Annotated in this window: 206 protein-coding genes, 6 tRNA genes, 2 other RNA genes, 1 pseudogene and 1 riboswitch (2 of these 216 running past the window's edge); of the genes and pseudogenes, 113 read left to right on the top strand and 102 right to left on the bottom strand. The window is 52.6% G+C overall.

Annotated features, from left to right (window positions below; all coding sequences use genetic code 11):
• The 4 genes in view from OGW44_RS17090 to glmS are tightly spaced (at most 18 nt apart) and all read right to left on the bottom strand, a layout consistent with a single transcriptional unit that may run on beyond the window.
• Positions 1 to 473: the 5' end (the start) of a methylaspartate ammonia-lyase gene (locus OGW44_RS17090; RefSeq protein ID WP_016152305.1), read on the bottom strand. Its footprint begins 769 nt before the window's first position; the window shows 473 of its 1242 coding nt (coding positions 1-473); it begins with the start codon at positions 471 to 473; the stop codon falls past the left edge of the window.
• Positions 473 to 1918, bottom strand: coding sequence for a methylaspartate mutase subunit E (locus OGW44_RS17085; protein WP_016152306.1), 1446 nt, complete (start codon positions 1916 to 1918; stop codon positions 473 to 475). Before OGW44_RS17085 ends, OGW44_RS17090 begins: the two co-directional genes overlap by 1 nt.
• 18 nt (positions 1919 to 1936) lie before the next feature.
• Positions 1937 to 3325, bottom strand: a complete 1389-nt coding sequence (glmL, locus tag OGW44_RS17080; RefSeq protein ID WP_016156015.1) for a methylaspartate mutase accessory protein GlmL — start codon at positions 3323 to 3325, stop codon at positions 1937 to 1939.
• Positions 3325 to 3774: a methylaspartate mutase subunit S gene (glmS, locus tag OGW44_RS17075; RefSeq protein ID WP_185654298.1), complete on the bottom strand. Its 450-nt coding sequence runs from the start codon at positions 3772 to 3774 to the stop codon at positions 3325 to 3327. Before glmS ends, glmL begins: the two co-directional genes overlap by 1 nt.
• A gap of 1218 nt (positions 3775 to 4992) precedes the next feature.
• Between glmS and cydA the strand changes: the two genes are divergently transcribed.
• From cydA to pnuC, 19 genes are all read left to right on the top strand, one after another.
• On the top strand, positions 4993 to 6561 hold the full coding sequence (gene cydA, locus OGW44_RS17070) for a cytochrome ubiquinol oxidase subunit I (protein ID WP_016152309.1): 1569 nt from the start codon (positions 4993 to 4995) through the stop codon (positions 6559 to 6561).
• A 15-nt stretch (positions 6562 to 6576) separates the two neighbouring features.
• Positions 6577 to 7716, top strand: a complete 1140-nt coding sequence (gene cydB / locus OGW44_RS17065; RefSeq protein ID WP_016152310.1) for a cytochrome d ubiquinol oxidase subunit II — start codon at positions 6577 to 6579, stop codon at positions 7714 to 7716.
• Between the two features lie 14 nt (positions 7717 to 7730).
• Complete coding sequence (cydX, locus tag OGW44_RS17060) at positions 7731 to 7844, top strand: cytochrome bd-I oxidase subunit CydX (RefSeq protein WP_003022970.1); 114 nt, start codon at positions 7731 to 7733, stop codon at positions 7842 to 7844.
• Positions 7844 to 8137 (top strand): cyd operon protein YbgE, encoded by a 294-nt coding sequence (gene ybgE, locus OGW44_RS17055; RefSeq protein ID WP_016152311.1) that lies wholly within the window; start codon positions 7844 to 7846, stop codon positions 8135 to 8137. Before cydX ends, ybgE begins: the two co-directional genes overlap by 1 nt.
• A gap of 330 nt (positions 8138 to 8467) precedes the next feature.
• Complete coding sequence (gene ybgC, locus OGW44_RS17050; RefSeq protein WP_003831439.1) at positions 8468 to 8872, top strand: tol-pal system-associated acyl-CoA thioesterase; 405 nt, start codon at positions 8468 to 8470, stop codon at positions 8870 to 8872.
• Positions 8869 to 9561: a Tol-Pal system protein TolQ gene (tolQ, locus tag OGW44_RS17045; RefSeq protein ID WP_016152312.1), complete on the top strand. Its 693-nt coding sequence runs from the start codon at positions 8869 to 8871 to the stop codon at positions 9559 to 9561. The genes ybgC and tolQ overlap by 4 nt, the downstream gene beginning before the upstream one ends.
• Before the next feature lie 3 nt (positions 9562 to 9564).
• Positions 9565 to 9993, top strand: coding sequence for a colicin uptake protein TolR (tolR, locus tag OGW44_RS17040; protein WP_003022978.1), 429 nt, complete (start codon positions 9565 to 9567; stop codon positions 9991 to 9993).
• Positions 9994 to 10057: 64 nt separating this feature from the next.
• Positions 10058 to 11314, top strand: a complete 1257-nt coding sequence (gene tolA, locus OGW44_RS17035) for a cell envelope integrity protein TolA (protein ID WP_016152313.1) — start codon at positions 10058 to 10060, stop codon at positions 11312 to 11314.
• A gap of 127 nt (positions 11315 to 11441) precedes the next feature.
• Positions 11442 to 12734, top strand: a complete 1293-nt coding sequence (gene tolB / locus OGW44_RS17030; RefSeq protein ID WP_003022981.1) for a Tol-Pal system beta propeller repeat protein TolB — start codon at positions 11442 to 11444, stop codon at positions 12732 to 12734.
• Positions 12735 to 12768: 34 nt separating this feature from the next.
• A complete protein-coding gene (gene pal, locus OGW44_RS17025; RefSeq protein WP_003022983.1) occupies positions 12769 to 13287 on the top strand; it encodes a peptidoglycan-associated lipoprotein Pal in 519 nt (172 codons plus the stop codon).
• A 9-nt stretch (positions 13288 to 13296) separates the two neighbouring features.
• Positions 13297 to 14085 carry a cell division protein CpoB gene (cpoB, locus tag OGW44_RS17020; protein WP_047415200.1) on the top strand — a complete coding sequence of 263 codons (789 nt, stop codon included), beginning with the start codon at positions 13297 to 13299 and terminating at the stop codon, positions 14083 to 14085.
• A gap of 165 nt (positions 14086 to 14250) precedes the next feature.
• Positions 14251 to 14326 (top strand) — tRNA-Lys (locus OGW44_RS17015).
• 26 nt (positions 14327 to 14352) lie between these two features.
• Positions 14353 to 14428 (top strand) — tRNA-Val (locus tag OGW44_RS17010).
• 3 nt (positions 14429 to 14431) lie between these two features.
• A tRNA-Lys gene (locus OGW44_RS17005) sits at positions 14432 to 14507 on the top strand.
• A gap of 148 nt (positions 14508 to 14655) precedes the next feature.
• A tRNA-Lys gene (locus OGW44_RS17000) sits at positions 14656 to 14731 on the top strand.
• Between the two features lie 32 nt (positions 14732 to 14763).
• Positions 14764 to 14839 (top strand) — tRNA-Lys (locus tag OGW44_RS16995).
• Positions 14840 to 14868: 29 nt separating this feature from the next.
• Positions 14869 to 14994: non-coding RNA, RtT sRNA (locus OGW44_RS16990), on the top strand.
• Positions 14995 to 15252: 258 nt separating this feature from the next.
• Entirely contained in the window at positions 15253 to 16296 is a 1044-nt protein-coding gene (gene nadA, locus OGW44_RS16985) for a quinolinate synthase NadA (protein WP_016152315.1), read from the top strand.
• A gap of 27 nt (positions 16297 to 16323) precedes the next feature.
• Positions 16324 to 17043, top strand: coding sequence for a nicotinamide riboside transporter PnuC (gene pnuC / locus OGW44_RS16980; protein ID WP_016152316.1), 720 nt, complete (start codon positions 16324 to 16326; stop codon positions 17041 to 17043).
• A gap of 5 nt (positions 17044 to 17048) precedes the next feature.
• Here the strand turns inward: pnuC and zitB are convergent, their stop codons facing one another.
• Positions 17049 to 17990, bottom strand: a complete 942-nt coding sequence (gene zitB / locus OGW44_RS16975) for a CDF family zinc transporter ZitB (RefSeq protein WP_019076308.1) — start codon at positions 17988 to 17990, stop codon at positions 17049 to 17051.
• 113 nt (positions 17991 to 18103) lie between these two features.
• Positions 18104 to 18478, bottom strand: a complete 375-nt coding sequence (locus OGW44_RS16970) for a YbgS-like family protein (protein WP_046275981.1) — start codon at positions 18476 to 18478, stop codon at positions 18104 to 18106.
• A 317-nt stretch (positions 18479 to 18795) separates the two neighbouring features.
• Between OGW44_RS16970 and aroG the strand changes: the two genes are divergently transcribed.
• Positions 18796 to 19848, top strand: coding sequence for a 3-deoxy-7-phosphoheptulonate synthase AroG (gene aroG / locus OGW44_RS16965; RefSeq protein ID WP_016152319.1), 1053 nt, complete (start codon positions 18796 to 18798; stop codon positions 19846 to 19848).
• 155 nt (positions 19849 to 20003) lie between these two features.
• Here the strand turns inward: aroG and gpmA are convergent, their stop codons facing one another.
• From gpmA to modE, 7 genes are all read right to left on the bottom strand, one after another.
• A complete protein-coding gene (gene gpmA, locus OGW44_RS16960) occupies positions 20004 to 20756 on the bottom strand; it encodes a 2,3-diphosphoglycerate-dependent phosphoglycerate mutase (RefSeq protein ID WP_003022999.1) in 753 nt (250 codons plus the stop codon).
• A 232-nt stretch (positions 20757 to 20988) separates the two neighbouring features.
• Positions 20989 to 22029 carry a galactose-1-epimerase gene (gene galM, locus OGW44_RS16955; protein ID WP_019076309.1) on the bottom strand — a complete coding sequence of 347 codons (1041 nt, stop codon included), beginning with the start codon at positions 22027 to 22029 and terminating at the stop codon, positions 20989 to 20991.
• The gene (gene galK, locus OGW44_RS16950) at positions 22023 to 23171 is read right to left on the bottom strand and encodes a galactokinase (protein WP_047359465.1); all 1149 of its coding nucleotides are present in this window, start codon (positions 23169 to 23171) and stop codon (positions 22023 to 22025) included. Before galK ends, galM begins: the two co-directional genes overlap by 7 nt.
• Positions 23172 to 23174: 3 nt before the next feature.
• Complete coding sequence (galT, locus tag OGW44_RS16945) at positions 23175 to 24221, bottom strand: galactose-1-phosphate uridylyltransferase (RefSeq protein ID WP_016156021.1); 1047 nt, start codon at positions 24219 to 24221, stop codon at positions 23175 to 23177.
• Positions 24222 to 24230: 9 nt separating this feature from the next.
• On the bottom strand, positions 24231 to 25247 hold the full coding sequence (gene galE / locus OGW44_RS16940; RefSeq protein ID WP_131405738.1) for a UDP-glucose 4-epimerase GalE: 1017 nt from the start codon (positions 25245 to 25247) through the stop codon (positions 24231 to 24233).
• Positions 25248 to 25464: 217 nt separating this feature from the next.
• On the bottom strand, positions 25465 to 26937 hold the full coding sequence (modF, locus tag OGW44_RS16935; RefSeq protein ID WP_109017321.1) for a molybdate ABC transporter ATP-binding protein ModF: 1473 nt from the start codon (positions 26935 to 26937) through the stop codon (positions 25465 to 25467).
• A gap of 67 nt (positions 26938 to 27004) precedes the next feature.
• The gene (gene modE, locus OGW44_RS16930; protein ID WP_016152325.1) at positions 27005 to 27793 is read right to left on the bottom strand and encodes a molybdenum-dependent transcriptional regulator; all 789 of its coding nucleotides are present in this window, start codon (positions 27791 to 27793) and stop codon (positions 27005 to 27007) included.
• 130 nt (positions 27794 to 27923) lie between these two features.
• Here modE and OGW44_RS16925 point away from each other — a divergent pair, with 130 nt between their 5' ends.
• From OGW44_RS16925 to modC, 4 genes are all read left to right on the top strand, one after another.
• Positions 27924 to 28073, top strand: coding sequence for an AcrZ family multidrug efflux pump-associated protein (locus OGW44_RS16925; protein ID WP_003023026.1), 150 nt, complete (start codon positions 27924 to 27926; stop codon positions 28071 to 28073).
• Positions 28074 to 28274: 201 nt separating this feature from the next.
• Complete coding sequence (gene modA, locus OGW44_RS16920) at positions 28275 to 29048, top strand: molybdate ABC transporter substrate-binding protein (protein ID WP_016152326.1); 774 nt, start codon at positions 28275 to 28277, stop codon at positions 29046 to 29048.
• On the top strand, positions 29048 to 29737 hold the full coding sequence (gene modB / locus OGW44_RS16915) for a molybdate ABC transporter permease subunit (protein ID WP_016152327.1): 690 nt from the start codon (positions 29048 to 29050) through the stop codon (positions 29735 to 29737). The genes modA and modB overlap by 1 nt, the downstream gene beginning before the upstream one ends.
• Positions 29738 to 29739: 2 nt before the next feature.
• Positions 29740 to 30798, top strand: coding sequence for a molybdenum ABC transporter ATP-binding protein ModC (modC, locus tag OGW44_RS16910; protein WP_016152328.1), 1059 nt, complete (start codon positions 29740 to 29742; stop codon positions 30796 to 30798).
• Here modC and OGW44_RS16905 read toward each other — a convergent pair whose 3' ends face one another.
• A complete protein-coding gene (locus OGW44_RS16905; protein ID WP_019076314.1) occupies positions 30799 to 31617 on the bottom strand; it encodes a pyridoxal phosphatase in 819 nt (272 codons plus the stop codon). It lies immediately after the preceding gene.
• 165 nt (positions 31618 to 31782) lie between these two features.
• Between OGW44_RS16905 and pgl the strand changes: the two genes are divergently transcribed.
• Positions 31783 to 32778 (top strand): 6-phosphogluconolactonase, encoded by a 996-nt coding sequence (gene pgl, locus OGW44_RS16900; protein ID WP_049042052.1) that lies wholly within the window; start codon positions 31783 to 31785, stop codon positions 32776 to 32778.
• A gap of 81 nt (positions 32779 to 32859) precedes the next feature.
• Here pgl and OGW44_RS16895 read toward each other — a convergent pair whose 3' ends face one another.
• The 13 genes from OGW44_RS16895 to OGW44_RS16835 form a co-directional block, all read right to left on the bottom strand.
• Complete coding sequence (locus OGW44_RS16895; protein WP_185654299.1) at positions 32860 to 33969, bottom strand: hypothetical protein; 1110 nt, start codon at positions 33967 to 33969, stop codon at positions 32860 to 32862.
• A gap of 14 nt (positions 33970 to 33983) precedes the next feature.
• Entirely contained in the window at positions 33984 to 34760 is a 777-nt protein-coding gene (locus OGW44_RS16890; RefSeq protein WP_278085704.1) for a M23 family metallopeptidase, read from the bottom strand.
• A gap of 12 nt (positions 34761 to 34772) precedes the next feature.
• Positions 34773 to 35570, bottom strand: coding sequence for a prepilin peptidase (locus tag OGW44_RS16885; protein WP_185654300.1), 798 nt, complete (start codon positions 35568 to 35570; stop codon positions 34773 to 34775).
• A 12-nt stretch (positions 35571 to 35582) separates the two neighbouring features.
• Complete coding sequence (locus OGW44_RS16880; RefSeq protein WP_185654301.1) at positions 35583 to 36620, bottom strand: type II secretion system F family protein; 1038 nt, start codon at positions 36618 to 36620, stop codon at positions 35583 to 35585.
• Positions 36604 to 38133 carry an ATPase, T2SS/T4P/T4SS family gene (locus tag OGW44_RS16875; RefSeq protein ID WP_109017317.1) on the bottom strand — a complete coding sequence of 510 codons (1530 nt, stop codon included), beginning with the start codon at positions 38131 to 38133 and terminating at the stop codon, positions 36604 to 36606. The genes OGW44_RS16880 and OGW44_RS16875 overlap by 17 nt, the downstream gene beginning before the upstream one ends.
• Positions 38130 to 38666, bottom strand: coding sequence for a hypothetical protein (locus OGW44_RS16870; RefSeq protein ID WP_103283644.1), 537 nt, complete (start codon positions 38664 to 38666; stop codon positions 38130 to 38132). Before OGW44_RS16870 ends, OGW44_RS16875 begins: the two co-directional genes overlap by 4 nt.
• Positions 38648 to 39502, bottom strand: a complete 855-nt coding sequence (locus OGW44_RS16865) for a hypothetical protein (protein WP_049040753.1) — start codon at positions 39500 to 39502, stop codon at positions 38648 to 38650. Before OGW44_RS16865 ends, OGW44_RS16870 begins: the two co-directional genes overlap by 19 nt.
• 4 nt (positions 39503 to 39506) lie before the next feature.
• Positions 39507 to 40052, bottom strand: a complete 546-nt coding sequence (locus OGW44_RS16860) for a hypothetical protein (protein WP_185654302.1) — start codon at positions 40050 to 40052, stop codon at positions 39507 to 39509.
• Between the two features lie 7 nt (positions 40053 to 40059).
• Complete coding sequence (locus tag OGW44_RS16855) at positions 40060 to 41502, bottom strand: type II and III secretion system protein (RefSeq protein WP_049040755.1); 1443 nt, start codon at positions 41500 to 41502, stop codon at positions 40060 to 40062.
• 20 nt (positions 41503 to 41522) lie between these two features.
• The gene (locus OGW44_RS16850) at positions 41523 to 42014 is read right to left on the bottom strand and encodes a TcpQ domain-containing protein (protein ID WP_249417764.1); all 492 of its coding nucleotides are present in this window, start codon (positions 42012 to 42014) and stop codon (positions 41523 to 41525) included.
• Complete coding sequence (locus tag OGW44_RS16845) at positions 41995 to 44160, bottom strand: pilus assembly FimT family protein (RefSeq protein ID WP_185654303.1); 2166 nt, start codon at positions 44158 to 44160, stop codon at positions 41995 to 41997. Before OGW44_RS16845 ends, OGW44_RS16850 begins: the two co-directional genes overlap by 20 nt.
• Positions 44161 to 44230: 70 nt before the next feature.
• Positions 44231 to 44929: a prepilin-type N-terminal cleavage/methylation domain-containing protein gene (locus OGW44_RS16840; protein ID WP_185654304.1), complete on the bottom strand. Its 699-nt coding sequence runs from the start codon at positions 44927 to 44929 to the stop codon at positions 44231 to 44233.
• A gap of 547 nt (positions 44930 to 45476) precedes the next feature.
• On the bottom strand, positions 45477 to 46760 hold the full coding sequence (locus OGW44_RS16835; RefSeq protein ID WP_046274669.1) for a putative acyl-CoA thioester hydrolase: 1284 nt from the start codon (positions 46758 to 46760) through the stop codon (positions 45477 to 45479).
• A 223-nt stretch (positions 46761 to 46983) separates the two neighbouring features.
• Between OGW44_RS16835 and hutI the strand changes: the two genes are divergently transcribed.
• From hutI to hutH, 5 genes are all read left to right on the top strand, one after another.
• On the top strand, positions 46984 to 48207 hold the full coding sequence (gene hutI / locus OGW44_RS16830; RefSeq protein WP_047415221.1) for an imidazolonepropionase: 1224 nt from the start codon (positions 46984 to 46986) through the stop codon (positions 48205 to 48207).
• Positions 48204 to 49145 (top strand): formimidoylglutamase, encoded by a 942-nt coding sequence (gene hutG / locus OGW44_RS16825; protein WP_131348119.1) that lies wholly within the window; start codon positions 48204 to 48206, stop codon positions 49143 to 49145. The genes hutI and hutG overlap by 4 nt, the downstream gene beginning before the upstream one ends.
• An 87-nt stretch (positions 49146 to 49232) precedes the next feature.
• On the top strand, positions 49233 to 49952 hold the full coding sequence (locus OGW44_RS16820; RefSeq protein WP_049043082.1) for a histidine utilization repressor: 720 nt from the start codon (positions 49233 to 49235) through the stop codon (positions 49950 to 49952).
• A gap of 125 nt (positions 49953 to 50077) precedes the next feature.
• Positions 50078 to 51763: a urocanate hydratase gene (gene hutU, locus OGW44_RS16815; protein WP_049043080.1), complete on the top strand. Its 1686-nt coding sequence runs from the start codon at positions 50078 to 50080 to the stop codon at positions 51761 to 51763.
• Between the two features lies 1 nt (position 51764).
• On the top strand, positions 51765 to 53285 hold the full coding sequence (gene hutH / locus OGW44_RS16810) for a histidine ammonia-lyase (RefSeq protein WP_049043079.1): 1521 nt from the start codon (positions 51765 to 51767) through the stop codon (positions 53283 to 53285).
• Positions 53286 to 53341: 56 nt separating this feature from the next.
• On the opposite strand, the gene OGW44_RS16805 is transcribed toward hutH, so the two are convergent.
• From OGW44_RS16805 to bioA, 5 genes and pseudogenes are all read right to left on the bottom strand, one after another.
• Positions 53342 to 53818, bottom strand: coding sequence for a kinase inhibitor (locus OGW44_RS16805; RefSeq protein WP_016156043.1), 477 nt, complete (start codon positions 53816 to 53818; stop codon positions 53342 to 53344).
• A gap of 99 nt (positions 53819 to 53917) precedes the next feature.
• Positions 53918 to 54066: pseudogene (locus OGW44_RS16800) on the bottom strand (gp53-like domain-containing protein); the annotation flags it as partial.
• The gene (locus tag OGW44_RS16795; protein WP_049269854.1) at positions 54038 to 54298 is read right to left on the bottom strand and encodes a hypothetical protein; all 261 of its coding nucleotides are present in this window, start codon (positions 54296 to 54298) and stop codon (positions 54038 to 54040) included. The pseudogene OGW44_RS16800 and the gene OGW44_RS16795, both read right to left, overlap by 29 nt.
• Before the next feature lie 171 nt (positions 54299 to 54469).
• Positions 54470 to 54904 (bottom strand): hypothetical protein, encoded by a 435-nt coding sequence (locus tag OGW44_RS16790; RefSeq protein ID WP_047501295.1) that lies wholly within the window; start codon positions 54902 to 54904, stop codon positions 54470 to 54472.
• 358 nt (positions 54905 to 55262) lie between these two features.
• Positions 55263 to 56552, bottom strand: coding sequence for an adenosylmethionine--8-amino-7-oxononanoate transaminase (gene bioA / locus OGW44_RS16785; RefSeq protein ID WP_185654305.1), 1290 nt, complete (start codon positions 56550 to 56552; stop codon positions 55263 to 55265).
• A gap of 76 nt (positions 56553 to 56628) precedes the next feature.
• Here bioA and bioB point away from each other — a divergent pair, with 76 nt between their 5' ends.
• The 4 genes from bioB to bioD are packed head-to-tail and all read left to right on the top strand — an operon-like array spanning position 56629 to position 60253.
• Positions 56629 to 57669: a biotin synthase BioB gene (bioB, locus tag OGW44_RS16780; RefSeq protein WP_029139462.1), complete on the top strand. Its 1041-nt coding sequence runs from the start codon at positions 56629 to 56631 to the stop codon at positions 57667 to 57669.
• Positions 57666 to 58823: an 8-amino-7-oxononanoate synthase gene (bioF, locus tag OGW44_RS16775; protein ID WP_104652263.1), complete on the top strand. Its 1158-nt coding sequence runs from the start codon at positions 57666 to 57668 to the stop codon at positions 58821 to 58823. The genes bioB and bioF overlap by 4 nt, the downstream gene beginning before the upstream one ends.
• A complete protein-coding gene (gene bioC, locus OGW44_RS16770; protein ID WP_016156049.1) occupies positions 58807 to 59562 on the top strand; it encodes a malonyl-ACP O-methyltransferase BioC in 756 nt (251 codons plus the stop codon). Before bioF ends, bioC begins: the two co-directional genes overlap by 17 nt.
• Complete coding sequence (bioD, locus tag OGW44_RS16765) at positions 59555 to 60253, top strand: dethiobiotin synthase (protein ID WP_115190797.1); 699 nt, start codon at positions 59555 to 59557, stop codon at positions 60251 to 60253. The genes bioC and bioD overlap by 8 nt, the downstream gene beginning before the upstream one ends.
• Here the strand turns inward: bioD and OGW44_RS16760 are convergent.
• The gene (locus tag OGW44_RS16760; RefSeq protein WP_046274632.1) at positions 60219 to 60941 is read right to left on the bottom strand and encodes an ATP-binding cassette domain-containing protein; all 723 of its coding nucleotides are present in this window, start codon (positions 60939 to 60941) and stop codon (positions 60219 to 60221) included. The two genes, bioD and OGW44_RS16760, sit on opposite strands and share 35 nt — an antisense overlap.
• Before the next feature lie 770 nt (positions 60942 to 61711).
• On the opposite strand from OGW44_RS16760, the gene uvrB reads away from it, so the two are divergent.
• From uvrB to nhaC, 3 genes are all read left to right on the top strand, one after another.
• On the top strand, positions 61712 to 63733 hold the full coding sequence (uvrB, locus tag OGW44_RS16755; RefSeq protein ID WP_016152344.1) for an excinuclease ABC subunit UvrB: 2022 nt from the start codon (positions 61712 to 61714) through the stop codon (positions 63731 to 63733).
• A 315-nt stretch (positions 63734 to 64048) separates the two neighbouring features.
• Entirely contained in the window at positions 64049 to 65260 is a 1212-nt protein-coding gene (locus tag OGW44_RS16750; protein ID WP_185654306.1) for a trans-sulfuration enzyme family protein, read from the top strand.
• Between the two features lie 15 nt (positions 65261 to 65275).
• Positions 65276 to 66742, top strand: coding sequence for a Na+/H+ antiporter NhaC (gene nhaC, locus OGW44_RS16745; protein WP_019076340.1), 1467 nt, complete (start codon positions 65276 to 65278; stop codon positions 66740 to 66742).
• Between the two features lie 58 nt (positions 66743 to 66800).
• On the opposite strand, the gene yvcK is transcribed toward nhaC, so the two are convergent.
• Complete coding sequence (yvcK, locus tag OGW44_RS16740) at positions 66801 to 67709, bottom strand: uridine diphosphate-N-acetylglucosamine-binding protein YvcK (RefSeq protein ID WP_016156054.1); 909 nt, start codon at positions 67707 to 67709, stop codon at positions 66801 to 66803.
• Positions 67710 to 68101: 392 nt separating this feature from the next.
• Positions 68102 to 68247: riboswitch (molybdenum cofactor riboswitch) on the top strand.
• Here yvcK and moaA point away from each other — a divergent pair.
• From moaA to OGW44_RS16710, 6 genes are all read left to right on the top strand, one after another.
• Entirely contained in the window at positions 68235 to 69224 is a 990-nt protein-coding gene (moaA, locus tag OGW44_RS16735; RefSeq protein WP_016152346.1) for a GTP 3',8-cyclase MoaA, read from the top strand. Its footprint overlaps the riboswitch before it by 13 nt.
• A 19-nt stretch (positions 69225 to 69243) precedes the next feature.
• Positions 69244 to 69756: a molybdenum cofactor biosynthesis protein B gene (gene moaB / locus OGW44_RS16730; RefSeq protein ID WP_016152347.1), complete on the top strand. Its 513-nt coding sequence runs from the start codon at positions 69244 to 69246 to the stop codon at positions 69754 to 69756.
• Between the two features lie 2 nt (positions 69757 to 69758).
• Positions 69759 to 70244: a cyclic pyranopterin monophosphate synthase MoaC gene (gene moaC, locus OGW44_RS16725; protein WP_003035188.1), complete on the top strand. Its 486-nt coding sequence runs from the start codon at positions 69759 to 69761 to the stop codon at positions 70242 to 70244.
• A complete protein-coding gene (gene moaD / locus OGW44_RS16720; protein WP_016152348.1) occupies positions 70237 to 70482 on the top strand; it encodes a molybdopterin synthase sulfur carrier subunit in 246 nt (81 codons plus the stop codon). The genes moaC and moaD overlap by 8 nt, the downstream gene beginning before the upstream one ends.
• Position 70483: 1 nt before the next feature.
• Entirely contained in the window at positions 70484 to 70936 is a 453-nt protein-coding gene (gene moaE, locus OGW44_RS16715) for a molybdopterin synthase catalytic subunit MoaE (RefSeq protein WP_046274634.1), read from the top strand.
• A 41-nt stretch (positions 70937 to 70977) separates the two neighbouring features.
• Positions 70978 to 71682, top strand: a complete 705-nt coding sequence (locus OGW44_RS16710) for a Bax inhibitor-1/YccA family protein (protein WP_003831536.1) — start codon at positions 70978 to 70980, stop codon at positions 71680 to 71682.
• Positions 71683 to 71721: 39 nt separating this feature from the next.
• On the opposite strand, the gene OGW44_RS16705 is transcribed toward OGW44_RS16710, so the two are convergent.
• From OGW44_RS16705 to OGW44_RS16695, 3 genes are read right to left on the bottom strand one after another with little or no spacing between them, the layout of a single operon-like run.
• Complete coding sequence (locus tag OGW44_RS16705) at positions 71722 to 72684, bottom strand: lysylphosphatidylglycerol synthase domain-containing protein (RefSeq protein WP_016152350.1); 963 nt, start codon at positions 72682 to 72684, stop codon at positions 71722 to 71724.
• Positions 72684 to 73925, bottom strand: coding sequence for a cardiolipin synthase ClsB (gene clsB, locus OGW44_RS16700; RefSeq protein WP_049269841.1), 1242 nt, complete (start codon positions 73923 to 73925; stop codon positions 72684 to 72686). The genes OGW44_RS16705 and clsB overlap by 1 nt, the downstream gene beginning before the upstream one ends.
• A complete protein-coding gene (locus tag OGW44_RS16695; RefSeq protein WP_181635791.1) occupies positions 73922 to 74683 on the bottom strand; it encodes an endonuclease/exonuclease/phosphatase family protein in 762 nt (253 codons plus the stop codon). Before OGW44_RS16695 ends, clsB begins: the two co-directional genes overlap by 4 nt.
• Positions 74684 to 74814: 131 nt before the next feature.
• Here OGW44_RS16695 and OGW44_RS16690 point away from each other — a divergent pair, with 131 nt between their 5' ends.
• A complete protein-coding gene (locus OGW44_RS16690; protein WP_185654307.1) occupies positions 74815 to 75225 on the top strand; it encodes a YbhQ family protein in 411 nt (136 codons plus the stop codon).
• On the opposite strand, the gene OGW44_RS16685 is transcribed toward OGW44_RS16690, so the two are convergent.
• Genes OGW44_RS16685 through cecR form a run of 5 tightly spaced genes read right to left on the bottom strand, consistent with a single transcriptional unit; the run spans position 75187 to position 80828 of the window.
• Complete coding sequence (locus tag OGW44_RS16685) at positions 75187 to 76293, bottom strand: ABC transporter permease (protein WP_185654308.1); 1107 nt, start codon at positions 76291 to 76293, stop codon at positions 75187 to 75189. The genes OGW44_RS16690 and OGW44_RS16685 overlap by 39 nt on opposite strands.
• A gap of 10 nt (positions 76294 to 76303) precedes the next feature.
• A complete protein-coding gene (locus OGW44_RS16680) occupies positions 76304 to 77437 on the bottom strand; it encodes an ABC transporter permease (RefSeq protein ID WP_185654309.1) in 1134 nt (377 codons plus the stop codon).
• Positions 77430 to 79166, bottom strand: a complete 1737-nt coding sequence (locus tag OGW44_RS16675; RefSeq protein ID WP_185654310.1) for an ATP-binding cassette domain-containing protein — start codon at positions 79164 to 79166, stop codon at positions 77430 to 77432. The genes OGW44_RS16680 and OGW44_RS16675 overlap by 8 nt, the downstream gene beginning before the upstream one ends.
• Complete coding sequence (gene hlyD, locus OGW44_RS16670; RefSeq protein ID WP_049043047.1) at positions 79159 to 80154, bottom strand: secretion protein HlyD; 996 nt, start codon at positions 80152 to 80154, stop codon at positions 79159 to 79161. The genes OGW44_RS16675 and hlyD overlap by 8 nt, the downstream gene beginning before the upstream one ends.
• The gene (gene cecR / locus OGW44_RS16665; RefSeq protein ID WP_016152358.1) at positions 80151 to 80828 is read right to left on the bottom strand and encodes a transcriptional regulator CecR; all 678 of its coding nucleotides are present in this window, start codon (positions 80826 to 80828) and stop codon (positions 80151 to 80153) included. The genes hlyD and cecR overlap by 4 nt, the downstream gene beginning before the upstream one ends.
• Positions 80829 to 81049: 221 nt before the next feature.
• On the opposite strand from cecR, the gene rhlE reads away from it, so the two are divergent.
• The 4 genes from rhlE (at position 81050) to OGW44_RS16645 (ending at position 86885) form a co-directional block, all read left to right on the top strand.
• The gene (rhlE, locus tag OGW44_RS16660) at positions 81050 to 82393 is read left to right on the top strand and encodes an ATP-dependent RNA helicase RhlE (RefSeq protein ID WP_047415258.1); all 1344 of its coding nucleotides are present in this window, start codon (positions 81050 to 81052) and stop codon (positions 82391 to 82393) included.
• A 96-nt stretch (positions 82394 to 82489) separates the two neighbouring features.
• Positions 82490 to 84640, top strand: coding sequence for an ATP-dependent DNA helicase DinG (gene dinG, locus OGW44_RS16655; protein WP_046274637.1), 2151 nt, complete (start codon positions 82490 to 82492; stop codon positions 84638 to 84640).
• 29 nt (positions 84641 to 84669) lie between these two features.
• Positions 84670 to 85638 (top strand): DNA-binding protein YbiB, encoded by a 969-nt coding sequence (ybiB, locus tag OGW44_RS16650; RefSeq protein WP_046274638.1) that lies wholly within the window; start codon positions 84670 to 84672, stop codon positions 85636 to 85638.
• Positions 85639 to 85799: 161 nt separating this feature from the next.
• Positions 85800 to 86885 carry a malate/lactate/ureidoglycolate dehydrogenase gene (locus OGW44_RS16645; protein ID WP_185654311.1) on the top strand — a complete coding sequence of 362 codons (1086 nt, stop codon included), beginning with the start codon at positions 85800 to 85802 and terminating at the stop codon, positions 86883 to 86885.
• A gap of 98 nt (positions 86886 to 86983) precedes the next feature.
• Here OGW44_RS16645 and ybiJ read toward each other — a convergent pair whose 3' ends face one another.
• From ybiJ to mcbA, 5 genes are all read right to left on the bottom strand, one after another.
• Complete coding sequence (gene ybiJ, locus OGW44_RS16640) at positions 86984 to 87244, bottom strand: DUF1471 family protein YbiJ (RefSeq protein ID WP_016152363.1); 261 nt, start codon at positions 87242 to 87244, stop codon at positions 86984 to 86986.
• A 300-nt stretch (positions 87245 to 87544) separates the two neighbouring features.
• Positions 87545 to 87811 (bottom strand): DksA/TraR family C4-type zinc finger protein, encoded by a 267-nt coding sequence (locus OGW44_RS16635; protein WP_115190789.1) that lies wholly within the window; start codon positions 87809 to 87811, stop codon positions 87545 to 87547.
• Between the two features lie 75 nt (positions 87812 to 87886).
• On the bottom strand, positions 87887 to 88564 hold the full coding sequence (ybiX, locus tag OGW44_RS16630) for a PKHD-type hydroxylase YbiX (protein ID WP_149381114.1): 678 nt from the start codon (positions 88562 to 88564) through the stop codon (positions 87887 to 87889).
• Between the two features lie 43 nt (positions 88565 to 88607).
• Positions 88608 to 90893: a catecholate siderophore receptor Fiu gene (locus tag OGW44_RS16625; RefSeq protein WP_049043091.1), complete on the bottom strand. Its 2286-nt coding sequence runs from the start codon at positions 90891 to 90893 to the stop codon at positions 88608 to 88610.
• A gap of 293 nt (positions 90894 to 91186) precedes the next feature.
• The gene (mcbA, locus tag OGW44_RS16620; RefSeq protein WP_016152367.1) at positions 91187 to 91447 is read right to left on the bottom strand and encodes a DUF1471 family periplasmic protein McbA; all 261 of its coding nucleotides are present in this window, start codon (positions 91445 to 91447) and stop codon (positions 91187 to 91189) included.
• Positions 91448 to 91657: 210 nt separating this feature from the next.
• Between mcbA and rlmF the strand changes: the two genes are divergently transcribed.
• Entirely contained in the window at positions 91658 to 92584 is a 927-nt protein-coding gene (gene rlmF, locus OGW44_RS16615; RefSeq protein WP_016152368.1) for a 23S rRNA (adenine(1618)-N(6))-methyltransferase RlmF, read from the top strand.
• On the opposite strand, the gene ybiO is transcribed toward rlmF, so the two are convergent.
• The 6 genes from ybiO to rhtA all read right to left on the bottom strand — a co-directional run bounded on the left by ybiO (position 92581) and on the right by rhtA (position 99229).
• Complete coding sequence (gene ybiO, locus OGW44_RS16610; protein WP_049043042.1) at positions 92581 to 94818, bottom strand: mechanosensitive channel protein; 2238 nt, start codon at positions 94816 to 94818, stop codon at positions 92581 to 92583. The two genes, rlmF and ybiO, sit on opposite strands and share 4 nt — an antisense overlap.
• 118 nt (positions 94819 to 94936) lie before the next feature.
• Positions 94937 to 95659 carry a glutamine ABC transporter ATP-binding protein GlnQ gene (gene glnQ, locus OGW44_RS16605; protein ID WP_003035246.1) on the bottom strand — a complete coding sequence of 241 codons (723 nt, stop codon included), beginning with the start codon at positions 95657 to 95659 and terminating at the stop codon, positions 94937 to 94939.
• Positions 95656 to 96315 carry a glutamine ABC transporter permease GlnP gene (gene glnP, locus OGW44_RS16600; protein WP_003035248.1) on the bottom strand — a complete coding sequence of 220 codons (660 nt, stop codon included), beginning with the start codon at positions 96313 to 96315 and terminating at the stop codon, positions 95656 to 95658. The genes glnQ and glnP overlap by 4 nt, the downstream gene beginning before the upstream one ends.
• Before the next feature lie 107 nt (positions 96316 to 96422).
• Entirely contained in the window at positions 96423 to 97169 is a 747-nt protein-coding gene (gene glnH / locus OGW44_RS16595) for a glutamine ABC transporter substrate-binding protein GlnH (protein ID WP_016152370.1), read from the bottom strand.
• A gap of 365 nt (positions 97170 to 97534) precedes the next feature.
• Complete coding sequence (gene dps, locus OGW44_RS16590) at positions 97535 to 98038, bottom strand: DNA starvation/stationary phase protection protein Dps (RefSeq protein ID WP_006685362.1); 504 nt, start codon at positions 98036 to 98038, stop codon at positions 97535 to 97537.
• A gap of 303 nt (positions 98039 to 98341) precedes the next feature.
• Positions 98342 to 99229 carry a threonine/homoserine exporter RhtA gene (rhtA, locus tag OGW44_RS16585; protein ID WP_016156069.1) on the bottom strand — a complete coding sequence of 296 codons (888 nt, stop codon included), beginning with the start codon at positions 99227 to 99229 and terminating at the stop codon, positions 98342 to 98344.
• Positions 99230 to 99640: 411 nt separating this feature from the next.
• On the opposite strand from rhtA, the gene ompX reads away from it, so the two are divergent.
• Positions 99641 to 100156 carry an outer membrane protein OmpX gene (ompX, locus tag OGW44_RS16580; protein ID WP_185654313.1) on the top strand — a complete coding sequence of 172 codons (516 nt, stop codon included), beginning with the start codon at positions 99641 to 99643 and terminating at the stop codon, positions 100154 to 100156.
• A gap of 64 nt (positions 100157 to 100220) precedes the next feature.
• Here ompX and OGW44_RS16575 read toward each other — a convergent pair whose 3' ends face one another.
• Together OGW44_RS16575 and mntS are read right to left on the bottom strand one after the other, a co-directional pair.
• Positions 100221 to 101807, bottom strand: a complete 1587-nt coding sequence (locus OGW44_RS16575; protein WP_047359432.1) for a phosphoethanolamine transferase — start codon at positions 101805 to 101807, stop codon at positions 100221 to 100223.
• Between the two features lie 276 nt (positions 101808 to 102083).
• Complete coding sequence (gene mntS / locus OGW44_RS16570; RefSeq protein WP_016152374.1) at positions 102084 to 102212, bottom strand: manganase accumulation protein MntS; 129 nt, start codon at positions 102210 to 102212, stop codon at positions 102084 to 102086.
• 186 nt (positions 102213 to 102398) lie between these two features.
• Between mntS and mntR the strand changes: the two genes are divergently transcribed.
• A complete protein-coding gene (gene mntR, locus OGW44_RS16565) occupies positions 102399 to 102872 on the top strand; it encodes a manganese-binding transcriptional regulator MntR (protein WP_016156071.1) in 474 nt (157 codons plus the stop codon).
• Positions 102869 to 103978 (top strand): anion transporter, encoded by a 1110-nt coding sequence (locus OGW44_RS16560; protein ID WP_185654314.1) that lies wholly within the window; start codon positions 102869 to 102871, stop codon positions 103976 to 103978. The genes mntR and OGW44_RS16560 overlap by 4 nt, the downstream gene beginning before the upstream one ends.
• A gap of 80 nt (positions 103979 to 104058) precedes the next feature.
• Here the strand turns inward: OGW44_RS16560 and ldtB are convergent, their stop codons facing one another.
• Positions 104059 to 104979: a L,D-transpeptidase gene (gene ldtB, locus OGW44_RS16555; RefSeq protein WP_003035268.1), complete on the bottom strand. Its 921-nt coding sequence runs from the start codon at positions 104977 to 104979 to the stop codon at positions 104059 to 104061.
• 232 nt (positions 104980 to 105211) lie between these two features.
• On the opposite strand from ldtB, the gene OGW44_RS16550 reads away from it, so the two are divergent.
• Positions 105212 to 106804, top strand: a complete 1593-nt coding sequence (locus OGW44_RS16550; protein ID WP_016156073.1) for an ABC-F family ATPase — start codon at positions 105212 to 105214, stop codon at positions 106802 to 106804.
• Positions 106805 to 106947: 143 nt separating this feature from the next.
• Here OGW44_RS16550 and OGW44_RS16545 read toward each other — a convergent pair whose 3' ends face one another.
• The 4 genes from OGW44_RS16545 to OGW44_RS16530 all read right to left on the bottom strand — a co-directional run bounded on the left by OGW44_RS16545 (position 106948) and on the right by OGW44_RS16530 (position 112638).
• Positions 106948 to 108210, bottom strand: a complete 1263-nt coding sequence (locus OGW44_RS16545) for a DUF1479 domain-containing protein (protein WP_047359429.1) — start codon at positions 108208 to 108210, stop codon at positions 106948 to 106950.
• Positions 108211 to 108363: 153 nt separating this feature from the next.
• Complete coding sequence (locus tag OGW44_RS16540) at positions 108364 to 109179, bottom strand: Cof-type HAD-IIB family hydrolase (RefSeq protein ID WP_075846990.1); 816 nt, start codon at positions 109177 to 109179, stop codon at positions 108364 to 108366.
• 121 nt (positions 109180 to 109300) lie between these two features.
• Positions 109301 to 111733, bottom strand: a complete 2433-nt coding sequence (locus OGW44_RS16535; protein WP_141895001.1) for a glycyl radical protein — start codon at positions 111731 to 111733, stop codon at positions 109301 to 109303.
• A gap of 5 nt (positions 111734 to 111738) precedes the next feature.
• Complete coding sequence (locus tag OGW44_RS16530) at positions 111739 to 112638, bottom strand: glycyl-radical enzyme activating protein (protein WP_185654315.1); 900 nt, start codon at positions 112636 to 112638, stop codon at positions 111739 to 111741.
• Between the two features lie 132 nt (positions 112639 to 112770).
• Between OGW44_RS16530 and fsa the strand changes: the two genes are divergently transcribed.
• On the top strand, positions 112771 to 113433 hold the full coding sequence (fsa, locus tag OGW44_RS16525) for a fructose-6-phosphate aldolase (RefSeq protein WP_019076360.1): 663 nt from the start codon (positions 112771 to 112773) through the stop codon (positions 113431 to 113433).
• A gap of 119 nt (positions 113434 to 113552) precedes the next feature.
• Here fsa and moeB read toward each other — a convergent pair whose 3' ends face one another.
• Both moeB and moeA read right to left on the bottom strand, forming a co-directional pair.
• The gene (moeB, locus tag OGW44_RS16520) at positions 113553 to 114302 is read right to left on the bottom strand and encodes a molybdopterin-synthase adenylyltransferase MoeB (RefSeq protein WP_185654316.1); all 750 of its coding nucleotides are present in this window, start codon (positions 114300 to 114302) and stop codon (positions 113553 to 113555) included.
• A complete protein-coding gene (gene moeA, locus OGW44_RS16515) occupies positions 114302 to 115537 on the bottom strand; it encodes a molybdopterin molybdotransferase MoeA (RefSeq protein ID WP_185654317.1) in 1236 nt (411 codons plus the stop codon). Before moeA ends, moeB begins: the two co-directional genes overlap by 1 nt.
• Positions 115538 to 115713: 176 nt before the next feature.
• On the opposite strand from moeA, the gene OGW44_RS16510 reads away from it, so the two are divergent.
• From OGW44_RS16510 to gsiD, 6 genes are all read left to right on the top strand, one after another.
• Entirely contained in the window at positions 115714 to 116502 is a 789-nt protein-coding gene (locus OGW44_RS16510) for an aminoglycoside adenylyltransferase family protein (protein WP_109017298.1), read from the top strand.
• Positions 116503 to 116694: 192 nt separating this feature from the next.
• Positions 116695 to 117660 (top strand): beta-aspartyl-peptidase, encoded by a 966-nt coding sequence (gene iaaA / locus OGW44_RS16505; RefSeq protein WP_016156081.1) that lies wholly within the window; start codon positions 116695 to 116697, stop codon positions 117658 to 117660.
• Positions 117647 to 119518: a glutathione ABC transporter ATP-binding protein GsiA gene (gsiA, locus tag OGW44_RS16500; RefSeq protein WP_016152389.1), complete on the top strand. Its 1872-nt coding sequence runs from the start codon at positions 117647 to 117649 to the stop codon at positions 119516 to 119518. Before iaaA ends, gsiA begins: the two co-directional genes overlap by 14 nt.
• A 28-nt stretch (positions 119519 to 119546) precedes the next feature.
• Positions 119547 to 121085 carry a glutathione ABC transporter substrate-binding protein GsiB gene (gene gsiB / locus OGW44_RS16495; RefSeq protein WP_046274653.1) on the top strand — a complete coding sequence of 513 codons (1539 nt, stop codon included), beginning with the start codon at positions 119547 to 119549 and terminating at the stop codon, positions 121083 to 121085.
• 46 nt (positions 121086 to 121131) lie between these two features.
• On the top strand, positions 121132 to 122052 hold the full coding sequence (gsiC, locus tag OGW44_RS16490; RefSeq protein WP_016152391.1) for a glutathione ABC transporter permease GsiC: 921 nt from the start codon (positions 121132 to 121134) through the stop codon (positions 122050 to 122052).
• A gap of 2 nt (positions 122053 to 122054) precedes the next feature.
• Positions 122055 to 122966: a glutathione ABC transporter permease GsiD gene (gsiD, locus tag OGW44_RS16485; RefSeq protein WP_016156084.1), complete on the top strand. Its 912-nt coding sequence runs from the start codon at positions 122055 to 122057 to the stop codon at positions 122964 to 122966.
• A 57-nt stretch (positions 122967 to 123023) separates the two neighbouring features.
• Here gsiD and rimO read toward each other — a convergent pair whose 3' ends face one another.
• Complete coding sequence (rimO, locus tag OGW44_RS16480) at positions 123024 to 124349, bottom strand: 30S ribosomal protein S12 methylthiotransferase RimO (RefSeq protein WP_016152393.1); 1326 nt, start codon at positions 124347 to 124349, stop codon at positions 123024 to 123026.
• Positions 124350 to 124579: 230 nt separating this feature from the next.
• Between rimO and bssR the strand changes: the two genes are divergently transcribed.
• Both bssR and OGW44_RS16470 read left to right on the top strand, forming a co-directional pair.
• Positions 124580 to 124963, top strand: coding sequence for a biofilm formation regulator BssR (gene bssR, locus OGW44_RS16475; RefSeq protein ID WP_046274655.1), 384 nt, complete (start codon positions 124580 to 124582; stop codon positions 124961 to 124963).
• Positions 124964 to 125065: 102 nt separating this feature from the next.
• Positions 125066 to 126163 carry a PQQ-dependent sugar dehydrogenase gene (locus OGW44_RS16470; RefSeq protein ID WP_185654318.1) on the top strand — a complete coding sequence of 366 codons (1098 nt, stop codon included), beginning with the start codon at positions 125066 to 125068 and terminating at the stop codon, positions 126161 to 126163.
• Positions 126164 to 126168: 5 nt separating this feature from the next.
• Here OGW44_RS16470 and OGW44_RS16465 read toward each other — a convergent pair whose 3' ends face one another.
• The gene (locus OGW44_RS16465; protein WP_016156088.1) at positions 126169 to 126795 is read right to left on the bottom strand and encodes a glutathione S-transferase family protein; all 627 of its coding nucleotides are present in this window, start codon (positions 126793 to 126795) and stop codon (positions 126169 to 126171) included.
• Positions 126796 to 127123: 328 nt separating this feature from the next.
• On the opposite strand from OGW44_RS16465, the gene dacC reads away from it, so the two are divergent.
• On the top strand, positions 127124 to 128326 hold the full coding sequence (dacC, locus tag OGW44_RS16460) for a serine-type D-Ala-D-Ala carboxypeptidase (protein ID WP_016156089.1): 1203 nt from the start codon (positions 127124 to 127126) through the stop codon (positions 128324 to 128326).
• Between the two features lie 45 nt (positions 128327 to 128371).
• On the opposite strand, the gene deoR is transcribed toward dacC, so the two are convergent.
• Positions 128372 to 129130, bottom strand: coding sequence for a DNA-binding transcriptional repressor DeoR (deoR, locus tag OGW44_RS16455; RefSeq protein ID WP_016156090.1), 759 nt, complete (start codon positions 129128 to 129130; stop codon positions 128372 to 128374).
• A gap of 64 nt (positions 129131 to 129194) precedes the next feature.
• Positions 129195 to 129803, bottom strand: coding sequence for an undecaprenyl-diphosphate phosphatase (ybjG, locus tag OGW44_RS16450; protein ID WP_016156091.1), 609 nt, complete (start codon positions 129801 to 129803; stop codon positions 129195 to 129197).
• Between the two features lie 297 nt (positions 129804 to 130100).
• On the opposite strand from ybjG, the gene OGW44_RS16445 reads away from it, so the two are divergent.
• Positions 130101 to 131333 (top strand): MFS transporter, encoded by a 1233-nt coding sequence (locus OGW44_RS16445; protein ID WP_185654319.1) that lies wholly within the window; start codon positions 130101 to 130103, stop codon positions 131331 to 131333.
• A gap of 28 nt (positions 131334 to 131361) precedes the next feature.
• Here the strand turns inward: OGW44_RS16445 and OGW44_RS16440 are convergent, their stop codons facing one another.
• From OGW44_RS16440 to OGW44_RS16430, 3 genes are all read right to left on the bottom strand, one after another.
• Complete coding sequence (locus OGW44_RS16440) at positions 131362 to 131631, bottom strand: hypothetical protein (RefSeq protein WP_016156093.1); 270 nt, start codon at positions 131629 to 131631, stop codon at positions 131362 to 131364.
• Between the two features lie 106 nt (positions 131632 to 131737).
• Positions 131738 to 132553: a Cof-type HAD-IIB family hydrolase gene (locus tag OGW44_RS16435; protein ID WP_016156094.1), complete on the bottom strand. Its 816-nt coding sequence runs from the start codon at positions 132551 to 132553 to the stop codon at positions 131738 to 131740.
• The gene (locus OGW44_RS16430; protein WP_032931121.1) at positions 132553 to 133761 is read right to left on the bottom strand and encodes an MFS transporter; all 1209 of its coding nucleotides are present in this window, start codon (positions 133759 to 133761) and stop codon (positions 132553 to 132555) included. Before OGW44_RS16430 ends, OGW44_RS16435 begins: the two co-directional genes overlap by 1 nt.
• A gap of 85 nt (positions 133762 to 133846) precedes the next feature.
• Here OGW44_RS16430 and OGW44_RS16425 point away from each other — a divergent pair, with 85 nt between their 5' ends.
• Positions 133847 to 134407, top strand: coding sequence for a TetR/AcrR family transcriptional regulator (locus tag OGW44_RS16425; RefSeq protein WP_016156096.1), 561 nt, complete (start codon positions 133847 to 133849; stop codon positions 134405 to 134407).
• Here the strand turns inward: OGW44_RS16425 and OGW44_RS16420 are convergent.
• Both OGW44_RS16420 and OGW44_RS16415 read right to left on the bottom strand, forming a co-directional pair.
• Positions 134394 to 135191: an SDR family NAD(P)-dependent oxidoreductase gene (locus OGW44_RS16420; protein WP_016156097.1), complete on the bottom strand. Its 798-nt coding sequence runs from the start codon at positions 135189 to 135191 to the stop codon at positions 134394 to 134396. The two genes, OGW44_RS16425 and OGW44_RS16420, sit on opposite strands and share 14 nt — an antisense overlap.
• Before the next feature lie 270 nt (positions 135192 to 135461).
• Positions 135462 to 137147, bottom strand: a complete 1686-nt coding sequence (locus tag OGW44_RS16415) for an aspartate:alanine antiporter (RefSeq protein ID WP_016152406.1) — start codon at positions 137145 to 137147, stop codon at positions 135462 to 135464.
• Between the two features lie 269 nt (positions 137148 to 137416).
• On the opposite strand from OGW44_RS16415, the gene OGW44_RS16410 reads away from it, so the two are divergent.
• Positions 137417 to 137797, top strand: coding sequence for an inner membrane protein YbjM (locus tag OGW44_RS16410; RefSeq protein ID WP_016152407.1), 381 nt, complete (start codon positions 137417 to 137419; stop codon positions 137795 to 137797).
• A 34-nt stretch (positions 137798 to 137831) separates the two neighbouring features.
• On the opposite strand, the gene OGW44_RS16405 is transcribed toward OGW44_RS16410, so the two are convergent.
• Positions 137832 to 138095 carry a GrxA family glutaredoxin gene (locus OGW44_RS16405; RefSeq protein WP_016152408.1) on the bottom strand — a complete coding sequence of 88 codons (264 nt, stop codon included), beginning with the start codon at positions 138093 to 138095 and terminating at the stop codon, positions 137832 to 137834.
• Between the two features lie 172 nt (positions 138096 to 138267).
• Here OGW44_RS16405 and OGW44_RS16400 point away from each other — a divergent pair, with 172 nt between their 5' ends.
• The 10 genes from OGW44_RS16400 (at position 138268) to rlmC (ending at position 147133) form a co-directional block, all read left to right on the top strand.
• Positions 138268 to 138558 (top strand): YbjC family protein, encoded by a 291-nt coding sequence (locus OGW44_RS16400; RefSeq protein WP_016152409.1) that lies wholly within the window; start codon positions 138268 to 138270, stop codon positions 138556 to 138558.
• Positions 138542 to 139264: a nitroreductase NfsA gene (nfsA, locus tag OGW44_RS16395; protein ID WP_016156098.1), complete on the top strand. Its 723-nt coding sequence runs from the start codon at positions 138542 to 138544 to the stop codon at positions 139262 to 139264. Before OGW44_RS16400 ends, nfsA begins: the two co-directional genes overlap by 17 nt.
• A 59-nt stretch (positions 139265 to 139323) precedes the next feature.
• Positions 139324 to 140226, top strand: coding sequence for a 30S ribosomal protein S6--L-glutamate ligase (gene rimK, locus OGW44_RS16390; protein ID WP_016152412.1), 903 nt, complete (start codon positions 139324 to 139326; stop codon positions 140224 to 140226).
• Between the two features lie 90 nt (positions 140227 to 140316).
• Positions 140317 to 140793 (top strand): type III secretion system chaperone family protein, encoded by a 477-nt coding sequence (locus OGW44_RS16385; protein ID WP_016152413.1) that lies wholly within the window; start codon positions 140317 to 140319, stop codon positions 140791 to 140793.
• Between the two features lie 433 nt (positions 140794 to 141226).
• Complete coding sequence (gene potF, locus OGW44_RS16380; RefSeq protein WP_016152414.1) at positions 141227 to 142339, top strand: spermidine/putrescine ABC transporter substrate-binding protein PotF; 1113 nt, start codon at positions 141227 to 141229, stop codon at positions 142337 to 142339.
• 138 nt (positions 142340 to 142477) lie between these two features.
• Complete coding sequence (potG, locus tag OGW44_RS16375) at positions 142478 to 143611, top strand: putrescine ABC transporter ATP-binding subunit PotG (RefSeq protein WP_016152415.1); 1134 nt, start codon at positions 142478 to 142480, stop codon at positions 143609 to 143611.
• 9 nt (positions 143612 to 143620) lie between these two features.
• Positions 143621 to 144574: a putrescine ABC transporter permease PotH gene (gene potH, locus OGW44_RS16370; RefSeq protein ID WP_016152416.1), complete on the top strand. Its 954-nt coding sequence runs from the start codon at positions 143621 to 143623 to the stop codon at positions 144572 to 144574.
• Entirely contained in the window at positions 144571 to 145416 is an 846-nt protein-coding gene (potI, locus tag OGW44_RS16365) for a putrescine ABC transporter permease PotI (RefSeq protein WP_016152417.1), read from the top strand. Before potH ends, potI begins: the two co-directional genes overlap by 4 nt.
• Positions 145417 to 145475: 59 nt before the next feature.
• Positions 145476 to 145964 carry a YbjO family protein gene (locus tag OGW44_RS16360; RefSeq protein WP_016152418.1) on the top strand — a complete coding sequence of 163 codons (489 nt, stop codon included), beginning with the start codon at positions 145476 to 145478 and terminating at the stop codon, positions 145962 to 145964.
• A 41-nt stretch (positions 145965 to 146005) separates the two neighbouring features.
• Positions 146006 to 147133 carry a 23S rRNA (uracil(747)-C(5))-methyltransferase RlmC gene (rlmC, locus tag OGW44_RS16355; protein ID WP_016156100.1) on the top strand — a complete coding sequence of 376 codons (1128 nt, stop codon included), beginning with the start codon at positions 146006 to 146008 and terminating at the stop codon, positions 147131 to 147133.
• Positions 147134 to 147221: 88 nt separating this feature from the next.
• Here rlmC and OGW44_RS16350 read toward each other — a convergent pair.
• The 4 genes from OGW44_RS16350 to OGW44_RS16335 all read right to left on the bottom strand — a co-directional run bounded on the left by OGW44_RS16350 (position 147222) and on the right by OGW44_RS16335 (position 149374).
• Positions 147222 to 147358, bottom strand: a non-coding RNA gene (locus OGW44_RS16350) — RtT sRNA.
• Positions 147359 to 147582: 224 nt separating this feature from the next.
• Positions 147583 to 147670, bottom strand: a tRNA-Ser gene (locus OGW44_RS16345).
• 149 nt (positions 147671 to 147819) lie between these two features.
• Entirely contained in the window at positions 147820 to 148497 is a 678-nt protein-coding gene (locus OGW44_RS16340; RefSeq protein WP_016156101.1) for an isochorismatase family protein, read from the bottom strand.
• Between the two features lie 16 nt (positions 148498 to 148513).
• The gene (locus tag OGW44_RS16335; protein WP_016156102.1) at positions 148514 to 149374 is read right to left on the bottom strand and encodes a pirin family protein; all 861 of its coding nucleotides are present in this window, start codon (positions 149372 to 149374) and stop codon (positions 148514 to 148516) included.
• Positions 149375 to 149482: 108 nt separating this feature from the next.
• On the opposite strand from OGW44_RS16335, the gene OGW44_RS16330 reads away from it, so the two are divergent.
• Positions 149483 to 150394 carry a LysR family transcriptional regulator gene (locus OGW44_RS16330; protein WP_016156103.1) on the top strand — a complete coding sequence of 304 codons (912 nt, stop codon included), beginning with the start codon at positions 149483 to 149485 and terminating at the stop codon, positions 150392 to 150394.
• 79 nt (positions 150395 to 150473) lie between these two features.
• Here OGW44_RS16330 and infA read toward each other — a convergent pair whose 3' ends face one another.
• The 5 genes from infA to trxB form a co-directional block, all read right to left on the bottom strand.
• On the bottom strand, positions 150474 to 150692 hold the full coding sequence (gene infA, locus OGW44_RS16325) for a translation initiation factor IF-1 (RefSeq protein WP_002211347.1): 219 nt from the start codon (positions 150690 to 150692) through the stop codon (positions 150474 to 150476).
• A 285-nt stretch (positions 150693 to 150977) separates the two neighbouring features.
• Positions 150978 to 151682 carry a leucyl/phenylalanyl-tRNA--protein transferase gene (gene aat / locus OGW44_RS16315; RefSeq protein ID WP_016152424.1) on the bottom strand — a complete coding sequence of 235 codons (705 nt, stop codon included), beginning with the start codon at positions 151680 to 151682 and terminating at the stop codon, positions 150978 to 150980.
• Between the two features lie 44 nt (positions 151683 to 151726).
• Complete coding sequence (gene cydC / locus OGW44_RS16310) at positions 151727 to 153448, bottom strand: heme ABC transporter ATP-binding protein/permease CydC (protein WP_049283208.1); 1722 nt, start codon at positions 153446 to 153448, stop codon at positions 151727 to 151729.
• Positions 153449 to 155215, bottom strand: a complete 1767-nt coding sequence (cydD, locus tag OGW44_RS16305) for a heme ABC transporter permease/ATP-binding protein CydD (protein WP_104651575.1) — start codon at positions 155213 to 155215, stop codon at positions 153449 to 153451. It lies immediately after the preceding gene.
• A 114-nt stretch (positions 155216 to 155329) separates the two neighbouring features.
• The gene (gene trxB / locus OGW44_RS16300) at positions 155330 to 156298 is read right to left on the bottom strand and encodes a thioredoxin-disulfide reductase (RefSeq protein WP_016152427.1); all 969 of its coding nucleotides are present in this window, start codon (positions 156296 to 156298) and stop codon (positions 155330 to 155332) included.
• 547 nt (positions 156299 to 156845) lie between these two features.
• On the opposite strand from trxB, the gene lrp reads away from it, so the two are divergent.
• From lrp to OGW44_RS16260, 8 genes are all read left to right on the top strand, one after another.
• The gene (lrp, locus tag OGW44_RS16295) at positions 156846 to 157340 is read left to right on the top strand and encodes a leucine-responsive transcriptional regulator Lrp (protein ID WP_002439523.1); all 495 of its coding nucleotides are present in this window, start codon (positions 156846 to 156848) and stop codon (positions 157338 to 157340) included.
• 134 nt (positions 157341 to 157474) lie between these two features.
• The gene (gene ftsK, locus OGW44_RS16290) at positions 157475 to 161380 is read left to right on the top strand and encodes a DNA translocase FtsK (protein ID WP_185654320.1); all 3906 of its coding nucleotides are present in this window, start codon (positions 157475 to 157477) and stop codon (positions 161378 to 161380) included.
• Positions 161381 to 161491: 111 nt separating this feature from the next.
• A complete protein-coding gene (gene lolA / locus OGW44_RS16285) occupies positions 161492 to 162103 on the top strand; it encodes an outer membrane lipoprotein periplasmic chaperone LolA (protein ID WP_003831898.1) in 612 nt (203 codons plus the stop codon).
• A 10-nt stretch (positions 162104 to 162113) separates the two neighbouring features.
• Positions 162114 to 163457, top strand: a complete 1344-nt coding sequence (gene rarA / locus OGW44_RS16280; RefSeq protein ID WP_016152429.1) for a replication-associated recombination protein RarA — start codon at positions 162114 to 162116, stop codon at positions 163455 to 163457.
• A 92-nt stretch (positions 163458 to 163549) separates the two neighbouring features.
• Positions 163550 to 164842 (top strand): serine--tRNA ligase, encoded by a 1293-nt coding sequence (gene serS, locus OGW44_RS16275; RefSeq protein WP_049043013.1) that lies wholly within the window; start codon positions 163550 to 163552, stop codon positions 164840 to 164842.
• 236 nt (positions 164843 to 165078) lie between these two features.
• Positions 165079 to 167523 (top strand): dimethylsulfoxide reductase subunit A, encoded by a 2445-nt coding sequence (dmsA, locus tag OGW44_RS16270; protein WP_019076391.1) that lies wholly within the window; start codon positions 165079 to 165081, stop codon positions 167521 to 167523.
• A gap of 10 nt (positions 167524 to 167533) precedes the next feature.
• On the top strand, positions 167534 to 168151 hold the full coding sequence (locus OGW44_RS16265) for a DMSO/selenate family reductase complex B subunit (protein ID WP_003035741.1): 618 nt from the start codon (positions 167534 to 167536) through the stop codon (positions 168149 to 168151).
• A gap of 1 nt (position 168152) precedes the next feature.
• Positions 168153 to 169016 (top strand): dimethyl sulfoxide reductase anchor subunit family protein, encoded by an 864-nt coding sequence (locus OGW44_RS16260; RefSeq protein ID WP_016152432.1) that lies wholly within the window; start codon positions 168153 to 168155, stop codon positions 169014 to 169016.
• A 30-nt stretch (positions 169017 to 169046) separates the two neighbouring features.
• Here the strand turns inward: OGW44_RS16260 and ycaC are convergent, their stop codons facing one another.
• Complete coding sequence (gene ycaC, locus OGW44_RS16255) at positions 169047 to 169673, bottom strand: isochorismate family cysteine hydrolase YcaC (protein ID WP_016152433.1); 627 nt, start codon at positions 169671 to 169673, stop codon at positions 169047 to 169049.
• 385 nt (positions 169674 to 170058) lie between these two features.
• Between ycaC and OGW44_RS16250 the strand changes: the two genes are divergently transcribed.
• Complete coding sequence (locus OGW44_RS16250) at positions 170059 to 171207, top strand: MFS transporter (protein ID WP_019076392.1); 1149 nt, start codon at positions 170059 to 170061, stop codon at positions 171205 to 171207.
• Positions 171208 to 171252: 45 nt separating this feature from the next.
• On the opposite strand, the gene OGW44_RS16245 is transcribed toward OGW44_RS16250, so the two are convergent.
• Genes OGW44_RS16245 through OGW44_RS16225 form a run of 5 tightly spaced genes read right to left on the bottom strand, consistent with a single transcriptional unit; the run spans position 171253 to position 175061 of the window.
• Positions 171253 to 171729 (bottom strand): PTS sugar transporter subunit IIA, encoded by a 477-nt coding sequence (locus OGW44_RS16245; RefSeq protein WP_046274696.1) that lies wholly within the window; start codon positions 171727 to 171729, stop codon positions 171253 to 171255.
• Positions 171730 to 171782: 53 nt separating this feature from the next.
• Positions 171783 to 172694, bottom strand: coding sequence for a transketolase family protein (locus OGW44_RS16240; RefSeq protein ID WP_103283675.1), 912 nt, complete (start codon positions 172692 to 172694; stop codon positions 171783 to 171785).
• The gene (locus OGW44_RS16235; protein ID WP_016156111.1) at positions 172694 to 173491 is read right to left on the bottom strand and encodes a transketolase; all 798 of its coding nucleotides are present in this window, start codon (positions 173489 to 173491) and stop codon (positions 172694 to 172696) included. Before OGW44_RS16235 ends, OGW44_RS16240 begins: the two co-directional genes overlap by 1 nt.
• 12 nt (positions 173492 to 173503) lie before the next feature.
• Entirely contained in the window at positions 173504 to 174769 is a 1266-nt protein-coding gene (gene ulaA / locus OGW44_RS16230; protein ID WP_185654321.1) for a PTS ascorbate transporter subunit IIC, read from the bottom strand.
• 16 nt (positions 174770 to 174785) lie between these two features.
• On the bottom strand, positions 174786 to 175061 hold the full coding sequence (locus tag OGW44_RS16225; RefSeq protein WP_016152439.1) for a PTS sugar transporter subunit IIB: 276 nt from the start codon (positions 175059 to 175061) through the stop codon (positions 174786 to 174788).
• A gap of 121 nt (positions 175062 to 175182) precedes the next feature.
• Here OGW44_RS16225 and OGW44_RS16220 point away from each other — a divergent pair, with 121 nt between their 5' ends.
• On the top strand, positions 175183 to 176031 hold the full coding sequence (locus OGW44_RS16220) for a MurR/RpiR family transcriptional regulator (protein WP_047359385.1): 849 nt from the start codon (positions 175183 to 175185) through the stop codon (positions 176029 to 176031).
• 61 nt (positions 176032 to 176092) lie between these two features.
• Here OGW44_RS16220 and pflA read toward each other — a convergent pair whose 3' ends face one another.
• The 4 genes from pflA to ycaO form a co-directional block, all read right to left on the bottom strand.
• Entirely contained in the window at positions 176093 to 176833 is a 741-nt protein-coding gene (gene pflA / locus OGW44_RS16215; RefSeq protein WP_003035751.1) for a pyruvate formate lyase 1-activating protein, read from the bottom strand.
• 185 nt (positions 176834 to 177018) lie between these two features.
• Complete coding sequence (pflB, locus tag OGW44_RS16210; RefSeq protein WP_016152441.1) at positions 177019 to 179301, bottom strand: formate C-acetyltransferase; 2283 nt, start codon at positions 179299 to 179301, stop codon at positions 177019 to 177021.
• 59 nt (positions 179302 to 179360) lie between these two features.
• On the bottom strand, positions 179361 to 180218 hold the full coding sequence (gene focA, locus OGW44_RS16205) for a formate transporter FocA (RefSeq protein ID WP_003831909.1): 858 nt from the start codon (positions 180216 to 180218) through the stop codon (positions 179361 to 179363).
• Between the two features lie 404 nt (positions 180219 to 180622).
• Positions 180623 to 182383 carry a 30S ribosomal protein S12 methylthiotransferase accessory factor YcaO gene (ycaO, locus tag OGW44_RS16200; protein WP_047414124.1) on the bottom strand — a complete coding sequence of 587 codons (1761 nt, stop codon included), beginning with the start codon at positions 182381 to 182383 and terminating at the stop codon, positions 180623 to 180625.
• Positions 182384 to 182519: 136 nt separating this feature from the next.
• Between ycaO and OGW44_RS16195 the strand changes: the two genes are divergently transcribed.
• The 13 genes from OGW44_RS16195 to OGW44_RS16135 all read left to right on the top strand — a co-directional run bounded on the left by OGW44_RS16195 (position 182520) and on the right by OGW44_RS16135 (position 197552).
• Complete coding sequence (locus OGW44_RS16195) at positions 182520 to 183212, top strand: DUF421 domain-containing protein (protein ID WP_185654322.1); 693 nt, start codon at positions 182520 to 182522, stop codon at positions 183210 to 183212.
• Between the two features lie 212 nt (positions 183213 to 183424).
• Entirely contained in the window at positions 183425 to 184513 is a 1089-nt protein-coding gene (gene serC, locus OGW44_RS16190; RefSeq protein ID WP_016152445.1) for a 3-phosphoserine/phosphohydroxythreonine transaminase, read from the top strand.
• Positions 184514 to 184581: 68 nt separating this feature from the next.
• Positions 184582 to 185865, top strand: a complete 1284-nt coding sequence (gene aroA, locus OGW44_RS16185; protein ID WP_046275667.1) for a 3-phosphoshikimate 1-carboxyvinyltransferase — start codon at positions 184582 to 184584, stop codon at positions 185863 to 185865.
• Positions 185866 to 186098: 233 nt separating this feature from the next.
• Complete coding sequence (gene cmk / locus OGW44_RS16180; protein ID WP_016152447.1) at positions 186099 to 186782, top strand: (d)CMP kinase; 684 nt, start codon at positions 186099 to 186101, stop codon at positions 186780 to 186782.
• A 113-nt stretch (positions 186783 to 186895) separates the two neighbouring features.
• Complete coding sequence (rpsA, locus tag OGW44_RS16175) at positions 186896 to 188569, top strand: 30S ribosomal protein S1 (protein WP_003035776.1); 1674 nt, start codon at positions 186896 to 186898, stop codon at positions 188567 to 188569.
• A gap of 160 nt (positions 188570 to 188729) precedes the next feature.
• Entirely contained in the window at positions 188730 to 189014 is a 285-nt protein-coding gene (ihfB, locus tag OGW44_RS16170) for an integration host factor subunit beta (protein ID WP_003035780.1), read from the top strand.
• Positions 189015 to 189220: 206 nt separating this feature from the next.
• Positions 189221 to 191485, top strand: a complete 2265-nt coding sequence (locus OGW44_RS16165; RefSeq protein ID WP_185654323.1) for a ComEC family protein — start codon at positions 189221 to 189223, stop codon at positions 191483 to 191485.
• 36 nt (positions 191486 to 191521) lie between these two features.
• A complete protein-coding gene (msbA, locus tag OGW44_RS16160; RefSeq protein ID WP_049042995.1) occupies positions 191522 to 193270 on the top strand; it encodes a lipid A ABC transporter ATP-binding protein/permease MsbA in 1749 nt (582 codons plus the stop codon).
• Positions 193267 to 194244, top strand: coding sequence for a tetraacyldisaccharide 4'-kinase (gene lpxK / locus OGW44_RS16155; RefSeq protein WP_185654324.1), 978 nt, complete (start codon positions 193267 to 193269; stop codon positions 194242 to 194244). The genes msbA and lpxK overlap by 4 nt, the downstream gene beginning before the upstream one ends.
• A 41-nt stretch (positions 194245 to 194285) precedes the next feature.
• Positions 194286 to 195518: a winged helix-turn-helix domain-containing protein gene (locus tag OGW44_RS16150; protein WP_185654325.1), complete on the top strand. Its 1233-nt coding sequence runs from the start codon at positions 194286 to 194288 to the stop codon at positions 195516 to 195518.
• Positions 195519 to 195569: 51 nt separating this feature from the next.
• Complete coding sequence (gene ycaR / locus OGW44_RS16145) at positions 195570 to 195752, top strand: protein YcaR (RefSeq protein ID WP_003035793.1); 183 nt, start codon at positions 195570 to 195572, stop codon at positions 195750 to 195752.
• Positions 195749 to 196495 carry a 3-deoxy-manno-octulosonate cytidylyltransferase gene (gene kdsB / locus OGW44_RS16140; protein ID WP_016152452.1) on the top strand — a complete coding sequence of 249 codons (747 nt, stop codon included), beginning with the start codon at positions 195749 to 195751 and terminating at the stop codon, positions 196493 to 196495. Before ycaR ends, kdsB begins: the two co-directional genes overlap by 4 nt.
• 163 nt (positions 196496 to 196658) lie before the next feature.
• On the top strand, positions 196659 to 197552 hold the full coding sequence (locus tag OGW44_RS16135) for a YcbJ family phosphotransferase (RefSeq protein WP_049042123.1): 894 nt from the start codon (positions 196659 to 196661) through the stop codon (positions 197550 to 197552).
• A gap of 35 nt (positions 197553 to 197587) precedes the next feature.
• On the opposite strand, the gene elyC is transcribed toward OGW44_RS16135, so the two are convergent.
• On the bottom strand, positions 197588 to 198352 hold the full coding sequence (elyC, locus tag OGW44_RS16130; protein WP_019076401.1) for an envelope biogenesis factor ElyC: 765 nt from the start codon (positions 198350 to 198352) through the stop codon (positions 197588 to 197590).
• Between the two features lie 135 nt (positions 198353 to 198487).
• Between elyC and cmoM the strand changes: the two genes are divergently transcribed.
• The 7 genes from cmoM (at position 198488) to OGW44_RS16095 (ending at position 209161) form a co-directional block, all read left to right on the top strand.
• On the top strand, positions 198488 to 199291 hold the full coding sequence (cmoM, locus tag OGW44_RS16125) for a tRNA uridine 5-oxyacetic acid(34) methyltransferase CmoM (RefSeq protein WP_049042122.1): 804 nt from the start codon (positions 198488 to 198490) through the stop codon (positions 199289 to 199291).
• Positions 199284 to 200606, top strand: coding sequence for a chromosome partition protein MukF (mukF, locus tag OGW44_RS16120; RefSeq protein ID WP_185654326.1), 1323 nt, complete (start codon positions 199284 to 199286; stop codon positions 200604 to 200606). Before cmoM ends, mukF begins: the two co-directional genes overlap by 8 nt.
• Positions 200587 to 201291, top strand: a complete 705-nt coding sequence (gene mukE, locus OGW44_RS16115; RefSeq protein WP_016152457.1) for a chromosome partition protein MukE — start codon at positions 200587 to 200589, stop codon at positions 201289 to 201291. The genes mukF and mukE overlap by 20 nt, the downstream gene beginning before the upstream one ends.
• Entirely contained in the window at positions 201291 to 205751 is a 4461-nt protein-coding gene (mukB, locus tag OGW44_RS16110) for a chromosome partition protein MukB (protein WP_016152458.1), read from the top strand. The genes mukE and mukB overlap by 1 nt, the downstream gene beginning before the upstream one ends.
• 256 nt (positions 205752 to 206007) lie before the next feature.
• Positions 206008 to 207759 carry a L,D-transpeptidase gene (gene ldtD, locus OGW44_RS16105; protein ID WP_016156125.1) on the top strand — a complete coding sequence of 584 codons (1752 nt, stop codon included), beginning with the start codon at positions 206008 to 206010 and terminating at the stop codon, positions 207757 to 207759.
• Between the two features lie 177 nt (positions 207760 to 207936).
• Entirely contained in the window at positions 207937 to 208485 is a 549-nt protein-coding gene (gene mepK, locus OGW44_RS16100; RefSeq protein WP_016152461.1) for a peptidoglycan L,D-endopeptidase MepK, read from the top strand.
• A gap of 28 nt (positions 208486 to 208513) precedes the next feature.
• Positions 208514 to 209161, top strand: a complete 648-nt coding sequence (locus tag OGW44_RS16095; protein WP_003035823.1) for an MBL fold metallo-hydrolase — start codon at positions 208514 to 208516, stop codon at positions 209159 to 209161.
• A gap of 54 nt (positions 209162 to 209215) precedes the next feature.
• On the opposite strand, the gene aspC is transcribed toward OGW44_RS16095, so the two are convergent.
• From aspC to pncB, 4 genes are all read right to left on the bottom strand, one after another.
• Positions 209216 to 210406 carry an aspartate transaminase gene (gene aspC, locus OGW44_RS16090; RefSeq protein WP_185654327.1) on the bottom strand — a complete coding sequence of 397 codons (1191 nt, stop codon included), beginning with the start codon at positions 210404 to 210406 and terminating at the stop codon, positions 209216 to 209218.
• Positions 210407 to 210589: 183 nt separating this feature from the next.
• Complete coding sequence (gene ompF / locus OGW44_RS16085) at positions 210590 to 211666, bottom strand: porin OmpF (RefSeq protein WP_016156126.1); 1077 nt, start codon at positions 211664 to 211666, stop codon at positions 210590 to 210592.
• A 600-nt stretch (positions 211667 to 212266) separates the two neighbouring features.
• The gene (gene asnS, locus OGW44_RS16080) at positions 212267 to 213667 is read right to left on the bottom strand and encodes an asparagine--tRNA ligase (RefSeq protein ID WP_016152464.1); all 1401 of its coding nucleotides are present in this window, start codon (positions 213665 to 213667) and stop codon (positions 212267 to 212269) included.
• A gap of 165 nt (positions 213668 to 213832) precedes the next feature.
• Positions 213833 to 215035 carry a nicotinate phosphoribosyltransferase gene (gene pncB / locus OGW44_RS16075; protein ID WP_185654328.1) on the bottom strand — a complete coding sequence of 401 codons (1203 nt, stop codon included), beginning with the start codon at positions 215033 to 215035 and terminating at the stop codon, positions 213833 to 213835.
• Between the two features lie 265 nt (positions 215036 to 215300).
• On the opposite strand from pncB, the gene pepN reads away from it, so the two are divergent.
• Positions 215301 to 217913, top strand: coding sequence for an aminopeptidase N (gene pepN, locus OGW44_RS16070; RefSeq protein ID WP_016152466.1), 2613 nt, complete (start codon positions 215301 to 215303; stop codon positions 217911 to 217913).
• 103 nt (positions 217914 to 218016) lie between these two features.
• Here pepN and ssuB read toward each other — a convergent pair whose 3' ends face one another.
• From ssuB to ssuE, 5 genes are read right to left on the bottom strand one after another with little or no spacing between them, the layout of a single operon-like run.
• Positions 218017 to 218784: an aliphatic sulfonates ABC transporter ATP-binding protein gene (gene ssuB, locus OGW44_RS16065; RefSeq protein WP_185654329.1), complete on the bottom strand. Its 768-nt coding sequence runs from the start codon at positions 218782 to 218784 to the stop codon at positions 218017 to 218019.
• Positions 218781 to 219572: an aliphatic sulfonate ABC transporter permease SsuC gene (gene ssuC / locus OGW44_RS16060; protein ID WP_016152468.1), complete on the bottom strand. Its 792-nt coding sequence runs from the start codon at positions 219570 to 219572 to the stop codon at positions 218781 to 218783. Before ssuC ends, ssuB begins: the two co-directional genes overlap by 4 nt.
• An 11-nt stretch (positions 219573 to 219583) precedes the next feature.
• Complete coding sequence (gene ssuD / locus OGW44_RS16055; protein ID WP_016156131.1) at positions 219584 to 220729, bottom strand: FMNH2-dependent alkanesulfonate monooxygenase; 1146 nt, start codon at positions 220727 to 220729, stop codon at positions 219584 to 219586.
• Entirely contained in the window at positions 220726 to 221700 is a 975-nt protein-coding gene (locus tag OGW44_RS16050; RefSeq protein ID WP_181635762.1) for a sulfonate ABC transporter substrate-binding protein, read from the bottom strand. Before OGW44_RS16050 ends, ssuD begins: the two co-directional genes overlap by 4 nt.
• Positions 221693 to 222268, bottom strand: a complete 576-nt coding sequence (ssuE, locus tag OGW44_RS16045; RefSeq protein ID WP_016152471.1) for an NADPH-dependent FMN reductase — start codon at positions 222266 to 222268, stop codon at positions 221693 to 221695. The genes OGW44_RS16050 and ssuE overlap by 8 nt, the downstream gene beginning before the upstream one ends.
• 242 nt (positions 222269 to 222510) lie before the next feature.
• On the opposite strand from ssuE, the gene pyrD reads away from it, so the two are divergent.
• On the top strand, positions 222511 to 223521 hold the full coding sequence (gene pyrD, locus OGW44_RS16040; protein WP_149381061.1) for a quinone-dependent dihydroorotate dehydrogenase: 1011 nt from the start codon (positions 222511 to 222513) through the stop codon (positions 223519 to 223521).
• Between the two features lie 165 nt (positions 223522 to 223686).
• Positions 223687 to 224229: a cell division protein ZapC gene (zapC, locus tag OGW44_RS16035; RefSeq protein WP_016152473.1), complete on the top strand. Its 543-nt coding sequence runs from the start codon at positions 223687 to 223689 to the stop codon at positions 224227 to 224229.
• Here zapC and OGW44_RS16030 read toward each other — a convergent pair.
• Entirely contained in the window at positions 224226 to 225332 is a 1107-nt protein-coding gene (locus OGW44_RS16030) for a YcbX family protein (RefSeq protein ID WP_149381059.1), read from the bottom strand. The genes zapC and OGW44_RS16030 overlap by 4 nt on opposite strands.
• 98 nt (positions 225333 to 225430) lie before the next feature.
• On the opposite strand from OGW44_RS16030, the gene rlmKL reads away from it, so the two are divergent.
• The 3 genes in view from rlmKL to pqiA are tightly spaced (at most 15 nt apart) and all read left to right on the top strand, a layout consistent with a single transcriptional unit that may run on beyond the window.
• Positions 225431 to 227539: a bifunctional 23S rRNA (guanine(2069)-N(7))-methyltransferase RlmK/23S rRNA (guanine(2445)-N(2))-methyltransferase RlmL gene (rlmKL, locus tag OGW44_RS16025; protein ID WP_149381057.1), complete on the top strand. Its 2109-nt coding sequence runs from the start codon at positions 225431 to 225433 to the stop codon at positions 227537 to 227539.
• Between the two features lie 12 nt (positions 227540 to 227551).
• Positions 227552 to 229459, top strand: coding sequence for an ABC transporter ATP-binding protein (locus tag OGW44_RS16020; protein WP_016152476.1), 1908 nt, complete (start codon positions 227552 to 227554; stop codon positions 229457 to 229459).
• Positions 229460 to 229474: 15 nt separating this feature from the next.
• Positions 229475 to 230686, top strand: partial view of a membrane integrity-associated transporter subunit PqiA gene (pqiA, locus tag OGW44_RS16015; protein ID WP_019076412.1) — the 5' portion only. The gene runs 36 nt beyond the window's last position; 1212 of the gene's 1248 nt are visible here — the first part of the coding sequence; the start codon lies at positions 229475 to 229477; the stop codon falls past the right edge of the window.

Below are 230686 nucleotides of genomic sequence, written 5' to 3'. Positions count from 1 at the left end.
CATTCATCACAAACCACTTCTGCTTTCAGACGACCGGTAGCCAGTGCCGCCGCGTCGAGCAGCGCCTGAGACAGACCATAACGTACGGCGGTATGCAGCAGATGGCCGTCAATACGCAGTTCGTCAAAGAAACGGGCGTTGGTCAGGAACGAATCAACGTCGCGGCCTTCCAGCAGCGGTTTGATGTGATCGTTAAGGAACGGAATGAAGTTTTCAGCCAGGAACAGCGGATCGCGTCCACCTGCACCTGAATATTGCACCGCTGCACAATCGCCCACTGCTACTGCGCCGTTTTCCAGAATCAGCTGTACGGATACGCATTCACCCGCCTGACGAACAGACGTAAATCCAGGCGTTACCGGAGCGCCGGTATAGATAAACCCGTCATGACCGGCGCCGTTTTTGATGGCCTGCTGATCGTCAAAATAAAATGAGGAGTAGCCAGCTGTGAAAAGGGCCTGTTTAATTTTCATTATGGTCTTCCTATTAATTTACTGTGGGATACGGCGTTGATGTCATCAATGACCATCTGGAAAGAAGGCTTGCGGCCTTCGAAATGCGCGCGCTCTGCGACGTAGTCGTGGTGCAGGGCGAGAATGTCTTTCGGCAGCGGAACGGAGCCAGCTTCGAGAATACGGATGGCGCCTGTGTTATCGCGAACAGGCAGGATCTTACCGGCGTTACAGGCGGCAGGCGCGAAAGGTACATCCAGTACGCCTGCTTCAAAGGCCAGCACCGTACCGCGCGCAATGTCGCCATTGCCCAGTTCGAAGACTTTCTTCAGCACCGCGCGGACTTCGCTCTTAATCAGATCAACTTCCTGCTCCACGGCAGCGCACTGCGGGAATTTCTGGTCGCTGACCATGTTGAGCATCTGGCGCGAAGCTTTCAGACCCTGGGCGTTCGCTGCCGCCGTTGGGATACCGAACGCTTCGTGCGGGCTTTTGGTGATCACTTTGGTGGCACCTGACATACCGGCAACCGCTGCGCCCCAGGCGATAACGGAGAAGGCTTTTGCTTCATCTTCCGGGAATCCGCCCATCCACTGGTGGAAAACGGTACTCAGTTCGTAATCGTCGAAGCCGTGGTTATGGAAATATTCGTGGGAAAGTTCGCGCAGCGCCTGAATCGCTGCAATATCCTGCGTTAGGCTACCGACCTGGCCGTAGCCAACGGTAATTGACTTCACGCCTTGTTCCAGAGCCAAAAGACCTTCGATAATCGCCACCGAGTGGGACATAAACGGCGGGATCAGGGTGCCGGTCAGTGGGCCAAATGGTTCACGGTTGATACGAATACCGTTCTCTTCGTACAGGCCCATCAGGCGGTCACAGTACTGCCAGTCGCGGATGGATTTTTCCAGAGTGACACGTTTAGCGTAAGGAATGTTGTAGGAGATGCCGCCGCCTTCGTAGCTGGTAAAGCCACTGGCCATGGCGATTTCTGCCAGCAGGCGCGCATCCGGCGTGCCGTGACGAACCTGGATCGGTTTTTCCAGCGCTTCAGTCATACGACGGCAGGCAGCAACCCCGTGATTGACGACCGGTAAACCATTCAGCTTGGAAGTACCTGCTTCGATAGATTTCTGGATCCCGACAGCGGCTTCTTCATAGCGGTTCAGACGGGTATAGGCATCGATCGTACTCGGCAGGAGGTCGCACTCTTCCTGCAATGTTTTGAGCAGCGCAATATGCTCATCCATTAATGCTACGCCTGCGCGCGGCTGGCTCAGGGTTTTCCCTTCCTGATCGGCCTTCAGCAGAGCAAGGGAGAAGCGCTTTTTATCCGGAATTGATTGCTGGTACTTCACGCCATCTTCGAAGTTCTCAACGTCTTTGCCGGTTTCCCAGGTTTGTAATACCTGATGCCTTTCGGTCATGAATTCGTCATGGGTCAATTTTTTATTTCGAAGTTCCATTCGTAGCTGCCTTAAGTTTTATAGGGTTAAACACTGAATGCTGGTGCGAGCAGCGGCTTGCGGGTACAGCCTGGCGACGTTTGCCAGTAGCGGGAGCAGGCCATTTGAATCGCGGTAATACTCAAACTGATTCGGTAACAAAATTCTTTTACCCTGGTCGTCCAGCTCCCGGTATTTGAGCCAGTTATGGATATCGAACTGGCTGGCGCGAGAGAGCCATCCCCCTGAACCGACGACTTTGCGTACGGTGGTGAGATCGCGACCCATCTGTAAATCCACGTTACCCACGCAGGTGCAAACCTGCTTTTTAGTGCCCGCGTGGCGCTCAGCGGCATAGCCCACGCACAAACCTGCCAGCAGGGTGTCGAAATATTTCTCCTCCTCGCTGAGCGGCAGGTAATCCGGTTGCCCAACCAGATGACGCAGGTAGCGGTAAAATGCTTCCTCGCGCTGCGGTTGTTGGGCGAAGATGACTTTCACCATATCCTGCGTGCTTTCTCCCACCACGACGGCGGAAACGCGCATTCCCAGGTCGCCTTCAACGGTACGTTTGACGAACGGTTCAGGAACACCATGCAGGACGGTATCGGGGGAGAGGGTATTCGCGCTGGCCGAATAGACATCCGTGGTGGCTCCGCCCATATCAATCAGCATGAATTCCTTCCATGCGCTGTCGTAATCGCTAATGGCTTTGACTAACTCATATACCGTCCATGGCGTCGGCATTGGCTCTTCGCCGGTTTCGCCGACGATGACGTCCAGACCTTTACCTTTGACAATGCGTGACAAGAACACATCGCAAATCGCCTGGCGCGCGGCAAACGGATTCGGGTGATCGAGGTCAGGCAGAATGTTGTCTACCGTGGTCAGATCTTTATGTCCCAGAATCGTTTGTATTTCGTCCTGAATGTCCCGATTTCCAGCGTAGATAATGGCGCAATCAAGCGTTGAGCCTGCCAGCGCATGCGCATTCGCCAGGCCGTAGCTTTCTTCGCCACCGTCTGTACCACCGGTAAACAACAGAATGTCTGGCGGTGATGATTCCAGCTCCTGGATGTCATGCCGGTTCAGTTTGTACGAATAATATTGCGCGATTTTCGCTCCTGCCGAATGGGCGGTAACTTTTGCTGATTCCAGCGTAATGGAAGGCACCAGCCCCATTGCTGCAACGGCGAGTCCACCCTTGGCCGACGAGGAGTATTTCAACTGCACTTCACCACTTTTCAGTAACGGGCGAGCATCGGCAACGTTCAGCACCTGATTCAGGCTGGCAAAAAAACCGTCTGCCAGATGATGTGTGGTGGTTGGGGTCAGGACATGGTTTACCAGGGTTAATTCCTCGCCTTCATGGGCGAAGAGGGCAGCCTTGGTCCATGTCGAGCCGATATCGACAGAAACTGTTTGCATCAGATAGCCTCTTCCAGGCAACGCTGCTCGAGGCCATTGTGTTGGCGAATATCATTGGTGATAAGCGCGCAGACATCTTCCAGGTCGTGGCTCGGTGCGAAGACGCGGTTAAAACCCATCTCCTTAAACTTCACTTCCACATCGCCGAAGTCATGTTTACCGACAACCAGGTTGCCACCGACGTACAGCAGAATGTCGCCGAGGCCGCGTTCGATGCAGCGCTCACGTAACCCGAGGCAGTCAATGTCGCCATGACCGTAGATAGAGGACACCACGATGGCATCGGCGCCTGTTTCAATCGCGGCATCAATATATTCATCCTGGCTCACCATCACCCCGAGGTTGATTACGTGAAAATCATGAGCAGTAAAAATGCGATCCAGAACTTTATTACCTACTGCATGGCAGTCAGCACCGATGACGCCAATAACAAGTGTAGATTTCTTCATGGGTAATCCTCTGTAGGGCTGATGGTCAATAAGTGAAAATTATTTTCTAATATTTAGAACATGGCTTGTGACAACCTCTTAATAGGGTCGGAGTTTCTGTGTAAGCGGAAAAGGAAGCAATTGATCTATTTTCAAAATATCCTGCGCAAAATGATTGTTATATTTTTTATTTGTAAAAACCCTTGTTTATCAGGTTGTTGGGTTTTGTTTTTGCGGCTTTTTTTAATTTACCAGGAAAATGACGAATAAATGACTTGCCATGTTTGTGATCGAAATCTTATTTTGTTGTGCGCCTCATTTATGCGTCATTTTTAATAATTTAAAAAATTATCTTTACTAAATAACTTGTGAACGGGATAACGGTTTTTTATTGTTTAATCTTATATGACATAATTATATTTTGTTAAATTTAAGATAAAAATGATAATGAATTGTTTGTGGCATATTTAAACGTTGCCACATAAGAGAAAAAGAGAAGTGAGTGATAACTTTCAGTGATGCTTTAAGCGAAACGCCTGCGCTGTGCTGAGGAACGTCAAACCCAATGCGTCTGTCAATGAGGGACGCTTTCGCTTCCATTTGAGATAGTTACATCTTGGTGTTAATTATAAGTAAAATTTAAATGAATAATTTGTATGAAATAACAATTCCATGACTTGCTAAACAAAAAACTGTGAGCTACCCGGCAATAGTGACTCTTTATCTGCTGGCAATTTTGTCAGTCGGGCGGGTTAAAAGATCGTGTAGATTTAAATAAATATCCTATCATTTGTAGTAACGGCAATTACTCATTGAAAAACATACCGTTAACATGGCGTTCACTAGTCGCCTGACTGTTAAACACTATTAACATTAAATTTGAAAATTGATTTAAATCAATGTTTAAAACTTGGTAAACAGCCTCAAAAGAGGTTAAATTGCTGCAGATCAAATTGGTCTGAAAGTGATAAATTAGCTATAAATTGATCACTATCGAAAAATGCAAATTTACCTCGATAAAAACCTGTTTATTGTAAGGATTTTACGGCGTAATATAATTGCGGGATCAATTTGAGTGTTTTATTAACATGTTTGTAACCTTTCATCATTGTCCTTTCTTCAAATGAGAAGAAAGAGCAGCGGCGGAGGGAAGCAGATAAATTTGTATTGGGGCATGCGTGTGACCCTTTCTAACGGGGTTCACTCTCGGAGTCTTCATGCGATGAGCAAGGAGTCATGATGTTAGATATAGTCGAACTGTCGCGCTTACAGTTTGCCTTGACCGCGATGTACCACTTCCTGTTTGTGCCACTGACGCTAGGTATGGCGTTCTTGCTGGCCATCATGGAAACGGTCTACGTCCTTTCCGGCAAACAGATTTATAAAGATATGACCAAGTTCTGGGGCAAGTTGTTTGGTATCAACTTCGCTCTGGGTGTGGCAACCGGTCTGACCATGGAGTTCCAGTTCGGGACTAACTGGTCTTACTACTCCCACTATGTAGGGGATATTTTCGGTGCGCCGCTGGCGATCGAAGGTTTGATGGCCTTCTTCCTCGAATCCACCTTTGTAGGTCTGTTCTTCTTCGGCTGGGACCGTTTGGGTAAAGTCCAGCATATGTGCGTCACCTGGCTGGTGGCCCTGGGTTCTAACCTGTCCGCATTGTGGATTCTGGTTGCGAACGGCTGGATGCAAAACCCAATCGCCGCGGATTTCAACTTTGAAACCATGCGCATGGAGATGCTGAGCTTCTCTGAACTCGTGCTCAACCCGGTAGCACAGGTGAAATTTGTTCACACTGTGGCATCTGGTTATGTTTGTGGCGCGATGTTCGTTCTGGGGATCAGCTCCTACTATATGCTGCGCGGTCGTGACTTCGCGTTTGCTAAACGTTCTTTTGCAATCGCCGCCAGCTTTGGTATGGCTGCTATTCTGTCTGTTATCGTTCTGGGTGATGAATCCGGTTACGAAATGGGCGACGTGCAGAAAACCAAACTCGCTGCTATTGAAGCGGAATGGGAAACGCAGCCTGCACCGGCTTCCTTTACCCTGTTCGGTATTCCGGACCAGGATGCGCAGGAAAACCATTTTGCGATTCAAATTCCTTATGCGCTGGGCATCATTGCCACCCGCTCTGTTGATACACCGGTCATTGGTCTGAAAGACCTGATGGTGCAGCACGAAGAGCGCATCCGTAACGGGATGAAAGCGTATCAACTGCTGGAAGAACTGCGTGCAGGAACTACCGATCAGGCCGTTCGCGACCAGTTCAACAGCATGAAGAAAGACCTGGGTTATGGTCTGCTGCTGAAACGCTATACGGATAACGTCACCGACGCGACCGAAGCGCAAATTCAGCAGGCAACGAAAGATTCTATTCCTCGCGTTGCGCCGCTGTACTTCGCTTTCCGTATTATGGTGGCGTGCGGCATTCTGATGCTGGCAATCATCGCAGTGTCCTTCTGGACCGTGATTCGTAACCGTATCGGTGAGAAAAAATGGCTGTTGCGCACCGCGCTGTATGCGATTCCTCTGCCGTGGATTGCCATTGAATCCGGTTGGTTTGTTGCAGAGTACGGCCGCCAACCGTGGGCGATTGGTGAAGTGTTACCAACAGCCGTAGCGAACTCTTCGCTGACCGCTGGCGACCTCATCTTCTCGATGCTGTTGATTTGCGGCCTGTATACCCTGTTCCTGGTGGCTGAACTGTATCTGATGTTCAAGTTCGCACGCCTTGGGCCGAGTAGCCTGAAAACCGGTCGTTATCACTACGAGCAGTCCACTGTGACTTCTCAGCCGGCACGCTAAGACAGGAGTCGTCAAATGATCGATTATGAAGTATTGCGTTTTATCTGGTGGCTGCTGGTTGGCATTCTGCTGATTGGTTTCGCGGTCACTGATGGCTTCGACATGGGGGTGGGCATGCTCACCCGTTTCCTCGGTCGTAATGATACCGAGCGTCGAATTATGATTAACTCCATCGCCCCGCACTGGGACGGTAACCAGGTTTGGCTCATCACCGCGGGTGGCGCACTGTTCGCTGCCTGGCCGATGGTGTATGCCGCTGCGTTCTCCGGTTTCTATGTGGCGATGATCCTGGTACTGGCGTCTTTGTTCTTCCGTCCGGTCGGTTTTGATTACCGCTCCAAGATTGAAGACATGCGCTGGCGCAACATGTGGGACTGGGGCATCTTCATTGGTAGCTTCGTTCCACCGCTGGTTATTGGCGTGGCGTTCGGCAACCTGCTGCAAGGGGTTCCGTTCCACGTAGACGACTACATGCGTTTGTACTATACCGGTAATTTCTTCCAGTTGCTGAATCCGTTTGGTCTGCTGGCGGGTGTCGTGAGTGTTGGGATGATCATCACCCAGGGCGCGACCTATCTGCAGATGCGTACGGTAGGTGAACTGCATCTGCGTGCGCGTGCAACGTCGCAGGTTGCGGCACTGGTCACTATGGTCTGCTTCGCGCTGGCTGGTGTGTGGGTGATTTACGGTATTGACGGTTATGTTGTGACCTCAGCACTGGATCATCATGCCGCCTCTAACCCGCTGACCAAAGAAGTGGCTCGCGTGGCTGGCGCATGGATGGTGAACTTTAACAATGCACCTATCCTGTGGCTGGTTCCTGCACTGGGCGTGGTTCTGCCGCTGTTGACCATCCTGACTTCTCGTATGGAGAAAGGGGCATGGGCGTTCGTCTTCTCTTCACTGACGTTAGCCTGCATCATCCTGACGGCTGGTATCGCAATGTTCCCGTTTGTGATGCCATCCAGCACCATGATGAACGCAAGTCTGACCATGTGGGATGCAACGTCCAGCCAGCTGACGCTGAATCTGATGACGTATGTAGCTTGTGTGTTCGTTCCGATCATTCTGCTGTACACCGGCTGGTGTTACTGGAAGATGTTCGGTCGCATCACCAAAGAAGATATTGAAAGCAACACCCACTCTCTGTACTAAGTAAGGAGCTTAAAATGTGGTATTTCGCATGGATTTTGGGAACGCTTCTTGCCTGTGCATTTGGGATAATCACAGCGCTGGCGCTTGAGCACGTTGAATCAGGCAAAGCCGGACAAGAAGATAGCTGATGACCAACATTATCGCGATGCAGTATAACGCGATGGACAAGCGCCCCTTGCGGGCGCTTTCCTTTGTGCTGGCAATCGTGTTGGCTGGCTGCATATTCTGGGATCCGTCACGTTTCGCGGCCAAAACCAGTGAGCTGGAAATCTGGCATGGTCTCCTGCTGATGTGGGCGGTCTGCGCAGGCATCATTCACGGCGTTGGTTTTCGTCCTCGCGCCGTACACTGGCAGGGCATTTTCTGCCCGCTAATCGCGGATATCGTCCTGGTTGTTGGTCTGATTTTCTTCTTCTTTTGAATAAGAAACATCCTTAAATATTTATGGGCTTGCATAAGCCCATAAATTTTTACTCTCCGTTTACTTTCCCCCATTCCAAACCACCATTCCCGCGCGTATAGTAGCGAAGTTTGAAAGCATTAACCTAAGGTTGTGCCCTGGAGTTGTGTGCGGTGGCGACACTGGACCATCAGGACGCAACTTAATTGCATTACCGGGATGTAAAGTGAATACAGCGCGATATACAACGACATTCTTGAAGCATCGCGGCGGCAAGAACGCGAGTCACCAGGCGCTTACAAAGTTAAGCGACCGGTGTGAGTGGGCGAAGCCAACAAAGAGGCAGTAAGAATGAACAAGTATATGTTTCGATGGCCGGTTCGTGTCTACTATGAAGACACCGATGCCGGTGGAGTGGTTTACCACGCCAGCTACGTCGCTTTTTACGAAAGAGCACGCACAGAAATGCTGCGTCATCATCACTTCAGTCAGCAGGTCCTGTTGGCCGAACGTGTAGCCTTTGTGGTGCGCAAGATGACGCTGGAGTATTTTGCGCCTGCCCGGCTCGACGATATGCTCGAAGTCCAAACCGAAATTACGTCAATGCGTGGCACCTCATTGGTTTTCACGCAACGCATTGTCAACGCAGAGAACACCGTGCTGAATGAAGCCGAAGTTCTGATTGTTTGCGTTGATCCACTCAAAATGAAGCCTCGTGCGCTTCCCAAGTCTATTGTCGCGGAGTTTAAGCAGTGACTGACATGAATATCCTTGATTTGTTCCTGAAGGCAAGCCTTCTGGTTAAACTTATCATGTTGATTTTGATTGGTTTCTCAATCGCATCCTGGGCCATTATTATCCAGCGGACCCGTATTCTTAATGCGGCTTCACGTGAAGCCGAAGCATTTGAAGACAAGTTCTGGTCCGGCATTGAATTGTCGCGCCTGTATCAGGAAAGCCAGGGGCGTCGTGATAACCTAGTGGGCTCGGAACAAATTTTCTACAGCGGATTCAAAGAGTTTGCGCGTCTGCATCGAGCGAATAGTCATGCGCCGGAAGCGGTCGTTGAGGGGGCATCCCGTGCGATGCGTATCTCGATGAACCGTGAACTGGAAACGCTGGAAACGCATATTCCATTCCTCGGCACCGTCGGCTCCATCAGCCCGTATATCGGTCTGTTCGGTACCGTTTGGGGGATCATGCACGCATTTATCGCGTTAGGCGCGGTAAAACAGGCAACGCTGCAAATGGTCGCACCGGGTATCGCGGAAGCGTTGATTGCAACGGCTATCGGTCTGTTTGCGGCAATCCCGGCGGTTATGGCTTACAACCGACTGAATCAGCGCGTGAACAAGCTGGAACTGAATTACGACAACTTTATGGAAGAGTTCACCGCGATTCTGCACCGCCAGGCGTTTACCGTTAGCGAGAGCAACAAGGGGTAAGCCATGGCCAGAACGCGTGGACGAGGTCGTCGCGAACTCAAGTCCGAAATCAATATTGTACCGTTGCTCGACGTACTACTGGTGCTGTTGCTGATCTTTATGGCAACTGCGCCGATTATTACGCAGAGTGTGGAAGTCGACCTGCCGGATGCGACCGAATCGCAAGCTGTCAGCAGTAACGACGAACCGCCGGTCATTATTGAAGTTTCCGGGATAGGGCAATACAGCGTGGTCGTTGAGAAAGATCGTATGGATCAACTGCCGCCGGAGCAGGTTATCGCGGAAGCGAAAAGTCGCCTGCAGACCAATCCGAAAACGGTCTTTTTAATCGGTGGTGCGAAAGACGTGCCTTATGATGAAATAATTAAAGCGCTGAACTTGTTACACAGTGCAGGCGTAAAATCGGTTGGCTTGATGACGCAGCCAATCTGATGACTGCGTTTTGCTGGCTTGAAAGATAGCGCGTAACAGGCGAACAGTTTTTTGGGAACCGAGAGTGTCAAAGGCAACCGAACAAAACGACAAGCTCAAAAGGGCGATAATTATTTCAGCGGTGCTGCATGTCATTTTATTTGCAGCGCTGATCTGGAGTTCGTTCGATGAGCACATTGATGCTTCAGCCGGCGGCGGTGGCGGTTCGTCCATCGACGCCGTTATGGTCGATCCTGGCGCCGTTGTGCAACAGTACGACAGGCAACAGCAACAGCAGGCAAGTGCTAAACGTGCAGAAGAGCAGCGTGAAAAACAGGCGCAGCAGCAAGCTGAGGAACTTCGCGAGAAGCAGGCGGCCGAGCAAGAGCGACTGAAGCAACTTGAAAAAGAACGTTTAGCCGCGCAAGAAAAAGTGCGCGAACAGGCGGAACAGCAGAAACAGGCCGAAGCCGCCGCCGCGAAAGCGCAAGAGCAACAGAAACAGGCTGAAGAAGCTGCGGCGAAGGCTGCTGCAGACGCGAAGGCCAAAGCTGATGCTCAGGCGAAACAAGCGGCAGATGCCGCGAAGAAAGCCGCTGCGGACGCACAGAAAAAAGCAGAGGCTGAAGCCGCTAAAGCCGCCGCTGATGCGAAGAAAATTGCCGAAGCACAAGCTGCTAAGGCTGCCGCAGACGCTGCGAAGAAAGCTCAGGCTGAAGCCGCTAAGCAAGCAGCAGCCGAGAAAGCTGCTGCGGAGAAAGCAGAAAAAGCCGCTGCCGCGAAAGCTGCCGCTGCTGAAAAGGCTGCGGCTGATAAGAAAGCCGCAGCGGAAAAAGCAGCAGCAGATAAAAAAGCTGCAGCCGAGAAAGCCGCTGCCGATAAGAAAGCTGCGGCAGATAAAGCGGCGGCTGCGAAAAAGGCTGCGGCCGAAAAAGCAGCTGCAGCCTCTGGCGTTGACGACTTGTTGGGCGACTTAAGCTCCGGTAAGAATGCACCGAAATCAGGTGGTGGAGCGAAAGGAAACGGTCAACCGGCGAAAGATAGTGGTACAAGTGGTGCAAATGGCGGTGCATCTGGCGCTGATATCAGTGCTTACGCATCTCAAATTCGTAATGCGATCCAGAGCCGTCTGTATGGTGCCGATTTGTATGCGGGTAAATCTTGCGTATTACATATCAAGTTAGCACCCGATGGTCTGTTACTGGATGTGACCGAAGAGGGCGGAGATCCGGCATTGTGTCAGGCTGCGCTGACGGCTGCGAAAACAGCCAGAATTCCTAAACCGCCTAGCCAGGCTGTTTATGAAAAAGTAAAAGATGCCAAGCTGGACTTTAAACTGTAATAACGTCCCTGAGAATTCAGGGGAAACGGTCTAAGGTTGAGACAGCGTTCTGGTAGTTTTGTGTATTTGAGTTTGTTAACATTCTGCTAAATTATCGTGGGCTTTCCGTCCAGATAAGGGAGATATGATGAAGCAGGCATTACGAGTAGCATTTGGTTTTCTGATGCTGTGGGCAGCGGTGCTGCACGCAGAAGTACGTATCGAGATCACCCAGGGGGTGGACTCGGCACGCCCGATTGGTGTTGTCCCCTTCCAGTGGGCAGGGCCGGGTGCTGCACCTGAAGATATCGGTGGTATCGTAGGCGCTGACCTGCGTAACAGCGGTAAATTTAATCCGTTAGACCGTTCTCGTCTGCCGCAGCAGCCGGGTACCGCACAGGAAGTTCAACCTGCCGCATGGTCTGCGCTGGGTATTGATGCCGTGGTAGTAGGTCAGGTTACGCCAAATCCGGATGGTTCCTACAGCGTTGCTTATCAACTGGTAGATACCGGTGGCGCACCGGGTACCGTACTGGCACAGAACACCTATAAAGTGAACAAGCAGTGGTTGCGTTACGCGGGCCATACTGCAAGTGACGAAGTGTTTGAAAAACTGACCGGTATTAAAGGTGCATTCCGTACCCGTATCGCTTATGTTGTTCAGACGAACGGCGGCCAGTTCCCGTACGAATTACGTGTATCCGACTACGATGGCTACAACCAGTTCGTGGTACACCGTTCTCCGCAGCCGCTGATGTCTCCGGCATGGTCTCCGGACGGTTCGAAACTGGCATACGTCACTTTCGAAAGCGGTCGTTCTGCGCTGGTTATTCAGACGTTGTCTAATGGCGCGGTTCGTCAGGTAGCGTCGTTCCCACGTCACAACGGTGCACCTGCGTTTTCTCCGGATGGCAGCAAACTGGCGTTTGCCCTGTCTAAAACCGGTAGCCTGAACCTGTATGTCATGGACATTGGTTCCGGTCAGATCCGTCAGGTGACGGATGGTCGCAGCAACAACACGGAACCTACCTGGTTCCCGGACAGCCAAAACCTGGCCTTTACCTCTGACCAGGCCGGTCGTCCGCAGGTATATAAAGTTAACGTCAACGGCGGTGCTCCGCAGCGTATTACCTGGGAAGGTTCGCAAAACCAGGATGCGGATGTGAGCAGCGACGGTAAGTTTATGGTAATGGTAAGCTCAGCCAATGGTCAGCAGCACATTGCCAAACAAGATCTGGTAGCGGGTGGCGTACAAGTCCTGTCGTCAACGTTCCTGGATGAAACGCCAAGTCTGGCACCTAACGGCACTATGGTAATCTACAGCTCTTCTCAGGGGATGGGATCCGTGCTGAATTTGGTTTCTACAGATGGGCGTTTCAAAGCGCGTCTTCCGGCAACTGATGGTCAGGTTAAATTCCCTGCCTGGTCGCCGTATCTGTGATAATAAATAATTGATTAATAAAGGAATCATTGAAATGCAACTGAACAAAGTGCTGAAAGGGCTGATGATTGCTCTGCCTGTTATGGCTATTGCAGCGTGTTCTTCTAACAAGAACGCCAGCAATGACGGCAGCGAAGGCATGCTGGGTGCCGGCACTGGTATGGATGCAAACGGCAGCGGCAACATGTCTTCTGAAGAGCAAGCGCGTCTTCAGATGCAACAGCTGCAGCAGAACAACATCGTTTACTTCGATCTGGACAAGTACGATATCCGTTCTGACTTCGCTGCAATGCTGGATGCTCACGCTAACTTCCTGCGTAGCAACCCGTCTTACAAAGTCACCGTAGAAGGTCATGCGGACGAACGTGGTACTCCTGAGTACAACATCTCCCTGGGTGAGCGTCGTGCGAACGCCGTTAAGATGTACCTGCAGGGTAAAGGCGTTTCTGCTGACCAGATCTCCATCGTTTCTTACGGTAAAGAAAAACCTGCAGTACTGGGTCATGACGAAGCGGCTTACGCCAAAAACCGTCGCGCCGTACTGGTTTACTAAGAGAATTGCATGAGCAGTAACTTCAGACATCACCTGTTGAGTCTGTCGTTACTGGTTGGCATAGCGGCCCCCTGGGCCGCTTTTGCACAGGCGCCAATCAGTAGTGTCGGCTCAGGCTCGGTCGAAGACCGTGTCACTCAACTCGAGCGTATTTCTAACGCTCACAGTCAGCTTTTAACCCAACTCCAGCAACAACTCTCCGATAATCAGTCCGATATCGATTCCCTGCGTGGTCAAATTCAGGAAAATCAATATCAACTGAATCAGGTTGTTGAGCGACAGAAGCAGATATTGCTGCAGATGAATAATCTTGGCAGCGGTAGTGCGCCTGCGGCACAGTCTACAGGGGGCGATCAGAGTGGGGCGGCAACCCCTGCACCTGATACGGGAGCTGCAGCAACGTCAGGGGCTCCCGTGCAAACTGGCGATGCGAATACCGATTACAATGCAGCGATTGCTCTAGTGCAGGATAAATCCCGCCAGGATGATGCAATTGAAGCATTCCAGAACTTCATCAAAAAGTACCCGGACTCTACTTACCTGCCCAATGCGAATTACTGGCTGGGTCAGTTGAATTACAACAAGGGTAAAAAAGATGATGCTGCGTTCTATTTTGCTTCGGTAGTTAAAAACTTCCCAAAATCACCTAAGGCTGCAGACGCGATGTATAAAGTCGGCGTCATCATGCAGGACAAAGGTGACACAGCAAAAGCTAAAGCGGTTTATCAGCAGGTTATCACTAAATATCCTGGCACTGATGGCGCGAAACAAGCGCAAAAACGCCTTGGCGCGATGTAATGACCACCATGCGACCAGAAATCGTGTTATTTCTGGTCGTGTCGTGTGATTCCTAAGCAGTTGAGTTATTTACATCGAAATTTTTGTTGCGCTAAAATCTGAAATCAGTAATATATGCCGCCGTTGCCAAGGGATATCAAACAGCCCGAAAGCGGCGAAAAAAGTGGGGCGTTAGCTCAGTTGGTAGAGCAGTTGACTTTTAATCAATTGGTCGCAGGTTCGAATCCTGCACGCCCCACCACTTAATGCAGTATCCAGCGTAGTATCGGGTGATTAGCTCAGCTGGGAGAGCACCTCCCTTACAAGGAGGGGGTCGGCGGTTCGATCCCGTCATCACCCACCACTCGGGGCGTTAGCTCAGTTGGTAGAGCAGTTGACTTTTAATCAATTGGTCGCAGGTTCGAATCCTGCACGCCCCACCAACTTTAACATTGTACTTAGGTGTTAAACGTGAAGGATAACGTTGCTTTAGCAACGGCCCGTTAGGGCGAGACGAAGTCGAGTCATCCTGCACGCCCCACCAATTCTTATATTGGTGTCGAGTAAAGAATTTTCAGGTGACATCCGAGCGGGTCGTTAGCTCAGTTGGTAGAGCAGTTGACTTTTAATCAATTGGTCGCAGGTTCGAATCCTGCACGACCCACCATCCTGAATAATTGAAGCAGTAAACCCCATACGGGGGCGTTAGCTCAGTTGGTAGAGCAGTTGACTTTTAATCAATTGGTCGCAGGTTCGAATCCTGCACGCCCCACCAGTGTAAAAAGGCGCCCTAAAGGCGCCTTTTTGCTATCTGCGATTTATAAGATTCGAACCTGCAGCAGGTTCGGGTCGAACGCAGTGAGACAACGGAGCCGTTCACGGCGACGGCCCGAAGGGCAAGCGAAGCGAGTCATCCTGCACGCCCCACCAGTGTAAAAAGGCGCCTTTTTACTATCTGCGATTTATAAGATTGCCTGATGTCCTTTGCTTATCAGCCTACAGACGACACTACTCGTGTAGGCCGGATAAGACGTCAGACGCCATCCGGCATTCATCACACGCAATTATTGTGACTTTTCTGCGCCAATCCGCTATCTTGTTTAGCATACAAAACAAATCAAACCGAATATGGCGTGCGTCACGCTTTTAATCGGTTATTTCGTTAAGCCAGTGAAACGAGAAAGCAAGATGAGCGTGATGTTTGATCCAGAAGCAGCAATTTATCCGTTTCCGCCGAAGCCAGTACCGCTAAGTGTGGATGAAAAGCAATTTTATCGTGAAAAAATCAAGCGCCTGCTGAAAGAGCGTGATGCCGTTATGGTTGCGCATTATTACACCGATCCTGAAATTCAGCAGTTAGCGGAAGAGACCGGGGGCTGTATTTCTGATTCTCTGGAGATGGCGCGGTTCGGTGCAAAGCATTCTGCCTCTACGCTGCTGGTTGCGGGCGTGAGGTTTATGGGAGAAACCGCCAAAATTCTCAGCCCGGAAAAGACCATACTGATGCCGACCTTACAGGCGGAATGTTCATTAGATCTGGGCTGTCCGATTGACGCGTTCAGCGCATTTTGCGACGCGCATCCGGATCGTACCGTGGTGGTTTACGCCAATACCTCTGCTGCCGTTAAAGCACGTGCGGACTGGGTCGTGACTTCCAGTATCGCGGTTGAACTTATTGAACATCTTGATAGTTTAGGTGAAAAAATCATCTGGGCTCCGGACAGACATCTGGGCAACTACGTGCAAAAACAGACCGGCGCAGACGTGCTCTGTTGGCAGGGGGCCTGTATCGTCCACGACGAGTTTAAAACCCAGGCTTTAACACGCATGAAAGGGCTTTACCCTGATGCCGCGGTGCTGGTGCACCCGGAGTCCCCTCAGTCTATCGTTGATATGGCAGATGCGGTTGGCTCAACCAGCCAGCTCATCAACGCGGCTAAATCGTTACCGCATAAGCAGTTGATTGTGGCGACTGACCGGGGCATTTTTTACAAAATGCAGCAGGCCGTTCCGGATAAAGAGCTGCTTGAAGCTCCGACGGCTGGCGAGGGGGCAACCTGTCGCAGCTGTGCGCATTGTCCGTGGATGGCGATGAATGGCCTGAAAGCGATTGCTGAGGGCCTGGAACATGGCGGCGCGGCTCATGAGATACATGTTGAGGACTCGCTGAGAGAAGGGGCGCTGTTGCCGTTAAACCGTATGTTGGAATTTGCGGCTACACTTCGAGCGTAATTATTTATTTTTGCTCTGGGGGAAAAGATGGACTTTTTTAGCACGCAGAACATTCTGGTACATATTCCGATTGGCGCGGGTGGTTACGATTTGTCGTGGATCGAAGCCGTGGGAACGATCGCTGGGTTGCTGTGTATTGGCCTGGCGAGCCTTGAGAAAATCAGCAATTACTTCTTCGGTCTGATAAACGTCACGCTGTTTGCAATTATCTTCTTTCAGATCCAGCTCTATGCCAGCTTGTTGCTGCAAGTTTTCTTCTTTGCCGCAAATATCTACGGCTGGTATGCCTGGTCCCGGCAAACCAACCAGCATGAAGCGGAACTGAAAATTCGCTGGCTACCGCTTCCAAAAGCGATCGGCTGGCTGGCGGCTTGCGTGGTGGCGATCGGCCTGATGTCGATCTATATCGATCCGGTCTTTGCGTTTCTGACAGGCATTGCAGTGAATATTATGCAGGCATTGGGATTACAGGTTGTTGTGCCTGAACTACAACCCGATGCATTCCCGTTCTGGGACTCCTGCATGATGGTGCTGTCGATTGCAGCGATGATACTGATGACGCGCAAATACGTTGAAAACTGGCTGCTGTGGGTGATCATTAACGTCATTAGCGTTGTGATCTTTGCCCTGCAAGGCGTATATGCCATGTCGCTGGAATATATGATCCTGACGGTTATCGCCCTGAACGGTAGCAGGATGTGGATTAACAGTGCGCGTGAGCGGGGTTCCCACGCGCTTTCTCATTAATGGTATTAATGGTGATGATGTGAATGGCCGGACACGCCCTGATACAGGTGACAGTCCGGCCCATTGCATGGCTGATACTCCATTTGGATTGTGGCGTGTTCAATCTGGTAGTGATGGATAAGGAAATGTTGAATACGCTCCAGCAACGCATCGTGATCGTGTGGCGGGATCACCTGAACATGCAGCGTCATTACCGGTTTTTCGCCCACCATCCAGACATGGACATGGTGAACGTTGCGGACTTCAGGAATATCCCGGCTGAGATGGCGCTGCAGTGCGGCGATATCCAGCGTCAGCGGGGCACCTTCCAGTAATTCATTAACGCTATCTTTTAGCAATCGCCAGGCGCTACGCAGCACCAGCACGGAAACCAGAATCGAGAGAATTGGGTCCGCGGGTGTCCAGCCCGTCCAGATAATAATCAGCGCAGCGATGATTGCCCCGACCGAGCCGAGTAAATCGCCCATCACATGCAGCGCCGCGGCGCGGACGTTCAGATTTTTCTCTTCACTGCCGCGATGTAAAACCCAAAAAGCGAGCACGTTGGCCAGTAGACCCGCGACAGCAATAACCATCATCATGCCGCCAGCCACGGGGCGAGGTGTCTGGAAGCGCTCAATCGCCTCCCAGACGATTAAAATGGTGATAACGACCAATGCGATGGCATTAACAAATGCGGCGAGCGTCGTGAGCCTCAGCCAGCCGAAGGTGTGTCGTATTGTGGGCGGGCGACGGGAAAACCGGACGGCCAGCAGCGCGAAAAGTAGTGCCGCAGCATCCGTGAGCATATGCCCGGCGTCGGCCAGCAAGGCCAGTGAACCAGAAAGTATTCCACCCACCACTTCAACCAACATAAATCCGGCTGTAATGCAGAATGCGAACATCAGTCGGCGGGCATTATTGTCCTTGGGTTGCTCAGAGGAAGTATGAGTATGTGCGTGCGCCATTATGCCATCCCTTTGTTATTCTCATCTTTACTGTATGCCATCATACCGTTTTTGGGATGATAAAATTAAAAAGGAGAGCTATTGCTCTCCCGTTATTAGCTTTAATTTCAGCGTTACTGCGTGGTGCCATCAGTTTTTGTGTCAACATCATTGTTAATGCCGTTTCCGGTCTCAACCTTCTTATTCACATCAGGGCAGCGACCGTCCTTACACATCGTGTTTTTGTGCATCTCATCTTTGGTCATCCCTTCATGGTTCATTGATGAACCGTCCGGGTGCAGCATTGTGCCACCTGAATTCACGTTACTGTTGTCGACATTATTTGGCGCCACGTTTTCGCGGGCGTCTGGGGCGACTTGTCCTGCATCAGCCGAGGAATTTGCCTGACCGTTATTGGACTGCGTGTTGCTTTCAGCAGCCAGTGCCGCGCCGCTGGCGAGGCTGAGTGTAGCGGTAAGGAAGAGTGAAGCCAGCTTTGTCATATGCATAATATGCTCCTGTTAAGGTCGATATGTCGGATAACGTCTTCCAACAGTGCATGTGCCAGTTACATCATCAATATGTGGTTAATCGTTTTGCTATGGAAATTAAAACCAGCATAGAATCTTGAAATATATGAAAATTAAAGCTGTTACAGTTAGAAATTGTAGTTTGGATCTCGTTTTTCGCTACTTTATTGCGTTTTTTTGGCCAATTCCAGGATTAATCCGTCCAAAGTGTAAAACCCCGTTTACACTTTATGACTGAAGATATAGATTGGAGGGATTGCATTCATTTATATAAGTATGGCAACGCTGGAATAATCATGAATTATCAGAACGACGATTTACGCATTAAAGAGATCAACGAGTTATTACCACCAGTCGCACTGCTGGAAAAATTCCCCGCTACTGAAAATGCCGCCAATACGGTGGCTCATGCCCGTAAGGCGATTCATAAAATTCTGAAAGGGAGCGACGATCGCCTTCTGGTGGTGATTGGGCCGTGCTCTATTCATGATCCTGCAGCTGCCAAAGAGTATGCCACTCGTCTGCTGGCGCTGCGCGAAGCGTTAAAAGGTGAGCTTGAAATCGTCATGCGCGTCTATTTTGAAAAACCGCGTACCACCGTTGGCTGGAAAGGGCTTATCAACGACCCGCACATGGACAACAGCTTCCAGATCAATGATGGGCTGCGCATTGCGCGTAAACTGCTGCTGGATATCAACGACAGCGGATTGCCGACTGCGGGTGAATTCCTCGATATGATTACCCCGCAATATCTCGCCGATCTGATGAGCTGGGGCGCGATTGGGGCACGTACAACAGAATCTCAGGTGCACCGCGAGCTGGCATCGGGTCTGTCCTGCCCGGTTGGTTTTAAAAACGGTACCGATGGCACCATCAAAGTGGCGATTGATGCAATAAACGCTGCAGGGGCACCACACTGCTTCCTGTCTGTCACCAAATGGGGTCATTCAGCGATCGTGAATACCAGTGGTAATGGCGATTGCCATATCATTCTGCGCGGTGGCAAAGAGCCGAACTACAGCGCTCAGCACGTTGCGGACGTAAAAGAAGGTCTGGTCAAAGCAGGACTCTCTGCGCAAGTGATGATCGACTTCAGCCATGCCAACTCCAGCAAGCAGTTCAAAAAGCAGATGGATGTTGCTAAGGATGTTTGCGGACAAGTCGCCGGTGGCGAAAAAGCAATTATTGGCGTGATGATCGAAAGCCATTTGGTGGAAGGTAATCAGAATCCGGATAGCGGTGAGCCGCTAACCTACGGTAAGAGCATCACCGACGCCTGCATTGGTTGGGAAGATACCGATGCTGTGTTGCGTCAACTGGCGGATGCGGTAAAAGCGCGTCGCGGTTAACCAAGTCCCATAGGCCTGAGAAGCGTAGCGCCATCAGGCATTCCGGTGCAGACTGCCGGATGGCGGCGATGCCTTATCCGGCCTACATTTTCTTGTAGGGCCGAAATAAAAAAGCGTGGAGAAATCCACGCTTTGTCTTCAACTTACCGCGAAAATTACTTCGCTTTACCCTGGTTCGCAACGGCCGCCGCTTTTGCTGCGATCTCGTCAGCGTTACCCAGATAGTAGTGTTTGATCGGCTTGAAGTTTTCGTCGAACTCATACACCAGCGGTACGCCGGTCGGGATGTTCAGTTCAAGGATCTCATCTTCGCCCATGTTATCCAGGTATTTAACCAGCGCACGCAGAGAGTTACCGTGAGCGGCGATAATTACGCGCTCACCGCTTTTCATGCGCGGCAGAATGGTTTCATTCCAGTAAGGGATAACGCGATCGATAGTCAGCGCCAGACTTTCGGTAACCGGTAACTCTTTGTCGGTCAGCTTCGCATAACGCGGATCGTGACCCGGGTAACGCTCGTCGTCTTTGGTCAGTTCCGGCGGGGTAACCGCAAAGCCGCGACGCCACTGCTTAACCTGCTCATCACCGTATTTTTCAGCGGTTTCTGCTTTGTTCAAACCCTGCAGCGCACCGTAATGGCGTTCGTTCAGTTTCCAGGATTTCTCAACCGGCAGCCAGGCCTGATCCAGTTCGTCCAGTACGTTCCACAGGGTGTGGATGGCACGTTTCAGCACGGAGGTATAAGCAAAATCAAAGCTGTAGCCTTCCTCTTTCAGCAGTTTTCCTGCCGCTTTTGCTTCGCCCACGCCTTTCTCGGACAGATCAACATCATACCAACCGGTAAAACGGTTTTCGTTGTTCCACTGACTTTCACCGTGACGTACCAGAACCAGCTTAGTTACAGCCATACATTCACTCCTATAAATCATATCGAATGATAATAATTCTCATTATATTGCCGTAATGTGTAAGCGGCAATGCTTACGCATAACCATAGCGAAAATAGCGCTACAGTGTAAGGTTCTTGTGAACTCAAGGTTGCGATTTTGTCTTTGAGTGGTGGGGATTTGAGCGGTTCTACTGTGATTAACAAGCACCAGGCCCGAAAAGATACGTCATCGGGCCTGGGAGGGGAAACGATCAAGCTGGAATAAACTGATATTCCGTCACGCTGGCATACTCTTCACCCGGACGCAGGAAGCAATCCGCCTGTGGCCACTCGGGGTGGTTCGGGCTGTCCGGCAGAAATTCACTTTCCAGCGCCAGGCCTTGCCAGTCTTCGTAGGCCTCTGGCCCGCGGGAAGGCGTACCACCGAGGAAATTACCGGAGTAAAACTGCAATGCCGGGGCCGAGGTGTAGACCACCATCTGCAGTTTTTCATCCTGTGACCACAACTGAGCGACCGGCGTACGCGCGTTGCCCTGTGCCTGAAGCAGGAAGGCGTGATCGTAACCTTTCACCTTGCGCTGATCGTCATCGGCCAGAAATTCACTACTGATGATTTTAGGGGTGCGGAAATCGAACGTGCTACCGGCGACGGATTTCAGTCCATCATGCGGGATACCCATTTCGTCAACCGGTAAGTACTCGTCCGCCAGAATTTGCAGCTTATGCTGGCGCACATCCGTTTTATCGCCGTCGAGGTTAAAATAGACGTGATTTGTCAGATTCACCGGGCAGGGTTTATCGACCGTGGCACGATAAGTTATCGAAATACGATTATCATCAGTCAGGCGATACTGCGCGGTGGCGCAAAGATGGCCTGGGAAGCCCTGATCGCCATCGTCAGACGTTAAGGCGAACAGCACCTGACGGTCATTCTGATTGACTATCTGCCAGCGACGTTTGTCGAAACCGTCCGGCCCGCCGTGCAGTTGGTTATTGCCCTGACTCGGCAGTAATTCAACGGTTTCGCCAGCAAAGGTATAGCGGCTGTTGGCGATACGGTTCGCGTAGCGGCCAATCGAAGCCCCCAGAAATGCAGCCTGTTCCGGGTATTGTTCCGGGCTGGCGCAGCCGAGTAATGCTTCGCGCACGCTACCATCGCTAAGCGGTATACGCGCAGAGAGCAGGGTAGCCCCCCAGTCCATGAGCGTGACTACCATCCCTGCGTCATTGCGCAGGGTGAGCAGGCGAAACGGTTGACCGTCCGGAGCCTGCACGGGGATTTCGTTTAACATTGTCCGGCTCCTTGTGAAGGTTTGCAGACGTAGAATGTTTCTTTAATACCGGTTTTTGCCTCGTACTGTGCGGCGACAGCCTGCTGAACGGCAGGAACCAAATCTTGCGGGATCAGCGCCACGATGCAGCCGCCGAAGCCGCCGCCGGTCATCCGCACACCGCCTTTATCACCGATGGTCGCTTTGACAATCTCTACCAGCGTATCAATTTGCGGCACCGTGATTTCAAAGTCATCGCGCATTGAGGCGTGAGATTCCGCCATCAGCTGGCCCATGCGCAGCAGGTCGCCTTTTTCCAGTGCCTGTGCGGCTTCAACGGTACGCGCATTTTCCGTGATGACGTGGCGCACGCGTTTGGCAACAATCGGATCCAGCTCGTGGGCGACAGCGTTAAACGCTTCGAGGCTGACATCACGCAGCGCTGGCTGCTGGAAGAAACGCGCGCCAGTTTCACACTGTTCGCGACGGGTGTTGTATTCGCTGCCGACCAGCGTGCGTTTAAAGTTGCTGTTGATGATCACCACCGCTACGCCCTCAGGCATAGAAACGGCTTTGGTGCCCAGCGTACGGCAGTCGATCAGCAGCGCATGATCTTTCTTGCCAAGAGCGGAGATCAGCTGATCCATGATGCCGCAGTTACAACCGACAAACTGGTTTTCAGCTTCCTGGCCATTCAGGGCAATCTGCGCGCCGTCGAGCGGCAGATGATAGAGCTGCTGGAATACCGTACCAACAGCGACTTCCAGTGAGGCAGAAGAGCTTAAGCCCGCACCCTGCGGGACGTTACCGCTGATCACCAGATCCGCGCCGCCAAAGGCGTTATTGCGCTTTTGCAGATGTTTTACCACGCCACGCACGTAGTTTGACCACTGCTGGCTATCGTGGGCGATAATCGGCGCATCGAGAGAGAACTCATCAACCTGATTGTCGTAATCAGCGGCGATGACGCGTACTTTTCGATCGTCGCGCGCCGCGCAGCTGATGACGGTTTGATAGTCGATGGCGCAGGGCAAAACGAAGCCGTCGTTATAATCGGTATGTTCGCCGATCAGGTTTACACGACCCGGTGCCTGAATAGTATGGGTGGCAGGGTAGCCAAACGTTTCTGTAAACAGAGATTGTGTTTTTTCTTTCAGACTCATTATTTACACTCCGGATTCGCGAAAATGAATGTCGCTGACCGCACGCAGTCGCTCAGCCGCTTGTTCTGCAGTCAGATCTCGCTGGGTTTCTGCCAGCATTTCATAACCGACCATAAATTTACGCACGGTCGCGGAACGCAGCAGCGGCGGGTAAAAGTGCGCGTGCAACTGCCAGTGTTCGTTTTCTTCACCGTTAAACGGCGCGCCGTGCCAGCCCATGGAGTAGGGGAATGAGCACTGGAACAGGTTGTCGTAACGACTGGTCAGTTTTTTCAACGCCAGCGCCAGGTCAGCACGCTGCTCGTTGGTCAAATCGGTAATACGCAGCACATGCGCTTTCGGCAGCAGCAGCGTTTCGAACGGCCACGCGGCCCAGTAAGGGACAACCGCCAGCCAATGCTCAGTTTCAACGACCGTACGGCTGCCGTCTGCCAGTTCACGCTGGACGTAATCAACGAGCATCGGCGCGCCCTGTTCGGCGAAGTATGCTTTCTGTAGGCGATTTTCACGTTCAGCTTCGTTGGGCAAAAAGCTGTTGGCCCAAATTTGACCGTGCGGGTGCGGGTTCGAGCACCCCATCGCCGCGCCTTTATTCTCAAATACCTGCACCCAGGGATAGGTTTTCCCTAAGTCTTCGGTCTGCTCCTGCCACGTTTTTACGATTTCTGTCAGCGCAGGGACGCTGAGTTCTGGCAGCGTTTTGCTGTGATCGGGCGAGAAGCAAATTACGCGGCTGGTACCGCGCGCGCTCTGGCAACGCATCAACGGATCGTGACTGTCCGGCGCGTCCGGGGTATCAGACATCAGCGCCGCAAAATCATTGGTAAAAACATAGGTCCCGGTGTAATCCGGATTTACATCACCGGTCACGCGCGTATTGCCAGCACACAGGAAACAGTCCGGGTCATGTGCAGGCAGTACCTGCTTAGACGGGGTTTCCTGTGCGCCTTGCCAAGGGCGTTTGGCGCGATGCGGTGATACGAGGATCCACTGCCCGGTGAGCGGGTTAAAACGGCGATGTGGATGATCGACAGGATTGAATTGCGTCATGATTAGTCCTTAATCCGAATATCCTTGCGGGTGGCGTGACTGCCAGTGCCAGGTGTCTTGTGCCATTTCATCCAGTGTACGGGTCACGCGCCAGTTGAGCTCGCGATCGGCTTTGCTGGCATCTGCCCAGTAAGCTGGAAGATCGCCATCACGGCGCGGGGCGAAATGGTAATTAATGGGTTTACCGCAGGCTTTGCTGAAGGCGTTGACCACGTCCAGTACGCTGCTGCCGATGCCTGCTCCGAGGTTGTAAATATGCACACCCTGTTTGCCCGCCAGTTTTTCCATCGCGACGACGTGGCCGTCGGCGAGATCCATCACGTGGATGTAGTCGCGAACGCCGGTGCCATCTTCAGTTGGGTAGTCGTTGCCAAATATGGCAAGGGACTCGCGGCGGCCCACGGCAACTTGTGCGATGTAAGGCATCAGGTTGTTGGGAATACCTTGCGGATCTTCCCCCATATCGCCCGACGGATGAGCACCAACCGGGTTAAAGTAGCGCAGTAAGGCGATACTCCAGTCGGGTTGTGCTTTTTGCAGGTCGGTCAGGATTTGTTCTACCATCAGCTTGCTTTTGCCGTACGGACTTTGCGGCGTGCCGGTGGGGAAGCTTTCAACGTAAGGAATTTGTGGCTGATCGCCATAGACGGTCGCGGAGGAGCTGAAAATGAAGTTTTTCACGTTGGCGGCGCGCATTGCATTCACCAGACGCAGGGTGCCATTGACGTTGTTGTCATAGTACTCCAACGGCTTGGCAACCGATTCTCCAACGGCTTTTAAACCCGCAAAATGAATGACCGTGTCAATGGCATGATCGTGTAGAATTTCGGTTATCAGCGCTTCGTTACGGATATCCCCTTCCACGAAGGTCGGCTGCTTGCCACCTAAACGCTCAATGACGGGCAAAACGCTGCGTTTGCTGTTGCAGAGATTGTCCAGGATCACCACCTCGTGACCGTTTTTCAACAACTGCACGCAAGTGTGGCTTCCAATGTAACCGCTACCACCTGTAACCAATACTCTCATAATTCGCTCCGTTAAGCCTATGGTATGCAATAACCATAGCATAACAAAGATACGAAAAGTGTGACATGGAATAAATTAGTGGAATCGTTTACACTCCATAAGTTTCACGCATTTTTAATGGTTATTTTATTTTAAATCATTATGTTAGGTTGTTATTTCAGCGTTTGTCTGAAAAAAAGCAGAAAAAAAGGGCGTGATAAACGCCCTGCAATGAAAACTAACGCAGAGACGTTAGTCGATAGGCGTAGATGTCGTTCTCGGGCACAAACTCCAGTCGATGGGTAATGCAGGCTGGGGCATCTTCGGCGTGGTGAGAGACGAACAGCAGTTGAGTTTCACCTTCACCGATTAGCACATCCACAAAACGGCGAATCAGTTGGCGATTGAGCGGATCTAACCCTTGCAAAGGCTCGTCAAGGATCAACAACGTCGGGTGTTTAACCAGCGCGCGAACAATCAGTGCCAGCCGCTGCTGTCCCCAGGAAAGACTATGAAATGGCGCATCCGCGGTACGTTTATCGAAGCCAAGGATATCCAGCCACTGTTGCACCAGCTTGTGCTGCCTGTCGGAAACGGCCTGATAGATGCCGATTGAATCAAAATAACCAGAGAGAATAACGTTGCGAACTGTGGTACTCACCCGGTAATCCAGATGCAGACTGCTGCTGACGTAGCCGATGTGTTTTTTGATATCCCAGATAGTTTCACCGCTGCCACGGCGACGGCCAAACAGGGTCAGGTCGTTGCTGTAGCCCTGGGGGTGATCGCCGGTGATTAAACTGAGCAGAGTTGATTTTCCCGCTCCGTTGGGGCCGACGATTTGCCAGTGTTCCCCCGGATTTACCTGCCAGCTCAAATGGTGAAGGATAGGGCGATCGTTATACGAGACCGTGCCATCGTTAAGCACAATTCGCTGCTCGTTATCTGACAACGTACGGCGCACCGAAGGCTCGTCCGGTTCAGGTAACTGAATTCCTTCCAGCCGCTCGCTATGGGCAAGCTGAGCGATTAATGCCTGTTGCAGAAGGTCGGTTTTTGCGCCGGTTTCTGTCAGTGTGCAATCGGCAAGTACGCCAGCAAACTGCACGAATTCGGGAATTTCATCAAAGCGGTTAAGTACCAGCACCAGCGTAAAGCCGGCCTGATGCAACTCCGCGAGCAGTTCTGCTAACTGACGGCGTGACGCCACATCCAGCCCGTCAAAGGGCTCATCAAGGATCAGTAAATCCGGCGCGGACATTAACGCCTGACAGAGCAGGGTTTTGCGTGTTTCACCGGTGGAAAGGTATTTGAAACGCCTGTTGAGCAGGGAAGAAATGCCAAACTGCTGCGCCAACGCAGCGCAGCGGGCGGGATCGTTGACCTCATCCTGGATGATTTCAGCGGTGGTTCGCCCGGTGTCGTCTTCACCGGGACTAAGAAGATCGGTGTTGTTTCGCTGCCACTCGTCGCTGACTAGCTTTTGTAGCTGCTCAAAGGAGAGTCGGGTAATACGCGTGAACTGACAGTGGCGCTCGCCTTTCAGAAGCGGCAGCTCACCCGCCAGTGCGCGGGCCAGCGCGGATTTCCCGCTCCCGTTAGCGCCAACAAATGCCCAGCTATCACCCGCGTTTAACGTCAACGCATCTAACTGGAGCGTTTTTGTGTCGCTAAGACGAAACGTGCCTTGCGAAATTTGCAATGATGACATTTTGTATCCCATTATTTGCAGCGATTAATAACAGGGATACGTGTTCTTCAGGCTGATGTCAATCTACTCAGCACAGCGTGGCGATAATCACTCTGTCAGCATTAAACCAGGCGGTGACGTTAGCGCCTTCTTGCAGCGTTGCGGCGTCTTGGGCCGGAACGGTGGCGCACAGCGTCTGGCCGTCTGGCAACGTCATCAGCACTTCACACTGTTCCGCACCGCGTTCAATATGGCTAATCGTGCCCTGCAACTGGTTATCGGCGGCCTGAGCGATGGCGTCGTCCTGAGTGATTCCCACCCATGGCGCTTTCAGCAGAATCAGTACTTCTTTGCCTTCCTCAAGACCCAGACGCTCGCCGCTTTGCGCAGTGATCGCCACTTTCAGGCGCGTTTCGCCATCGGCCAGCAGGACGTCGACATGCTGCTGGACCTGATCGTGGTCGCGGGCGGTGATTGTGCCAAACCATTGGTTACGGGCGCTGGTTTGCAGTGAAAATCGAGAGATAGCCGCCAGCAGGCTATTGAGCGGTAGCGCATCGTCATCGCTCAAAACATCAAAGGCTTTTTGTTGGATCTGCGCCAGCAAATCATACAACTGGATTAAGCGTTGGCCGTAGCGCGTTAATACCGCGCCGCCGCCGCCTTTGCCGCCGGTGGCGCGCTCAACCAGCGTCTGCTCGCTGAGTTGGTTCATTTCGTTAATCGCATCCCAGGCGCTTTTGTAGCTAATACCTGCATCCTTCGCGCCCTGACTGATAGAACCGGAAAGCGCAATATGCTTAAGCAGAGAAATGCGACGGGGATCGGCAAACAGTTTTTGCTGAAGTTTCAGCGTAAGAAGGATTTCGGCCTGCATCACAAGCTCCTGGCAAAAAAGGGTATTGTGACGGAAAACCGTGCCTGAGCAAAGCCGACCGCACAAAAGGGGAGTGCTTTTCTGCGTTATGTGGTTAGAATACAGCTAAGGACTACATCTGGAGTTGACCATGTTAGAGTTATTGAAAAGTCTGGTATTCGCCGTAATCATGGTACCTGTGGTAATGGCCATCATTCTGGGTCTGATTTACGGACTGGGTGAAGTGTTCAACATTTTCTCCGGTATCGGTCAAAAAGACCAGTCCAGACAGAATCATTGATTCCCCAAACGCCCGCTCAGTCGGGCGTTTATATTTTTTATGCCTTCCAACCCGTTTTCTCTGTCTACCGTTTCTCAAGATCCTGCTTTCCCTGCCGATATTTTCTTCGTGTAACCTCAAATTGGTATCAATAACCACTGGGAAAATCCTGGTTTACTCGTTATATTTGCGACTACATAACGAAACGCAAAGGAGTTACAGATGGCACGTACATGGTTACGCTTGTTTGCCGGGGCAACACTTTCTCTTACTGTTGCCGGGCATGCGCTGGCGGATGAAGGAAAAATTACTGTTTTCGCAGCGGCTTCACTGACTAACGCGATGCAGGATATTGCGACGCAATACAAAAAAGAGAAGAACGTTGACGTTGTCTCTTCTTTTGCGTCTTCTTCCACGCTGGCGCGCCAGATTGAAGCAGGCGCTCCGGCCGATCTGTTTATCTCTGCCGATCAGAAATGGATGGATTACGCGGTAGACAAAAAGTCGATTGATACCGCAACGCGTGAAACGCTGTTGGGTAACAGCCTGGTGGTTGTCGCACCGAAAGACAGTGCGCAGAAAGACTTCACCATCGACAGCAAAACCAACTGGACCCGTTTGTTAAATGGTGGGCGTCTGGCCGTTGGCGATCCGGAACATGTTCCGGCGGGCATTTATGCTAAAGAAGCGCTGCAAAAATTGGGGGCATGGGATACCCTGGCCCCGAAACTGGCACCTGCCGAAGATGTGCGCGGTGCGCTGGCGCTGGTAGAGCGTAACGAAGCGCCGCTGGGGATCGTCTATGGTTCCGATGCTGTCGCCAGCAAGGGCGTAAAAGTTGTTGCGACTTTCCCGGAAGATTCACACAAAAAAGTGGAATACCCTATCGCAATTGTTGATGGGCACAAAAACGCAACGGTCAGCGCGTTCTATGATTACCTGAAAGGACCGCAGGCTGCTGAAATCTTTAAACGTTATGGATTTACGACCAAGTAATGATACTGACCGATCCTGAATGGCAGGCCGTTATACTGAGCCTGAAAGTTTCTTCCCTGGCTGTGTTGTTTAGTCTGCCGTTTGGGATCTTCTTTGCCTGGCTGCTTGTGCGATGCAAGTTCCCGGGCAAAGCGCTGCTCGACAGCGTTCTGCATTTGCCGCTGGTACTGCCGCCGGTCGTGGTGGGCTATCTGCTGTTGGTCGCCATGGGACGCCGCGGATTCATTGGCGAATGGCTGTATGACTGGTTTGGCATTACCTTTGCCTTTAGCTGGCGCGGTGCGGTATTGGCTGCGGCGGTGATGTCTTTCCCGCTAATGGTACGGGCTATTCGTCTGGCGCTGGAAGGTGTCGATGTCAAGCTGGAGCAGGCGGCCCGCACGCTGGGCGCTGGACGCTGGCGCGTATTTGTCACGATTACTTTACCGCTGATGCTACCCGGCATTATTGTCGGTACGGTGCTGGCGTTCGCGCGTTCCCTCGGGGAATTTGGCGCAACGATTACCTTTGTCTCCAATATTCCTGGCGAAACCCGCACTATCCCGTCGGCGATGTATACCCTGATCCAGACCCCCGGCGGCGAAAGCGCGGCGGCAAGGTTATGTATCATTTCTATTGTGTTAGCGCTGATTTCACTGCTGATTTCTGAATGGCTGGCGCGTATTAGCCGTGAACGGACGGGGCGGTAATCATGCTGGAACTTAATTTCTCCCAAACGCTGGGGACGCATTGTCTGACGCTTAACGAAACGCTGCCAGCCAGTGGGATCACCGCTATTTTTGGCGTTTCCGGCGCGGGTAAAACCTCGCTGATTAACGCCATCAGCGGCCTGACGCAGCCGCAGTCCGGGCGCATCGTGCTTAACGGTCGGGTTTTGAACGACGTCGAGAACGGTATCTGTTTAACGCCCGAAAAACGCCGGGTGGGCTATGTTTTCCAGGATGCGCGCCTGTTTCCGCATTATAAAGTGCGCGGCAACCTGCGTTACGGTATGGCGAAAAGTATGGCCGGACAGTTTGATAAGCTGGTGGCCCTGTTGGGCATTGAATCGCTGCTTGACCGTCTGCCCGGCGGGCTTTCTGGCGGTGAAAAACAGCGCGTAGCCATCGGTCGGGCGCTGCTTACCGCGCCGGAACTGTTGTTGCTTGATGAGCCGTTAGCCTCGCTGGATATCCCACGTAAGCGCGAACTGTTGCCTTACCTGCAACGCCTGGCGCGTGAAATTAATATTCCGATGCTGTACGTCAGCCACTCGCTCGATGAAATCTTGCACCTGGCAGACAAAGTGATGGTGCTGGAAAATGGGCAGGTCAAAGCGTTCGGTTCGCTGGAAGATGTCTGGGGCAGCAGCGTGATGCACCCGTGGCTACCAAAGGAACAGCAAAGCAGCATTCTGAAAGTCAGCGTGCTGGAACATCATCCACATTACGCAATGACTGCACTGGCGCTTGGCGATCAGCATCTATGGGTCAATAAGCTGGATCAACCGCTGCAAACTGCGCTGCGTATTCGTATTCAGGCATCTGATGTTTCGCTGGTGCTTCAACCGCCGCAGCAGACCAGTATTCGTAACGTGCTGCGGGCGAAAGTCGCGCAGTGCTATGACGATAATGGTCAGGTGGAGGTTCAGCTTGAAGTGGGCGGTAAAACGCTGTGGGCGAGGATCAGCCCGTGGGCCAGGGATGAACTGGGTATCAAACCTGGCCTGTGGCTGTACGCGCAAATTAAGAGCGTATCGATTACCGCGTGATTACAGCAGGTGGGAGTAGATAAATTTCGCGATGCTGTCGGTGGTGTTGTCACCAATTACGATGTTGGCGCGCGCTTTGACCGCGTCGTCCGCATTACCCATCGCCACGCCGGTACCTGCGGCTTCCAGCATGCTGATATCGTTAAAGTTATCACCAAAGGCAATGACGTTTTCCATTGACCCGCCCTGTGCTTCAATCCACTGGGTAAGGCGTCGTCCTTTGCTGTTGCCTTTACGGGCAATGTCGACCTGATCGTGCCAGGACCATTCACACTCCAGCCCCAACTGTTGTTCAACATGCTTACCAAACTGCTGCAGTTTCGGAATATCTTCGTCGGTGAGGGCAAATTTCCAGACGGCGTTAACGTCATGTGCGGCCTGCGCCAGCGAAGGCACCTGGGTGAAGGTCGGGCGCTGTTCCGGCGGCAGGGTTTGCGCCCAGTTAGCGGTACGCACCACATGCCCGGTTGGGCGCTCATACAGCATGGCCTCATCCACATACATCAGCCCGTGGATCTGATGTTCATCCAGCATTTCGATCAGCTGTAATGCCTGGTTTACCGGAAGGGGATCGGATTCCAGTACCGTTTTTGCCTGATAATCATACAAGTAGGTGCCGTTGCAGCAAATTGCAGGTGTATCCAGCGCCAGTGCCTGATAAAAAGGATGAATAGCAACGTGATGGCGACCTGTGACAATGATAAGTTGGTATCCTGCTTCTCTGGCGCGCGCGAGCGCTTCAACAGAAGATGGCAGCAAGGTTTTTTTCGGGGTCAACAGGGTACCGTCTAAATCCAGGGCAATCACGCGTGCGGTCATAGTTATTTCCAGATTAAGGTTGAGAATTTTATCTGCTGGAATGGTACACCGAGACGGGAGCCGGACAAAATTCTGCGCCTTAATTAAGCATTCACCGTTAAAAGCGTCTACCTTAGGCGTGTGTCAGGCAATTGCAGCCACCTGCCAAAAAGCAAAGGAGTATTCATGAAGCAAACCGTTTATACCGCCAGCCCTGAAAGTCAGCAAATCCACGTCTGGAGCCTGAATCATGATGGTTCTCTGACGCTGACGCAGGTGGTTGATGTGCCGGGTCAGGTACAACCGATGGTCGTCAGCCCGGATAAGCGCTACCTCTATGTTGGCGTGCGCCCGGAGTTTCGCGTGTTGGCTTACCGCATTGCGCCTGATGACGGTGCGCTGACCTTCGCGGCGGAGTCTGCGCTGCCGGGTAGCCCGACGCATATTTCTACCGATCATCAGGGACGTTTCGTGTTTGTCGGCTCTTATAACGCCGGGAGCGTGAGCGTCACGCGTCTGGAAGATGGTCTGCCGGTGGAACAGGTTGACGTGGTTGAAGGTCTGGACGGCTGCCACTCGGCTAACATCTCACCGGATAACCGTATCCTGTGGGTTCCGGCGTTGAAACAGGATCGTATCTGTCTGTTTGAGGTAAGCGATGATGGACATCTGGTGGCGCAGGAACCGGCTGAAGTGACCACCGTTGAAGGTGCTGGCCCGCGTCATATGACGTTCCATCCGAATAAGCAATTTGCCTACTGTGTGAATGAGCTGAACAGCTCCGTTGACGTCTGGGCGCTGAAAGATCCGTACGGCAAGATTGAGTGTGTGCAGACGCTGGATATGATGCCGGCTGATTTCACTGATACCCGTTGGGCAGCGGATATTCACATTACACCGGATGGCCGTCATCTGTACGCCTGTGACCGTACCGCCAGCCTGATTACGATCTTTAGCGTGTCTGAAGATGGCAGCGTGCTGACCAAAGAGGGTTTCCAGCCTACTGAAACTCAGCCGCGCGGGTTTAATATCGATCACAGCGGTAAATACCTGATTGCTGCCGGGCAAAAATCGCACCATATCGCAGTGTATGAGATTGCTGGCGAGCAGGGGCTGCTGGCAGAGAAGGGGCGTTATGCGGTGGGGCAGGGACCGATGTGGGTCGTGGTGAACGCGTACTAACGGCATCAGTCAGAGCAGGAAAAGCCTGTTCAAAGATAAAAGCGAGGTTTACATCCGTGTGAACCTCGCGGGGAAAATAAGTTATTTCAACGGATAAACACACTTAGCATCGGCCCAGGGGAAACATATTAAATCCGTCTTTTCTAATTGAAAATAAATCCCCGTTTGCTCAGGGATGTCATAGTCTGGGTATTGAGAATTATAGAAAAGCTTCACCTTGAGAACGTCAATATTTGTGAAATCGATTTCAGTTGCATCACCATGAATAGACGTAGCACCGACATCCCAATATCCATCCGTCTCGTTATTGGGGGGCGTCGAAGGGAAAGTAGCCGCAAACATTTCCATCCCCATTCCTGGCTTGGCATGCCTATCCGATCTTAATATCTTCATTTTCTTGCCCTGCCCCGTGGGAACATATTTCACAGCCGCAATAGGGAAGGTATAAAAGGCGTCCTTTTTAAACATTCCCTTATTTGTATGCTGGAAACCAATGACTTCAATAACGAGATATTCCAGATCGTTACTTGATATAAGTATGTCTTTAGGGACTTGATGTCCATCCTGGCCACCGCAGAATCGACTGCCTGCTTTCTCACAGGGGGCTTCGCTTTGGGAAAAAAAGATCGCTGAGAGCCGGACATTAGGATCGTCCACCTCATCCTGCTTATTCGCCGGTGGATACTCGTAACCGCCATAGCGATGTCTAAAGAACCGTGTCGCTCTTTGAAGTTTATCGGGGACCTTGCCCTGAATATAAATACCATTGTCAATCTCGAGATAACTATAAAGCAAACCTTCAAGGTGTTCTGACGAAGCCTCCGAATTACCTCTAAGTTTGTCTCTACCGTTATCACATTGCCTTTCCTCTTTAAATGGACAACGCGGTAAATTTGGTGCAGTAACACTAAGATTATTACGACCTTTATCCTGATCGTACCCTTTCGTTTTCCAGTACACGTTCACGCCAAACGATTGTATAGCATCAGTACTAAATTGCCGACTAAACATCTCTGCCGTTACCCGAACGGTAAAATAATGCGGCCCCAGCGAGGCCGGCGTGCGTGTCAGAAAACCAAAATTTGCGCTGACGTCTTTTCCTGAATTGGGAGCATTATTCGAAGATATTGCACTTGTGCTAAAAAGCAGCATTGCCGAGATCAGCCCTGCCGATAAAACAGTCCTTTTCATTTGTCACTCCCTCTTTATGCGACGGAAATAATCTGATATTTACCACTGCGCAACAGCACGACCTGATAGTCGCCAAACACCATACTGCCTGGTGCCACGGTGCGCGTTTTGTTGTTAAACCGGACGGTAATCCGGGTTCCGCCCGGTCCCTGAGAAACCAGCACCACCCGAGGCTGAGCGTCGGATTTTTCTTCCGTGGACGCCCGCCCGGCGCGCGCCAGCATCGGGGTGTTGTTCAGCAAGGGCTGCGGGTCGAGCGCCACGCCCCTCCAGGCAATTTCCAGATGCAGATGGGGACCTGTGCTAAAACCGCTGCTGCCGGATGCGGCGATCTCTTCGCCCGCCGTCAGCTTTTCGCCCTTACGCACCCGCGTAGAGGCGAGATGAAAATAGCGACTCAGCCAGCCGTCTGCATGACGGAGAGTGATAAAGTATCCGGTGCCGCGACCGTAGCCGCTCTCCACCACTTCGCCGTCGGCAATTGCATGCACGCTGCTGCCGAATGGCACAGGAATATCCATGCCTTTATGCTGCATCATGCGCCCCAGCACAGGGTGCAGGCGTTGTCCAAATCCTGAGCTGATCTGGCGCTTCGCCACGGGCCAGATAAAGCGTACTGGGGCGTTATCATCATCCACCGCCGCAGCGCTGGACGGCATCCTCAGGTTCTCTTCTGACCACATTTGCGCCGCCTGTAATGACGGAACGAAAGCCTGCTGCCAGGCCTGCTCGCAGCTGGTCGTCGCCAGCGGCGACATTGTCAGCCATATGCTCCATATCAGACACGACACGATCGACCCCCGTCAGAGCAGCAGTAAAAACGCGACCAGCGCGATAGCCGGACCGAACGGAATATAAAAGCGATGTTTGTCATCCTCTAGCGTATAAAAGAACCGCACACCGGCGTAAAACAGCAGCCCGGCCAGCGCCGAAAAACAGAGTAATTCCGGCAGGCGCTGCCAGCCAAGCCATGCCCCGCAGGCGGCGTAGAGCTTGACGTCGCCGTAGCCCAGACCGTCGCGTTTGCACAACGTCTCCCACAGCTTCATCACGCCCCACAGCAATAGCCAGGCGATGGCGACGCCATAAACCGCGTCCTTCACTCGCACCATGGAGTAGCCCGATGCGGCAAGCAGCAGCCCGCCCCAGAGCACGGTGAAGACCAGCGCGTCTGGCAGAATCAGATGTTTAAAATCGATAACCGCCGCGCTGTAGAGCACCATAAACAACATCGCATACGCCAGCGCGAGCTGAGGAGACCATTGCGGCAGATAAAACCAGGCCAGCGCTCCCCATACCAGCCCCATCGCCAGTTCAGAAACTGGATAAATAACCGGGATCGCAATGCCGCACTGGCGGCATTTGCCCTTCAGTAACAGCCAACTGAGAACCGGAATATTATCCCAGGGCTTAATATCCGATTTACAGGCAGGGCAGTGCGACGGCGGCCACCACAAATTAACCGCCGCCCCTTCTGAATCATCCTCATCTATTACGCCAAGCATCAGCGGCAGACGATAAATAATCACGTTGGCTAAGCTGCCAAACAGCAATCCAAGTGGGATAAAAATAGCCACCATCCATGGCATTAACAGTTCCATAATTTAATTTTCCTAAAAAGAACCGCTGGCGCCCATCGCCGCCAGCTTGTCGCTGAGCGCAAACAACGCGGCAAAAACCCAAATAACGCAACCGCCTAATATCAGCGTGGAGAGTGCTTTTAATAACCCGGAAAGTTTATTGATATATTCCCGAATGTGTTCACGTGATTTATTCGATACCGCCAGCAGCACCTCATTAAACGAAGGTAGCGCGGCGTAAAGGCTGATATTGAGCAGCGTTTCCGTGTTCAGTAAACCCGAGTTGAGCGCTTCTCCATAGCTGACGCCCGCCGCCATTTTCTTCTGCATCCCGGCCAGGTGCCAGCGCAGCCAGCGGCTGGAGTTCAGGCTAATAATGCTGAGCGCATCGTTGAGCGGAATGCCGTTTTTTAACATCAGCGCAAGGTTGTTGAGAAAAATAGAGGCGGTCAACTGCTTATACGTTGAGAACGGCATAATTCGGTCAAGAAACTGATTACGAATATTCCCGGTCATTTTGCCCATTGCTATTTTGATCACGGTAACCAGCGCAATAAAACCAATGAGGATATATATCCACAGCCCTTTACACAGTGCCATCCCAAAAATATAGAGCGCGCTGGTGACGCCAGGCCATTTTTCAACCGGTACAACGCCTTCAAAAGCCGGGAACACCTTATAGGCATAACCGCCTATCACCACCAGCGACAGGACCAGCATAATGAGCGGGAAGGTGATGGCGCCGACGATTTTCTTGCGCAGTTCATCGTTATAATTAATCACGTTTACCAGGGTGATAAAGCCGTCGGCAAGGCTGCCGCTGCGCTCCGCCGCGTTAATCACGCTCAGTTCAGATTCAGGGACCAGCCCCTCGAAAACCATCGCAATGGAGGTGGTTTTCGCCATTTTGCTTGTCAGATCTTCCAGACGTTTAGCAAATCCTTTGCCGAGCAGTTTTTCCCCTTCCGCGCGTAATTTTTGCAACGCGTCATATAACGGAAGTTCAGCGTTAATCATGTCTGCGCAAAACTGATAAAGATAAATACGCTGTTTCTTACCGAATTTTTTCAACTATTACCTCCAGCTCTTCCTGAACGACTTGCCCAAACTCCATTTGAAACCAGGTCGCGCACACGCGTCCCTGAAGTACCGCCGCCATCGTTTTTTCTTTAATTTCGAATCCTTCGCTCAGGCCGGTCTGTTTTAATCGCTTCGCGCGCCAGACGGTATAAACTTTAAGCCATTTCTGTTCAGCAATGGCCTCCAGCTCGTCATACACCGGCAGCAAATACTCCATCACCAGCTGGCGTCCGCCAATACCGGTGTGTTTGCAGTCCGGACAGCCTTCAGCGTTTTTTTCATAAAGCTGGAACTCACGCCCCTTAATGGCAGTGGTCCGTAACGACGTTTTACACTGCGGGCACAGTACAGGTATTAGCTTCTGGCACTGTAAGCCCGCAATAAAACCCGGCGTTGAAAGTTTATCGCTGGTAATCCCGAGCGCGGATAAGCGTTGCAATAACGAAACGATGTTGCCTGCGTGCACGGTGGTAAAGCAGTAGTGACCACTTTCCACCGCCCCGGCCAGCGCGTTAGAAGAGATATTGTCGCGAATTTCCCCCACCATCAGTACGTCCGGGTCGCGACGCAGCGAGGATTTGATCGCTGAATGGAATCCTCCGGATTCGCCGCTTAATACCGAACTTTGCGTCGCGCCATAGATCTGATATTCGACCGGATCTTCTACGGTCAGAAAACAGCCACGATTGTCGTAGCGGTTGATCTGCATCCACTCCATCAGATTTTTCAGGGTGGTGGATTTTCCCGAACCGGTTGTTCCGGCAATAATATAAGCCCCGTAGGGGTTACTCAGGATCCTTTTGAGGTCGCTAATTTCCTCATCGGAAACGCCAAGCTTATCCAGGCTCGCGACGCTGGCTCTGTCCAGACCCGATGGAATAATTCGCAATACCGCGTGATAGCAATCGCTGGTCTCGCCAAATATCGGATAGTGCGCATAGCGGAAGCGGTAGCTTTTCCCCGCCAGCGAATAGAGGATATTGGCGTTTTGCGCAATATTGCGGTTCCAGGTGGTGTCGCGGGTGCTTGCCTCAACGTTGTAGAGCACGAACACCAGCTCATCGCAGCGTGACGCCTTCATCTGTATAAACGGACAAAGCACGCCGTTAATGCGCAGCTCAATATTCGCCACCATATCATTACGGGTGATATGCAGGTCGCTGGCCTTCAACGCCACGGCCTTTTTCAGCATCTCTTCCAGCGCAAGCTGTGTGTTACTGCTTTCCTGCTCAAGCAGCTTACTTCCCGCCGACAGCAGCTGTTCAACGATCAGGTAATAATTTTTCTCAGTAACCTGCGCTATTCCCTTAACCTGAATATTATGGGAAACCTGCAGGCGGTGGCACACCGCCTGCATCGGTGCCAGATTATCAATCAAAGGCGTGGATACCAGTAACCAGGCTTCATCCGCATGCTCAGCAACCAGAATATCGCCGTCATACTCCTGGAATTGCCACTCCTGAGAATGAATGTTCTCCTCGTTAAACTGGATATAATCGATCACTTACCCACAACCTCGACCGTCACGTCATTTGCCTGGTTATGACGCGCAATATAGTCATAACCGCCGTAGCTAAAACGCTGATTCAGCGGCACCATCTTCACGCCGCCGTCGGCGCCGGCAATCGCCACGCGTTTTTGACCCGCGATTTCGGAAATCAGCAGCGGCCGCAGCCCAGGCGCAGATTCTGAGGTTGCTCCTGGGGAAGCGCTAATATAATCCATTGTGCTGGCGGTGCTCACCGGCATAACCGCTGCGCTACCCTCCTTTTTCTCACCGCGCAGCTTACGCAGCTCGCTGCGGACTTTTTCCAGCGCAAGCTGATTCACCAGCTCACGGTACTGGCTCTCGAAGTTGAAATCTTTTTCTATCATCTCAACAACGTGATCCTGCATCGGCGATACGTCGCTTAATGGCGGCGTGCCTTTCGCTTGTACAACCTCCTGCGCAGGGATGATTTCTGCCGTATCTGCGGCGTAAAGAGCAGGTGAAAGCGTCAACACTATTCCCGCAATAATTAATTTCCCTTTTTGCATGCCAGTCCTCCGGTAACAAGCGTTGATTTTTCATTGAATACGATTGATTTGATAATAAACGCGTCGGCAAAGGGTTGTTTATTCAACACCAACGACACGCCTGAGAAATCCATTTTGGTCGGTGAGGTGATCGTCCAACCGGCGAACAGCATGCCGAATGACGTTACCGCACTTTTCAGCTCGCTTTCATTTTTCTCGACGGCAGAGGAGGGCATCCCCGTTAATACCAGTTCGGTATTTCGTCCGCCTAATGAGTTCCAGGTGCTGATATAACTTAATACATCGGTACAGACCGGCAGATTGACCGTATTTTTACTCTGCCACGCGCTGAGCCATGGGTGTTTATTCATCCCGGACTCAACGCCCGTATAGTCCAGCGTGTTTTTTGAAAAACTGGGCGACCAGGTTTTGCCCCAGAGATTAATATCGGCCACGCTAAATATCCGCCCTGGATTCAGCGCATAGCTGAGTGAGCAACCCGTACTGGTACATTCAATACTTTTTGGCGCAAAGCCCACCTGCGACAGTTTTTTATTTGCCAGCAAGAGCTGCTCCAGCAGCAGGCTGGCATCAGAAATGCTGCCGCCCGTGAGTGACTTGCGATAAAAATCTTCGATAGCTTTGATTTTTTGCTGGCGGGCAGCCTGTTCAGCCTTGACTCTGGCCAATCGTTCCTGCTCCGGTTTCCAGATAAAATAGTAATAGCCCGACCCGCCGCCGCCAGCTAATAAAATCAGTAGCGTAACGACCCAGACGATAATATTACCTCCTCGCCCGGTAGAACCGCCCCCTATATTACGACGCTTCCAGAAATAGAGATTTTCAGAGACCGCCACGTTCTCATCCTTTTATAAATAATTTCAGTAGTGTCATAAACACCAGTAAAAATACGATGCCGCCTGCTATCAGAGCGCCGATCATCATCTGTCGCCGCTTTTTCTGCCGCCGCTGATGTCCAGTACAGCCTTCAATCACCGCCTCAATGTGCTGTTCCGTTAACTGAATTAACGGTAGCTCCGCATACTGTGGCGATTCTTTCAACTGCTCTTTCAGCTTCATCCAGAAGCGTCTGGAGACCAGACGATCGCTGCCCGAAACGGGAACACCGTGCGAGATAATCAGGAAATAGCAGCTTTCCGCCTGCTCGTAATAATAAATACCGTCACCGTACAGAGCTTTCATCCACAGGGCGAAAGGCTCATATAAGGTGGAGTGTTTAGTACAGAAACCCGTAACCATTTCCCCTTCATCAGACTGGCCCGTTAACTGGCGATGGGTTCGCCGTAAATGCGCCAGCCAGTCAAGATAATAAGGTTCGTGAGAGGCGGGCTCGTAGCTCCAGACCAGATCAATTAATACCCGATTTTCTGATAAGTGCTTAAGCATGATGCCCTCAGCGGGTCTGCGTTGGGGCACGGTAATTATCAATACCGACTACCATCACCACGGTTTCGACATGATCGCTGTTGGTAACCGAGCCTGCCAGCACCGACCATCCCTGACCGTCAGCATCCTCTTTCGCTTCGTATTTGCTGACCAGCAGCAGGCTACCCGGCGTAATTGTGGAAATGTTAAACATTTCCGTCGTGCTTACCGACGGCAACTGAACTTCATCAAAGGTATCGATTGAGTTGAGGTAGCGCTTGGTAAAGCCGCTGGCCACTTCAATTCGCCCGTCGGTTAAGATACGCGGGGTAAGAATAAAGCTGGTGCCGGTGACCAGTTCCGTGGTTTCCACCTCCGTGCTGACGTCTCCTGAATTGGAATCTTCTTCCCTGGTGCGACTGGAGACATAATATTGCGACGTGGTCATGTTGAGTGGAATAGGGATGTTATTACGGGTAATAAACGAACCGCTCTGGATCACCTTACTGCCGGTGAGTTCGTACAGGGCATCCAGTTGAGAGCTGATATTCATATGCTGATTGGTCCAGCCTGCGGTTAAGCCTCCGGAGAGCTTCATCAGCATTTCTGAGCTGTCGATACCAAAAGAGGAGGTCCCGTCGTTGAAGGTCATATTGACCCCACCGCCCAGCTCTTTCGTTTTGCGCTTATCAAGGGTAAATATTTTGTAAGTCACGACAAACTGACGGGTATTATCCGCCTGGAATTTCTTCAGCGACTCATTCAGCGCGTGATACTCCGAAGGGCGCGCGGTGATCGTCAGAATCGAGGCGTCTTTAAAAATGCTGTAAACGCCGCTGGAGACAAATTTTTCTGCCATATCCTCAACGTCGTCCCAGAAGCTGGATTCAAATTTGGTTTCGGCTTTGCCTTTCAGACCGCCGCCGGTAGTGGCTTCATTACCGGACAGGTCGAGACTGGTCTCAAACTTGTTGTCTTCGCCGTAAAAATCCAGCTTCAGCACATAGTTCTGGAAATAAGAAACGACCAGCACGCCGTTGTTATCCAGCACTGGGTTCACGTCATATAGTGCGGAAATATAGCGGGTAAATTCCTCAAACGTTCCGTTGAACTTAACGCTGCGGAACTCCGGTTCCCCCGCATCCGATTTTCCACCGGGAATGGAAGTATTAATACGGTAGCTAATACCGGTTTGCGCGGTCACCGCCTCAAGAATTGTCGCCAGATCGGTAGGCTCGTAAGACTGAATACTCACCTGCTTACGCAGCAGCGCCTGTTTACGGGAGTTATATTCAACCTTTTTGCCCAGATAAGGCTCATTATATTTCATATAACCGGTCGTTTTCATCTCATCCGGAGTGGTCGGGTTGCCGGTTTCCTGCGGGACAATACTTTTATCGTACTTGGTATCAATAGACGTACAACCCTGAAGAGCCAGCGTCAACGCCAGAAGCGAAACTTTAATTTTCATAGCATTATTCCCTTGCTTAATTACTGCTCATCAATGATCAGTACGTTATTCGCCTGGTAGTCTTTAATCACCAGCCCGTAGTTTTCTGACGTAAATACTTGTCCAAGTTTAACCAGCACATCCTGTATTGATTTACCCTGCAAATGAATTGCCTTGTAAATAACAAAATCAGTTGAGCTGTTCCAGAGCAGCTTATAGCCATTTTGCTGCGCCCATTTTGTGAGCTGCTGGCTTAATAACTCCTCCTCCAGTAAATCAATTTTTATTTCCACTACTGGCGCACTGACAGGTGCGACGCTTTTCACCGTATCATCCCCGGAAAAGGGATTTCGCGGCGTGGTTGTACTTTCTTTCACTGGCGTGGTGGTTAACATCCCTGCGTCAATTTTTTGCCCGGCTGGTGCGCTGGCGGCAAAACTTCCTTGGCTGCCTAATAATGCGGACACGGCAGCCCCAATTATCCATGTTTTTTTCATCTTACTCTTCCAATGATTAATAGGTGATTCTTTCATGGTCCGGAATATCAAGTTTATTACCGTCTTCTTTATAAAACTTAAGATCGTTATCTTCCGCAACAAGAGAATGGAGCACATACTTATTCGGTACCGCCTCATCCCAGGCGTAACCTTCGGATGAAATCATTCCCCCTTGCGGGATCGTGCTGCACCACTGGTTAATCACCACTGAGAGAGACTGCGGATTCATTTTATTGATACCATCACCATCGGGATTAATCATTGCCGAGGTGGCGCTGATTAACCAGAAGGGGGCGGGGTCGTCCCTGGTACCTGCACCTTTGAACCAGTCTTCCGCGATCCAGTCCTCAAAGGTTCCGTTTTTGTCCCTTTTCACCGGATCGTTGGCAGGGGCTGCAGTATCTTTGTTAACCACTATATTGGCCTGGATCGCAACACCCGCTACCGCTCCCACTTTGTTGCGGGTTTTAACGGTATTCAAACGCGTTGCCCCTTGCTGGGTGTAGTCAGTATAACCAGTGTCTGTTTCACCAGTTTCTGTTTTACCATTCTGATCTGCCGCGACCGATGATATGGCGACCGACAGGCGGGGATAGAGGCTTCGCAGCGTGGTGTTACCGTCTTTATCGATACCGGTGACTTTAGGACACGTTTGCAACGGTAAACGAATCACGCCTGGCTCACTTAAGAGACCAGCGTAATTTGCACTATCATTTGCGGCTGTATAAATAGCATCAGCCCCTGTTGGACCTTCACCCTGCGGATAATCGTTTTTAAATGACTGATAAAAAGTGGTGGTGGGCGTCACCAGCTCATACTGACCACTGAAGGCATCAGAAAATACGCGTTCGGCATTATCACCACCCTGTTTGCCATCCTTAAGCGCATTCGCCTCTGCTTGATCGTAAGCCACATGCCATTTTTCCGGATGCTTGCGCGAGGTATTTTCCATCACGATATTGGCGTACAGCGTGCCGGTGGTGCCTTTGAGTGAACTCGGCGAAGCAGGTTCCGCCTCGCTACCGTCTGTTTTATCCGCACTGGTACGCAGGTGCAGAATGCGATCGTCCGGGTTATCCGTGCCAGGATTTACGCCGTTGCTGTTCATTGCCGCCAGGCACAGCGTGCTCTTGTTTTGCTCTCTGCTCCAGCACATCGCCGGTTCGTTTTTATCTTTGCCTTCCGCATCGCTGCTGGTAATCAGCAGGCGGTCTTCATCAATCGCCGTAATACACGGTCCGGCTTCATCTTTGGCATCGTTCCAGCATAGTTTGGCCGTTGGAACGGAACCATCGGCAGAGATATCTTCACTGCTTTTGTCGAAGCTTAAGCGAATGCCGTAACGTTTATTTGCATCGAGCCTGTCCAGATTGTTGGGAATGTCACCCATCTGCAGCGGCTGGCCTGAGGCCGTTGTTACCAGTTTAAAATTACCGCTACCCTCGATTTCAAACACCACCGCCTGCAGATAGCTGAGATCGACGCCTTTAAGCGCTTTTTCCAACGGTTTAATAAACCCGGCAAAATGGAGACCTTCGTTCTCAACCTCGTTCTGGTAGGCAAGATAGAAGTCGACACGTTCAATACCAGGCCCGATGGTGCCGGCTTGCCGAATGTTGTTGACGAAGTCCACACGTTCCAGCACTAGCTCCAGCGATTCTGCGCCAGGGCGCAGTTCACACGGCAGCATGGACTCCGCAAGTTCGAAGGGCAGTTTCCCTTTCGGGTTATTGCCATTTTTACATTCACTGCCCAGAAACAGATAGCGAGAACCCCGGGTGGGCGATACCTGGGTTTGCGTTGACACACCAACAGACCAGCCGGAATAAAACTTGTCTGTATCCGTATTAGGATAAGGTTGATCCTGTAAGGTTTTATTAGATACGCGATTATCATAATTCGCGACGGTGACGTTAGTATTTTTCGTCCCGAATAGTGGGTTGGCTTCTGGTGTGCCAGAAACCACAGCCAGCTTGTTCTGTGCCACAAAGCGCATCACGCCAAAAATATCACGGACGACCATATCAGCGACAATAAGCTGGTGACTTTGCTGGGCTTCTTTGCGTTTATAATTGGCATATGTCATCAGGCACATGCCGATAATGGCAAGCACAACAATCATTTCAAGAAGGGTGACGCCTGCCTGACGTTCGTAAATATTAGCGTTGCGCTTACTTATCATCTATTAAATCCATTTAGCAAAACTGCCCCCTTCAGGGGGCAGAACAAGTACAACATAAAATATAAGCGTATTAGCGACTGCCCAGGATTAAAGCATTAGCTGAATCATTGGCATCACAGAAACCTGCGGCAGATATGGTTACCGGACTCAAGCGGTTTCCTGCAAGGCTTTTCAGAACTACGCCAGTAGCATCCGCGGCCATGTCGATAGGAGTAGTCGAACCCAGTTGTGCGCCAGATGCTGCCGTACCACTTGCAACGTAATCCCATTGTGGACCTACCTGCGATGCAAGGTTACGACAGTCTTCCACTTCCAGGCCGTTAATAACAACATAGAAACCTTTATTTACAGTAGCGCCGGTAGTGATGATTGATGGACCGATTTCAAAAGCATCGCTGGAAATTCCGTTAAAAGCTTCAGCTACGTCAATTTTACCCATTCTCACCAGGCCAACGATTGGCGCATCATTGTTGGCTGTGGCGGCGATATTTGCTTTCGTCAAACCAATAACACTACCTGTCGGAAGCGGATAACTAGCCTCGTCTTTATACGCTTCGGCCATTGCAACACGAACAGAGTTCGTATTTTCAATGACATCAGAAATATCCTGCGCTTTAAACGCACGCTGTGCCAAAACAACCACGCCTGCGGCAATAATACCGATAATGCCCAGTACAATGATAATTTCAAGCAGCGTCACGCCTTTCTGCTTTTTCAGCTCACGATACTGCGCTGATTTCCTTTTCCATGAATGAATCATGCTTTTCATATCCATAAATCCTTAGATATTAGTTGCTGTAAAAAATTAACCCTGCACACATTGTGCCAAAATATTATATGCGACATTTTTAAGAAAGCACCAGAAGCTAAAAGTTGTGACGGGATAATTAGGAAAAAAGGTGACTGGTCAGATGAGTTTTTTTGAATCATTTTCCCCATATATATATTTTATATATAACAAATATCATAAGGTTTTTTTTGATTTATTTTTAGATTACGTTACGGTAATTTTCCTTTTCCGGAGAGTGATATATATTGATGGGGTTAATATATTAAAATTAATATGGATTGGCTTTTATCTATTTTGGGTTAAAAATTGAGTTTAGCGGCAGAATGATATTTATCAAGTTAATCGTTTCTGTAACTTACTTATGTATGCGCCTGGGCTTGCCTTCATACAACTCGGATTATTTAGGCTATAAATAGATCGATTTCAAACCTGCATTGGTGAAAATATGACCTGTGTGAAGAAAAGACGTTAAAAGCGGTGAAGGGGGCTGGCGGGAGTGTTCCCGCCAGCGGTTTGATGGCTGTGATTACTGCTTCGGTTCGGCAACCACTTTGCTACCGATACCGCGGTTGTTGTATTCCCACATGCGGTTAAAGTTGGTGTCGTTCAGGTTGCGCTGGATTTCACCTTTGTCATCTTGTGCACCGGTATTACCGGCAAAAGGACGCTTCGAGATAACGCTGTCAGCCCATGGTTTTGCCATGTTAAAGCCTTCGTTGATCACGCTGTCGCGGATAACGACCTGACCGTTAGTGTTTGAATCGACATCCAGCGAGCGGCCCAACTGTGCCACGCCATCACCACTCGCCGTGAAGCGGCTATTTGTGGCGAGGAAGCCGTAGTAGATGTTTGACAGCGTCGCGGGTGCAAACACATAGGCTTCCTGCTGCGTACGGGAGTTCACAACGCGGAAATCGGTGTTATCGAACACCACGGCGCCGCGACCGGAAACAATATCCACATCGCCTTCAATGTAGCTGTTGGTTACCAAAGTACGCGGTTGACGATCGTTTTCCAGACGGTTTTGTACGCCGCTGTTGGTCACGAAAAACGTATTCTGGCGACCGAGGATGTTGACCTTATTGATCTGCACTTTATCGCCATCGGTACGTAGCGCAACGGCCGGGTGATTACCCGCATCAACGCTGTCACCCAGATTGTTTTCGATGGTCAGGTTCTGCAATTGCAGACCATTATTTTGCGACCAGACGACGGCAGAACACATCACGCCAATATTCGTGCCGCGCTTGTTCTGGCAATTATCAAACATATACCACGCCGGTTTACCCGGCATGTATTTACCGCCCGGGTTCACCGTACGACGCCAGTCTGCGGTGCTCATGTCACCATCAATAGCCTGGCCAATTTTCACATCCAGCGGTTTTTCGCCCATACCGTACAGCGTCAGACTTCCCGTTGCTGCCGGGATATATACCGTGCCCTGATACTCGCCCGGCATAATCGCGATGTACTGACGTTTGTTAGTACGCTTGATGATTGCCGCATCAACCGCAGCCTGAATGCTGGTATGGGTGACGCCCTGAGTCCCAGCCGGGCCAACCACGAAGTCAGGCTGTGCAGGCAGAGAAATAGCAGAAGGGCTCCACGGCGCGGTGTTTGGCGTCAGCGCGGAAAAATAGTGCGCAGCAACGAAGTTATTCGCTTCATTGGCCGACAAGATCGGGCGCGAAGAAGTACCTGGCGCGGTCTGATCGGAAGGAATTTGATCGGGCGGCGTAGAGCTACAGGCGGTCAGCGTCACGCCAAAAGCCATTGCCAGCGCCAGACGGGAAACTGATGATATGTTCACAGGTTGCTCCGGGCTTTGAAAGTTATCCATTGAAGCCTGCTTTTTTATACTAAGTTGAGCGAAACGGGAAGGTTAAAAGGTAAAAAGTTGTTTTTATCGCCGTAATGCCCGGTGCGGAGAGTTCTTATATCACAAATACATAACAATTACGGTCCTTCAGGTTGACAACATCCGTATAATCAAAAATAAATGTCTATACAACCTATGACAAGTGGTGAGTCGAATGCAGCAATTCTTCCCTGATGATGTTATCTGGCGCAATGTTCGTCTGGCGACCATGGATCCCGAACGTAACACCCCGTATGGGCTGGTGGAGGGTCATGCGCTGATCGTCCGCCAGGGGAAGATTCGCGATATCGTCCCGGAGTCATCGCTCTATCTCACACATGACAATACCTTTGATATGCAGGGCAGGCTAATTACACCTGGCCTGATTGACTGTCATACGCATCTGGTCTTTGGTGGAAACCGCGCAGGCGAATGGGAGCAGCGGCTAAACGGTGTCTCCTACCAGCAGATAAGCGCCCAGGGCGGGGGGATCAATGCCACCGTATCAGCAACCCGCAGCGCCAGTGATGAGCAACTCTTACATCTAGCGCATCAGCGTATGGAACAGCTAATCAAAGAAGGCGTTACGTTGCTGGAAATAAAATCCGGTTACGGCCTGGATTTGCAGACAGAAGAGAAAATATTGCGCGTGGCAGCCGCGCTGGCGGCGGAGAATATCATTGAAATAAGCCCCACGTTGCTGGCTGCCCACGCGACTCCAGCAGAATACCGGGATGATCCTGACGGCTATATTACGCTGGTGTGCGAGACCATTTTGCCGCAGCTGTGGGAACAAGGGCTGTTCGAGACTGTGGATCTGTTTTGTGAAAGCGTGGGTTTTTCGTTGGCGCAGAGCGAGCGGGTGTTTCAGGCCGCGCAGGCGTTGGGCATCCCGATTAAGGGCCATGTTGAACAGCTGTCATTGCTGGGTGGCGCACAGCTGGTAAGCCGCTACCACGGGTTATCCGCCGATCATATTGAATATCTCGATGAAGTGGGCGTGGCGGCGATGAGCCAAAGCGGTACGGTCGGCGTGCTGCTGCCCGGCGCATTCTATTTCCTTAAAGAGCAACAGCGTCCGCCGGTGGCGTTGCTGCGTCAGTATCAGGTACCGATGGCGGTGGCGACAGATTTTAACCCGGGTACCAGCCCGTTTATCAGCCTGCACTGGGCGATGAATATGGCCTGCGTTCAGTTTGGCTTAACGCCGGAAGAAGCATGGGCGGGCGTAACCCGTCATGCGGCCCGGGCGCTGGGACGTCATGCCACTCATGGTCAATTGAAGGCCGGGTTTGTGGCCGATTTTGTGGTGTGGGATGCAACTCTCCCGGTCGAGATCCTGTATGAACCGGGGCGTAACCCGCTCTACCAACGCGTATTCAAAGGACAAATAGTATGACTCACTGGCAACCTGTTTCACCTGCGCTGTGGCAGGGACGTGATGATCGCGCCGAATCGCCGAATGCGCTGCGCCTGTTTCAGACTATCACGCTGAGCCCGACATTTAGCCCAGAAATGTATCGCGAGCAGATAGCGCTGCTTGGGTTTGCCTGCGACGAAGGCGTGAAACGTAATCAGGGCCGGACGGGAGCCGCCGGAGCGCCTGATGTGCTGCGCAAGGCGCTGGCGAATTTAGCCAGCCACGATGGGCATCATCGGCTGGTGGATCTGGGAAATATTGTGGCCCAGGCCCCCGACCTTGAGGGCGCGCAGCAGGCGCTACGCAATGCGGTGCAGCGCTGTCAGCAGGAGAATATACGTACCTTTGTTCTGGGAGGAGGACACGAAACCGCATTTGCGCACGGCGCAGGCGTGCTGGATGCGTTCCCGCAGGCGAAAGTGGGGATCGTCAACTTCGATGCCCACCTCGATTTGCGCCATGCCGATCAGGCTACTTCCGGCACACCGTTTCGCCAACTGGCGCAGCTTTGCGATGAACAGCAGCGGGAATTTCACTATGCCTGTATCGGTGTCAGTCGGGCGGCAAACACCCAGGCGTTATGGGATGAGGCGCAGCGGCTTGGTGTGACCGTGGTGGAAGATCTGTACTGTGCAACGGCGCAGGCGCAGTTAGCGCAGTTTGTCGCCAACCTGGATGTTATCTATCTGACTATCGATCTCGACGTGCTGCCGGTGTGGGAAATGCCCGGCGTGTCGGCACCCGCTGCGCTGGGCGTACCGTTGGCGACGCTGCTGAGTCTGATTGAACCCCTGTGTCGTAGCGGTAAACTGCAGGCGGTGGATATGGTTGAATTTAATCCACGCTTTGACGATGATGGCAGAGCGGCGCGCGTTGCGGCGCGATTAGGTTGGCAAATCGCGCACTGGTGGCACTGATATACCTGATGGCGTTGCGCTTATCAGGTTCGGGTAATGCCTGTAAACTGTACCCACTCACATTCTCAGCTTAAGGAAGGCTTACGCATGCTCCCATCCCGTTCTGCTCCGGCACCTTTTTACGAAAAGGTCAAACAGGAGATCAGCGAAAAGATTGCCAGCGGTATCTGGCAACCTCACGATCGCATTCCCTCTGAGGCGGAGCTGGTGGCGCAGTATGGTTTCAGCCGCATGACCATCAACCGGGCGCTGCGTGAGTTAACGGATGAAGGGTTACTGGTTCGTTTGCAGGGCGTAGGGACGTTTGTCGCCGAGCCGAAGGGCCAGTCTGCGCTGTTTGAAATTCGCAGCATCGCGGATGAAATCAACGCCCGTCAGCATCAGCACCGCTGCGAGGTGATCACGCTTGAACGAACCCAGGCAAGCGCGCAGCAAGCTTTGGTGTTAAACGTCAAAGAAGGCACCTCCATTTTTCACTCTGTCATGGTGCACTACGAGAACGAACTGCCGGTGCAGATTGAAGATCGCTGCGTGAATGCCGAAATTGTGCCGGCGTATCTGGCGCAGGATTACAGCCAGACTACGCCGCACGCGTATCTGTCGCTGATAGCCCCTTTAACGGAAGGCGAGCATATTGTTGAAGCGGTACGCGCCAGTGCCGAAGAGTGCGCGCTGCTGAATATCAAAGAAAACGATCCCTGCCTGCTGATCCGCCGTAAAACCTGGTCTGCGTCATCTATTGTCTCTCATGCCCGTTTGCTCTTCCCGGGTTCCCGCTATCGCCTGCAAGGGCGGTTTATGTCCTGAAAAGCGTGATTGCTGCCGCAGTATAATAAAATTGTATCTTTTTTGTTAAAAGCACGCTTGCGACAACTTGTATAGACAAGTATATGTTACTTATCTGTCCGATCGTTCGCGAGGAGTGCTCTACCATGTCTCATAGCAAGTACCGTCAGCAGGATATTCGTGCCCCACGCGGCACCACTTTAACGGCCAAAAGCTGGCTGACCGAAGCGCCGCTGCGCATGTTAATGAACAACCTGGATCCCGATGTGGCGGAAAATCCGCATGAGCTGGTGGTATACGGCGGGATTGGTCGCGCCGCGCGGGACTGGGAATGTTATGACGCCATCGTCAACGCGCTGACCAAACTGGAGACCGATGAGACCCTGCTGGTCCAGTCCGGTAAACCGGTTGGCGTTTTCAAAACCCATGACAATGCGCCGCGCGTGCTGATTGCCAACTCCAACCTGGTGCCACATTGGGCTACATGGGAACACTTCAACGAGCTGGACGCCAAAGGGCTGGCGATGTATGGCCAGATGACCGCCGGGAGCTGGATCTACATCGGCAGCCAGGGCATCGTGCAGGGGACTTATGAAACCTTCGTTGAGGCCGGGCGTCAGCATTATCAGGGTAACCTGAGCGGACGCTGGGTGTTGACCGCCGGGCTGGGCGGCATGGGAGGGGCGCAACCGTTAGCCGCAACGCTGGCAGGTGCTTGCTCGCTGAATATTGAGTGCCAGCAAAGCCGGATCGATTTCCGTCTGCGTACCCGCTACGTAGACGAGCAGGCGACATCGCTTGACGACGCGCTGGCACGTATCGAAAAGTACACCCGCGAGGGGAAAGCGGTCTCCATTGCGCTATGCGCTAACGCCGCCGACGTTGTGCCGGAACTGGTGAAGCGTGGTGTGCGCCCGGATATGGTCACTGACCAGACCAGCGCCCACGATCCGCTGCATGGTTATCTGCCGTCCGGCTGGAGCTGGGAAGCGTATCAGGCGAAAGCGGTGTCCGATCCGCAGGGCACGGTACAGGCGGCGAAACGCTCAATGGCAACGCACGTTGAGGCAATGCTGGCGTTCAGCAAAATGGGCGTGCCGACGTTTGATTACGGCAATAACATTCGCCAGATGGCCAAAGAGATGGGCGTGGAAAACGCCTTTGATTTCCCCGGTTTCGTCCCTGCTTATATTCGCCCCCTGTTCTGCCGTGGCATTGGCCCGTTCCGTTGGGTGGCGCTTTCCGGCGATCCGCAGGATATTTATAAAACGGATGCCAAAGTGAAAGAGATCGTGGCTGACGATAAGCATCTGCACCACTGGCTGGATATGGCGCGTGAGCGGATTAACTTCCAGGGATTACCGGCGCGTATCTGCTGGGTCGGTCTGGAATGGCGTCAAAAACTGGGGCTGGCGTTTAATGAAATGGTGCGCAGCGGTGAAGTATCTGCGCCGATTGTTATTGGCCGTGATCATCTGGATTCCGGCTCCGTCGCCAGCCCGAACCGCGAAACCGAAGCCATGCGCGACGGTTCTGATGCAGTATCCGATTGGCCGCTGCTGAACGCGCTGCTTAACACCGCCAGCGGTGCAACCTGGGTGTCACTGCATCACGGTGGCGGGGTAGGAATGGGCTTCTCCCAGCATGCCGGGATGGTGATTGTTTGCGATGGCACTGATGAAGCCGCAGCGCGTATCGCCCGGGTATTACATAACGATCCGGCTACCGGGGTGATGCGCCACGCCGACGCCGGGTATGACATTGCGGTGGAATGCGCCGTCGAAGAAGGGCTGAATTTGCCGATGGTCGCGGCGACGCAGGAGAAACGCTGATATGAACACCATGACATTAACGCCGGGTCATCTGAGCTTTGCGCAACTGCGCGACATCTGGCAGCAGCCGGTCAAACTGAGCCTGGATGCCGGGGCGATTGATGCTATCAACGCAAGCGTCGCCTGCGTCAATAATATTGTCGCTGAAGGCCGTACGGCGTATGGCATTAATACCGGCTTTGGCCTGCTGGCTCAGACCCGTATCGCCACGGAAGATTTGCAGAATTTACAGCGTTCGCTGGTGCTTTCCCATGCGGCAGGCGTTGGTGAGGCGCTCGATGACGCGATGGTACGCCTGATTATGGTGCTGAAAATCAACAGCCTGGCGCGGGGTTTTTCGGGTATTCGTCTCAGCGTGATTGAAGCGCTGATTGCGCTGGTGAATGCCGGGGTGTATCCGCTGATCCCGGCGAAAGGGTCAGTGGGCGCATCGGGCGACCTGGCACCGCTGGCGCATATGTCTCTGACGCTGCTGGGCGAAGGTAAAGCGCGCTGGCAGGGGGAATGGCTTCCGGCGACCGAAGCGCTGAAAAAGGCCGGGCTGGAGCCGATTACGCTGGAGGCGAAAGAAGGGCTGGCGCTGCTCAACGGTACCCAGGCTTCCACAGCCTTTGCGCTGCGCGGGTTAATTGAAGCCCAGGAGCTGTTCGCGTCTGCGACGGTGTGTGGGGCGCTGACCACCGAAGCCGTTTTAGGCTCTCGTCGTCCGTTTGATGCCCGTATTCATGCCGCACGAGGACAGCGTGGGCAGATTGATGCCGCAACGCTGTACCGCCACGTGTTGACCGACACCAGCGCGCTTTCCCAGTCGCATCATAACTGTGAAAAAGTGCAGGATCCGTATTCTTTGCGCTGTCAGCCGCAGGTGATGGGGGCGTGCCTGACGCAAATGCGTCAGGTAATGGAGGTCTTGCTGGTAGAAGCCAACGCGGTTTCCGACAACCCGCTGGTGTTTGCCGAAGAGGGCGATGTCATTTCCGGCGGCAACTTCCATGCTGAACCGGTGGCGATGGCGGCAGATAATCTGGCGCTGGCGATTGCGGAAATCGGGGCGTTATCAGAGCGACGCATTGCGCTGATGATGGACAAACATATGTCGCAGTTGCCGCCGTTCCTGGTGAAAAACGGCGGGGTGAACTCCGGCTTTATGATTGCTCAGGTAACCGCGGCCGCGCTGGCGAGCGAGAACAAAGCGCTGGCGCATCCGCACAGCGTGGACAGCTTGCCGACCTCCGCCAACCAGGAAGATCATGTGTCTATGGCGCCGGCAGCGGGCCGCAGGTTGTGGGAGATGGCGGCGAATACGCGCGGCGTGATTGCCGTGGAGTGGCTGGCGGCGTGTCAGGGGATTGACCTGCGTGAAGGGTTAACCTCAAGCCCGCTGCTGGAGCAGGCGCGCCAGGCTCTGCGCGAGCAGGTTGCCCACTATACGCAGGATCGCTTTTTTGCTCCGGATATTGAATGTGCAACCGAACTGTTAGCCCAGGGGACGTTGTTGAAATTGTTGCCTGAATTTCTGTAGAGAAGCCTTGTTTAGTAGGCCGGATGCGGCGAAACCGACATCCGGCACAACACAGCTTAACTGAACATTGCCGTAATCGAGGCGCTGGCGAGCGAGTGGAAGTGAACGTTAAAGCCAACCATCGCGCCGCTGGCGTCCTCATCGACATCAATACGCTCCACATCCAGCGCGTGAACCGTAAAGATATAGCGATGGGTTTCCCCCTTCGGCGGCGCAGCACCGCCATAACCTGCTTTCCCAAAATCCGTACGGGTCTGAATCACCCCATCCGGCAGCGCAACCAGCCCGGAGCCGAAGCCTTGCGTGAGTACGCGGGTATCTGCTGGCAGATTTACCACCACCCAGTGCCACCAGCCGGAGCCGGTTGGCGCATCAGGATCGTAGCAGGTCACGACAAAGCTTTTAGTCCCTGCGGGCACGTCATCCCACGCCAGATGCGGGGAAATATTATCCCCGTCATATCCCATGCCGTTAAAGACGTGGCGATGCGCAAGCTTTTCGCCATCGCGCAGATCGTTACTGATTAGTTTCATGCTGACTCCTCTCGTTAGCCAAAAAGTGTAGCCAGGAACCGTATGTAGCGTGGCGAAATATTCTGGACTGTTTTGCGTTCAATCAAGGGGGGCAAATCCGGTCTCGTGCAAACCAAGGTATGTGAGAATGTCGGCAATAGCGTTCTTGCTGATAATGTCACGACCAACAGAAGTTAAATCAGCCAGCGCTGCCTTATCCTCTCCGGGAAGTCGGGTACTTTATTCGCACTGGTGACCAGTCCAGCCAGTTCGGCATCGAGTAAACTCCAGATACTCCTTCTCGGCGGTGTCAGGGAAAATCTGGCGAATAATCCAGCCCTGATAGGCGTAGAGACCGTCCGCCACGCCTGATACAGCATTAGCCCGGACGGCGTAGTCGCTGTCGCTGCTGGTGTCGACGTTCTCATCGGGTAGCGCGTGCTGAATATCGCGTAACTGGCGGTCGGTACTTTCCGCAACGGTTGGGACGGGAAATGTCATTAAATAATCCTTACTGGGTGCCGGAACGTGTGCGGCGTGCCGGTGCTGTCGGTTAAACCCACTTCATGAGTGGTTATTGTGTGGTGTTGAGTATTCAGGGAGCGGCTGCGGCACGAAAAATCAAAGGGAAGCGGAGGAAAGGACCCGGCCATATTGACCGGGTTAATTATCTTACTTAACCTGACGGGCTTTGTCTGCTTTCCATTCCTCATATGTTGCTTCGAGGAACCACAAGCAGCGAGCGCCCTTATCAGTGCTTAACAACGCAGGACGTGTCCGCTGATAAAAATCCTCAACGGTTGCTGGAGCTTCAACAGGCACTCCGCAGACAATATCAGTCCCGATCATGTGCGGCCATTTTCCCGCGTCAATGACGCTGAGCGCATCAAGAGCGCCGGTTGTATTTGCTGTTAGGGCAGCAGATAAAGCATCTTCCAGTTTAATGGCCTGCTTAACATCTGCCGCAGCCGCGAGTTCTGGCGTTTTATTCAGCCACGCTTGATCGCCCGCAGCCACGCCTTTCAGCGCATCGGGCCAGTTCACTTCGCCAGCTGCTGAAGTGGCCACAATAAACGGAAGTAGTAGCAATAATGCGAGCCGTTTCATCGTACAACCTCAAGCGGGCCGTCTTCACGTCCATGAACATCGACGGAACCTTTGATATCAGCGCCGCCGTCATCTTTGAGCCATAAATAAGCTGGAATAGCCATTTTCTTAAAACTCCATTTAAGGAAAATCTCATAAAATCCTTTCACTTTAATCACTTACGTGACAAATTCACGCTATCGCTTATTAAATCACCCGTCAATTTTTGCTCAGCATCGATATAAAACGATTTACAATTTCTTTGATGCAAATAAAAAAAGGCCGGAATAATCCGGCCTTCATGTCTAAATATTGTTACTTCATCAGTCATCGAATAATCCGGGCTGTTTCACTTTTCCACGTCCGGACCGGGCGATGATTAATCGCTAAAAAATGTTGCACTGCGCACTGCCTCGTTTACGGCCTGGGTCAGACGACGCAACTGATTGGGCTGAATAATGTACGGCGGCATCAGATAGATCAATTTGCCAAACGGTCGTACCCACACACCCTGTTCAACAAAGAACTTCTGTAACGCCGCCATATTCACCGGATGCGTGGTTTCGATCACGCCGATGGCGCCGAGTACGCGCACGTCGGCTACCCAACTCGAGTCTGCCGCCGGGGCGAGTTCTGTCCGCAGTTGCGCTTCAATAGCCGCTACCTGTAAGCGCCACTCACCGGTTTCGAGTAACGACAGGCTGGCGGAGGCGACGGCGCAGGCCAGCGGATTACCCATAAAGGTTGGACCGTGCATGAAGCATCCGGCTTCACCGTTGCTGATGGTTTCCGCGACCTGACGCGTGGTCAGGGTGGCGGAAAGGGTCATCGTTCCGCCGGTTAACGCTTTGCCCAGACACAAAATGTCCGGGGTTATGTTGGCGTGTTCACAGGCAAAAAGCTTGCCTGTACGACCAAATCCCGTGGCGATTTCATCGGCAATCAGCAGGATCCCTTCACGGTCGCACATCTTACGGATGCGTTTTAACCATTCGGGATGATACATGCGCATGCCGCCAGCGCCCTGCACAATCGGCTCAAGGATCACCGCCGCAATCTCGTGGCGATGCGCGGCCATCAGGCGGGCAAAAGGCACCATATCCAGTTCGTCCCACTCGCCGTCCATGCGGCTTTTCGGGGCGGGCGCAAACAGGTTCTCCGGCAGATAACCCTTCCACAGACTGTGCATCGAGTTGTCGGGATCGCAGACCGACATCGCACCGAAGGTATCGCCGTGATAACCGTTTCGAAATGTCAGGAAACGCTGACGGGATTCGCCTTTGGCCTGCCAGTATTGCAGCGCCATTTTCATTGCTACTTCTACGGCGACCGAACCTGAATCCGCGAGAAAAACGCACTCCAGCGCCTCTGGCGTCATCGCCACCAACTGGCGGCACAGCGCAATGGCCGGGGCATGGGTAATGCCGCCAAACATCACATGTGACATGGCATCAATCTGCGTTTTCATCGCGGCGTTCAGCTGTGGGTGATTGTAACCGTGGATCGCCGCCCACCAGGACGACATGCCGTCTATCAGCTTCTCACCGCTGGCTAAAATCAGTTCGCAACCTTCGGCACGCGCCACCGGATAAACCGGTAACGGGGAGGTCATGGAGGTGTAAGGGTGCCAGATATGGCGTTGGTCAAACGCAAGATCGTCCGTTGTCATAATCGACTTGTAAACCAAATTAAAAAGATTTAGGTTTACGAGTCTACACCAAACTCATAACGAAACGTATACCAATATGGCTCATTCTTCTCGCTGGACAATGTCGCAAGTCACCGAATTATTTGAAAAACCGCTGTTGGATCTGCTGTTTGAAGCGCAGCAGGTTCACCGTCAGCACTTCGATCCGCGGCAGGTTCAGGTCAGTACGCTGCTGTCGATTAAGACCGGTGCCTGCCCGGAAGACTGCAAATACTGCCCACAAAGCTCCCGCTATAAAACCGGTCTGGAAACGGAACGTTTGATGGAGGTTGAACAGGTACTGGACTCTGCGCGTAAAGCGAAACAGGCCGGTTCAACGCGGTTTTGCATGGGCGCGGCGTGGAAGAATCCACACGAACGCGACATGCCTTACCTGGAACAGATGGTTCAGGGCGTAAAAGAACTGGGGCTAGAAGCGTGTATGACGCTGGGTACGCTGAACGAAAATCAGGCCCAGCGGCTGGCCAATGCGGGTCTGGACTACTACAACCATAACCTCGACACCTCGCCGGAATTCTACGGCAATATCATCACAACCCGGTCGTACCAGGAGCGTCTGGATACGCTGGATAAAGTGCGTGAGGCGGGCATAAAAGTTTGCTCCGGCGGGATTGTGGGACTGGGGGAAACGGTGACCGACCGCGCGGGTCTGTTGCTGCAATTAGCGAATCTGCCAACGCCGCCAGAAAGCGTGCCGATCAACATGCTGGTGAAAGTGAAAGGCACGCCGCTTGCCGATAACGACGATGTGGATGCCTTTGATTTTATTCGTACTATCGCCGTGGCGCGGATCATGATGCCGACTTCATATGTCCGTCTTTCAGCCGGACGCGAGCAAATGAACGAACAAACCCAGGCGATGTGCTTTATGGCCGGGGCTAACTCGATTTTCTACGGCTGCAAACTGCTGACCACGCCGAATCCGAACGAAGATAAGGATTTGCTGTTGTTTCGCAAGCTGGGTCTCAATCCGCAGCAAACGGCGGTGCTGGCGGGCGATAACGAACAGCAGCAACGCCTGGAACAGGCGCTGCGTACCCCAGATACCGACGAATACTACAACGCGGCAACCGTATGACCTGGCAGCAAAAAATAGACGATGCGTTAACGGCGCGTCGTCGTGCTGATGCGTTGCGTCGGCGCTATGCGGTGACGCAGGGCGCCGGTCGCTGGCTGCAGGCCGACGGTCGCCAGTATCTGAACTTTTCCAGCAACGACTACCTTGGCTTAAGCCACCATCCGCATATTATCTGCGCGTGGCAGCAAGGCGCTGAGCGTTTTGGCGTCGGCAGCGGCGGCTCGGGTCATGTCAGCGGTTATTCCGTTGCTCATCAGGCGCTGGAAGATGAGCTGGCGCAATGGCTCGGCTATTCACGGGCGCTGCTGTTTATCTCCGGTTTTGCCGCTAATCAGGCGGTCATTGCCGCGCTGATGGGCAAAGAGGACCGGATTGTTGCTGACCGGCTCAGCCATGCCTCACTGCTGGAAGCTGCCAGCCTTAGCCCTGCCGTGCTACGTCGCTTTACCCATAACGATCCGCAACATCTGGAACGTCTGCTGACCACCCCCTGTCCGGGGCAACAACTCGTGGTCACTGAAGGTGTGTTCAGCATGGATGGCGATAGCGCACCGCTGGCGGAAATTCACGCGGTAGCAGAGCGGCAGGGCGCGTGGTTGCTGGTGGATGATGCGCACGGGATTGGCGTCAGCGGTGAGGAAGGGCGCGGTTCGTGCTCCCGACAGCAGGTGAAACCCGAGCTGTTAGTGGTGACGTTTGGCAAAGGTTTTGGCGTCAGCGGTGCGGCAATCTTGTGCTCAGACAGCGTGGCCGATTATCTGCTGCAGTTTGCCCGTCATCTGATCTACAGCACCAGTATGCCTCCGGCGCAGGCCCAGGCCTTGCGTGCCGCGCTGGAGGTGATCCGCAGCCGCGAAGGCGATGAGCGCAGAGAAAAACTGGCGATGCTGATCCAGCGTTTTCGCGCTGGGGTGAATACGCCGGACTTTACGCTGGCGCAGTCAGACAGCGCCATTCAGCCACTTATCGTGGGCGACAATCATAAAGCCTTGCAGCTGGCGGAGGCATTACGTCAACAGGGATGCTGGGTGACGGCTATTCGCCCACCGACGGTGCCGGTTGGTACGGCCAGGCTGCGGCTTACGCTGACCCAGGCGCATGAAGTCCAGGATATCGATCGCTTACTGGAGGTGCTGCATGGCTCAGGTCAATAAGCAGGCGATTGCTGCCGCGTTTGGTCGCGCGGCTACTCACTATGAGCAACACGCGGAACTCCAGCGTCAGAGCGCCGATGCGTTACTGGCGCGACTCGATGGTCGGGCATTCTCTCAGGTTTTAGATGCGGGCTGCGGACCCGGGCGTATGAGCCGTTACTGGCGGGAGCAGGGGAGCGAGGTCTGCGCGCTGGATCTGTCGGCGCAAATGCTGACTGAAGCACAGCGTCACGATGTCGCCCACCGCTATTTGCTGGCGGATATTGAAGCCATTCCGCAGGCTGCTGCTACTTTCGACCTGGCCTGGAGCAATCTGGCCGTACAGTGGTGCAGCGATCTGCGCGGCGCGTTACGTGAGCTTTACCGGGTGGTGCGTCCTGGCGGGACGGTGGCGTTTAGTACCCTGGCGCAGGGGTCAATGCCGGAGCTTCGTCAGGCGTGGCGAGCGGTTGATGAGCGGGAGCACGCCAATCGTTTTTTGCCCGTGGAGCAACTGGAAAACGCCCTGCATGGGTGGGACGTTGAATACCAGTCTCATGCCGTCACGCTGTGGTTTGACGATGCGCTGAGCGCCATGCGCTCGCTGAAGGGCATTGGCGCGACGCATTTGCATGATGGCCGCGAGCCGCGCGTCCTCACCCGCTCACAGCTGCGCCAGCTGCAGCTAGCCTGGCCCTGCCAGCAGGGGAAATATCCGCTGACCTATCATCTATTTTTGGGAGTGATTCAACGTGACTAACACTTTTTTTGTCACCGGGACGGATACCGAAGTGGGTAAAACTATCGCCAGCTGCGCGTTGCTGCAGGCGGCGGGGCAGAGGGGATTGCGAACCGTCGGCTATAAGCCAGTGGCGTCGGGCAGTGAAATGACGGTTGAAGGTCTGCGTAATAGCGATGCCCTGGCATTACAGCGCAACAGCGTTGTGACGGTGGACTATGCGGCTATCAACCCCTATACCTTCGCGGAACCTACCTCACCGCATATCATCAGCGCGGACGAAGGTCGCCCCATTCAGGCCTCTGTAATGTCTGCGGGTTTACGCGCGCTGGAACAACAGGCTGACTGGGTGCTGGTGGAAGGTGCCGGCGGGTGGTTTACGCCGCTTTCGCCAACGCTGAGTTTTGCTGACTGGGTGAAAACAGAGCAGTTGCCGGTTATTCTGGTGGTTGGCGTTAAGCTCGGCTGCATCAACCACGCTATGCTGACCGCCCAGGCGGTGCAGCAGGCCGGACTGACGCTTGCCGGATGGGTCGCCAATGATGTGACGCCACCTGGCAAGCGTCATGCTGAATATATGGCAACGCTCAGGCGTGTGCTTGCGGCTCCGCTGCTGGGGGAAATTCCCTGGCTGGCAGAAGAGCCGGAGCGGGCATCGACAGGACGTTATATCGATCTTAGCGTTTTGTCTGTAGCGCCCCCCAGTCGGTGATTAGCGGGTTGCTGAGCTGTGTGATTTGCCCCTGAGCCACGTTGCGCCCACGGTGTAACAGGCAGTAGCAGTCAGCGACCCGACGAATAAACGGCAGGCTCTGCTCCGCGAGCATTATGGCGATGCCGAGCTCCTGGCCTAACCTTACAACCAGGTTCCCCAGTTTGTGGATATATGCCTGGCCACTTCCCCGCGTGGGCTCATCGAGGATCAGCAGGCGCGGGCGTGTGACCAGCGCGCTGGCGAGCGCAAGCTGGTGCTGATCATCTTCCGATAATGCCGCCCCTTTGGCCTGACGCAGTACGAACAACTGTGGAAACAGGCGGTAAATATCACTGCTGTTCATCGTTTCGCTTTCCTCAACCGCCTGACGCGCAATATGCAGATTTTCCTCTACCGTCAATTGCGAAAAAATCCGTCTCTCTTGTGAAACGTAGTTAATGCCCAGCGCGATGCGATTTGCCGCCGGAATGGGACTCAGGTCGCGCGGCGGCGCGCCAGCCTGATGCCAGAACATGGTGCCGCTTTCGATCGGTAAATTGCCGATAATGCAATTGGTCAGCGTAGTCTTTCCCATTCCTGGAAGCCCCAGCACACCGGTACATTTACCGGGCAGCAGGTCGAGATCCACATCCCATAGGGAGTGTTGATTACCGTAATAATGATTCACTGCGCGAAGACTCAACATAGATTCCTCCAGCATGATGCTATCCGCCCCACGTACAGGTCGTCGGAAGAAAATTGCAATTCTCTTGCCAGAAGAGGGATTGGGGTCAAAAAACAGCAGGAGAGTGTGCCGCGCAGGCGGTAACGTCTGGCTAGCCGGAGGGCTGGCGTTGTTTTGTGCACATTGCCAGTGCCTGGCGGTGTCGTAATGGTGCAGGCAAGAAAATGATGAAAATGCGAGCAAGATCCCGGCCATTCCAGGCCGCTTCGTTAGCTGATAAATATCAAAAAATAGCGATAAATTTTTTTTATCCCTCCGGAAAAGGGAGTGAGGGCGTTTTTGCCAGGCTACAGTCCATACGGGCTGGAGGCAGTTATCCACTATTCCTGTGGATAACCTTGTGTATTAGAGTTAGAAAACACAATGTAAGCGAGAGAAGACGCGGCCTGCGACTAAATTGATGCGAAAGACGGCTCGGGATAATAGTCATTAAATTACAGAATGTTAGATAAAATCAATGGCTGTCGCAGAAGTGTCATGCGTTGCCACAAAACTTTCATCGGGCAGCTTGACAAATGTTAAAAAAGTCATTGCTTTGGGGATAACACGTTTTTGCTGGTGTTTTATCTTGTCTGAGGCCAAATTTTAGCCTGCAGTCACGGTCATTCTGATGGCGTATCAGAAATATTCTGGTGCGTTACTGTTTTTTCATCCAGTATATTTTACTGGCAAAATATACGACTGCGAGTAAAATTACACACCTGCCCGCCCATTGCTTCAGGTAGCTGCTCATGAGTAAACCGTTCAAACTAAATTCCGCTTTTAAACCCTCTGGCGATCAGCCTGAGGCTATTCGCCGTCTGGAAGAAGGGCTGGAGGATGGTCTGGCGCATCAGACGCTGCTGGGGGTGACGGGCTCGGGGAAGACATTCACCATCGCTAACGTAATTGCGGACTTGCAGCGGCCTACCATGGTGCTGGCTCCCAATAAGACGCTGGCCGCGCAGTTGTACGGTGAGATGAAAGAGTTCTTCCCGGATAACGCGGTGGAGTATTTCGTCTCCTACTACGACTATTATCAACCGGAAGCCTACGTTCCAAGTTCTGACACCTTCATCGAGAAGGATGCCTCGGTTAACGAACATATTGAGCAGATGCGTCTGTCAGCGACCAAAGCGCTGCTGGAACGTCGGGATGTCGTTGTCGTCGCGTCAGTTTCCGCTATCTATGGTTTGGGCGATCCGGATCTGTATCTGAAAATGATGCTGCATCTGACGGTAGGGATGATTATCGACCAGCGTGCGATCCTGCGCCGCCTGGCGGAACTGCAATATACCCGCAACGATCAGGCATTTCAGCGCGGAACCTTCCGCGTGCGTGGTGAAGTGATCGACATTTTCCCGGCTGAATCCGACGATATCGCGCTGCGCGTGGAACTGTTTGATGAAGAGGTCGAACGTTTATCGCTGTTTGACCCGCTTACCGGGCAGGTTGAATCCACGATTTCGCGCTACACCATCTATCCTAAAACGCACTACGTGACGCCGCGCGAACGTATCGTGCAGGCGATGGAAGAAATCAAAGTTGAGCTGGCAGAGCGGCGCAAGGTCCTGCTGGCAAATAACAAACTGCTGGAAGAACAGCGGCTAAGTCAGCGTACGCAGTTCGATCTGGAAATGATGAACGAGCTGGGTTACTGCTCGGGGATTGAAAACTACTCCCGCTATCTGTCCGGGCGTGGCCCCGGCGAGCCGCCGCCGACGTTGTTTGATTACCTGCCTGCCGACGGCCTGCTGGTGGTGGATGAATCCCACGTCACTATCCCGCAAATTGGCGGTATGTATCGTGGTGACCGGGCGCGTAAAGAGACTCTGGTCGAATACGGATTCCGTCTGCCGTCGGCGCTGGATAACCGTCCGCTTAAATTTGAAGAGTTTGAAGCGCTGGCCCCGCAGACCATCTACGTCTCAGCTACGCCGGGCAACTATGAACTGGAGAAATCCGGTGATGACGTCGTCGATCAGGTAGTACGACCGACCGGTCTGCTGGATCCTATCATTGAGGTACGCCCGGTGGCGACGCAGGTTGACGATCTGCTGTCTGAGATCCGCATCCGTGCGGCGATTAACGAACGTGTGCTGGTCACTACGCTCACGAAACGGATGGCAGAGGATCTCACCGAATACCTCGAAGAGCACGGTGAGCGGGTGCGCTATCTGCACTCAGACATCGATACCGTGGAACGTATGGAAATCATTCGTGACCTGCGTCTGGGCGAGTTTGACGTGCTGGTGGGTATCAACCTGTTACGTGAGGGTCTGGATATGCCTGAGGTCTCACTGGTGGCGATTCTGGACGCAGACAAAGAAGGGTTCCTGCGTTCGGAACGTTCGCTTATTCAGACCATCGGTCGTGCGGCGCGTAATATCAACGGGAAGGCTATTCTCTACGGCGACAAAATTACCGCCTCAATGGCTAAGGCGATAGGTGAAACTGAACGCCGTCGTGAGAAACAGCAGCTCTACAACGAAGAACACGGTATTACGCCGCAGGGGCTGAACAAGAAAGTGGTCGATATTCTGGCGCTGGGTCAGAATATTGCGAAGACTAAGGCGAAAGGCAAAGGGAAGTCACGCGCAGGCGCGAAGTCTGAAATTGTCGAACTGGATATGACGCCAAAAGCGCTGCAGCAGAAGATTCATGAGCTGGAAGGGCAGATGATGCAGCATGCGCAGAATCTTGAATTTGAAGAGGCTGCGACAATCCGCGACCAGTTGCATCAGCTGCGCGAGTTGTTTATCGCGGCATCGTAAGATTGTTTCCACTTTCCAATTCGCCATCGCGTAAATGCCATGGCGATTGGAAAAATACAGAATGTATTATCACTTATAATTATATTATTCGTTTTTCTATTGCCATTTATTTTACTTAAAATTAATGCACTCACTCTAATTGATTCTTTGCTGAATTGATTTTTGTTTTTCAGCTTTGTGAACCTCATCGTTTTATTCTTTACATTTCTGACGATTCTTTCAGCATTTTGGCAGCAAGAAAAAGGCTGTCATTGTTCCTTTTTTTATAATTGTCCTGTTATAGAAATTTCCCTGACGAAAATATAAAGGAAAATTATGAAAGAGATAATATACAATTACGCTGAGAATGATTATGCCGTTCAGGACGCCATGATATGTTCTGGCGTTGGTGAACAACACCAGAAAAATTTTGGTGCAGTCAGCCCTCCGCTAGTAAAAACCAGTCTGTTTGTGCAGCAGAGCTATCAGCAATACTGTGATGATATGCAGCACGAAGCTGAACGTTACATCTATTCCCGGGGGCTTAACCCAACAACGGAACTGTTAGAGCATAAACTGGCAGCGTTGGAGCGTGGCGCGGCCTGCAAAGTTTTTGGCTCGGGCATGGGCGCGATAAGCGCAACATTGTTTGGCCTGCTGAAAAGTGGTGACCATATTATTCTGGTGAATAATGTTTATGGTCCAACAGTTGTGCTGGTGAAGCAAATGCAACAACGATTTGGTATTGACTATGACATTGTTCTCAGTGGCGATGTCGAGGATATTCGGCAGAAAATAAAGCCGAATACTCGCATGATATACACGGAATCCCCAGGAACAATGACCATGCGAGTTGTGGATCTGCAGATGATAGCAGAGTTGGCGAAAGAGAATAATATTATTACTGCCATTGATAATACATGGGCTACGCCACTCTTCCAAAAGCCATTGACTCTTGGTTTCGATTTAGTGCTCCACTCTTGTACTAAATATATCGGCGGTCACAGTGATTTAACGGCGGGTGCTGTGGTAGGCGCAAAAGTCTATCTTGATATTATTCGTGATTTTTCACATCAGCTTCTTGGCGCAGTGCTGGCCCCAGATAGTGCATGGTTAGTGATTCGCGGTTTACGAACGTTGCCGCTGCGCATGAGACAACATCAGAATAATACCTATGCAATTCTTACTTTTCTCAATAGCAGAGCAGAGGTTGAGAATATCTGTCACCCTCTTATGGCAGATGCAAAACAACGTGAAATTGTTTCACAACAAATGTTTGGTACTTCTGGTCTCATTAGTTTTGAACTTAAAGATGGCAGTTTTGAAAAAGTTAAAGCCATCATTGATAGTTGTAGAATTTTCAAACCGGGGTGCAGTTGGGGGGGATATGAAAGCCTGATTATTTCTCCAAATCGCGGTTATAACCAGGATGTAATATGCAAAGATGGGATGGCACTTGGTTTAATTAGGATTTCAATTGGACAAGAATCTCCAGAGATGTTAATCGCGGACTTAGAGAATGCGTTTGATTCTATAAAAACATATTAATAGCGGGAAAATAACATGGTAAGCACAAATAAGCAACCGAGCTTTTATGCAGCATTGATGTTATTAGTGGCTATTTTCCTGGTTTTCTTTATAGGTATTGGGATTTTAAATTACCCAGTTGAATTTATCTTAATTGTTATTACGATTATTACAGGTTTTTTTGCCAGATACTATGGCGCGGGCTGGAAGGAAATTCTCCAGACTTTTATAGAAAAAATAAAAGATGCCGTCCCTGCAATGTTAATTCTACTGTCGATCGGTATGTTGATTGGATGCTGGATGGTTAGTGGTACCATTCCGTTAATGGTCTATTATGGCCTGGAAATTATCAACCCAGCTTACTTATATCTTACAGCTTTTTTAGTGACGGTTTGCATCTCGACATTTACAGGCACTTCATGGGGTTCCGCAGGAACAATTGGTGTGGCGTTGGTTGCCGTTGCTGCGGCGATGAATGTGTCATTGCCGATTACTGCTGGAGCCGTTATCTCCGGTGCCTATTTTGGTGATAAATTATCTCCTTTATCAGATACCACAAACATGGCCGCGTTAGCTGCGGGGGCTGAGCTTTATCAAAGTATTAGAAATATGTTGTATACATCGGTTCCTGCTTTTTTGTTTGCCTGCCTGGGGTTTTATATCGCGGGGTTAGATTTAAATTTGGTAAATTCAATCCAACTAGATACTATCCCGGTCATGAAAAAAGCGCTAAACTCATTATTCTGGCTTAACCCTTTATTAATATTACCGACATTGCTGGTCTTTATTGGTGCGATAAAAAAATGGGATACCATTATTGTTTTGATCGCATCTTCTTTTTTTGCTCTGGCAATATGCGCAATTTTTCAGCCGTTTACCATGATGGACCTTGTTCAAGCATCGATTAATGGCTTTAATACCAATATGATCAGCAATTTTTCAGATGTCGCGATGAATGAATCTACGACTAAAAATATTAATATATTGCTTAATCGTGGCGGTATGTATTCAATGGTTAGCCCAATTGTGGTTATGCTTTGTGCATTTATGTTCGCTTCGGCACTTGATGTTTCTGGTGGCCTTAATGTACTGCTTGGGCGACTGGTTCAGAAATTAAAAACGGTGACCAGTACTCTGTTGGCGACAATGTTCACAAGTTCTTTATTAGTTGCCTGCACTGGCAATGCAGTCATCAGTTTCTTTCTGGTGAAGAATATTTATGATCCTTGTTTTAAAAACAAAAAATTGCATATGGTTAATATGTCCCGATCAATGGAGTCTGGAGCCACGCTACTTGAAGGGCTTTTCCCTTGGACAATATCTGGTATGTTCATGGCGAAAACGCTGGGGGTGGCGACGCTGGATTATGCACCCTGGGTTTTGTTCAATTTAAGTTGCCTGGTTATGGCCGTATTCTTTGCCATTCTTGCCCGGTGGTCTAATTTTGGCACAAGATACGAAGAGCCAATATCCGCCGAGCAGGTACCTGTGCTGAGAGGTTAATGCAGTAAGCTACAATCCTCATTACGATGAGGATTGTATGCTAATCACGCACTTGGGATTACCCCAGCGCCTGTACCGCTTTCTCCAGCGCGTAATGCAATAGCTGGCGGTCATGGCGGTAGGGAATGTCGCTGGCTTCCAGCACTTCCTGAATAACAACGCGGTCGGTAACGGTGGATACATCTACTTTCGGGCCCACAACCACCGCATCAATCACTTTCCTGCCAACGTACTGTTCAATGATTGCCAGCTTATCGTTAAGCGTCAGGCTGGCTGCTGGCAGGCTTAATTCACGACCCAGATTGCCGATGTAGACCATCGGGGCAGGTGTGCGACGTAATGCCTGCGCCAATTCGTCGAGTAGCAGGAGCGGCATCAGGCTGGTGTAAAAACTGCCGGGTCCGATCAAAATCAAATCCGCTTCGGCGATAGCTTCAACTGCCTCCCGCGTGGTGGGGACTTTTGGCGACAGCATCAGTTCCTGAGGCGGGATGGTGAGCTGATCGATATTCACTTCGCCATAGACTTCATGTCCCTGATCGTCGATAGCCATCAGATCCACCGGCAGCTCCGACATCGGAATTAAATGCGCGTCAACTTTCAGCAGATTACGAATTAAATTGATGGCTTCCAGAGGCCGCACACTGAGGTGATCGAGCGCCTTTAACATCAGATTTCCGAGGTTATGCCCGGAAAGCTCACCATTACCGCCAAAACGATACTCAAACATGGCGGATGCAACGCTGGGTTGAGTAATTAACTGGTTCAGACAGTTACGCATGTCTCCCCAGGCAATTCCTCCTTCAGAGCGACGAATACGACCTGTCGACCCGCCGTTATCGGTCGTGGTGACGATCCCCGTCAGGCGTGAGCCTAAAGGGGAAAGAGAGGAGAGAACGCGTCCCAGTCCATGCCCTCCGCCGAGAGCGACAACGCGGTCCAGATCTGCCAGCGTGCGAGTGCGCATATATTTTCCTGATATCAATTGATCGGCGCTACAGTAACGTAAATAGTGTGTTTTCAGCAATTATCCAGGCGGAATCTGGCGTAATTTTTTTCTGCGATCTACTCCTTTCTGACGAGATTCACCTGCCGGCAAGATGATGTATATCAATGCAAAACTGTGGTTTTTGCTTATTCTGTAGCGAAATTGCACGATTATGTCGCTATGTATGTGTTTATACAGCGAAAGTGTACATGGCAAAAGCGTCATTTACACGCTAGTATCGGCATAACCACAATGTACTCTGAATAATTTGAGTTGCAGGAAGGCAGTGAGGGAGAGAATCCCCCGTAAGCGGACATAAGTACGTGACTGGGGTGAATGAACAAAGCCCACGCTTCTGCAATTTGAAGTATGACGAGAATAAACACTCTAGCCTCTGCACCTGGGTCAAATGATACGGTGCTTTGGCCGTGACAATACTTGAATAAGTTTGTCACCAGGGCGTAGGAAGAAATGACTACGTCTCCCGTATTTGGAAAGGTGTACATGGGCTCTCAACTTACCGATGCTTTCGCACGTAAGTTTTACTACTTACGTTTGTCGATTACCGATGTGTGTAACTTTCGTTGCACCTACTGCCTGCCGGATGGCTATAAGCCCGGCGGTGTCACCAATAACGGCTTTTTGACCGTTGATGAAATTCGCCGCGTCACGCGCGCGTTCGCCAGTCTGGGAACGGAAAAAGTGCGTCTGACAGGGGGCGAACCTTCATTGCGTCGCGACTTTACCGACATTATCGCCGCCGTGCGCGAAAACCACGCCATCCGTCAGATTGCGGTGACCACTAATGGTTATCGTCTGGCGCGTGATGCCGCTGCCTGGCGCGATGCCGGACTGACCGCACTTAACGTCAGCGTCGACAGCCTCGATGCCCGTCAGTTTCACGCCATTACCGGGCAGGACAAATTTCAGCAGGTGATGGCAGGCATTGACGCCGCCTTTGATGCGGGTTTTGAAAAAGTGAAAGTCAATACCGTGCTGATGCGCGACGTAAACCATCATCAACTGGACACCTTCCTGGCGTGGGTTCAGCCCCGTCCTATCCAACTACGCTTTATTGAACTGATGGAAACGGGCGAGGGCAGCTCTCTCTTCCGTAAACACCATATCTCAGGCCAGGTCCTGCGCGATGAGCTGCTGCGTCGCGGCTGGATCCACCAGATCCGACAGCGCAGCGACGGCCCGGCTCAGGTTTTCTGTCATCCTGACTATGCTGGTGAAATTGGTCTGATCATGCCTTATGAGAAAGACTTCTGCGCCACCTGCAACCGTCTGCGCGTTTCCTCTGTCGGCAAGCTGCATCTGTGTTTATTTGGTGAAGGCGGCGTAAGCCTGCGTGATTTGCTGGAAGATGACGCTCAGCAGTCGGCGCTGGAAGAACGCATTTCAGCCGCGCTGCTGGAGAAAAAGCAGACTCATTTCCTGCATCAGAACAATACCGGTATTACGCAAAACTTATCTTACATTGGCGGCTGATCGCTAAAAGGAGTTTTTCATGAGTCAGGTAAGCGCTGAATTTATCCCGACACGCATTGCTATTCTTACTGTTTCCAACCGTCGCGGCGAAGAAGATGACACCTCCGGCCATTATCTGCGTGACTCGGCGCAAGAGGCGGGTCATCAGATTGTCGACAAGGCGATTGTCAAAGAGAACCGCTACGCCATTCGCGCCCAGGTTTCTGCATGGATTGCCAGTGAGGATGTGCAGGTTGTGCTCATTACAGGCGGCACGGGCTTAACCGAAGGGGACCAGGCGCCAGAAGCGCTGCAACCGCTGTTCGACAGAGAAGTCGAAGGGTTTGGTGAAGTATTCCGTATGCTGTCGTTTGAAGAGATTGGCACCGCGACGCTGCAATCCCGGGCGATTGCCGGAGTGGCCAACAAAACGCTGATTTTCGCCATGCCTGGGTCGACTAAGGCGTGTCGTACCGCATGGGAAAATATCATTGCGCCGCAGCTCGATGCCCGTACGCGTCCGTGTAATTTCCACCCACATTTGAAGAAATAAGTATGTCGCAACTGACTCATATTAACGCCGCTGGCGAAGCGCATATGGTGGATGTCTCCGCCAAAGCGGAAACCGTACGCGAGGCGCGTGCAGAAGCATTCGTGACCATGCGTAGCGAAACGCTGGCGATGATTATCGACGGCAGCCACCATAAGGGCGACGTTTTCGCCACGGCGCGTATTGCCGGTATTCAGGCCGCCAAACGGACCTGGGATCTTATCCCGCTGTGCCATCCGCTGATGTTGAGCAAGGTTGAAGTTAATCTGCACGCCGAGCCGGAACACAACCGCGTACGCATTGAAACGCTGTGTCGCCTGACCGGGAAAACCGGCGTCGAAATGGAAGCGTTAACGGCGGCCTCCGTGGCAGCGTTGACCATCTACGATATGTGCAAAGCGGTGCAAAAGGATATGGTGATTGGTCCGGTGCGTCTGCTGGCTAAAAGCGGCGGTAAATCGGGAGATTTTAAGGTGGATGCGCATGATTAAGGTTCTTTTCTTTGCTCAGGTACGGGAATTGGTGAACACGGATGCGATAGAGGTCGCCGCTGAGTTTGCAACGGTAGAAGCGCTGCGCCGGAGTCTTGCGGCAAAAAGCGATCGCTGGGCGTTGGCGCTGGAAGACGGCAAGCTGCTGGCAGCGGTAAACCAGACGCTGGTCAGTTTTGACCATCCCCTTAATGCGGGTGACGAAGTGGCTTTCTTCCCACCGGTAACCGGAGGCTAAGATGGCTGAAACGCGAATTGTTGTTGGTCATGCGCCGTTCAGCGTCGGGGATGAGTATCCCTGGCTGGCCGAACGCGATGAAGATGGCGCGGTGGTCACTTTCACCGGTAAAGTCCGCAATCACAATCTCGGCGATAGCGTGCAGGCGTTAACGCTGGAACACTATCCGGGAATGACCGAAAAAGCGCTGGCGGAGATTGTCGACGAAGCGCGTGCGCGCTGGCCGCTGGGACGAGTAACGGTCATTCATCGCATTGGCGAACTGTGGCCGGGTGACGAAATCGTTTTTGTTGGCGTGACCAGTGCGCATCGCAGCAGCGCGTTTGATGCCGGGCAGTTCATTATGGATTATCTGAAAACCCGCGCACCGTTCTGGAAGCGCGAGGCCACGCCAGAAGGTGAGCGCTGGGTTGATGCCCGCGACAGCGATAAGCTAGCAGCAAAACGCTGGTAGAGTACAATTGGTGTAGGCTCATACTGATTCAGGAGATTGTCATGGACCGATTCCCACGATCCGATTCTATTGTACAGGCCCGTTCCGGCCTGCAAACGTATATGGCGCAGGTGTACGGCTGGATGACCTGCGGATTGTTGCTGACGGCGTTTATCGCCTGGTATGCGGCAAATACGCCCGCGGTGATGATGTTTGTCTTCTCCAGCAAAATCACCTTCTTTGGACTGATCATCGCCCAGCTAGCGCTGGTGTTCGTCCTGTCCGGCATGGTGCAAAGGCTCAGCGCGGGAATGGCGACCACGCTGTTTATGCTCTATTCGGCATTAACCGGGCTGACGCTATCAAGCATTTTTATCGTCTATACCTACTCGTCTATCGCCAGCACCTTCGTGGTCACCGGCGGGATGTTCGGGATCATGAGTTTGTACGGCTACACCACCAAACGCGATCTCAGCGGTTTCGGCAATATGCTGTTTATGGCACTGATCGGTATTGTGCTGGCCTCGCTGGTTAACTTCTGGTTGAAGAGCGAAGCGCTGATGTGGGCGGTGACCTATATTGGGGTGATTGTGTTTGTCGGCCTGACCGCTTATGACACGCAGAAGCTGAAAAATATCGGTGAGCAGATCGACCTGCGTGACAGCTCAAATCTGCGTAAATACGCAATTCTTGGGGCCTTAACGCTGTATCTGGACTTCATCAACCTGTTCCTGATGCTGCTGCGTATCTTCGGCAATCGTCGTTAACTCTCTGTTGCCGGATGGCGTAAGCCGCCATCCGGTGAATCATTTCGCCATCGCCTTCTCGTTTTTTACCCGCAACTTTTTCGCCCGGCTCTCCAGCAGCAAATAGCACATCAGCGCCAGCAGCAGCGGAATAAAATAGTACAGCACGCGATATGCGAGCAGGGCGGCAATGATTGTCCCCTGAGAGGTGTTCTCTCCTGCCAGCAGCGCCATAAAGACCGCCTCCAGCACGCCAATCCCCGCCGGAATATGCACGATAACACCGGCAATACTGCTCACCAGTAGTACGCCCAGCACGAAGAAATAGTTGATATTCTGACCCAGCAACAGCCAGATAATCGCCCCCATTACCATCCAGTTAGTACCGGATATCGCCATTTGCGCGAGGGCAAATTTCCAGGAGGGCAGCACTAGTTTTTGGCCCTTGATGGTGATGTGGCGATGTTTAGCGAAAGCGCAAAACCACAGATAAACAACAATCATCAGCAGCAGCGCAATGCCTAAGAGACGTAGCGTACCTTCATCGATATACCAGTGCGCGGGCAGTTCAACAACGCCGAAAGTGAAAATAAAACCGCCCAGCAGAATATAGCCCAGCCAGTTGGTGGTAATGCTCAGTGAAAAAATTCGCGTAATTGTGCTCCCCGGTAATCCGAGACGCGAGTAGAGACGATAACGCATCCCAATACCGCCCACCCAAGTGCTTAACGTCAGGTTGAAGGCGTAACAGATAAACGACACCAGCATGACCTGGCGTTTTGCCAGCTTGTGCCCGCAGTAGTAGCGCCCGAGCAAGTCATAGCAGCCGTAAAGTAAATAACTGACGATCACCAGCCCTACGGCGCTGAGCAGGGCGATCCGATTGTAATCGCGAATTACCGTCCATACTTCCTGCCAGTTGACCTTACTGGCATAAACGACCAGCAATACGATGACTGCAATAAAAAATAGCCATGTGAGGATCTTTTTCGCTAAGCGCCAGCGTCGGTGGTTTTTTGGCATCAGGTTTCCCCTCCTGCATCCTCAGTTGGAATACGATCCTGGGTTTCCAGAGTTGGCTGTGCGGGTGGTTCTACCTCGGCCAGATGCGGGGTATGCGCCGGTAGCCAGCCGACCAGCGCCGGGAAGTGGCGTAAAAAGTGGAAGGCCAGCACGCTTTTGGTCAGGTTCCACCAGGTGCGTTTTGGCAGCATTGATTCATCAACTCGCTTGCAGTCCTGCGCAATAATGGGGTTCAGGTTGTCACGCAGGGTCTGGTTAAACGTGCGGTCATGAATAATAAGATTTGCCTCCAGATTGAGCGACAGACTAAGCGGGTCGAGATTGCTGGAACCTACCGTCGCCCAATGATCGTCCATCAGCGCGACTTTACCATGCAGGGGCTTACGCCGGTATTCATAGACATGGACGCCGCCTTTAACCAGATAGTTATACAGCAGGCGGGCACCCACTTTCACAATCGGCATATCCGGTTCACCCTGGACGATGAGTTTTACCCGAACGCCGCGTCGCGCAGCTTTTCGTAGGGCATGCAGCAGGCGATAACCCGGAAAGAAATAGGCATTGGCAATGATCACTTCCCGCCGGGCCTGGGTCAGCATTTTCAAATAGTGGCGTTCAATATCATCGCGATGCTCTTCGTTATCGCGCCAGACAAACAGCGCCTGCGCTTCGCCTGGCCGATGATTTTCAATTGCCCGGTGATGACGTCGCCACCAGCGTCGTACGGCGCTCTGTCCCGGTAAGTTATCCAGCACGAATTTCAGGATGTCGGCCACGACTGGACCTTCCACGCGAACGGCGTAATCCTGCTTGGCCTCGGGACCGTAATCAGACATGTGTTCAGCGGAATAATTAATACCGCCGACAAAGGCAACACGATCATCAATGACCACAATTTTGCGATGCATACGGCGAAAGAGATTGGTGCGCATACCGAACAGACGCGGGCGCGGATCGTAGTAGCGGAAAACAACGCCTGCTACGGTCAACTCTTCGACAAAACTGTCGCTAAGATCCGGCGAGCCGTAACCGTCCAGCAACACCTCTGCTTTGATTCCGCGCTGGGCGGCGCCGAGCAAGGCGGCATGCAGCTGTTTTCCGACCGCATCTTCAAACCAGATAAAAGTCTCAAGGATAATTTTTTTCTGTGCCTGTGCAATGGCGTCAAAGACGGCGGGATAGTATTGATCGCCGTTTTCCAGTAGTTGAATTTGATTGCCTTCACGCCAGCCATTTTTCATAAACGAATCTCCGCACTCAGGGGGGCATGATCGGACAAATGTCGCCAGTGACGCAGCGCCAGCGTCGTTGGGGTACTGGCATTCGCGTTTTTCACATAGATCCTGTCCAGACGCAGCAGGGGAAACTGCACCGGAAACGTCCGCGCCGGGCGACCGTGGGCGCGGGTAAAAATCTCGTCAAGGCCGGCCCTGGCTTTCAACGGGTGATTGGCCGTTTGCCGCCAGTCGTTAAAATCTCCGGCGATCACCACGGGCTCCGCGTCGGGCAGGGCATTGACCCAGTCAGCCAGCATAGCGAGCTGGGCCTGGCGGTGTGCTTCACGCAAACCGAGATGCACGCACATGACATGGATTGGGTGCGAGAGCATTGGCGGCACGATGCGGCAGTAAAGGACCCCGCGCTTTTCACTCGCGCCGACGGACACATCGCGATTTTCATAATGTTCAATAGGATAACGCGACAACACCGCGTTACCGTGATGCCCTTGCGGGTACACGGCGTTACGCCCGTAGGCGAAGTCGCTCCACATGGTGTCCGCCAGAAATTCGTAGTGGGTGGTATCCGGCCAGTTCTCAATCTGCAGCGAGTGAGCATCGTGCGCGCCCATGACTTCCTGCAGGCACACAATATCTGCACCGACCGTTCTGACAGCCTCCCGTAGCTCAGGCAAAATAAAACGCCGGTTGAAGGCGGTGAACCCTTTGTGAGTATTAATAGTGAGCACATTGAATGAAAATTGAACTCCCGATCCGCTCATGAGCCTCCCGTTGGCGTCACTTCCTAAATAAAATAGTGTAGTCGTCGTCACAAAAAGATGCGGTGTTGCGGAATTTTTCGTAAAGTCCGGTACTCTGAATAATTAGTTGAAAATCCTTCAGGAGAAAAGCCATGAGGTGGCAACAACGTGTTCGTGTCGCAACGGGTCTAAGTTGCTGGCAGATTGTGTTGCATTTACTGGTAGTGGCGTTGCTGGTAATGGGCTGGATGAGCGGTACGCTGGTGCGCGTCGGCCTGGGATTATGCGTCGTTTACGGCGTAACGGTTTTATTAATGCTGGCCTTGCAACGTCACCATGAACAGCGCTGGCGCGACGTAGCTGATGTGCTGGAAGAGCTGACTACCACGTGGTATTTCGGTGCCGCGATGATCGTACTGTGGTTGCTGTCGCGCGTGCTGCAAAACAACGTCTTGCTGGCCCTGGCGGGGCTGGTGATCCTTGCCGGACCCGCCGTGGTCTCGCTGTTGGCGAAAGAGAAAAAGCTACATCACCTTGCGTCTAAACATCGCATACGCCGCTGAGCCGGTCGTGGCCGCTATTACCAACAGCGGCCACAAACTTCCCCACACAATCTGCAGACTCGCATCCTTCAGGTAAATCTGTTTCGTGATGTCCGTAAAATGGCGGATTGGGTTTATCCACGTCAGATTCTGTAGCCAGACCGGCATATTTTCGACCGGCGAGACGTAGCCTGAAAGTAAAATCGCCGGCATCATAAACACAAACACGCCGATAAATGCCTGCTGCTGGGTGGCGCACAGTGATGAAATCAGCAGACCAAAGCCGACCAGCGACAGCCCGTAAATCACCATCGTGAAATAGAACAGCGCCAGTGAACCGGCAAAGGGGATGTGATAAGCCCAGATGCCGATCGCCAGCACAATGGTGGCCTGAAACGTTGCCACAATTAACGCGGGCACCGCTTTACCGATGAATATCTGCCAGGTGGTAAGCGGGGAGACCAGCAACTGATCCAGCGTGCCTTGCTCGCGCTCACGGGCAACCGAGAGCGAAGTGACGATCATGACGCCGATGGTGGTGATCATGGCGATCAGCGACGGAACCACAAACCATTTGTAATCCAGATTCGGGTTATACCAGTTACGCACCACCAGCTCGCTGTTGTTCGGTTTCTGCTTGCCGTCCATCAGCTCCTGCTGATACTCCTTAACGATCTGCTGCAGATAATTCGCGGCAATTTGCGCACTGTTAGAGTTACGCCCGTCGAGAATAATCTGCATGGGAGCCTGCTGGAAGGTATCCAGATTACGCGAAAAGTTGGCCGGGAAGCGCACCAGCAACAGGGCTTTTTGCGTGTCGATGGTGGGCTGGATCTCCTGCGGGCTTTTCAGCAGCAGAACGTGCGTAAAGGCGCTGGCGCGAGCGAAGCGCTGGGTTAGTTCCACCGAATGTTTACCGTTGTCTTCGTTATAGATAGCGATAGTGGCGTTGGTGACTTCCAGCGTGGCCGCGAACGGGAACAGAATAACCTGAATCAGCACAGGTAAAATCAGAATGGCTCGCGTCTGCGGTTCACGTAACAGCGATTGCAGCTCTTTACGAATTAATGTCCATAAGCGATGAAACATGCCCGTCCCCTTAATCCAGCCGACGTTTGGTTTTAAGCCACGTCAGGCCAATAAACATCACCGCCGAAGCGATTAAAAACAGCACGTTGATAATCAGCACCACCGGAATATTTCCCGCCAGAAACAGGCTTTGTAGGGTGCTGACGAAATAACGAGCCGGAATAATATAGGTTACTGCCCGGATAATCGCCGGCATGCTGTCTATCTGGAAGATAAATCCCGACAGCATAATCGAGGGCAGGAAGGCGGCGTTTAGCGCGACCTGCGCGGCGTTAAACTGGTTGCGGGTGATGGTGGAGATAAGCAACCCCATGCCGAGCGTGCTGAGCAGAAACAGGCTGGTAATGAAAAACAGGATCAGCAACGAACCGCGATAAGGCACGCCGAGAATAAACACCGACACCAGCATACACAGCAGCATCGCCAGCATGCCCAAAAAGTAATAGGGGATCAGTTTGCACAGCAGCAGTTCGACGCGGGTGACTTCGGTAGACAACAGCGCTTCCATGGTTCCGCGCTCCCATTCGCGCGCCATCACTAATGAGGTGAGGATAGCGCCAATGACCGTCATGATGATGGTTACCGCCCCGGGAATAATAAAATGTTGGCTGATGGCCGCCGGGTTAAACCAGTAGCGGGTCTGCACGTCGATCAAAGGTTCAAATGATTCTCCGCGATCTTCCGCCCGCTGTTGTTGCCAAATCTGCCAGATGCCTTCGACATAACCCTGTACAAAGTTAGCGGTATTCGGTTCACTACCGTCGGTGATCACCTGAATTGGCGCCACGTCGTTGGGTCGCGCCATCTGCTGGGCGAAATCCACCGGGATCACCACCAGCCCGCGAATGCGCCCGGCCTGCATTTTCTCAATCAATTCCTGACGGTTATCGCTGATGGTGGCGTCAATATACGGTGAACCGGTCATGGTATGGGTAAAATCCAGCGCCTCTTCGCTTTGCTGTTCGAGCAAAATCCCTACCCGCAGCTTGCTGGAGTCGAGGTTGATCCCGTAGCCGAAGATAAACAGCAGCAGCAGCGGGATCACCACCGCAATCAGCCAACTGCTGGGATCGCGGACGATCTGGCGCGTCTCTTTCACACACAGCGCGCGTACGCGACGCCAGGAGAGAACGGAGTTACTCATGCGTATGCTCCTTATCCCAGTCATTGATTAGCGTGATAAAGGCCTGTTCCATGGTCGGGTCTGGCGTCTCACTGTCAGCAGCCTGAGCTTTCAGGTCGTCCGGCGTACCGCTGGCAATCAGTTTTCCGCGATACACCAGCCCGATGCGATCGCAGTATTCTGCCTCATCCATAAAGTGGGTGGTCACCATCACCGTGACGCCTTTTTCCACCATGCTGTTGATATGTAACCAGAACTCCCGACGGGTGAGAGGATCGACCCCGGAAGTGGGTTCATCGAGGAACAGAATGTCGGGTTCATGCATCAGCGAACAGGCCAGCGCCAGGCGCTGTTTAAAGCCCAGCGGCAGTTCGTCGGTGGCGTGGGAGGCGATACTCTTCAGGCCGAATGCCTCGCTCATCCGCTCGATTTTCTCCTTCTGCGCCCGACCGCGCAGGCCGTAGACGCCGGAGAAAAAGCGCAGATTCTGTTCAACCGTCAGGTTGCCATACAGGGAGAATTTCTGTGCCATATAACCCAGATGCTGACGCGCTTTACCGGAGCTGACCTTCAGGTCCATGTCCAGCACCAGTGCTTTACCCGAGGTGGGGACCAGCAGGCCGCACATTATTTTAAAGGTGGTGGATTTGCCCGCGCCGTTGGGTCCTAACAAACCAAAAATCTCGCCGCGCTGCACGGCAAAGTCTACGTGGTCGGTAGCGGCAAAATCGCCAAATTTTTTGGTCAGCGCTTTGGCTTCGATCACCGTTTCACCTGGCGTGCCTTCCACGGTATGCAGGATAGCGCCCAGCGGGGACTCCGATGTTCCGGCTCCGCCGAGTAAATCGATAAAGGCATCCTCGAAGCGGGGGGCGGTTTCGTTGATGGTTATCTCCGGCATGCCGTCAGCGTTTTGAATCTGCTGGGCCGTCGCTTCTTTTTTCAGGATTAAGCGGACGGATTTCCCCTGAATCATCCCGTCGCTAACCTGCGGCAGTTTTAACGTGCGTTGCAGAAGTCGGCGGTTATTTTCCTGCGAACTGCTCATCAGGAAGCTGCGACCCGACATGGTTTGCGTAAGCTGAGTGGGATCGCCCTGATACAGCAATTCACCTTCGTTCATCAGCAGCACATCACGGCATTGTTCAGCTTCATCCAGATACGAAGTGCTCCAGAGGATCAGCATGCCGTCCCCGGCCAGCTCATGAACCATTTGCCACAGTTCGCGACGGGAAATAGGGTCGACGCCCACGCCAGGCTCATCCAGCAGTAACACGCTGGGTTCACCGACCAGCGTACAGGCAAGTCCGAGCTTCTGCTTCATGCCGCCGGAAAGCTTGCCGGCCAGTCGTCCGGTAAACGGCCCCAGCGAGGTAAATTCCAGTAGTCGGGCAAAGGTTTTTTCTCGCGCTTCACCGGTAACGCTACGTAAATCTGCATAGAGATTAAGGTTCTCCATGACGGTCAAATCTTCATACAGACCAAATTTCTGCGGCATGTAACCCAGTACCGCATGCAGCGCGCTGTCGTCTTTGATGGGATCAAAACCAATTACCGTTGCGCTACCGGCGTCGGGTTTCAACAGCCCTGCCAGCATTCGCATCAGCGTGGTTTTGCCAGCACCATCCGGCCCGACCAGCCCGGTCACGTAGCCCGCATGAACGGTACAGTCGAGCGGGGCGACGGCCGGTTTATCCATTCCGGCAAAGTTTTTCGTCAGTCCATTCAGCGTAATGACGGCGTCATTCATGCCGTGCCTCATCGCTGAACTTTATCGTTACCGGCATTCCCTGGCGCAGCGCATCGTCCGCGTCGGTCACCACAATACGCAGGCGATAAACCAGGTCGGTGCGCAGGTCAGGGGTCTCGACTGTTTTTGGGGTAAACTCCGCGGTGGGCGACACGAAGCCGATTTTACCGTGATACGGTTTGTCCGGACGGCCATCGGTGTAAAGCAGGATTTCGCGTCCTGGCTGCGCCTCGCTTAGATTTTGTTCGTCAACGTAGGCGCGAACCCATACCGGACGCGTGAGTGACAGCGTCAGTACCGTGCCCCCTTCGTTCAACATGCTGCCGGGTTCGACCGCACGGGTGAGTAACGTGCCGTCAGACGGCGAGGTCAGCGTGGTGTCATGCAAATTAAGCTCTGCCTGGGCCAGCTCGGCCTGAGCTTGTTCGAGCGTGGCTTTCGCCTGCTCAATGTCCTGCACACGATTACCGCTGCGGTATTGGGTGAGTTTATCCTGTGCGGACTTCAGAGAGGCCAGCGCCTGATCGCGTGATGAACGGGCGTTTTCCAGATCGTTGGCGGAGATAGTGCGGCTTTTCCACAATCCCACCTGCCGATTGTAAAAGTTTTGCGCGTAATCATAGGCTGCCTGCGCCTGTTTGACTGCCGCTGCGGTTTGCGCGATCTCTTCTTCACGATACCCTGCCAGCATCAGATCGTATTGCGCCTGCGCGGCGGCAACATTCGCTTTTGCCTGCATTAATGCGTTTTCATACGGTGCACGGTCCAGTTCGCCCAGCACCTGACCGGCGGTAATGGCATCGCCTTCGTCAACCGCTAGCGAGGCCAGCCTGCCGCCGACGCGAAAACTCAGGTTGACGCTACGTATATCGACATTGCCGTACAGCGTCAGACCGTTATCTTGCCGACTTTGATACCACCACGTTCCACCGGCAATCACGGCAACGAGGGCCGCGATGACCAGCCCGAGAACGACAGGTTTTTTCATGACTCCAGACTCCTTTGCGTTAAACCTTGCAGAATAAGATCGATGTGACAGGTGATCGTTTGGTCAATCAGCGCGGTTTTATCCTCATCAAATTGTGACCAGCCCGTACGCAACAGAATGGTTTCTTTCCCCAGACGAAAGGCCAGTACCTCGCCGAGTAGGGCGTGGGTGTGCAGGATCATTTGGGTATCGTTGGCATCGCCGCCGGTATAGGCAGCAATCAGGCGCGTCAGGTGAGTATGTAGCGGATTGATAACCTGGTCGTGCACCAGTTGATAAGCCGCGGTGGGGGAAAGCTGTTCGCGCGAAATAAATTTGCTCAGGTTAACGGTATCGTCCTGGGTTAACAGCATGATCATATTTTTGCAGGCGCGGAGGATCAGTTCGCGCATCGCGCCACGATCCGGTTCCGGCTGAGCAAACAGACGCTCGGCTTCTTCAGCATGCGGGCGAAACTGTGAGCCGATAAAATCCGCAATCCACTGGGCGCAGGCGAGATATAAATCCTCTTTTGAGCCAAAATAGTAGGTGATGGCAGCAATATTTTGCCCGGCCTGCGCGGCGATATCGCGAGTAGTGGCGTGCAGACCATACTCGCCAAACTGCGCCAGCGCGGCGGCAATAAGCTGATTTTTCGCCTGTTCACCTTTGGTTGTCATGGTGGGTGTATTCATAGCACGACTCAGATCTTAATCAATCGATTGATTAAGATTATGACTGATGTGTAACCTTGTCCAGTCCGGACCGTTATTTTTCAGCGCAGGGATAATTTATGCGGCACATCACAAAAACTGCTACACTCCGCCCCTTCATGACATTGTGGTTTTTGTCATCTTTATTATATGTATCTCCCTGAAAACGACACCGGTAACGGTCAGGGTGGTTCGGAGTTGTTATGTCTTTTGATTCCCTTGGTTTAAACCCTGATATTTTACGTGCCGTTGCCGAGCAGGGTTACCGTGAACCTACCCCTATTCAGCAGCAGGCGATCCCTGCCGTGCTGGAAGGCCGCGATCTGATGGCTAGCGCCCAGACCGGTACGGGGAAAACGGCAGGTTTTACCCTGCCGCTGTTGCAGCACCTGATTACCCATCAGCCGCATGGCAAAAGCCGTCGTCCGGTGCGTGCGCTGATCCTTACGCCAACCCGCGAACTGGCGGCCCAGATTGGCGAAAACGTACGTGATTACAGTAAGTATCTGAATATTCGCTCGCTGGTGGTCTTCGGCGGCGTGAGCATTAACCCGCAGATGATGAAGCTGCGCGGCGGTGTGGATGTGCTGATCGCCACGCCTGGTCGTTTGCTCGATCTGGAACACCAGAATGCGGTGAAACTGGATCAGGTTGAGATTCTGGTACTGGATGAAGCTGACCGCATGCTGGATATGGGCTTTATTCATGATATCCGTCGCGTTCTGGCGAAACTGCCGGCAAAACGCCAGAACCTGCTGTTCTCAGCAACATTCTCTGATGATATTAAGTCGCTGGCCGAAAAGCTGCTGCACAATCCGCTGGAAATCGAAGTGGCGCGCCGTAATACCGCGTCAGAGCAGGTGACTCAGCACGTTCATTTTGTTGATAAAAAGCGTAAACGTGAACTGTTGTCGCAGATGATCGGTCAGGGCAACTGGCAGCAGGTGCTGGTGTTTACCCGTACCAAACATGGTGCGAACCATCTGGCGGAACAGCTGAATAAAGACGGCATTCGCAGCGCGGCGATCCACGGTAATAAATCTCAGGGGGCGCGTACGCGTGCGCTGGCTGATTTTAAATCCGGTGATATTCGTGTGCTGGTGGCGACCGATATTGCCGCGCGCGGTCTGGATATTGAAGAGCTGCCGCATGTGGTGAACTACGAGCTGCCAAACGTCCCGGAAGATTATGTGCACCGTATTGGTCGTACCGGTCGTGCGGCCGCTACCGGCGAAGCGTTGTCTCTGGTGTGCGTTGATGAACACAAGCTGCTGCGTGACATCGAGAAGCTGCTGAAAAAAGAGATCCCGCGAATTGCGATGCCTGGCTACGAGCCAGACCCGTCCATCAAAGCCGAGCCGATCCAGAATGGTCGCCAGCAGCGTGGCGGCGGTGGTCGCGGTCAGGGTGGCGCTGGGCGTGGTCAGCAGCCGCGTCGTCAGGATGGCGGTGCGCCAAAAGCGAAACCGCGTAGCGGCGAAGGCAAACCGGCGGGCGATAAGCCTCGTCCACCGCGCCGTCCGCGCAAACCGTCTACAGCGCAGTAATTGCGAGCCCGGCCGAAAGGTCGGGCTTTTCTTTTTGCGACACGTATCAGAAAGTGCCACAATAGTGGCTGTTTATACAGTATTTCAGGTTTTCTCATGGCACTAACGGCTGCGCTAAAAGCGCAAATTGCCGCCTGGTATAAGGCGCTTCAGGAACAGATCCCCGACTTTATTCCCCGTGCGCCGCAGCGGCAGATGATTGCTGACGTCGCGAAAACGCTCACTGGGGAAGAAGGGCGGCATCTGGCAATTGAAGCGCCGACCGGGGTGGGGAAAACGCTGTCGTACCTGATTCCCGGTATTGCCATCGCGCGTGAAGAACAAAAAACGCTGGTGGTCAGTACCGCCAACGTTGCTTTACAGGATCAGATCTACAGCAAAGATTTACCGCTGCTGCGCAAAATTATCCCCGATCTGCGTTTTACCGCCGCGTTTGGTCGCGGGCGTTATGTCTGCCCGCGTAATTTAGCGGCGCTGGCCAGTAGCGAACCCAATCAGCAGGATCTGTTGGCCTTTCTCGACGATGACCTGACGCCCAACAACCAGGAAGAACAAAAGCGCTGCGCCAGGCTAAAAGGCGATCTCGATAGCTACAAGTGGGACGGGCTGCGCGATCACACGGATATCGCTATCGACGACGGACTCTGGCAGCGCCTGAGCACTGATAAAGCCAGCTGTTTGAATCGTAACTGTCACTACTATCGTGAATGCCCCTTTTTTGTCGCCCGCCGTGAGATTCAGGAAGCCGAAGTGGTGGTGGCTAACCACGCGCTGGTGATGGCAGCCATGGAAAGCGAAGCTGTTTTGCCGGAGCCGAAGAACCTGCTGCTGGTTCTTGATGAAGGTCACCATTTGCCGGACGTCGCGCGCGATGCGCTGGAGATGAGCGCAGAAATCAGCGCCCCCTGGTATCGACTGCAGTTGGATCTGTTTTGCAAATTAGTGGCCACCTGCCTGGAACAGTTTCGTCCAAAAACCACGCCGCCGCTGGCGAATGCCGAGCGTCTGAACGGTCACTGTGAGGAACTGTATGAGCTGATTTCATCGCTCAATAACATTCTTAATCTGTACATGCCTGCGACCCAGGAGGCGGAACACCGCTTCGCGATGGGCGAACTGCCTGCGGAAGTGATGGAGATTTGTCAGCGTCTGGCGAAGCTAACAGAAATGCTGCGCGGTCTGGCGGAACTGTTCCTCAACGATCTCAGCGAAAAAACCGGCACCCACGATATTGTGCGTCTGCATAGGGTTATTTTGCAGATGAATCGGGCTTTGGGCATGTTTGAGGCGCAAAGCAAACTGTGGCGGCTGGCTTCGCTCGCGCAGTCGTCAGGCGCGCCGGTGAGTAAATGGGCGACGCGCGAAGTGCGTGACGGGCAGATCCACGTCTGGTTCCACTGTGTGGGGATCCGTGTGAGCGATCAGCTTGAACGACTGCTGTGGCGCAGCGTACCGCATATTATCGTGACCTCCGCCACGCTGCGTTCGCTCAACAGCTTCTCGCGTTTGCAGGAGATGAGCGGGCTGAAAGAAAAAGCAGGGGACCGGTTTATCGCGCTGGATTCACCGTTTAATCACGTTGAGCAAGGCAAAATCGTCATTCCACAGATGCGCTACGAACCGTCAATTGATAACGAAGAGCAGCATATCGCGGAAATGGCCGCCTATTTCCGCGAACAGCTGGAAAGTAAAAAGCATCAGGGCATGCTGGTACTCTTTGCCAGCGGTCGGGCAATGCAGCGTTTTCTTGAGCACGTTACCGATCTGCGTCTGCTGTTGCTGGTACAGGGCGACCAGCCGCGCTATCGACTGGTGGAGCTGCACCGCAAGCGGGTGACCAACGGCGAGCGTAGCGTACTGATTGGGCTGCAATCTTTTGCCGAAGGTCTGGATTTGAAAGGCGACTTGCTGACCCAGGTGCATATTCACAAAATTGCTTTTCCGCCTATCGACAGCCCGGTGGTGATCACCGAGGGCGAGTGGCTGAAAAGCCTGAACCGCTACCCCTTTGAGGTGCAGAGCTTGCCCGCGGCGTCATTCAATTTGATCCAGCAGGTTGGGCGACTCATTCGTAGCCACGGCTGCTGGGGAGAAGTGGTTATTTATGACAAGCGTTTATTGACCAAAAGCTATGGCAAGCGTTTACTGAACGCATTACCCATATTTCCGATAGAGCAACCTGCTGTGCCAGACGTTATAGTAAAACCAAAAGAAAAAGCGAAACCCACGCGTCGCCGTCGGCGTTAACGATGCGAGCAACAGGCAAGGAGTTATCGATGGATTACCGCAAAATCATCAAAGAGATTGGGCGAGGAAAAAATCACGCGCGTGACCTGGATAAGGATACTGCTCGCGGACTGTATACCCATATGATGAACGGCGAGGTGCCCGATCTTGAGATGGGCGGTGTACTGATTGCGCTGCGAATTAAAGGCGAAGGCGAAGCGGAGATGCTGGGCTTTTACGAAGCGATGCAGAACCACACCATTCGCCTGACTCCGCCAGTGGCCAAACCCATGCCGATTGTCATTCCCAGCTACAATGGCGCGCGCAAGCAGGCAAATTTGACTCCGCTGCTGGCGATTTTACTGCATAAACTGGGCTTCCCGGTGGTGGTGCACGGTGTCAGCGAGGATCCAACCCGCGTGCTGACTGAAACCATTTTCGAACTGATGGGGATTGCGCCAACGCTGCATGCCGGGCAGGCGCAGGCAAAGCTGGATGGTCATGAGCCGGTGTTTATCCCGGTGAGTGCGCTGTGTCCTCCGCTGGAAAAACAGCTGGCGATGCGCTGGCGAATGGGCGTGCGTAACAGTGCGCATACGCTGGCTAAATTAGCCACGCCGTTTGCCGAAGATGCCGCGCTGCGTCTTTCCAGCGTTTCTCACCCGGAATACGTATCGCGCGTGGCGAAATTTTTCGGCGATATCGGTGGGCGTGCCCTGTTGATGCACGGTACCGAGGGTGAAGTGTACGCCAACCCGCAGCGCTGCCCGCAGATAAGCCTGATAGATTCGTCCGGCGTGCGAGTGCTACAGGACCGGCAGAGCGAGATGCCCGATGAGCCGGTCCCACTGCCGGTGGCTAAAGACCCGGAAACTACCGCGCGCTGGATTGAGCGTTGTCTGGCGGGCAGTGAGCCGGTTCCGGCATCGCTGAAAATCCAGATGGCCTGCTGCCTGGTAGCAACCGGTGAATCCGCGACGCTGGCTGAAGGACTTGACCGCGTCGAGCAAAGCTTCTGATTTTTCTTTCTCCCGACGGGTCATTTGCCAGTCCCGTCGGTTCACGCTTTCCGGCAACGTGAAATTTCTGCACGTTTATTGATCTCCTGAGCGCTGTGGCGCAGCATAGTTTGTTGAAAAATAAGAACCACAATCAACACGCGACACAACAGGAGATAACAATGAACAGTGGACATCGCTTCCATGCGCCAACGCTGCACGCCTTTATCCAGGCCGTTTTTCACCAGATGGGAAGCAATGAGCTGGAGGCGCGACTGGTGGCCGATCATCTGATAGCCTCTAACCTCGCCGGCCACGACTCCCACGGTATCGGCATGATCCCAAGTTATATTCGCTCATTTTCGCAGGGACACCTGCAGATCAACCGCCATGCCAAAGTGGTCAACGATGCGGGAGCGGTGATTACGCTTGACGGCGACTGCGCATTTGGTCAGGTGGCGGCCCACGAGGCAATTACGCTTGGGATCGAAAAAGCGCGCCAGCACGGTATCGCTGCTGTGGCATTACATAATTCGCACCATATTGGACGCATTGGCTACTGGGCGGAGCAATGTGCTGCGGCGGGTTTTGTTTCGGTGCACTTTGTGAATGTGGTAGGGATCCCGATGGTCGCACCGTTTCATGGCCACGATAGTCGATTTGGCACCAACCCCTTCTGTGTGGTGTTCCCACGTAAAAATACGTTCCCGTTGTTGCTGGACTATGCAACCAGCGCCATCGCGTTTGGCAAAACCCGTGTGGCATGGCACAAGGGTGAGCCGGTGGCTCCGGGATGCCTGATTGATGCTAATGGGGTACCCACAACCGATCCTGCCGTAATGCAGGTCTCTCCACTGGGGTCGTTGCTGACCTTCGCCCAACACAAAGGTTATGCGCTGGCGGCAATGTGCGAAATTATGGGGGGAGCGCTTTCTGGTGGTAAAACCACACATGAAGAGAGCCTGCAGACCAGCGCGGATGCCATCATTAACTGTATGACGACCATCATTATGAATCCGGAACTGTTTGGCGCGCCGGACTGCGACAACCAGGTCGCGGCCTTTGCTAAGTGGGTGAAAGCGTCCCCACATGCTGAAGATGCCCCGATCCTGTTGCCAGGGGAGTGGGAGGTGAATACTCGTGAAGAACGGCTGGAGCAAGGTATTCCGCTGGATGCCGGAAGCTGGCAGGCGATTTGCGAGGCGGCGTTGCAAATAGGGATGCCAGACGCCGTGTTGCAGGAATTCCGTCAACGACTGGAACACTAAGCAAAAAAAAAGCCCGTCCAGTGGCGGACGGGCAAACAAAGGGTAACAAACAGGGTCAATGAGGGTTGGAGCATTGGGTCGTACAGGTAATCTTTCGGTTATTTATAGATAACCGCGGTGCCGCTCATTTTGTCTTTGCCGATAGCGGAAGTGATGCTGTAACCCGTTGCGCCAGCAGCAGTCGCTTTTTCAGCCAGTTTTGCTTCCAGGCCGTCCAGCGTGGTGGCGCCGTCAGCAGATACCACACCAATTTTGTTCATGTTTTGCGCCTGAGTAGAGGAAACTGGCTCGGCAGCGAAAACGCCAAATGACAGGGTAGACAGAGCGATGGCGGCAACAGCAAATTTGATATTTTTCATGATTAATTTCTCGCAGGTTTGTTCTGTTAGTCAGTGTTCTTTAAGAAGACGTTGTTTCGTCGATGTGAGAAGTATCACGTTTTTTTATGCGAGATAAAATCGAATAGAATTGACGACATCAATCAAAAAAATTGAATGACAAATAACTTATTGAATATTAATAAATTCGAAAGAGGGATTTACAGTTCTTGTCATTGCGCTTTACAGAGAAACCGACAACGGCACATTTTGCTACACAGAGTGCAAAAAAGCGTGCTCGTAAAGGAAATCGTATGCGCTGAAACTTTCGGTAAAGATAAGTCAACGTAGCTGGCTGTCTTTCGAACCTCTGCGATTATATCCTGAAAATCCTGCGCTATGTGAATCTTTATCCTGCTGGCATGTGATGCACAAGCGTACGCCGGGCACGGCCTCCCGTCTGGCCTGAGGGATTGGATTACCACATTCTTCGCATTCATACAGACTTTCCCCCGTCGGTAACTCACCGCGGGCGCGGGCAACAGCATCTTCAATAGTATTGTTGATCTGTTCGTTAACAGCGTCGTCATTTGCCCATCCGGATGCCATACCTACCTCCTGCTGATGTCTACAGAATAACTATAGCGAATGTGATGGCTGAAAAACGACCACGTGTCAGCGGTATCAGATTTCAGACCATTCGCGCAGCAGGTTATGGTAGAGATTGAGAAGCGACAGGATCTCGCTACTCTCCCCATGACGTGTCTTCAGGGACTGGATGTTTTTATCCAGTTCAAAAAGCATGGCGCGATTTTTGTCGTCCCGGATCATCGACTGGATCCACATAAAGGATGCCACCCGAACACCACGGGTCACCGGCGTAACGCAGTGCAGACTGCTGGAAGGGTAAAGTACCAGATCGCCTGCCGGAAGTTTTACCGCATGCTGGCCGTAAGTGTCATTGACCAGCAGCTCTCCTCCCTCATAATCGTCGGGATTACTCAGGAATAAGGTGGCAGAAAGATCTGTGCGCATCCAGCCGTTTTGCGGATGACTACGCACCGCGCCGTCAACGTGAAAACCGTAGGTCTCGTTGTGCTGGTAGCGATTGAACAGCGGTGTGGAAAGCGTTTTCGGTAATGCAGCGGCGAAGAATAACGCGCTGTTTTTCACCGCGTTTTGTACCGCCTGTTGTAAAACGCTGTAACGCTCACTTTGCGTATCCACCTGCTGGTTGTTTTTAACCTGCGCACCCTGAGCGCCGGTGGTTGCGCGTCCATCAACCCAGTCGGCAGCGTCCAGTTGTTCGCGAAACCAGGCGACATCCTGCGCCGACAGAATGCCGGGAATGTGATACATCATCAGTGTTTCTCCTGAAAGTGGGGCTTACGCCCCACGTAAAAGATCAGAAATGCATATTTGCCGTGAGCAGGAAGGTTCTTGGCTCGCCCGGATGGTAACGGTATCCGCTCTTGTTAATGGAGGATACATAATCGGTGTCGAACAGGTTATAGACGTTCAACTGGAAATCGAGATTGCGATTCACGCGATAACCCAGTTTCGCGTCGGCGACCCAGTAACCTTCGGTGTAGGATGGCGTACCCACGGCCCCGTCGGAACCGCGATGCATACTGCCCACGTAGCGAGCGCCCGCGCCAACAGAGATATCATCGGTAGCCTGATACTGGTTCCACAGCGTGAACGCATGTTCTGGCGTGTACGGCAGGGATGAAGAACCATCCTGAGCAACGTTTTTGCCGCTGTGGATCGTCGCGCGCTGCTGGGTGTAACCCCCAATAACCTGCCATGCGGGAGTGATGTTCCCTGCTACCGAGAGTTCGTAACCTTCAACGCGCTTCTCCCCGTACTGGGAATATGTGCCGTCGTCGTTCTGCTCAACTTCGTTCTCAATATCCGTACGGAAAATCGCGGCAGTTAACAGCAGGCGCTTATCCAGCACCTCCCATTTGGTGCCGATCTCGCTGGTTTTCGCTTTCTGCGGTTTGAAATCGGTACGGTTCGCACTGTTACCGCTTCCGCCCTGAGCGAGGGCAAAGTTGCTGCCGCCCGGCGGTTGCTGAGAAACGGCGTAGTTAATGTAAACGTTACCGTTATCGGTCAGGTGATACAGCGCGCCCGCTTTCCAGTTCACCAGATTGCCTGATTTGGCAGTATCCACGGTGGTGACCGGAGAACCTTTCGCCACGCCTGTCGGACACGCGACCGCGCCGCGACCAGAAGCGCCGCAAGCGGTGGCGCTGTCATATTCCGTGCGATAATTGTCGAGGCGAATACCACCGTTTAGTTCAAACTCACGGGTAATCTGTAGCGTATCAAACGCGTATACACCGAAGGTATCGGTTTGCCCGTTAGCATTAGCGCCGTTACGAGACAATCCGCCGATATTCACATTGCTGTTGGGGTGATAGATATTTACCGACGGCGGAGTGATCGGGTTTACACCATAGTTGGTTTGCGTTTCACGCGTTAGCTCCACGCCGGTGCTGATGTCGTGACCGATGGATCCGGTGTAAAATTTTGAGGTCAGGTTGGTTTGGTTGGTCAGGATCTTATTGCTGACATCTTTGGTATTTGCCAGGCGTGACCAGGTCCAGGTGTCGACGCTGCTGGAGGGTTGGGTGATGTTAGTCGCGCCGCCCATCACCGCCGTCATCAGATAATCCTGCTTAATGCGTGACCAGCGGGTGGTGTTGCGAATAGTGGTGCTGTCGTTCAGGTCATGTTCAAAACGCATCGTTGCAGTATCGGTCGTCGAATCGTCGTAATCCGAGTTGGTACCGTAGAAGTTATGTGTATCCACTTTTCCTGACTGATTCAGTGCAGCAGTCCCCGCGGAAGGCGCGGAATATCCCGGCAGACCGATGGTGGGGACACCGCCATCCGGGGTGTTGTGCTGGGTGACATGCAGATAGTTCAGATACAGTCGGTTCTCAGTGCCTAAGCCAAAGGCGAGCGAGGGGGCCACACCATAACGTTCATTCTTAACGTTATCGCGACCGGCATCATGCGTTTTTTCACCCATCAGGTTTAACCGTGCAGCGGTGGTCTCGCCGATGACCTGGTTAATGTCCAGCGTACCACGGCGGAACCAGGCGCTACCGACGCTGGCCGAGGCATCGATCCCTGAGTCGGTGCGCGGCTGTTTGCTGATCATATTGATGGAGCCCGTTGGCGCGCTACGGCCATAGTCGGTGCCGGAGGGGCCTTTGATCACTTCAACCTGTTCGGTATTGAAAGTGTCGCGCGTAACGCTGCCAATATCACGGATACCGTCGATATAAATACTGTTCGAGGTATCCGCACCACGCATGTATACCGCGTCACCGGTAGTGGAGTTGCCGTTCTCACCGGCGAAAAACGCGCCAACGCCCGGTACGTTTTTCAGCGCATCGGTCAGATTGGTTGCGCCTTGATCCTTAATCACTTGCTCAGAAATCACTGTCATGGTGCGGGTTGTATCCGCTAGCGGGCGGGAGAACTTAGGGTCGGCAGACTGCGTTGGGGCGTATAACGAAGGTTTGGCCGCTTCAACAACCAACGTATCTTCTTGTTTTTTATCTTGATCGCCCGCGGCGACAGCCTGAGCTACCGGAGACAGGCCAATACACAGACCGGCAAAAAAAGTCAGTGAATGAAAACTACTGGCAGGCAAATTGCGATTTTTATCCATGTTAGTGAGTGACTTATTATTTTTTGAGTAGACGGTTTCACTCGCGCGAAGGGACATCTCTGTGGATGTTATACCCTGCAGGCCTCGCGGGAGTGAATGTATAATTGATAATGATTTTGATAAGCATTACTAATCAGTGCGACGTTTTAGCATTCATTAATTCAAAAATAAATACATTTATTTACATTGGATTCAAAATTGCTACACGATGATTACAATTTGAGCGGTGAACGACGTGAACAGCAGGTAGCAAACTGCATTCGGGGTGAATGCAGTTGGGCTAAGGTGAGGGACTACTTATAGATAGTTGCGCTGCCGTACATCTGGTTTTTACCGCCCGCAGAATTGACGACAAAGCCTTTTGCGCCTTGCTCTTTCGCTTTCTCTGCCAGCTTGTCTTCGAGATCGCTCAGGTTAGAAGCTCCGGTAGCGAAAACAGTGCCGGAAGCTTGTAGCTGGCCGGTTTGGGGGCTGGTGTAGGGCTGTGCAGCAAAGGACGCAAATGTCATGCCGGTCAGTACGGTAGCGGCAAGGAATGTGAGGCATTTCTTCATGGTGATATCCTCTGAGAAACAACAGGTCGTGCCTGATAAGTTTAGGCCGTCAGCGGATGACATTTACCGCAAAAAACTGGTGATGAGCTATCTGTTTTTTGAACAATCAGCAAGCCATCAAATAGGTATAAAAAAAGCAAATTTCCTTGCTGTGTGTTTACCGCGTGGCGTTATGCGGGTATCTTACGCCGCTGTTAAAAGGAGAATGCTATGTCCCCCCAGAAACCGGGATTACACCCACGTAACCGCCACAATGGCCGTTATGATCTTGCTACTTTATGCCAGGTTACACCCGAGTTGACGCAATTTCTCACCCTCACGCCTGGCGGCGAGCAGAGTGTTGATTTCGCGAATCCGCAGGCAGTGAAGGCGCTCAATAAAGCACTGCTGGCGCATTTTTATGCGGTGAAAAACTGGGATATTCCAGACGGTTTTCTGTGCCCGCCGGTTCCTGGTCGCGCTGACTACATTCACCATCTGGCCGACCTGTTAGGTGAAACCAGCGGAACCATTCCGGCAAATGCGAGCGTGCTGGACGTGGGAGTAGGGGCAAACTGTATTTATCCGCTGATCGGCGTGCATGAATATGGCTGGCGATTCACCGGTAGTGAGACCAGTAGCGAAGCGTTTAACAGCGCTCAGGCGATCGTAAATGCCAATCCGGGGTTAACCCGTGCTATTCGTCTGCGTCGCCAGAAAGATGCTACGGCAATCTTCAACGGTATCATTCACAAGAATGAGCAATATGAAGCCACATTGTGTAACCCGCCTTTCCATGATTCTGCGGCTTCAGCCCGCGCCGGAAGCGAGCGCAAACGTCGTAATCTGGGGCAGGATAAAGATGATGCGCTGAACTTTGGCGGGCAGCAGCAGGAGCTGTGGTGTGAAGGCGGTGAAGTGGCGTTCATCAAAAAAATGATCGCCGAAAGCCAGGCCTTTGGCCGTCAGGTGATGTGGTTCACCACGCTGGTTTCGCGCGGTGAGAATTTGCCACCGCTGTACCACGCGTTAACGGATGCGGGCGCGGTGAAAGTGGTTAAGAAAGAGATGGCCCAGGGGCAAAAGCAGAGTCGCTTTATTGCCTGGACCTTTATGGATAACGATCAGCGTCGCCGTTTTATGGCGCGTAAACGCTAAAGCGTTGGCTCGGTTGGCGGCAGCGGTTCGCTTGCTGCCGACGCAGGGCCATTCACCGGTGCAGGCAAGACCTGATAGGTCTGTACCGGCGCGCGTACGTTGGCCAGATCGAAGTATTTCTTCACCTGGCTGTCGAGCGCGAAACGTACCGTCCACTGTTTCAGCGGTAATGTGGTAAATGAGACCCGTAGCGTGAAGGCCGTATTGGTTAACCCCACAATCCCGGCAAACGACGGCTCGCCAATAATCAGCCCGCGAATATCGTCCTGTTCCATCACTGCAGCCACAGCGTCTTTCAACGCCTGATTCGCTTTATCCGCATCCTCATGGCGGTCTACGTCGTAATTGGCGACGACCGATCCAATCCCGCGCACAAAGTTGGCGAAGGTCGTTATCGATGACCAGGGAATGATATGGTACGCCCCGGTGTCCTGACGGACGCCCACAGAGCGGATGGACATCCGTTCAACCGTACCGGTGAGTGGACCGATGGTCACCAGGTCGCCGGTGTTCATACCATTTTCGAACTGAATAAAGATCCCGGTAATAATATCTTTTACCAGCGTTTGCGAGCCGAAAGAGATAGCCAGCCCCAGCGCCCCGGCCCCGGCCAGTAAGGGTGCGATATTGACGCCAATTTCGGATAGCACAATCATGATGGTGATCGTGCTGATGATCACCGCCAGCGCGTTGCGAAACAGCGTCAGCAGGGTGCGGGTACGAGCGCTGGGGAGCGGGCGGCCGTGAATATCGGAAGCCAGACGATTTTCAATCAGGCTGGCAAGGATCGTCCAGCCGATGGCGGAGAAGAATAAAATCAGCGCGATACGGATCAGGATGTCCACCGTTTTTTCTCCTGCGCCGTAATGCAGCCAGTTCCAGAAGTCGAATAATCCCCAGGCATTCAGTAACAGCATTACCGCGACGCACACCGTCAGGATCCTGGCCACGCTTAACGCCGTCGACAGCCAGCCATTCAACCGTTTTTGTAATTCCGGATAGCTGCGCTGGGTGTGTGGAGAAAGGGTAATGGTCTTGGCTATCCAGCGGGAAAGCATACCGGAAACAAAAGCGGCGATCCCAATGATCACCAGGCTGCGCAGCGTAGCGCCCATCATGAATTTCAGGCTGTTGCCAGGATCAAACAGCGAGAAGAAAAACAGCACAATGAAGTAGGCGCTGGCCAGCCAATGCCATACCAGCGCAAAGGCGCGGATAAACAGGCTGAAAAACGCTAACGATCTTTCCGCCAGATTCAGCAAATGCTGCGTTATCTCTTTCTTGTTTCTGAAAATCAGGTACAGCGCCCATAGCGTGATACAGAGCATGATGATGACGTTTGCCATCGCGCCGACCTGCACGTTGACCTGATTCGAGATAATGGGAACGGCAACGATAAGTCCGTATCCAATCAGGCTGCTCAATGAACTTAAACGGCGATTCCAGTAGCGCGCACCGGCATCCTGAATGTTAAACGGGCGCAGTTCGGCCACCGTTGGGCAAAATATCAGGCGCAGAATGGCTTTGAAGAACTCAATCAACGCAAAGGCATTGAGAAACAGACTTTGCTGAAAGGCGATAGTGCGGCTACCGGCGTTCATTCTGTCACTCAGTATCTGCCCGACAAACAAAGTCAGCGCCAGCAGAAGCAAATCGATAATGAATGCGCCGATGATCATCGCCGGAAGCTGGAGCCAGTTGCTGCGTTCGCGGTTTTTCCGTCGTGCCCATTGCCCCATTTTGCGATACAGCGGCAGCGCGCACAGGCGAAGCAGCCAGAAAAAACCGAACACTGACGCCGCCAGCATTAAAAAATGGGTCAGGGCATTGGTGAACGTTTGCGGGTTGAAGGTCTTGTGTGGTGCATCGGTAATATTGCGGTAAAGCTGAGCAAAGCGGCTGGAGAGCGCCTCACCGTAGTGGCGGGTGACATCCGTGACGTTTTCCAGCACCGTTTTTTCTTCCGTTAACGTGGGCGGAACAATGGTTGGCACCGGCTCGGCAGGGGGCGCTGTCGCCACTTTGCGTAACTGACCGATCAGTTCCTGGCGCGAGGCGTCATTTTCCAGCACATCAGCCAGTGCGCCGTAGGCCGCTTTTTTCTGTTCAACATCCGGCTCTTTCGCCGGCGCGGTTTGCGCGTTGGTTGACGTTGGCGTAGTGACGCCAGGTATCGTCACCGCCTGAGTCGGGAGACTCACCAGACAAACAAAGATGAACAGGATCCAGCGCATGACTCCTCCCATGAGAAAATAAATTCAAAAGGATAAGTATAGATGTCAGGGCGGGGGAGAAATGAAATGAGAGGATTCTGGTGAAAAACCTCCCTTCAGGCGAAGGGAGGGAGAGCTATCAGGAAACGTGCTGCAAGAATTCCTGTAAACGTTGGCTGGGCGGATTTTCAATCAGGGCCTGCGGATTACCGTCTTCGGCAATACGTCCCTTATCAATGAAAATCAGGCGTGAAGCCACTTTTTCGGCAAAGCCGATTTCGTGGGTCACAATCACCATGGTCATCCCTTCCTCCGCCAGATCCTGCATAACTTTCAGAACTTCGTGGCGCAGTTCCGGGTCCAGCGCTGAGGTTGGCTCATCAAACAGCATCATTTTCGGCTTCACCGCCAGCGCACGGGCGATCGCCACACGCTGCTGTTGACCGCCAGACAGTTCAGAAGGGTAGTGATGCGCACGCTCGGCCAGACCTACTTTCGCCAGCAGCTCTTTAGCCAGTTTCTCGGCCTGTTCTTTATTCGCCCCGCGTACGCGCTGCGGTCCGAACATGACGTTTTCCAGCGCCGTCAGATGCGGGAACAGGTAGAACTGCTGAAACACCATCCCGGCTTCCTGGCGGATTAACCGCTCGTCTACCTTTGGATCGTTTACCTTCAGACCGTCGACGATCAGATCGCCAGAGGTTATCTCTTCCAGTTTGTTAATGCAGCGTAGCAGGGTTGATTTGCCGGACCCGGATGGCCCGATAATTACCACCACTTCGCCCTGCTGAATGTTCAGGTCAATATTGTGCAGCACCTGGGTTGGGCCAAAGTGCTTAGAAACGTTTTTAAATTCAATCACAGGATTTTCATCCTTCTTTCCAGACGACGCAGAATGAAGCTCAGCACCAGCGTAATGATCAGATAGAACACCGCAACGGCGCTCCAGATTTCCAGTGCGCGGAAGTTACCGGCAATGATTTCCTGGCCCTGACGGGTCAGTTCAGCGACGCCAATGACAATAAACAGCGAGGTATCTTTAATGCTGATGATCCACTGGTTGCCCAGCGGTGGCAGCATACGACGCAGCGCGAGAGGTAAAATAACGTGGCGGATAGTCTCTGTACGTGAAAGCCCAAGCGCCAGTCCGGCTTCACTGAATCCTTTATGGATTGAGAGCACCGCGCCGCGGGTGATTTCCGCAATATAGGCGCCGGAGTTGATCATGATGGTGACAACGGCGGCGCTAAAGGGATCAATGCGTAAATCGTTAAATGCCATTGGCAGGGCAAAGTAAATAAACATCACCTGCACAACGATTGGCGTACCGCGAATGACTTCGATAAACACCAGCGCTACGTGGTTGGCTATCCAACCGCCGAAAGTACGCGCAAACCCTGCTGCAAGCCCGATTATCAGACCGCCTGCCAGACCGAGGACCGAGATCCACAGGGTCATTTTGGCGCCTTCAATCAAAAGTGGGATGGCGGGCCAGATGGCACTCCAGTCAAACTGCATATTTCGTTCCTGTTACCGTGGTGAGAAAAGTAATGAGCCATAACGTGATGACTCAAAATTGCAGGCCCGGCGGCGCTGGCGCTACCGGGCGTTACAGAACGTTCTTGTTATTTAGGTTCGGTACCGAACCATTTTTTGTAGATTTCGTTGTATGTGCCGTTCTCTTTCAGCGTTTTCAGCGCGCCGTTCACTTTCTCACGCAGTTCATCGCTGCCTTTCGGGAAGGCGATACCGTACTGCTGGGCTTCCAGGGATTCGCCTACAGCTTTGAACTGACCGTTGCCAGCGGTTTTGATGAAGTAAAGAATGTTTGGCGTGTCGTGCAGCACGGCGTCTGCGCGGTTGGTGCCCAGTTCCATATATGCGTTATCGATATTCGGGAACTGACGCAGATCTTTGGTTTTGATGTTAGCTTTCGCGTAATCAACGGAACCCGTGCCGCTCTTCACAGCGACGACTTTACCATCCAGATCTTTCACGCTTTTCACGTCGTTATTATTCGCTTTGACCATCACTAACAGACCGCTTTTGTAGTAGCCGTCAGAAAAGTCGATCGCTTTTTTACGCTCATCAGTGATGGTGATACCCGCCAGCGCCAGGTCGATATTCTTGGTTTGCAGAGCCGGGATGATGCCGCTGAAATCCATTGGTTTCAGTTCATAATCCAGCTTCAGTTCTTTGGCCACGGCAGCCCACAGATCCACATCAAAACCAACGTATTTGTCACCCTGTTTGAATTCGAACGGTACAAATGCGGTGTCGGTTGCGACAACCAGTTTCTTATCTGCGGCATGGGAGGACACCGCAAAAGCCAGGGTAAGTGCAGCCAGTGAGACTTTTAATACAGACTTCATAGGATTTCCTTTTTTATCCACGGGGCGATCCCCTGCGAGAACATATGGCTTAATGAAAAAATCGTGCCAGTTTTGCAACTCATTGTTTTAACAAGAGGGTGTCTCGTTTCTCTGCACAATAAGTAGGGCAAAGTGGGTAATCTGCACTGTTTTGGGGCACTCATTTGGTGCGTACCTGACACAGTGCAAACGGTATGACTATTTAGCGTAAAAATTGTTGATAAAACAATCTTTCGTTAACGATTGTGTGAAGTGATTATTACAAATAATTTACTTTGGAGTGACGGACGATCAATGTCATGCACCATAGATGTGCAAAACCCCCGCCAGGGCGAGGGTTATATAGGTAATTCTTATGTCTGCTGTTATTCAATGTTGGCTTCGATAAACCACAGGAATTTGTCGAGGTCGCGTGAAGCGGCGGTGAAGATATCTGCTGTATCTTCGTCTTTTGCTTCGCTAATGGCTTTACGGACGCTGTTAGCGACGACGGCATAACGATCGGCCAGTTCTTTTAAGTGGTCCTGTACGCTATGGATATCCAGCGGATAGCTTTTCAGAGGCGTTTTGCTGTTAATAACCTGGGTGGTACCCAATGCTACACCGCCTAACTGTACGGCGCGCTCAGCCATGGTATCGAGGTGATCGGTCAGGGCAGTACGGAAGCCATCGAGCATTTCATGCACAGCAATGAAGTTCGCGCCGCGCATGTTCCAGTGAGCCTGTTTGGTGATCAAAGACAGGTCGATGAACTGGATCACTTGCTGATTCAGCAGCTCTACGGTCGCTTTCTTTTCGCTATCTGTTACATCGTTGCGGGTATAAAGGAGGGCTGATGCTTTTGTTTTTACCAGTTTTGCGGTACTCATATTTTCATATCCTCTTGATAATTATGTCCCAGCTCTTCAACGGGAATAAGTATAGCGTGAATTTTGGATTTATTTTTCTGGTGTTACCTATCACTTTAATAGCAAAGAGAGGGGTGGATATGAAATAACTAATAAAATCATATAGATATGATGTTTATTAATGGAGGTGTGTTATTTTTATGTTAATGTAAAAATTTCAAGAAATATGCGGATGAGAAAATTATATTTATTAGAATAATTATCACGCAGATTTACAATCGGATATTCTGCATGATTATGCAAACCATGCAGAATATTAAGTGGTTAATTCACGTCAACTTGCTTAATTTGCGGTTCTTTGCGAATAGTGAGCGTCGATCCCATTGATGCGACAATAATGGCGCCCAGAGCGAGCGTCTGGACAAGCGTCAGCGTTTCACCGAGGAAGATCATTCCTGAAACCGCAGCCAGTGCGGGTTCCATACTCATCAGAGTACCAAAAGTGCGTGTTGGCAGCCGCGTCAACGCAATCATCTCCAGCGAGTAGGGAAGCGCAGTGGAGAGGACCGCAATGGCCAGGCCTAACGGTAGAATGGACCAGTGCCACAAGGCATCCCCGGCCTGGAGCGCGCCGATGGGTACAAAAATCAGCGCCGCAATTAATGACCCTACCGCAACGGTCGCCGGACCATGTTCCGCGCCGGCTCGCTGCCCGGTAAGGATATAGATTGCCCAGCAGGCGCCAGCGCCCAGCGCCAGCGCAGCGCCGGTTAAATCCACGTGAGAAACGTCCTGACCTAACGGCAGCAGGAACCAAAGCCCGAGTACAGCCAGTGCAACCCAAATGAAATCCACCGGACGTCGGGATGAAAACAGCGCTACCGCGAGCGGGCCGGTGAACTCCAGCGCTACGGCAATTCCCAGCGGGACGGTCTGGATTGACAGGTAGAAGAGATAGTTCATCCCACCCAGAGACAGACCATAAAACAGCAGCGGCAGGCGTTGTTCTTTGGCGAATCGCAAACGCCAGGGTTTAAAGAAGGCAATAAGGATGAGGGTGCCCAGCGCAAGGCGCAATGCGGTAACGCCCGGCGCACCGACGAGTGGGAATAGCGATTTTGCCAGAGATGCTCCGCTTTGAATGGAGGACATAGCAATAAGCAAAACCAAAATAGGCAACCAGACTGGCGCTTTACGTGACGACCCCGGCATCCTTTCTCCTGTCAAATGATAATTACACGCCTTCATCTGCGCGACGTTGCAAATTTGCTACGACTCGGATGACGTGATGTATAGAAAAGTAAAACAGCGAGTGTAATGGAAATACGCACCGCTGGTTGAGTATTCGTTGAAAAAAAAATTGCTCAGTTCCGTACAATGGCATGAAAGTGATGGATTAATAATCTGTGTGATTAGGAATATTCTGGATGAATGTGCCACATTGTGCGCGCAATAATGGCATTTTAGGTTAGAAAAGTGATGTTAATTGAAAGAGATAGCGGGTTTCTGAAACGTTCTGTTACATGAAAGACCCCGTTAGACATCGCGAATCGCAAAGAGTTTCCCATCAATTTTTGGTATATTTAAAACTTAGGATTTACTTGAAGCACATTTGAGGTGGTTATGAAAAAAATTGCATGTCTTTCAGCACTGGCCGCTGTTCTGGCTTTCTCCGCAGGTACTGCTGTAGCTGCGACTTCTACCGTTACCGGTGGTTACGCTCAGAGCGATGCTCAGGGCGCAGCGAACAAAATGAACGGTTTTAACCTGAAGTATCGCTACGAGCAGGACAGCAACCCGCTGGGTGTTATCGGTTCCTTCACTTACACTGAAAAAGATCGTACCGATGCGTCTGGCGACTACAACAAAACCCAGTACTACGACATCACTGCTGGCCCGGCTTACCGTCTGAACGACTGGGCAAGCATCTACGGTGTAGTGGGGGTTGGCTACGGTAAATTCCAGAACGCAGCATCCCCGGCTGATAACCACACCACCAGTGACTACGGTTTCTCTTACGGTGCTGGTCTGCAGTTCAACCCGATCGAAAACGTTGCTCTGGACTTCTCCTACGAGCAGAGCCGTATTCGTAGCGTTGACGTTGGCACCTGGATCGCTGGCGTGGGTTACCGCTTCTAATCACTTCGGTGATACAAAAAATCCGCCTCTCGGGGCGGATTTTTTTTTGTGTGCAATTCAGAGATTAACGAGATTTGGTCTCAAAGATGTCGGTACCCAGATGGTTGTAGTCCACCTTCTGCAATTTGAAGTTGGTGATGTACACCGGGCCAGCCTTTTTCTCAGAAATAAAGCGGTAGCTGTTGGTGATTTCCTTCGCGCTTATCCCCGTCCACTGCGAGAAAAAGCTGAGGAAATCATTGGCGGAGCGACGGGCTTTAATCACCCGGTGCGCTTTATCATCGCTCGACAGCACCATAAATGGTACCTGGAAATTCTGCTGGAACTGATCGTCATGCGCCAGGTACTGCACCTCTTTCCCCCGCTCTTTAAACGCGAGGCCATGATCGGAGAAATAGACCATTGAGAAGCTGTTACCGCTGTTACGTAACTGATCGTAAAGCTGGCGCAGCAGGTCATCCGTCTGCGTCATGGTGTACAGATAGCAAGATGTCTCTTTCGACTGGACGAAAGTCTCGTATTTACCCTGCGTACGGTCGCAGGCCTGCGGATGCGAGCCCATTAAATGCAGCACGATAAGCTGTGGCTGAGTGCGCTCGGTTGCCAGCACCTGGGCGGTCATCTTCAACAACGCTTCGTCACGGGTATTTTTATCCGCTTCGAAATCACCGCTTTTGAGGAACTGAACTTCATCAGCTCGCTTCGCAATGCTGGCGATTGCTGTATCGTATTCACCAATCTGTCCCTGATTGGAGAACCACCACGTCTGGAATCCCGCGCGGTTAGCCAGAGTGACAAAGTTATCCTGGAACTGGGGTTTATTGTCGACCACCCGATTTAGCGTCAGGCCGAGTGATTTTTGTGTCGAACCGCTTGCCGCGATGTAATCCGCGAAGATGTAGCCGTTAACGGAACTGGCAAACGGGGTGTTATCCCAGTGGCCGCCAAAAGCGCCTAACGCATCGCGGCGGGCGCTTTCGCCGATGACCACCACGTAGGTATGATACTTCGGCTTCACGGCGGTTACCGTCCAGCTGTCTTTCACGCTCGCCAGCTTCGCCATACGCTCTTGTTCGTCGAGCACTTCGTTGTTATTAACGATAACGTCCTTGGCAAAGCGGAAAACCGGATAGCCGGTGTCTTTCAGCTTGAACACGCCGCCCCAGGCCAGGTTTTGCACCGGGGTTACAAAGAACGCGACTACGCTGAACAGCAAACAAATGCTGTCGAACTTGTTCCAGCTACGCTGCTGCACCTCTTTTTTACGGCGTACGGCGATAACACCGAGGGCGAAAATAAACACCCCAACCAGATAACTGTACCAGGGGAAGATGGTGAGGATTTCAGTAGACTCTTCCATATTGGTTGAGTGCAGCGCCAGTAAGGTATTGAAGTTCGGCGAACCGTAAGCCTGGCCAAACGGGAAGTACATTGCCGCTATCAGCGAGCAAATGCCAATCAACACTTTCTGCGCACGCGGCGCGCTGCGCCACAGCAGCATCAATATACAGGTGAAAGCAACGCTATAGAGCAGGCTAAGCGGATAGCCCAGCGCAAGGTTGATCAGCAGAGACTGTAAGAAATAGAGGCCAGTCCACGGACTAATCGCCCGGCTACGAGCAATGATTGAATCTTTGAGGGTTAAATTCATATGCCACTGTTACAAAAACGCCATGTGCTTACCCTGGCGCTAAGGGTCATTGCCTGCCTGAGAGAGCGAGAAGGGGGATAGGGTCCGCATCCGCGAGCCGCAATATATGCAGGGCTGCGAAAAGATAGAGTGTGTGCAAGAGAAGGTCAACTACTACTAAGAAATTGTTTTGCGAGGGGCGTGGCAAAACTGACAAAAAGAAGGGTTATTGGCACGAAAACGATCACCGTATCCGAGTGACGGCAGGAAAATGAAGCGGCGTGCCGCGACGCCGCATTATTTATCTGCAGGTTTATCCTGCTCTGGTTTGCTGTTAATCATGTCGCACAGCATAGAGATCAGCATTAACCGTACTTTAAAGGGAGAGTGGCTAAACACGCGTATACACCTCTTAAATTCATTCATATAAACCTCCTGACTTCACGATCCCATCAGTCCTTGAGGGATGTCTTTATTATATACAGATATAGCACAGGCTATATTATATAGCTATTGCTAAAACGTTAATTTTTTGTGCCCACGCAACTCTGGTTTACAATGAGCGTTCTCTAATCAGATGCCGTTAACGCGTCACAGTAACGAGGAAGCAGAATGAGTCGTCGCGCAGGTATGCCAACAACAAAAAAAGTGACGCAATTGGTGAATGTCGAAGAACACGTTGAAGGATTTCGTCAGGTCCGGGAGGCACATCGCCGTGAGCTGATTGATGACTACGTAGAGCTGATTTCCGATCTCATTATTGAGGTGGGTGAAGCGCGCCAGGTCGATATGGCCGCACGGCTTGGGGTTTCCCAGCCGACGGTTGCTAAAATGCTTAAGCGTCTTGCTTCAGTTGGGTTGATTGAAATGATCCCCTGGCGGGGCGTGTTTTTAACCGCAGAAGGTGAACGACTGGCTCAGGAGAGTCGGGAGCGTCACCAGATTGTGGAGAATTTCCTGCTGATGTTAGGTATCAGCCCGGAAATTGCCCGTCGCGACGCGGAGGGAATGGAGCATCACGTCAGTAAGGAAACGCTGGAGGCTTTTAGCCGGTTTACGCAACAGCAAGGTGCTGGCTCTGAATGAGTTTTCCTTTACTACGCGCCTTACAGCGCGATCGCTTTTTTCAGCTGTTAATCATCGTCGGGGTTGTACTGAGCCTGTTCGTGCCATTTACGCCACGGTCGTGGCCGGGGGCGATAGACTGGCACACGATTATTACGCTTAGCGGCCTGATGTTACTGACCAAAGGCGTGGAGCTAAGCGGTTACTTCGATGTGTTAGGGCGCAAGATGACCCGGCGCTTTAACACCGAACGTCAATTGGCGATATTTATGGTGCTGGCGGCGGCGCTGCTGTCGACGTTTCTGACCAACGATGTTGCGCTGTTTATTGTTGTTCCGCTGACGGTCACCCTGAAAAAATTGTGTGCCATTCCTGTAAATCGCCTGATTATCTTTGAGGCGCTGGCGGTAAACGCCGGATCGTTGCTTACGCCAATAGGTAATCCGCAAAACATTCTGATGTGGGGACGCTCCGGCTTATCGTTTACCGCGTTTACCTGGCAGATGGCGCCGCTTGCGGGGACCATGATGCTGACGCTGGTGGTGCTGTGCTGGTTCAGTTTCCCGCATAAAGCTTTGCATTATCATACCGGTACGCGCGCGCCTGACTGGCAACCGCGCCTGGTGTGGAGCTGTCTGGGGCTGTATATCATTTTCCTGGCGGCACTGGAGTTAAAACAAGAGCTGTGGGGCCTGGCGATCGTTGCGGCAGGATTCATGGTGCTGGCTCGCCGCGTGATCCTCAGCGTGGATTGGACACTGCTGTTGGTGTTTATGGCGATGTTCATTGATGTGCACTTGCTGACGCAACTCCCGGCCTTGCAGGAGATTACCCACCAGATTGGCACGCTTTCAGCGCCGGGGCTTTGGTTGACGGCCATTGGCCTGTCGCAGTTTATCAGTAATGTTCCCAGCACGATTTTGCTGCTGAACTACGTCCCGCCAACGCTGCTGCTGGCCTGGGCGGTCAATGTGGGCGGTTTTGGGTTGTTGCCGGGATCGCTGGCGAATCTTATTGCTTTACGGATGGCAAACGATCGACGGATCTGGTGGCGTTTTCATTGGTATTCGGTGCCGATGCTGATATGGGCGGCGCTGGTAGGGTATGGTTTATTGCAGGTGATGTGAGGATTGTGCCCGATGGGGCTGGCGCTTATCGGGCCTACAGGTTAAGTAGGCCCGATAAGGCGAAGGGACAGTTTTGATGCTTAGTTCAGACGAACCGGCATACCTGAACGGTTCTGTACCGCCTGCTCAACGACGGCCTGATCGACGTCAGACTGACCGGTGATGCTGGTAATGCTCTTGTTCAGCGTAATCGGTACGATTTCCCCGCCTTCGAACTGTGCTTCAGTGGTAGACAGTGGGTTGTGTACCTCAATGTAACGGCTGCCGTCTGGTTCAGTCGTGGCTTTTACCGGCTCATCGATAAACTGTACGCGGGTGCCGACCGGCACATTTTCAAACAGGAATTTGATGTCGTCGTTACGCAGACGCACGCAACCGTGGCTGACGCGTAAGCCGACGCCGAAGTTAGCATTGGTGCCGTGGATGGCGTACAGGCGACCGATATACAGCGCGTACAGGCCCATCGGGTTATCCGGACCTGCCGGAACAACGGCTGGCAGCGGTTCGCCCGCAGCGCGGTATTCCGCATGCATTTTTGCCGTTGGCGTCCAGGTTGGGCCCGCTTTTTTACGTTCTACTTTGGTGGTCCAGTTGATTGGCGTGTCTTTGCCCAACTGACCAATACCGATCGGCAGAACAATAACGGTGTTGGTGCCTTTCGGGTAGTAGTACAGACGCATTTCAGCGCTGTTAATAACAATACCTTCATGCACGGTATCCGGCAGGATCAATTGCTGAGGTATGTTCAGGACTGTGCCGCCCTTCGGCAGGAAGGTATCCACGCCCGGGTTGGCTTCCAGCATATTAGACAGACCCATCTGATACTCCGCCGCAAAATACTCCAGCGGTTGGGTGTTGCCTTCAGGAATAGTGATGACCTGGTTTTGGCCGATCAAACGGCTGCCATCGGTAGGCAGCGGGTACGTGACGGCAGAAGCGGTGTTACAAAAACCAACTATTGCGAGTGCCGCCGCGAAAAGCGTTGTTAATTTCATATTCATGTTCATGTATGCGAGATTCAGTGCCAGGCAGGCTAGTGGGTTGAGATTTATGTAGTGTTGGGCACGCATTATATGTGCAATCTGAGCAACAAGGAATTCGGATGTGTACTAAATCACATTTTTTTCCTTTTGCTTTCACTTTATCCCTTCAGCATCAAGGCGCGATCTTATTGCAGACTTATGGCATAATAAGCGGTTCGTCACATATTTCTTTCTCTTTCAGGATACGCCAGTGTTAGTTTCCAGCAACGTCACCATGCAGTTCGGCAGTAAGCCGCTGTTTGAAAATATTTCCGTCAAATTTGGCGGCGGCAACCGTTACGGCCTGATTGGCGCGAACGGTAGCGGTAAATCCACTTTTATGAAAATTCTCGGCGGCGACCTCGAACCGACGCTGGGCAACGTTTCCCTCGATCCGAACGAGCGTATTGGTAAGCTGCGTCAGGATCAGTTCGCCTTTGAAGAGTTCACCGTGCTTGACACCGTGATCATGGGTCATGGTGAACTGTGGGAAGTAAAGCAGGAGCGCGATCGCATTTACGCCCTGGCCGAAATGAGCGAAGAAGACGGCTATAAAGTTGCTGACCTTGAAGTTCAGTATGGCGAAATGGACGGCTACTCTGCGGAAGCGCGTGCGGGTGAACTGCTGCTGGGCGTAGGTATTCCGGTAGAACAGCATTATGGCCCGATGAGCGAAGTCGCCCCCGGCTGGAAGCTGCGTGTGCTTCTGGCACAGGCGCTGTTCTCTAACCCGGACATTCTGCTGCTCGACGAACCAACGAACAACCTGGATATCGACACCATCCGCTGGCTGGAGCAGACGCTGAACGAGCGTGACAGCACCATGATCATCATTTCGCACGACCGTCACTTCCTGAACATGGTCTGTACGCACATGGCTGATCTGGACTACGGCGAACTGCGTGTTTATCCGGGTAACTACGACGAATATATGACGGCGGCAACCCAGGCGCGTGAACGTCTGCTGGCCGATAACGCCAAGAAGAAAGCGCAGATTGCCGATCTGCAATCCTTCGTCAGCCGCTTTAGCGCCAACGCATCTAAATCTCGTCAGGCGACTTCTCGTGCGCGTCAGATTGATAAGATCAAGCTTGACGAAGTGAAGGCGTCCAGCCGTCAGAATCCGTTCATCCGCTTCGAACAGGATAAGAAACTGTTCCGTAACGCGCTTGAAGTGGAAGCGCTGACGAAAGGTTTTGATGAAGGTCCGTTGTTTAAAAACTTTAACCTGCTGCTGGAAGTCGGTGAGAAAATTGCCATTCTGGGTGCCAACGGCGTGGGTAAATCAACCATGCTGAAAACGCTGGTCGGCGAATTACAGCCGGATAACGGTACCGTGAAATGGTCTGAAAACGCCCAGGTTGGTTACTACGCGCAGGATCACGAGTACGAATTCGAAAACGATCTGACGGTCTTCGAGTGGATGAGTCAGTGGAAACAGGAAGGCGATGATGAGCAGGTAGTACGTAGCTTCCTTGGTCGCTTGCTGTTCAGCCAGGACGATATCAAGAAACCTGCTAAAGTGTTGTCCGGTGGTGAAAAAGGACGCATGCTGTTCGGTAAGCTGATGATGCAGAAGCCGAATATCCTGGTAATGGATGAACCGACCAACCACCTGGATATGGAATCTATCGAGTCGCTGAATATGGCGCTGGAAATGTACCAGGGCACGCTGATCTTCGTTTCTCACGACCGTGAGTTCGTCAGTTCATTGGCAACCCGCGTGATTGAAATTACGCCGGAACGCGTAATCGACTTCACCGGTAACTACGAAGATTACCTGCGTAGCAAGGGCGTCGAATAATTTTCCCGTCGTCTTTCGTGTTACAGGTGTGTTGGCTGCACCTGTACACCCCGGTCACTTACTTGTGTAAGCTTGCGGGGATTTACAGGCTGGCCGCCTTCCTGTAACGCGAAATACTTAGGGAAACTTGTGTAAGTTACAGATTAAATAATCCCCAGCGCACGCTTGCCATGGATATTCAAATCATCCAGCGTGAAGCGTCCTTCCCAGTGAGTTTCATAATCCTCGCGTGGGAAATCACCTGGCGATACGCCTTTTTCCAGCGCGGCCTTCACTTTATGGGCGTAGGCCAGATTCTTTTCGCACATCGGTGCGGCAGGGATGTACATCACGTTGCCCCAACCCTGCTGATTTTCTACCGGCGCGACGGAGTGGATCACATCGCAATGCCACCAGACGGAGTCTCCGGCGTCCAGTTGCGGAATGCTGGTTAACGCTTCAATCAGCAGCGGATGCCATTGCGCAGAAATCGGCAGAACTCTGCCGGGCGCAACGCCGCAAAGTTCATCTTCCGGCACATCGTCAAGCAATGGACGTAACAGTACCCAGGCCATCGCTTCAGGGATAGGGACCACGTGCAACAACCCCTGACCTGGCAGCATATCGGAGAGTGCAGTCCAGCCCTGGAAGGTACGGAATACTGAACATTTGGTGGTGTTATCCACCGTGTACTCTTCTACTTCAGTGCGATGCGCGGCCTGCCACGGGTCGTAATCTTCCAGCTTACCATTGAAAACATTAGCAAAGACCTGCTGATATGCCGGCAGAAGCCAGCGTTCCAGCGCGCCGGAATCCGTATGCGCGCCCAGCCCTTTGGACGTTGTTCCCGGTGGACGACGGCGTATGCGGTCGGGGTAGATAACGCTGACATCCGGGTTAAACCATTGCTTACCTTCGCCTGCAAATGTCCAAAGACGGTTGAGAAATGACTGCGCATTTGCCATTTCTTCACTCTGACGGGCCTGCATCTGCGCCTGGGACCAGTAGATGGGGTAGATTTCAGGCCGCGATGCGCTCAGGGTACCAAAGAAATTATCACCCGGTCCTTGGTAAACGTCGTCAAAATGGTTGCGGTCCAGATAGTCCAGCATTGACCTATCCCAATCGAGGGCTTGTTCGCGAGAGAAATGGCCTTTAATGACCGCGCATCCGCGACGCTTAATTTCTTCACGCTGCTCAGCGCTCACGCGACCTGCCTTGATATCCGCATAGGACAACACAGGCCATACCGGAGAGCCTTGCGCTTTGAGGGCGTTGATTTCCGCCACGCGATTGGCAATGTCCTCGCTCAACTGATTGAAAATCAACTGAACATCTCCAAGCTGTTCACGCAATTGCTTTTTCATCTGCCGGATTGCCGCTTTGTGATCGGTGGGCAACGTGTCGCTGGTAAAAGTAAAAGCCATATCCACCTCGCATTAACTTTCATTCGAAACTTATTTAACTTACAGGTGATAATATAAGTTAAAATTTAGTTAACGCAAGTTTAAAATTTGATGGTGTGAGAAACATGAAAAAGCGTGGAAACCGGGGCAAGGGGATACCCCGGTTGGGCAGGATTAGCAATTAAAAGGGGAAGTGTTATCCAGCACCGCCTGAATCACGTTCAGCGCGCCCTGATGGTTATTGTCGTCGGTCTGATAGCGGGCAATCGATTTGATACTCTCTGCCGCATTGGCCATGGCGAAAGAGTAGCGCGCCATTTTCAGCATTTCTGCGTCGTTGCCGCTATCGCCAATGGCGACTACATTTTGCGGGGACAGGTTCCAGCGCTTTAGCAGACGGCTGATTCCGTTGGCTTTATGCAAGCCTGGAATGATCAGGTCAATAAACCCAAAGCCGCTGGTGACGGGTTTCATTATACCGTCAAGGGCAGAATGAAGGTGATCGATCACTAATGGGATTTGTTGGTCCGGTAAATTTAGCGAGAACTTGAACAGCACATCATCGATGTCCTGATAATCCTTCACGGGTTTCAGGCGATGGTAGTGTTTGGACATCAATGCGACAAAGGACTCGGGGGCATTTTCGCTAACGTAGGCGCTTTGCAGACCGCAAGCCACAAAGTTGAGATGCGTATCTTTGAGCAGTTCGCCAATGACAATGCGGGATTCGTGGCGGGTCAGCTCACCGTGAAACAGCTGTTTGCCATGTTCAAAGACTAACGCCCCGTTCTCGGCAACAAAAGAGATCTCATCTTTGAGTTCCGGGAAAAAGGAGATCAGTTGGTAATACTGATTGCCGCTGGCCACGACAAATTCAATATTCCGTTTTTTTAGTTCCTGATACTGCGCCATAAAACGTGCATGATCGTATTTTTTGGCGTCGTCGAGAAAAGTTCCGTCCATATCAGTGACGATAACTTTGATGGTCATACTTGCTCCTGGCTCATAACTGCGACCAGAAACATTTTAATAACAATGTGAGCTAAAGCACAAATTTATTTCATTCGAAAGAAGAATACCCGGCAAGCGAAATGCCGCCGGGTAAGGGGGATTACAGCATATGTTCAGTACGTGCGATGATATCGTCCTGAGCATCTGGAGACAGCGCGGTGAAGAAGGCCGAATAACCTGCTACACGGACCACCAGGTCACGATACTGATCCGGGTGCTTTTTGGCTTCCAGCAGCGTTTCACGGGAGACAATGTTGTACTGAATATGCCAGCCTTTGTGCTCTTCAAAGAAGGTACGCAGCAGGATCATCAGCTTTTGCTTATCGGATTCATTCTCCAGCGTGGCCGGGTTCAGCTTCTGGTTTAACAACACGCCGCCGAGGATTGAACCGGTCGGCAGTTTACCCACCGAGCCAATTACCGCTGTTGGGCCGAGATGGTCCGTTCCGGAAGCCGGGCTTGCGCCTTCTGCCAGCGGAGTGTGCGCCTTACGACCATCCGGTGTGGCCATCGTTGCCGCGCCAAACGGTACGTTTGCGGAGATCGATGAGGTACCCGCGTAGTAATTGCCGCCAACCGGGCCACGTCCGTAACGCGGATTATGATACTGTTTCAACTCATTGATATAGGTCTGATAAGCGCGGGCCAGCAGCGTATCAACGCTATCGTCATCGTTGCCGTATTTCGGTGCTCCGTTGATCAGCCGCTGGCGTAATTGTTCGTGGGTCAGACCGTCAAAATCGTCGGCCAGCGCGGCAGCCAGCTGTTGCTGACCGATAGCGCCTTGTTCAAAGACCAGTTTCTTCACCGCAGCCAGGCTGTTGCCGAGGTTGGCAATACCCACCTGCAAACCCGATACCCAGTCGTATTTCGCACCGCCTTGCTTAATGCTTTTCGCGCGTTCAATACAGTCATCTACCAGCGCAGAGCACAGAATATCGTGTACGTTCTCTTCCAGCATGGTGTCGACAACATACTCAATTTCGATAGATTTACGCGTGTAGTAGCGAATCTGCGCATCCCAGGCGTCCATCACTTCGTCGAAATTGTTGAAGTTACCAGCCGAGAGTGCTTTTTCCTGTGGCAGAAATACTTTACCGCTGGTGGCATCGCGACCACCTTCCAGCGCTGCCAGCATCACGCGGGCAAAGTTAATAAAGCTCATACCGGTACAGCGGTAGCCCCATTTGCCGCCAACAGCGGTTTCGATGCAACCAATGGCCGCATAGTCATAGGCGTCCTGCGGTTCAATGCCAAGCTTAATGAATTCAGGTATGACGATTTCGTCGTTATTAAAGGCAGGCATCCCGAAGCCGCAGCGGATCACCTGTACACAGGCATCCAGGAAATCATTACTCATCCCTGCATGATAACGCACGCTCAGGTTTGGCTGAGTAGAACGCAGGCGACCGCAGGATTCCAGAATGGCGTAGGAGAGCGGATTGACGGCATCCATTGCCTGACCGTTGACCAGGTTTTGGCCACCAATGGTCACGTTCTGATACAGCGGGCTACCCGCCGAGGCTTTCGAATGGGAGCCGGAGCGGATTTTGTTCACTTCCAACAGTTTCAGCCAGCAGCTGTGCAGCAGCTCAATGGCGTGCTCACGATCGAGGCTCTGGTTCAGTTCTACGTCAAGACGGTAGAACGGATAGAGGTACTGATCCATGCGACCAAACGACACCGAGTGACCATTTGATTCAATTTGCAGGATCAACTGGATGAAATAGCACAACTGTAGCGCCTGCCAGAACGTTTTTGGCGGCTCATGGGCGATAACATCGCAGTTGTCCGCCATGGTCAGCAGTTCATCACGACGACTGGCGCGAGTTTCCGTGGCCGCCATTTTACGTGCCAGCGTGGCAAAGCGCTCAATGTGCAGACTGACGGCCTCCAGCACGATATCAATCGCTTTCAGAAACTGATCGCCATGGAGGTCTTCCAGACATGTCAGATTGATGCGGGAACGACGTTCATCAACTTTGTGGCGCAGGCCGTCGAGACCTTTTTCCAGCAGCAGCGGGAAGTTTACCGCCAGGTGTGCGTCACCGGAGGTCATGTTACCTTCGGCTTTGATAATGCCGGTTTCCAGCAGCCCTTTCTGCTCGTCAGTAAACATCCCGTAGCAGCGATCCTGCACGGTCTGACCACGCCACCATGGACACACCTCGTGCAATACGCGTTTGTTCTCTTCGCTTACCGCAAAGCCCGCGCCCGGCCTGTCGGCGAGGTCATCGATCTCTTTTTCAATCCACGACACGGTGTATTCCGGGAAGATTGGCGCGGCACGCACTTCGCTTGCCTGGTTACCAATGATCAGTTCGTCATGATTGATCCAGATGGTGCGTTCCGCCAGATGATGGGCCAGCGCCAGCGCGCGGCGAACCGGGATAGGTTTATCCAGATGCTGTTGATACATCTCGGTATAGTGCTGGGCGCGCTCGGTACAAACCGGCGGCTTCACGATGTGGATCAGGGCCGTTTTATGCGCTTTGATACGGTCGCTGAGTGTGTCCAGTTTCAGAGTGGTCATGGCGATTATCCTCGTAGGGTCGCGGTTAAACCTTTCAGGCTGGCGTACTGCTGGGCAAATTCGAGCAGTGCAGGCGCATCAAGCGGTTTATCCGGTGCGTTGTAGGGTTGACTGAGTAAGTGGTATTTGTTGATGCCCAACGTGTGGTAGGGCAAAAAATGGATCTCATCGACGTGAAGCTCGTCGGCAGCAAAATCGGTAATGGCCTGAATAGCGGCTTCGTCAGCGTTGAACCCCTGAATCAGGGGGACGCGGATAACCATTTTTTTACCGGCGGCGGCCAGTTTTTTCAGATTTTCCAGTACGCGAGAGGCACTGCCATCGGTCCACTGTTTAAACGGCGCGTCGGCGACATGTTTTAAATCGGCCAGGAACAGGTCGACGTCAGGTAATGACGGTTCAATATACTTCCACGGGACATGCAGACAGGTTTCAACCGCTGTATGAATACCTGCATCGTGGCTGGCTTTGAGCAGCGCTGCCGCCAGTTCTGGCTGCATAAAGGGTTCACCGCCAGACAGGGTGAGACCCCCGCCGTTGCGATCGTAAAACGGTTTATCACGCACTACGGTCGCCATGATGTCGTCCACGCTTTTTTCCTCTCCGCAGACGGTCAGCGCCTGGGTTGGACAGCAGTGGGTCAGCGCCGTGAGCGCATCATCGGTCAGTTTTTCGCGATGAATCAGCAATCCGCTCAGCGCGCGTTCAATCACCTTCGGTGCGGCCTGAGCACAGAGATCGCAACCGTCGAGGCACAAACGCGCGTCATAGAGCAGATCCTGCGTGCGGGCGCGGCTTTCCGGATTCTGGCACCACCGACAGCCCAGGGAGCATCCCTTAAGGAACACCACAGTACGGATACCGGGACCATCATGTGTGGAATAGCGCTGGATATTGAAAATCATAAGCGGCCTCTCGTCTTTCGTATAAAGATTAAATTACTTTCGAATGAAAGTTATATTGACGTACGTCAACTAACCGTGAGGTTTCGCCGTGCTACCTTTTATTCATGCTAATTATTCGTTTGAGGAAAGGTTATGGAACTCTATTTAGATACGTCTGACGTTGACGCGGTAAAAGCTCTGGCGCGGGTTTTTCCGCTGGCAGGGGTGACCACTAACCCAAGCATTGTGGCGGCAGGTAAGCAGACGCTGGACGTGTTACTGCCGCAACTGCAGGAAGCGATGGGAGGGCAAGGACGCCTGTTTGCTCAGGTAATGGCGACCACCGCCGAAGGCATGGTCAGCGATGCGCGTAAGCTGCGGGCAATCATTGCGGATATCGTGGTCAAAGTGCCGGTCACGGCAGAAGGTCTGACGGCCATTAAATTGCTGAAAGAAGAAGGGATCCCGACGTTGGGTACCGCGGTATACGGCGCTGCTCAAGGGCTATTAGCTGCGCTTGCGGGGGCCGAATACGTTGCGCCATACGTTAACCGTGTGGATGCGCAGGGGGGGGACGGCATTCAGACGGTGACCGATCTGCAGACCTTACTGAAAATGCATGCCCCGCACGCCAAAGTACTGGCCGCCAGTTTTAAAACGCCGCGTCAGGCGCTGGATTGCCTGCTGGCAGGCTGCGAGTCCATCACGCTGCCGCTGGATGTCGCTCAGCAGATGATTAGCTCTCCGGCCGTTGATGCTGCCGTAGCGAAGTTCGAACACGACTGGCAGAGCGCATTTGGACGCACTTCTCTGTAAGTCTGTTTTGCCGGATGGCGGCTGACACCTTATCCGGCCTACACAATGCGCTATTGTAGGCCTGATTGGAGGCGTTAGCATCGCCCTCTGGCAATAGTGCGGTGCCGACGATTTCTCTGCTAACTCCCGCAGACCTCACAGGTGGGATTGCGCATCAGCTTCATTTCGCGAAACTGGCAGGTCATGGCGTCGTACATGACGATTTTTCCTGAAGCCGGTTTACCGTAGTTAGCCAGTAGCTTAATGGCTTCCATCGCCTGTAACGAGCCGATCACGCCGATCAGCGGGGCCATCACTCCGGCCTCTACGCAGGTCAGGGCGTTTTCACCGAACAGACGGCTCAGGCAACGGTAGCAGGGCTCTCCTTCCTGGTAGGTAAATACGGTAATTTGTCCTTCCATGCGAATTGCCGCACCGGAAACCAGTGGAATCATGGCGGCGAAGCATCCGGCATTCAACTGATTGCGGATGCTGACATTATCCGTACAGTCCAGCACCAAATCGTGTTCGGTAATAAGCGTGTGAATCTCGCTCTCGTCCAGCAGCGCATTCACCGGCGTAATGGCGATATAAGGGTTAATCCGCGCCAGTGCGTCGCGGGCGGATAGCACTTTTGGCTGTCCAACGGTCGCATCGCTGTGCAGCGTCTGGCGCTGGAGGTTCGACACGGAGACCGTGTCAAAGTCGAGCAAGGTTAAATGCCCGACGCCAGCGCCTGCAAGGTACTGAGTTGCTGCGCATCCCAGTCCCCCCACACCAACGACCAGTACCCGCGCCTCCTTGAGCGCTTCCTGACCTTCGAAATCGAAGCCGCGCAGAATGATTTGCCGGTTATAGCGCATCATCTCTTGGTCGCTGAGTTCTGCCATTACAGGCCTCCAAACAGTGCGTTAAACGGCTCGACCTCAACCCATTCGCCGGCTTCGACGTTACCGCGATCGCGCTCCAGCACGATAAAACAGTTACCCTGGCTAAAAGAGCTAAAAATATGCGAGCCCTGGTGCCCGGTAGTGGTGACTTCCAGTTCGCCTTCAGCGGTACGCTGCAATACGCCGCGCTGAAAATCCAGACGGCCAGGTGTTTTCTTCAGGCGTGAGGCGGTGCGCACGCGCTGGCGAGGCGGCAGTCCACAGGCGGTGTTGCCACTGAGTTTCGCCAGGAGCGGTTGTACCAGTTGATAAAAGGTGAGGGCCGCAGACACTGGATTACCCGGCAGACCGCAAAACCAGCTGTTGCTCAGTTTGCCAAACGCGAACGGTTTGCCCGGTTTGATGGCCAGCTTCCAGAAGGCAATTTCTCCCAGCTCTTCCAGAATAGTTTTAGTGTAATCCGCTTCGCCTACTGAAACGCCGCCGGAGCTGATGACGACATCGGCCTGGCTGTCGGCTTCGATAAACGCGGCACGCAGCGCGTTGGGATCGTCGCGAATAATCCCCAGGTTGATCACTTCGCAGCCCAACTGTTGCAGCATCAGGTGAACGGTCAGACGGTTAGTGTCATAAATCTGCCCGTCTCCCAGCGGCTGACCTGGTAACTGCAGTTCATCACCGGTAGAGAACAGCGCCACGCGGACTTTGCGTACAACGGGAGCATCGGCAACACCGAGCGAAGCCAGAACGGGAAGCTCGGCGGTTGTCAGCCGAGTCCCGGCGGGAAACACCACCGCGCCGTTTGCAATATCTTCACCGCGCAGACGAATATTTTGCCCGCGGCGGACTTCGGCGGTAAAACGCACCCCGTCCTCAGTTTGTTCCGTTTGCTCCTGCATCACCACCGCTTCACAACCAGCAGGCACTGGGGCGCCGGTCATAATACGGATGCAGGTTCCCGCAGGCCACTCGCCATGGAAAGGCTGACCGGCAAAGGCTTTACCCGCCACCGCAAGCGGCTGATCAGATTGTAAATCGGCTAATCGTACCGCATAGCCATCCATTGCTGAGTTATCGAATCCCGGTACATCAATGGGGGAGACAACGTCGGTGGCCAGAATGCGGCCAAAGCATTGAACCATCGGCAGCGTTTCGACGGCGGTGAGCGGGGTAATACGCGAAAGCATCTGAGAGAGAGCCGTTTCAAGCGGCATCAGTCCGGCGGTAAATTCCATGAGAAGACTCCTGCGGGGCAAAATCGAATCTGCTCATTATGTCAGAAAATGGACGCGGGCAGTATGCTACCTCAGGCTTAGAATCAGATCTGGTAAAGGTTTTGTGCCAGGGATAGCGCTGCAAGAAGAATGCAGTATAGACTCAATATTTCCGCTCATTTTTCCCTGGGGGTTAAATGGCTAATATTATTCCAGACGCAATTCGACGACAGGTGGAGGCAGCCAGTGCGTGCATCCGCCAGATTTTCGAGGGGAATCTCATTGCCCTTCATTTGTATGGCTCTGCGGTTGAAGGCGGCTTAAAACCCCAAAGCGACATTGATTTATTGGTCACCCTGCGTGAACCAATAAATGCCCGACAAAGAAAAAAACTGATGCAGGATTTGCTGACCATTTCAGCGCCTCCCGGCACCTCCGGGCCATATCGTGCGCTGGAAGTGACCGTGGTTCTGCACTCGCAGATCGTGCCGTGGCGATTCCCACCGGCGAGAGAAATGCAGTTTGGCGAATGGTTGCGTGATGATATTCGTGCTGGCGTGTTTGAACCGGCAATGGTGGATGCTGATCTTTCTATTCTGCTGACCCAGGCCCGGCGCGCCAGCGTACCGCTGTTCGGTGAGCCGGCTGAGACGTTATTTAACGTCATTCCGTTTAGCGATGTATTGCAAACATTTCGGCATATCCTTGAGATGTGGCAGAAACCGGCTGATTTAGAGGGGGACGAGCGTAATATCATTCTTGCTCTGGCACGTATCTGGTATAGCGTGGTTACGGGTAATATTGTCGCTAAAGATGAGGCCGCATCCTGGCTTCTGCCGCAATTACCCGCTGAGCATGCTGATTTGCTGCAAGCAGCGCGTGCGGAATATCTGGGGTTAACCAAACATAACTGGGCAGCGTGTATGCCGTCTGTAGAACGCTTTGTGTTTTATGCAAAAAAACAGATTACCGATCGGCTTGAATAATTTAGCACCAACGTCGGGAGATCTCCTTTCCGTTAAACACATCTGAATGACCTGATGAGACGGGGTGTGAGGTGCAGGCCTTTACCTTTACATGACGTCTGCATCTTTCTATATTCAAAAATCGAATCAATAAGTCACCGAAATTCTGATATTTATAACCCCCCGGTACCCGCCACCTAATGGACGAATAAAATGGGTAAAGCAGTCATTGCAATTCACGGCGGCGCAGGGGCTATCACCCGCGCGTTACTGAGCCAGGAGCAAGAATTGCGTTATATACAAGCGCTGTCGGATATCGTTGAAACCGGCCAACGGATGCTTGAAGACGGTCGTAGCGCACTGGATGTGGTCACCGAAGCCGTGCGTTTGTTGGAAGAGTGTCCGTTGTTTAATGCCGGAATTGGCGCGGTGTATACCCGTGATGAAACCCATGAACTGGACGCCTGTGTGATGGACGGTAATACGCTAAACGCGGGAGCCGTCGCCGGGGTTAGCCATCTGCGCAATCCAATTCTCGCGGCTCGCCTGGTGATGGAGCACAGCCCCCACGTCATGATGATAGGTGAAGGGGCTGAAAACTTTGCCATTGCGCAGGGTATGGAGCGCGTTTCGGCGGATATTTTCTCGACGCCAGAACGCTACGCTCAACTGCTGGCAGCGCAATCGGCGGGTGAAACGGTGCTGGATCATAGCGCGACCCCGCTGGATGAAAACAACAAAATGGGTACTGTGGGTGCGGTCGCGCTGGATATGTTTGGCAATCTGGCGGCGGCAACATCGACCGGCGGGATGACCAACAAATTACCGGGGCGGGTAGGTGACAGTCCGCTGGTCGGCGCTGGCTGCTATGCCAATAACGCAAGTGTGGCCGTTTCCTGCACCGGAACCGGTGAAGTCTTTATTCGTGCGCTGGCGGCCTATGACATTGCGGCGTTGATGGACTATGGCGGCCTGAGTTTATCGGAGGCGTGCGAACGCGTAGTAATGGAAAAATTACCGGCGCTCGGCGGTAGCGGCGGTTTAATTGCCGTCGATCACGAGGGCAACGTCGCCTTGCCGTTTAACAGCGAAGGCATGTACCGTGCCTGGGGATATGCAGGCGATACGCCAACCACCGGTATTTATCGGGAAAAAGGAGATACCGTTGCCACACAGTGATGAGCTTGACGCCAGCGACGTGCTGGCAGTCAGCAACCTGAACATTGCCTTTGAGCAGGAGCAACAGCGCATCAGTGCGGTGCGTAATCTGTCATTTCGCCTGAAGCGTGGTGAAACGCTGGCGATAGTGGGCGAATCCGGTTCAGGAAAGTCGGTAACAGCCTTGTCGCTGATGCGTTTGATTGAACAGTCAGGCGGCGAGGTGAGCTGCGATGAAATGCTCCTTCGACGCCGTAACCGACAGGTTATTGAGCTGGGTGAACAGAGCGCGTCGCGGATGCGTCACGTGCGTGGCGCGGATATCGCCATGATCTTCCAGGAGCCCATGACATCGCTTAATCCGGTATTTACCGTGGGTGAGCAGATTGCTGAGTCAATCCGTTTGCATCAGGGGGCCAGCCACGAAGAGGCGATGGTGGAAGCGAAACGGATGCTCGACCAGGTGCGTATTCCTGAGGCGAAGGCTATTTTATCGCGCTATCCGCACCAGCTTTCTGGCGGCATGCGCCAGCGGGTAATGATCGCCATGGCGCTATCGTGTCGCCCTGCGGTTTTAATTGCCGATGAACCGACCACCGCGCTGGATGTCACTATTCAGGCACAGATCCTGCAACTGATAAAAGTGCTGCAGCAGGATATGTCGATGGGAGTGATCTTTATTACCCACGATATGGGCGTCGTGGCGGATATTGCCGATCGCGTGCTGGTGATGTATCAGGGCGAGGCGGTAGAAACCGGCAGCGTTGAGCAGATTTTTCACGCTCCCCAGCATCCTTACACCAAAGCGCTGCTGGCAGCCGTGCCGCAGCTTGGGGCGATGACCGGACAAGCGTACCCGCGCCGGTTTCCACTCATTTCATTACACGATCCCAGCCATGTAGAACCACAGACTGAACAGGATACCGTGGTTGAAGGCGAGCCTATTTTGCAGGTACGTAATCTGGTGACGCGTTTTCCGCTGCGCAGCGGCATTCTTAATCGGGTGACCCGCGAGGTGCATGCGGTGGAAAACGTCAGCTTTGACCTGTGGCCCGGAGAGACGCTCTCGCTGGTGGGGGAGTCAGGCTGCGGGAAATCCACCACCGGTCGGGCGCTGCTACGTCTGGTCGAGTCTCAACGCGGGGAGATTGTTTTCAACGGACAGCGTATCGATACCCTGGCCGCCAGTAAGCTACAGCCGCTGCGTCGGGATATTCAATTTATCTTCCAGGACCCCTATGCTTCGCTCGATCCGCGTCAGACCGTGGGATATTCCATTTTAGAACCGCTGCGGGTGCATGGGCTACTGCAAGGCGATGCGGCGGCAAAACGGGTTGCATGGCTGCTGGAACGCGTAGGATTGCTCCCTGAGCATGCCTGGCGCTATCCGCATGAGTTTTCCGGTGGGCAGCGTCAGCGGATCTGTATTGCCCGGGCGCTGGCGCTCAATCCCAAGGTGATTATTGCCGATGAGTCAGTCTCGGCGCTGGATGTCTCAATTCGCGGGCAAATTATCAACCTGTTGCTCGACCTCCAACGAGAAATGGGGATTGCGTACCTGTTTATTTCCCACGATATGGCGGTGGTGGAGCGGATCAGTCATCGGGTGGCGGTGATGTACCTTGGGCAAATCGTCGAGATCGGCACCCGACGCGCGGTGTTTGAAAATCCGCAGCATCCGTACACCCGCAAACTGATGGCGGCAGTCCCGGTCGCCGATCCCTCACATCACCGGCCCCAGCGCGTGCTGTTGTCGGATGATATCCCCAGTAATATCCGCAAACGCGGTGAAGAGATTTCCCCCGTTTCACTCCAGCAAGTTGGCCCGGGGCATTATGTTGCGCGTGGGCAACCAGAAAATGCGCTTTCGCGTTTATAACAGGCAGGCAGGGTTTAAGGAGAATAACATGACAAAAATTGTTGCTCGAAAATGGCTGGTTGCTGTGGGAGTGGCCTCTGCGCTGGCCGCCACACCTGGCTGGGCCGCCAAAGATGTAGTAGTGGCGGTAGGATCCAATTTCACCACCCTCGATCCCTACGACGCAAACGACACGTTGTCGCAGGCGGTAGCGAAGTCGTTTTACCAGGGGCTGTTTGGCCTTGATAAAGAGATGAAGCTGAAAAATGTGCTGGCGGAGAGTTATACGGTTTCTGATGATGGCCTGACTTATACCCTTAAGCTGCGACAGGGTGTGAAGTTTCAGGACGGCACCGACTTCAACGCCGATGCGGTTAAAGCTAACCTCGACCGGGCCAGCAACCCGGAAAACCATCTGAAACGCTACAACCTGTATAAGAATATCGATAAAACCGAGGTCGTCGATCCGTCGACGGTGAAGATAACGCTGAAGCAGCCGTTCTCTGCATTTATCAATATTCTGGCGCACCCGGCTACGGCGATGATCTCTCCCGCCGCGCTGGAGAAATACGGCAAGGAGATCGGTTTTCATCCCGTGGGGACCGGGCCGTATCAGCTTGAGACCTGGAATCAGACGGATTTTGTAAAGGTTAAGAAGTTCGCGGGTTACTGGCAGCAAGGGCTGCCAAAGCTGGATACGATTACCTGGCGTCCGGTGACCGACAACAACACGCGTGCGGCAATGCTGCAGACCGGGGAAGCGCAGTTTGCCTTCCCGATCCCTTACGAGCAGGCGGCGCTACTGGCGAAGAATAAAAACCTGGAACTGGTGGCCAGTCCGTCTATTATGCAGCGTTACATCAGCATGAACGTCACGCAAAAACCGTTCGATAACCCGAAGGTGCGTGAAGCGCTGAATTATGCCATCAACCGTCAGGCGCTGGTGAAAGTGGCGTTTGCCGGTTACGCGACGCCAGCAACCGGCGTTCTCCCTCCGTCGATCGCCTATGCGCAAAGCTATACGCCATGGCCATACGACCCGGCAAAAGCGCGCGAACTGCTGAAAGAAGCGGGTTATCCGAACGGTTTTACCACCACGCTATGGTCTTCTCATAACCATAGTACCGCGCAGAAAGTGCTGCAATTTACCCAGCAGCAACTGGCGCAGGTGGGCGTTAAGGCTCAGGTGACGGCGATGGATGCCGGTCAGCGCGCGGCGCAAGTCGAAGGTAAAGCGCAGAAAGAGAGCGGGGTACGCATGTTCTACACCGGCTGGTCTGCCTCTACGGGTGAAGCAGACTGGGCGCTGTCACCGCTGTTTGCATCTCAAAACTGGCCGCCAACGCTGTTTAATACGGCGTTCTACAGCAATAAGCAGGTGGACAGTGATTTAGCAGCAGCGTTGCAAACCAACGATCCGGCCCAGAAAGCGAAGCTGTACAAGGATGCGCAGGATATTATCTGGAAAGAGTCGCCGTGGATCCCACTGGTAGTGGAACAACTGATTTCGGCGCACAACACCAGATTGACCGGGTTCTGGATCATGCCGGATACCGGATTTAGCTTTGATGATGCGGATTTAAAATAAGCTATTCATCCGGCCCCGCCACGCAGGGGCCGGCGAAGGGAGTGTGATGCTTAACTATGTTTTCAAGCGCCTGCTGGGGTTGATTCCAACTCTGTTGATTGTAGCGGTGCTGGTATTTTTATTTGTTCACCTGCTACCCGGCGATCCGGCCCGGCTGATTGCCGGACCGGAGGCTGACGCTGAGGTTATCGAACTGGTGCGTCAGCAGTTGGGTCTGGACCAGCCGCTGCATATTCAGTTCTGGCATTACATTACTAACGTGTTGCAAGGCGATTTTGGAACCTCAATGGTTTCTCGTCGCCCGGTCTCCGAAGAGATAGCCAGTCGTTTTATGCCATCGCTATGGCTGACCATTGCCAGCATGGCGTGGGCGGTGTTATTCGGCATGACGGCAGGGATTATTGCTGCTGTATGGCGCAATCGTTGGCCGGACAGATTGAGTATGACGCTCGCCGTCACCGGGATCTCTTTCCCGGCGTTTGCGCTCGGCATGCTGCTCATGCAGATATTCTCCGTTGAGCTTGGCTGGTTGCCCACCGTTGGCGCTGATACCTGGCGGCACTATATCCTCCCGTCTATTACCCTGGGTGCGGCGGTGGCTGCGGTGTTAGCCCGGTTTACCCGCGCTTCGTTTGTCGATGTGCTCAGTGAAGACTATATGCGTACCGCGCGGGCCAAAGGGGTGAGTGAAACCTGGGTGGTGTTAAAACATGGTTTGCGTAATGCGATGATCCCGGTGGTCACCATGATGGGGCTACAGTTTGGCTTTTTGCTTGGCGGCTCAATTGTCGTTGAGAAGGTGTTTAACTGGCCAGGGCTTGGGCGGCTGTTGGTGGACTCAGTCGAAATGCGCGACTACCCGGTGATTCAGGCCGAGGTGCTGTTGTTTTCTCTGGAGTTTATTCTTATTAACTTAGTGGTGGATGTGCTCTATGCCGCCATTAATCCGGCTATCAGGTACAAGTAAGGATGCGATTTTTTAACTGGCGCCGACAGGCGATTTTAAATGCGATGCCCCTTGTTAAGCCTGAGCAGATACGCACGCCGTGGCATGAATTCTGGCGTCGTTTCCGTCGCCAGCGCATGGCGATGTTAGCGGGGTTATTTGTCGTGCTGCTGATAATGGTGGCGATTTTTGCTCGCTGGTTAACGCCATTTGATGCCGAGAATTACTTCGATTATGACCGTCTGAATGACGGACCGTCGATGCTGCACTGGTTCGGCGTTGACTCGCTGGGGCGGGATATTTTTAGCCGCGTGCTGGTGGGGGCGCAAATCTCGCTGGCGGCGGGGGTCTTTGCCGTATTTATTGGCGCGGCGATTGGCACCGTGTTGGGTCTGCTGGCGGGATACTACGAAGGCTGGTGGGATCGACTGATTATGCGTATCTGCGATGTGCTGTTCGCCTTTCCGGGTATTTTGCTGGCGATAGCCGTGGTCGCCGTGTTGGGTAGCGGCATTGCAAACGTGATTATTGCCGTGGCCATTTTCTCCATTCCGGCCTTCGCGCGGCTGGTGCGCGCAAATACGCTGGTGCTAAAGCAGCAGACCTTTATTGAATCCGCGCGCAGTATCGGCGCCAGCGATGCGACCATCATCTTCAACCATATCCTGCCGGGTACGGTTTCATCGATCGTGGTCTTTTTTACCATGCGAATTGGCACGTCGATTATCTCTGCCGCGAGCCTGTCATTTCTGGGATTGGGTGCGCAGCCGCCGACCCCGGAGTGGGGGGCAATGCTCAATGAAGCCCGCGCTGATATGGTGATCGCGCCGCACGTGGCGATTTTCCCGGCGGTGGCGATATTCCTGACGGTGCTGGCGTTTAACTTACTCGGAGATGGTCTGCGCGACGCGCTGGACCCGAAAATTAAAGGATAAATCACAGGGCCGGATAAGACGTAACGCTTATCCGGCCTACAGTTGGGTTGCGCTTATTTAAACGCGGGTGCCCCACAGATCGTATTCATCAGCGTTTTCGACCTTCACGCGGATGATATCGCCAGGTTTCACCTTGGTTTCGCCATTCAGGTATACCGCGCCGTCGATTTCCGGGGCGTCAGCCATGCTGCGTCCAATCGCGCCTTCTTCGTCAACTTCATCAACGATAACCAGAATTTCGCGGCCCACTTTTTCCTGCAAACGTTCAGCGGAGATTTGCTGTTGCAATTGCATAAAGCGGTTCCAGCGTTCCTCTTTCACCTCTTCCGGGATTTGGTCCGGCAGGTCATTGGCGCCAGCGCCTTCTACCGGGCTGTATTTAAAGCAGCCCACGCGGTCCAGACGCGCTTCCTTCAGGAAGTCGAGCAGCATCTGGAAGTCTTCTTCCGTTTCACCTGGGAAACCGACAATGAAGGTTGAGCGCAGCGTCAGTTCAGGGCAGATTTCACGCCACTGCTTGATGCGTGCCAGTTGTCTGTCCACGGAGCCTGGGCGTTTCATCAGCTTAAGAATACGCGGGCTGGCATGCTGCAGCGGGATGTCCAGATACGGCAGGATTTTCCCTTCCGCCATCAGTGGGATCACGTCATCAACGTGCGGGTAGGGGTAGACGTAATGCAGACGAGTCCAGATCCCCAGTTTTGATAACTGCTCGCACAGATCAACCATGCTGGTTTTGACCGGCTCGCCGTTATGGAAACCGGTGCGATGCTTCACATCCACGCCGTACGCGGAGGTATCCTGAGAAATGACCAGTATCTCTTTCACGCCCGCATCCACCAGACGTTTGGCTTCGCTGAGGACATCGCCAATCGGACGGCTCACCAGATCGCCACGCATTGACGGAATAATGCAGAACGTGCAGCGGTGGTTGCAGCCTTCAGAAATTTTCAGATAGGCATAATGACGCGGAGTGAGCTTGACGCCCTGTTCAGGAACCAGGCTCAGGAACGGGTTGTGCTTTGGTTTGGGCACATAGTGGTGAACGTGCTCCAGAACCTGTTCGTAGCTATGCGGCCCGGTGATTTCCAGCACCTTCGGGTGGACTTCACGGATCTGATCGACTTTCGCGCCCAGACAGCCGGTGACGATCACCTTGCCGTTTTCGTTCAGCGCTTCGCCGATTGCTTCCAGCGACTCCTGAACCGCGCTGTCGATAAAGCCACAGGTGTTAACGATAACCATATCCGCGTCGTCGTAGCTTGGCACAACGTCATAGCCTTCGGTACGAAGTTCGGTCAGGATGCGTTCAGAATCGACGAGGTTTTTCGGGCAGCCGAGGGAGACAAAGCCGATTTTCGGCTGGTGGGTTACATTGCTCATAGCGTAAAAATTGTTCAGTTATTGGAATATTCAGGGCACGGATTCTACAGAGTTCTGAATAAAAATTGTATCGCAATCTCATACCATCAGTCGCCACGCCCGGCGTGGAATTAAAGATTATTTGTAAATTGTGTTAATTTTCGGTGATGGATTGATCCTGGACACGACTTTGTTCAAAAAATGACCATACTATTAAGTTGCACCATAGTTGGAAAGAGGAGGAACAAAGTATGGTTGTTGACAGACTGAGAACCGATCTTCTCAACAAATTGATAAACGCCCGTGTCGAACTTGCCGCTTATCTGCTGTTGAGAAAAGCGAAAGGCTACATGTCAGTCAGCGAGAGCGATCGTCTGCGTGATAATTTTTTTGCACTGAATCGCGAATTGCACGAGCAATCACAGCCTCACGGTATGCATCTTGATCAGGAAGAGTGGAATGCCCTTCATCGTGCTGAAGGGGCGTTAGCCGCCGCCGCTGTTTGTCTTATGAGTGGACATCACGATTGTCCAACTTTTATCGCCGTTAACGCAGAGAAACTGGAAAACTGCCTGACAACGCTGACGCTAAGTATCCAGTGTTTGCAATCTTATTCAACGCTGGAACACGTCTGAATCAGGGGGAGTGCGCTCCCCCTTTTCGTTAAGATTATGTAAATGTGGCGGGATACTTCCCCTTGCTGGCTACGCTTTATGCAGAGCCATTAAGGAGGTGTTATGCGTCGACTCTTTCTCTGTGCTGCCCCACTCGCGCTATTTTCCTCTTATGCCGGCGCGGTAGAGGTGGAAGTGCTGCAAACGAAACTCGATCATCCGTGGTCGCTGGCGTTTTTACCCGACAATCGCGGTATGCTCATTACGCTCAAAGGCGGCCAGCTTCGGCTTTGGCAATCTGGAAAGGGGCTTTCCGACCCGCTAACCGGCGTACCCAAAGTCTGGGCGAATGGTCAGGGGGGATTGCTTGATGTGGCATTAGCACCGGATTTTAAACAATCTCGCCGGGTGTGGCTTAGTTTTGCTGAAGCTGACGGTGAAGGTAACGCCGGGACAGCGGTTGGCTACGGACGATTGAGCGACGATCTTAAACATCTGCAAGGGTTCCAGACCATTTTTCGCCAACAGCCGAAGCTTTCCAGCGGAAACCATTTTGGCGGACGTATGGTTTTTGATGGCAACAGTTATCTGTTTATTGGTCTTGGTGAAAATAATCAACGTTCTACCGCACAGGATCTGGATAAGCTGCAGGGCAAGGTCGTACGACTGACCGATGAGGGAAAAATTCCGCCGGATAATCCGTTTGTGAAGCGGGCAGGAGCACGGGCAGAGATTTGGTCATATGGTATCCGCAACCCGCAAGGGATGGCGATGAATCCCTGGAGCGATACGCTGTGGCTTAATGAGCATGGTCCACGCGGGGGCGATGAAATCAATATCCCGGAGAAAGGGAAAAACTACGGCTGGCCGCTTGCGACCTGGGGCGTTAACTACAGTGGTCTTAAAATCCCCGAAGCAAAAGGCCCAATTGTTGCTGGAACAGAGCAACCCATCTTTTACTGGGAAAAGTCACCGGCGGTCAGCGGAATGGCTTTTTATAATAGCGATACCTTCCCACAGTGGCGGCAGAAGTTGTTCATTGGCGCGTTGAAAGATAAAGAAGTGATCGTGTTGAGCGTCAAAGGGAATGCCGTCACCGAAGAGGGGCGTCTGTTGCAGGAAAGAGGGCAACGGATCCGTGATGTGCGCGTCGGACCAGACGGGTACTTATACGTACTAACCGACGAGTCCGACGGGGAATTACTGAAAGTGAGTCCCTGATTTAGTTAGCTGACCGGGATCATCACGACTTTTTGAAACGCCGGACGTTCGGTCAGTTGCTGATACCAATTCTCCAGATGTGGGCGCGGGGTCCAGCTCAGGCCAACGTTGAACAGGTTATAGATAAACGGCGCAACGGCGATATCGGCAGTGCCAAATTCAGCCCCGGAGAACCATGGCTGGTCCGCCAGCGCGTTATCCAGAATGGCAAACAGGTTATCGCACACCTGACTACCCGCCTCGATTGCCGCCATGTCGCGTTTCTCGGCAGGGGTTCTGACCAGGCCAAATAAGATAACCCGATGCGCAGGACTTAGCGTCTGGTTTGCCCAGTCCATCCATTTTTCACCGACGGCGCGCGCGGCCGGGGCGTCAATCCACAAACGCTTTTGTCCGTACTGAGCTGCCAGATAGCGGACAATGGTATTGGATTCCCACAGAACAACGTCCGTTTCATCATCACGTAGTAGCGGGACCAGTCCGTTCGGGTTGAGTGCCAGATAGTCGGCATCGCGGTTACCGCCATGCTGTCCGCCCGCCAGAATTTGGTTATACGGCAGTTCCAGTTCCTCGAGCGTCCACAATACTTTCTTTACGTTGGTCGAGTTATTGCGACCCCACAGTGTAATCATAGTAACCCCGCAAATTAATTGAGCAGCTTTATGGCTGCAGATGCCATCTGACTAGCCCACATGGTGGGGTAAACCTAATATTTACGCAACAAAGTCTAAAAAAATCGTGCCGGGAGCAGCGCAGCGCGGTGTTATTGCATAAACTTTAAAAACTTTACCAACTTACGGTTTCTTTAAGCTCGTTAGTGCGTTATTACTCACCGCACTTATTTTACACGTCATCCATCAGACCTTTTCTGCATGGGTTGGCCAGGGTCGCCTGGCCGGTTTTGTGTAAACACGGTGTGGTATGACGTGGTTTTTTGGAATGGATACTCGGGTGGCATTTATGACGCAATACTTCTCTTCACTTCGCAGCTTTGCTGCAGGTTCTGCACTCTTAATCCTTTTGGCGCCGAGCGTACAGGCGGCGGAGCAACCAACGGCCCCGCCGAGCGTCGACGCGCGCGCGTGGATCCTAATGGATTACGCCAGCGGTAAGGTTCTGGCGGAAGGTAATGCTGATGAGAAACTGGATCCTGCCAGTCTGACCAAGATCATGACCAGCTATGTAGTCGGTCAGGCGCTGAAGGCCGGGAAAATTAACCTCAACGACATGGTCACCGTGGGCAAAGACGCCTGGGCGACCGGTAATCCGGCCCTGCGCGGTTCGTCGGTTATGTTCCTCAAACCTGGCGATCAGGTTGCAGTGTCCGATCTGAACAAAGGCGTTATCATCCAGTCTGGTAACGATGCCTGTATCGCACTGGCTGATTACGTTGCCGGCAGCCAGGAATCCTTCATTGGTCTGATGAACGGCTACGCGAAAAAACTGGGGCTGACCAATACCACTTTCCAGACCGTGCATGGCCTGGATGCGGCAGGACAGTTCAGTACCGCACGTGATATGGCCCTGCTCGGGAAGGCGCTAATCCACGATGTACCGGAAGAGTACGCTATCCACAAAGAGAAAGAATTTACCTTTAATAAAATCCGCCAGCCGAACCGCAACCGTTTGTTGTGGAGCACCAACCTGAACGTGGACGGTATGAAAACCGGTACCACGGCCGGGGCGGGATACAACCTGGTCGCTTCCGCGACCCAGGGGGATATGCGCCTGATTTCCGTGGTGTTGGGGGCGAAAACCGACCGCATTCGTTTTAATGAGTCAGAAAAGCTGCTGACCTGGGGCTTCCGCTTCTTTGAAACCGTTACGCCGATTAAACCGGATGCCACTTTCGTGACGCAGCGCGTCTGGTTTGGCGATAAGAGTGAAGTTAATTTGGGTGCCGGAGAAGCGGGCTCGGTGACTATCCCGCGTGGTCAGCTCAAAAACCTGAAGGCCAGCTTTACCCTGACCGAACCACAGTTAACCGCGCCGCTGAAGAAAGGCCAGGTTGTGGGGACTATCGACTTCCAGTTGAACGGGAAATCCATCGAGCAGCGTCCACTGATGGTGATGGAGGCCGTGGAAGAGGGGGGATTCTTTAGTCGCATGTGGGACTTTGTGATGATGAAATTCCACCAGTGGTTTGGCGGCTGGTTCTCTTAAGCTTAGCGTTTGCCGGATGACGCTATCGCCATCCGGCAGTATCGCTTAATACATCAGTTTGATACGTTGCGCTTTCGCGTGCTCAACAAACGCCTCGTCAGGACGGCTATCGCTGACGATGGTATTAAAGCGTTTTACTTCACCCATCCGCGCAGGACGCACCTTACCAAATTTGCTGTGATCGACCACCAGCACGTGATGCTGCGCCATCGACATCGCCCAGTGTTTCACCGGTAGCTCTTCCAGGTTAAAACAGGTCGCGCCTTTCTCAATATGAACGCCAGCTGCGGAATAAAAAGCGATATCCGGGCACAGGTTGTTCAGCGTTTCCTGGAAATCAAGCGGTTTGAAAATTGCGTTGCTGGCATGGAATTCGCCACCACACAGAATGACGCGGCACTGCGGTTTTTCCTGTAGCACCAGAAACGTATTCAGCGAGTAGCAGATTGCGGTGAAAGGCAATTCATTGTCGATAGCCTCAATGATCCACGGCGTGGTGGTACCACAGTCGAAAAAGATAGTCTGGTGTGCCTGCACGAGGCTTGCCGCCATCTGGGCGGCACGGCGCTTTTCATCAACCAGTCGGGATTTTTGATCGCTGATTAAATAGTGATTGGCGCTGCGGGGTTCCAGAACAATATAGCCCCCGAGCAAGACGACGGGAGCATCGTGATTATTCAGGTCGCGACGAATGGTCATCTCAGATACGCCCAGCAGCGTCGCGGCTTCTTTGAGGTGTAATTTATCGCTGCGTTTCAGCGCCTGCAGTAATTGACCAATACGCTCGTCGCGTCGAGTTTCCATAGTTCCCCTGGAGAGTAGAATAAGTGCTCAGTATCGCGCTTAATACTACTCTTTTTACCGTGGGTTAGTCACGCACCCAGCCTTTACGGATGGGCAGAGCGAAGCAGGCGCGATAGCCATTTTGCAAGCCGAGGTACAGGGGCGTGCCAAACCGCTGCCAGATCATCTGGGCGCTCAGGCAGCCAATCAGTCCGGCGAGTAATCCTCCCAGCATATCCAGCGGCCAGTGTACGCCAAGGTAGACCCGCGACCAGGCAATCGCCACAGCAACGACCATCAGCAGAGCGCCCGTCCACAGGCGATGCCAGAACAGGAAAGCCAGTGCAAAGGTAAAGATAACCGTACCGTGATCGCTCGGGAAAGAGTCATCCGCCGCATGATGCAGGAAGTTGTAACCGATGTGGTTAACAAACGGACGATCGTGAGGGAACAGATGCCCCATCAGCCATGAAATCGTCAGACCGACGATCAGCGCAATCGCCATTTTTATAACTAACTGGCGCTGGAGAGTAACCTGGGCCCGCGGCCCCCAAAGCCAAAGCACAACGGCTAATAGCGGTACGATGTTAATCAGGTCTTTGGCAATAAAAATGGCAAGCGATATCATCCATTGCGCAGAGTCCGGCGTGGCATTGATGAGATAAAAAAGTGAGTTGTTCAGATTTTCCAGCATAACGTCCAGACTCAGTGTAATCGTTAAAAAGGCCCAAGAGGGGAGAGCATAAAATTGCTTTCACGGGATAAAAAGCGGTCTTGTCTTATTTGTCTGTTAAATGACTATTTTTCAGACAATTAATGAGACTTATTGAACATGATAGCGGCCTCAACTTAAATTAACCTTAACGCAAAATGTTCCTGAGCAAATGAGTGTAAAAATGTGCGCAATTTGCTTTCAAATCACATAATTCACTATCACCAGTACGGCGCATTTATTACACTTTGCGCGATTTTTCTATAGTTAAGAGACTGCATGCAGAACCGTTTATCTTCAGGCGCCCGTTTGGGGCGTCAGGCATTACTTTTCCCTCTCTGTCTGGTGCTTTACGAATTCTCTACTTATATCGGCAACGATACGATCCAGCCCGGAATGTTGGCGGTGGTGGAGCAATATAATGCCGGATTAGATTGGGTGCCCACATCCATGACCGCCTATCTGGCTGGCGGCATGTTTTTGCAGTGGTTATTAGGACCGCTGTCGGATCGAATTGGACGTCGCCCGGTGATGTTAACCGGCGTGCTCTGGTTCATTGTGACCTGCCTTGCAACCCTGCTTGCGCAGAATATTGAGCAATTTACCTTCCTGCGTTTTTTACAAGGGATAAGCCTGTGCTTTATTGGCGCGGTGGGTTACGCCGCAATTCAGGAATCCTTTGAAGAAGCGGTGTGCATAAAAATTACCGCGCTGATGGCAAACGTAGCGTTGATTGCGCCCCTGCTGGGGCCGTTGGTCGGCGCAGCCTGGGTACATGTTCTGCCGTGGGAAGGGATGTTTATCCTGTTTGCCGCCCTGGCCGCCATCTCTTTTTTTGGTCTGCAACGCGCGATGCCGGAGACGGCAACCCGGCTTGGTGAAAAGCTGTCGATTAAAGAGCTGGGCAAAGATTATAGGCTGGTGCTGAGGAACGTGCGCTTTGTTGCAGGCGCGCTGGCATTGGGTTTTGTCAGCCTGCCGTTACTGGCGTGGATTGCGCAGTCCCCGATTATTATCATCAGCGGTGAACATCTCAGCAGCTACGAATATGGCCTGTTGCAGGTGCCGATTTTTGGCGCGTTGATTGCCGGTAACCTGGTACTGGCGCGCCTGACCTCGCGAAAAACCGTACGTTCGCTGATTATCATGGGCGGCTGGCCAATCGCCGTCGGGCTGGTGATTGCCGCTGCGGCCACGGTGGTGTCATCCCATGCGTATCTATGGATGACGGCGGGTTTAAGCATCTATGCGTTTGGTATTGGCGTGGCGAATGCTGGACTGGTACGTCTCACGCTGTTTGCCAGTGAAATGAGTAAGGGCACGGTTTCTGCCGCCATGGGTATGTTGCAGATGCTGATTTTTACCGTCGGTATTGAGCTGAGTAAACACGCTTATCTGCTCGGAGGAAACGGCTTGTTCAGCCTGTTCAATCTGGCAAGCGGCGTACTGTGGGTGATTCTGATGGTTATCTTCCTGAAAGATAAACGGGTAGGGGATTCACGGGAAGGTTAAAGCCCGGTTGCCCGGGCCAGGCAAAAACTTAGTGGTGATCGTCAATCTGGTGTTCGATGATCATTCCTTCACCGACGCTTGCAACATGTCGCGCATAAGGATGTGCGCGATAGACAGGCGCCGGAGCAACATACACCGTTTGTGGCGCTGTGGTAACGCTCACCGCCTGCGGAACGCTGACGGAAGAGGGCACTACCACCACCTTATAACCGCTTGGTACATCAACGGTAACGCTTTGCGCAAATGTTGTCCCCGCAAAACCCAGCAACAATGTCGCTATCAGTACACTTTTCTTCATAATCCGCTCGTCTGAATATTCACTGGAGGTAATAATCCAGCGGGTTAATTTGAGGCGGATTATGAATAGATCATGCCATCATTTTGTTGCCGTCTGTGCTGAGGCGTTATTGCGTAAACGGTGCTTCATTCTTTAACACGCGGTCGATAATATCCAGCACGCCCTCTTCGTTGTTCGACCCTGCGCGATATTTTGCCGCCTGGATAACCGGCTCATGGGCGTTCGCCATTGCAAAACTAAATCCTGCCTGACGCAGCATCTCAATATCATTGCCGCCATCGCCAAACACAACAACCTCATCGTCGGTAATATTCCAGCGTTGTTGCAGCAGACGCAGCCCGTTTGCCTTATGCACACCGGGTATAATTAAATCGATGCTGCCGTAGCCGGTATGTACCGGCACCATAATGTCGCCAATCGCCTCATGGAGGTCAGCCTGCACCTGGGGGATACGATCGTCTGAGATATTTAGCCCGAACTTGAAGAAAATGTCGTTGAGGTTGTCAAAATTATCCACAAATTCAAGACGATGATAATACATGGCGGAGACCGTCTTATGCTCATCGCTGTACCGCTTCAGGGTATAGGCGCTATTTTTACCGCAGGCGATAATGTCGATGTCCGTACGTGTCAGCAGATGTTCCACAATGGCCTGGAAATCGTCTTTTGCCAGCTCGCCGTTAAAGACATCTTCCCCTTCACTGACCACCCATCCGCCGTTTTCGGCGACAAATGAGATTTCACTGGCCAGTTCAGGGAAAAAGGAGATGAGCTGGTAATACTGGTTGCCGCTGGCGACCACAAAGCGGATCCCTTGTTCTTTCATCTGACGGTATTGCGCCATAAAGCGCTCACGATTATAGGTTTTTTGGTCGCTTAAAAATGTGCCGTCCATGTCGACTGCAATCAGTTTGATACGCATTAGCTGTTCTCCATCACAGTGGTGTTTTTGAGATCCGGTTTTGCCACCGCTTTCGCGACGATGGCGGCGACAAGCACCAGCGCCAGCACCACCAGCATAGCGCTACGCAGGCCGTAGTGTTCACCCAGGTAGCCCAGCAGCGGTGGTCCAACCAGGAACGCCAGATAGCCGGTAGTGGCGACAACGCTGACGCGGGTTGGCGCATCGGGACCGGTGTCGCTGGCAGCCGAAATGGTCAGTGGGAAGCCCAGTGATGCGCCGAGTCCCCACAAAATAACGGAAACGCCCGCCACCCAAGTGCTGTCGACAAAAATAATCAGGCTAATCCCAAGAGCACCCATTAGCGCACTGGCGCGTACTACCGCGACGCGGCTGTAGCGGTCGATGAACCAGCCGCCAGTAAATCGTCCAACGGTCATGCCCAGCGTAAATCCGGCATAAATCAGCGAGCCTGATGTCGGGCTAAATCCATGTCCGTCCACCATCAGCAGCGGAAGCCAGTCGTTGGCGGAACCTTCAGCAAATGCCATTGCGAGCACCACGACGCCAATCAGCAATAGCTGAATATCGCGATAAAAAGGCAGTCCTTTTTCGCCGGAATGAGACCCGTCAGCGGCATTTTTACCCGTGCCGTCAGGAATGGCTTTGATGGCGATGAAGATAGGGGTGATAGCCACCATCGCCGCCAGCAAGATATGCGCGGTCGCCGGTACGCTGAAGGCGGTAAGCATCATCCCGACTCCGGCACCCGCCAGCGTTCCCAGGCTGTAAAAACCGTGCATCATCGGCAGTACGGTTTTATTCATTTCGCGCTCAACAGCCGCACCTTCGACGTTGATGGCAACTTCTGCTGCGCCAAAGCTGGCGCCGAACACGCCCAGACCAAATGCGAAAAGCCATGCGGAATGCAGCCAGAGCGCCACGCTGAGGAGTGCCATTCCGAGGACTGCGCAAGACATGGTGGTGCGGATCACTTTACGTGTGCCAAATCGTTTCACCAGCCAGGCCGAACAAAGAATACCACTCATCGAACCAATTGAAAGTCCAAACAGCACCGCGCCCATTTCGGCGGTTGAGATGGAGAGGATATCTCTGATGGCAGGGGTACGCGTTGCCCAGGAGGCCATTAATAATCCTGGTAAAAAGAAGAACGTGAACAGTGCCCAGGTGCGACGTCTTAAGGCTTTGCGTGATGAGATGCCAGTCATGAATTCGAGCCAAAGAAAAGAGGAAAGAAGACAACCTTAGCAAGGTTGTGTACATTTGTACACAAATGCAAGAAGAGGTAATGCAGTGCGACGTGCGAACGATCCGCAGCGGCGGGAAAAAATAGTTCAGGCGACTCTGGATGCGGTAATAGCCCATGGTATTCATGCGGTTACACATCGGAAGATTGCGACAATTGCTCAGGTGCCCTTGGGTTCTATGACCTATTACTTTTCGGGAATTGATGAGCTTTTAATGGAGGCGTTTGAGCGTTTTACTGACAGGATGATGCTGCAGTATCAGGCTTTTTTTGCCGACGTTGCGGATGCGTCGCAGGCTTGCCATGCGATTACCGATATGATTTACAGCTCCCAGGTCACGACACCCGATAACATGGAACTCATGTATCAGCTGTATGCCTTCGCCAGCCGTAAACCGGCATTAAAAACGGTGATGCAAAACTGGATGTTACGCAGCCAACAAACGCTGGAGCAGTGGTTTGCTCCGGTTACGGCGCGGGCGCTGGATGCGTTTATTGAAGGGATGACGCTGCATTTTGTCACGGACAAAAAACCGCTGCGGCGAGAAGATATCTTGCTGATGGTGGCGCGTATTGCGGGGTTGCCCGCGACGGTCAGTTGTGCGTAGCGCCGCCGGTAATATTCACCACCGTTGCGGTGATTGCTCCGGCATGGTCTGAAGCCAGAAAGGTCATTACTTCAGCGATTTGTGTAAGCGTAGGCAGGCGCCCGAGCATGGTACTTTGCGCCGCACCACCTAACCATTGTGCGACGGTAATACCCATTGACTGCGCTTTAGCGGTAAAAATCTCCCCGGTATAGGAACCGGCCTGAACGGCATCCACAATCGCATGCGAGCGCACGCCGACGACCCGAATATTCGCCGGCCCCAGTTCGCTGGCAAGCGCTTTAATAAAGGCCTCTGTTCCCGCACAGCCAACGATGTGTCCCAGATGTCCAGGTATCGCCATCGGGGCCGCGGGCGCAACAACGGTGAGAATGACGCCCGCACGATTGCCGCCCATGTGTGGTGTTACGGCTTTTGCGATATTGAACTGCGCCGAGAGGAAAGGGGTGATACCGCTCATAAACTCAGAAAGGGATAACGCCTCGATGCGTTTGCCCTGTTCATGCATAAAGCCGGTTGCGTTAACCACCACATCTATTCCACCGGTTTGCTGCGCAAGGTGAGTAACTTGTTTTGAGGTACCGTATTCGTCGAGGACATCGGTGACAAAGGTTTCGACGGCACCGCCCTCGGTTCGAATGCTACTGGCCGCCCAATCCAACTTTTCCTGACTGCGCGCGCCCAGATACACATGGGCGCCTTCACGCGCCATAGCATGCGCAACTGCACTGCCTATAGCGCCGCTGCCTCCGAAGATTACCGCGACTTTGCCTGCGAGTAACATAGCAACCACCTATTACCATTTAGCTCTGACTAAAAGTATGTGTCATAACCAGCATGCTGCAAATGTGACAGAGAGTTTCGGGGGAGGGAGTCAGCGATCGCAAAATTCAGGCAACAAAAAACCCATCAACCTTGAACCAAAACGGCGGGGTTGATGGGCTCCACAAATTGGGGACATCAAAGAAAAGCAGTGGCAATAGTTATGACTGACGTCTTGAAGAAAAGTTCTGCTTACCTGCAAAAAATTTTCGTTTAAGAGTAAATTTCAGCGCTAACCAAGCCCAGGCCAGACAATGACGATGAGTGTCCCCGCTAATGTCAGCAGTACGTTGGCAATTGCGTAGGTCCCGGCATAGCCTAATGCGGGGATGTTGCTGCGTGCCGTATCGCTGATGATTTCCATTGCCGGAGCGCAGGTACGCGCGCCCATCATGGCGCCAAAAAGCAGGGCGCGGTTCATGCGCAATACGTAAGCACCGAATAAGAAACAGATGACAACCGGCACCAGGCTGACAACCAGGCCGGCAATCAGCATTTGACCACCCACGGCGCCAAGGCCATTGCCAATGCCGCTGCCCGCGCTTAAACCGACGCCTGCCATAAATACCATCAGGCCAAACTCTTTGACCATGTTCAGCGCCCCCTGTGGGATATAGCCAAACGTTGGATGGTTGGCACGCAGGAAGCCCAGCATGATCCCAGCGAACAGCAGTCCAGCCGCATTCCCGATGCCGAAGCTGAAATTACTGAACTGGAAGGTGATCATCCCGATCATCAGACCGATGATAAAGAAGGCGCAGAAGGCCAGCAGATCGGTCACCTGACTGTGAATGGAAATGAAGCCGATACGATCGGCAATGGTTTTGACGCGGCGAGCATCCCCACTGACCTGCAGCACGTCGCCTTTATTAAGCACGACGTTATCATCGATAGGCATTTCAATCTGGCTACGGATCACGCGGTTGAGAAAACAGCCGTGATCGGTCAGCTTCAACTGGGCCAGGCGGCGGCCAACGGCATTGTGGTTTTTCACCACAATCTCTTCAGTGACGATGCGCATATCGAGCAGATCGCGATCGAACACCTCTTTACCATTACGGAAGCTGGGATCGAGGCGGGCATGTGCATCAGGATAACCCACTAGGGCTATCTCATCGCCCATTTGCAGTACCGCGTCGCCATCCGGATTGGCCAGAATGCCGTTGCGACGGATGCGTTCAATGTAACAACCGGTCTGGCGATAGATACCCAGCTCGCGCAGATTTTTGCCATCGGCCCATGCCACCAGTTCCGGGCCAACGCGATAGGCACGAATTACCGGCAGATAAACCTTACGGTTGGCATCAGTGTCCAGACCTCGTTCACGTGCGATTTGTTGGGCGCTGGTTTGCAGATCCTGATGCTGAAGTTTCGGCAGGTAGCGCGCGCCAACAATCAGACTGACCAAACCAATCAAATAGGTGAGCGCATAACCGAGGCTCAGGTTATCGAGGGCGGTTGAAAGCGATGTCCCCGACATTCCGGAATGGCGCAAGGTGTCACCCGCGCCGACCAGCACCGGCGTTGAGGTCATCGAGCCGGCCAGCATACCTGCCGTCAGGCCGATGTCCCAGCCAAATAGCTTACCCAGCCCCAGGGCGATCAGCATGGCGCTGCCGACCATCACCAGAGCAAGCATTAGATAATTTTTCCCATCGCGAAAAAAAATCGAAAAAAAGTTGGGACCGGCTTCGACGCCGACACAAAAAATAAACAGCATAAAGCCGAGATTTAATGCATCGGTGTTAATACTAAAGTGCTGTTGACCTAATAATAGGGACACCACTAAAACGCCAATGGAATTACCGAGTTGGACTGAACCCAGACGTAATTTACCCAGACACAGGCCCAGTGCCAGGACCACAAATAATAACAGGATGTAATTCCCATTTAACAAATCTGCGACGTTTATATTCACGGAGACTAACTTCTTGTTTACTAGTAAGCTATTGAAAGAAATGGCAATTTACGCTAATGTTTTTGCCAGAAATTAAGGGGCGACAGCTTCGTACACAGCCCCAAATAATGCAGCATAACAATATATGCGGTTAGTTTAATCTCATTACGTATCAACGGCTATAAGAATCGTGTGAGTGTGTTTTTGGCATGGAATGCCTGGTTACTTTATCTGACTGGACGCCTGCGGGCGAAAAGAGTGTTCGATAGAGAATGTGTCAGGAGGAACAATTGAAACATAAGCAAAGTTGGGCGGGTGCGGTCTGCTGCTTTGTGCTCTTTATTGTGGTGTGTCTTTCATTAACGCTGAACGTGAAAGGGGCATTCAGAGCGGCAGGGCATCCTGAGGTCGGATTGTTGTTTTTTATCCTGCCTGGTGCTGCAGCAAGCTTTTTCTCCCATCGTCGGGAGGTGCTCAAACCCCTTCTTGGTGCCATGTTGGCGGCGCCGTGCTGTCTGTTACTGATGCGGTTCGTTTTTATGCCGACGCGTTCATTGTGGCAAGAGCTGGCGTGGTTGTTTAGTGCGGTGTTTTGGTGCGCGCTTGGCGCATTGTGTTTTTTGTTTATCAGCAACTTGTTCAATCAGCATCATCGACGGAAAAAGAACTGAAGACGCCCTCCAGAGGAGGGCGTAGAAACGGCGATCAGGCGAACAGATTCATGTTCTCTTTTGCCCACGCTTCAAAATCCGTGCAGCCGCCGATGTGTTTTTGATCAACAAAAATCTGCGGAACGGTTTCAACTGGCTTACCTACCGTCTTTTCCAGATCGGCTTTCGTAATACCTTCGGCATGGATATCAATGTAGCGGAAGTTAAAATCGTCATGCTCATTGCTTAATTTTTCTGCTAATTCTTTTGCGCGCACGCAATACGGGCACCCTGGACGACCAAAAATAACGGCAAACATCTCTCTCTCCTCGAACTTATCAGGCCGGATGGCAATACTTGTTATGATGCCGCGATTTGTGACGGATGAAAAGCAGGTTCAGCCTGTTGCTTTGATATCCTCAAGCTATAACTGTTAAACACGTCAAGCCGGAACGTTTTATAATGAAAGCCATTTCGCCGGGAGGCCGCTTATGCGCACAATTGGTGCATTACCCAAAAGCGTATTGATGCTGGAAATAATCGGGATGGTTTTGTTATCGCTGGCGCTGCTATCGCTTAACGATTACCTCACTTTACCCGCACCGCTTGGCAGTCCGTTAGCCTGCGTGGTGATGATATTTCTGGGGGTGCTTCTGATGCTTCCCGCCGCGGTGGTATTAACGTGGCGTATTGCTCAACTGGTTGCGCCGCAGCTGATGTCACGAACCCCCGGTGATTCTTCACGTTCAGACAGAGAAAAAAGAGATGACGCCAACCATTGATTTACTTCGTAGCCACCGTTCCATTCGCCATTTCACCGATGATGCCATTTCGGATGCGCAGCGGGAGGCGATTATTGCCGCCGCTCAGGGGACCTCAAGCTCCAGTTTTTTACAATGCACAACCATCGTTCGAATAACGGATAACGCCCTGCGTGAATCACTGGCTACTTTATCCGGCGGACAAAAACATGTGGCGCAGGCCGCCGAGTTCTGGGTGTTTTGCGCTGACTTTAATCGTCATTTGCAGATTTGCCCTGACGCGCAACTCGGGCTGGCGGAACAACTGCTACTGGGCGTTGTTGATACCGCGATGATGGCGCAAAATGCGCTGACGGCGGCAGAGTCTTTGGGACTTGGCGGCGTGTTTATTGGCGGTCTGCGAAATAATATTGAGCCGGTCACTGAACTTCTGAAGCTTCCGCAACATGTTCTGCCGTTGTTTGGGCTGTGCCTCGGCTGGCCTGCTGATAACCCGGATATCAAGCCGCGACTGCCAGCGTCGCTTGTGGTGCACGAAAATCAGTATCAGCCACTCAACAAAGACGTTTTGTCGCAATATGATGAGCAGCTCGCGCAGTACTATCTGACCCGCGGGAGCAATACGCGTCGTGACACCTGGAGCGACCATATTCGCCGCACCATCATTAAAGAAAGTCGTCCCTTTATCCTGGAATATTTGCATAAACAGGGATGGGCTACGCGCTAAAGATTTTAACGCAGTGTATGATACGCCAGCTTTTACCAGGTCATTCAGAGAGGTGCAGGGTGAAAATTGCCATTTTGTCCCGGGACGGAACGCTCTATTCTTGTAAGCGCCTGCGTGAAGCGGCGATGCAGCGTGGTCACCTGGTTGAAATTATCGATCCCCTTTCTTGCTATATGAACATCAGCCCGGCGGCGTCCTCTATTCATTATAAGGGCCGCCAGCTTCCTCATTTCGATGCAGTGATCCCAAGGATTGGTTCAGCGATTACCTTTTACGGTACCGCGGCGTTGCGCCAGTTTGAGATGCTGGGTAGCTATCCGCTGAATGAGTCGGTAGCGATTACGCGTGCGCGCGATAAGCTGCGTTCGCTGCAGCTGCTGGCGCGTCAGGGAATCGATTTACCCATCACCGGGATTGCTCACTCTCCGGACGATACCAGCGACATGATTGACATGGTTGGCGGCGCGCCGCTGGTGGTGAAACTGGTTGAAGGTACGCAGGGGATCGGCGTGGTACTGGCGGAAACGCGCCAGGCCGCAGAAAGCGTGGTGGATGCCTTTCGTGGGTTGAATGCCCATATTCTGGTTCAGGAATATATCAAAGAAGCGAAAGGGCGAGATATTCGCTGTTTCGTGGTGGGTGACGAGGTGGTGGCCGCCATTGAGCGCCGGGCCAAAGAAGGTGATTTTCGTTCTAATCTCCATCGCGGTGGGGTTGCCACTATTGCGAATATCACGCCGCGCGAAAGGGAAATTGCGCTCAAAGCCGCTCAGACAATGGGTCTGGACGTTGCTGGCGTTGATATTCTGCGTGCTGAACGTGGGCCGCTGGTCATGGAGGTCAACGCTTCTCCTGGCCTGGAAGGGGTGGAGAAAACCACCGGAATAGACATTGCCGGCAAGATGATCCAGTGGATTGAGCGTCACGCTACGCCTGAATTTTGCCTTAAAATCGGCGGCTAAGCACAATATCGATTGCGATCGTAGTATGACACGCTCTTTTTGCGTAAGCTGTGCCGGTATTTTTTTCATCAATAGAGGTCGCACATTATTATGACATCACTGGTCGTTCCCACTCTGGATACGTTGCGTCAATGGCTCGACGACCTGGGCATGAGTTTTTTTGAATGCGATACCTGTCAGGCGCTGCATTTGCCGCACATGCAGAATTTTGACGGCATCTTTGATGCAAAAGTTGATTTGGTCGATAACGTCATTCTGTTTTCCGCGATGGCAGAAGTCAGACCTTCTGCACTACTGCCGCTGGCCGCCGATCTGTCTGCGATTAACGCCAGTTCACTGACGGTGAAAGCCTTTCTGGATATGCAGGATGATAATCTGCCAAAGCTGGTGGTCTGCCAGTCTTTATCCGTTATCCCGGGCGTGACGTTTGAGCAGTTCGAATATTTTGTTCGCCAGAGTGAAGAGCAAATATCGATGGTGATCCTCGAGGCCGGTGCGCATCAGCTGTTATTTAACGCTGAAGAAGATGCGCAAAACAGCAACGCCGAAGTTCATTTCCTCCATTAATTCTTCCTGAATCTGGACATATATTGCGCAGCCGCTGCCAAAGCGGTTGCGTATTGCCTGTTTTTATTCTGCATTTAACCGTTCATTAAAGAATTATTCACCTCCATTCAGCGCCTTCCGCTGTATGTCATAGACAATTCATGCATAAAAAATTGATAAAAGACGTTTTTTAATCTGGGCTATATCCACAAATCCTGGCTAAAGTTATTCTTGCGAAGCTTATCAACGTCATCATTCAAACAGCCCCTTGTGGCCTGACCTGTGGCCACAATGCATATTGAATGCATGGGCGGATAACAGCGCGCAATAGCGGCGTGAGGAGAGGCCTCTCTTTTCACTGGTGCCGCTTGAAAGAATATGCACGTTTCTTGCATATCATTAGAGTGTGACATTTTTGTTCGTTTGTTAACGAACTTTCAGAAGGAAAGAGATTATGACCGCCTTAAATAAACGATGGTTACCAGGCCTGGTTGCGGGTGCTCTGATGGCCATCTCTGCTGGCACGCTCGCTGCTGAACAAAAAACGCTGCATATTTATAACTGGTCTGATTATATTGCCCCGGATACGGTGGCTAATTTTGAAAAAGAGACCGGAATTAAAGTTATCTATGACGTATTTGATTCCAATGAAGTGCTGGAAGGTAAACTCATGGCTGGCAGTACCGGCTTTGACCTTGTCGTTCCATCCGCCAGTTTCCTTGAGCGTCAACTGACCGCGGGCGTCTTCCAGCCGCTGGATAAGAGCAAATTGCCTGGCTGGAAAAACCTCGATCCTGAATTGCTGAAGCTGGTGGGTAAACACGATCCGGACAACAAGTTTGCGATGCCGTATATGTGGGCAACAACCGGTATTGGCTATAACGTGGATAAAGTGAAAGCGGTACTGGGGCCGGATGCGCCGGTTAATAGCTGGGATTTGATCCTCAAGCCAGAAAATCTGGAAAAACTCAAAAGCTGCGGCGTCTCTTTCCTCGACGCGCCCGAAGAAGTGTTTGCCACCGTGCTGAATTATTTGGGTAAAGATCCAAACAGTACCAAAGCGGATGATTACACCGGACCGGCAACCGATCTGCTGTTGAAACTGCGCCCAAATATTCGCTACTTCCACTCCTCGCAGTACATTAACGACCTGGCAAACGGTGATACCTGCGTGGCGATTGGCTGGGCCGGGGATGTATGGCAGGCGGCAAACCGGGCGAAAGAAGCGAAAAATGGCGTCAATATTTCCTTCTCAATTCCTAAGGAAGGTGCGATGGCCTTCTTTGATGTGTTCGCGATGCCAGCCGATGCGAAAAACAAAGACGAAGCCTATCAGTTCCTCAACTACCTGCTGCGCCCTGATGTAATTGCGCATATTTCTGACCACGTGTTCTATGCCAATGCCAACAAAGAAGCGACAGCACTGGTCAGCCAGGACGTGCGCGACAACCCGGGCATTTACCCGCCAGCGGATGTTCGCGCCAAGCTGTTCACGCTGAAAGTACAGGATCCGAAGATCGATCGTGTACGTACTCGCGCCTGGACGAAGGTAAAAAGCGGGAAATAACCCGATGTACGGGACGTGACCCGGCAGGATTTACGCCTGCCGGGCAGTGTTGATCCCGGACACATATAACCCGGCAATACGCACCACCGTGGTGCGTTATTTGCACCGTTTCTTTGTTTTATGCCGGAGAGCGCCTAATTGAATGATGCAACCCCACGCCCACAAGCGAAAATCCGCAAGGCGCTGACCCCGCTGCTTGAAATTCGCAACCTGACCAAGTCCTTTGACGGTCAGCACGCCGTTGATGACGTCAATCTAACTATCTATAAAGGCGAAATATTTGCTCTGCTCGGGGCGTCCGGCTGCGGTAAATCGACCCTGTTGCGGATGCTGGCGGGATTTGAACAGCCAACAACCGGGCAAATTATGCTTGATGGCGTCGATTTAGCTCATGTTCCGCCTTATCTGCGTCCGATTAATATGATGTTTCAGTCCTATGCCTTGTTTCCGCACATGACGGTAGAGCAGAACATTGCCTTTGGTCTCAAGCAGGACAAGCTGCCAAAGGCTGAAATCGCCAGCCGGGTGAGTGAGATGCTGGGCCTCGTGCATATGCAGGAGTTCGCCAAACGTAAGCCGCATCAGCTTTCTGGCGGTCAGCGTCAGCGCGTGGCGTTGGCGCGTAGCCTGGCGAAACGCCCGAAGCTGCTGCTGCTGGATGAACCGATGGGGGCGCTGGATAAAAAGCTCCGTGACCGCATGCAACTGGAAGTGGTGGATATCCTTGAACGTGTCGGCGTGACCTGCGTGATGGTGACGCACGATCAGGAAGAAGCCATGACGATGGCGGGCCGCATTGCGATCATGAACCGTGGCAAATTTGTCCAGATCGGCGAGCCTGAAGAGATCTACGAGCATCCGACTACGCGTTACAGTGCAGAATTTATCGGTTCGGTTAACGTCTTTGAGGGGCTGCTGAAAGAACGTCAGGAAGATGGTCTGGTTATTGAGTCTCCAGGACTGGTACATCCGCTGAAAGTGGACGCAGACGCTTCCGTTGTCGATAACGTCCCGGTGTATGTTGCGCTGCGCCCGGAAAAAATCATGCTCTGCGAAGCCCCTCCGCCAGAGGGATATAACTTCGCGGTAGGCGAAGTGGTGCACATTGCCTATCTGGGTGATTTGTCGGTGTACCACGTACGTTTGAAAAGCGGCCAGATGCTGAGCGCTCAGCTACAAAATGAACATCGTTATCGCAAGGGATTACCCACCTGGGGTGACGAAGTCCGTTTATGTTGGGATGCGGACAGCTGTGTGGTGTTGACGGTTTAAGGAGCGAAGATGAGTACACTTGAACCTCCGGCGCGCGTGGATAACGTGGGGCGTTTCACGCTGTTTATGTCGCGGCTGCAAATGAAGCACGGTCGCAAGCTGGTCATCGCGCTGCCGTATGTGTGGCTGATGCTCCTGTTTCTGCTGCCATTTCTGATCGTCTTCAAAATCAGTTTGGCTGAAATGGCGCGGGCTATTCCGCCGTATACCGACCTCATTTCATGGGCTGACGACCAGTTATCCATCACCCTCAATTTAGGCAATTTCCTGCAACTGACGGACGATCCGCTCTATTTTGATGCGTACCTGCAATCTTTGCAGGTAGCGGGGATTTCGACTGTCTGTTGCCTGTTGTTGGGATATCCGCTGGCATGGGCGGTCGCGCACAGCAAACCCTCGACACGCAATATTCTGTTGCTGCTGGTGATCCTGCCGTCCTGGACGTCATTTTTGATTCGCGTATACGCCTGGATGGGGATCCTGAAAAATAACGGTGTCCTGAACAACGTTCTGATGTGGCTGGGCGTTATCGACCAACCGTTGACGATTCTGCACACCAATCTGGCGGTCTATATCGGTATTGTTTACGCCTATTTGCCCTTTATGGTGCTGCCGATTTATACCGCGCTGACGCGTATTGATTACTCGCTGGTGGAAGCGGCACTGGATTTAGGCGCCCGACCGTTAAAAACCTTCTTTAGCGTGATCGTGCCGTTGACCAAGGGCGGGATTATTGCCGGGTCAATGCTGGTGTTTATCCCGGCGGTTGGGGAGTTTGTGATCCCGGAACTGCTGGGCGGCCCGGACAGCATCATGATTGGGCGTGTGCTTTGGCAGGAGTTTTTCAATAACCGTGACTGGCCGGTGGCTTCTGCCGTCGCCATTATTATGCTGCTGTTACTGATTGTGCCGATCATGTGGTTCCATAAATATCAGCAAAAAAGCGTGGGGGAACACGGATGAATAACTTACCGGTCGTTCGCTCGCCGTGGCGTATTTTTATCCTGGTACTGGGTTTTACCTTCCTGTACGCGCCGATGCTGATGTTGGTTATCTATTCGTTTAACAGCTCCAAGCTGGTGACGGTCTGGGCGGGGTGGTCAACGCGTTGGTATGGTGAGCTTTTCCACGATAGCGCGATGATAAGCGCCGTGGGCATGAGCTTAACGATTGCCGCCTGCGCTGCGACGATGGCGGCAATTCTCGGTACCATCGCCGCCGTGGTGATGGTGCGCTTTGGTCGTTTTCGTGGATCAAATGGTTTCGCCTTTATGATTACCGCACCGCTGGTGATGCCGGATGTCATTACCGGTTTGTCGCTGCTGCTGCTGTTTGTGGCTTTGGCGCACGCCATCGGCTGGCCAGCGGATCGCGGTATGTTGACCATCTGGCTGGCGCACGTCACATTCTGTACAGCGTACGTGGCGGTAGTGATTTCCTCGCGTTTACGCGAACTGGATCACTCCATTGAGGAAGCGGCGATGGATCTTGGCGCCACGCCGCTGAAGGTCTTTTTCGTCATCACGCTGCCGATGATTATGCCGGCGGTGATCTCAGGGTGGTTACTGGCCTTTACGCTGTCGCTCGATGACCTGGTCATTGCCAGTTTTGTCTCTGGTCCTGGCGCCACAACGTTACCCATGCTGGTGTTCTCCAGCGTACGTATGGGGGTCAATCCGGAGATCAACGCGCTGGCGACGTTGATACTTGGCGTAGTAGGAATTATCGGATTTATCGCGTGGTATCTGATGGCGCGAACAGAAAAACAACGGATTCGCGATATCCAACGTGCAAGACGCGGCTGAAAAAACTAAAATCTGCCAACCTGTCTATACGGCGCAGCTGCGGTGGCTGCGCCGTTTTCATGGAAGACGACGCGTTGGGATTTTTTAAGAAATCATCCACATCACATGCCCGTTTAAACGTCCCTACTTTAGTGCAGGTGGCGGCGCTGGCTATTATCATGATCCGCTGTCTCGATCTGTTGATGATTTTTAATACGCTCGGGTTTCGCGGAACCAGCGAGTTTATTCATCGCAGCGTCCAGACCTGGAATTTGACGCTGGTGTTTCTGGGTAGCCTGGTGCTGCTGTTTATCGAAATTTACTGCGCATTTTCGCTGGTTAAAGGTCGGAACTGGGCACGCTGGGTCTATCTACTGACCCAGATTATCGCCAGCGTCTATCTGTGGGCGGCCTCATTGGGCTATGGATATCCGGAACTGTTCAGTATTGCGGGAGAGTCCAGACGTGAAATCCTGCATACGCTGGTAATGCAAAAATTACCGGATATGCTGGTGTTGCTACTGCTGTTTGTTCCTGCGTCCAGCAGGCGGTTCTTCCGCTTGCAATAACGTGTATAATCTTCGCCCCCTGTTAATTTTTAGGTTTTTGTATGCAGTGCGCACTTTATGACGCCGAACGCTGCCGCTCTTGTCAGTGGATAACGCAGCCTGTCGCCGATCAACTCTTCGCCAAAACAGCCGATCTGCAGAATCTGCTGGCCGCTTATCCGGTCGGAGAATGGTGCGCGCCGGTCAGCGGCCCGGAGAGCGCTTTTCGTAATAAAGCCAAAATGGTGGTCAGCGGCAGCGTGGAAAAACCGTTGCTGGGGATGTTGCATCGTGACGGTACGCCGGAGGATTTGTGCGAGTGTCCGCTCTATCCTGAGTCTTTTGCGCCGGTGTTTGCCGCACTTAAACCGTTTATCGCCCGTGCGGGGTTGACGCCCTATAACGTGGCGCGCAAACGCGGGGAGCTGAAATATCTGCTGTTAACGGAAAGCCGGTTTGATGGCGGTATGATGCTGCGTTTTGTTCTGCGCTCCGATGCGAAACTGGCACAACTGCGTACGGCGCTGCCATGGTTACAGGCGCAGCTTCCGCAGTTAAAAGTGATCACCGCCAATATTCAACCTGTGCATATGGCGATTATGGAAGGGGAGAGCGAAATCTTCCTGACGGAACAACAGGCGCTGGCTGAACGCTTTAACGATGTGCCATTGTGGATACGCCCACAGAGCTTCTTCCAGACCAACCCAGTCGTGGCTGGGCATTTATATGCCACGGCGCGCGACTGGGTTCGTCAGCTTCCGGTTAATCACATGTGGGATCTGTTTTGCGGCGTCGGGGGTTTTGGTTTGCACTGCGCCACGCCGCAGATGAAACTGACGGGTATTGAAATTGCGCCAGAGGCCATTACCTGTGCGAAACAGTCGGCGCAGGAGCTTGGGTTGCAGAATCTGCATTTTCAGGCGCTGGATTCAACCCAGTTTGCTACCGCGCAGGGAGAAGTGCCGGACCTGGTGCTGGTGAATCCGCCTCGTCGGGGGATTGGGAAGCCGCTGTGCGATTTTCTTTCCCGCATGGCGCCGCGTTTTATCGTTTACTCCAGCTGTAATGCACAAACCATGGCAAAGGATATCCGCGAGTTGCCTGGTTATCGCATTGAACGCGTCCAACTTTTTGATATGTTCCCACATACCGCGCATTACGAAGTGTTAACTCTGCTCAGCCGACAATAACCGACATGCCTGATAGCGTGACGCTTATCAGGCAAATGCAACATGCGAAAAAAAAGCCCGTACTTACGTACGAGCTCTTTCTCGAATATGGCGGTGAGGGGGGGATTGACTCGCTTCGCTCGCCCTTCGGGCAGTCTGTTCGCTGCGCTCTCAGTCTGTCCAACTGGCTGCGCCAGTGGTCGAACCCCGGTCGGGGCTTCTCATCCCCCCGCAGGCGTGCAACATGCGAAAAAAAGCCCGTACTTGCGTACGAGCTCTTTCTCGAATATGGCGGTGAGGGGGGGATTGACTCGCTTCGCTCGCCCTTCGGGCAGCCCGTTCGCTGCGCTCTCAGTCTGTCCAACTGGCTGCGCCAGTTGTCGACCCCCGGTCGGGGCTTCTCATCCCCCCGCAGGCGTGCAACATGCGAAAAAAAAGCCCGTACTTACGTACGAGCTCTTTCTCGAATATGGCGGTGAGGGGGGGATTCGAACCCCCGATACGTTGCCGTATACACACTTTCCAGGCGTGCTCCTTCAGCCACTCGGACACCTCACCATATTGTATTGCTGCCTGACCGCTTGGGGGGCAACGGGGCGCTACTATAGGGAGTTGCGCTAAAACGGTCAAGCAGAATTTACGTGTTAACTCTCGTTTGGTTACGCAATGTACATATTCCTCCGCCCGGACAGGCGCGGAGAATATGATTAGCGCTGAGAGTCCAGTTTTTCGCCGTTGGTCACGACTTCCTGGGCCTTGCTATAGCTCTCGATCAGCAACTGATAAGCCGGGAAGATTTTGGTATACACTTCCGCCCATTCAGCGGCGTCTTCACGGTTCCATGTCCCCTGAATTTCAGAAGCGACGGCGGCGGTATCCATCGGTATCACACCAGCCTGAACAACACGTGCCAGGGTGATTTCCTGCGCCATTTTGCTGTAAGTACCGGAAGCATCGATCACTGCGAAGACCTTGTAGCCCTCAGCAACCGCGCTGATGGCCGGGAAAGCCATGCACACGCTGGTGATCGTACCGGCGATAATCAGCGTCTTACGACCCGTAGCTTTGACCGCTTTCACGAAGTCTTCGTTATCCCAGGCGTTGATTTCGCCTTTACGTGCTACGTATTGGGCATGTGGCGCATTGGCATGGATCTCTGGGATCAACGGGCCGTTAGGCCCCTGCGGTACCGACGCCGTGGTAATTACCGGCATCTTCGCCAGGGTTGCAATTTTAGCCAGCGCGGCGGCACGCGCACGCAGTTCCGGCATTGGCATATCGCCGACGGTCTGGAACAGCCCACTCTGATGATCGATAAGCAGCATGACGGAATCATTCACATCGATGACCGGGCGTGAACCATTAAAGTTTGCAGGACTGGACATATTCTTCTCCTTCGATTCAGATTTGGCCAAAGCGGCCGGAGTTAAAATCGCGGACGGCTTCAGCGATTTCTTGTTTCGTATTCATCACAAACGGACCGTAACCTACAATCGGCTCGTTCAACGGTTCGCCAGACAGCAGCAGCACGCTGGCGTCGCTGGTGGCTTCAATGTGTAGCGTTTTTCCCTGCTGGCTTAGCACTACCAGTTGTGCTTCGCTGGCAGGTGTGGTGCCGTTTACGGTGATATTCCCTTTTAATACCACCAGAGCGGTGCTCCACCCTTCAGACTGGGACAACGTCAGCGGATGATTACGTTGCAGGCGCATATCCCAGACGTTCAGCGGTGAAAAGGTGTGTGCCGGGCCTTTCGTATCCTGATAGCTGCCCGCGATCACGCGAACACTGCCTGCATCATCGGGCAAGGCGACGGTGGGAATAACATCGCTGCTGATGCCCTGATAACCCGGTACGGCCATTTTGTCTTTTGCCGGCAGATTGACCCACAGTTGCACCATTTCCAGTTCACCGCCCTGACGGGTAAATTCCGGGGAGTGGAACTCTTCGTGTAATATTCCTGCACCGGCGGTCATCCACTGCACATCGCCAGGGCCGATAATGCCGCCGCGACCGGTTGAATCACGGTGTTCAACTTCGCCGCTGTAAACGATAGTCACCGTCTCAAAACCGCGGTGAGGGTGTTCACCTACGCCGCGTTTTTCGTTACCCGGCGTGAACGTATGCGGACCCGCGTAATCAAGCAGCAGGAACGGGCTTAATTGCTCAGCATGAGACTGGTAAGAGAACATCGAGCGAACCGGAAATCCATCGCCAACCCAGTGTGGGCGAGGTGCGGTGTAGACGCCTGTTACTTGTTTCATATGTGTCTCCTCAGTGGCGTTGTTTTGATGTAAATAAGCTTATATTCATGACAGCGAGCTGAGTAGTAGCTAAAATAGCTCTCACTGTCTCAAAAATAGGCCAATGAAATGGCAAGGCCGGATCTCAATGATTTTGCATGGTTTGTGCATGTTGTAGAGGAAGGGGGATTCGCGGCGGCGGGTCGGGCGCTTGATGAACCAAAATCAAAACTGAGCCGACGAATAGCGCAACTCGAAGAGAGGCTGGGGGTACGACTGATTCAGCGAACCACCCGGCAATTTAACGTGACTGAAGTCGGGCAAACCTTTTACGAACACTGTAAGGCGATGCTGGTGGAGGCGCAGGCGGCGCAGGATGCCATTGCCGCGTTACAGGTTGAACCGCGTGGCGTTGTGAAGCTGACTTGTCCTGTCACATTGCTGCATGTGCATATCGGGCCAATGCTTGCCCGTTTTATGGCACGTTATCCTGACGTATCAGTACAACTGGAGGCCACTAACCGTCGTGTTGACGTCGTTGGAGAAGGTCTGGATGTGGCGATTCGCGTCAGACCTCGGCCATTTGAGGATAGCGACCTGGTGATGCGCGTCCTGGCGGACAGAGGACATCGCTTGTATGCCAGCCCGCAGTTAATTGAGCAGATGGGGGCGCTACACTCTCCGGCAGAGCTGACCCGTTGGCCAGGTTTGAGTCTGGCCTCTGGTAAACATGTGCATCGTTGGGAGTTATTCGGCCCGCAGGGCGCCCGGGCGGAGGTGCATTTCACGCCGCGTATGATCACCACCGATATGCTGGCGTTACGCGAAGCCGCAGTCGCCGGCGTAGGTGTTGTTCAACTTCCACAGTTGATGGTAAAAGATCAATTAGCTGCGGGTGAGTTGGTGGCGTTGCTCGACGGTTGGGAACCTAAGCGAGAAATTATCCACGCAGTCTTTCCATCACGCAGGGGATTATTACCGTCAGTGCGCGCATTAGTGGATTTCTTAACGGAAGAATATGCGCGGATGATTGAGGATTAAATACCAGGCTTCAGCCCACAAAAAAGGCCGGTTAAACCGACCTTTTATTATCTGGACGCCATTCGGGCGTTAAAAACAATCAGCGACTACGGAAGACAATGCGGCCTTTGCTCAGGTCGTACGGGGTCAGCTCAACAGTCACTTTGTCGCCCGTCAGGATGCGGATATAGTTTTTACGCATTTTACCGGAGATGTGTGCAGTAACCACGTGACCGTTTTCTAACTCTACGCGGAACATGGTATTAGGTAACGTATCGAGAACGGTACCCTGCATTTCAATATTGTCTTCTTTGGCCATCTAATCCTCTGGGGTATCACTACCGTAATTTGAACCGGCAAGATAATGCCGAAGTTCTTTTAATAAGTAAAGATTTGTGCGTTTAAAACACAGCAAATCGGGTTTGGCGCATTACTCTATCCACACACGGCAAAGCCGCACTTAAAGCGCAACGTGTAAGGGAACGAGGAGATAAACGATAGGCGTTGCCTGACGCGAACTGTTCCTTAACGGCGGCGGGGTAATGGGCTAAACCAACTCTGCGCGACAATTATAACACCCCGACAAAAAATGTGCCGAAAACATTCACTCCTGAGGTGAAAATAACGTCCTGGGAATCCAGAAATGGCTCGGTAGCCGCTGCTGGCGCAGTCTGCTCAGGTGCTCAAGGTACTCCCGACGCGGTGTTTCGACGGCGCCCAGCGAGGCTGTGTGGCTATTTAATACCTGGCAGTCGATTAATTTTCCGCCCTGACGGATAAATTCAGCGCAAAAAACAAGCAGTGCGGTTTTGGACGCATTTTCCTGACGGCTGAACATCGATTCGCCACAAAACAGCGTACCTTGCGCCACGCCATACATACCGCCCACTAATTCATTTTGTCGCCACACCTCAATTGAGTGGGCATGCCCCAGTTCGTGCAGGCGATGGTAAGCATCCACCACATCATGCGTTATCCAGGTGCCTTCTTCCCGGTCATTCGCGCAGCCTTCAATCACCTGACCAAACGCGTAATTGAGCGTCACGCGATAAGGCGAATTTTTATGAAAGCGTTTCATGCTGCGGCTGAGGTGAAATTTCTCGGGCCAAAGAATGGCGCGCGGATCGGGCGACCACCAAAGGATGGGGTCGCCAGGTGAAAACCATGGGAAAATACCGCGCTGATAAGCCATCAGCAGGCGGGCAGGGCTGAGATCGCCGCCAAGCGCCAATAAACCGTTAGGCTCGCGTAAAGCGCCTTCCGGTGAAGGGAAGGCTATGGAATGGCGGGACAGTTGCACCAGGCGCATGACAGCGAAACTCCACTACGCGAGTTTGATCGTTCAATAATAGCTTACAGACGTTGCTTAAACTGGTAATAACGCCCCTGCCTGGCTAACAGATCTGCGTGATTACCTTGCTCAATAATTTGTCCGTTGTCCATTACTATTATTTGATCAAAACGTGACAGCCCACGCAGACGATGTGTAACCATTAATACGGTTTTGTTGCGCATGACATCGCTAATTAATTCAAGCATTTGACTTTCCGTTGTGGCATCCAACCCTTCGGTGGGTTCATCCAGCAGCATCAGCGGAGCATCGTGCAATAAGGCGCGGGCGATAGCCAGACGACGGAGCTCGCCGCCAGAAAGCTGACGACCGCCTTCGCCCAGCCATGCGTTGAGTCCATCATCCTCAAGCAGTTTGTCCAGACCGACGCGGCACAACATCGCGGCTAATGCGTCATCGCCGGCGTGCGGTGCCGCCAGCAACAGGTTATCGCGAAGCGTAGCGCTGAACAGATGCACGCGCTGTGGCACGACGCTGATACTCTGGCGCAGCGTGGCTTCACTAAGGGTCGCAATCGGCTGTTCGTTAATCAGGAGCTCGCCACTCTGCGGATCCCATGCGCGGGTTAACAATTGCAATAACGTTGACTTACCACAGCCGGTGCGACCGAGAATCGCAATGTGTTCACCGGGGTTGGCCTGCAGGGAAAGTGTATCGAGCGCCTTTTGCGCCTGTCCTGGATAGCTGAATGATACATCGCGTAGCGTAAGGGTTACCTGCTCTGAAACCGAGGAACCCGCATCCGGGAAGGTCACTTCTGGCTGCTGTTCGGTCAGTTCGGTGATGCGCAGCGCAGAGGCAATAACCTGGCCGAGATGTTGAAATGCGCCGGTGACAGGCGCTAACGCTTCGAACGCGGCTAGCGCACAGAAGACAAACAGCGCGATCAATGCGCCTGGCTGGGTGTTACCGCCCACGCCGCCTGAGGCCATCCATAGCATCATAATCACTGCCAGCGCGCCGACTAACAGCATGACCGCCTGCGACAACGCCGTTAATTCAGACTGGCGTCTCTGGGCTTCGTGCCACTGCAGCTCGGTGGCTTCCATTTGAGCGCGGTAGCGTTCACTGGCGCCAAAAATGGTCAATTCAGCCTGGCCCTGTAGCCATGAGGTTAACTGCTGACGATATTGCCCACGCAGATGCGTCAGACTTTGTCCGGTGCTTTTGCCTGCCTGATAAAAGAGTGGGGGCAGAATAAATAAGGTCAGCAGCATAATACCGCCGAGGGTGATAGCCAGCGTGAAATCGAGAACGCTTAGCCCCAGCGTGACCACCATGATGACGACAAAAGCCCCTACCAGCGGGGAGATCACGCGCAAGTACAGATGATCGAGCGTGTCGACATCAGCCACCACGCGGTTAAGTAATTCACCCTGTCCATAGCGGGACAGGCCCGCAGGAGAGAGCGGCAGCAGTTTGCTGAAGGTATAAATACGCAAATGCTGCAGCACACGGAATGTTGCGTCATGGCTGACCAGTCGTTCGAAATAACGCCCCGCGGTGCGGGTGATCGCTGCGCCGCGTACGCCTGCGGCAGGGAGCATATAGTTAAAGCTGTAAATCCCGGTGACGCCAACCACCGCAGAAGCCGACAGGAACCAACCTGAAAGCGTCAGTAAGCCAATACTTGCCAGCAGCGTGACGATCGCCAGAACGATCCCCAGCGTTAACATCCATTTGTGACGTTTATACAGCGTCAGATAAGGTAGCAAAGCGCGCATTTAGATGTCCTCCTGACGATGAGCCAGTAATGTCGCAAAAGCCCCGTTGGCTGAGCTAAGTTCGGTCCAGGTACCTTGTTCAACGATCTGTCCGTCCTGCATCACCCAGATAGCGTCCCAGTCAGCAAGATCTTCCAACTGGTGCGTCACCATCAGCGTGGTCTGGCGGCGAGATGCCGCGTTCAACGCCTGCATCACGCGTTGTTCGCTGTGCGCATCAAGGCTGGCGGCGGGTTCGTCCAGCAGCAGTAACTGACAAGGATTGAGTAAGGCACGAGCAACGGCAACGCGCTGCGCTTGCCCGACGGAAAGTCGGGCCGCCTGATCGCCTACTGGCGTATCCACGCCCTGCGGCAGCAGCGGTAAAAACTCGCTGACCCAGGCGCTGTCGAGTGCGGCTTGTAGCTGTTCTTCGCTGGCATCGGGGCGAGCCAGCAGAACGTTTTCGCGTAACGTGGCGGCAGGAAGCTGCGGATTTTGCCCGACCCATGACAGCTGTTTACGCCAGGAATCAGGTGACAGGTCGCGAAGTTCAAAGCCGTTAATGCGCAGCGATCCCCGATAAGAGAGGAAACCGGACAGGACATTAAGCAGCGAACTTTTACCGGAACCGCTACGTCCAACCAGCACCGCGCGTTGACCGGCTGCCAGGGTAAAGTTGAGCGGGCCGGCCAGCACTTTACCTTCCGGCGAAGTGATAATCAGATCGTGTGCCTCAAGTGAAACGGCGTCTTTCGTCGCCAGCTCAATGTCGCCACGCTCTGGATGAGCCAGCGGGGTTTCCATGAAGTTTTTCAGACTATCAGCTGCACCCACGGCTTGCGCTTTGGCGTGATAAAACGTGCCCAGATCGCGCAGGGGCTGGAAAAACTCCGGCGCCAGAATGAGCGCGAGGAAGCCTGCTGCCAGCGTGACGCCTGTCCCGTAGTGGCCGAAATCGAGTTCTCCGAGGTAGGAAAAACCGAAGTAAACCGCCACCAGCGCAATAGACAGAGAGGTAAAGAACTCAAGGACACCGGATGACAGGAACGCCAGGCGCAGGACTTCCATGGTGCGCTGGCGGAAATCTTGCGACGCAGCGCGGATGCTTTCCGTTTCGGCTTCACCGCGACCAAATATTCTTAGCGTTTCCATGCCCCGCAGACGATCGAGGAAATGACCGCTGAGGCGGGCAAGAGCCTGAAAATTGCGGCGGTTAGCATCGGCAGCGCCCATTCCGACCATTGCCATAAATAACGGGATCAGCGGGGCTGTTCCGAGCAGAATAAGGGCGGCTACCCAGTTTGACGGGAATACCGCCGCCACAATCAATAATGGGACGCATACGGCCAGCGCCATTTGCGGCAGATAACGTGCATAGTAATCATGCATATCGTCAATCTGCTCCAGGATCAGCGTGGCCCAGCTCCCGGCCGGTTTGCCCTGTATCCAGGCCGGACCTGCCTGTTGCAGACGGTCAAGCACCTGGCGGCGAATTTCAAAGCGAATATGTTGCCCTGCGTGAAACCCGACCCGTTCGCGTAACCAGACGACCCATGCCCGCAGGATGAAAATCAATACCAGCACGATGAACGGAAGCAGTAGCGCCTCTCGGGGAATGTTGGCCATGATCATATGGTCCAGAATGCGGGCCATGAGCCAGGCCTGAGCGACGATTAACAGACCACTCACGAACCCCAACAGGCGTGAAATGTTCAGCCATCGTTGGGAAATTACACTTTGCTGTTTTAACCAGCGGGTCAGCTCTTTTTGACGGGTTTTATTCATTGCACGCTTAGCAGGTGAGTTATTGGAATTTTTGGGCAGGGCAATGTTACAACGAGGCAAAAATAAAGGCGACTTATAGTCGCCTTTTTTACTTTTGTTACTGATTTGTAAAACTTATTTGCAAGCGTCCGCCAGACCGTCGAGATAACGTTCTGCATCAAGCGCGGCCATACAGCCCGTGCCCGCAGAGGTGATCGCCTGGCGATAAATATGATCCATCACGTCACCGGCTGCGAAGACCCCCGGAATGCTGGTTTGTGTGGCATTACCGTGAATACCGGACTGAACTTTGATGTAGCCGTTTTCCAGTTCAAGCTGACCGTCGAAAATGGCGGTATTCGGGCTGTGACCGATAGCGACAAACAATCCGGCAACGTCAAGTGACTCCACATTGTCAGTGTTTTGCGTATCGCGCAGGCGCAGCCCGGTTACGCCCATTTGATCACCGGTTACTTCTTCCAGCGTGCGGTGGGTGTGCAGCACGATGTTGCCGTTTTCAACTTTATCCATCAAACGCTTGATGAGAATTTTCTCAGCGCGGAAACTGTCGCGACGGTGAATCAAATGCACTTCAGATGCGATATTCGCCAGATACAGCGCTTCTTCAACCGCAGTGTTGCCACCGCCAATCACCGCAACTTTTTGGTTACGGTAGAAGAAACCGTCGCAGGTTGCGCAGGCGGAAACGCCGCGGCCTTTGAATGCTTCTTCTGAAGGCAGGCCCAGGTAACGTGCTGATGCGCCGGTAGCGATGATCAGTGCGTCACAGGTGTACTCTCCGCTATCGCCGGTCAGACGGAAAGGGCGGTTTTGCAGATCAACTTTGCTGATGTGATCAAAAATGATTTCTGTATCAAATTTGGTCGCATGTTCGTGCATACGCTCCATCAGCAGCGGGCCAGTGAGATCGTGCGGATCGCCAGGCCAGTTTTCCACTTCTGTTGTTGTGGTCAGTTGACCACCTTTTTCCATACCGGTAATCAGTACCGGTTGCAGGTTAGCGCGTGCAGCGTAGACCGCAGCGGTATATCCCGCAGGGCCTGAGCCCAGAATAAGAAGTTTACTGTGTTTGGTTGCGCCCATGAGATCCCCATTGTTGTTGGCAGGCAATGAGCAGGATTGTAGGGAATTTATAGGCGTAAAAAAAGAGTATGGCGATTTTGTTAACAATTTGTGTAATAGCAGAAACCGATGAGCGGGGGAATAAGTCGTAATACTATAACGATTTCTACTAAAAATCGGTCAGTTATAAGGTGATAAAATGACGATTTTCCATCACTGCGAATGAATAACTGGCATGTTGTACTAAAAATCGATGTTTTGCTTTGACAATCACCTGCTGTTTTGCGAAAACAGTCAAGGAAGAAAAAAAATGTGTCATGTATGTGCTGCATAATCATGCATGTAGATACCATGTTTACCGTGTTAGCGAAATCTACGCATGGTGTGGACAGATGCCATTCGTGATGTCGATAGCCGCCGACAGGCAACGGTCTTCTCACCATAAGCCCAGGCATTACAAACCGAAAATCCCTCTGGGTTGCGGTTTATTTTGATGGGTAGCGACTCTGAACAGTGATGTTGGTAGAGTCAGGCAGGAGTAGGGAAGGAATACAGAGAGACAATAATAATGGTAGATAGTAAGAAGCGCCCTGGCAAAGATCTCGACCGTATCGATCGTAACATTCTTAATGAGCTGCAAAAGGATGGGCGTATTTCTAACGTCGAGCTTTCTAAACGTGTGGGACTTTCACCAACGCCCTGCCTTGAGCGTGTGCGTCGGTTGGAAAGACAGGGTTTTATTCAGGGCTATACAGCGCTGTTAAACCCGCATTATCTGGATGCATCACTTCTGGTTTTTGTTGAGATTACTCTGAATCGTGGCGCCCCGGATGTGTTTGAGCAATTTAACTCTGCAGTACAAAAACTTGAAGAAATTCAAGAGTGTCATTTGGTTTCCGGTGATTTCGACTATTTGTTGAAAACACGCGTACCGGATATGTCGGCGTACCGTAAGCTGTTGGGGGAAACCCTGCTGCGTCTGCCTGGCGTGAATGACACACGTACTTATGTCGTAATGGAAGAAGTCAAACAGAGCAATCGTCTGGTAATTAAGACGCGCTAACACGGAACAGGTGCAAAATCGACGCAGTTTGATTACACTCCTGTTAATCCATACAGCAACAGTGCCGGGGCAACCCGGTGCTGTTGTCCGTTTTAGCATCGGGCAGGAAAAGCCTGAAACCTGGAGAGCCGTTTTTGAGCCAGGAATACACTGAAGACAAAGACGTCACATTGACGAAGTTAAGCAGCGGGCGCCGACTCCTGGAAGCGCTACTGATCCTTATTGCCCTTTTTGCCGTCTGGTTGATGGCTGCCTTACTCAGCTTTAACCCTTCGGATCCCAGTTGGTCGCAAACCGCGTGGCACGAACCTATCCATAATCTGGGGGGAATACCCGGAGCATGGCTGGCAGACACACTGTTCTTTATTTTTGGCGTCATGGCCTACACCATTCCCGTCATCATTGTCGGCGGCTGCTGGTTTGCATGGCGACACCAGGCCAGCGACGAATACGTCGATTATTTTGCCGTTTCGCTGCGTATTATTGGCGTTCTGGCGCTGATCCTTACCTCCTGCGGGCTTGCCGCAATCAATGCCGATGACATTTGGTATTTCGCCTCTGGCGGCGTGATCGGCAGCCTGCTCAGCACCACGTTGCAACCATTACTGCACAGTAGCGGCGGTACGCTGACGCTATTGTGCATTTGGGCTGCGGGATTAACGCTGTTTACCGGCTGGTCATGGGTGAGCATTGCGGAAAAACTGGGTGGCTGGTTACTCAATATCCTGACGTTTGCCAGCAACCGTACCCGCCGCGACGATACCTGGGTCGATGACGAAGAATATGAAGATGAAGATGAGTCTTTCGACGCCGCTGATGGCAAACCTCATGAATCGCGTCGGGCGCGTATTCTGCGCGGTGCGTTAGCGCGCCGTAAGCGTCTGGCGGAGAAATTTACCAACCCGCTTGGCCGTCATACTGATGCTGCGCTGTTTTCCGGCAAACGCATGGATGATGAAGACGAAATTGAATACAGCGCTCGTGGCGTTGTTGCCGATCCTAACGATGTGCTGTTCTCCGGTAATCGTGCGACGCTGCCTGAATATGACGAACTTGACCCACTGCTGAATGGCCATTCGGTGACAGAGCCAGTTGCCGCCGCAGCGGCAGCGACAACGGCAGCTCAGGCCTGGAGCGCACCGGTTGATCCGCTGCTGCAAACATCGCCAGTGACCAATACGGTTATGGAACAACCGGCCCCAGCCGTAGCCTGGCAAGCCGTGCCTGGTCCGCAAACCGGTGATGCGGTGATTGCGCCAGCGCCTGAGGGTTATCCTCAGCCAGCTCACTACGCACAGCCACCGGTGCAGCAGCAGTATGAACCATGGCAGCAGCCGGTTGTGGAGGAGAGTCCGCAGCCGCAGGAATTTACCGCGGAGCACAACTGGCAGCCGGAACCTGCTTATCAGCCGGAGCCCGTGCAGCAACCTGTTTATCAGCCGGAATCAACCTTTCAACAAAACGCTGCGCTCCAGCAGCCTGCGGTTGAACAACCGCCTGTAGTGGAACCTGAGCCGGTAGTTGAAGAGGTTAAACCGACTCGTCCGCCACTCTACTATTTTGAAGAAGTTGAAGAGAAACGTGCACGTGAGCGCGAGCAACTGGCCGCCTGGTATCAGCCGATTCCAGAGCCTGCTCAAGAGCCTGAACGTGTTAAGCCGTCTATGCCGACGGCAGCATCCATACCGCCCGTTGAGTCAGTTGCTGCCGCTGCCCCGCTGGCCGCTGGGGTGAAAAACGCCGCTTTAGGGGCGGGTGCGGCTGCCGCAGCTCCTGTCTTTAGTCTTGCGGGTAGCGGTGCACCGCGTCCACAGGTGAAAGAGGGGATTGGTCCGCAGTTACCGCGTCCGAATCGTGTGCGCGTGCCTACTCGTCGGGAGCTGGCGTCGTATGGCATAAAACTGCCGTCACAACGTATGGCTGAAGAGAAAGCGCGGGAAGAGCATCTTGATACAGATGCGTACAGTGACGAAGAAATTGACGCAATGCAGCAAGATGAGCTGGCGCGTCAGTTCGCCCAGTCGCAGCAGCACCGCTATGGCGAGGAGTATCAGGATGATGCCAGTCAGACTGATGATGATTCAGCTGCAGAAGCAGAACTGGCTCGCCAGTTTGCCTCTTCCCAGCAGCAGCGCTATTCCGGTGAACAGCCTGCCGGAGCGAATCCGTTCTCGCTTGATGACTTTGAATTTTCGCCAATGAAAACGCTGGTGGATGATGGTCCGCATGAGCCGCTATTTACTCCAGGCGTAATGCCGGAGCCTGCGCCGCAGTACCAGCAGCCTGTCGCACCGCAGCAGCATTACCAGCAGCCAGCGCAGCCAGTCGCACCGCAGCAGCATTACCAGCAGCCAGCGCAGCCTGTCGCACCACAACAGCATTACCAGCAACCGGCGCAGCCTGTCGCACCACAGCAGCATTATCAGCAGCCAGCGCAGCCAGTCGCACCGCAGCAGCATTATCAGCAGCCGGCGCAGCCTGTTACAGCGCCGCCGCAGGATAGCCTGATCCATCCGCTCCTGATGCGTAATGGCGACAGTCGTCCGGCGCACCGTCCAAGTACGCCGCTGCCATCGTTGGATCTGCTCACGCCGCCGCCGAGTGAGGTTGAGCCGATAGATACTTTCGCTCTGGAGCAAATGGCTCGTCTGGTGGAGGCTCGTCTGGCGGACTTCCGCATTAAAGCCGATGTGGTGAACTACTCACCTGGTCCGGTTATTACCCGCTTTGAGCTTAATCTTGCTCCTGGAGTTAAAGCGGCGCGTATTTCCAACCTGTCGCGAGATCTGGCGCGTTCATTGTCGACCGCAGCGGTACGCGTGGTCGAGGTAATTCCGGGCAAACCGTATGTCGGGCTGGAGTTACCCAACAAAAAACGTCAAACCGTTTATCTGCGCGAAGTGTTGGATAACGCCAAATTCCGTGATAACTCATCTCCGCTGACCGTGGTACTGGGTAAAGATATTGCGGGCGAACCGGTGGTTGCCGATCTGGCGAAAATGCCGCACCTGCTGGTGGCAGGGACAACCGGTTCCGGTAAGTCGGTTGGGGTGAACGCCATGATCCTCAGCATGTTATACAAGGCGCAGCCGGAAGACGTTCGCTTTATCATGATTGACCCGAAAATGCTGGAACTGTCGGTTTATGAAGGCATTCCGCATTTGCTGACTGAAGTTGTGACCGACATGAAAGATGCTGCCAACGCCCTGCGCTGGAGCGTCAATGAAATGGAACGTCGCTACAAGCTGATGTCGGCGCTTGGCGTGCGTAACCTTGCCGGTTATAACGAAAAAATTGCTGAAGCCGCCCGTATGGGACGTCCGATTCCGGACCCGTACTGGAAGCCGGGCGACAGTATGGATGTTCAGCATCCGGTGCTGGAAAAACTGCCGTATATTGTTGTGCTGGTGGATGAATTCGCCGACCTGATGATGACCGTGGGTAAAAAGGTGGAAGAACTGATTGCTCGTCTGGCGCAAAAAGCGCGTGCGGCGGGGATCCACCTGGTGCTGGCGACCCAGCGACCGTCGGTTGACGTTATCACTGGTCTGATTAAAGCGAACATCCCAACGCGTATCGCCTTTACCGTGTCCAGTAAAATTGACTCGCGTACCATCCTTGACCAGGGCGGAGCGGAATCGCTGTTGGGTATGGGTGACATGCTTTATTCCGCACCAAACTCAACGATCCCTGTGCGTGTACACGGCGCCTTTGTACGTGATGAAGAAGTTCACGCTGTGGTTCAGGACTGGAAAGCGCGCGGTCGTCCACAATACGTTGACGGCATAACGTCTGACAGCGAAAGCGAAGGCGGCGGTGGCGGCTTTGATGGTGGCGAAGAGTTGGATCCGCTGTTCGATCAGGCGGTAAACTTTGTCACCCAGAAACGCAAAGCCTCAATCTCCGGCGTCCAGCGTCAGTTCCGTATCGGTTACAACCGAGCGGCGCGTATCATCGAACAGATGGAAGCGCAGGGAATTGTCAGCGAGCAAGGGCATAATGGTAATCGTGAAGTGCTGGCTCCACCGCCCTTCGAATGATTGCAAAGTTAAGTAATTCAGTATTTTCTACTTTCCTCATGCTGATTTTTGGCCTGAAATGGATAGCAGAGGGATCTCCCCGTTGGGAGTGACGTATTTTGAGGAATAACAATGAAAAGAATCGCAATCACCTGTGCATTATTGTCGAGCTTTGTGGTGAGCAGCGTCTGGGCAGATGCTGCCAGCGACCTGAAAAGCCGCCTGGATAAAGTCAGTAGCTTCCATGCCAGTTTTACTCAGAAGGTCACGGACGGTAGCGGTGCGGCGGTGCAGGAAGGTCAGGGTGACTTATGGGTTAAACGTCCTAATCTGTTTAACTGGCATATGACGCAGCCTGACGAGAGCATCCTGGTTTCCGATGGTAAAACGCTGTGGTTCTTTAACCCGTTTGTTGAGCAGGCGACTGCGACATGGCTGAAAGACGCCACGGGCAACACGCCGTTTATGCTGATTGCACGTAACCAGGCCAGCGACTGGCAGCAGTACAATATTAAGCAAAATGGCGATGATTTCGTGCTGACGCCAAAAACCAGCAGCGGTAACCTTAAGCAGTTTACTATCAATGTTGGGCGTGACGGGACGATCCACCAGTTCAGCGCCGTTGAACAAGACGATCAGCGCAGCAGCTATCAGCTGAAATCTCAGCAGAATGGTGCGATTGAACCCTCTAAATTCACCTTTACCCCGCCGCAAGGTGTAACGGTTGACGATCAACGTAAGTAGAGGCGTGTGAGTGAGCAATCTGTCGCTCGACTTTTCTGATAATACTTTTCAGCCGCTGGCCGCGCGTATGCGGCCAGAAAATTTAGCGCAGTATATCGGCCAGCAGCATCTGCTGGCTGCGGGCAAACCCTTGCCGCGCGCCATTGAGGCCGGGCATCTGCACTCCATGATTTTATGGGGACCGCCGGGGACCGGGAAAACGACGCTTGCCGAAGTTATTGCCCGTTACGCCAACGCCGATGTCGAACGAATTTCGGCAGTTACGTCTGGCGTTAAAGAAATTCGTGAAGCGATTGAGCGTGCGCGTCAGAACCGTAACGCGGGTCGACGCACGATCCTGTTCGTGGACGAAGTTCACCGTTTTAATAAAAGCCAACAGGATGCGTTTTTACCGCATATTGAAGACGGTACCATTACGTTTATTGGCGCCACCACTGAAAACCCCTCGTTTGAGCTCAACTCGGCGCTGTTGTCGCGTGCACGCGTTTATCTACTGAAATCGTTAACTTCCGACGACATTGAACAGGTGCTGGACCAGGCGATGTCAGACAAAGCGCGTGGTTATGGCGGCCAGGATATTGTTCTGCCGCCAGAAACGCGTCGGGCTATTGCCGAACTGGTTAATGGTGACGCGCGGCGGGCGCTGAATACGCTGGAAATGATGGCCGATATGGCCGAAGTTGATGATTCCGGCAAGCGCGTATTGAAACCAGAATTGCTCACCGAAATTGCCGGTGAACGTAGTGCGCGTTTCGATAATAAAGGCGATCGTTTTTACGATCTCATCTCCGCATTACACAAGTCGGTACGTGGAAGCGCCCCAGATGCGGCGCTTTATTGGTATGCGCGAATTATTACCGCTGGTGGCGATCCGCTGTATGTTGCCCGTCGCTGTCTGGCGATTGCCTCAGAAGATGTCGGCAATGCCGATCCCCGCGCCATGCAGGTGGCGATTTCCGCATGGGACTGTTTTACCCGCGTGGGACCCGCGGAAGGCGAACGCGCGATTGCTCAGGCGATTGTTTATCTGGCCTGTGCGCCGAAGAGTAATGCGGTTTACACCGCCTTCAAAGCCGCGCTGTCTGATGCCCGCGAACGTCCGGATTACGACGTGCCGGTTCACCTGCGCAATGCGCCGACTAAGCTGATGAAAGAGATGGGCTACGGTCAGGAGTATCGTTATGCCCATGATGAGCCTAATGCCTATGCTGCCGGAGAAGAGTACTTCCCGCAGGAAATGGCACAAACGCGCTATTATCGCCCCACAAATAGAGGTCTTGAAGGCAAGATTGGCGAAAAGCTCGCCTGGCTCGCCGGACAGGATCAAAATAGCCCTATAAAACGCTACCGTTAGTGTTATCGTTGCGGTAATGTTGTCTCTGTATCCCTGTGACCGCAGGCTGTGGTCACTTTCTCCTATTTTAATTCGATAAGCACAGGATAAGCATGCTCGATCCCAATCTGCTGCGTAATGAGCCAGACGCAGTCGCAGAAAAACTGGCAAGCCGGGGCTTTAAGCTGGATGTAGATAAGCTGCGCGCTCTTGAAGAGCGTCGTAAAGTTCTGCAGGTACAAACTGAAAACCTGCAGGCAGAGCGTAACTCGCGATCGAAATCCATCGGCCAGGCAAAAGCGCGCGGGGAAGATATCGAGTCTTTACGTCTGGAAGTGAACAAACTGGGCGAAGAGCTGGATGCCGCGAAAGCTGAACTTGATACCTTACAGGCCGAGATCCGCGACATTGCGCTGACTATTCCTAACCTGCCAGCGGACGACGTTCCGGTGGGTAAAGATGAAAATGACAACGTCGAAGTCAGCCGCTGGGGTACTCCGCGTGAGTTTGATTTCGAAGTGCGCGATCACGTTACCCTGGGTGAAATGCACACGGGTCTTGATTTCGCCGCTGCGGTTAAGCTGACCGGCTCTCGTTTCGTGGTCATGAAAGGGCAGATTGCGCGTATGCACCGTGCGCTGTCTCAGTTCATGCTGGATCTGCATACTGAGCAGCATGGCTATAGCGAAAACTACGTCCCGTATCTGGTTAACCATGACACGCTGTACGGTACAGGCCAACTGCCGAAATTCGCTGGCGATCTGTTCCATACCCGTCCGCTGGATGAAGAAGCTGACAGCAGCAACTATGCGCTGATCCCAACAGCAGAAGTTCCGCTGACCAACCTGGTGCGCGACGAAATCATCGATGAAGATGCGCTGCCGATCAAAATGACTGCGCATACGCCGTGCTTCCGTTCTGAAGCAGGTTCTTACGGTCGTGACACGCGTGGTCTGATCCGTATGCACCAGTTCGATAAAGTTGAGATGGTGCAGATTGTTCGCCCGGAAGAGTCGATGGACGCGCTGGAAGAGATGACCGGCCATGCCGAGAAGGTCCTGCAACTGCTGGGTCTGCCGTATCGCAAAATCATCCTGTGCACTGGCGACATGGGCTTCGGCGCATGCAAAACTTACGATCTGGAAGTGTGGATCCCGGCGCAGAACACCTATCGCGAAATCTCCTCTTGCTCCAACGTGTGGGATTTCCAGGCTCGTCGTATGCAGGCGCGTTGCCGCAGCAAATCCGACAAAAAGACTCGTTTAGTGCATACTCTGAACGGTTCCGGTCTGGCGGTTGGGCGTACGCTGGTTGCGGTAATGGAAAACTATCAGCAGGCTGATGGCCGCATTCAGGTTCCGGAAGTATTACGTCCGTACATGAATGGCCTGGAATTCATCGGTTAAGTTACCTTTCTCTGCTAAAAAAGCGCCTCAGGGCGCTTTTTTTATGCCCGTTTGACGTCGGACAATAACGACTACTCCCATAGGGGTAATACTGACTTCGAATGAAAGTCAGTATTTTTCTCTGTCTTTTAGCAAATTCAGTTTCTACCAGCCCGTATATCGATATTAACGTTATATAAAAAACTATACATCGAATATTTGTATTTTGTTTATTGTGAGCAGCAGAGTGAGCCACTATGAAAACTAAGATCCCCGATGCCGTGCTGGCAGCTGAGGTTACTCGCCGCGGTTTGGTGAAAACGACGGCGATAGGCGGACTGGCGGTGGCCAGTAGCGCGTTTACCCTGCCATTTACCCGTATTGCAAATGCTGCAGAAGCCCTTAATCCGACACCGATTAATGAGAAAGTGATCTGGAGCGCGTGTACGGTAAACTGCGGCAGCCGCTGCCCGCTGCGTATGCATGTGGTCGACGGTGAAATAAAGTATGTCGAAACCGACAACACCGGCGATGACAACTATGACGGTCTGCATCAGGTACGCGCCTGTCTGCGTGGTCGATCCATGCGTCGCCGAGTCTATAATCCCGATCGTCTGAAATACCCGATGAAACGCGTTGGTAAGCGTGGCGAAGGAAAATTTGAGCGCATCAGTTGGGATGAAGCCTACGACATCATTGCCAGCAATATGCAGCGTCTTATCAAAGACTACGGCAATGAGTCTATCTACCTGAACTACGGTACCGGTACGCTGGGTGGCACTATGACGCGCTCGTGGCCGCCGGGTAAAACGCTGGTGGCACGGTTGATGAACTGCTGCGGCGGCTATCTTAATCACTACGGTGACTACTCTTCAGCGCAAATCGCTGCCGGGTTGAACTATACCTACGGCGGCTGGGCTGACGGTAACAGCCCGTCCGACATTGAAAACAGCAAGTTGGTGGTTCTGTTCGGTAATAACCCTGGTGAAACCCGTATGAGCGGGGGTGGGGTAACCTATTACCTTGAACAGGCGCGACAGAAATCCAATGCCCGCATGATCATTATCGATCCCCGTTATACGGATACCGGTGCGGGGCGTGAAGATGAATGGATCCCGATCCGTCCTGGTACTGATGCGGCGCTGGTCAATGGTCTGGCGTATGTCCTGATCACCGAAAACATGGTTGACCAACCGTTCCTCGACAAATATTGCGTGGGTTACGACGAGAAAACCTTACCGGCCGACGCACCGAAGAACGGTCACTATAAGGCGTATATTCTTGGGCAGGGTAAGGACGGCATTGCCAAGACCCCGGAGTGGGCGGCGCAGATTACCGGTATTCCCGCTGAACGTATCGTCAAACTGGCGCGCGAAATAGGTAGCGCTAAACCGGCATACATCAGCCAGGGGTGGGGACCGCAGCGTCATGCTAACGGTGAAATAGCGACCCGCGCCATTTCTATGCTCGCTATCCTGACCGGTAACGTTGGGATCAACGGCGGCAACAGCGGGGCGCGTGAGGGTTCATACAGTTTGCCGTTTGAGCGTATGCCAACGCTGGAAAACCCTGTTGAAACCAGCATCTCAATGTTCATGTGGACGGACGCGATTGAGCGAGGCCCGGAGATGACGGCCCTACGTGACGGCGTACGCGGCAAAGACAAGCTCGATGTTCCTATTAAGATGATCTGGAACTATGCCGGTAACTGTCTGATAAACCAACACTCTGATATTAACCGCACGCATGAAATCCTCCAGGACGAGAAGAAGTGCGAGATGATCGTCGTCATCGACTGTCATATGACTTCCTCGGCGAAATACGCAGACATTTTGCTGCCGGACTGCACTGCCTCCGAACAGATGGATTTTGCGCTGGATGCCTCATGCGGGAACATGTCCTATGTGATTTTCACCGATCAGGCGATCAAACCACGCTTCGAATGCAAGACTATCTACCAGATGACCAGCGAGCTGGCGAAGCGCCTTGGCGTTGAGCAGCAGTTTACAGAAGGTCGTACTCAGGAAGAGTGGATGCGCCATCTGTATGAGCAGTCGCGCAAAGCGATTCCTGAACTGCCTACATTTGAAGAATTCCGTCAGCAAGGGATCTTTAAACAGCGCGATCCGCAAGGGCATCATGTGGCGTATAAGGCGTTCCGAGAAGATCCTAAAGCCAATCCGCTGACCACGCCGTCAGGTAAGATCGAAATTTATTCGCAGCAGCTTGCCGAGATCGCGGCAACCTGGGAACTGCCGGAAGGTGATGTAATCGATCCGCTACCGATTTATACCCCAGGCTTTGAAAGCTTAAACGATCCGCTGGTGGAGAAATTCCCTTTGCAGCTGACCGGCTTCCACTATAAGTCTCGCGTTCACTCGACCTATGGCAACGTCGATGTCCTGAAAGCATCCTGCCGCCAGGAAATGTGGATCAACCCGATGGATGCGCAGCGACGCGGTATTAACAACGGCGACAAGGTACGTATCTTTAACGATCGTGGTGAAGTGCATATCGAGGCGAAAGTGACGCCACGTATGATGCCCGGCGTGGTGGCATTGGGCGAAGGGGCCTGGTATGACCCGGATGCAAAACGCGTGGATCAGGGCGGTTGTATTAACGTCCTGACGACCCAGCGTCCGTCTCCTCTCGCAAAGGGGAATCCGTCACACACGAACCTTGTTCAGGTTGAAAAAGCGTAAGGAGTAACCGATGACAACCCAGTATGGATTTTTTATTGATTCCAGCCGTTGCACCGGTTGCAAAACCTGCGAACTGGCCTGCAAAGATTTCAAAAATTTAACCCCGGAAGTCAGCTTCCGCCGCATTTATGAATATGCAGGCGGCGACTGGCAGGAGGACAACGGCGTCTGGCATCAGAACGTCTTTGCTTATTACCTCTCCATTGCGTGTAACCACTGTGAAGATCCGGCCTGTACCAAGGTTTGTCCGAGCGGCGCGATGCACAAACGTGAAGATGGTTTTGTCGTTGTCGACGAAGATGTTTGCATTGGCTGCCGGTATTGCCACATGGCCTGTCCTTACGGCGCGCCGCAGTACAATGCTGAAAAAGGGCATATGACTAAATGTGATGGCTGCCATGAGCGCGTCGCTGAAGGCAAGAAACCTATCTGCGTGGAGTCCTGCCCACTGCGTGCGCTGGATTTTGGTCCGATTGAAGAGCTGCGCAAAAAACACGGTACTTTGGCTGCGGTAGCGCCACTGCCGGGCGCGCACTTTACCAAACCAAGTATTGTCATCAAACCTAACGCCAATAGCCGCCCGACCGGGGATACTACAGGTTATCTGGCCAATCCGAAGGAGGTGTAAGATGGGAAGTGGATGGCATGAATGGCCGCTGATGATCTTCACTGTCTTCGGACAGTGTGTAGTTGGTGGCTTTATCGTTCTGGCGCTGGCGTTGATGAAAGGGGACTTACGCCCTGAATCGCAGCAGCGCGTGATTGCCTGCATGTTCGGGCTGTGGGTATTAATGGGCATTGGCTTTATTGCTTCTATGCTCCACCTGGGCTCACCGATGCGCGCCTTTAACTCACTCAATCGTGTAGGGTCTTCTGCGTTGAGTAATGAAATTGCCAGCGGCTCAATCTTCTTTGCCGTTGGCGGCATCGGCTGGCTGCTGGCAACGTTGAAAAAAATGTCGCCCGTATTACGCAATCTGTGGTTAGTTGTCACCATGGTATTGGGCGTGGTTTTTGTCTGGATGATGGTGCGCGTGTATAACACCATCGATACCGTACCGACCTGGTACAGCATTTGGACGCCGCTGGGCTTCTTCCTGACGATGTTTATGGGCGGTCCGCTGCTGGGATATCTGTTGCTGAGAATTGCTGGCGTGGACGGTTGGGCGATGCGCCTGTTGCCGGCTATTTCAGTGCTTGCTCTGGTCGTGAGCGCCATCATGTCTGTAATGCAGGGGGCTGAACTGGCGACGATCCACAGTTCCATTCAACAGGCGTCTGCGCTGGTTCCGGATTACGGCTCGCTGATGGCGTGGCGGATTGTCGCTCTGGCATTAGCGTTGTGCTGCTGGATTGTACCGCAAGTGAAAGGCTACCAGCCTGCAGTTCCACTGCTTTCCGTCGCGTTTATTCTGCTGTTAGTCGGCGAGTTGATTGGTCGTGGCGTGTTCTACGGTCTGCATATGACCGTCGGTATGGCGGTTGCCAGCTAAATGACAAACCGGGGCATAGCCCCGGTTTTTTTACTTCTGTTTAGTTAACGTGTCGTAGCTGGTCATCAGATTGCGATAATCAGGAATGTGATTAGAGAACAGCGTCGCCAGACCTTCGATATCGTTGCGCCAGTCGCGATGCAACTCACATGCGACACCAAACCACGTCATCAGTTGAGCACCGGCCTGGGACATCCGATCCCATGCTGAATGGCGAGTAATTTCATTAAATGTACCCGACGCATCGGTTACGACAAAGACATCAAAACCTTCTTCAATAGCCGAGAGCGCAGGGAAAGCAACGCAAACTTCCGTCACGACACCGGCAATAATCAGCTGTTTTTTACCGGTCGCTTTCACTGCTTTCACGAAATCTTCGTTATCCCACGCGTTAATGTTTCCGGGGCGAGCAATATAAGGCGCATCGGGAAATTGAGCTTTCAGTTCCGGTACCAGTGGCCCGTTTGGTCCTGTCTCAAAACTGGTTGTCAGAATGGTTGGGAGTTTGAAGTATTTTGCTAAGTCGCCGAGGGCAAGCACGTTGTTTTTAAATTTATCGGGATCGATATCCCGAACCAGAGAGAGCAGGCCAGCCTGATGGTCGACCAGCAGTACTGCCGCATTATCTTTATCAAGTCTTACGTAAGGTTTAGTCATGATATTTCTCCTGTTCTGCATCAGTGGGGGAAATTTGATGAGTTTAAGTCTACAGAAAGAACGATATATGGATTAGATACCTAAATAAGAACTCACTGTTCTATTTTGAAGACAATGCAGATCTGCATCCCGCATAGAGTTTAGTAAGAAATAAAAGTAAGGGGAGTCCATGAAATTTTTCGACTGAACGCAACGCGAGATTTTTGTTTTAGATCAATAAAAACAAGCAGATGTGTTTTTGTGTTTTTTATCTATTCACATTAAGAATCAGTAATGCAAATCGATCGTCCGGAAAGCGCCTCAGCCCTTTGATTGCGCCGATTGACAATGTTTTTGGCAGTGGCATGATGCGCATGAAATTTGAACTTCCTCACGGTTTTTATTCATGTCCATCTATACCCGTCCCGTCATGCTGTTGCTGTGCGGGCTGCTTCTGCTGACCCTGGCGATCGCCGTGTTAAACACGCTCGTCCCGCTTTGGCTCGCCCATGAAAATCTGCCAACCTGGCAGGTAGGTGTGGTGAGTTCTTCCTACTTTACCGGCAATCTGGTAGGGACGTTGCTGACCGGGTATTTAATAAAACACCTTGGTTTTAATCGCAGCTATTACATTGCCTCGCTTATTTTTGCCGCGGGCTGTATCGGCCTGGGGGTTATGGTGGGGTTCTGGAGCTGGATGACCTGGCGTTTTATCGCCGGTGTTGGCTGCGCCATGATTTGGGTGGTAGTGGAAAGTGCGCTGATGTGCAGCGGGAATTCGCGTAATCGCGGACGCTTGCTTGCCGCCTATATGATGATCTATTACGTGGGGACGTTTTTAGGCCAGCTACTGGTCAGTAAAGTATCAACAGAATTGATGAACGTCCTGCCGTGGGTGACGGGTACGATCCTGGCTGGCGTTTTGCCATTGCTCTTTACGCGCATTGCCAATCAGCAGGGTGATGAACAGCAGTCTACTCCTATTACCTCCATGCTGAGGCTGCGTCAGGCGCGTCTGGGCGTTAACGGCTGTATTATTTCCGGGATTGTGCTGGGGTCTTTGTATGGGCTGATGCCGCTGTATCTCAACCATCAAGGGGTGAGCAACGCCAGCATTGGTTTCTGGATGGCGGTTCTGGTTAGCGCCGGTATTCTGGGGCAATGGCCGATTGGCCGCCTGGCAGACAAGCTGGGACGCCTGCTGGTTTTACGCGTCCAGGTCTTCGTGGTTATCGTCGGAAGTATCGCCATGCTGAATCAGGCGGCGATGGCGCCTGCGTTGTTTATGTTGGGTGCGGCAGGTTTTACCCTCTATCCGGTGGCGATGGCCTGGGCCTGTGAAAAGGTTGAACATCATCAGCTGGTCGCCATGAATCAGGCATTGTTATTAAGCTATACCGTTGGCAGCCTGCTGGGTCCTTCATTCACCGCAATGCTGATGCAGAATTATTCCGATAATCTATTATTCATTATGATTGCCAGCGTATCGTTTATTTATCTGCTGATGTTGTTGCGTAGCGCCAGACATACGCCGACTCCGGTGGCTCACGTATAAAGCGCGCCAGACGGTATGCAAGGCAAAATGTTTGCATACCGTGACTCATTTTCCCATTGCGGGTATGCCGGAAGTTGCGAGGTATTCGCATGCTTTCAGCGTGCAGTGAAGCTGCGCCTGACTGGTCATACTCGTCAGCTGTTGTAAATGCTCCCCTTCATCCAGCCAGCAAACCAGTTTTTGAATCATTTCAATATGTCGGGTGCTGCTGGCAGCCGCCAGGACAATAATTAACCGCACATCTGGATGCCCAGGAAAAGGCACCGCCTCTTTCAGACACAAGAGCGACAAATGTGTCTCACTGCTTATCACTCCTTCTTCCGGACGAGCGTGCGGCAGGGCAAACTCAGGGCTTAAGATGTACCACGGACCCAGTTGTTCTGTTTCACGGATGATTGCCTGTGCGTAGGCGGACGTAATCGCGCCCAGTTCTTCCAGAGGCTGGCAAGCCAGCGTCACGGCCTCCTGCCAGGATCGGCATTGTTCACGAAACTGACAGGCAGAAAATAGCGCAGATGTCATTGTGTTCTCCTTATTTCAGAGCAGCAGACCGCATTGCGGTCTGCCAACCCGAACTATCTCAGGGCTTCAAAGAGTGCGGTCGCCGAAATACCGTATTTCTCTTTCAACTGGCGACTATTGCCTGATTCCGTAAACGTATCTTGTGTCCCCAGTCGGATTAATCTCGTGGTTAATCCTTCCTCCGCCAATACTTCAGCAACCTGTCCGCCAAGCCCACCGATGATCGTGTGATTTTCAATCGTTGCGATCTGCGGGCAGTTGGCAATCAGTTGCAGAAAGCGCTGGCGGTTAAACGGTTTTAGCATGGCGACGTGAATCAGCTTGCCACGTTTTCCCTGGGCGCACAGCTGCACATAACCTGCGCTTGCCTGCTCCAGAACGGTCCCTTCATAGAGAATGGCGAAGTCATTGCCTGAGTCCTCCACGGCGGCGATATCGGTCACTCGCGGAACGGTAGATTTATCGCGCACGGGCATCGGTTCTCGGGCTACGCGAATATAGACCGGACCGGGAATGTTTACTGCCTGTTCAAATGCGGCCTCAACTTCTTCAGCGTCGGCAGGTGTTAGAATTGTGAGCCCCGGCAGTACGCGCGTCAGGGCCAGATCTTCCAGCGCATGATGCGATGCGCCGTCAGGTCCATCATCCATTCCTGGGTGGCTACCAACTAATTTAATGTTAGCTTTGGCGTAGCACGCCTGGCGCAGTTGAGTCCAGGCGGTGCCTGTCACAAACATCGCAAAGTTAACGTAGAACGGAATATTTCCTTCCAACGCCTGGCCAGTGGCAAAGCTCATTGCCGATCCTTCCGCAATACCCATTTCAAAGAAAGCGTCTGGATAGACGGCCTGGAACTGGTCAGTGCGGGTGGAGCTGGCTAAATCACTATCAATGGCGACAATGGGATAGCCCTTTTTTTTCAGGGCAATGAGTGCGTTACCAATTTCATCACGTGGGGCTTTCATCACTGCAACTCCTCCATAGCCTGCTGATATTGTTCGGTGGTTGGGGTTTTTGAATGCCAGTCACCGTTATTTTCCATATAGCTAACGCCACTGCCTTTGGTGGTATGCGCAATAATGGCGACAGGTTTTCCTTTCAGATGGCGTGAAAGCATCAGCGTGTCGGCAACCTGATGCATATCGTTACCGTTATGGAGTTCGAGTACGTGCCAGCCGAAAAGACGCACTTTGTCGGCCAGAGGTTCCAGATTCACCACCTGATTAACGGGGTCGTGGGAGGAAAAACCGTTGTAGTCGATAATCGCCACCAGGTTATCCATCTTCATATGGCCTGCCTGTTGTAGCGTTTCCCAGATTTGCCCTTCATGCATTTCGCCATCGCCAATGATGGCAAAAACGCGCTGTGATTCCCCCCGCTGTTTTTTGGCCGCCGCCATACCAAAGGCAATGGATAATCCCTGGCCCAGCAGGCCGGTTGTTGCATCGACTTCGGGCAGAGATTTGATGCTAGGGTGCCCCTGTAAACGTGAGTTAATTTGTCGAAAAGTATTAAATTCGCTGCGCTCAATTTTGCCTTTTTGATGCAGCATGGCGTACTGAGCAGCAACCGCATGACCTTTGCTCATGACCACGCGAGCGCGAGGGGCGCAGGAGAAGTCCACCTCTTGATCGTAAATCCAGGTCAGAATGTCGATGATGGACAATGCACCGCCAGGATGGCCAATGCCTGATTCATAAATCATGGTGACAATATCCCGGCGAGCAGCTAGCGCATGGGATTTCAATTCATCAATATTCATGTTCATTCCTTATCAGGGCAACATTTTGCCGATGTAATAAACCACTAAGCCGAGGGCGACAAAATCTGTCTCCGGGAAGCAAGTACCGGACAAACCCACCGATTCCATGATGGGATAGATGAGTGCCGGGCCAATACCAATTAATATGCCAGTGACAAAGCTACCGGCGATGGCCCCTTTCCAGCCTCCTGACGCATTACCGAAGACGGCGGCGGTAGCACCAATGAAGAAGTAGGGGATGGCGACGGGGATAATGACCGTTTGCCCAATTAATGCGAGTACCCCCATAACCACCAATCCACCCACAAAGGAAGAGATGAAACCTAAAACGGTGGCGGTTGGGGCATACGGAAAGACGACTGGGCAATCCAGTGCGGGTTTGGCGTTCGGGATAAATTTTTCAGAGATGCCCAGAAATGCCGGGACTATTTCTGACAACAGCAAGCGAACGCCGGTGATGATGATATAAAGCGATGCGGTAAACGTGAGTGACTGGAATAGCGGATAAACCAGCCAATGCATTCCACCGGCGGCGGCCGTTACCGCTTCTTCGCCTGCGGCAAGTGCCGCGATGTAATAGAAAATACTGACAGAGATGGACACGGAGACGATGTAGTCTTTAAAAATCCCCAACCATCCGGGAAGATTTAGCTTTTCTGTTGACTGCTTAGGATCGCCCACTTTCGAACCGATCCATCCCGATAGCGCGTAGGCCAGAGTAACGTAATGACCCATCGCAATTTCATCATTACCGGTAATCTTACGCATCCACGGCTGAGCGATAGCTGGATAGACACAGGCCGCAAGCCCCAGCAGTATGGAGCCGACGATAATTGTTGTTACATCGCTGTAGCCAAGCGCCTTAAGCGTAACGGTTAAGAGGGCAGACAGATACAGATTATGTTGACCCGTCAGGAAGATGTATTTGAACGGCGTTACGCGGGCAAAAAACAAGTTCCAGCCGAAACCAACGACCATGATGAGTGAAACGCACATGGCAAACTTGGTCTGTGCCAGCCCAGTTAACGCTTCGGCTAACGGCATCACACCTTTCAGACCGAATCCATCGCTGAATAAGGTCTGAAAATTACCTAAGGATGTCACCGCAATCCCTGCTCCGCCGGCAAATACCAGAAATCCGACGATGGTTTTAAAGGTACCTGAAAGCACTTTTTCGATGGGTTTACGCTGGATAAGCAAACCAATTAGCGCAATAAAGCCAACTAAAAGTGGGGTTACACCCAAAATGTCGAATACAATGAACTTTAGGAGATCCATATTTCCCCCGGAGAGGTTAGTTGTTTTGAACAACGCTGGTGAGCGCAGATTCCATTTCTTCGCTGTTCATCAGATCGGTGATACCGATTGCTCTGAACCCGGCGGCTTCTACCTCATCGGTCAGGTCGCTCATGGTGATCACGAAGTCGATGTTTTGCCAGGTTCGTAGCCCTGACAGGACATCGTGTTCAAGATCGATATCCCAGCCATGTTTATCGATGACTTTTTGGGCTTTGATTTTCAGCATTAGCGAACTGCCCATACCGGTACGACAGACGATCAGACCTTTCATTAGACGTTCTCCTGTTTGTAAAAATAATTATTTTTAATTATCATTGGTGCGATAAAAATTATTATCGCAAAGCCGGGCAAAGTATGTGACAGCATTTGCATTTTGTGCAAAAAGGCGAAAAATGAGTCAGATAGATACTAATTTATTGATTAACATAAGAAATGGGGCTTCAGAGCTGAGTCCGATCCTCGAAAAGGTAGGGCGTTTTATCACTGAAAATCCTGATTTTGTGATGCGGCATACGATAACCGAGCTGGCCGATTCTATTGATACCAGTGAGGGGAGCATCACTCGTTTTTGCCGTGCCTTTGGTTTTAAGGGGTTTTCTGATTTCAGAACGGCTCTTGCACTGGAGCAAGGAGCTGCACGGCCGAATGATGGAGGAAGTGAGGAGACGGCGGCGGTACTGGCAAGCGTTTGTGACAGCAATGCCATCATCGACAGCAAAGAGTTGCAGGCGGTTGCGACCTGGTTAAATCAGCTCAGTAATATTGCAATTTATGCGGTAGGTACTGCGGTGCCGGTGGCGTTATTCCTGCAAATCAATCTGGTGCAGATGGGGAAAATAGCCAGTTATATCGACCGATTTTATCCGGCGGCTATCTCTCCGTTGGCGGACAGCCAAAAAACAGGGATTATTGTTATTCATACAGAACAAATCTCTACCGATATGATGCAGTCGCTGACGCTAGCGAAGGAACAAGGCATAAAAATTCTCTCGTTAACTCGCGGATCGTTTGCGCCATTAAATCGGCTTTCTGACTGGAATTTGCAGGCGGCGGTTGCATTACAGGGGGAAGGTGAGTCTGGTTTTGCTGAAATTGCTGGTGCGATGATGGTGGCGGATCGCATACTCAGTGCTCTGGAAGAGCAGGATGAGCGTTACGTGCAGTGTCGTAAAGCACACCAGAAACGTATTTTCTCTATTGAAAGCGTGACCAATAAACTTTCAGAATATTTTATGTCGTAGGCATCGAACGTTGGCGTCGCGCTACTCAAGCAGAGCGCTGCGACGCCGTGGTCGTCATACCTTAGTACATCACTTTATGACCATACTGCTCAAGAATGCCTTTCACGCGCTCCATGGTCTCTTTCTTCGGTGGCTTAACACCGTCAAGTTTGTACTCTTCACCCATTGCCACCCATTTGTGTTTGCCCAGCTCATGGTATGGCAGCAGTTCGATTTTCTCTACGTTGCCCATATCGCGGGTAAACTCACCCAGGCGGTGCGCGGAGTCGTCATCGTCAGACCAGCCAGGCACAACGACGTAGCGGATCCACACCTTGATGTCTTTATTGGACAGGTAACGTGCGAACTCAAGCGTACGATGGTTAGATACGCCCACCAGATTCTGATGGATTTCATCATTCATCTGTTTGAGATCGAGCATCACCAGGTCGGTGACTTCCAGCAATTCATCAATCACCGGATCGTAGCGGCGAACAAAACCGTTGGTATCCAGACAGGTATGAATACCTTCTTTTTTACAGGCACGAAACCAGTCGCGTACAAATTCAGCTTGCAGGATAGCTTCGCCACCGGACGCTGTCACACCGCCACCGGAGGCGTTCATAAAGTGGCGATAGGTCACGACCTCTTTCATTAACTCGTCGACGGTGACTTCTTTGCCGCCGTGCGTATCCCATGTGTCACGGTTATGACAATACAGGCAGCGCATCAGGCAGCCCTGGAAGAAGGTAATAAAACGGATGCCCGGGCCATCAACAGTGCCACAGGATTCAAAGGAGTGAATGCGACCAATAACTGACATTGCGGTGTTTCTCCAGGTGTGGCCCATCCGGGGCCAGTGTTAGTGCACAGTTATTAACTGTGTCGAGTCTGTTTTGGCTGCTATCCATAAGTATAGATAGCTGACAAAGCAGGCTATTAAAAAGGCCCCACTTACGTGGAGCCTTTATTGTACGCTTTTTAAAGTACGATTTCAGTCAAAACCAATTACATGGTCTGAGTGAAGGTACGAGTAATAACGTCCTGCTGCTGTTCTTTAGTCAGGGAGTTAAAACGTACTGCGTAGCCAGAAACACGGATGGTCAGCTGCGGATATTTTTCCGGATGTTCCATCGCATCCAGCAGCATTTCACGGTTCATGACGTTCACGTTCAGGTGCTGACCACCTTCGATGGACGCTTCGTGGTGGAAGTAACCATCCATCAGACCAGCCAGGTTGGTCTTACGAACTTCGTCATCTTTACCCAGTGCGTTCGGAACGATAGAGAAGGTGTAAGAGATACCATCTTTAGCGTAAGCAAACGGCAGTTTAGCAACGGAAGTCAGAGAGGCAACAGCACCTTTCTGGTCACGACCGTGCATTGGGTTAGCACCCGGTCCAAACGGCGCGCCAGCACGACGACCATCTGGGGTGTTACCGGTTTTCTTACCATAAACCACGTTAGAGGTAATGGTCAGAACAGACTGAGTCGGGATAGCGTTACGATAAGTAGTCAGTTTCTGAATTTTCTTCATGAAACGTTCTACCAGGTCAACCGCCATGTCATCAACGCGAGAGTCGTTGTTACCAAACTGCGGGTATTCGCCTTCGATTTCGAAGTCGACAGCCAGACCGTCTTCGTCACGAATCGGTTTAACTTTCGCATATTTGATTGCAGACAGGGAGTCAGCAGCAACGGACAGACCAGCGATACCACACGCCATGGTGCGGATAACGTCACGGTCGTGCAGTGCCATCAGAGAGGCTTCGTAGCTGTACTTGTCGTGCATGTAGTGGATAACGTTCAGTGCAGTGACGTACTGTTTAGCCAGCCAGTCCATGAAGTGATCCATGCGCTCCATAACTTCGTCGAAGTTCAGAACGTCGCCTTTGATCGGTTCAGATTTAGGACCAACCTGCATTTTCAGTTTTTCATCAACGCCGCCGTTGATTGCGTACAGCATGGTTTTCGCCAGGTTTGCACGCGCACCGAAGAACTGCATTTGTTTACCAACAACCATCGGGCTTACGCAGCAAGCGATAGCGTAGTCGTCGTTGTTGAAGTCCGGACGCATCAGGTCATCGTTCTCGTACTGCAGAGAAGAGGTGTCGATGGACACTTTAGCGGCGAATTTCTTGAAGTTCAGAGGCAGTTTTTCAGACCACAGAACGGTGATGTTTGGCTCCGGAGAAGGACCCATGGTGTACAGGGTATTCAGGAAGCGGAAGCTGTTTTTGGTAACCAGAGTACGGCCATCAACGCCCATACCACCGATAGATTCAGTTGCCCAAATCGGGTCACCGGAGAACAGTTCATCATATTCAGGGGTACGCAGGAAACGAACCATACGCAGTTTCATGACCAGGTGGTCAATCATTTCCTGAGCGTCTTGCTCGGTGATTTTGCCTGCTTTGATATCACGTTCGATGTAGGCATCCAGGAAGGTGGATACGCGACCGAAGGACATTGCTGCGCCGTTCTGAGATTTAACCGCGGCCAGGTAGCCGAAGTAAGTCCACTGGATAGCTTCCTGAGCGTTGGTTGCCGGACCAGAGATATCGCAGCCATATTTAGCAGCCATTTCTTTGATCTGACCCAGTGCGCGGTGCTGTTCAGCAATTTCTTCACGCAGACGGATAGTGGCTTCCAGGTTTACGCCGTTTTCCAGATCGGACTGCAGAGAGACGAACTGAGCGTATTTGTCTTTCATCAGGTAGTCGATACCGTACAGCGCAACGCGACGGTAGTCACCGATGATACGGCCACGGCCATAGGCATCTGGCAGACCAGTCAGAACACCGGATTTACGGCAGTTCAGAATGTCTTTGGTGTAAACATCGAATACGCCCTGGTTGTGGGTTTTGCGGTATTCGGTGAAGATTTTTTTCAGCATCGGGTCCAGTTCGCGATTGTACGCTTTGCAGGAACCTTCAACCATTTTGATGCCGCCAAACGGAATGATCGCACGTTTCAGCGGAGCTTCAGTCTGCAGACCAACAATTTTCTCGAGCGCTTTGTTGATGTAGCCAGCGTCGTGAGAAGTGATGGTAGAAGCAACGGAGGTGTCAAAGTCAACAGGCGCGTGAGTGCGGTTTTCCTGTTTAACGCCTTCCATCACGCTGTCCCACAGTGCAGTGGTCGCATCAGTTGCGCCAGCCAGGAAGGACTCGTCACCCTCATACGGAGTGTAGTTTTTCTGAATGAAGTCACGGACGTTTACTTCATTCTGCCAATCACCTTTGGTAAAACCTTCCCAGGCTGTGGCTAACTTTTCATTAAGCTCGGACATGTAACACCTACCTTCTTAAGTGGATTTTTTATTTACTGCGTGTAATGGGCATCATCAGATTAATGATGATCGTTACCACGCAGATAAATGACCCAGTATGTCAACCCGACCAACAAACCGCCGCCGATAATGTTGCCGATCGTAACCGGAATCAGGTTATCGGTGATGAAATTCATCACGGTCAGGTGAGAAAAATTCTCCGGAGAAGACCCAACAGCGGTCCAGAATTCCGGGGTGGCGAAATCGCGAATTACAATACCCATAGGGATCATAAACATGTTTGCGATACTGTGCTCAAAACCGCTGGCAACAAACATTGCGACCGGTAATACCATGATAAACGCTTTGTCCATCAGGCTGCGACCCGAATAGCTCATCCATACTGCCAGACACACCATCAGGTTCGCCAGGATGCCAAGACTTACCGCCTCAACAAAAGTATGGTGCACTTTGTGGTCGGCTGTTTGCAGGACGTTGAGACCCCACGCGCCGTTAGCGGTCATATACTCGCCAGAAAGCCACATGAGTAACACGAAGATCAGGGCGCCAATCAGGTTGCCGACATAAACGTTAAGCCAGTTTTTAGCCAATTGGCCCCAGGTGATGCGACCACTGGCTTTCGCTACGACAATCAGTACGGTTGAGGTGAAGAGGTCTGCACCGCAGACAACGCAGAGAATCAGCCCCAGGGAAAAGCAGATACCACCTACTAGTTTCGCCATGCCGAAAGGCATTGTGCCGGTACCGGTTGTGGCGGTGATATAGAAAACAAAGGCAATTGAAATGAATACACCGGCAGTAATTGCCAGATAGAACGTCTTAAGCGGATGTTTCGTTGCTTTATAGACGCCTGCTTCTTCGGCAACTTTGGCCATTGCAGCAGGAAGAATAAGATCAAAAGGGTTGTCAGCTTTCACACTAACTCTCTCTTTATTAAGTCGGCGACGAGATACTAACAAAGCATTATAGATGAGAATTTGATATAGATCATATCTCGCCTGGCTTATAGGCCCGTAAGGCGCATGGTTTTTATGCGATTACGGTGTAACTTTTTGATTATCCAAATAAAAATAAATTTTAAAAATTATAAAGTGAGTTGAATTTTTTCTTTCTGTCTCCTCTGGGGCGGTTAATTAAAATGGAGTAATTGAGATAAAAAACCACATTAATAAGCTAATTTTCTTAATATCAACTACTAATATTTAACCTTGTTTTTACATTTATTTTTTGATTTGACCAAAATAAAAAACAGGGCGCATTAAGCGCCCCGTAATATAGCCCAGACAATACCTTTAGCCTACTCAGCGCAGGCTGATTGTCACTATTTTGACCAATGTGCTGCTTTCGCGCGCTGCAGTTTTTCGTAAGCTTTCAGCAGAGACTGATGCGCCGGGAAAGCCTGCAGATCGCTATCAACAGTTTGAAGCCCGTAGAACGGCGCTTCGCCACTTAATGCTGCACTTGCGGCTTCAACCGCCTCGGCACCGTACATGCGAACAAACGCGTTCAGATATTGTAGCGGCTGACGATCTTCTTCCTGAGATAGCAACAGCAGCGTTTGCAGACAGCGGTAGTAGTTGGCACGTTCAGCGCTAAAGACAGAGGCGTTGAATTCCATCGTCCATTCTGTCCAGACCAGCGCCTGCTCCAGGTCGCCGCCGGCCAGCGCCAGCATCACTTTAAGCTCGCCAATGCGAAGGGTGTACCAACCGTTATCCGCACCGGTTGCCAGACCGAGCAGCTCGCGTACGCGGGTGAAGTCGTCAAAGCCTTCCTCATCCAGTTGTTCGATCAGATTGAGATAGTCTTCTTTATCCCATTCACTGCCCGGGAGCGAGAGAATAGTGTCACGCAGATGGGCGCCCATGGCGTTGTTGGCTAACCACAGATCTTCAGCCGGATAGATGTCAGACATTCCCGGAACAATAATGCGGCACGCATAAACGCTCAGGTGCTCGTAGTCGGCGATATACACTTCTTTATCTTCAGCATTGAAGATGGCCATCAGGGTGGCGAACTCTTCTTCCGTGGTGCCGGAGAAATTCCAGTCAACGAACGGATAGTCAGCATCCTGCTTGAACAGATCCCAGGAGATCAGGCCGCTGGAATCGATGAAGTGGGTTTCAAGGTTAGTGTGTTCAGCCACTTCTTCGTCGTCAAAGGTTGGTGGGGTGAAGACATCAAGATCTTTCAGACCACGGCCCTGCAGCAGTTCAGTGACAGTACGCTCCAGCGCAACGCCGAAATCCGGGTGCGCACCGAAGGAGGCAAAGCAGGTACCATTGGCCGGGTTGAACAGGACAACGCAAATCACCGGATACTTGCCGCCCAGCGAGCCATCGTAGGCGAAAATTGGGAAACCTTCCGCTTCCAGTTTGGCGATGGACTCCACCACTGCCGGGTAGCGCGCCATGACTTCGGCCGGGATTTCCGGCAGGCTGATGCTTTCCGCAATAATACGGTTCTTCACATGGCGCTCAAAGACTTCAGACAGGCCCTGAACGCGCGCTTCGTTTCGGGTGTTACCCGCAGACATGCCGTTAGAAACGTACAGGTTGCCAATAATGTTCATCGGAATATAGACGGTCTGGTTATCCGACTGACGGGTAAACGGTAGGCCGCAGACCCCACGTTCTTCATTACCGGATTGCAGATCGATAAGCATGCTGCCAGTCAGTTCGTTGTCTGGATCGTAAAACGCACGCAGACGAGCATCCAGCAGACCTTCTGGTACGTCGTCTTCTTCAGTCAACGGGAACCATTTTTCGTTCGGATAATGCACGAATGGGCCGTTGGCGATGGTTTCACCCAGCCAGAAATCCGCAAAGAAATAGTTAGTCGACAGACGCTCAAAATATTCGCCCAGCGCGGAAGCCAGCGCCGCTTTTTTCGTCGCGCCTTTACCGTTGGTGAAGCACAGCGCGCATTCTTTGTCGCGAATATGTACAGACCAGACGTTAGGGACGGGATTCAACCACGAGGCTTCTTCAATTTGAAAACCAAGGTCGAGCAATTTTTGCTGGAAGCGAGCGATGGAGTCTTCCAGAGCGGCATCTTTGCCGGGGATAAATGTTTGCGTCATGAAAATCACTTTTGTCGTACGGAAAGCGCGCAATGATACGGGTTTTAAATGAATGGCGCTATCGTCGCCGGAGTTCAGACGTAAATAAAAGTATTAGCTATGCTTTCCTACAGCCAACCACGTTTAGAGCATAATAATGAAAGCTTTTGATTTACACCGAATGGTACTGGATAAGGTGCCCATGGATTTTCTGGGAGAAGTTGCTCTGCGCAGCCTCTATACCTTTATATTGGTTTTTCTGTTTTTAAAAATCACCGGACGTCGCGGCGTACGCCAGATGTCGCTTTTTGAAGTGCTGATCATCCTTACGCTGGGGTCCGCGGCGGGAGACGTGGCATTTTATGATGATGTCCCGATGCTGCCGGTGCTGGTGGTCTTTATTACGCTTGCTGTGCTGTATCGGCTGGCTATGTGGCTGATGGCGCATAGCGAGAAAATGGAGGATTTGCTGGAGGGCAAGCCCGTTGTGATCATTGAGGACGGCGAACTGGCATGGTCGAAGCTCAATAGCGCCAATATGACGGAATTCGAATTCTTTATGGAATTGCGTTTGAACGGCGTGGAGCAATTGGGACAGGTGAGACTGGCCATCCTGGAGACAAATGGGCAAATCAGCGTCTATTTCTTTGCCGATGAAGACGTAAAGCCGGGGCTCAGTATTTTGCCTAAACGCTGTACACAGCGATTTAAAGTGATACCTGAAGCTGGGGACTATGCCTGTATACGGTGTAGTGAAGTGGTGCAAATGAACGCCGGAGATCATCAATTATGTCCACGCTGTGCAAATCCAGAATGGTCGAAGGCCAGTCGGGCAAAACGGGTCACCTGACAGCGAAAATCTCGGTTTTTACCCGTCAATCCGATAGATTCTGTTGTGTGACCAATGACACATTTTTACCCTGGCCAGTTTTACCCATTGCGGCGCGTGTCACTGAATGATAAAACCGATATCCACAGGAATAACTTATACCAATGTCTGTCACCGGATTATCGCCAATGACAGGATGTTGATTGGACAACAACACAACGTGGTGAGGGGAAATGGCTCAGGTCTTCAATTTTAGTTCAGGTCCGGCAATGTTACCGGCAGAAGTACTTAAACTGGCTCAACAGGATCTTCGCGACTGGAACGGTCTTGGCACGTCGGTGATGGAAATTAGCCACCGTGGCAAAGAATTCATCCAGGTCGCAGAGGAAGCGGAGCAGGATTTTCGCGATCTTCTCAGCATCCCCTCCAACTATAAAGTGTTGTTCTGCCATGGCGGTGGGCGCGGGCAGTTTGCGGGTATCCCGTTAAATATTCTGGGTGACAAAACCACGGCGGATTACGTTGATGCCGGTTATTGGGCCGCCAGCGCAATTAAAGAAGCGAAAAAATACTGTACGCCAAACGTTATCGACGCCAAAGTCACCGTTGACGGACTGCGTGCTGTTAAGCCAATGAGCGAATGGCAGCTTTCTGACAACGCGGCGTATTTGCACTATTGCCCGAATGAAACCATTGATGGCATTGCGATCGATGAAACGCCGAATTTTGCCAGCAATGTGGTGGTTACGGCGGATCTGTCCTCTACCATTCTTTCCGCACCGCTTGACGTGAGCCGTTATGGCGTAATTTATGCCGGGGCGCAGAAAAACATCGGCCCGGCCGGGCTGACCATTGTCATCGTACGTGAAGATTTGCTGGGTAAGGCTCATGTGTCATGCCCGTCAATCCTCGACTATACCGTGCTGAATGACAACGACTCCATGTTCAACACGCCGCCAACCTTTGCCTGGTATCTGTCTGGCCTGGTCTTTAAATGGCTGAAAGAGCAGGGCGGTGTTAACGCGATGGATAAAATTAACCAGCAAAAAGCGGAACTGCTGTACGGCGTAATCGATAACAGCGATTTCTACCGTAACGACGTGGCAAAATCGAACCGTTCACGCATGAACGTACCGTTCCAGCTTGCTGACAGCGCACTGGATAAACTCTTCCTGGAAGAGTCTTTCGCTGCGGGTCTGCACGCGTTGAAAGGGCACCGTGTGGTCGGCGGTATGCGCGCGTCCATCTACAATGCAATGCCGCTAGAAGGTGTAAAAGCGCTGACCGATTTCATGGTCGATTTCGAGCGCCGCCGCGGTTAATCTGCTGTATTTTCATCCCCACAGCCAGTCTGTGGGGTTTTTATGTCTGTTTTTGAGAGTCGAGTTTCATGGAATCCCTGACGTTACAACCCATTGCGCGGGTGGATGGCACCATCAATCTGCCTGGATCCAAAAGTGTTTCTAACCGCGCTTTGCTGCTGGCTGCATTAGCAAATGGCACCACTGTCCTGACCAACCTGCTGGACAGCGATGATGTCCGCCATATGCTTAATGCTCTGAATGCGTTAGGAATTAGCTATACCCTTTCTGCCGACCGTACGCGTTGCGAGATTATCGGCAATGGCGGCGCGCTGCATGCCGAAGGCGCAGTAGAACTGTTCCTTGGCAATGCCGGAACCGCAATGCGCCCACTGGCCGCTGCGCTGTGTCTGGGCAGTAATGACATCGTGTTGACAGGCGAGCCGCGCATGAAAGAGCGCCCGATTGGCCATCTGGTTGATGCGTTACGCCAGGGCGGAGCCAACATTGAATACCTGGAGCAGGAAAACTATCCGCCTTTACGTCTGCGCGGTGGCTTTACCGGGGGACAGGTTGAGGTAGACGGCAGCGTATCCAGCCAGTTCCTGACTGCGCTGCTGATGACTGCGCCACTGGCGCCGCAGGATACGACGATCGCCATTAAAGGCGAGCTGGTATCCAAACCTTACATTGATATCACACTGAACCTGATGAAAACGTTTGGTGTTGAAATTGAGAATCAGAACTACCAGCGCTTTGTTGTGCAGGGTCAGCAGCAGTATCAGTCACCGGGTGCATATCTGGTTGAAGGCGATGCTTCTTCCGCTTCCTATTTTCTCGCAGCGGGAGCCATTAAAGGCGGTACGGTAAAAGTCACCGGGATTGGCCGCAACAGTATGCAGGGTGATATCCGCTTCGCTGATGTGCTGGAAAAAATGGGCGCGGCCATTACCTGGGGCGATGACTTTATTGCCTGTACTCACGGTGAGCTGAACGCGGTAGACATGGATATGAACCATATTCCCGATGCGGCGATGACCATAGCCACGGCAGCGCTGTTCGCTAAAGGCACCACGACTTTACGTAACATCTATAACTGGCGCGTCAAAGAGACCGACCGCCTGTTCGCGATGGCGACCGAGTTGCGTAAAGTGGGCGCGATCGTTGAAGAGGGCGAAGACTATATTCGCGTTACACCACCGGCGACGTTACAGTTTGCGGAGATCGCGACCTACAACGATCACCGCATGGCGATGTGTTTCTCGCTGGTGGCGTTGTCTGACACGCCGGTGACCATTCTGGACCCTAAATGTACCGCCAAAACCTTCCCGGATTATTTCGAACAGTTGGCGCGTATTAGTACACCTGCCTGATCCTCACATCTGACGATCGCGCTCCGCATATTCGTGAGCGCATCGCTGCAGATAAAAAGTAAATCAGTGTCATCTTCCGGGCTGGTTTCTCGCCAGCCCGCTATAATTGCGCAATTCTTCCTCACATCGTTACAGACTAATCGGGTTTTTACACTCTGTGTTAACGATTATTAGCGTTGGCGCGTATAATGCGCGGCGTTCACGTTAACGTATGCCCGTTTAAGGAGAAAAAGATGACGGCAATTGCCCCGGTTATTACCATTGATGGCCCAAGTGGTGCAGGAAAAGGCACCTTGTGCAAGGCAATGGCGGAAGCATTGCAATGGCATCTGTTAGATTCAGGCGCGATCTACCGCGTACTGGCGCTCGCAGCGTTGCATCACCATGTTGATGTCACATCTGAAGATGCTCTGGTACCGCTTGCCTCACACCTGGATGTGCGTTTTATCTCAACGGACGGCAACCTGGAAGTCATTCTGGAAGGTGAAGATGTCAGCGGCGAAATCCGCACCCAGGAAGTAGCGAATGCCGCATCTCAGGTCGCTGCGTTTCCTCGCGTACGCGAAGCGCTGTTACGCCGCCAACGCGCGTTTCGTGAAGCGCCCGGCCTGATTGCCGACGGACGAGACATGGGGACCGTGGTGTTCCCGGATGCACCAGTGAAAATTTTCCTGGACGCCTCCTCGCAAGAACGTGCGCATAGACGTATGCTACAGTTGCAGGAAAAGGGCTTTAGTGTTAACTTTGAACGCCTTTTGGCCGAGATCGAAGAACGCGATTTCCGCGATCGTAACCGTGCTGTAGCGCCGCTGGTTCCCGCTGCTGATGCTTTAGTTTTGGATTCAACCCGATTAAGCATTGAGCAAGTGATTGAAAAAGCGTTACAATACGCGCGCCAAAAACTGGCACTCGCTTAAGTGCGACCGAATTTGCAGTACCCCCGTTGCAATGGATTGACAGCGGGTATGTTAAACAACCCCATCCGGCATGGAGCCAGGTGGACGTTAAATATGAAACCTGAAGATTAAACATGACTGAATCTTTTGCTCAACTGTTTGAAGAATCCTTAAAAGAAATCGAAACCCGTCCGGGTTCCATCGTTCGTGGTGTTGTTGTTGCTATCGACAAAGACGTAGTACTGGTTGACGCTGGTCTGAAATCTGAGTCCGCCATTCCGGCAGAGCAGTTCAAAAACGCCCAGGGCGAGTTGGAAATCCAGGTTGGTGACGAAGTTGACGTTGCTCTGGATGCAGTAGAAGACGGCTTCGGTGAAACCCTGCTGTCCCGTGAAAAAGCTAAACGTCACGAAGCTTGGATCACGCTGGAAAAAGCTTACGAAGAAGCTGCAACCGTTACTGGTGTTATCAATGGCAAAGTCAAGGGTGGCTTCACTGTTGAGCTGAATGGTATTCGCGCGTTCCTGCCGGGTTCCCTGGTAGACGTTCGTCCGGTCCGCGACACGCTGCACCTGGAAGGCAAAGAGCTTGAATTCAAAGTAATCAAGCTGGATCAGAAGCGTAACAACGTTGTTGTTTCCCGTCGTGCCGTTATCGAATCCGAAAACAGCGCAGAACGCGATCAGCTGCTGGAAAACCTGCAGGAAGGCATGGAAGTTAAAGGTATCGTTAAGAACCTCACTGACTACGGTGCATTCGTTGATCTGGGTGGCGTTGACGGCCTGCTGCACATCACCGACATGGCATGGAAACGCGTTAAGCATCCGAGCGAAATCGTAAACGTTGGCGACGAAATCACTGTTAAAGTGCTGAAGTTCGACCGCGAGCGTACTCGTGTATCTCTGGGCCTGAAACAGCTGGGCGAAGATCCATGGGTAGCTATCGCTAAGCGTTATCCGGAAGGTACCAAACTGACTGGTCGCGTGACCAACCTGACCGACTACGGCTGCTTCGTTGAAATCGAAGAAGGCGTTGAAGGCCTGGTTCACGTTTCCGAAATGGATTGGACCAACAAAAACATCCACCCGTCCAAAGTTGTTAACGTTGGCGATGTAGTGGAAGTTATGGTTCTGGATATCGACGAAGAACGTCGTCGTATCTCCCTGGGTCTGAAGCAGTGCAAAAACAACCCATGGCAGCAGTTCGCGGAAACCCACAACAAGGGCGACCGTGTTGAAGGTAAAATCAAGTCTATCACTGACTTCGGTATCTTCATCGGCCTGGACGGCGGCATCGACGGCCTGGTTCACCTGTCTGACATCTCCTGGAACGTTGCAGGCGAAGAAGCAGTTCGTGAATACAAAAAAGGCGACGAAATCGCAGCTGTTGTTCTGCAGGTTGACGCAGAGCGTGAGCGTATCTCTCTGGGCGTTAAACAGCTCGCAGAAGATCCGTTCAACAACTGGGTTGCACTGAACAAGAAAGGCGCAATCGTAAACGGTAAAGTCACTGCAGTTGATGCTAAAGGCGCAACCGTAGAACTGGCTGACGGCGTTGAAGGTTACCTGCGCGCTTCTGAAGCTTCCCGCGACCGCGTTGAAGATGCAACTCTGGTTCTGAGCGTAGGCGACGACGTTGAAGCTAAATTCACCGGCGTTGATCGTAAGAACCGCGCAATCAGCCTGTCTGTTCGTGCTAAAGACGAAGCTGATGAGAAAGATGCAATCGCAACTGTTAACAAACAGGAAGATGCTAACTTCTCTAACAACGCAATGGCTGAAGCTTTCAAAGCAGCTAAAGGCGAGTAATATCGAGTGCTCCCAAATCCTTTGTGCTGTTAACAGCACAAAGGGTGACGAGTAGCTTGACAGATTACAGGATTCGTCCTGTAATCAATGACAAAGGGCGGCTAAGGCCGCCCTTAATCAATGCAGCAGCTAATTATGCCTTTAAGGAACCGGAGGAATCATGACCAAGTCAGAATTGATTGAAAGACTTGCAACCCAGCAACCTCATATTCCCGCGAAAGCGGTTGAAGATGCAGTTAAAGAGATGCTGGAACATATGGCCTCGACTCTTGCGCAGGGCGAGCGTATTGAAATCCGCGGTTTCGGCAGTTTCTCTTTGCATTACCGCGCACCGCGCACCGGACGTAATCCGAAGACCGGCGATAAAGTGGACCTGGAAGGAAAATACGTTCCGCACTTTAAACCAGGTAAAGAACTGCGCGATCGCGCCAATATTTACGGTTAAGTTTTTAGCGAGACTTAACGCCGAGAAAAGCACCCGCATGGGTGCTTTTTTCATTTCTGCCAACCCATCCTGGAGTCTCCATCCCAGTTAATTTGCACGTTACAAGCGCCGCTAAATGTTAGCGGAATGCATACCGTATAACGCTAAATTGGCACCAGACAACCGTCGAACATTACTGCACACTTCCTGCTACAGGGAGGTGACTGATGAAAATAACAACGGTTAGTACGAGTGCATTATTCGGCATTCTCCCGCTTATGCTATTACCTGCGTTACCTGACATGCTGTGCATCGGCGTTATATTTGGTCTGGCAATTCTGCTCTGCCTTATTTCTCACAGCCCTGTACGTTTCGCCGGATTAACCCTGCTATTTTTTCTTTGGGGAGTTCTGGCTGCGAAAGATGCGCTGTGGGCCGGTAATACGCTGCCTGCAAAAAGCCAGCAGGCCATCGTGCGGATAACCGGAACCGATAATATGACAACGCACTACGGCCAGATCACGCATCTGCAGGGGAAGCGGGTATTTCCTGACATCGGAATTACTCTGTATGGGCAGTACCTACCCGGCAACGTTTGTGCGGGCCAGACATGGGCGATGACGTTGAAGGTTCGTGCTATACACGGTCAATTGAACGAGGGCGGGTTTGATAGCCAGCGTTACGCATTGGCGCAGCACCAGCTGCTGACGGGAAGATTTTTGCAGGCTTCGGTTATCACACAACAATGCAATTTACGTTCGCGGTATCTCTCCTCGTTGAAAAGCGCGCTCGCTGACTATCCCTGGCAGCAGGTTATACTGGGCCTGGGAATGGGGGAGCGCTTGTCCGTGTCACAAGCGGTGAAAACCATTATGCGTGATACCGGTACGGCCCATTTGATGGCTATCTCCGGGCTGCATATTGCATTTGCCGCACTTCTGGCTGCAGGATTAATTCGCGCGGGGCAATTTTTTATGCCAACCAGATGGATTTGCTGGCAGGTTCCGTTAGTTGGCGGGATCGTCTGCGCAACATTCTATGCCTGGTTAACGGGGCTACAGCCCCCGGCATTACGTACGGTTGTTGCGCTACTGGTCTGGGGAGGGCTAAAACTCAGCGGTAGGCAGTGGAGTGGATGGGCGGTGTGGATCTGCTGTCTGGCAGCCATTCTGGTGGTGGATCCTGTCGCCGTTCTTTCACAAAGTCTGTGGTTGTCTGCTTTTGCCGTTGCGGCGCTGCTGTTCTGGTATCAATGGGTTCCGATGCCGGATTGGCCGCTGTCTCGCGTTGGACGCCAATTTCTGGCGCTTGCTCATTTGCAATTGGGAATTACGCTCCTGCTTCTGCCTGTGCAAATCGCGATGTTTCACGGTTTTAGCCTGACCTCATTTCTGGCGAATTTGTTTGCTGTACCGCTGGTTACGTTTATTTCCGTACCATTGATATTAGCAGGCATGATCGTGCATTTAACCGGGCTGGCGATGGTTGAGTCGAACCTATGGTATTTAGCGGATCGCTCCCTCGCGCTATTATTTTGGGGGCTCAGGAGCCTGCCTGAAGGGTGGATCAATATTGATGCACGTTGGCAATGGCTTGCATTTGTACCCGGACTCCTGCTCATCGCATATCGGCTGAACGCGTGGCGAACTATACCGGTAGTTTGCGTCACTGTGCTCCTTTTACTGAGCGCCCCGTTCTGGCGAACGCCACGTACTGATGTCTGGCAAGTGCATATGCTGGACGTCGGGCAGGGGCTGGCGATGGTCATTGCGCGCAATGGGAAAGCGATTCTTTACGATACCGGTCTGGCATGGCCTGAAGGCGATAGCGCGCAACAGCTGATTATTCCCTGGCTACATTGGCACAACCTGGAGCCAGAAGGCGTTATTTTAAGCCATGAGCATATTGATCACCGGGGCGGGTTGCGTTCGCTGCAGCAAGCCTGGCCGTCGCTATGGATAAGAAGCTCATTAGGTTGGGAAGGGCATCTCCCGTGTTTACGCGGGGAGCGCTGGCAATGGCAAGGGTTAACCTTTAGTGCGCATTGGCCCGTGCGTAGAAATAAAAATCTGGGGAATAACCACTCCTGCGTGGTTAAGGTCGATGACGGGCATCAGAGTATTCTGCTGACCGGAGATATAGAGTCTCCCGCTGAACAAAAAATGCTCAGTCACTACTGGCAGCATCTGCAGTCTACGGTGATACAGGTTCCACATCATGGTAGCAATACCTCATCATCGCAGGCGCTGATTCAGCGGGTCGGCGGGCAGGCCGCGCTAGCCTCCGCATCCCGTTACAATGCCTGGCGTCTCCCGTCCAGGAAAGTGAAGCAACGTTATCGGCAACAAAATTATCAATGGCTGGATACACCACACCAGGGGCAGATTACGCTGGATTTTTATCAAAAAAACTGGCGAATAAACAGCTTGCGGGATCAGATTTTACCTCGTTGGTATCATCAGTGGTTTGGCGTGTCGGAGGATAACGGGTAGAATATGCGGCTATTCTAACAAATGCTGGTTTTTTGAATGCATAACGATAAAGATCTCTCTACGTGGCAGACGTTTCGCCGACTATGGCCAACCATAGCGCCTTTTAAATCGGGTCTGATCGTGGCGGGTATAGCGTTAATCCTGAACGCGGCCAGCGATACCTTCATGCTATCGCTCCTTAAGCCATTACTGGATGATGGTTTTGGTAAAACGGATCGCTCGGTGCTGCAGTGGATGCCGCTGGTGGTCATTGGACTAATGGTTCTTCGCGGATTCACCAGCTATGTCTCCAGCTACTGCATCTCATGGGTATCAGGCAAAGTGGTCATGACCATGCGTCGCCGCCTGTTTGGCCATATGATGGGCATGCCGGTCTCCTATTTTGATAAGCAGTCTACAGGTACGCTGTTGTCACGTATTACCTATGATTCAGAGCAGGTCGCGTCATCGTCCTCCGGCGCGCTGATCACGGTGGTACGTGAAGGGGCTTCAATTATTGGCCTGTTTATCATGATGTTCTATTACAGCTGGCAGCTGTCATTGATTCTGATTGTACTGGCGCCAATTGTGTCAGTGGCGATTCGTATAGTTTCCAAGCGTTTTCGTAGCATCAGTAAAAATATGCAAAACACCATGGGGCAGGTTACGACCAGTGCGGAGCAGATGCTAAAAGGCCACAAAGAAGTTCTGATTTTTGGTGGTCAGGAAGTCGAAACTAAGCGCTTTGATAAAGTCAGCAATAAGATGCGTTTGCAGGGCATGAAGATGGTTTCCGCCTCTTCTATCTCCGATCCTATCATCCAGCTGATTGCGTCTCTGGCTCTGGCCTTCGTGTTGTATGCAGCCAGCTTCCCAAGCGTAATGGAAAACCTGACTGCAGGGACAATTACGGTTGTCTTCTCGTCAATGATCGCGCTGATGCGTCCGTTGAAATCGCTGACCAACGTCAACGCACAGTTCCAGCGCGGTATGGCGGCCTGCCAGACCTTATTTACGATTCTGGATAGCGAGCAGGAAAAAGATGAAGGTACGCGCGAAATCGAACGCGCTACCGGCAATCTCGAGTTCCGCAACGTGACATTCACCTATCCGGGACGTGAAGTACCTGCGCTGCGCAACATCAACATGAATATTCCAGCGGGGAAAACCGTTGCCCTGGTTGGCCGTTCGGGTTCAGGGAAATCCACCATCGCCAGCTTGATCACGCGCTTCTATGATATTGATGAAGGGCAGATTCTGATGGACGGACACGATCTACGTGAATATACCCTGGCATCCCTGCGCGATCAGGTCGCGTTGGTTTCGCAGAATGTGCACCTGTTTAACGATACGGTTGCCAACAACATCGCCTACGCGCGTACCGATTTGTACAGCCGTGAGCAGATCGAAAAAGCGGCGAAAATGGCTTACGCCATGGATTTCATCAATAAGATGGACAATGGCCTGGATACGGTGATTGGCGAAAACGGCGTCCTGCTATCTGGTGGTCAGCGCCAGCGTATCGCTATTGCCCGCGCCTTGTTGCGTGACAGTCCGATTCTGATCCTTGATGAAGCAACGTCGGCACTCGATACCGAGTCTGAACGCGCGATTCAGGCTGCTCTGGATGAGCTTCAGAAAAACCGTACCTCCCTGGTGATTGCTCACCGCCTTTCTACCATTGAACAGGCGGATGAAATCATCGTGGTGGAAGACGGTATTATTGTTGAGCGTGGAACCCATAGCGAGCTGATTGAGCAGCGTGGGGTGTATGCACAATTACATAAAATGCAATTCGGTCAATGATCGCTCGAATCTGGTCTGGTGAGTCGCCGCTGTGGCGACTGTTACTCCCGCTCTCCTGGCTGTATGGCCTGGTGAGCGGGGGGATCCGCTTATGTTACAAGCTTGGGATTAAACGCGCGTGGCGTGCACCAGTCCCGGTTGTGGTGGTCGGAAACCTGACCGCAGGTGGCAATGGCAAAACACCAGTGGTCATTTGGCTGGTTGAACAACTGCGTCAACGTGGGATTCGCGTGGGCGTAGTGTCGCGTGGTTATGGCGGGAAAGCGGCTGCTTACCCGCTGTTACTGACCGCAGATACCACTACGGCAGAAGCGGGTGATGAACCTGTACTGATCGCCCAACGTACCGGTGTGCCCGTAGCGGTATCCCCGGTAAGATCGGATGCGGTCAAAGCCATTTTAGCCCAACACGATGTGCAGATGATTGTGACGGACGATGGGCTACAGCACTACCGTCTGGCGCGAGATGTTGAAATCGTGGTTATTGACGGAGAACGTCGGTTTGGCAATGGCTGGTGGCTTCCCGCGGGTCCCATGCGGGAACGCGCAGGCCGGCTTAAATCGGTGGATGCGACTATCGTTAACGGTGGCGTTGCGCAGCCAGGGGAAATCCCTATGCGACTTGTACCGGGGCTGGCCGTTAATTTACGTACGGGTGAACGCCGCGATGTGTCGCTGCTGTCCAATATTGTCGCCATGGCGGGCATTGGCCATCCACCGCGTTTTTTTGCCACGCTGGAAGCATGCGGTGCCAGCGTGCAAAAAAGTATTGCGCTGGCAGACCATCAGTCTCTGACCTACAGTGACGTCAGTGCGTTTGCAGACGCCGGGCAAACGCTGGTGATGACGGAAAAAGATGCGGTTAAGTGCCGTGCATTTGCCGATGAAAACTGGTGGTATTTACCTGTTGACGCTCATTTGTCAGGCGATCGGCCTGATATGTTGCTGGATAGCTTAATCTCGCTGACTCGCTAACTGATTCACGCTGCGGCAGCGAATCATTTATGAGGCCATAAATGTCGTTGCCGCGTCTTTCTTTGACGGATGCCCGTCATCTTCACCTTGCCGCTCAAGGGCTGCTGAAAAAAACACGCAGTCGGGCAACCCCAGCAGATATTCTTGCTACCATTTCGCGCATGTCGTTACTGCAAATCGATACCATCAATATTGTGGCGCGCAGCCCTTACCTGGTGCTGTTTAGTCGTTTGGGTGATTATTCGCCCCAGTGGCTGGATGACGCGTTGCAGCGGGGCGAACTGATGGAATACTGGGCGCACGAGGCCTGCTTTTTGCCGCGTAGCGACTTTATGCTGATACGTCACCGCATGCTGGCCCCGGAGAAAATGGGCTGGAAATATAAAGCGGAGTGGATGAAAGAACATGCGCATGAGATTGAGCAACTGCTCCAGCACATCCAGCATAACGGACCAGTCCGCTCTGCCGATTTTGAGCATCTGCGCAAGGGGGCCAGCGGCTGGTGGGCATGGAAACCGCATAAGCGTCATCTTGAAGGCCTGTTCACCGCCGGGAAAGTGATGGTGGTGGAACGGCGTAATTTCCAGCGAGTGTATGATTTAACCCATCGCGTCATGCCGCACTGGGATGATGAACGCGACCGGCTTTCACAGGAAGAAGCTGAAAGCCTCATGCTGGATAACAGCGCCCGCAGTCTGGGGATTTTTCGCGAACAATGGCTGGCAGACTACTATCGCCTGAAGCGTCCGGCGCTAAAAAACTGGTGCAACGTACGTGCACAGCAGCAACAGATTATTCCTGTCGATGTCGAAGGGTTAGGAACCCTGTGGCTGCATAGCCACCTTCAGCCGCTGCTGGAGCAGGCATTGACGGGTAAATTAACGGCGACGCATAGCGCAGTATTATCACCCTTTGATCCGGTGGTCTGGGATCGTAAACGGGCAGAGCAGCTATTCGATTTTAGCTATCGCCTCGAATGCTACACGCCAGCACCGAAACGTCAGTATGGTTATTTTGTCCTGCCGCTGCTGCATCGCGGGCAGTTAGTTGGGCGGATGGATGCCAAAATGCACCGCAAAACGGGCGTACTGGAAGTGATTTCGCTCTGGTTACAGGATGGCGTCAAACCTGGGGTTACTCTGCAAAAAGGATTGTTTCAGGCGATTGATGATTTTGCCCGCTGGCAGCAGGCAACACGTGTGACGCTGGGACGCTATCCTGAAGGTTTATTTGCTGATGCGCGCCATGGTTGGGAAATAGACCCAGCACGGTAAGCGATTATGTTAATATTTACGGATTCACAATCCGGTCCATCTGGAGGAACTATGGATCATCGTCTGCTTGAAATCATTGCCTGCCCGGTATGCAATGGCAAACTCTGGTTTAACCAGGAAAAACAGGAACTGATTTGTAAACTGGATAACCTTGCTTTCCCACTGCGTGATGGCATTCCCGTGTTACTGGAAACCGAAGCTCGCGTTCTGACTGCTGATGAGAGTAAATCATGAGTTTTGTGGTCATTATTCCTGCGCGTTATGCGTCCACACGTTTGCCGGGCAAGCCGCTGCTGGATATCAATGGCAAGCCGATGATCGTGCATGTGCTGGAGCGTGCGCGTGAATCTGGCGCTGAACGTATTATTGTTGCGACCGATCACGAAGATGTCGCTCGCGCGGTAGAAGCGGTGGGGGGTGAAGTATGCATGACCCGCGCCGATCACCAGTCCGGTACGGAGCGTCTGGCGGAAGTCGTCGAGAAATGTGGCTTTAGCGATGATACCGTTATTGTGAACGTACAGGGTGATGAGCCGATGATCCCGGCGGTCATTATTCGCCAGGTCGCTGAGAATCTGGCACAGCGCCAGGTCGGTATGGCGACCCTTGCTGCCCCGATTCACAGTGCGGAAGAGGCATTTAATCCGAATGCGGTGAAAGTCGTTCTGGACGCCGAAGGTTATGCGCTCTATTTTTCACGCGCGACCATTCCGTGGGATCGCGACCGTTTCGCTAAAAGCCTGGAAACGGTGGGTGACACCTTCCTGCGACATCTGGGTATTTACGGCTATCGCGCCGGTTTTATCCGCCGTTATGTTAACTGGCAGCCCAGCCCGCTTGAGCATATTGAAATGCTGGAGCAGCTACGTGTGCTGTGGTACGGCGAAAAAATTCATGTTGCCGTCGCCAAAGAAGTACCCGGTACCGGCGTAGACACTGCCGAAGATCTTGAGCGCGTTCGCGCCGAAATGCGTTAGTTTTTCTCACGACACTCCCCCTGATGACGCGAATTTTTGGGAGGAGTGTCATACCGTTACGCTTTCCCGCCACTTTTCTTTTCATCAATTGATCTCATCCGGGTGACATCTGTCTGCACGACGCTCATTATGAAAGCAGTAGCATTTATGAGGGCAATCCGAAATGGAACAGTTGCGTGCCGAACTCAGTCATCTGTTGGGTGAAAAACTCAGTCGTATAGAATGCGTGAATGAAAAAGTGGATACGGCCCTGTGGTCACTGTACGACAGCCAGGGAAATCCGATGCCACTGATGGCGAGAAGTTTCACCACGCCGGGTATGGCGCAGCAGTTGGCATGGAAAACCTCCATGCTGGCGCGCAGTGGTACGGTGCGTATGCCCGTCATTTATGGGGTCTTAACCCATGAGGAACATCCCGGTCCTGATGTGCTACTGCTTGAGCGTTTACGTGGAGTGCCGGTGGAAGCGCCTGCCCGAACGCCCGAACGTTGGGAACATTTAAAAGATCAGATCGTAGAAGGTCTGCTGTCATGGCATCGGCAGGATAGTGCTGGCTGCGTGGGAATGGTGGATAACACGCAAGAGAATATCTGGCCATCCTGGTATCGTCAGCGGGTTGAGGTGCTGTGGACCACGTTAAATCAGTTCAACAATACCGGGCTAACGATGCAGGACAAGCGGATCCTGTTTCGCACGCGTGAGTGTTTGCCTGCCTTATTTGAAGGATTCAATGATAACTGCGTGCTGATCCACGGTAATTTCAGTTTACGTAGCATGCTCAAAGACGCCCGTAGCGATCAGCTTCTGGCTATGGTGGGACCGGGGTTGATGCTGTGGGCGCCAAGGGAATATGAACTGTTCCGCTTGATGGATAATGCGCTGGCGGAAAGCCTGCTTTGGCAATACCTACAGCGCGCGCCAGTGGCGGAGTCATTCATCTGGCGGCGCTGGTTGTACGTGTTATGGGATGAAGTGGCGCAACTGGTCAACACCGGACGCTTTAATCGTTCCAACTTTGACCTGGCAACGAAATCATTGCTGCCGTGGCTCGCATGATAAACATGTGAACACCTTATCAGGCAACATTCCTGTCAATGTTCCGATCCCTTCAGCCACTGCCAGATGCGTCCCAGGGTTTCGTAACCAACGCGATCGCTGTGCATCAACCAGACGGGTGAAGGTATAGCGCGCTCCCACGGATTAAGCGGTGAATCAATTGCTAACTGATTGGCTGGCGCTGGCAGCGGATGCAAGCCGGCCTGCTGGAAGAAGATCATCGCCCGCGGTAAGTGGGAGGCAGAGGTTACCAGCAGGAACGGCGCATTGCCGATGGCCTTCTTTACCGCTGCGGCTTCTTCTTCGGTATCTTTGGGGTGATCCAGGGTGATGATTTCATTGGCTGGCACCCCCAGCGACTGCGCTACTCGGGCGCCAGCTTCTGCGGTACTGACGTTATTCGTCTTTGCGGCAGCGCCGGTAAAGATGAGCTTCGATCCCGGGTTTGCGCGCCATAGGCGAATACCTTCATTCAGACGTGGAAGGCTGTTGCTGATCAGATTTGAACTCGGCGCCCACTGCGGATTCCAGGTATACCCTCCGCCCAGCACCACAATATATTCCACTTTTTGCGAACCTTGCCACGTTGGATAACTGTCCTCAATCGGTTTCAACAGGCTGTCGGCGACGGGCTGTAAACTAAGGAGTAACAGTGCCAGCCAACTCAGACTAATACACACTTTCCCTGTTTTTTGAAAGCGACTGAACCAGACCAGCGCCAGGCCAATACCCATCATAATTAGCATCAGTGGCAGCGGCAGCATCATACCGCCAATCACTTTCTTCAGCGTAAAAAGCATCCTTTTTGGTTCCTTTTTTAACCATACAGCAGGGGATCTGAAGGGATATTACACCAGGAAGGTTCATTCTCGGCGTGGGTGTGACAAAATAGCGGTTTTACTTAGTCACCCTAAAGCCAGTATGTGGAGAGCCCGATGCGGGACCGCAATTTTGATGACATTGCAGAGAAGTTTTCCCGTAACATTTACGGCACCACCAAAGGTCAATTAAGACAGGCTATCCTTTGGCAGGATCTGGATCGATTACTGGAAACATTCGATGAGCAAAAACTGCACATTCTGGATGCCGGTGGTGGTGAAGGGCAAACGGCCATCAAAATGGCGGAACGAGGACATTTCGTCACATTATGCGATCTGTCTGGCGAGATGATCGCCCGAGCGCAACAGGCGGCAGAGGCAAAAGGTGTGAGCGGGAACATGCATTTTATACAATGCGCCGCTCAGGATGTTGCTTCGCATTTGGAAAGCCCGGTTGATCTGATATTGTTTCATGCTGTGCTGGAGTGGGTGACAGATCCGGTCAGCGTGTTGCAGACTCTGTGGTCAGTATTGCGTTCAGGCGGCGCGCTGTCGTTAATGTTCTACAATGCTAACGGTCTGTTGATGCATAACATGGTCGCAGGGAACTTTGACTATGTGCAGGTGGGGATGCCGAAACGTAAAAAGCGCACGCTTTCACCGGACTACCCGCGCGATCCGGGGCAGGTCTACCAGTGGCTGGACGAGATCGGTTGGCAGATAACCGGTAAAACGGGCGTCCGCGTGTTTCATGATTATCTGCGAGATAAACATAAACAACATGACGACTTTGAAATGTTACTTGAGTTAGAAACGCGCTATTGCCGCCAGGAACCGTATATCAGCCTTGGGCGCTATATTCATGTCACCGCGATTAAAAGTTCGGCCCGAGCCGCAGATGCAAGGATAATTTATGAGTGAATTTTCCCAGACAGTCCCCGAACTGGTTGCCTGGGCCAGAAAAAATGACTTCTCCATCTCTCTGCCGGTAGACAGACTTTCGTTCCTGCTGGCGGTCGCGACCCTGAACGGTGAGCGACTTGACGGCGAGATGAGTGAAGGTGAGCTGGTGGATGCGTTCCGCCATGTGAGTGATGCGTTTGAGCAAACCAGCGAAACCATCGGCGTACGCGCCAACAACGCGATCAACGATATGGTGCGTCAACGTCTGCTGAACCGCTTTACCAGCGAGCAGGCGGAAGGCAACGCTATATATCGTTTAACGCCATTGGGAATTGGCATCACGGATTACTACATTCGTCAGCGCGAATTCTCTACGCTGCGTCTTTCAATGCAGCTGTCGATTGTTGCAGGTGAACTAAAGCGCGCGGCGGATGCGGCAGCGGAAGGTGGCGATGAGTTCCACTGGCATCGTAACGTCTACGCGCCATTGAAATACTCGGTGGCGGAGATTTTCGACAGTATCGATCTGACTCAGCGCATCATGGATGAGCAGCAACAGCAGGTAAAAGACGACATCGCACAGTTGCTTAATAAAGACTGGCGGGCGGCGATCTCCAGCTGTGAACTGCTGCTCTCTGAAACGTCTGGTACGCTGCGTGAACTGCAGGATACGCTGGAAGCGGCGGGGGATAAGCTACAGGCTCACCTGTTACACATCCAGGACGCCACGATGACGCATGACGATTTGCATTTCGTCGATCGGCTGGTGTTTGACTTACAAAGTAAGCTCGACCGCATTATCAGTTGGGGTCAGCAGTCCATTGATTTATGGATCGGCTACGATCGTCACGTGCATAAGTTTATCCGTACCGCGATCGATATGGATAAAAACCGCGTCTTTGCCCAGCGTTTGCGCCAGTCCGTGCAGACATACTTTGACGATCCGTGGGCGCTAACCTATGCCAACGCCGATCGTCTGCTGGATATGCGTGACGAAGAGATGGTGCTGTGTGACGAAGAGGTCACCGGCGAGCTTCCGGAAGATCTGGAATATGAAGAATTTAACGAGATCCGTGAACAGTTGGCGGCGATCATCGAAGAACAGCTGGCTATCTACAAATCCAGACAAACACCACTGGATCTCGGTTTGGTCGTGCGCGAGTATCTGGCGCAATACCCACGTGCGCGTCATTTCGACGTCGCGCGCATTGTTATCGATCAGGCGGTACGCCTTGGCGTAGCGCAAGCAGACTTCACCGGACTGCCAGCCAAATGGCAGCCGATTAATGATTACGGAGCCAAGGTACAGGCGCATGTCATTGACAAATATTGAACAAGTGATGCCGGTAAAGCTGGCGCAGGCGCTGGCGAATCCGTTATTTCCGGCGCTGGACAGCGCCTTACGTTCGGGCCGCCATATCGGTCTGGATGAACTGGATAATCATGCCTTCCTGATGGATTTTCAGGAATATTTTGAAGAGTTTTACAGCCGCTATAACGTGGAATTGATCCGTGCGCCGGAAGGGTTCTTCTACCTTCGCCCGCGTTCAACGACGCTCATTCCCCGTTCGGTCCTGTCTGAACTGGACATGATGGTCGGTAAAATTCTTTGCTATCTCTATCTCAGCCCGGAACGCCTGGCGAACGAAGGGATTTTTACCCAGCAAGAGTTGTACGACGAGCTGCTAACGCTGGCTGATGAAGCGAAGCTGCTGAAACTGGTGAACAACCGTTCAACCGGTTCGGATGTTGATCGCCAGAAGCTACAGGAAAAAGTTCGTTCTTCGCTAAACCGTCTGCGCCGTTTAGGCATGGTGTGGTTTATGGGTCACGACAGCAGCAAATTCCGTATTACGGAATCAGTCTTCCGCTTTGGCGCGGATGTGCGCAGCGGTGACGATCCGCGCGAAGCGCAGCGTCGCTTAATTCGTGATGGCGAAGCGATGCCGGTCGAGAACCGCCTGCAGCTCAACGATGAGCCCGAAGAGAATCAGCCGGACAGTGGAGAAGAAGAATAATGATTGAACGCGGTAAATTTCGCTCACTTACGCTGATTAACTGGAATGGTTTTTTTGCCCGTACATTCGACCTTGATGAACTGGTTACCACGCTGTCCGGCGGTAACGGTGCGGGTAAGTCCACCACCATGGCGGCATTTGTTACAGCGCTCATCCCGGACTTAACCCTGCTGCATTTCCGTAACACCACCGAAGCCGGTGCAACCAGTGGTTCACGTGATAAGGGCCTGCACGGTAAGTTGAAAGCGGGCGTCTGTTACTCAATGCTCGACGTCCTCAACTCGCGCCATCAGCGCGTGGTCGTGGGGGTGCGTCTGCAACAGGTTGCCGGTCGCGATCGTAAAGTGGATATCAAACCGTTTGCCATTCAGGGACTGCCGATGTCGGTGCAGCCAACCCAACTGGTGACGGAAACGCTGAATGAACGCCAGGCGCGCGTGCTGTCCCTCTCTGAGCTGAAAGAGAAGCTTGATGAGATGGAAGGCGTGCAGTTTAAACAGTTCAACTCAATCACCGATTATCACTCACTGATGTTCGATCTGGGCATTATCGCCCGTCGTCTGCGTTCCGCGTCTGACCGTAGTAAATTCTATCGTCTGATTGAAGCCTCGCTGTACGGCGGGATCTCCAGTGCCATTACCCGTTCACTGCGTGACTACCTGCTGCCGGAAAACAGCGGCGTACGTAAAGCCTTCCAGGATATGGAAGCGGCGCTGCGTGAAAACCGCATGACGCTGGAAGCGATTCGCGTAACTCAGTCTGACCGCGATCTGTTTAAGCATTTGATCAGCGAAGCGACCAACTATGTGGCCGCGGATTATATGCGTCACGCCAACGAACGTCGTATCCATCTTGATAAAGCGCTGGAATATCGTCGTGAGCTGCATACTTCACGTAAGCAGCTGGCCGCTGAGCAGTATAAGCACGTGGATATGGCGCGCGAACTGGGCGAGCATAACGGCGCGGAAGGCGATCTGGAAGCTGATTACCAGGCCGCGAGCGATCACCTGAATCTGGTGCAAACCGCGCTGCGTCAGCAGGAAAAAATTGAACGCTACGAAGCGGATCTCGAAGAACTGCAGGTCCGTCTCGAAGAACAAAATGAGGTGGTCGCGGAAGCCGTTGACCGCCAGGATGAAAACGAAGCCCGCGCAGAAGCCGCGGAACTGGAAGTGGATGAGCTGAAAAGCCAGCTTGCCGATTATCAGCAAGCGCTGGACGTCCAGCAAACGCGAGCCATCCAATATACCCAGGCGATCCAGGCGCTGAATCGGGCGAAAGAGCTCTGCCACTTACCGGATCTGACCGCCGACAGCGCTGCTGAATGGCTGGAAACTTTCCAGGCTAAAGAGCAGGAAGCCACTGAAAAACTGCTGACGCTGGAACAAAAAATGAGCGTGGCGCAAACTGCGCACAGCCAGTTCGAACAGGCTTATCAGCTGGTGGCGGCTATCAATGGCCCGCTGGCGCGTGGTGAAGCCTGGAGCGTGGCGCGTGAACTGCTGCGGGAAGGCGTTGAACAGCGCCACCTGGCGGAACAGGTTCAGCCGTTGCGTATGCGACTCAGCGAACTGGAGCAGCGTCTGCGCGAACAGCAAGACGCCGAGCGTCTGCTGGCTGAATTCTGCAAGCGTCAGGGTAAACAGTTCGATATCGATGAGCTGGAAGCGCTGCACCAGGAGCTGGAAGCACGCATCGCCGCCTTGTCGGATAGCGTCTCTTCTGCCAGCGAACAGCGTATGACGTTGCGTCAGGAGCAGGAACAGCTGCAGTCTCGTATCCAGCACCTGATGAAACGTGCGCCTGTCTGGCTGGCCGCGCAGAATAGCCTGAATCAGCTTAGCGAGCAGTGTGGCGAAGAGTTTACCTCAAGCCAGGACGTGACCGAGTATCTGCAACAACTGCTGGAGCGCGAGCGTGAAGCCATTGTTGAGCGTGATGAAGTCGGTGCGCGCAAAAATGCAGTTGATGAAGAAATTGAACGTTTAAGTCAGCCGGGCGGGGCGGAAGATCAGCGTCTGAACGCGCTGGCGGAGCGTTTCGGTGGCGTCCTGCTGTCAGAAATCTATGACGACGTTAGCCTTGAAGATGCGCCGTACTTCTCTGCGCTGTACGGTCCTTCGCGTCATGCCATCGTGGTGCCGGATCTGTCGCTGATTACCGAGCAGCTTGAAGGGCTGACGGATTGTCCGGAAGATCTCTATTTCATCGAAGGGGATCCGCAGTCGTTTGATGACAGCGTTTTCAGCGTTGATGAGCTGGAAAAAGCGGTAGTGGTGAAAACCGCCGAGCGTCAGTGGCGTTATTCCCGCTTCCCGACGGTGCCGATTTTTGGCCGTGCAGCGCGCGAAAGCCGTATCGAAACCCTGCATGCTGAGCGTGAAGGGCTGTCTGAACGTTTCGCAACGCTCTCCTTTGACGTCCAGAAAACCCAGCGTCTGCATCAGGCGTTCAGTCGTTTCATTGGCAGTCATTTGTCGGTGGCGTTTGAAGCCGATCCGGAAGCGGAAATTCGCCAACTGAATGGCCGTCGCGTTGAACTGGAACGTGCGCTGAGCAATCATGAAAATGATAATCAGCAAAGCCGTATGCAGTTTGAGCAGGCGAAAGAGGGGGTCTCCGCTCTTAACCGCCTTCTCCCGCGTTTGAATCTGCTGGCGGATGACACGCTGGCCGATCGCGTGGACGAAATTCGTGAGCGCCTGGATGAAGCCCAGGAAGCGGCGCGTTTTGTGCAGCAACATGGCAACCAGTTAGCCAAACTGGAACCGATTGTTTCGGTCCTGCAAAATGACCCTGAGCAGTTTGAACAGCTGAAGGAAGACTACGCGTATTCCCAGCAGATGCAGCGCGATGCGCGTCAGCAAGCTTTTGCTCTGACCGAAGTGGTGCAGCGCCGGGCGCACTTTAGCTATTCCGACTCTGCTGAAATGCTTAGCGGCAACAGCGATCTGAACGAAAAACTGCGTGAGCGCCTGGAACAGGCGGAAGCTGAACGTACCCGCGCCCGTGAAGCGCTACGCAGTCACGCCGCACAGTTAAGCCAGTACAACCAGGTCATGGCGTCGCTGAAAAGCTCCTATGACACCAAAAAAGAGCTGCTTAACGATTTACAACGTGAACTGCAGGATATTGGCGTTCGTGCGGACAGCGGTGCCGAAGAGCGCGCGCGTATTCGTCGTGATGAACTGCATGCGCAGCTCAGCAATAACCGTGCCCGCCGTAACCAACTGGAAAAAGCGTTGACCTTCTGCGAAGCGGAGATGGAAAACCTGACCCGCAGGCTGCGCAAGCTGGAACGTGATTATTTTGAGATGCGCGAGCAGGTGGTTACCGCGAAAGCCGGATGGTGTGCGGTGATGCGGATGGTGAAAGATAACGGCGTTGAACGCCGCCTGCACCGTCGTGAGCTGGCGTATCTTTCCGGTGATGAACTGCGCTCAATGTCGGATAAGGCGCTCGGTGCGCTGCGCCTGGCGGTTGCGGATAACGAACACCTGCGCGATGTACTGCGCATGTCTGAAGATCCAAAACGTCCAGAGCGTAAAATTCAGTTCTTTGTCGCGGTTTATCAGCATCTGCGTGAACGTATTCGTCAGGATATCATCCGTACCGACGATCCGGTTGAAGCGATCGAACAGATGGAGATTGAGCTGAGCCGTCTGACGGAAGAATTAACGTCCCGCGAACAGAAACTGGCGATCAGCTCTCGCAGCGTGGCGAATATCATTCGTAAGACCATTCAGCGCGAACAGAACCGTATTCGCATGCTGAACCAGGGGCTGCAAAGCGTGTCGTTTGGCCAGGTAAACAGCGTTCGTCTGAACGTCAACGTACGCGAGACGCATGCTACCTTGCTGGACGTACTTTCCGAACAGCATGAGCAGCACCAGGATCTGTTTAACAGCAATCGTCTGACCTTCTCTGAAGCGCTGGCGAAGTTGTATCAGCGTCTGAATCCGCAGATTGATATGGGGCAACGTACGCCGCAAACCATTGGTGAAGAGCTGCTGGATTACCGTAACTATCTGGAAATGGAAGTTGAGGTTAACCGTGGCTCTGACGGCTGGCTGCGTGCTGAATCTGGTGCGCTGTCAACCGGTGAAGCGATCGGGACCGGGATGTCTATTCTGGTGATGGTTGTGCAAAGCTGGGAAGACGAAGGGCGTAGACTGCGCGGGAAAGATATTTCTCCTTGCCGTCTGCTGTTCCTCGATGAAGCTGCGCGACTTGATGCACGCTCTATCGCGACTCTGTTTGAACTGTGCGAGCGTCTGCAAATGCAGCTGATTATCGCAGCCCCAGAAAACATTAGCCCGGAGAAAGGCACCACCTACAAACTGGTGCGTAAAGTCTTCCAGAACACCGAACACGTTCACGTGGTAGGTCTGCGCGGGTTTGCGCCTCAGTTACCTGAGCCGCTGCCTGGCACCGAAGATGCCTCCTCGCAGGCAAGCTAAATAAAAGGCGGCTAAATGGCCGCCTTCTTTTTTTCCGGAAATTCTCAATAACTGGTGTAATTTCTTTAAACTTCTTTACATTAGGTTAGGCAAAAATTTTTTCATGTTTATATACTAAAGGTAAGCCTAACGCGTCACAGGCTTGCTCGTCATACTTCAGCTTGTATTGGCGTTTTACAGGTTCGGCCCCGCCAAAATAAGGGGAAGACATACGGCCTGGCTACTCAAAGTATGATAAAAAAACAGGGGGCAAGGGATGTTGCTTAATAAAATGTGTGGTCGTCGGCTGTCGGCAATTAGTTTGTGCCTGGCCGTAACATTCGCTCCACTGTTCAATGCGCAGGCCGATGAGCCTGAAATGATCCCTGGCGATAGCTCAGCGACCGTCAGTGAACAGCCAACAGCGTTATCGCAGCCGCAGGCTCAATCTTCCGCGACGGCTATCATGGCAGGTATCCAACCGCTGCCCGAGGGCGTGTCAGTTGATAAAGCCCGCGCCGAATTACAATCTCAACTTCCTGCGGGCTTCACACCGGTTTATATGAGCCAACTGGAACTGCTGTATGCCGCACGCGAAATGAAACCGATGTGGGAAAATCGTGATGCGGTAAAAGCCTTTCAGCAACAGTTAGCTGAAGTGGCGATTGCCGGCTTTCAGCCGCAGTTCACCACCTGGGTCGCTTTACTGACTGACCCGGCAGTAACCGGTCAGGCGCGAGATATCGTGCTCTCAGATGCGATGATGGGGTATCTGCACTTTATTGCCAACATCCCCGTCAAAGGCAATCGCTGGCTCTATAGCGATAAGCCCTATGCGCTGACGACGCCGCCGATTTCCGTGATCAACCAATGGCAAGTCGCGCTGGATAACGGTCAACTGACTTCGTTTGTCGCCAGCCTGGCACCGCAACATCCGCAGTACGCAGCCATGCATGAATCGCTGCTCAAGCTGGTGGGCGATACGCGGCCCTGGCCGCAACTGACCAGTACCGCGACGCTGCGTCCGGGGGAGTGGAGTAACGACATCCCTGCGCTGCGTGAAATTTTGCGCCGTACCGGGATGCTGGAGTCTGTTGTCAGTACGGCTGCCAAAGAAGGCCGTAGCGCTTACGATCGTGAACTTGTTGACGCAGTTAAGCGGTTTCAGACGTGGCAGGGGCTTGGGGCCGATGGCGCGATTGGCCCTGCCACGCGTGACTGGCTGAACGTGACGCCCGCTCAACGTGCGGGCGTGCTGGCGTTAAATATTCAGCGCTTGCGCCTGCTGCCGGGTACGCTGTCTACCGGTATTATGGTGAATATTCCTGCCTACTCGCTGGTGTATTATCAAAACGGCAATCAGGTACTGGCTTCGCGCGTTATCGTCGGACGTCCCGATCGTAAAACGCCGATGATGAGCAGTGCGCTGAATAACGTGGTCGTTAACCCGCCGTGGAACGTGCCGCCGACGCTGGCCCGGAAGGATATTCTGCCTAAGGTTTGGAATGACCCAGGGTATCTTGAGCGTCACGGCTATACCGTAATGCGCGGCTGGAACAGCAAAGAGACGATAGATCCGTGGCAGGTTGACTGGGCCACCATCACCGCCTCCAATCTGCCGTTCCGCTTCCAGCAGGCTCCGGGAGCGCGTAACTCGCTCGGACGCTATAAATTCAATATGCCGAGTTCGGATGCTATTTATCTGCACGATACGCCGAACCACACTCTGTTTCAGAAGGATTCGCGGGCGTTAAGCTCCGGCTGCGTGCGCGTGAACAAGGCATCTGAGCTGGCGAATATGCTGCTACAGGATGCGGGGTGGAATGATACGCGCATCTCGGATGCCCTGAAGCAAGGGGATACAAGGTACGTGAATATTCGCCAGAATATCCCCGTCAACCTCTACTATCTGACCGCATTTGTTGGCCCGGATGGTCGCACGCAGTATCGTACAGATATTTACAATTACGATCAGACAGCGCGATCCAGTGCACAAATTGTGTCAAAAGCTGAACAATTAATCAGATAAATGAAGCAGTTCGAGGAAAATAATTGTCGTAAGTTATGCTGGAAACGGGGCGAAATGGCTGCAAGCCCCGTATTTCCTGGGGTTGGGAGCCTTGACGTGGACTACTTAGCCAGATAAGGTTTCCCGCGTGCGCTAGAGCATACATACGATAACATTGACCTTGTAGACCTTAAAACCATGGACAAATTTGACGCTAATCGCCGCAAACTGCTGGCGCTTGGTGGCATTGCCCTCGGCGCTGCCATCCTGCCTACGCCTGCGTTTGCTACACTCTCTACCCCACGTCCGCGCATTTTGACTCTGAATAACCTGCATACCGGTGAGTCAATAAAAGCAGAGTTTTTTGATGGCAGGGGCTATATTCAGGACGAATTAGCTAAACTTAATCACTTTTTCCGTGATTTTCGTGCGAATAAAGTGAAATCCATCGATCCGGGATTGTTCGATCAACTCTTCCGTCTGCAGGGCCTGCTGGGCACGCGTAAACCCGTACAGCTTATTTCTGGTTACCGCTCTATTGATACCAATAATGAATTACGTGCGCACAGCCGCGGTGTGGCAAAGAAAAGCTACCACACGAAAGGGCAGGCCATGGATTTCCATATTGAAGGCATCGCATTAAGTAATATTCGCAAAGCTGCGTTATCTATGCGCGCAGGTGGTGTAGGATACTACCCACGCAGTAACTTTGTGCATATTGACACCGGACCGGCGCGTCATTGGTGATCCATAAGCTTAATGAAACAGGAGCCGTATGAACTATCGTATTATTCCGGTCACTGCATTCGCCCAGAACTGCTCGTTAATCTGGTGTGAGCAAACCCGTCTGGCTGCGCTGGTCGATCCCGGCGGCGATGCTGAGAAAATCAAACAGGAAGTCGATGCCAGTGGCCTGACGCTAATGCAGATCCTGCTCACCCATGGTCATCTTGATCACGTAGGTGCGGCGGCTGAACTGGCACAGCATTATGGTGTACCGGTTATTGGTCCGGAAAAAGAAGATGAGTTCTGGTTACAAGGACTTCCTGCTCAGAGTCGCATGTTTGGCCTGGGCGATTGTGAGCCGCTGACGCCCGATCGCTGGTTGAATGAAGGCGACCGGGTAAGCGTGGGTAACGTGACGTTGCAGGTACTGCATTGCCCGGGCCACACGCCGGGACATGTGGTCTTCTTTGATGAACAATCAAAGCTACTGATTTCTGGTGACGTGATCTTCAAAGGCGGCGTTGGGCGCAGCGATTTTCCTCGCGGAGATCATAGTCAACTGATTGATTCGATTAAACGTAAACTGTTGCCGTTGGGCGATGACGTGACGTTTATTCCGGGTCACGGCCCACTATCGACGTTGGGCAACGAACGGCTACATAATCCGTTCCTGCAGGATGAAATGCCTGTCTGGTAACACCGCAGATAAATGAAAAAGGCCGCTATTACGGCCTTTTTAGTACGCGATAGATTACAGTACTGCGACAATCGCTTCGCACAGCGGCGCCATGTTATCTGGCGTCATTCCTGCTACGTTCACACGTCCGGAAGCGACGGCATAGACACCAAACTCTTCACGCAGACGCAGAACCTGCTCTTTGGTCAGGCCGCTGAATGAGAACATGCCGTTCTGTTTGATGATAAAGCTGAAGTCGCGGTTCGCACCTTTCTCCTGCAGCGTATTCACAAACAGCAAACGCATGCGTTGGATGCGTTGACGCATATCAGTCAGTTCCTGTTCCCAGATAGCGCGCAGGGCATCGTTGCTCAGGATGGTTGCCACAACCGACGCGCCGTGTGCTGGTGGGTTGGAATAGTTGGCACGAATGACGGACTTCATCTGGCTAAACGCGCGGTCGACGGTTTCAGCATCGGCTGCAACCAGCGTACAGGCACCTACGCGCTCATTGTACAGACCAAAGTTCTTGGAGTAGGAACTGGCGACGATCAGCTCTTTGTGCAGCGCAGCGAATGCGCGCAGACCTTCTGCATCTTCTTCCAGACCGCGGGCAAAGCCCTGGTATGCGAAGTCAAACAGCGGCAACCAACCTTTTTCGACTGAAAGCTGAGCCAGCGTTTGCCACTGCTCCAGCGTAGGGTCGATACCGGTTGGGTTATGGCAGCAGCCGTGGAATAACACCACGTCGCAAGCCTGCGCTTCGCTGAGGCTTGCCAGCAGCGCATCAAAGTCTAATGAGTGGTTCGCGGCATCGTAATAGTTGTATTCACGAACTTCCAGACCGGCAGAGTTAAAGACGCTCTTATGGTTTGGCCAGCTTGGATTGCTCACCCATACGCGTTTAGCTGAGGTGTTTTTTGCCAGGAAATCAGCGGCCACACGCAGTGCGCCAGTGCCGCCAGGAGTCTGTGCTGTACGCGCACGTTTGTCGTTGATAAGCGAACTTTCTTTACCAAACAGTAATTCCTGAGTGCAGCGACCAAACTCTGGAATACCGTCGATGCCAAGGTAATTTTTGGTGGTTTCATTTTCCAGTATATATTGCTCGGCTTTTTTAACGCTGGTCAGTACGGGCGTTTTACCTGTCTCATCTTTATATACACCGATCCCAAGGTTTATTTTTCCTGGGCGGTCATCGGCACGAAACAAATCAGCCAGACCCAAAATGGGGTCGGCAGGAGCGGCAGTAATGTTCTCAAACATGACGAGGTTCCATAGTGATTACAGAAGGGAAGTCCGCTATCAGGTTAACGGTAGATTTACAAAATGCCAACCGTTACTGACGAAAAGCCGAGGTGTTTTTTTAAGACGCAAGAATCCGCTAGCAGAGATAAAAAAACAGGACCGAAGTCCTGTTTTTTAGGCATTTAACAAAGAGGTCTGCTATTAGAACTGGTAAACGATACCCACTGCAACGGTGTCGTCAGAGCCTACGCCCAGTTTGTTGTCAGAATCGATCTGGTTGATGATGTAATCAACATAGGTGGACATGTTTTTGTTGAAGTAGTAAGTCGCACCCACTTCGAAGTAGTTCACCAGATCTACGTCGCCGATTCCTTCGATGTCCTTACCTTTAGATTTGGTATAGGCGAGGGACGGACGCAGGCCGAAGTCGAACTGGTACTGAGCAACCAACAGGACGTCTTCAGTTTTGTTAGCATAACCGTTAGCGATACGGGTTGCGTTACGGGTTTCGCTGTAGTTCGCCGCCAGGTAGATGTTGTTAGCATCGTATTTCAAGCCGGTCGCCCACTGCTCAGCTTTGTCGCCGTGGCCGCGCAGAAGTGGGTTTTGCTGGGCATCGGTACGATCAGCTGCACCATACGCACCTACGATACCAAAACCTTCGAATTCGTAGCTAACAGAGCCGCCAACGCCATCACCGTTAGAGCGACGAACGTCATCACGCTCGTTTTTGCCCAGGTACTGAACAGCGAAGTTCAGGCCTTCAACCAAACCGAAGAAGTTAGAGTTACGGTAAGTTGCGAGACCGCCGTTACGCTGGGAGAAGAACTGGTCGGAAGCAGCAGTGTCACCACCGAATTCTGGCAGCATATCGGTGTAACCCAGTGCATCGTAAACGACGCCGTAGTTACGACCGTAATCGAAGGAGCCTGCATCACCGAATTTCAGACCGGCAAACGCCAGACGGGTTTTGTTGCCATTCTGAGCATCATCACCGCCTTCAGAGTTATTGCCACTGAACTGGTATTCCCACTGGCCGTAACCGGTCAGTTGGTCGTTAATCTGAGTTTCCCCTTTGAAACCAAGACGGGCGTAAGTCTGATCGCCATTAGGTGCGTAGGCATTGTCACCGTTGTGCTTGGAAAAATAGTGCAGACCTACTGCTTTACCGTACAGGTCTACTTTGTTGCCATCTTTGTTATAGATTTCTGCAGCGTTAGCTGCCCCGGCTACCAGCAGAGCAGGGATAACCACTGCCAGAATATTGCGCTTCATCATTATTTATTACCCTCATCGGTTTTTATATGACACCTGCCACTGCCGCCAATAATTTCCGTCAATAAAAATTTACGGAACTATTGATGAGAGTTTGGTGTCTTTATGTGTCTGACAGGCATCTTTCCATTCAAACTATCGTTTCGCTACCGTCAAAGTGCTACAAATATAAAGATTTGGTTTCAAAAAGAAAAAATGTGTAACAAAATGTTATTTTTGTGCAACTTTGTGAACAACTTCAAATTTCAGATGTACGTGCGCTAAAAATCACCACTTCTATTTCTATTTATATGATTTTCTTATATTTAATTTAGATAAACTCCTTTTTTCTCTGTTCTGCCATAAAGTTCATGGTTTACAGATGGCTATTTCTAGACGTCTGGAATGCCGTGCAAATGGTCAGAAAATGTACTATTTAATCAGAAAATGCTAATCCACAATAAAAATGCTGATTATTTTTTGTTCAAATATGTTGCGGTGAAATATTACGTAACAGGAAGGGAGAAGGCGAAGGGTTGTGTTAAACGCGGGAGGGGGACCCCAAAACGTGAAGCGGTGACAAAAAAAGCCAGCAATGCTGGCTTTTGTATCAAAAATGCAGGGTTAGAACGTAGCGTTGCGCGGGGTACGCGGGAACGGAATAACGTCACGGACGTTCTGCACGCCGGTAACGTAAGCGATCAAACGCTCAAAGCCCAAACCGAAGCCGGAATGTGGAACGGTACCGTAGCGACGCAGGTCGCGATACCACCAGTAATCTTCTTTGTTCAGACCCATTTCCAGCATACGGGCATCCAGTACGTCCAGACGCTCTTCACGCTGAGAACCACCGATGATTTCACCGATTCCTGGAGCCAGGACGTCCATTGCTGCAACGGTTTTACCGTCTTCGTTAAGGCGCATATAAAACGCTTTGATATCTTTCGGGTAGTTTTTAACGACGACCGGCGCTTTAAAGTGCTCTTCAGCAAGGTAACGTTCGTGCTCAGAAGACAGATCCACACCCCAGTAAACCGGGTTTTCGAACTGTTTGCCGCATTTTTCCAGAATGCTTACCGCGTCGGTGTAATCCACCTGCGCGAAGTCAGCCTCAATGAAACGTTCCAGGCGTGAAATCGCGTCTTTGTCGACACGTTCGGCGAAGAATTTCATATCATCCGCACGCTCAGCCAGTACGGCTTTGAACGCGTACTTCAGCATCGCTTCAGCCAGGCCTGCAACATCGTTCAGGTCGGCGAAAGCCACTTCCGGTTCCAGCATCCAGAACTCTGCCAGGTGACGACTGGTATTAGAGTTTTCTGCACGGAACGTAGGGCCAAAGGTATAAATTTTGGACAGAGCACAGGCGTAGGTTTCGCCGTTCAGCTGACCGGAAACGGTCAGGAAAGCTTCTTTACCAAAGAAGTCTTTGTCGAAATCGACTTTTCCCTGATCGTTACGCGGCAGGTTTTCCAGATCCAGCGTAGACACGCGGAACATTTCACCGGCACCTTCCGTATCGGAAGCGGTGATCAGCGGAGTCGATACCCAAAAGAAACCCTGCTCGTGGAAGAAGCGATGCAGCGCTTGCGCCAGCGTATGACGTACTCGCGCGACAGCACCAATCATGTTGGTACGTGGACGCATGTGCGCCACTTCACGCAGATACTCAATGCTGTGACGCTTAGCCGCCATTGGATAGGTATCAGGATCTTCAACCCAGCCGGCTACTTCAACCTCAGTGGCCTGAATTTCAAAGCTCTGTCCTTGTCCAGGAGATGCAACGACTTTACCCGTTACGATAACTGAACAACCCGTCGTCAGGCGCAGTACGTCCTGATTGTAATTGGGCAGAGAATTATTGATGACGGCCTGTACAGGATCAAAGCAGGAACCGTCATAAACGGCGAGGAAGGAGATGCCAGCTTTTGAATCTCGGCGGGTACGCACCCATCCGCGCACGGTGACTTCGCTGTCAACGGCTACGCGGCCCTGGAGTACGTCGGCTACAGGCACAACGCTCATAATATTCTCTCTGTTAATAGTCGGATATATAAACACATGTCCACCCGTAATGGGGGGATACCTATGTTACCTGGCATCTGCAATCAGACAAGCAGAATTCGTAGCTGGAGTGAAAGATTTCGGAAATTAGCGTGAAAAGGGAGCCAAACTGGCTCCCTGGAAGGTTTAACTGGCTTTTTTAATATGCGGCAAATCGAAGGCTTTGCGTAGCGCGCGCACGAACGCTTTATCGTGGCAGATGGTTTTACCCGGGCTATCAGATAACTTCGCCACAGGTTTGCCGTTACATTCCACCAGCTTGATTACAATATTGAGCGGCTTAACCTGGGGAATATTACAGGTTAAACGTGTGCCAATACCAAAACTCAACTGCACACGAGAAGAGAAGTGGCGGTAGAGCTCAATCGCTTTTTTCAAATCGAGGTTATCTGAAAACACCAGCGTTTTGCTCAGCGGATCAATGCCCAGTTTTTGATAATGGGCGATGGCTTTTTCACCCCATTCCACCGGGTCGCCTGAGTCATGGCGTAAACCCTGATAGCGGGTTGCAAACTCGACGCCAAAGTCGCGTAAAAACGCATCCATGGTGATGCAATCGGTCAGCGCAATGCCGAGTTGGTCAGGGTATTCATTTAACCAGGCGGCCAGGGCAACGCGCTGGCTGGTGGCAAGCTCAGGGCTGATTTGCTGATGAGCCTGGAACCACTCATGCGCCTGCGTGCCCATTGGGGTTAATGACAGGCGGCGGGCCAGATCGTAGTTACTGGTGCCGACAAACCAGGGCTCTCGCTGCAGGCGTTTAACAATAGCCTGCTGTACTTCACGTGAAAAACGACGACGCGTACCGAAATCCATCAGATGGAAGCGGGACATATCGACATCTTTCGTTAAAGCAGAGAATTCTACTAGTTTGCTTTCCAGCTCATCGAGTGCCTGCGGGACGCCTGATTCGGGCGAACGGTAACGGTGTACCATCTCGCTGATAACCGCTAGCAGCGGGACTTCCCACATGATCACTTCACGCCACGGCCCGGTTAAGCGGATGTTCAGCTTACCGTTATCATTGGTGACGCAAACCTGTTCCGGGTTATAGCGGAAATCACGTAACCAGGTGAGGTAATCAGCTTTAAAGAAAGGCAGGCCGGAGAGCCACTGGTACTCGTCCTCCTGCAGTCGCAGGTGTTGCATAGCATTCACCTGCTCACGAATAGAACCGGCATAAATACCGAGCAGGTCATCGCCACGGCAACGAAATTCAGCCGCTACTTGTACATCATAGTAGTGGTGAAAAACGGCTTGCTGCATATGCAACTTATAAGCGTCTGTATCCAGCAGCGAGTGCAGAACAGGAGAAGCGAATTGTGTCATAGGTGCGCAGTAGCATCCTCTCACGGGAGCGTTTAGTACAATAAACAACTAAGAAAACCGCTGGAGTATACCTTGTTTAGCGATTTATTGAACCCCGATCACACCATAAGCTGTCTTTCTGGTCGAGGGCAATTCGTGCCGCGTGTTATAAAAATGTAGCAAAAAGGGTGTTTGTGCCTGAAAAGATGAACATTCTGCGTAGCGCGATTTACGCAACAGGAATAGACTGAAGCCGAGACTCTACCAAAGATGCTAAAGGTTTTTTATGACACAACAGCCACAAGCCAAATACCGTCACGACTATCGTGCGCCGGATTACCAGATTACTGATATTGACTTGACCTTTGACCTGGATGCTGAAAAAACCGTGGTCACCGCCGTGAGCCAGGCAGTCCGTCATGGCGCGTCCGATGCGCCCCTGCGCCTGAATGGCGAAGATCTGACCCTGGTGTCGATCCACGTGAACGACGAACCGTGGGCAGAGTATAAAGAAGAAGAGGGCGCTCTGGTCATCAGTCAACTGCCGGAACGTTTTACGCTGCGTATCGTGAATGAAATTAGCCCGGCGGCCAATACCGCGCTGGAAGGACTGTACAAGTCCGGCGACGCGCTGTGCACCCAGTGTGAAGCGGAAGGGTTCCGCCATATTACCTGGTATCTCGACAGGCCGGATGTCCTGGCGCGTTTTACCACCAAAATTATCGCCGATAAAACCCAATATCCGTTCCTGCTCTCCAACGGTAACCGCGTGGCGCAGGGGGAACTGGAAAATGGTCGTCACTGGGTACAGTGGCAGGATCCGTTCCCGAAACCGTGTTATCTGTTTGCGCTGGTAGCCGGTGATTTCGACGTCCTGCGCGACACCTTTACCACCCGTTCCGGGCGTGAAGTGGCGCTGGAACTGTACGTCGATCGCGGCAACCTGGACCGCGCGCCGTGGGCGATGACCTCGCTGAAAAACTCCATGAAATGGGATGAAGAACGCTTTGGCCTCGAATATGACCTCGACATTTATATGATTGTCGCGGTCGATTTCTTCAACATGGGGGCGATGGAGAATAAAGGTCTGAACATCTTTAACTCCAAATATGTGCTGGCACGTACCGATACCGCCACCGACAAAGACTACCTCGATATTGAGCGCGTCATCGGTCACGAATATTTCCACAACTGGACCGGCAACCGCGTGACCTGTCGCGACTGGTTCCAGTTGAGCCTGAAAGAGGGGCTAACCGTGTTCCGCGATCAGGAGTTCAGTTCCGATCTCGGCTCACGCGCGGTAAACAGGATCAGCAATGTGCGCACCATGCGCGGCCTGCAGTTTGCCGAAGATGCCAGCCCAATGGCGCATCCTATCCGTCCGGATATGGTTATTGAAATGAATAACTTCTATACCCTGACCGTGTACGAAAAGGGCGCTGAAGTTATTCGTATGATCCACACCCTGCTCGGTGAGGCTAACTTCCAGAAAGGGATGCAGTTGTACTTTGAGCGTCATGACGGCAGCGCTGCAACCTGTGATGATTTCGTGCAGGCGATGGAAGATGCGTCCAACGTCGATCTTTCGCATTTCCGCCGCTGGTACAGTCAGTCCGGTACGCCGATTCTGACCGTGCGTGATGACTACAATCCATCCACTGAGCAGTACACGCTGACTATCAGCCAGCGCACGCCGGCCACGCCGGATCAGGCCGAAAAACAGCCGCTGCATATTCCTTTCGCCCTCGAGTTGTATGACAACGAAGGGAAAGTGATCCCGCTGCAAAAAGGCGGGCACCCGGTGAATTCCGTACTCAATGTCACCCAGGCTGAGCAGACGTTTGTCTTTGATAATGTCTACTTCCAGCCGGTTCCGGCACTGCTGTGCGAATTTTCCGCACCGGTAAAACTGGAATACAAATGGAGCGATCAGCAGCTGACTTTCTTGATGCGTCATGCGCGTAACGATTTCTCTCGTTGGGACGCGGCGCAAAGCTTGCTGGCGACCTATATTAAGCTCAACGTAGCCCGCCATCAGCAGGGACAGCCGCTGTCCCTGCCGGTACACGTGGCCGATGCATTCCGGGCGATTTTGCTGGATGAGAAAATCGATCCGGCACTGGCGGCAGAGATTCTGACGCTGCCTTCGGTGAATGAAATTGCTGAACTGTTCGACATCATCGATCCGGTGGCGATAACGGAAGTACGTGAAGCGTTAACTCGCACGCTGGCAGCCGAACTGGCGGATGAATTCCTCGCCATCTATAACGCTAATCATCTTGATGAGTACCGCGTTGAGCATGCCGATATTGGCAAGCGTACGCTACGTAATGCCTGCCTGCGTTTCCTAGCCTTTGGTGAAACCCATCTGGCCGACACGCTGGTCAGCAAGCAGTACCGTGAAGCAAACAATATGACCGATGCGCTGGCGGCGCTGTCCGCGGCAGTCGCGGCGCAACTGCCTTGCCGCGACACGCTAATGCAGGAGTATGACGATAAGTGGCATCATGACGGTCTGGTGATGGACAAATGGTTTATCCTGCAATCCACCAGCCCGGCGAGAAACGTGCTGGAAACGGTACGTGGCTTACTGAAGCACCGTTCCTTCAGTATGAGTAACCCGAACCGAATCCGATCTCTGATTGGCGCCTTTGCGGGCAGCAACCCGGCGGCATTCCATGCGGAAGATGGCAGCGGCTATCAGTTCCTGGTCGACATGCTGACTGAACTCAATAGCCGTAACCCGCAGGTGGCGTCACGTCTGATTGAGCCGCTGATTCGCTTAAAACGTTATGATGCAAAACGTCAGACGCAGATGCGCGCGGCGCTGGAACAGCTGAAAGGTCTGGAGAATCTCTCCGGGGATCTGTTCGAGAAGGTAACCAAAGCGTTAGCCTGAAACGTTGACCTGTCGTTTTGTAAGCCGGATTAGGCGGTAACGCCGCTATCCGGCAAAAGGCCCGGTGGCGCTTGCGCTTACTGGGCCTGATTTTTCTGAATGCTTATCCATGCCGGCGGATCGGCTGTTCCGTTTCGCTACGCTGCATTACCCGGTTCAACACTTCTGCTTCCAGCTCTGCCAGACGCACCGAACCAATCCGGCGTGGTCGCGCAATATCCACCGTTAAATCCAGTCCGATTTTTCCATCTTCAATAAGCAACACGCGATCGGCCATTGCCACCGCTTCACTGACGTCATGGGTGACCAGCAGTACGGTAAAGCCGTGCTCTTGCCATAAAGAGACAATCAGCTCCTGCATTTCAATGCGGGTTAAGGCATCCAGCGCACCGAGCGGTTCATCCAGCAGCAGCAGACCGGGACGATGAATTAATGCCCGCGCCAGGGCCACGCGCTGTTTTTGTCCACCGGACAGGGCAGCAGGCCATTCCTGAGCACGATTCTCCAGCCCAACTGCGGCCAGCGCGTCCCGGGCCGCATCGCGCCAGTGACCTTTCAGACCCAGACCCACATTATCGATAACCGTCTTCCAGGGCAGCAGACGCGCATCCTGAAACATCATTCGCGTATCCTCCTGAATTTCTGCCAGCGGGGTGGTTCCGGCAAGTAATGCACCTGAGGTGGGAGACTCCAGCCCAGCCAGCAGACGCAGCAGAGTGCTTTTACCTCCTCCGCTGCGGCCAACCACGGCAACAAACTGTCCGGCCTGAATGTGCAAATCTAACTGATTGAGCACCGTATTGGCGGCGTATTGTTTCGTCACGGCACTCAGTAAAAGCGGCGTGCCTTGGTTCAGGCGAGCGGTATTCATACGGAAGCCTCCTTTACATGGTAAGCCGGGTTCCAGCGCAGCCAGATCCGCTCCAGCCATTGGGCGCTGACGTCGGCAAGTTTGCCGAGCAGGGCGTAGAGAATAATGGCCACCACGACCACATCGGTTTGCAGAAATTCGCGGGCGTTCATTGCCAGGTAACCAATGCCGGCATTGGCTGAAATGGTTTCCGCGACAATAAGCGTCAACCACATCAGCCCGAGAGCAAAACGCACGCCAACCATAATCGAGGGCAGGGCGCCGGGGAGGATCACATGAATAAATAGTGAAAAACCAGACAGCCCATAGCTGCGAGCCATCTCTACCAGACCGCGATCGATATTGCGGATCCCATGCCAGGTGTTGATGTAAATCGGAAAAAGCGTGCCCAGCGCGACGAGAAAGATCTTGGCGGATTCATCAATGCCGAACCACAAAATCACCAGTGGGATCAGCGCCAGATGCGGCACGTTACGCAGCATCTGCACCGAAGTATCCAGCAGGCGTTCTCCCCACCGCGAAAGACCGCTAATCAGTCCCAGCGTCAGGCCAATCGATCCGCCGATGGAGAAGCCTACCAGCGCGCGCCAGGAGCTGATCGCCAGATGCTGCCAAAGCTCGCCGCTGGCGGAAAGCGTCCAGAAGGCTTCGACAACGCCCTCCGGAGAGGGCAGGATGCGGGTGGACAACCAGCCCATTGATGATGCGAGCTGCCAGAGCGCGACCAACCCAACCGGTAAAAACCAGGGCGCGAGGCGCAGTAACCACCTGTTTTTCGGCGTTGCCATCAGCAGGCTCCTTAGCTTTGCGCGATTTTGCGTGGGATAAATTCGTTTGCTACCGCTTCGCCTTGTTGATGCTGGCGCTGCGGCTGCGGAATTTCTGGTATAGCGACATCCAGATGTGGGAACAGCAGCTCGCCAACCTTGTATGCCTCTTCCAGATGTGGATACCCGGACAAGACAAAACTGTCGATTCCCAGTGCGGCATACTCGTTGATACGCGCCGCGACCGTCGGACCATCTCCGACCAGCGCGGTACCCGCGCCACCGCGCACCAGTCCTACTCCTGCCCACAAGTTCGGGCTGATTTCCAGTTTGTCGCGTTTACCGTTGTGCAGTGCAGCCATTCGCTGCTGACCAACCGAATCCGTTCTTGAGAAGGCGGCCTGGGCTTTGGCAATGGTGTCGTCATCCAGATGGGCTATCAGACGATCCGCTGCCTGCCACGCCTCTTGCGTTGTCTCCCGGACGATCACATGCAGACGAATACCAAAGCGGATCTTGCGCCCGAGCGCCGCCGCTTTGGCCCGCACCTGTTCAATCTTCTCTTTCACCTGTTCAGGCGGCTCGCCCCAGGTCAGATAGAGATCAACCTGCTCGGCAGCAAGATCTTGTGCAACATCAGACGAACCGCCGAAATAAAGCGGTGGCCGGGGTTGTTGTACAGGAGGGAAAAACAGTTTCGCCCCGCGGACATGAATGTGTTTGCCGTTGAAATCCACGGTTTCACCTTGCAGCAAACGCCGCCAGACCTGAGTGAATTCAGCAGAGGCTTCATAGCGCTCGGTGTGATCAAGGAACACGCCGTCACCCGCCAGCTCTTGTGGATCGCTGCCGGTTACCAGGTTGAACAACGCCCGGCCGTTAGAGAGTCTGTCGAGCGTCGCAGCCTGGCGGGCGGCGACCGTCGGCGAGGTTACGCTTGGACGAAGCGCGACCAGAAACTTTAATCGCTGGGTGACCGGGATCATCGACGCGGCGACCAGCCAGGCATCTTCACAGGAGCGACCGGTTGGGATCAGAACGCCGGTAAATCCCAGGCGATCGGCTGTTTGCGCAATTTGTTGCAAATAACCGTGATCGACCGGGCGCGAACCTTCTTCCGTTCCCAGATAATGACCGTCACCGTGGGTGGGTAAAAACCAGAACATGTTCAGACTCATAATTTTTCTCCTGCCTGCTGAGTGGGTTGCCAGATACGCTGGCGAATATCGATTTTTTTCGGCACCAGACGGTTGTCATAAAACAGATCGGCGGTTTGTTGTTGTAGGGCGGCAACAGAGGCGCTGACGGGCGTAATGGTGGTTGGCGGACGGTGATCCAGATAAGACGCAATTACCGGCTCGGGCAGGCCCATGGTTTTAGCCAGCAGAGTAATGCTTTGCTGGCGTTGGCTGAGAGTTAACGCATCCGCCTGGCTAAAGGTATCCAGTACGCCAAGAACAAAAGCGCTATTTTTTTCGGCATAAGGACGTGCAGCGAGATAAAACGAACCGGTCTGCTTGAGGTCTGAGCCGTCTTTCAGCACGCGCACATCACCTTGCAGTAATGCGGCCGAATAGTAAGGATCCCAGATAGCCCACGCATCGACGTTTCCTTGCTGGAAGGCCGCTCGCGCATCGGCGGGGGTCAGATAAGTCGGTTGAATATCGGTAAATTTCAACCCTGCCTGTTGCAGCGCCCGGAGCAGTAAATTGTGGGCGCTGGAACCTTTCTGGAAGGCGACTTTATGCCCTTTGAGCTGCGCAACGCTCTGGATCGGGCTATTTTTCGGCACCAGAATCACTTCGGCTTTCGGTTTGGGTGGTTCGACGCCCACATAAACCAGATCGGCTCCGGCGGCCTGGGCGAAAATTGGCGGAATGTCACCGGTACTGCCGAGATCGATACTGCCGATATTGAGTGCTTCCAACATTTGCGGTCCAGCCGGGAACTCAATCCACGAGATTTTGGTCTGTGGGTAGCGTTTCTCCAGTAGCTGATGACTTTTCGCCAGCACCATACTGACGCTTCCTTTCTGGTAGCCAATGCGCAGAGCATCCGGAGCCGATTCTGCGGCATGCACCAAGGATGACAGTGACAGCAGCCCGGTAAATGCCAGCCATGGGGTGTGACGCTTGAGCAGATTAAGCATGGGCGGCACCTCGCAGGGCATTCAGTTGCGGGAGTTGGAGATCGCGACGATGCAACGCCAGCCAGAAAGTGTCGAGCGCACTGTCCAGGCGCTGCTGCAGGTTGGGCGTAAACTGCGGTTTATGCTGATAATCGATGACCTGCGAATCATCGGCAAACACGCCGTGCAGGATCTCCTGAGCCTTTAACGCGCTCAGCACCGGTTTCAGCGCGTAATCGACGGCCAGTAAATGCGCCACACTGCCGCCAGTCGCCAGCGGCAAAACCACTTTTCCTTCCAGCGCCCGCTCGGGGAGCAGATCGAGCAGCGTTTTCAGTGCGCCAGAGTAAGCGGCTTTGTAGACCGGCGTTGCGACAATCAGCCCGTCAGCATCCTGCAGTTGTTCGATAAATGTTTTCAGCGCCGGACTGTCAAAACGGGCATAGATCAGGTCTTCCGGGGCAAAGTTGTGCAGGTTCCAGTGAAAGACTTCGACATCCTGGCCGTTCAATTTTTCTCGGGCATATTCCAGCAACGCGCTGGAGCGAGAGGGAAAGCGTGGGCTTCCCGCCAGAGTGATGACGCGCATAATTTTATTCTCCCCTTATAACCAATTGTTTGCTTTTGATTAACATTGATAACAATTTGTGCAGTCTGGCAGAGAGACTTTGTTTATCGAAATGATTTATACGGGATAGAAAAGTTGAAAAATGAATAAAAAGGAGGAAGCAGGAAAACGATTGCTATTTATTGCCGCAGGTCAATTCCCTTTTTGCTCGCGATCGCACATAATACGCCCCCGGTTTGCACACCGGGAATCCAGGAGAGTTCATGTACTACCCCTTCGTTCGTAAAGCCCTTTTCCAGCTCGATCCAGAGCGCGCTCATGAATTGACATTCCAGCAATTACGTCGCATTACCGGCACGCCGCTCGAAGCGCTTGTCCGCCAGAAAGTACCCGCAAAACCGGTTACCTGTATGGGGCTGACGTTTAAAAATCCACTCGGGCTTGCTGCCGGACTGGATAAAGACGGGGAGTGCATTGATGCGCTCGGCGCGATGGGATTTGGTTCCATTGAGATTGGTACCGTGACGCCGCGTCCTCAGCCGGGTAATGATAAACCACGTCTGTTTCGTCTGGTCGATGCAGAAGGTTTGATCAACCGCATGGGGTTTAATAACCTGGGGGTTGATAACCTGGTTGAGAACGTCAAAAAATCGCATTTTGACGGTATTCTGGGGATTAATATTGGTAAGAATAAAGATACTCCGGTAGAGAACGGCAAAGATGACTATCTGATTTGTATGGAAAAAGTCTATGCTTATGCTGGTTATATCGCGATTAATATCTCTTCACCGAATACGCCGGGATTACGTACGCTGCAATATGGTGAGGCGCTGGATGATCTTCTGACGGCAATTAAAAATAAGCAAAATGATCTGCAAGCGATCCACCATAAATATGTTCCAGTGGCGGTTAAGATCGCACCGGATCTTTCTGTGGAAGAACTGGTCCAGGTTGCTGACAGTTTAGTTCGTCATAATATTGATGGCGTAATTGCGACTAACACCACTCTCGATCGTTCTCTCGTTCAGGGAATGAAAAATTGCGATCAAATGGGCGGCCTCAGCGGTCGACCGTTACAATTAAAAAGTACAGAAATTATTCGCCAGTTGTCTCAGGAATTAAAAGGTCAGCTGCCGATTATTGGGGTTGGTGGTATCGACTCAGTAATCGCCGCGCGTGAGAAAATAGCTGCCGGTGCTTCTCTGGTACAGATTTATTCGGGCTTTATTTTTAAAGGCCCACCGTTGATTAAAGAAATCGTCACCAATATCTGAATGCTACCTTAATCACAATCCAGGGCTTTATTTCTGGCCCTGGTTGTTTTATATTCCTTTACTGTTGCTTATTTAAACATTCTGAGCTTTTATTATTAAGGCAATAAACGAAGCGGCAAAAGGATACTGTCGTAATGGTGATGATTAAGGAAAGGAGAGAAACTGATGCGAATTAAACCCGACGATAACTGGCGCTGGTATTATGATGAAGAGCACGATCGTATGATGCTCGATTTAGCCAATGGCATGTTATTCCGTTCGCGTTTTGCTCGTAAAATGCTCACTCCGGATGCATTTTCTCCGTCGGGTTTTTGTGTTGATGACGCCGCGCTTTATTTTTCCTTTGAAGAAAAATGTCGCTACCTGGATTTAGCCAAAGAGCAAAAGGCGGAACTGGTGCTTAATGCGCTGGTAGCGATTCGTTACCTTAAACCGCAAATGCCAAAAAGCTGGCACTTTGTCGCACACGGTATTAACTGGTCGCCAGTCGTGGGGGATGCTGCTTGTGTGGATTTAAGCGATACGGATGAACAGGTAAACCTGTTAGTGGTTGAACCGGGTGAAAATGCCGCGCTTTGTCTGCTTGCACAACCTGGTGTGGTTATTGCCGGGCGAACAATGCAACTTGGCGACGCGATTAAAATAATGAATGACCGACTGAAACCGCAGGTTATTGCCGACAGTTTCAGCCTTGAACAGGCGGTTTAACTCTCCAGCCTGATTGTCGTTTTGGGAACGCAACTGCAGCACAGAATCGTCCCGTCATCCCCAATCGCTGATTTTTTCAGCGGACTAACTTCGCCTTCCAACAGTCGAATTCGACAGCATCCGCAAATTCCTGCCCGGCATGAATAGGGCACTCTGATACCCTGGTTTTCCAGCTGTTCAAGCAATACCTGCTGATTATTTCCGCGAAAGGTCTGTCCCTGCCAGTCAATAAGTACCGTGGCATCGGGTTGTTGTTCCAGTGCGGTATCATCTGGCTCCGCCGCACCGTAAGCTCTGGCGGGACCGGTTGCCAAAATTTCTACCTCATCGCCGACGCGAATAACGCCACTGTTGCGTGCGATAAGATTCTGGCCGAAATCAACGTCGCCGTTATCCACCGCTGTCCGGAAGGTTTGCAGCGTGGCGAGCGGCTCGCCAGACGGATGTTTCTGGCCTTTTTCTGGGCTAACGGTAGTGAAAATGCAGCGGCTACAGGGTTTTGCCACATCAAAAATGACGTCGCCAATGCGAATCACTTTCCAGGTGTCTTCTGCCCAGGCGTCAGCCCCCGAAACCACCAGATTGGGGCGAAACTGTTCCATTTTGACGCCTGCCGGACAGCGCTGTTGCACATCGCGCAGAGATGCTTCGTTGGCCAGCAGGTAGGGATAACCATCGGCAAAGGACAAAGGAACATCAGCGTGGCGCTTCACCCGGCGTGTCAGTTGCGGACCCACCCAGCGCAACTGCACGTCACGGGAGAAAAAGCCGCTCAGCCACAGGTTGATAGCCGCTGGCGCAATACGCGCGGTAAAATGATTTCCCCACACTTCAGTCGGCGCATCCTGGGTGGCGAAGTCTGCGAATCGCACGAGCGCGCTGCTGCCGTCTGGAGCCGTGAGATGAAGTCCATCGTGGAAAGGGGAAGGGGTAAAGCGGACCATTTGCGGGAACTGTCGGGCGGTAATGAACGTCCCGTCGGGTTCGGTAATCATAAATATACGATCCAGGGCGAGACCGCTCACGTCTGCCAGGGCGTGCGTGAGTCCAATTCCACGCATTGATTTAACCGGATGAATAAAAAGTCGGGTCAACGTTACCACTGCACAGCCCCTTGAACGAAAATAAGCCTTCAACTTTATGACATACAGCCCATATTAGCTATAATGCGCAGCAATTTTCTAGGAGTAAAAGTGACATTATGAATTCTCTGTTTGCCAGTACGGCCCGCGGGCTGGAAGAGCTGTTAAAAACTGAACTGGAAAACCTCGGCGCGCTGGAGTGTCAGGTCGTTCAGGGTGGGGTCCATTTTAAGGGCGACACGCGGCTTGTTTACCAGAGCCTGATGTGGAGCCGCCTGGCCTCGCGCATTATCCTGCCGATGGGAGAGTGCAAGGTCTACAGCGATCTTGATCTGTACCTCGGCGTTCAGGCAATCGACTGGACAGAGATATTTAATCCTGGTGCTACGTTTGCCGTCCATTTTAGCGGCCTGAACGAGACCATTCGTAACAGCCAGTACGGCGCGCTGAAGGTCAAGGATGCGATTGTCGATGCCTTTACCCGCAAAAATCTGTCGCGTCCGAATGTGGATCGTGAATCTCCGGATCTGCGAATCAATGTCTGGTTGAACAAAGATACCGCCAGCATTGCGCTCGATCTGAGCGGTGACGGTTTGCATCAGCGCGGTTATCGCGATCGCGCGGGTCAGGCGCCGATTAAAGAGACGCTGGCCGCCGCTATTGTTATGCGTTCTGGCTGGCAGCCGGGCACACCGTTACTCGATCCGATGTGCGGCTCCGGCACGCTGCTGATTGAAGCGGCGATGTGGGCAACCGATCGCGCGCCGGGCCTGCATCGCGGGTACTGGGGCTTTAGCGGTTGGGCACAGCACGATGAAGCCGTCTGGCAAGAGGTTAAAGCCGAAGCTCAGGTGCGTGCGCGTAAGGGGCTTGCTGACTATACTTCGCACTTCTATGGCTCCGACAGCGATGCGCGCGTGATTGAAAAAGCGCGTAGTAACGCCCGCCGCGCAGGTATTGCCGATCTGATGACATTTGACGTTAAAGATGTCGCCAAACTGAGTAATCCACTGCCGAAGGGACCGTATGGTACGGTGATCAGTAACCCGCCCTACGGCGAACGTCTGGATAGCGAACCGGCGCTGATTGCCCTGCATAGCTTGCTGGGCCGTACGATGAAAAACCAGTTTGGCGGCTGGAACTTGTCGCTGTTCAGTGCCTCTCCGGATTTGCTCAGCAGCCTGCAATTGCGTGCTGATAAGCAGTTCAAAGCGAAAAACGGTCCGCTGGATTGCGTACAGAAAAACTATCACGTTGCAGAGACCACTGCGGACAGCAAGCCAGCCACGGTCGCGGAAGATTATGCCAACCGCCTGCGCAAGAATATCAAGAAGCTGGAAAAATGGGCGCGTCAGGAAGGAATTGAATGCTATCGCCTGTATGATGCTGACCTGCCGGAATACAACGTTGCAGTGGACCGTTACGGTGAGTGGGTCGTGGTTCAGGAATACGCTCCGCCGAAGACGGTCGATGCGCAAAAAGCACGTCAACGTCTGTTCGATATCATTGCCGCAACGCTGTCGGTCCTGGAAATCGCGCCAAATAAACTGGTGCTGAAAACCCGTGAGCGCCAGAAAGGGAAGAACCAGTATCAGAAGATGAATGAGAAGGGTGAATTCATTGAGGTAAGCGAGTACAACGCGCGCCTGTGGGTCAACCTGACAGACTATCTTGATACCGGTTTGTTCCTCGATCACCGTATTGCGCGCCGCATGCTGGGCCAGATGAGTAAAGGTAAGGATTTCCTTAACCTGTTCTCCTACACCGGCAGTGCCAGCGTTCATGCCGGACTGGGCGGTGCGCGTAGCACCACGACGGTTGATATGTCGCGTACCTACCTGGAGTGGGCTGAGCGTAACCTGCGGCTGAACGGCCTGAGTGGTCGCGCTCACCGTTTAATTCAAGCCGATTGCCTGGGCTGGCTGCGCGATGCCAATGAACAGTTTGATCTGATTTTCATCGATCCGCCGACGTTCTCTAACTCAAAACGTATGGAAGACTCTTTTGATGTACAGCGCGATCATCTGGCGCTGATGAAAGATCTGAAACGTCTGCTGCGTAAAGACGGTACGATCATGTTCTCCAACAACAAGCGTGGGTTCCGTATGGATCTCGACGGTCTGGCTGAACTGGGATTAAAAGCACAAGAAATCACCCAAAAAACGCTTTCCCAGGATTTTGCCCGTAACCGTCAGATCCACAATTGCTGGCTGATTACCGCAGCCTGAAAGGATAAATAAATGTCATTGATCAGTATGCATGGTGCATGGCTGTCGTTCAGCGATGCGCCGCTTCTTGATAATGCAGAACTGCATATCGAAGATAACGAACGCGTCTGTCTGGTTGGCCGTAATGGCGCAGGTAAGTCGACGCTGATGAAGATCCTCAACCGTGAACAGGGTCTTGACGACGGGCGTATTATTTATGAGCAGGACCTGGTTGTGGCGCGTCTGCAGCAGGATCCGCCGCGTAATGTTGAGGGCAGCGTCTATGACTTCGTTGCTGAAGGTATTGAGGAACAGGCTGAATATCTGAAGCGTTATCACGATATTTCGCGCCTGGTGATGACCGATCCCAGCGACAGAAACCTGAATGAAATGGCGCGGGTTCAGGAAATGCTCGATCACCATAATCTGTGGCAGCTCGAAAGCCGCATTAATGAAGTGCTGGCGCAACTGGGACTGGATCCTAACGCCGCGCTTTCTTCGCTTTCGGGCGGCTGGCTGCGTAAGGCGGCGCTGGGCCGCGCGTTAGTGAGCAACCCGCGCGTACTGCTGCTGGATGAACCAACTAACCACCTGGATATTGAAACTATCGACTGGCTGGAAGGGTTCCTGAAATCCTTCAATGGGACAATTATTTTCATTTCCCACGACCGTTCATTTATTCGCAATATGGCGACGCGTATTGTCGATCTCGACCGCGGCAAGCTGGTGACCTATCCGGGGAACTACGATCAGTATCTGCTGGATAAAGAAGAAGCGCTGCGGGTGGAAGATCTCCAAAATGCGGAATTTGATCGCAAGCTGGCGCAGGAAGAAGTCTGGATCCGTCAGGGCATCAAAGCGCGTCGTACCCGTAATGAAGGCCGCGTGCGGGCACTGAAAGCCATGCGTCGCGAGCGTGGCGAACGTCGCGAAGTGATGGGCACGGCGAAGATGCAGGTCGAAGAGGCGAGCCGTTCTGGCAAGATTGTCTTCGAAATGGAGAATGTTGATTACCAGGTTGATGGAAAGCAACTGGTAAAAGATTTCTCCGCGCAGGTGCAACGTAGCGACAAGATTGCGCTAATTGGACCTAACGGCTGCGGTAAAACAACGCTGCTGAAGCTGATGTTAGGTCAGCTTCAGGCTGATAGCGGACGCATTCACGTCGGCACGAAGCTGGAAGTGGCGTATTTCGATCAGCACCGCGCCGAACTGGATCCGGATAAAACCGTGATGGACAACCTTGCTGAGGGTAAGCAAGAGGTGCTGGTTAACGGTAAACCTCGCCATGTGCTGGGCTACCTCCAGGATTTCCTGTTCCATCCGAAACGGGCGATGACGCCAGTACGTGCGCTCTCTGGTGGGGAACGCAATCGCCTACTGCTGGCGCGTCTTTTTCTCAAACCCAGTAATCTTTTGATTCTCGATGAACCAACGAACGATCTGGACGTCGAAACGCTGGAACTTCTTGAAGAGCTGATTGATAGCTACCAGGGCACCGTGCTGCTGGTGAGCCACGACCGTCAGTTTGTGGATAATACCGTCACCGAATGCTGGATCTTCGAAGGCGGCGGTAAAATTGGTCGTTATGTCGGCGGTTATCATGATGCCCGCAGCCAGCAATCGCAGTATGTGGCGTTTAAACAGCCAGTTGCGAAAAAAACAGAGGAAACCGTTGCTCCTAAAGCAGAAATTGTCAAACGCAGCACGAGCAAACTAAGCTATAAACTGCAGCGCGAACTGGAGCTGCTCCCCGCGCTGCTTGAAGAACTGGAAGCTAAACTGGAAGCATTACAAGCTCAGGTAGCTGACGCCGCTTTTTTCAGTCAGCCGCATGAGCAAACGCAACAGGTATTAGCTAATCTGAACGAAGCTGAACAAGAACTTGAGCAAGCCTTTGAGCGCTGGGAGTATCTTGAGTCTTTGAAGAACGGCGCATAATTTAAAGGAGCACATATGTGCGAACATCACCATGCCGCGAAGCATATTCTGTGCTCGCAGTGTGACATGCTGGTGGCGTTACCTCGCCTTGAGCATGGTCAGAAAGCGGCATGTCCACGATGTGGCACTACGTTAACGGTTGAGTGGGACGCGCCACGGCAGCGTCCTACCGCCTATGCGTTAGCAGCATTATTTATGCTGCTTTTGTCAAACCTCTTTCCCTTTGTGAATATGAATGTTGCGGGGGTGAGCAGCGAAGTGACGCTGCTGCAAATCCCCAGCGTTCTCTTTTCGGAAGATTACGCCAGCCTCGGTACCTTCTTTATCTTATTCGTTCAGTTGGTTCCCGCTTTTTGCTTGTTGACCATTTTGCTGTTGGTGAATCGGGTTCATATGCCTGAGCGGCTTAAAACATGGCTGGCGCGTATTTTGTTTCAGTTAAAAAGCTGGGGAATGGCAGAAATTTTCCTCGCGGGCGTGTTGGTGAGCTTTGTTAAGCTGATGGCCTACGGCGATATCGGCGTGGGCAGCAGCTTCATCCCGTGGTGCTTGTTTTGTATGCTCCAGTTGCGGGCTTTTCAGTGTGTGGATCGCCGTTGGCTGTGGGATGATATTGCCCCTATGCCAGCCATTAAGCAGGAATTAAAGCCTGGTGTGCCCGGCATCCGACAAGGGTTGCGTTCCTGTTCCTGCTGCACCGCTATTCTTCCTGCAGACGAGCTGGTATGCCCACGCTGTCAGACGAAAGGTTATGTGCGGCGTAAAAACAGTCTGCAATGGACATTGGCATTACTGTTTACGTCGATCATGCTTTATCTTCCTGCCAATATTCTGCCGATCATGATCACCGATCTGCTCGGGTCAAAGCTGCCTTCAACGATACTCGAGGGCGTGGTTTTAATCTGGAGCGAAGGCTCTTACCCGGTGGCTGCGGTTATCTTTATCGCCAGTATTATGGTGCCGACGTTGAAAATGATCGCCATTGCCTGGCTGTGTTGGGATGCCAAAGGGCACGGCAAACGCGACAGTGAACGAATGCATTTAATTTACGAGGTTGTAGAATTTGTCGGTCGCTGGTCAATGATCGACGTTTTTGTAATTGCCGTACTCTCTGCGCTGGTGCGCATGGGAGGGTTAATGAACATTTATCCTGCAATGGGTGCTTTGATGTTTGCTTTAGTCGTCATTATGACAATGTTTTCTGCGATGACATTTGATCCCCGTCTG

Source organism: Citrobacter sp. Cb023 (assembly GCF_030336805.1).
GTDB lineage: Bacteria > Pseudomonadota > Gammaproteobacteria > Enterobacterales > Enterobacteriaceae > Citrobacter > Citrobacter braakii.
This window is presented reverse-complemented; position numbering and strand designations above follow the sequence as displayed.

Coding starts and splice junctions, on each gene's coding strand:
- zitB (WP_019076308.1), bottom strand. CDS start 17,990: ATGGCGCACGCACATACTCATACTTCCTCTGAGCAACCCAAGGACAAT.
- ybiX (WP_149381114.1), bottom strand. CDS start 88,564: ATGATGTATCACATTCCCGGCATTCTGTCGGCGCAGGATGTCGCCTGG.
- hutI (WP_047415221.1), top strand. CDS start 46,984: ATGCAGCAATTCTTCCCTGATGATGTTATCTGGCGCAATGTTCGTCTG.
- cecR (WP_016152358.1), bottom strand. CDS start 80,828: ATGAATACACCCACCATGACAACCAAAGGTGAACAGGCGAAAAATCAG.
- OGW44_RS16925 (WP_003023026.1), top strand. CDS start 27,924: ATGTTAGAGTTATTGAAAAGTCTGGTATTCGCCGTAATCATGGTACCT.
- dmsA (WP_019076391.1), top strand. CDS start 165,079: ATGAAAACTAAGATCCCCGATGCCGTGCTGGCAGCTGAGGTTACTCGC.
- moaC (WP_003035188.1), top strand. CDS start 69,759: ATGTCGCAACTGACTCATATTAACGCCGCTGGCGAAGCGCATATGGTG.
- moaD (WP_016152348.1), top strand. CDS start 70,237: ATGATTAAGGTTCTTTTCTTTGCTCAGGTACGGGAATTGGTGAACACG.
- OGW44_RS16195 (WP_185654322.1), top strand. CDS start 182,520: ATGAAAGCTTTTGATTTACACCGAATGGTACTGGATAAGGTGCCCATG.
- OGW44_RS16445 (WP_185654319.1), top strand. CDS start 130,101: ATGCAGAACCGTTTATCTTCAGGCGCCCGTTTGGGGCGTCAGGCATTA.
- OGW44_RS16575 (WP_047359432.1), bottom strand. CDS start 101,807: ATGAATTTAACCCTCAAAGATTCAATCATTGCTCGTAGCCGGGCGATT.
- nfsA (WP_016156098.1), top strand. CDS start 138,542: ATGACGCCAACCATTGATTTACTTCGTAGCCACCGTTCCATTCGCCAT.
- OGW44_RS16760 (WP_046274632.1), bottom strand. CDS start 60,941: ATGTTGAGTCTTCGCGCAGTGAATCATTATTACGGTAATCAACACTCC.
- OGW44_RS16260 (WP_016152432.1), top strand. CDS start 168,153: ATGGGAAGTGGATGGCATGAATGGCCGCTGATGATCTTCACTGTCTTC.
- rlmKL (WP_149381057.1), top strand. CDS start 225,431: ATGAATTCTCTGTTTGCCAGTACGGCCCGCGGGCTGGAAGAGCTGTTA.
- pncB (WP_185654328.1), bottom strand. CDS start 215,035: ATGACACAATTCGCTTCTCCTGTTCTGCACTCGCTGCTGGATACAGAC.
- ompF (WP_016156126.1), bottom strand. CDS start 211,666: ATGATGAAGCGCAATATTCTGGCAGTGGTTATCCCTGCTCTGCTGGTA.
- cydA (WP_016152309.1), top strand. CDS start 4,993: ATGTTAGATATAGTCGAACTGTCGCGCTTACAGTTTGCCTTGACCGCG.
- hlyD (WP_049043047.1), bottom strand. CDS start 80,154: ATGAAAAAACCTGTCGTTCTCGGGCTGGTCATCGCGGCCCTCGTTGCC.
- tolB (WP_003022981.1), top strand. CDS start 11,442: ATGAAGCAGGCATTACGAGTAGCATTTGGTTTTCTGATGCTGTGGGCA.
- OGW44_RS16970 (WP_046275981.1), bottom strand. CDS start 18,478: ATGCATATGACAAAGCTGGCTTCACTCTTCCTTACCGCTACACTCAGC.
- bioB (WP_029139462.1), top strand. CDS start 56,629: ATGGCTCATTCTTCTCGCTGGACAATGTCGCAAGTCACCGAATTATTT.
- ldtD (WP_016156125.1), top strand. CDS start 206,008: ATGTTGCTTAATAAAATGTGTGGTCGTCGGCTGTCGGCAATTAGTTTG.
- OGW44_RS16905 (WP_019076314.1), bottom strand. CDS start 31,617: ATGACCGCACGCGTGATTGCCCTGGATTTAGACGGTACCCTGTTGACC.
- OGW44_RS16850 (WP_249417764.1), bottom strand. CDS start 42,014: ATGAAAGAATCACCTATTAATCATTGGAAGAGTAAGATGAAAAAAACA.
- OGW44_RS16435 (WP_016156094.1), bottom strand. CDS start 132,553: ATGCGTATCAAACTGATTGCAGTCGACATGGACGGCACATTTTTAAGC.
- galE (WP_131405738.1), bottom strand. CDS start 25,247: ATGAGAGTATTGGTTACAGGTGGTAGCGGTTACATTGGAAGCCACACT.
- pflA (WP_003035751.1), bottom strand. CDS start 176,833: ATGTCAGTTATTGGTCGCATTCACTCCTTTGAATCCTGTGGCACTGTT.
- OGW44_RS16135 (WP_049042123.1), top strand. CDS start 196,659: ATGGAACAGTTGCGTGCCGAACTCAGTCATCTGTTGGGTGAAAAACTC.
- ybiO (WP_049043042.1), bottom strand. CDS start 94,818: ATGCGCTGGATCCTGTTCATCTTTGTTTGTCTGGTGAGTCTCCCGACT.
- modF (WP_109017321.1), bottom strand. CDS start 26,937: ATGTCATCATTGCAAATTTCGCAAGGCACGTTTCGTCTTAGCGACACA.
- pnuC (WP_016152316.1), top strand. CDS start 16,324: ATGGACTTTTTTAGCACGCAGAACATTCTGGTACATATTCCGATTGGC.
- tolR (WP_003022978.1), top strand. CDS start 9,565: ATGGCCAGAACGCGTGGACGAGGTCGTCGCGAACTCAAGTCCGAAATC.
- hutH (WP_049043079.1), top strand. CDS start 51,765: ATGAACACCATGACATTAACGCCGGGTCATCTGAGCTTTGCGCAACTG.
- OGW44_RS16710 (WP_003831536.1), top strand. CDS start 70,978: ATGGACCGATTCCCACGATCCGATTCTATTGTACAGGCCCGTTCCGGC.
- modE (WP_016152325.1), bottom strand. CDS start 27,793: ATGCAGGCCGAAATCCTTCTTACGCTGAAACTTCAGCAAAAACTGTTT.
- OGW44_RS16405 (WP_016152408.1), bottom strand. CDS start 138,095: ATGTTTGCCGTTATTTTTGGTCGTCCAGGGTGCCCGTATTGCGTGCGC.
- cydC (WP_049283208.1), bottom strand. CDS start 153,448: ATGCGCGCTTTGCTACCTTATCTGACGCTGTATAAACGTCACAAATGG.
- OGW44_RS16165 (WP_185654323.1), top strand. CDS start 189,221: ATGAAAATAACAACGGTTAGTACGAGTGCATTATTCGGCATTCTCCCG.
- rhlE (WP_047415258.1), top strand. CDS start 81,050: ATGTCTTTTGATTCCCTTGGTTTAAACCCTGATATTTTACGTGCCGTT.
- OGW44_RS16360 (WP_016152418.1), top strand. CDS start 145,476: ATGGAAGACGACGCGTTGGGATTTTTTAAGAAATCATCCACATCACAT.
- OGW44_RS16540 (WP_075846990.1), bottom strand. CDS start 109,179: ATGACCATCAAAGTTATCGTCACTGATATGGACGGAACTTTTCTCGAC.
- moeA (WP_185654317.1), bottom strand. CDS start 115,537: ATGGAATTTACCGCCGGACTGATGCCGCTTGAAACGGCTCTCTCTCAG.
- OGW44_RS16560 (WP_185654314.1), top strand. CDS start 102,869: ATGAGTTTTCCTTTACTACGCGCCTTACAGCGCGATCGCTTTTTTCAG.
- ycaC (WP_016152433.1), bottom strand. CDS start 169,673: ATGACTAAACCTTACGTAAGACTTGATAAAGATAATGCGGCAGTACTG.
- OGW44_RS16675 (WP_185654310.1), bottom strand. CDS start 79,166: ATGAATGACGCCGTCATTACGCTGAATGGACTGACGAAAAACTTTGCC.
- ybiJ (WP_016152363.1), bottom strand. CDS start 87,244: ATGAAAAATATCAAATTTGCTGTTGCCGCCATCGCTCTGTCTACCCTG.
- gsiB (WP_046274653.1), top strand. CDS start 119,547: ATGACAAAAATTGTTGCTCGAAAATGGCTGGTTGCTGTGGGAGTGGCC.
- moaE (WP_046274634.1), top strand. CDS start 70,484: ATGGCTGAAACGCGAATTGTTGTTGGTCATGCGCCGTTCAGCGTCGGG.
- serS (WP_049043013.1), top strand. CDS start 163,550: ATGCTCGATCCCAATCTGCTGCGTAATGAGCCAGACGCAGTCGCAGAA.
- glnH (WP_016152370.1), bottom strand. CDS start 97,169: ATGAAGTCTGTATTAAAAGTCTCACTGGCTGCACTTACCCTGGCTTTT.
- OGW44_RS17085 (WP_016152306.1), bottom strand. CDS start 1,918: ATGGAACTTCGAAATAAAAAATTGACCCATGACGAATTCATGACCGAA.
- fsa (WP_019076360.1), top strand. CDS start 112,771: ATGGAACTCTATTTAGATACGTCTGACGTTGACGCGGTAAAAGCTCTG.
- OGW44_RS16805 (WP_016156043.1), bottom strand. CDS start 53,818: ATGAAACTAATCAGTAACGATCTGCGCGATGGCGAAAAGCTTGCGCAT.
- pal (WP_003022983.1), top strand. CDS start 12,769: ATGCAACTGAACAAAGTGCTGAAAGGGCTGATGATTGCTCTGCCTGTT.
- modA (WP_016152326.1), top strand. CDS start 28,275: ATGGCACGTACATGGTTACGCTTGTTTGCCGGGGCAACACTTTCTCTT.
- pflB (WP_016152441.1), bottom strand. CDS start 179,301: ATGTCCGAGCTTAATGAAAAGTTAGCCACAGCCTGGGAAGGTTTTACC.
- moaA (WP_016152346.1), top strand. CDS start 68,235: ATGGGCTCTCAACTTACCGATGCTTTCGCACGTAAGTTTTACTACTTA.
- msbA (WP_049042995.1), top strand. CDS start 191,522: ATGCATAACGATAAAGATCTCTCTACGTGGCAGACGTTTCGCCGACTA.
- gsiD (WP_016156084.1), top strand. CDS start 122,055: ATGCGATTTTTTAACTGGCGCCGACAGGCGATTTTAAATGCGATGCCC.
- bssR (WP_046274655.1), top strand. CDS start 124,580: ATGGTTGTTGACAGACTGAGAACCGATCTTCTCAACAAATTGATAAAC.
- OGW44_RS16470 (WP_185654318.1), top strand. CDS start 125,066: ATGCGTCGACTCTTTCTCTGTGCTGCCCCACTCGCGCTATTTTCCTCT.
- galT (WP_016156021.1), bottom strand. CDS start 24,221: ATGACGCAATTCAATCCTGTCGATCATCCACATCGCCGTTTTAACCCG.
- dps (WP_006685362.1), bottom strand. CDS start 98,038: ATGAGTACCGCAAAACTGGTAAAAACAAAAGCATCAGCCCTCCTTTAT.
- OGW44_RS16645 (WP_185654311.1), top strand. CDS start 85,800: ATGAACAGTGGACATCGCTTCCATGCGCCAACGCTGCACGCCTTTATC.
- OGW44_RS16885 (WP_185654300.1), bottom strand. CDS start 35,570: ATGGAACTGTTAATGCCATGGATGGTGGCTATTTTTATCCCACTTGGA.
- OGW44_RS16530 (WP_185654315.1), bottom strand. CDS start 112,638: ATGATTTTCAATATCCAGCGCTATTCCACACATGATGGTCCCGGTATC.
- bioF (WP_104652263.1), top strand. CDS start 57,666: ATGACCTGGCAGCAAAAAATAGACGATGCGTTAACGGCGCGTCGTCGT.
- OGW44_RS16225 (WP_016152439.1), bottom strand. CDS start 175,061: ATGAAAGGTCTGATCGTCTGTCGTACCGGTATGGGCAGTTCGCTAATG.
- OGW44_RS16705 (WP_016152350.1), bottom strand. CDS start 72,684: ATGCCAAAAAACCACCGACGCTGGCGCTTAGCGAAAAAGATCCTCACA.
- mntS (WP_016152374.1), bottom strand. CDS start 102,212: ATGAATGAATTTAAGAGGTGTATACGCGTGTTTAGCCACTCTCCCTTT.
- glmL (WP_016156015.1), bottom strand. CDS start 3,325: ATGCAAACAGTTTCTGTCGATATCGGCTCGACATGGACCAAGGCTGCC.
- dinG (WP_046274637.1), top strand. CDS start 82,490: ATGGCACTAACGGCTGCGCTAAAAGCGCAAATTGCCGCCTGGTATAAG.
- OGW44_RS16695 (WP_181635791.1), bottom strand. CDS start 74,683: ATGAGCGGATCGGGAGTTCAATTTTCATTCAATGTGCTCACTATTAAT.
- galK (WP_047359465.1), bottom strand. CDS start 23,171: ATGAGTCTGAAAGAAAAAACACAATCTCTGTTTACAGAAACGTTTGGC.
- ihfB (WP_003035780.1), top strand. CDS start 188,730: ATGACCAAGTCAGAATTGATTGAAAGACTTGCAACCCAGCAACCTCAT.
- hutG (WP_131348119.1), top strand. CDS start 48,204: ATGACTCACTGGCAACCTGTTTCACCTGCGCTGTGGCAGGGACGTGAT.
- OGW44_RS16855 (WP_049040755.1), bottom strand. CDS start 41,502: ATGAAAATTAAAGTTTCGCTTCTGGCGTTGACGCTGGCTCTTCAGGGT.
- OGW44_RS16465 (WP_016156088.1), bottom strand. CDS start 126,795: ATGATTACACTGTGGGGTCGCAATAACTCGACCAACGTAAAGAAAGTA.
- ybgE (WP_016152311.1), top strand. CDS start 7,844: ATGACCAACATTATCGCGATGCAGTATAACGCGATGGACAAGCGCCCC.
- OGW44_RS16235 (WP_016156111.1), bottom strand. CDS start 173,491: ATGAATATTGATGAATTGAAATCCCATGCGCTAGCTGCTCGCCGGGAT.
- ldtB (WP_003035268.1), bottom strand. CDS start 104,979: ATGAATATGAAATTAACAACGCTTTTCGCGGCGGCACTCGCAATAGTT.
- OGW44_RS16330 (WP_016156103.1), top strand. CDS start 149,483: ATGGCAAGGCCGGATCTCAATGATTTTGCATGGTTTGTGCATGTTGTA.
- zapC (WP_016152473.1), top strand. CDS start 223,687: ATGCGAATTAAACCCGACGATAACTGGCGCTGGTATTATGATGAAGAG.
- rlmF (WP_016152368.1), top strand. CDS start 91,658: ATGTCCCCCCAGAAACCGGGATTACACCCACGTAACCGCCACAATGGC.
- ompX (WP_185654313.1), top strand. CDS start 99,641: ATGAAAAAAATTGCATGTCTTTCAGCACTGGCCGCTGTTCTGGCTTTC.
- OGW44_RS16245 (WP_046274696.1), bottom strand. CDS start 171,729: ATGACATCTGCGCTATTTTCTGCCTGTCAGTTTCGTGAACAATGCCGA.
- rimO (WP_016152393.1), bottom strand. CDS start 124,349: ATGAGCAATGTAACCCACCAGCCGAAAATCGGCTTTGTCTCCCTCGGC.
- trxB (WP_016152427.1), bottom strand. CDS start 156,298: ATGGGCGCAACCAAACACAGTAAACTTCTTATTCTGGGCTCAGGCCCT.
- OGW44_RS16440 (WP_016156093.1), bottom strand. CDS start 131,631: ATGAAGAAAAGTGTACTGATAGCGACATTGTTGCTGGGTTTTGCGGGG.
- OGW44_RS16820 (WP_049043082.1), top strand. CDS start 49,233: ATGCTCCCATCCCGTTCTGCTCCGGCACCTTTTTACGAAAAGGTCAAA.
- OGW44_RS16625 (WP_049043091.1), bottom strand. CDS start 90,893: ATGGATAAAAATCGCAATTTGCCTGCCAGTAGTTTTCATTCACTGACT.
- OGW44_RS16335 (WP_016156102.1), bottom strand. CDS start 149,374: ATGAAACAAGTAACAGGCGTCTACACCGCACCTCGCCCACACTGGGTT.
- lrp (WP_002439523.1), top strand. CDS start 156,846: ATGGTAGATAGTAAGAAGCGCCCTGGCAAAGATCTCGACCGTATCGAT.
- bioA (WP_185654305.1), bottom strand. CDS start 56,552: ATGACAACGGACGATCTTGCGTTTGACCAACGCCATATCTGGCACCCT.
- rlmC (WP_016156100.1), top strand. CDS start 146,006: ATGCAGTGCGCACTTTATGACGCCGAACGCTGCCGCTCTTGTCAGTGG.
- gsiC (WP_016152391.1), top strand. CDS start 121,132: ATGCTTAACTATGTTTTCAAGCGCCTGCTGGGGTTGATTCCAACTCTG.
- deoR (WP_016156090.1), bottom strand. CDS start 129,130: ATGGAAACTCGACGCGACGAGCGTATTGGTCAATTACTGCAGGCGCTG.
- hutU (WP_049043080.1), top strand. CDS start 50,078: ATGTCTCATAGCAAGTACCGTCAGCAGGATATTCGTGCCCCACGCGGC.
- infA (WP_002211347.1), bottom strand. CDS start 150,692: ATGGCCAAAGAAGACAATATTGAAATGCAGGGTACCGTTCTCGATACG.
- ulaA (WP_185654321.1), bottom strand. CDS start 174,769: ATGGATCTCCTAAAGTTCATTGTATTCGACATTTTGGGTGTAACCCCA.
- OGW44_RS16845 (WP_185654303.1), bottom strand. CDS start 44,160: ATGATAAGTAAGCGCAACGCTAATATTTACGAACGTCAGGCAGGCGTC.
- uvrB (WP_016152344.1), top strand. CDS start 61,712: ATGAGTAAACCGTTCAAACTAAATTCCGCTTTTAAACCCTCTGGCGAT.
- OGW44_RS16895 (WP_185654299.1), bottom strand. CDS start 33,969: ATGAAAAGGACTGTTTTATCGGCAGGGCTGATCTCGGCAATGCTGCTT.
- OGW44_RS16400 (WP_016152409.1), top strand. CDS start 138,268: ATGCGCACAATTGGTGCATTACCCAAAAGCGTATTGATGCTGGAAATA.
- OGW44_RS16220 (WP_047359385.1), top strand. CDS start 175,183: ATGAGTCAGATAGATACTAATTTATTGATTAACATAAGAAATGGGGCT.
- OGW44_RS16870 (WP_103283644.1), bottom strand. CDS start 38,666: ATGCAAAAAGGGAAATTAATTATTGCGGGAATAGTGTTGACGCTTTCA.
- ssuD (WP_016156131.1), bottom strand. CDS start 220,729: ATGAGTCTGAACATGTTCTGGTTTTTACCCACCCACGGTGACGGTCAT.
- iaaA (WP_016156081.1), top strand. CDS start 116,695: ATGGGTAAAGCAGTCATTGCAATTCACGGCGGCGCAGGGGCTATCACC.
- glmS (WP_185654298.1), bottom strand. CDS start 3,774: ATGAAGAAATCTACACTTGTTATTGGCGTCATCGGTGCTGACTGCCAT.
- mcbA (WP_016152367.1), bottom strand. CDS start 91,447: ATGAAGAAATGCCTCACATTCCTTGCCGCTACCGTACTGACCGGCATG.
- OGW44_RS16150 (WP_185654325.1), top strand. CDS start 194,286: ATGTCGTTGCCGCGTCTTTCTTTGACGGATGCCCGTCATCTTCACCTT.
- nhaC (WP_019076340.1), top strand. CDS start 65,276: ATGGTAAGCACAAATAAGCAACCGAGCTTTTATGCAGCATTGATGTTA.
- OGW44_RS16840 (WP_185654304.1), bottom strand. CDS start 44,929: ATGAAAAGCATGATTCATTCATGGAAAAGGAAATCAGCGCAGTATCGT.
- OGW44_RS16340 (WP_016156101.1), bottom strand. CDS start 148,497: ATGTCCAGTCCTGCAAACTTTAATGGTTCACGCCCGGTCATCGATGTG.
- pepN (WP_016152466.1), top strand. CDS start 215,301: ATGACACAACAGCCACAAGCCAAATACCGTCACGACTATCGTGCGCCG.
- OGW44_RS16420 (WP_016156097.1), bottom strand. CDS start 135,191: ATGTTACTCGCAGGCAAAGTCGCGGTAATCTTCGGAGGCAGCGGCGCT.
- OGW44_RS16095 (WP_003035823.1), top strand. CDS start 208,514: ATGAACTATCGTATTATTCCGGTCACTGCATTCGCCCAGAACTGCTCG.
- yvcK (WP_016156054.1), bottom strand. CDS start 67,709: ATGCGCACTCGCACGCTGGCAGATCTGGACCGCGTTGTCGCTCTCGGC.
- modB (WP_016152327.1), top strand. CDS start 29,048: ATGATACTGACCGATCCTGAATGGCAGGCCGTTATACTGAGCCTGAAA.
- cmoM (WP_049042122.1), top strand. CDS start 198,488: ATGCGGGACCGCAATTTTGATGACATTGCAGAGAAGTTTTCCCGTAAC.
- OGW44_RS16265 (WP_003035741.1), top strand. CDS start 167,534: ATGACAACCCAGTATGGATTTTTTATTGATTCCAGCCGTTGCACCGGT.
- OGW44_RS16685 (WP_185654308.1), bottom strand. CDS start 76,293: ATGTTTCATCGCTTATGGACATTAATTCGTAAAGAGCTGCAATCGCTG.
- glnP (WP_003035248.1), bottom strand. CDS start 96,315: ATGCAGTTTGACTGGAGTGCCATCTGGCCCGCCATCCCACTTTTGATT.
- asnS (WP_016152464.1), bottom strand. CDS start 213,667: ATGAGCGTTGTGCCTGTAGCCGACGTACTCCAGGGCCGCGTAGCCGTT.
- OGW44_RS16250 (WP_019076392.1), top strand. CDS start 170,059: ATGTCCATCTATACCCGTCCCGTCATGCTGTTGCTGTGCGGGCTGCTT.
- ssuB (WP_185654329.1), bottom strand. CDS start 218,784: ATGAATACCGCTCGCCTGAACCAAGGCACGCCGCTTTTACTGAGTGCC.
- OGW44_RS16690 (WP_185654307.1), top strand. CDS start 74,815: ATGAGGTGGCAACAACGTGTTCGTGTCGCAACGGGTCTAAGTTGCTGG.
- serC (WP_016152445.1), top strand. CDS start 183,425: ATGGCTCAGGTCTTCAATTTTAGTTCAGGTCCGGCAATGTTACCGGCA.
- ssuE (WP_016152471.1), bottom strand. CDS start 222,268: ATGCGCGTCATCACTCTGGCGGGAAGCCCACGCTTTCCCTCTCGCTCC.
- cpoB (WP_047415200.1), top strand. CDS start 13,297: ATGAGCAGTAACTTCAGACATCACCTGTTGAGTCTGTCGTTACTGGTT.
- cmk (WP_016152447.1), top strand. CDS start 186,099: ATGACGGCAATTGCCCCGGTTATTACCATTGATGGCCCAAGTGGTGCA.
- OGW44_RS16240 (WP_103283675.1), bottom strand. CDS start 172,694: ATGAAAGCCCCACGTGATGAAATTGGTAACGCACTCATTGCCCTGAAA.
- aspC (WP_185654327.1), bottom strand. CDS start 210,406: ATGTTTGAGAACATTACTGCCGCTCCTGCCGACCCCATTTTGGGTCTG.
- OGW44_RS16795 (WP_049269854.1), bottom strand. CDS start 54,298: ATGACATTTCCCGTCCCAACCGTTGCGGAAAGTACCGACCGCCAGTTA.
- galM (WP_019076309.1), bottom strand. CDS start 22,029: ATGTTAAACGAAATCCCCGTGCAGGCTCCGGACGGTCAACCGTTTCGC.
- OGW44_RS16635 (WP_115190789.1), bottom strand. CDS start 87,811: ATGGCATCCGGATGGGCAAATGACGACGCTGTTAACGAACAGATCAAC.
- OGW44_RS16430 (WP_032931121.1), bottom strand. CDS start 133,761: ATGACTGGCATCTCATCACGCAAAGCCTTAAGACGTCGCACCTGGGCA.
- lolA (WP_003831898.1), top strand. CDS start 161,492: ATGAAAAGAATCGCAATCACCTGTGCATTATTGTCGAGCTTTGTGGTG.
- mntR (WP_016156071.1), top strand. CDS start 102,399: ATGAGTCGTCGCGCAGGTATGCCAACAACAAAAAAAGTGACGCAATTG.
- gpmA (WP_003022999.1), bottom strand. CDS start 20,756: ATGGCTGTAACTAAGCTGGTTCTGGTACGTCACGGTGAAAGTCAGTGG.
- potF (WP_016152414.1), top strand. CDS start 141,227: ATGACCGCCTTAAATAAACGATGGTTACCAGGCCTGGTTGCGGGTGCT.
- kdsB (WP_016152452.1), top strand. CDS start 195,749: ATGAGTTTTGTGGTCATTATTCCTGCGCGTTATGCGTCCACACGTTTG.
- OGW44_RS16020 (WP_016152476.1), top strand. CDS start 227,552: ATGTCATTGATCAGTATGCATGGTGCATGGCTGTCGTTCAGCGATGCG.
- OGW44_RS16860 (WP_185654302.1), bottom strand. CDS start 40,052: ATGCTTAAGCACTTATCAGAAAATCGGGTATTAATTGATCTGGTCTGG.
- OGW44_RS16385 (WP_016152413.1), top strand. CDS start 140,317: ATGACATCACTGGTCGTTCCCACTCTGGATACGTTGCGTCAATGGCTC.
- ycaR (WP_003035793.1), top strand. CDS start 195,570: ATGGATCATCGTCTGCTTGAAATCATTGCCTGCCCGGTATGCAATGGC.
- dacC (WP_016156089.1), top strand. CDS start 127,124: ATGACGCAATACTTCTCTTCACTTCGCAGCTTTGCTGCAGGTTCTGCA.
- OGW44_RS16535 (WP_141895001.1), bottom strand. CDS start 111,733: ATGACCACTCTGAAACTGGACACACTCAGCGACCGTATCAAAGCGCAT.
- rpsA (WP_003035776.1), top strand. CDS start 186,896: ATGACTGAATCTTTTGCTCAACTGTTTGAAGAATCCTTAAAAGAAATC.
- pyrD (WP_149381061.1), top strand. CDS start 222,511: ATGTACTACCCCTTCGTTCGTAAAGCCCTTTTCCAGCTCGATCCAGAG.
- ybjG (WP_016156091.1), bottom strand. CDS start 129,803: ATGCTGGAAAATCTGAACAACTCACTTTTTTATCTCATCAATGCCACG.
- mukB (WP_016152458.1), top strand. CDS start 201,291: ATGATTGAACGCGGTAAATTTCGCTCACTTACGCTGATTAACTGGAAT.
- lpxK (WP_185654324.1), top strand. CDS start 193,267: ATGATCGCTCGAATCTGGTCTGGTGAGTCGCCGCTGTGGCGACTGTTA.
- nadA (WP_016152315.1), top strand. CDS start 15,253: ATGAGCGTGATGTTTGATCCAGAAGCAGCAATTTATCCGTTTCCGCCG.
- OGW44_RS16050 (WP_181635762.1), bottom strand. CDS start 221,700: ATGCTTAATCTGCTCAAGCGTCACACCCCATGGCTGGCATTTACCGGG.
- aroA (WP_046275667.1), top strand. CDS start 184,582: ATGGAATCCCTGACGTTACAACCCATTGCGCGGGTGGATGGCACCATC.
- moeB (WP_185654316.1), bottom strand. CDS start 114,302: ATGGCAGAACTCAGCGACCAAGAGATGATGCGCTATAACCGGCAAATC.
- mukE (WP_016152457.1), top strand. CDS start 200,587: ATGTCATTGACAAATATTGAACAAGTGATGCCGGTAAAGCTGGCGCAG.
- cydX (WP_003022970.1), top strand. CDS start 7,731: ATGTGGTATTTCGCATGGATTTTGGGAACGCTTCTTGCCTGTGCATTT.
- potH (WP_016152416.1), top strand. CDS start 143,621: ATGAGTACACTTGAACCTCCGGCGCGCGTGGATAACGTGGGGCGTTTC.
- ycaO (WP_047414124.1), bottom strand. CDS start 182,383: ATGACGCAAACATTTATCCCCGGCAAAGATGCCGCTCTGGAAGACTCC.
- moaB (WP_016152347.1), top strand. CDS start 69,244: ATGAGTCAGGTAAGCGCTGAATTTATCCCGACACGCATTGCTATTCTT.
- mepK (WP_016152461.1), top strand. CDS start 207,937: ATGGACAAATTTGACGCTAATCGCCGCAAACTGCTGGCGCTTGGTGGC.
- pgl (WP_049042052.1), top strand. CDS start 31,783: ATGAAGCAAACCGTTTATACCGCCAGCCCTGAAAGTCAGCAAATCCAC.
- clsB (WP_049269841.1), bottom strand. CDS start 73,925: ATGAAAAATGGCTGGCGTGAAGGCAATCAAATTCAACTACTGGAAAAC.
- bioC (WP_016156049.1), top strand. CDS start 58,807: ATGGCTCAGGTCAATAAGCAGGCGATTGCTGCCGCGTTTGGTCGCGCG.
- mukF (WP_185654326.1), top strand. CDS start 199,284: ATGAGTGAATTTTCCCAGACAGTCCCCGAACTGGTTGCCTGGGCCAGA.
- cydB (WP_016152310.1), top strand. CDS start 6,577: ATGATCGATTATGAAGTATTGCGTTTTATCTGGTGGCTGCTGGTTGGC.
- rhtA (WP_016156069.1), bottom strand. CDS start 99,229: ATGCCGGGGTCGTCACGTAAAGCGCCAGTCTGGTTGCCTATTTTGGTT.
- aroG (WP_016152319.1), top strand. CDS start 18,796: ATGAATTATCAGAACGACGATTTACGCATTAAAGAGATCAACGAGTTA.
- modC (WP_016152328.1), top strand. CDS start 29,740: ATGCTGGAACTTAATTTCTCCCAAACGCTGGGGACGCATTGTCTGACG.
- OGW44_RS16545 (WP_047359429.1), bottom strand. CDS start 108,210: ATGGCTTTTACTTTTACCAGCGACACGTTGCCCACCGATCACAAAGCG.
- aat (WP_016152424.1), bottom strand. CDS start 151,682: ATGCGCCTGGTGCAACTGTCCCGCCATTCCATAGCCTTCCCTTCACCG.
- ybiB (WP_046274638.1), top strand. CDS start 84,670: ATGGATTACCGCAAAATCATCAAAGAGATTGGGCGAGGAAAAAATCAC.
- cydD (WP_104651575.1), bottom strand. CDS start 155,215: ATGAATAAAACCCGTCAAAAAGAGCTGACCCGCTGGTTAAAACAGCAA.
- OGW44_RS16510 (WP_109017298.1), top strand. CDS start 115,714: ATGGCTAATATTATTCCAGACGCAATTCGACGACAGGTGGAGGCAGCC.
- elyC (WP_019076401.1), bottom strand. CDS start 198,352: ATGCTTTTTACGCTGAAGAAAGTGATTGGCGGTATGATGCTGCCGCTG.
- ssuC (WP_016152468.1), bottom strand. CDS start 219,572: ATGGCAACGCCGAAAAACAGGTGGTTACTGCGCCTCGCGCCCTGGTTT.
- potI (WP_016152417.1), top strand. CDS start 144,571: ATGAATAACTTACCGGTCGTTCGCTCGCCGTGGCGTATTTTTATCCTG.
- OGW44_RS16750 (WP_185654306.1), top strand. CDS start 64,049: ATGAAAGAGATAATATACAATTACGCTGAGAATGATTATGCCGTTCAG.
- OGW44_RS16680 (WP_185654309.1), bottom strand. CDS start 77,437: ATGAGTAACTCCGTTCTCTCCTGGCGTCGCGTACGCGCGCTGTGTGTG.
- OGW44_RS16790 (WP_047501295.1), bottom strand. CDS start 54,904: ATGAAACGGCTCGCATTATTGCTACTACTTCCGTTTATTGTGGCCACT.
- ybgC (WP_003831439.1), top strand. CDS start 8,468: ATGAACAAGTATATGTTTCGATGGCCGGTTCGTGTCTACTATGAAGAC.